This window comes from Sorangium sp. So ce406, assembly GCF_051474675.1.
Taxonomy (GTDB): Bacteria; Myxococcota_A; Polyangia; order Polyangiales; family Polyangiaceae; genus Sorangium; species Sorangium cellulosum_G.
Genome location: NZ_CP150340.1, coordinates 2,594,656 through 2,822,500, shown reverse-complemented (window position 1 = coordinate 2,822,500; position 227,845 = coordinate 2,594,656). Strand labels below are relative to the sequence as shown.

173 protein-coding genes, 2 tRNA genes and 1 pseudogene (1 of these 176 cut by a window edge) are annotated in these 227,845 nt (G+C 72.5%); 104 read left to right on the top strand and 72 right to left on the bottom strand.

The annotated features are described in order from the left end of the window. Positions 1–1,703 precede the first annotated feature (1,703 nt). The 7 genes from WME96_RS10600 to WME96_RS10570 all read left to right on the top strand — a co-directional run bounded on the left by WME96_RS10600 (position 1,704) and on the right by WME96_RS10570 (position 9,052). On the top strand, positions 1,704–2,075 hold the full coding sequence (locus WME96_RS10600; RefSeq protein ID WP_437290028.1) for a hypothetical protein: 372 nt from the start codon (positions 1,704–1,706) through the stop codon (positions 2,073–2,075). 718 nt (positions 2,076–2,793) lie between these two features. Continuing rightward, the gene (locus WME96_RS10595; RefSeq protein WP_437290027.1) at positions 2,794–3,348 is read left to right on the top strand and encodes a hypothetical protein; all 555 of its coding nucleotides are present in this window, start codon (positions 2,794–2,796) and stop codon (positions 3,346–3,348) included. After that, positions 3,345–3,800 carry a hypothetical protein gene (locus tag WME96_RS10590; protein WP_437290026.1) on the top strand — a complete coding sequence of 152 codons (456 nt, stop codon included), beginning with the start codon at positions 3,345–3,347 and terminating at the stop codon, positions 3,798–3,800. Before WME96_RS10595 ends, WME96_RS10590 begins: the two co-directional genes overlap by 4 nt. Before the next feature lie 161 nt (positions 3,801–3,961). Continuing rightward, complete coding sequence (locus WME96_RS10585; protein WP_437290025.1) at positions 3,962–4,513, top strand: hypothetical protein; 552 nt, start codon at positions 3,962–3,964, stop codon at positions 4,511–4,513. 116 nt (positions 4,514–4,629) lie between these two features. Further along, positions 4,630–5,961, top strand: a complete 1,332-nt coding sequence (locus WME96_RS10580) for a Dyp-type peroxidase (protein WP_437290024.1) — start codon at positions 4,630–4,632, stop codon at positions 5,959–5,961. A 234-nt stretch (positions 5,962–6,195) separates the two neighbouring features. Continuing rightward, positions 6,196–7,425 (top strand): tetratricopeptide repeat protein, encoded by a 1,230-nt coding sequence (locus tag WME96_RS10575; RefSeq protein WP_437290023.1) that lies wholly within the window; start codon positions 6,196–6,198, stop codon positions 7,423–7,425. Beyond that, positions 7,415–9,052 carry a DUF4331 family protein gene (locus tag WME96_RS10570; protein WP_437290022.1) on the top strand — a complete coding sequence of 546 codons (1,638 nt, stop codon included), beginning with the start codon at positions 7,415–7,417 and terminating at the stop codon, positions 9,050–9,052. Before WME96_RS10575 ends, WME96_RS10570 begins: the two co-directional genes overlap by 11 nt. A gap of 175 nt (positions 9,053–9,227) precedes the next feature. On the opposite strand, the gene WME96_RS10565 is transcribed toward WME96_RS10570, so the two are convergent. The 4 genes from WME96_RS10565 to WME96_RS10550 form a co-directional block, all read right to left on the bottom strand. Further along, positions 9,228–10,133 (bottom strand): sterol desaturase family protein, encoded by a 906-nt coding sequence (locus tag WME96_RS10565; protein WP_437290021.1) that lies wholly within the window; start codon positions 10,131–10,133, stop codon positions 9,228–9,230. Then, complete coding sequence (locus tag WME96_RS10560) at positions 10,115–11,260, bottom strand: 2Fe-2S iron-sulfur cluster-binding protein (RefSeq protein ID WP_437290020.1); 1,146 nt, start codon at positions 11,258–11,260, stop codon at positions 10,115–10,117. The genes WME96_RS10565 and WME96_RS10560 overlap by 19 nt, the downstream gene beginning before the upstream one ends. A gap of 235 nt (positions 11,261–11,495) precedes the next feature. Next, positions 11,496–12,416: a LysR family transcriptional regulator gene (locus WME96_RS10555; RefSeq protein WP_437290019.1), complete on the bottom strand. Its 921-nt coding sequence runs from the start codon at positions 12,414–12,416 to the stop codon at positions 11,496–11,498. A 236-nt stretch (positions 12,417–12,652) separates the two neighbouring features. Then, complete coding sequence (locus WME96_RS10550) at positions 12,653–15,040, bottom strand: glycoside hydrolase family 9 protein (protein ID WP_437290018.1); 2,388 nt, start codon at positions 15,038–15,040, stop codon at positions 12,653–12,655. A gap of 440 nt (positions 15,041–15,480) precedes the next feature. Between WME96_RS10550 and WME96_RS10545 the strand changes: the two genes are divergently transcribed. Next, the gene (locus tag WME96_RS10545) at positions 15,481–15,747 is read left to right on the top strand and encodes a hypothetical protein (RefSeq protein WP_433935228.1); all 267 of its coding nucleotides are present in this window, start codon (positions 15,481–15,483) and stop codon (positions 15,745–15,747) included. A 272-nt stretch (positions 15,748–16,019) separates the two neighbouring features. After that, positions 16,020–17,018 (top strand): 1-phosphofructokinase, encoded by a 999-nt coding sequence (pfkB, locus tag WME96_RS10540; RefSeq protein ID WP_437290017.1) that lies wholly within the window; start codon positions 16,020–16,022, stop codon positions 17,016–17,018. A gap of 45 nt (positions 17,019–17,063) precedes the next feature. Here pfkB and WME96_RS10535 read toward each other — a convergent pair whose 3' ends face one another. Further along, a complete protein-coding gene (locus tag WME96_RS10535) occupies positions 17,064–18,125 on the bottom strand; it encodes a hypothetical protein (RefSeq protein WP_437290016.1) in 1,062 nt (353 codons plus the stop codon). Between the two features lie 529 nt (positions 18,126–18,654). Continuing rightward, positions 18,655–19,869, bottom strand: coding sequence for a metallophosphoesterase (locus WME96_RS10530; protein ID WP_437290015.1), 1,215 nt, complete (start codon positions 19,867–19,869; stop codon positions 18,655–18,657). Between the two features lie 239 nt (positions 19,870–20,108). Between WME96_RS10530 and WME96_RS10525 the strand changes: the two genes are divergently transcribed. Then, entirely contained in the window at positions 20,109–21,011 is a 903-nt protein-coding gene (locus WME96_RS10525; RefSeq protein WP_437290014.1) for a bestrophin family protein, read from the top strand. A 57-nt stretch (positions 21,012–21,068) separates the two neighbouring features. Here WME96_RS10525 and WME96_RS10520 read toward each other — a convergent pair whose 3' ends face one another. The 3 genes from WME96_RS10520 to WME96_RS10510 form a co-directional block, all read right to left on the bottom strand. After that, positions 21,069–22,142: a cyclase family protein gene (locus tag WME96_RS10520; RefSeq protein WP_437290013.1), complete on the bottom strand. Its 1,074-nt coding sequence runs from the start codon at positions 22,140–22,142 to the stop codon at positions 21,069–21,071. A gap of 228 nt (positions 22,143–22,370) precedes the next feature. After that, the gene (locus WME96_RS10515; RefSeq protein ID WP_437290012.1) at positions 22,371–23,654 is read right to left on the bottom strand and encodes a PAS domain-containing protein; all 1,284 of its coding nucleotides are present in this window, start codon (positions 23,652–23,654) and stop codon (positions 22,371–22,373) included. A 126-nt stretch (positions 23,655–23,780) separates the two neighbouring features. Then, on the bottom strand, positions 23,781–26,309 hold the full coding sequence (locus WME96_RS10510) for a DUF3656 domain-containing U32 family peptidase (protein WP_437290011.1): 2,529 nt from the start codon (positions 26,307–26,309) through the stop codon (positions 23,781–23,783). A 327-nt stretch (positions 26,310–26,636) separates the two neighbouring features. Between WME96_RS10510 and WME96_RS10505 the strand changes: the two genes are divergently transcribed. After that, the gene (locus tag WME96_RS10505) at positions 26,637–29,426 is read left to right on the top strand and encodes an MXAN_6577-like cysteine-rich protein (protein ID WP_437290010.1); all 2,790 of its coding nucleotides are present in this window, start codon (positions 26,637–26,639) and stop codon (positions 29,424–29,426) included. A 55-nt stretch (positions 29,427–29,481) separates the two neighbouring features. On the opposite strand, the gene WME96_RS10500 is transcribed toward WME96_RS10505, so the two are convergent. The 6 genes from WME96_RS10500 to WME96_RS10475 all read right to left on the bottom strand — a co-directional run bounded on the left by WME96_RS10500 (position 29,482) and on the right by WME96_RS10475 (position 35,420). Beyond that, the gene (locus WME96_RS10500) at positions 29,482–31,161 is read right to left on the bottom strand and encodes a methyl-accepting chemotaxis protein (protein WP_437290009.1); all 1,680 of its coding nucleotides are present in this window, start codon (positions 31,159–31,161) and stop codon (positions 29,482–29,484) included. Further along, complete coding sequence (locus WME96_RS10495; protein ID WP_437290008.1) at positions 31,140–32,138, bottom strand: CheR family methyltransferase; 999 nt, start codon at positions 32,136–32,138, stop codon at positions 31,140–31,142. Before WME96_RS10495 ends, WME96_RS10500 begins: the two co-directional genes overlap by 22 nt. Further along, positions 32,135–32,689 carry a chemotaxis protein CheW gene (locus WME96_RS10490; RefSeq protein ID WP_437290007.1) on the bottom strand — a complete coding sequence of 185 codons (555 nt, stop codon included), beginning with the start codon at positions 32,687–32,689 and terminating at the stop codon, positions 32,135–32,137. Before WME96_RS10490 ends, WME96_RS10495 begins: the two co-directional genes overlap by 4 nt. 55 nt (positions 32,690–32,744) lie before the next feature. Further along, the gene (locus WME96_RS10485) at positions 32,745–34,433 is read right to left on the bottom strand and encodes a chemotaxis protein CheA (protein ID WP_437290006.1); all 1,689 of its coding nucleotides are present in this window, start codon (positions 34,431–34,433) and stop codon (positions 32,745–32,747) included. Positions 34,434–34,438: 5 nt separating this feature from the next. Further along, positions 34,439–34,870, bottom strand: a complete 432-nt coding sequence (locus tag WME96_RS10480; protein WP_437290005.1) for a chemotaxis protein CheD — start codon at positions 34,868–34,870, stop codon at positions 34,439–34,441. A 181-nt stretch (positions 34,871–35,051) separates the two neighbouring features. Then, positions 35,052–35,420 (bottom strand): response regulator, encoded by a 369-nt coding sequence (locus WME96_RS10475; protein WP_437290004.1) that lies wholly within the window; start codon positions 35,418–35,420, stop codon positions 35,052–35,054. Between the two features lie 854 nt (positions 35,421–36,274). On the opposite strand from WME96_RS10475, the gene WME96_RS10470 reads away from it, so the two are divergent. Continuing rightward, complete coding sequence (locus WME96_RS10470) at positions 36,275–39,598, top strand: DNA methyltransferase (RefSeq protein WP_437290003.1); 3,324 nt, start codon at positions 36,275–36,277, stop codon at positions 39,596–39,598. A gap of 201 nt (positions 39,599–39,799) precedes the next feature. Here WME96_RS10470 and WME96_RS10465 read toward each other — a convergent pair whose 3' ends face one another. The 5 genes from WME96_RS10465 to WME96_RS10445 all read right to left on the bottom strand — a co-directional run bounded on the left by WME96_RS10465 (position 39,800) and on the right by WME96_RS10445 (position 44,863). Further along, complete coding sequence (locus WME96_RS10465; protein WP_437290002.1) at positions 39,800–41,101, bottom strand: enolase C-terminal domain-like protein; 1,302 nt, start codon at positions 41,099–41,101, stop codon at positions 39,800–39,802. A gap of 85 nt (positions 41,102–41,186) precedes the next feature. After that, on the bottom strand, positions 41,187–41,837 hold the full coding sequence (locus WME96_RS10460) for an SCO family protein (protein ID WP_437290001.1): 651 nt from the start codon (positions 41,835–41,837) through the stop codon (positions 41,187–41,189). A gap of 251 nt (positions 41,838–42,088) precedes the next feature. After that, complete coding sequence (locus WME96_RS10455) at positions 42,089–42,529, bottom strand: DUF3574 domain-containing protein (RefSeq protein WP_437290000.1); 441 nt, start codon at positions 42,527–42,529, stop codon at positions 42,089–42,091. 76 nt (positions 42,530–42,605) lie between these two features. Further along, on the bottom strand, positions 42,606–44,195 hold the full coding sequence (locus tag WME96_RS10450) for a hypothetical protein (protein ID WP_437289999.1): 1,590 nt from the start codon (positions 44,193–44,195) through the stop codon (positions 42,606–42,608). Between the two features lie 296 nt (positions 44,196–44,491). Then, positions 44,492–44,863, bottom strand: a complete 372-nt coding sequence (locus WME96_RS10445; protein ID WP_433935185.1) for a DMT family transporter — start codon at positions 44,861–44,863, stop codon at positions 44,492–44,494. 197 nt (positions 44,864–45,060) lie between these two features. On the opposite strand from WME96_RS10445, the gene WME96_RS10440 reads away from it, so the two are divergent. The 4 genes from WME96_RS10440 to WME96_RS10425 all read left to right on the top strand — a co-directional run bounded on the left by WME96_RS10440 (position 45,061) and on the right by WME96_RS10425 (position 49,009). Beyond that, positions 45,061–46,158 carry a type III polyketide synthase gene (locus WME96_RS10440; RefSeq protein ID WP_437289998.1) on the top strand — a complete coding sequence of 366 codons (1,098 nt, stop codon included), beginning with the start codon at positions 45,061–45,063 and terminating at the stop codon, positions 46,156–46,158. Beyond that, complete coding sequence (locus WME96_RS10435) at positions 46,152–46,745, top strand: isoprenylcysteine carboxyl methyltransferase family protein (RefSeq protein ID WP_437289997.1); 594 nt, start codon at positions 46,152–46,154, stop codon at positions 46,743–46,745. Before WME96_RS10440 ends, WME96_RS10435 begins: the two co-directional genes overlap by 7 nt. Next, positions 46,742–47,845, top strand: a complete 1,104-nt coding sequence (locus WME96_RS10430; RefSeq protein WP_437289996.1) for an NAD(P)/FAD-dependent oxidoreductase — start codon at positions 46,742–46,744, stop codon at positions 47,843–47,845. Before WME96_RS10435 ends, WME96_RS10430 begins: the two co-directional genes overlap by 4 nt. Positions 47,846–48,016: 171 nt before the next feature. Next, positions 48,017–49,009, top strand: coding sequence for an OmpA/MotB family protein (locus tag WME96_RS10425; protein WP_437289995.1), 993 nt, complete (start codon positions 48,017–48,019; stop codon positions 49,007–49,009). A 45-nt stretch (positions 49,010–49,054) separates the two neighbouring features. On the opposite strand, the gene WME96_RS10420 is transcribed toward WME96_RS10425, so the two are convergent. Together WME96_RS10420 and WME96_RS10415 are read right to left on the bottom strand one after the other, a co-directional pair. Further along, positions 49,055–51,682, bottom strand: a complete 2,628-nt coding sequence (locus WME96_RS10420) for a VIT domain-containing protein (protein ID WP_437289994.1) — start codon at positions 51,680–51,682, stop codon at positions 49,055–49,057. Then, positions 51,679–52,152, bottom strand: coding sequence for a helix-turn-helix domain-containing protein (locus WME96_RS10415; protein WP_437292299.1), 474 nt, complete (start codon positions 52,150–52,152; stop codon positions 51,679–51,681). Before WME96_RS10415 ends, WME96_RS10420 begins: the two co-directional genes overlap by 4 nt. A 322-nt stretch (positions 52,153–52,474) precedes the next feature. Here WME96_RS10415 and WME96_RS10410 point away from each other — a divergent pair, with 322 nt between their 5' ends. Further along, positions 52,475–53,959 carry a lysyl oxidase family protein gene (locus WME96_RS10410; RefSeq protein WP_437289993.1) on the top strand — a complete coding sequence of 495 codons (1,485 nt, stop codon included), beginning with the start codon at positions 52,475–52,477 and terminating at the stop codon, positions 53,957–53,959. A gap of 137 nt (positions 53,960–54,096) precedes the next feature. Continuing rightward, positions 54,097–55,191: a hypothetical protein gene (locus WME96_RS10405; protein WP_437289992.1), complete on the top strand. Its 1,095-nt coding sequence runs from the start codon at positions 54,097–54,099 to the stop codon at positions 55,189–55,191. A gap of 76 nt (positions 55,192–55,267) precedes the next feature. On the opposite strand, the gene WME96_RS10400 is transcribed toward WME96_RS10405, so the two are convergent. Further along, entirely contained in the window at positions 55,268–57,046 is a 1,779-nt protein-coding gene (locus tag WME96_RS10400) for a right-handed parallel beta-helix repeat-containing protein (protein ID WP_437289991.1), read from the bottom strand. A 970-nt stretch (positions 57,047–58,016) separates the two neighbouring features. Between WME96_RS10400 and WME96_RS10395 the strand changes: the two genes are divergently transcribed. Continuing rightward, positions 58,017–58,508: a hypothetical protein gene (locus WME96_RS10395; protein ID WP_437289990.1), complete on the top strand. Its 492-nt coding sequence runs from the start codon at positions 58,017–58,019 to the stop codon at positions 58,506–58,508. 324 nt (positions 58,509–58,832) lie between these two features. Here WME96_RS10395 and WME96_RS10390 read toward each other — a convergent pair. Together WME96_RS10390 and WME96_RS10385 are read right to left on the bottom strand one after the other, a co-directional pair. Further along, positions 58,833–58,905: transfer RNA gene (locus WME96_RS10390), tRNA-Arg, on the bottom strand. A 201-nt stretch (positions 58,906–59,106) separates the two neighbouring features. Next, positions 59,107–59,514 (bottom strand): VOC family protein, encoded by a 408-nt coding sequence (locus WME96_RS10385; protein WP_437289989.1) that lies wholly within the window; start codon positions 59,512–59,514, stop codon positions 59,107–59,109. A gap of 153 nt (positions 59,515–59,667) precedes the next feature. Between WME96_RS10385 and WME96_RS10380 the strand changes: the two genes are divergently transcribed. Further along, positions 59,668–59,741: transfer RNA gene (locus WME96_RS10380), tRNA-Pro, on the top strand. 208 nt (positions 59,742–59,949) lie between these two features. Next, positions 59,950–60,540, top strand: coding sequence for a serine protease (locus WME96_RS10375; protein ID WP_437289988.1), 591 nt, complete (start codon positions 59,950–59,952; stop codon positions 60,538–60,540). Between the two features lie 130 nt (positions 60,541–60,670). On the opposite strand, the gene WME96_RS10370 is transcribed toward WME96_RS10375, so the two are convergent. Together WME96_RS10370 and WME96_RS10365 are read right to left on the bottom strand one after the other, a co-directional pair. After that, entirely contained in the window at positions 60,671–61,465 is a 795-nt protein-coding gene (locus tag WME96_RS10370) for an MXAN_2562 family outer membrane beta-barrel protein (RefSeq protein WP_437289987.1), read from the bottom strand. Beyond that, positions 61,462–62,592 (bottom strand): hypothetical protein, encoded by a 1,131-nt coding sequence (locus WME96_RS10365; RefSeq protein WP_437289986.1) that lies wholly within the window; start codon positions 62,590–62,592, stop codon positions 61,462–61,464. Before WME96_RS10365 ends, WME96_RS10370 begins: the two co-directional genes overlap by 4 nt. 306 nt (positions 62,593–62,898) lie before the next feature. Between WME96_RS10365 and WME96_RS10360 the strand changes: the two genes are divergently transcribed. The 3 genes from WME96_RS10360 (at position 62,899) to WME96_RS10350 (ending at position 68,942) form a co-directional block, all read left to right on the top strand. Next, positions 62,899–66,561, top strand: coding sequence for an MFS transporter (locus WME96_RS10360; RefSeq protein WP_437289985.1), 3,663 nt, complete (start codon positions 62,899–62,901; stop codon positions 66,559–66,561). A gap of 191 nt (positions 66,562–66,752) precedes the next feature. Further along, positions 66,753–68,264, top strand: coding sequence for a DUF6600 domain-containing protein (locus tag WME96_RS10355; protein WP_437289984.1), 1,512 nt, complete (start codon positions 66,753–66,755; stop codon positions 68,262–68,264). Positions 68,265–68,309: 45 nt separating this feature from the next. Then, on the top strand, positions 68,310–68,942 hold the full coding sequence (locus WME96_RS10350; RefSeq protein WP_437289983.1) for a hypothetical protein: 633 nt from the start codon (positions 68,310–68,312) through the stop codon (positions 68,940–68,942). 67 nt (positions 68,943–69,009) lie between these two features. Here WME96_RS10350 and WME96_RS10345 read toward each other — a convergent pair whose 3' ends face one another. From WME96_RS10345 to WME96_RS10335, 3 genes are read right to left on the bottom strand one after another with little or no spacing between them, the layout of a single operon-like run. Next, positions 69,010–70,575 (bottom strand): M16 family metallopeptidase, encoded by a 1,566-nt coding sequence (locus WME96_RS10345; RefSeq protein WP_437289982.1) that lies wholly within the window; start codon positions 70,573–70,575, stop codon positions 69,010–69,012. Beyond that, a complete protein-coding gene (locus WME96_RS10340) occupies positions 70,572–72,125 on the bottom strand; it encodes a M16 family metallopeptidase (protein WP_437289981.1) in 1,554 nt (517 codons plus the stop codon). The genes WME96_RS10345 and WME96_RS10340 overlap by 4 nt, the downstream gene beginning before the upstream one ends. A 59-nt stretch (positions 72,126–72,184) precedes the next feature. Then, a complete protein-coding gene (locus WME96_RS10335; RefSeq protein WP_437289980.1) occupies positions 72,185–73,585 on the bottom strand; it encodes an MFS transporter in 1,401 nt (466 codons plus the stop codon). Between the two features lie 415 nt (positions 73,586–74,000). Between WME96_RS10335 and WME96_RS10330 the strand changes: the two genes are divergently transcribed. The 6 genes from WME96_RS10330 (at position 74,001) to WME96_RS10305 (ending at position 83,075) form a co-directional block, all read left to right on the top strand. Further along, positions 74,001–75,314: a hypothetical protein gene (locus WME96_RS10330; protein WP_437289979.1), complete on the top strand. Its 1,314-nt coding sequence runs from the start codon at positions 74,001–74,003 to the stop codon at positions 75,312–75,314. Between the two features lie 144 nt (positions 75,315–75,458). Then, complete coding sequence (locus WME96_RS10325; protein WP_437289978.1) at positions 75,459–76,658, top strand: hypothetical protein; 1,200 nt, start codon at positions 75,459–75,461, stop codon at positions 76,656–76,658. Continuing rightward, complete coding sequence (locus WME96_RS10320) at positions 76,659–77,699, top strand: diacylglycerol/lipid kinase family protein (protein WP_437289977.1); 1,041 nt, start codon at positions 76,659–76,661, stop codon at positions 77,697–77,699. 116 nt (positions 77,700–77,815) lie between these two features. Next, positions 77,816–79,483, top strand: a complete 1,668-nt coding sequence (locus tag WME96_RS10315) for a protein kinase domain-containing protein (RefSeq protein WP_437289976.1) — start codon at positions 77,816–77,818, stop codon at positions 79,481–79,483. Positions 79,484–79,488: 5 nt separating this feature from the next. Continuing rightward, a complete protein-coding gene (locus tag WME96_RS10310) occupies positions 79,489–82,092 on the top strand; it encodes a Kelch repeat-containing protein (RefSeq protein ID WP_437289975.1) in 2,604 nt (867 codons plus the stop codon). Further along, positions 82,089–83,075 carry a hypothetical protein gene (locus tag WME96_RS10305; RefSeq protein ID WP_437289974.1) on the top strand — a complete coding sequence of 329 codons (987 nt, stop codon included), beginning with the start codon at positions 82,089–82,091 and terminating at the stop codon, positions 83,073–83,075. The genes WME96_RS10310 and WME96_RS10305 overlap by 4 nt, the downstream gene beginning before the upstream one ends. 31 nt (positions 83,076–83,106) lie before the next feature. Here WME96_RS10305 and WME96_RS10300 read toward each other — a convergent pair whose 3' ends face one another. The 8 genes from WME96_RS10300 to WME96_RS10265 all read right to left on the bottom strand — a co-directional run bounded on the left by WME96_RS10300 (position 83,107) and on the right by WME96_RS10265 (position 90,620). Next, a complete protein-coding gene (locus WME96_RS10300) occupies positions 83,107–83,583 on the bottom strand; it encodes a hypothetical protein (RefSeq protein WP_437289973.1) in 477 nt (158 codons plus the stop codon). A 382-nt stretch (positions 83,584–83,965) separates the two neighbouring features. Then, a complete protein-coding gene (locus WME96_RS10295; protein ID WP_437289972.1) occupies positions 83,966–85,132 on the bottom strand; it encodes a hypothetical protein in 1,167 nt (388 codons plus the stop codon). Between the two features lie 85 nt (positions 85,133–85,217). Beyond that, positions 85,218–85,592 (bottom strand): response regulator, encoded by a 375-nt coding sequence (locus WME96_RS10290; RefSeq protein ID WP_437289971.1) that lies wholly within the window; start codon positions 85,590–85,592, stop codon positions 85,218–85,220. Positions 85,593–85,699: 107 nt separating this feature from the next. Further along, positions 85,700–87,067 carry an ATP-binding protein gene (locus WME96_RS10285; protein WP_437289970.1) on the bottom strand — a complete coding sequence of 456 codons (1,368 nt, stop codon included), beginning with the start codon at positions 87,065–87,067 and terminating at the stop codon, positions 85,700–85,702. Then, the gene (locus WME96_RS10280) at positions 87,064–87,750 is read right to left on the bottom strand and encodes a response regulator transcription factor (RefSeq protein WP_061619168.1); all 687 of its coding nucleotides are present in this window, start codon (positions 87,748–87,750) and stop codon (positions 87,064–87,066) included. The genes WME96_RS10285 and WME96_RS10280 overlap by 4 nt, the downstream gene beginning before the upstream one ends. Before the next feature lie 58 nt (positions 87,751–87,808). Continuing rightward, complete coding sequence (locus WME96_RS10275) at positions 87,809–88,054, bottom strand: hypothetical protein (protein ID WP_437289969.1); 246 nt, start codon at positions 88,052–88,054, stop codon at positions 87,809–87,811. Positions 88,055–88,073: 19 nt separating this feature from the next. Then, positions 88,074–88,640 carry a Spy/CpxP family protein refolding chaperone gene (locus tag WME96_RS10270; protein WP_433935121.1) on the bottom strand — a complete coding sequence of 189 codons (567 nt, stop codon included), beginning with the start codon at positions 88,638–88,640 and terminating at the stop codon, positions 88,074–88,076. Between the two features lie 318 nt (positions 88,641–88,958). Continuing rightward, complete coding sequence (locus WME96_RS10265) at positions 88,959–90,620, bottom strand: hypothetical protein (RefSeq protein ID WP_437289968.1); 1,662 nt, start codon at positions 90,618–90,620, stop codon at positions 88,959–88,961. A 407-nt stretch (positions 90,621–91,027) separates the two neighbouring features. On the opposite strand from WME96_RS10265, the gene WME96_RS10260 reads away from it, so the two are divergent. From WME96_RS10260 to WME96_RS10245, 4 genes are read left to right on the top strand one after another with little or no spacing between them, the layout of a single operon-like run. After that, positions 91,028–91,621, top strand: coding sequence for a hypothetical protein (locus tag WME96_RS10260; RefSeq protein ID WP_437289967.1), 594 nt, complete (start codon positions 91,028–91,030; stop codon positions 91,619–91,621). Beyond that, positions 91,618–93,192, top strand: a complete 1,575-nt coding sequence (locus WME96_RS10255; RefSeq protein ID WP_437289966.1) for a GMC family oxidoreductase N-terminal domain-containing protein — start codon at positions 91,618–91,620, stop codon at positions 93,190–93,192. Before WME96_RS10260 ends, WME96_RS10255 begins: the two co-directional genes overlap by 4 nt. A 55-nt stretch (positions 93,193–93,247) precedes the next feature. Beyond that, complete coding sequence (gene ltaE, locus WME96_RS10250; protein ID WP_437289965.1) at positions 93,248–94,348, top strand: low-specificity L-threonine aldolase; 1,101 nt, start codon at positions 93,248–93,250, stop codon at positions 94,346–94,348. Next, positions 94,345–95,457 carry a tetratricopeptide repeat protein gene (locus WME96_RS10245; protein WP_437289964.1) on the top strand — a complete coding sequence of 371 codons (1,113 nt, stop codon included), beginning with the start codon at positions 94,345–94,347 and terminating at the stop codon, positions 95,455–95,457. Before ltaE ends, WME96_RS10245 begins: the two co-directional genes overlap by 4 nt. Positions 95,458–95,517: 60 nt before the next feature. Here WME96_RS10245 and WME96_RS10240 read toward each other — a convergent pair whose 3' ends face one another. Beyond that, on the bottom strand, positions 95,518–96,129 hold the full coding sequence (locus tag WME96_RS10240; protein WP_437289963.1) for a hypothetical protein: 612 nt from the start codon (positions 96,127–96,129) through the stop codon (positions 95,518–95,520). A gap of 7 nt (positions 96,130–96,136) precedes the next feature. Between WME96_RS10240 and WME96_RS10235 the strand changes: the two genes are divergently transcribed. From WME96_RS10235 to trxA, 8 genes are all read left to right on the top strand, one after another. Beyond that, positions 96,137–96,907: a hypothetical protein gene (locus tag WME96_RS10235; protein ID WP_437289962.1), complete on the top strand. Its 771-nt coding sequence runs from the start codon at positions 96,137–96,139 to the stop codon at positions 96,905–96,907. A gap of 215 nt (positions 96,908–97,122) precedes the next feature. Continuing rightward, positions 97,123–99,015 (top strand): FHA domain-containing protein, encoded by a 1,893-nt coding sequence (locus WME96_RS10230; RefSeq protein ID WP_437289961.1) that lies wholly within the window; start codon positions 97,123–97,125, stop codon positions 99,013–99,015. Further along, positions 99,012–100,844, top strand: a complete 1,833-nt coding sequence (locus WME96_RS10225) for a Stp1/IreP family PP2C-type Ser/Thr phosphatase (RefSeq protein ID WP_437289960.1) — start codon at positions 99,012–99,014, stop codon at positions 100,842–100,844. The genes WME96_RS10230 and WME96_RS10225 overlap by 4 nt, the downstream gene beginning before the upstream one ends. Positions 100,845–100,877: 33 nt before the next feature. Continuing rightward, positions 100,878–101,951 (top strand): S1 family peptidase, encoded by a 1,074-nt coding sequence (locus tag WME96_RS10220; protein WP_437289959.1) that lies wholly within the window; start codon positions 100,878–100,880, stop codon positions 101,949–101,951. Further along, positions 101,951–103,573, top strand: coding sequence for a trypsin-like peptidase domain-containing protein (locus tag WME96_RS10215; RefSeq protein WP_437292298.1), 1,623 nt, complete (start codon positions 101,951–101,953; stop codon positions 103,571–103,573). Before WME96_RS10220 ends, WME96_RS10215 begins: the two co-directional genes overlap by 1 nt. An 18-nt stretch (positions 103,574–103,591) precedes the next feature. Next, positions 103,592–105,121: an ABC transporter permease gene (locus tag WME96_RS10210; RefSeq protein ID WP_437289958.1), complete on the top strand. Its 1,530-nt coding sequence runs from the start codon at positions 103,592–103,594 to the stop codon at positions 105,119–105,121. Next, a complete protein-coding gene (locus WME96_RS10205) occupies positions 105,118–106,113 on the top strand; it encodes an ABC transporter permease (protein ID WP_437289957.1) in 996 nt (331 codons plus the stop codon). The genes WME96_RS10210 and WME96_RS10205 overlap by 4 nt, the downstream gene beginning before the upstream one ends. Before the next feature lie 185 nt (positions 106,114–106,298). Next, positions 106,299–106,940 (top strand): thioredoxin, encoded by a 642-nt coding sequence (gene trxA / locus WME96_RS10200; RefSeq protein ID WP_061618110.1) that lies wholly within the window; start codon positions 106,299–106,301, stop codon positions 106,938–106,940. A gap of 99 nt (positions 106,941–107,039) precedes the next feature. On the opposite strand, the gene larC is transcribed toward trxA, so the two are convergent. Next, the gene (gene larC, locus WME96_RS10195; protein ID WP_437289956.1) at positions 107,040–108,476 is read right to left on the bottom strand and encodes a nickel pincer cofactor biosynthesis protein LarC; all 1,437 of its coding nucleotides are present in this window, start codon (positions 108,474–108,476) and stop codon (positions 107,040–107,042) included. A gap of 68 nt (positions 108,477–108,544) precedes the next feature. Further along, the gene (gene larB / locus WME96_RS10190) at positions 108,545–109,297 is read right to left on the bottom strand and encodes a nickel pincer cofactor biosynthesis protein LarB (protein WP_437289955.1); all 753 of its coding nucleotides are present in this window, start codon (positions 109,295–109,297) and stop codon (positions 108,545–108,547) included. Between the two features lie 246 nt (positions 109,298–109,543). Between larB and WME96_RS10185 the strand changes: the two genes are divergently transcribed. Beyond that, complete coding sequence (locus tag WME96_RS10185) at positions 109,544–110,296, top strand: hypothetical protein (RefSeq protein WP_437289954.1); 753 nt, start codon at positions 109,544–109,546, stop codon at positions 110,294–110,296. A 74-nt stretch (positions 110,297–110,370) separates the two neighbouring features. Further along, a complete protein-coding gene (locus WME96_RS10180) occupies positions 110,371–111,753 on the top strand; it encodes a TldD/PmbA family protein (RefSeq protein WP_437289953.1) in 1,383 nt (460 codons plus the stop codon). Between the two features lie 263 nt (positions 111,754–112,016). Here the strand turns inward: WME96_RS10180 and WME96_RS10175 are convergent, their stop codons facing one another. Then, positions 112,017–112,646, bottom strand: coding sequence for a helix-turn-helix domain-containing protein (locus WME96_RS10175; RefSeq protein WP_437289952.1), 630 nt, complete (start codon positions 112,644–112,646; stop codon positions 112,017–112,019). A 200-nt stretch (positions 112,647–112,846) separates the two neighbouring features. After that, positions 112,847–114,442 carry a lamin tail domain-containing protein gene (locus WME96_RS10170; RefSeq protein ID WP_437289951.1) on the bottom strand — a complete coding sequence of 532 codons (1,596 nt, stop codon included), beginning with the start codon at positions 114,440–114,442 and terminating at the stop codon, positions 112,847–112,849. A 78-nt stretch (positions 114,443–114,520) separates the two neighbouring features. Here WME96_RS10170 and WME96_RS10165 point away from each other — a divergent pair, with 78 nt between their 5' ends. Then, positions 114,521–114,865, top strand: coding sequence for a helix-turn-helix domain-containing protein (locus WME96_RS10165; RefSeq protein ID WP_437289950.1), 345 nt, complete (start codon positions 114,521–114,523; stop codon positions 114,863–114,865). Between the two features lie 42 nt (positions 114,866–114,907). On the opposite strand, the gene scpB is transcribed toward WME96_RS10165, so the two are convergent. Both scpB and WME96_RS10155 read right to left on the bottom strand, forming a co-directional pair. Beyond that, positions 114,908–116,539, bottom strand: coding sequence for an SMC-Scp complex subunit ScpB (scpB, locus tag WME96_RS10160; protein ID WP_437289949.1), 1,632 nt, complete (start codon positions 116,537–116,539; stop codon positions 114,908–114,910). Next, entirely contained in the window at positions 116,526–118,400 is a 1,875-nt protein-coding gene (locus WME96_RS10155) for a segregation and condensation protein A (RefSeq protein WP_437289948.1), read from the bottom strand. Before WME96_RS10155 ends, scpB begins: the two co-directional genes overlap by 14 nt. A gap of 125 nt (positions 118,401–118,525) precedes the next feature. Here WME96_RS10155 and WME96_RS10150 point away from each other — a divergent pair, with 125 nt between their 5' ends. The 4 genes from WME96_RS10150 to WME96_RS10135 all read left to right on the top strand — a co-directional run bounded on the left by WME96_RS10150 (position 118,526) and on the right by WME96_RS10135 (position 123,493). After that, the gene (locus WME96_RS10150; RefSeq protein WP_437289947.1) at positions 118,526–120,901 is read left to right on the top strand and encodes a serine/threonine-protein kinase; all 2,376 of its coding nucleotides are present in this window, start codon (positions 118,526–118,528) and stop codon (positions 120,899–120,901) included. A gap of 145 nt (positions 120,902–121,046) precedes the next feature. Beyond that, a complete protein-coding gene (locus tag WME96_RS10145; RefSeq protein WP_437289946.1) occupies positions 121,047–121,742 on the top strand; it encodes a hypothetical protein in 696 nt (231 codons plus the stop codon). A 152-nt stretch (positions 121,743–121,894) separates the two neighbouring features. Next, positions 121,895–122,743 carry a MaoC/PaaZ C-terminal domain-containing protein gene (locus WME96_RS10140; RefSeq protein ID WP_437289945.1) on the top strand — a complete coding sequence of 283 codons (849 nt, stop codon included), beginning with the start codon at positions 121,895–121,897 and terminating at the stop codon, positions 122,741–122,743. 51 nt (positions 122,744–122,794) lie between these two features. Then, complete coding sequence (locus WME96_RS10135) at positions 122,795–123,493, top strand: peptidylprolyl isomerase (RefSeq protein WP_437289944.1); 699 nt, start codon at positions 122,795–122,797, stop codon at positions 123,491–123,493. Positions 123,494–123,648: 155 nt separating this feature from the next. Here the strand turns inward: WME96_RS10135 and WME96_RS10130 are convergent, their stop codons facing one another. Beyond that, positions 123,649–124,773, bottom strand: coding sequence for a DUF6599 family protein (locus tag WME96_RS10130; protein ID WP_437289943.1), 1,125 nt, complete (start codon positions 124,771–124,773; stop codon positions 123,649–123,651). 11 nt (positions 124,774–124,784) lie between these two features. On the opposite strand from WME96_RS10130, the gene WME96_RS10125 reads away from it, so the two are divergent. The 9 genes from WME96_RS10125 (at position 124,785) to gcvPA (ending at position 135,489) form a co-directional block, all read left to right on the top strand. Further along, positions 124,785–125,624 carry a pilus assembly FimT family protein gene (locus WME96_RS10125; RefSeq protein ID WP_437289942.1) on the top strand — a complete coding sequence of 280 codons (840 nt, stop codon included), beginning with the start codon at positions 124,785–124,787 and terminating at the stop codon, positions 125,622–125,624. Beyond that, positions 125,621–126,220 carry a type IV pilus modification PilV family protein gene (locus WME96_RS10120; RefSeq protein WP_437289941.1) on the top strand — a complete coding sequence of 200 codons (600 nt, stop codon included), beginning with the start codon at positions 125,621–125,623 and terminating at the stop codon, positions 126,218–126,220. Before WME96_RS10125 ends, WME96_RS10120 begins: the two co-directional genes overlap by 4 nt. Positions 126,221–126,225: 5 nt before the next feature. After that, a complete protein-coding gene (locus WME96_RS10115; protein WP_437289940.1) occupies positions 126,226–127,533 on the top strand; it encodes a PilW family protein in 1,308 nt (435 codons plus the stop codon). Beyond that, entirely contained in the window at positions 127,530–128,129 is a 600-nt protein-coding gene (locus WME96_RS10110) for a hypothetical protein (RefSeq protein ID WP_437289939.1), read from the top strand. The genes WME96_RS10115 and WME96_RS10110 overlap by 4 nt, the downstream gene beginning before the upstream one ends. A 22-nt stretch (positions 128,130–128,151) precedes the next feature. Continuing rightward, entirely contained in the window at positions 128,152–131,805 is a 3,654-nt protein-coding gene (locus WME96_RS10105) for a hypothetical protein (protein ID WP_437289938.1), read from the top strand. Continuing rightward, a complete protein-coding gene (locus WME96_RS10100; RefSeq protein WP_437289937.1) occupies positions 131,802–132,344 on the top strand; it encodes a hypothetical protein in 543 nt (180 codons plus the stop codon). The genes WME96_RS10105 and WME96_RS10100 overlap by 4 nt, the downstream gene beginning before the upstream one ends. A 103-nt stretch (positions 132,345–132,447) precedes the next feature. Next, entirely contained in the window at positions 132,448–133,569 is a 1,122-nt protein-coding gene (gene gcvT / locus WME96_RS10095) for a glycine cleavage system aminomethyltransferase GcvT (RefSeq protein WP_437289936.1), read from the top strand. 99 nt (positions 133,570–133,668) lie between these two features. Next, complete coding sequence (gene gcvH, locus WME96_RS10090; RefSeq protein WP_437289935.1) at positions 133,669–134,070, top strand: glycine cleavage system protein GcvH; 402 nt, start codon at positions 133,669–133,671, stop codon at positions 134,068–134,070. Positions 134,071–134,124: 54 nt separating this feature from the next. Continuing rightward, entirely contained in the window at positions 134,125–135,489 is a 1,365-nt protein-coding gene (gene gcvPA / locus WME96_RS10085) for an aminomethyl-transferring glycine dehydrogenase subunit GcvPA (RefSeq protein WP_437289934.1), read from the top strand. Positions 135,490–135,574: 85 nt separating this feature from the next. Here the strand turns inward: gcvPA and WME96_RS10080 are convergent, their stop codons facing one another. The 3 genes from WME96_RS10080 to WME96_RS10070 form a co-directional block, all read right to left on the bottom strand. After that, positions 135,575–136,135 (bottom strand): hypothetical protein, encoded by a 561-nt coding sequence (locus tag WME96_RS10080; protein ID WP_437289933.1) that lies wholly within the window; start codon positions 136,133–136,135, stop codon positions 135,575–135,577. An 81-nt stretch (positions 136,136–136,216) separates the two neighbouring features. After that, the gene (locus tag WME96_RS10075; protein ID WP_437289932.1) at positions 136,217–136,990 is read right to left on the bottom strand and encodes an esterase/lipase family protein; all 774 of its coding nucleotides are present in this window, start codon (positions 136,988–136,990) and stop codon (positions 136,217–136,219) included. Positions 136,991–137,154: 164 nt separating this feature from the next. Beyond that, on the bottom strand, positions 137,155–139,191 hold the full coding sequence (locus WME96_RS10070) for a hypothetical protein (RefSeq protein WP_437289931.1): 2,037 nt from the start codon (positions 139,189–139,191) through the stop codon (positions 137,155–137,157). A 61-nt stretch (positions 139,192–139,252) separates the two neighbouring features. Between WME96_RS10070 and WME96_RS10065 the strand changes: the two genes are divergently transcribed. From WME96_RS10065 to WME96_RS10055, 3 genes are all read left to right on the top strand, one after another. Continuing rightward, complete coding sequence (locus tag WME96_RS10065) at positions 139,253–139,780, top strand: tetratricopeptide repeat protein (protein ID WP_437289930.1); 528 nt, start codon at positions 139,253–139,255, stop codon at positions 139,778–139,780. Positions 139,781–139,844: 64 nt separating this feature from the next. Continuing rightward, entirely contained in the window at positions 139,845–141,242 is a 1,398-nt protein-coding gene (gene sthA / locus WME96_RS10060) for a Si-specific NAD(P)(+) transhydrogenase (RefSeq protein WP_437289929.1), read from the top strand. A 134-nt stretch (positions 141,243–141,376) separates the two neighbouring features. Next, on the top strand, positions 141,377–142,027 hold the full coding sequence (locus WME96_RS10055; RefSeq protein ID WP_437289928.1) for a Uma2 family endonuclease: 651 nt from the start codon (positions 141,377–141,379) through the stop codon (positions 142,025–142,027). Between the two features lie 51 nt (positions 142,028–142,078). Here WME96_RS10055 and WME96_RS10050 read toward each other — a convergent pair whose 3' ends face one another. Both WME96_RS10050 and WME96_RS10045 read right to left on the bottom strand, forming a co-directional pair. Then, complete coding sequence (locus WME96_RS10050) at positions 142,079–142,834, bottom strand: hypothetical protein (RefSeq protein ID WP_437289927.1); 756 nt, start codon at positions 142,832–142,834, stop codon at positions 142,079–142,081. Beyond that, positions 142,831–144,840 (bottom strand): hypothetical protein, encoded by a 2,010-nt coding sequence (locus tag WME96_RS10045; protein WP_437289926.1) that lies wholly within the window; start codon positions 144,838–144,840, stop codon positions 142,831–142,833. Before WME96_RS10045 ends, WME96_RS10050 begins: the two co-directional genes overlap by 4 nt. A 204-nt stretch (positions 144,841–145,044) precedes the next feature. Between WME96_RS10045 and WME96_RS10040 the strand changes: the two genes are divergently transcribed. The 15 genes and pseudogenes from WME96_RS10040 to WME96_RS09970 all read left to right on the top strand — a co-directional run. Then, a complete protein-coding gene (locus tag WME96_RS10040) occupies positions 145,045–145,806 on the top strand; it encodes an SDR family NAD(P)-dependent oxidoreductase (RefSeq protein ID WP_437289925.1) in 762 nt (253 codons plus the stop codon). Next, positions 145,803–146,273, top strand: coding sequence for a RidA family protein (locus WME96_RS10035; RefSeq protein WP_437289924.1), 471 nt, complete (start codon positions 145,803–145,805; stop codon positions 146,271–146,273). Before WME96_RS10040 ends, WME96_RS10035 begins: the two co-directional genes overlap by 4 nt. Further along, positions 146,270–146,848, top strand: coding sequence for a MarR family winged helix-turn-helix transcriptional regulator (locus tag WME96_RS10030; RefSeq protein WP_437289923.1), 579 nt, complete (start codon positions 146,270–146,272; stop codon positions 146,846–146,848). The genes WME96_RS10035 and WME96_RS10030 overlap by 4 nt, the downstream gene beginning before the upstream one ends. Positions 146,849–146,912: 64 nt before the next feature. Continuing rightward, a complete protein-coding gene (locus WME96_RS10025; RefSeq protein WP_437289922.1) occupies positions 146,913–147,797 on the top strand; it encodes an enoyl-CoA hydratase family protein in 885 nt (294 codons plus the stop codon). Then, positions 147,794–149,059, top strand: a complete 1,266-nt coding sequence (locus WME96_RS10020; protein WP_437289921.1) for an acyl-CoA dehydrogenase family protein — start codon at positions 147,794–147,796, stop codon at positions 149,057–149,059. Before WME96_RS10025 ends, WME96_RS10020 begins: the two co-directional genes overlap by 4 nt. 2 nt (positions 149,060–149,061) lie before the next feature. Then, a complete protein-coding gene (locus tag WME96_RS10015; RefSeq protein ID WP_437289920.1) occupies positions 149,062–150,546 on the top strand; it encodes an NADH:flavin oxidoreductase in 1,485 nt (494 codons plus the stop codon). A 2-nt stretch (positions 150,547–150,548) separates the two neighbouring features. After that, positions 150,549–152,246: an AMP-binding protein gene (locus WME96_RS10010; RefSeq protein WP_437289919.1), complete on the top strand. Its 1,698-nt coding sequence runs from the start codon at positions 150,549–150,551 to the stop codon at positions 152,244–152,246. Between the two features lie 3 nt (positions 152,247–152,249). Next, a complete protein-coding gene (locus WME96_RS10005) occupies positions 152,250–153,047 on the top strand; it encodes a creatininase family protein (RefSeq protein WP_437289918.1) in 798 nt (265 codons plus the stop codon). Positions 153,048–153,595: 548 nt separating this feature from the next. Next, the gene (locus tag WME96_RS10000) at positions 153,596–155,533 is read left to right on the top strand and encodes an SUMF1/EgtB/PvdO family nonheme iron enzyme (RefSeq protein ID WP_437289917.1); all 1,938 of its coding nucleotides are present in this window, start codon (positions 153,596–153,598) and stop codon (positions 155,531–155,533) included. Between the two features lie 578 nt (positions 155,534–156,111). Continuing rightward, complete coding sequence (locus tag WME96_RS09995; protein ID WP_437289916.1) at positions 156,112–157,953, top strand: SUMF1/EgtB/PvdO family nonheme iron enzyme; 1,842 nt, start codon at positions 156,112–156,114, stop codon at positions 157,951–157,953. 435 nt (positions 157,954–158,388) lie between these two features. Next, entirely contained in the window at positions 158,389–160,215 is a 1,827-nt protein-coding gene (locus tag WME96_RS09990; protein WP_437289915.1) for a L,D-transpeptidase, read from the top strand. Between the two features lie 79 nt (positions 160,216–160,294). Continuing rightward, positions 160,295–161,482 (top strand): acyl-CoA dehydrogenase family protein, encoded by a 1,188-nt coding sequence (locus WME96_RS09985; RefSeq protein WP_437289914.1) that lies wholly within the window; start codon positions 160,295–160,297, stop codon positions 161,480–161,482. A gap of 941 nt (positions 161,483–162,423) precedes the next feature. After that, positions 162,424–166,932 carry a HipA N-terminal domain-containing protein gene (locus WME96_RS09980; protein ID WP_437289913.1) on the top strand — a complete coding sequence of 1,503 codons (4,509 nt, stop codon included), beginning with the start codon at positions 162,424–162,426 and terminating at the stop codon, positions 166,930–166,932. Positions 166,933–166,936: 4 nt separating this feature from the next. Next, positions 166,937–167,203, top strand: a complete 267-nt coding sequence (locus WME96_RS09975; protein WP_437289912.1) for a hypothetical protein — start codon at positions 166,937–166,939, stop codon at positions 167,201–167,203. A gap of 42 nt (positions 167,204–167,245) precedes the next feature. After that, a pseudogene (locus tag WME96_RS09970) lies at positions 167,246–167,539 on the top strand (HipA domain-containing protein); the annotation flags it as partial. Between the two features lie 402 nt (positions 167,540–167,941). Here WME96_RS09970 and WME96_RS09965 read toward each other — a convergent pair. After that, positions 167,942–168,559, bottom strand: a complete 618-nt coding sequence (locus WME96_RS09965; RefSeq protein ID WP_437289911.1) for an SAM-dependent methyltransferase — start codon at positions 168,557–168,559, stop codon at positions 167,942–167,944. Positions 168,560–168,637: 78 nt separating this feature from the next. Beyond that, positions 168,638–169,339 carry a 50S ribosomal protein L3 gene (rplC, locus tag WME96_RS09960; RefSeq protein WP_061620858.1) on the bottom strand — a complete coding sequence of 234 codons (702 nt, stop codon included), beginning with the start codon at positions 169,337–169,339 and terminating at the stop codon, positions 168,638–168,640. Positions 169,340–169,725: 386 nt separating this feature from the next. On the opposite strand from rplC, the gene WME96_RS09955 reads away from it, so the two are divergent. Continuing rightward, positions 169,726–170,211 (top strand): hypothetical protein, encoded by a 486-nt coding sequence (locus WME96_RS09955; protein ID WP_437289910.1) that lies wholly within the window; start codon positions 169,726–169,728, stop codon positions 170,209–170,211. A 33-nt stretch (positions 170,212–170,244) separates the two neighbouring features. Here WME96_RS09955 and WME96_RS09950 read toward each other — a convergent pair whose 3' ends face one another. Both WME96_RS09950 and WME96_RS09945 read right to left on the bottom strand, forming a co-directional pair. Then, positions 170,245–170,658, bottom strand: coding sequence for a cupredoxin domain-containing protein (locus WME96_RS09950; RefSeq protein ID WP_437289909.1), 414 nt, complete (start codon positions 170,656–170,658; stop codon positions 170,245–170,247). A 144-nt stretch (positions 170,659–170,802) separates the two neighbouring features. Next, positions 170,803–171,540 (bottom strand): Bax inhibitor-1/YccA family protein, encoded by a 738-nt coding sequence (locus WME96_RS09945; RefSeq protein ID WP_437289908.1) that lies wholly within the window; start codon positions 171,538–171,540, stop codon positions 170,803–170,805. 304 nt (positions 171,541–171,844) lie between these two features. Here WME96_RS09945 and WME96_RS09940 point away from each other — a divergent pair, with 304 nt between their 5' ends. The 8 genes from WME96_RS09940 to WME96_RS09905 all read left to right on the top strand — a co-directional run bounded on the left by WME96_RS09940 (position 171,845) and on the right by WME96_RS09905 (position 182,451). Further along, complete coding sequence (locus WME96_RS09940; protein WP_437289907.1) at positions 171,845–172,966, top strand: DUF4419 domain-containing protein; 1,122 nt, start codon at positions 171,845–171,847, stop codon at positions 172,964–172,966. A 148-nt stretch (positions 172,967–173,114) separates the two neighbouring features. Beyond that, positions 173,115–174,368 carry a hypothetical protein gene (locus WME96_RS09935; protein ID WP_437289906.1) on the top strand — a complete coding sequence of 418 codons (1,254 nt, stop codon included), beginning with the start codon at positions 173,115–173,117 and terminating at the stop codon, positions 174,366–174,368. Between the two features lie 45 nt (positions 174,369–174,413). Further along, positions 174,414–175,532, top strand: a complete 1,119-nt coding sequence (locus WME96_RS09930; RefSeq protein WP_437289905.1) for a hypothetical protein — start codon at positions 174,414–174,416, stop codon at positions 175,530–175,532. Positions 175,533–175,557: 25 nt separating this feature from the next. Beyond that, positions 175,558–177,987 carry a DUF2169 domain-containing protein gene (locus tag WME96_RS09925; RefSeq protein ID WP_437289904.1) on the top strand — a complete coding sequence of 810 codons (2,430 nt, stop codon included), beginning with the start codon at positions 175,558–175,560 and terminating at the stop codon, positions 177,985–177,987. Next, a complete protein-coding gene (locus WME96_RS09920) occupies positions 177,984–179,720 on the top strand; it encodes a pentapeptide repeat-containing protein (protein ID WP_437289903.1) in 1,737 nt (578 codons plus the stop codon). The genes WME96_RS09925 and WME96_RS09920 overlap by 4 nt, the downstream gene beginning before the upstream one ends. A 10-nt stretch (positions 179,721–179,730) precedes the next feature. Further along, a complete protein-coding gene (locus WME96_RS09915) occupies positions 179,731–180,408 on the top strand; it encodes a DUF3540 domain-containing protein (protein WP_437289902.1) in 678 nt (225 codons plus the stop codon). A 12-nt stretch (positions 180,409–180,420) separates the two neighbouring features. After that, positions 180,421–181,521 (top strand): S41 family peptidase, encoded by a 1,101-nt coding sequence (locus WME96_RS09910; RefSeq protein WP_437289901.1) that lies wholly within the window; start codon positions 180,421–180,423, stop codon positions 181,519–181,521. Positions 181,522–181,728: 207 nt separating this feature from the next. Then, complete coding sequence (locus WME96_RS09905) at positions 181,729–182,451, top strand: hypothetical protein (RefSeq protein ID WP_437289900.1); 723 nt, start codon at positions 181,729–181,731, stop codon at positions 182,449–182,451. 64 nt (positions 182,452–182,515) lie between these two features. Here WME96_RS09905 and WME96_RS09900 read toward each other — a convergent pair whose 3' ends face one another. Both WME96_RS09900 and WME96_RS09895 read right to left on the bottom strand, forming a co-directional pair. Next, the gene (locus WME96_RS09900) at positions 182,516–183,541 is read right to left on the bottom strand and encodes a nuclear transport factor 2 family protein (protein ID WP_437289899.1); all 1,026 of its coding nucleotides are present in this window, start codon (positions 183,539–183,541) and stop codon (positions 182,516–182,518) included. 118 nt (positions 183,542–183,659) lie between these two features. Beyond that, complete coding sequence (locus WME96_RS09895) at positions 183,660–184,547, bottom strand: SDR family oxidoreductase (protein ID WP_437289898.1); 888 nt, start codon at positions 184,545–184,547, stop codon at positions 183,660–183,662. Between the two features lie 149 nt (positions 184,548–184,696). Between WME96_RS09895 and WME96_RS09890 the strand changes: the two genes are divergently transcribed. From WME96_RS09890 to WME96_RS09880, 3 genes are all read left to right on the top strand, one after another. Beyond that, positions 184,697–185,605 carry an AraC family transcriptional regulator N-terminal domain-containing protein gene (locus tag WME96_RS09890; protein ID WP_437289897.1) on the top strand — a complete coding sequence of 303 codons (909 nt, stop codon included), beginning with the start codon at positions 184,697–184,699 and terminating at the stop codon, positions 185,603–185,605. A 102-nt stretch (positions 185,606–185,707) separates the two neighbouring features. Next, positions 185,708–185,938 carry a VF530 family DNA-binding protein gene (locus WME96_RS09885; RefSeq protein WP_437289896.1) on the top strand — a complete coding sequence of 77 codons (231 nt, stop codon included), beginning with the start codon at positions 185,708–185,710 and terminating at the stop codon, positions 185,936–185,938. A 331-nt stretch (positions 185,939–186,269) separates the two neighbouring features. Then, on the top strand, positions 186,270–188,042 hold the full coding sequence (locus tag WME96_RS09880; protein WP_437289895.1) for a CotH kinase family protein: 1,773 nt from the start codon (positions 186,270–186,272) through the stop codon (positions 188,040–188,042). Between the two features lie 240 nt (positions 188,043–188,282). Here WME96_RS09880 and WME96_RS09875 read toward each other — a convergent pair whose 3' ends face one another. Together WME96_RS09875 and WME96_RS09870 are read right to left on the bottom strand one after the other, a co-directional pair. Next, positions 188,283–189,740 carry a right-handed parallel beta-helix repeat-containing protein gene (locus WME96_RS09875; RefSeq protein WP_437289894.1) on the bottom strand — a complete coding sequence of 486 codons (1,458 nt, stop codon included), beginning with the start codon at positions 189,738–189,740 and terminating at the stop codon, positions 188,283–188,285. Between the two features lie 262 nt (positions 189,741–190,002). Continuing rightward, on the bottom strand, positions 190,003–190,593 hold the full coding sequence (locus WME96_RS09870) for a MarR family winged helix-turn-helix transcriptional regulator (RefSeq protein ID WP_437289893.1): 591 nt from the start codon (positions 190,591–190,593) through the stop codon (positions 190,003–190,005). A 106-nt stretch (positions 190,594–190,699) separates the two neighbouring features. Here WME96_RS09870 and WME96_RS09865 point away from each other — a divergent pair, with 106 nt between their 5' ends. Then, positions 190,700–191,200, top strand: a complete 501-nt coding sequence (locus tag WME96_RS09865) for an SgcJ/EcaC family oxidoreductase (protein WP_437289892.1) — start codon at positions 190,700–190,702, stop codon at positions 191,198–191,200. A 7-nt stretch (positions 191,201–191,207) separates the two neighbouring features. Here WME96_RS09865 and WME96_RS09860 read toward each other — a convergent pair whose 3' ends face one another. Next, positions 191,208–192,290, bottom strand: coding sequence for a phosphotransferase (locus WME96_RS09860; protein WP_437289891.1), 1,083 nt, complete (start codon positions 192,288–192,290; stop codon positions 191,208–191,210). 49 nt (positions 192,291–192,339) lie between these two features. On the opposite strand from WME96_RS09860, the gene WME96_RS09855 reads away from it, so the two are divergent. After that, a complete protein-coding gene (locus WME96_RS09855) occupies positions 192,340–193,539 on the top strand; it encodes an acyl-CoA dehydrogenase family protein (RefSeq protein ID WP_437289890.1) in 1,200 nt (399 codons plus the stop codon). Positions 193,540–193,620: 81 nt separating this feature from the next. Here the strand turns inward: WME96_RS09855 and WME96_RS09850 are convergent, their stop codons facing one another. Beyond that, a complete protein-coding gene (locus WME96_RS09850; RefSeq protein ID WP_437289889.1) occupies positions 193,621–195,660 on the bottom strand; it encodes a hypothetical protein in 2,040 nt (679 codons plus the stop codon). 369 nt (positions 195,661–196,029) lie between these two features. On the opposite strand from WME96_RS09850, the gene WME96_RS09845 reads away from it, so the two are divergent. Then, positions 196,030–196,461 carry a hypothetical protein gene (locus WME96_RS09845; protein WP_437289888.1) on the top strand — a complete coding sequence of 144 codons (432 nt, stop codon included), beginning with the start codon at positions 196,030–196,032 and terminating at the stop codon, positions 196,459–196,461. Here the strand turns inward: WME96_RS09845 and WME96_RS09840 are convergent. Together WME96_RS09840 and WME96_RS09835 are read right to left on the bottom strand one after the other, a co-directional pair. Next, the gene (locus tag WME96_RS09840; RefSeq protein ID WP_437289887.1) at positions 196,442–198,226 is read right to left on the bottom strand and encodes an ABC transporter ATP-binding protein; all 1,785 of its coding nucleotides are present in this window, start codon (positions 198,224–198,226) and stop codon (positions 196,442–196,444) included. The two genes, WME96_RS09845 and WME96_RS09840, sit on opposite strands and share 20 nt — an antisense overlap. Positions 198,227–198,275: 49 nt before the next feature. After that, a complete protein-coding gene (locus tag WME96_RS09835; protein ID WP_437289886.1) occupies positions 198,276–200,384 on the bottom strand; it encodes a hypothetical protein in 2,109 nt (702 codons plus the stop codon). A gap of 135 nt (positions 200,385–200,519) precedes the next feature. Between WME96_RS09835 and WME96_RS09830 the strand changes: the two genes are divergently transcribed. Continuing rightward, entirely contained in the window at positions 200,520–201,410 is an 891-nt protein-coding gene (locus WME96_RS09830; protein WP_437289885.1) for a sulfite exporter TauE/SafE family protein, read from the top strand. Here WME96_RS09830 and aqpZ read toward each other — a convergent pair. From aqpZ to WME96_RS09810, 4 genes are all read right to left on the bottom strand, one after another. Next, positions 201,347–202,078 carry an aquaporin Z gene (aqpZ, locus tag WME96_RS09825; RefSeq protein ID WP_437292297.1) on the bottom strand — a complete coding sequence of 244 codons (732 nt, stop codon included), beginning with the start codon at positions 202,076–202,078 and terminating at the stop codon, positions 201,347–201,349. The genes WME96_RS09830 and aqpZ overlap by 64 nt on opposite strands. A gap of 197 nt (positions 202,079–202,275) precedes the next feature. Then, positions 202,276–202,671 carry a DUF4156 domain-containing protein gene (locus tag WME96_RS09820; RefSeq protein ID WP_437289884.1) on the bottom strand — a complete coding sequence of 132 codons (396 nt, stop codon included), beginning with the start codon at positions 202,669–202,671 and terminating at the stop codon, positions 202,276–202,278. A gap of 343 nt (positions 202,672–203,014) precedes the next feature. Beyond that, complete coding sequence (locus WME96_RS09815; protein ID WP_437289883.1) at positions 203,015–204,955, bottom strand: GNAT family N-acetyltransferase; 1,941 nt, start codon at positions 204,953–204,955, stop codon at positions 203,015–203,017. 138 nt (positions 204,956–205,093) lie between these two features. Further along, on the bottom strand, positions 205,094–205,897 hold the full coding sequence (locus WME96_RS09810) for a class I SAM-dependent methyltransferase (RefSeq protein WP_437289882.1): 804 nt from the start codon (positions 205,895–205,897) through the stop codon (positions 205,094–205,096). Between the two features lie 305 nt (positions 205,898–206,202). Between WME96_RS09810 and WME96_RS09805 the strand changes: the two genes are divergently transcribed. After that, a complete protein-coding gene (locus WME96_RS09805; RefSeq protein WP_437289881.1) occupies positions 206,203–206,748 on the top strand; it encodes a DinB family protein in 546 nt (181 codons plus the stop codon). Positions 206,749–206,794: 46 nt separating this feature from the next. On the opposite strand, the gene WME96_RS09800 is transcribed toward WME96_RS09805, so the two are convergent. After that, positions 206,795–207,646, bottom strand: a complete 852-nt coding sequence (locus WME96_RS09800; RefSeq protein WP_437289880.1) for a hypothetical protein — start codon at positions 207,644–207,646, stop codon at positions 206,795–206,797. 258 nt (positions 207,647–207,904) lie between these two features. On the opposite strand from WME96_RS09800, the gene WME96_RS09795 reads away from it, so the two are divergent. The 4 genes from WME96_RS09795 to WME96_RS09780 all read left to right on the top strand — a co-directional run bounded on the left by WME96_RS09795 (position 207,905) and on the right by WME96_RS09780 (position 213,309). Continuing rightward, complete coding sequence (locus tag WME96_RS09795; protein ID WP_437289879.1) at positions 207,905–208,996, top strand: L-type lectin-domain containing protein; 1,092 nt, start codon at positions 207,905–207,907, stop codon at positions 208,994–208,996. A 56-nt stretch (positions 208,997–209,052) separates the two neighbouring features. Then, a complete protein-coding gene (locus WME96_RS09790; protein ID WP_437289878.1) occupies positions 209,053–209,568 on the top strand; it encodes a hypothetical protein in 516 nt (171 codons plus the stop codon). A gap of 712 nt (positions 209,569–210,280) precedes the next feature. Continuing rightward, complete coding sequence (locus tag WME96_RS09785) at positions 210,281–211,669, top strand: serine hydrolase domain-containing protein (RefSeq protein WP_437289877.1); 1,389 nt, start codon at positions 210,281–210,283, stop codon at positions 211,667–211,669. Positions 211,670–211,896: 227 nt separating this feature from the next. Continuing rightward, positions 211,897–213,309, top strand: a complete 1,413-nt coding sequence (locus tag WME96_RS09780) for a serine hydrolase domain-containing protein (protein WP_437289876.1) — start codon at positions 211,897–211,899, stop codon at positions 213,307–213,309. 42 nt (positions 213,310–213,351) lie between these two features. Here WME96_RS09780 and WME96_RS09775 read toward each other — a convergent pair whose 3' ends face one another. Beyond that, a complete protein-coding gene (locus WME96_RS09775) occupies positions 213,352–213,927 on the bottom strand; it encodes a YceI family protein (protein ID WP_437289875.1) in 576 nt (191 codons plus the stop codon). Between the two features lie 151 nt (positions 213,928–214,078). Here WME96_RS09775 and WME96_RS09770 point away from each other — a divergent pair, with 151 nt between their 5' ends. Further along, on the top strand, positions 214,079–214,978 hold the full coding sequence (locus WME96_RS09770) for a LysR family transcriptional regulator (protein WP_437289874.1): 900 nt from the start codon (positions 214,079–214,081) through the stop codon (positions 214,976–214,978). Between the two features lie 46 nt (positions 214,979–215,024). On the opposite strand, the gene WME96_RS09765 is transcribed toward WME96_RS09770, so the two are convergent. Next, positions 215,025–216,197 (bottom strand): hypothetical protein, encoded by a 1,173-nt coding sequence (locus tag WME96_RS09765; protein WP_437289873.1) that lies wholly within the window; start codon positions 216,195–216,197, stop codon positions 215,025–215,027. Positions 216,198–216,715: 518 nt separating this feature from the next. Then, positions 216,716–217,711, bottom strand: coding sequence for a hypothetical protein (locus WME96_RS09760; RefSeq protein WP_437289872.1), 996 nt, complete (start codon positions 217,709–217,711; stop codon positions 216,716–216,718). A gap of 502 nt (positions 217,712–218,213) precedes the next feature. Here WME96_RS09760 and WME96_RS09755 point away from each other — a divergent pair. After that, positions 218,214–219,161 (top strand): lipocalin/fatty-acid binding family protein, encoded by a 948-nt coding sequence (locus tag WME96_RS09755; RefSeq protein WP_437289871.1) that lies wholly within the window; start codon positions 218,214–218,216, stop codon positions 219,159–219,161. Positions 219,162–219,291: 130 nt separating this feature from the next. Here WME96_RS09755 and WME96_RS09750 read toward each other — a convergent pair whose 3' ends face one another. Then, the gene (locus WME96_RS09750; protein ID WP_437289870.1) at positions 219,292–220,185 is read right to left on the bottom strand and encodes a LysR family transcriptional regulator; all 894 of its coding nucleotides are present in this window, start codon (positions 220,183–220,185) and stop codon (positions 219,292–219,294) included. Positions 220,186–220,335: 150 nt separating this feature from the next. Here WME96_RS09750 and WME96_RS09745 point away from each other — a divergent pair, with 150 nt between their 5' ends. From WME96_RS09745 to WME96_RS09725, 5 genes are all read left to right on the top strand, one after another. Continuing rightward, on the top strand, positions 220,336–220,926 hold the full coding sequence (locus WME96_RS09745) for an RNA 2'-phosphotransferase (RefSeq protein WP_437289869.1): 591 nt from the start codon (positions 220,336–220,338) through the stop codon (positions 220,924–220,926). A gap of 246 nt (positions 220,927–221,172) precedes the next feature. After that, entirely contained in the window at positions 221,173–222,042 is an 870-nt protein-coding gene (locus WME96_RS09740) for an FHA domain-containing protein (protein ID WP_437289868.1), read from the top strand. 403 nt (positions 222,043–222,445) lie between these two features. Continuing rightward, positions 222,446–225,199 carry an nSTAND1 domain-containing NTPase gene (locus WME96_RS09735; RefSeq protein ID WP_437292296.1) on the top strand — a complete coding sequence of 918 codons (2,754 nt, stop codon included), beginning with the start codon at positions 222,446–222,448 and terminating at the stop codon, positions 225,197–225,199. Between the two features lie 350 nt (positions 225,200–225,549). Continuing rightward, a complete protein-coding gene (locus tag WME96_RS09730; RefSeq protein WP_437289867.1) occupies positions 225,550–226,113 on the top strand; it encodes a hypothetical protein in 564 nt (187 codons plus the stop codon). Positions 226,114–226,592: 479 nt separating this feature from the next. Beyond that, positions 226,593–227,845: the 5' portion of a response regulator gene (locus WME96_RS09725; protein ID WP_437289866.1), read on the top strand. The gene runs 319 nt beyond the window's last position; the window shows 1,253 of its 1,572 coding nt (coding positions 1–1,253); the start codon lies at positions 226,593–226,595; its stop codon lies beyond the right edge, outside the window.

Sequence of the window (227,845 nt, the reverse complement as noted above, 5' to 3'; positions counted from 1 at the left end):
AGGTCGAGCTTGCGCTCGCCTTTGAACCCACGTCACTTCGTAGGCACACAACCCAGTTTTCAAGGACCGAGCAGGCAAGGTGGCCCGCTGGCGCGAGCTGCTTGCCTTGTTCGTACCGATCTCCGGTCGAGAGAGTCGACCCGGCGCTGTTCCCTTGCGGGACCGGCTGCCGCGCCGTCCACCTCTACCGTGGATCGCTCGTCGAACGGCCCAGAGAGGCGCGGGCTTTCACCCGCCAGCTCTCCGAGTCCGCCGATTCGCGGGGGGCCGTATGTAGGCTCCCTTCGCGAAGGTGTCAACCTCCTCTTTCGAGGAGACCGACGTGACGACCGCCGCCATCGAGGGTCATCGAACGGATCCACAGCTAGGAGAGGCCTGTCATTCGGCTGCCCGGTATCTGACCACCAGGCCGCCGACTCTCCGAAGAGACCCAATTGCTCAGGTCGCCCGGATTGTACGCGCTCTCCGACTCCGCCGATCCGCGGGGCGAGGACTCTAGTTCCTCGTCGCGAAGCTGTCAACCTTCTCTTTCGAGAGATCGACCGGGCAGTTGAGAGAGCTACGAACTTCCGCTTTGTACTTCGTGTGTACGTTGCGGTTGCTCTCGGGGGCTCTCCGGCTCCGCCGATTCGCGAGGACGCACTCTAGAATCCCGTCGCGGGACTGTCAACCTCCTCTTTCGAGAAGAGCGACACGCCTTTCTGGAATCTCGAACCTCTTGAGATCCCGGGCCGGGAAGCTTCGAGCTGAACAGTTCTTTGTTTCAGCCCGCCGGCTCGCCGGCGCCGCGATCCGCGAGGATCACCTTATACTCAGGCCGCGAAGGTGTCAACGCGCTCGCTCGAGAGCGCCGACACGCAGCGAGTAGACCGAGCGACCTGAAGAGCGAGCGGCTTGTTCTGTTCACCGTCCTCTCCATGCTCTCCGCACCGCAGCGCGGCCGCACCGCAGCGCGCCACTCCCGGCCGCCGTCGCTGGTTCTGATTAATGCTTGACACCGGCGTGTCAACCACGGTGCCGCAGGCCACCCGCGGAACAGGCTCGGCCCAGTAGGTGAGGAAGAGCCACGGAGCACAGCCGAGCGGGCTGGCGGTCCTTCCGGCGCCGCCGGGGTGGCGCAGCGCGGCGCGGGAGCAGCGAGGTGCGGCTGCTCCTTGCTGCCCGGGTGACCTGAGCCCTGTGTACGGGCGGTTGGGATGGCCTTTCTCCCGCGCCCCCGGGTCTCCCGCGCCTCCGAGTTCTTCAGGTGACGCATCGAAGCGCGCCCCCGCGCACGGCGTCGCCGCACGGCGCCGTCGAGGCCGGCGCCCGGCAGGGCCTCGGGCCTGGTCGGGGCGGCCGCGGGGCTGCGCTTACCGCGGGCGCGTGCCGGGACTGGGGCCGGTCGGTGCCGAGCAGGACCTGCGACAAAGCCGGCGTCGCCCTCGATACTTCCCGGGTCTGGGCGCCGACGCCTTCTTCGGAAGGGCTCTCGCGAAGGGCCCGGCGCAGCGCTCCGGGCAACGCGGACGAGATGCTCGCGGCGCTCCTCGCGCTCACTGACGGCGCGCCCCCGGTCGACCTCCGCGCGCTGCTCGCCGCGCCGGAGGCAGCCCCCGATGCCGCGCCCCCTCCGCAACCTCTCGCGTTCGTCGCGGACGACGACGACGCGGACCGGACCGTGGCGGTCGCCGCGGACGACGACGACGTGAAGGACTCCGAGCGTGGCAAGCTCCCGCGATGCGACGCAGCGCCGGGAGCGGCAGATCCGCACCCAGGCGAGCGGCTGCTCGATCACGGTGCTGCTCCTCGGCGGCTTCGCGCTCTGGTCGCGGCCGCGCGAGGCGGCGTGGGACGCGGGCGGCAGCCGCCACGAGGGCGGCTGCCGCCACGAGATCGACGATCCAGGGGGCGCGGCGCCCGGGGTCGAGGTCAGGCTCCACGCGTTCCGCACCTGCGCTGGCCCCCCGGGTGATGGTGAGGTGCGGCTCCGCGCGCGGGCCTGCGGGGCAGCTCTCGAACGAGGAGGGGCCGCTGTTCCTGAACATGGTCTCCCAAGATCCCGAACGCGCTCCCTGCCGGGGGTAGGTTCTTGACTGCCATGAATCGCTGTCATGCCGCTGGCGCCTCGGTGTCGCAGCACACCGGTCACGCATTGCGCACCTTCACGTGACCAACGCACATATCAGGGATGATATGTGCGCTGCGACCAGCATCCTGCCACCCGCCGCACCGGTCGAACTCGGCCTGTATCCTGCATCGTCAAGGGCGCAACATCGCGCCCACGGGCGCAACCGAAGAGGGAAGGAGCCGAAATGAACCATGTGAAACTTCTTGGATTCATCGCCGTCAGCGCAGGACTGTGCGGGATCTCTGCGCTTGCTTCTGCGGCGGATACGGTGCCGATCGACAGCCTGAACCTCGTCGAGGAAACAGCAACGCCACCATCGCCCGACAACGAGCGTTACGCCATCCGGCCGGCTGTCGGCTACTACCGGCCCGCTGCCGGCTATTACCGGCCCGCTGCCGGATACTACCGACCCGCTGCCGGATACTATCGCCCCTTCCGGCGCCAGGACTGGTATGGACCCTACCGTGATGGTCAGGGGGCTGCGCGCCGCCATCACGGAGTGCCGCGTCCGCTTTGCCGAGCGCGGAGCCGAGCATCACGGGCGATTGCGCTGAGACATCGCGCGTCGAGCGTCGCCGTCCGACCGCGGCCTGCGCTGCGGCCCGGTGGCGATGCATTGGAAACGTGGGTGGCGAAAGCGGATGGCACGCCGCGCGCAACACGGATCCATGGGGGTCAGCTCCATGGACGATACAGGAAACATAGGAAAGCGCGCGCTCTTGGTGCTTCCCGCTGCCGCGATCCACCTCGGGCTGGTGATCGTGCTGGGTGTGCTGCATGTGCGCTTGCCGTACGGAGGATGGGTGGAGCGTGCGGTGGGCTATTATGGCGCGCTCTCCGGGGCCAGCAGCGCGTATTCCTTCTTTGCTCCGAGCGTCGGGCCCCTGCCCTGGGCCACCTTCCAGGTCCGGGATCGCGCGGGAACGCTGACGACCGAGGTGCTGGAGACAGGAGCGAGCCGCGAAGCGGACCTCCGCGTCAAGAACATCATCGGTATGTACTGGGATGAGCAGGACCCGGCCATGAGGCGCTCCCTGGTCGCGTCCTGGGTAGCGAAGGTGTTCGCCAAGCACCCAGGGGCGGAGAGCGTCGTCGTCCGGCTCGAAAGCTACGAGCTGCCCTCGATGGCGGAGTATCGCGCGGGCAAGCAGCCGCGCTGGTATGTCGAATATCAGGCCAAGTTCAACATGAAGGCGCAGCTCGCCACCGGCGAGATCGACAAAGAGGCGACGCGATGAGGCAGCGGACCTACATCCTGCGCCTGCCGAACGCTAGAGAGGCATCCGCGCGCCTGTGGGGCACGATGAGGCGATTCGCGTTCGCACCCGCGTCGGCGCGGCCCCTGGCAGCGCTCCGGATAGGGCTCGCGTCAGTCCTCTTGGTGCAGGCGGCGCTGATCGCGCCGATCGCTTCCGAGCTGTACTCGCGTTCGGGCATCGTTCAGGGACAGCTCCTCGACGGCTCCGGCGCGCTCGGTTTCCCCCGGATCGGCCACCTCGTGGACGCATTATCGCGCTTCGGGGTCGATGAGAGCTCGGTGATCGCGGGAGTGGGTGTCCTCTACGTGCTGTCGCTGGCTGGCCTCCTGCTCGGCTGGGAGACGAGGCTCTCCGCGGCGTGCGCCTGGTTCGTGCATTTCACGTTCATGATGACGGCGAGGACCGCGTGCTCTTGCGCTTCTCGTCGGTGAGCTGCAGATCCTTCAGAGGACGCCCGACGTATGGGTTGTATGCCATGAGATGCTCCCCGAACCAGCCGTTCGGCCACGGCGGATAGCGAAACAGAAGATGATGCACATCCGGGGGAAGCGTTCTAGCACGAAATAGCGACCGGCCACGAAAGCGAGATGATATGAACCGGACACGGAGTTGCGCCGACATTCGACCGCTTGCAGAAGCGCTGCCAAGAGCGGACGAAGAGGTAGAGGCAGGGAGATTCGGCACGGTGCTCCCCAGGTCACGCGGGTTCACGATCATCGCCAAGGTCATACCAGGACGGGAGGATGTGGTCCGCGCATACGGCAAGACCGTCGAAAAGCTGATAAAGGAGCAACCCCAGGCGCTCGCTCCGCTCGCGCTCCATTTTCTGCGCTGGGCCATGTACAAGGAAGGTGACACCACGTGGTTTCTTTATATCGGCTTCTTCGACACGGACTTCGACAAGTATGTAGAGGACGCGGTGCTGCTCTTCAAACAGGCAGGCCTCAACACGATATTCGAGCAACTCGAAGGCTTTCCGGTAGACTGGAAGGAAAATCCTGCCTCGTTCGCCAAGTTCGCACGTGAGCACGCAGCCCAGCCATTCATGGAATACGCGGAGTACCCGGACGCCACCGGAGTGGAGGTGGTCAAGGCGCTCAAGGTCAAGTGCGCTCTCTCCACGATGCTCGACCAGATGCAATGATCTCACTCTCTGGTCGCGAGACAGGGAGCAGAGCTCCCGTTCCCGTCGCGATCGACCTGGAGACGTTCTGGAGAAACCCCGCGGTAAAATAGAAGCAATCGCGATGGAGGAGATCGATGCCCGAGTCAGTCAGCGGCCTGCTCGAACTGGAGGACATACAGAGCGGGGTCTTGCGCCCACGGCCTGCGCCGTACGTGGCGACGTACCTCTTGCTCCGCATCGACGACCCCAAGGCAGGGCGGGAGTTGATGAGGCGGCTCAGCAATGTGGTGGCCTCGGCCGCCCACCGCGAGAGTCCGGAATCCGACACCTGGGTGAGCGCCTCGCTCACCTTCCAGGGCCTCAAGGCGCTCGGCGTGCCGCAGGAGTCGCTCGACAGCTTCGCGTGGGAGTTCCAGCAGGGGATGGCGGCGCGCGCGCGCCACCTGGGAGACACCGGCGATAGCAGCCCTGAGCACTGGGAAGCACCGCTCGGAACTCCAGACGTCCACGTCGTGATCACTGCGCTGTCGCCGGACGCGCACGGCCTGGAGGCGGCGCTCGAGCGCGCTCGAGCAGCGATCGAGGCGTTGCCGGGAGTTGCGTTGATCTGGCGCCAGGATTGCTATGCGCTGCCCGGTCCAAGGGAACACTTCGGGTTCCGGGACGGCATGAGCCATCCCGCGATCGAGGGCAGCGGCATTCCGGGGACCAACCCGGCGCAGCGTCCTTACAAGGCAGGTGAATTCGTCCTGGGCTACCCGGACGAGCTGGGCGGCACCGTGATGCCCCAGCCCGAGGCGCTGGGTCGCAACGGGACGTACGTGGCTTTTCGTAAGCTGTACCAACGCGTGGCGCTGTTCCGCCGATACGTGAAGGAGAACTCTCTCAGCCCGGAGGACGAGGAGCTTCTAGCGGCAAAGATGATGGGGCGCTGGCGGAGCGGCGCACCCCTGGCGCTCAGCCCATCCAGCGACAATCCCGAGCTGGGAGGCGACCCGCGACGCAACAACGCATTCCTCTATGGAGACGACCCGACAGGCTTCAAAACCCCCCTCGAATCACACATTCGGCGAGTGAACCCACGAGACTCGAGTGTGGCGGGAATGGTCAGCCTGCACCGGATGATCCGGCGCGGAACGGTCTATGGGCCTCCGCTCGCGGAAGGGGTCCTGGAGGACGACGGCGTCGATCGGGGGCTCATGTTTGCCTTCATCGGAGCGCACCCGGGGCGGCAGTTCGAGTTCGTGCAAACGGAGTGGGTCAACAGCGGCGTCTTCATCGGGGCGGGCAACGCCAAGGACCCCATCACCGGATCGAACGAGGGAGACGGCGGCTTTACGATTCCACGGCGGCCGATCCCGCGGCGCCTCCACGGATTGCCGCGGTTCGTCGTGACAAGGGGCGGTGAGTACGCATTCATGCCGGGGCTCCGAGCCCTGCGCTGGCTCGCTGATCTCCAGACATAGGCTTGAACATCTCGTCTGCCTCCGCCCGTGAAGCCTGGCTCGCTGGCGCCGAGAACCGCGGACCGTGTTTCCAGAGGCACCATGTCGACGGCCTGAATTCATTCAGTACGGCATCGCCGATGTGCGCCGCCGTACCAATGATGCTGGCGTGCGTTTTGCGGATGTTCGCGGATGGATGAGCCCACGAGGCGGCACGGCGCGATCGCCGTCGGAACGTGCACGAGGAGGCAGACGATGCCAGCCCACGCGACCAGGCCAATCGCCCTCCTTTTCTTGGGGTTGCTCTTCTCGGGGATCGGGATCGCGCCGGGGGTACGCGCCTCGACCCTCCAGACCACGTCCGGAGACATCGCCGTCTCCAATCTGGAGAGCTCGCTCCGCGCGGCCTGGAGCGACTATCTCCGATTCACCCGCAAGAACGGCGCGCCGGATCGCATCGTCCAGATCGAGCAGTTGAAGGCGCAGTTCCTGGGCGACATGGAGTCGCCGGATCGCCTCGATCACCTGGCCGCAGAGCTCCGTCGCCGTGAGCCCGAAGCCGGCGAGACCTACCTGCTATCGGCGAGGATCGCGGCGTACTTGCATCGATTCGAGGAGGCCGAAGCCGACCTCCGCCAGGCCGGGCGCCGCGGCGTCCAGGCGGCCGTGACCGAGCCGGTGCGGCTCTCGATCCAGCAAGCGACCGGCAAGGGTTTGGCGGAGGTATTGGCTGTGCGTCGCAGAAGGGCGCAGACCATCGCCGGCATCGACGAGCTCCTTCCCCTCGCGGCCTTGCTCGTGGACCTCGGCGAGTACGAGGAGGCGGACCGTTTGTATGCACGGGCGCTCGCCCAGTACCGCGATGTCTCCCCGTTTCCGCCGGCGTGGGTCTGCTTCCAGCGCGGGGTGCTCTGGGGCGAGCGCATGCCCGCGCCGCAGCCCGAGAGAGCGCGGCGCTATTACGAAATGGCGCTGGCGTACTTGCCAGCCTACGTTCCGGCGCGCGTCCACCTCGCCGAGCTCTACGCAAGGCGCGGGGCTCTCGCCAAGGCGGAGGCCCTCCTCACAGCCGGGGCACGGCGCGGCGACCCGGAGTCCAGATGGCGCCTCGCGCAGGTCCTGAAGGAGCAGGGCCGCGCTCGGGAAGCGCAGGAACAGTTGCTCGGGGCCAGGGCCTCCTACGATCGGCTCCTCGCGCGGCACGAGCTCGCCTTCGCTGATCACGCCGCCGAATTCTACCTCGGTGACGGCAATGACGCGCTCAAGGCGCTGTCGCTGGCTCGCCGCAACCTGGCCAACCGGCCGACGCTCCGCGCCTTCGAGCTGGCCCACGAGGCCGCCGTCCGCATCGGTGATCGACGACTCGCCGCCAGTCTGCTCGCCGAGGCCCGGGCGCGCCTGGGGAACACGAAGGCCTTTCAGGTGTCTCCTCTCTCGCGCGCGAGAACCGGGCACCCGGCGGAGAAGAACCCCCATGTGCCATAGGCCCACATCGAGTGAAGCGGTCGCCCGCCGCCGGGGGAATACGGTCACGCCGCTCCTCGGTCTCCTGCTCGGGATCCTGGTTCTCGGGCCCCTTGGCGGTCTCCCGGCCGCCGCGTCGGATCACCTCGACGGGCCGCGAGCCATCGGGGATCCGGCGGCGGACCTGACCGATCTCTACGCCTTTCAGAGCCCGGAGCGCGCCGACCGCACGGTGCTCATCGCCGACGTGTTCCCGATCGCGGGCGACTCCGCGTTCTTCTCCGACGCCGTGAACTACATCATCGCGATGCGCCGCGTCCGGGTCGCCGGATCGGGGAACGAAGCCCGCTTTCAGGCCGCCAAGGAGGAGCTGCAGTTCACCTGCAAGTTCGGATCGCTCGAGGCCTCGACGAGCGGCGGCAAACCGCGCCAGAGCGGGGCGTGCACGTTGCCTGGCGGGAGGACCTTGCCGCTGGTCGTCGGCGACGAGCGAGGCGCCGCCACGCCCGATGGCGTCTTCCGTGTCTTCGCCGGGCTGAGGTCGGACCCCTTCTTTTCCGGCTGGGAGTGGCCGCCCCGCAACAGGATGCCGAAGGCCATCCCCAACGTCCTCCAGGACAACAACGTCCTGAGCATCGTCATCGAGCTCGACACGACCAAGGTGCTCGAGCCGCGCAAGGGATCGCTGTTCGGGGTGATCGCAAAGACAACGCCCCGCGCTCCACGGGGGGTGTTCGCGGGCAACGTCCCGCGGATCGACCGGATCGGACGGCCCGAGGTGACCAACCTCCACATGCTCATCGATGGCGAGACCGACCTGCGGGACCTGTGGAATCAGGAGGACTCGTTCGCGGTCGACCCGAAGCGCCTGCCGCTATACAGAGATCGTCTGCTCCTCTCGCTCGATATCTGGGACAGGCGGGACGGTAAGGTCGATTGGACAGAGGCCGGGCGCCGAGCCCTGGTGACCGTGCTCCTGGACGATTTTCTCCTGATTGATGTGACCAAGCCGACCACCGACGACAGCCATCGAGAGATCGAGCACAGCACGCTCGAGGGGAGGAAGTACGCCACGGGCGGGGGCAGGACCCTCGACGCCAATATCATGAACATCTTCATCTCGTACGAGGTCAACCGTGGCAGAGGGCCTATGCTCCACGGCGGGGCCAGGGGCGCCACGCAGCCGGGAGGCAAGACGTTCCCCTACGTGCAGCCGCCCAACGTGACGCCGATCGAGATCACCCGCGCAGTCAACCTCGCCGCCGGCAGCAAGGAAGTCTGGAAGGTGATCGGGCGCTTCGACGGGCTGATGGACTGGCACCCGTTGGTCGTGCGGTTGGAGACGGTCGGGAGCGGGGTCGGCCAGCTGCGGAAGAGCCTCATGACGGACGGATCTGAAGTCGTCGAACGGCTAGAGGGGCTCGACGACGCCCGGCGGCTCATGCGGTACACGATGGTGTGCGGCTTGCCAGCCTCGGATTACGTGGGGGTCATCCATGTCAGGGACAATGGCGCGGGCTGCACGGTGGAGTGGCGGGTGAGCTATCGGCTCAAGGGCGCGGGTACCCCGTTCATCGACGCAACGGTCAATACCATGATCTCCAAGGGCCTCGAAGGCCTGAAGACGCGCTTCGGCGTGCTTCAATAAAGCCCCTTGTCATCTCCCGAGCTGAGCGAACCAATCGGCCGGATCGACGGGGCCGTCCACAAGATGCCCACGATGGACCGAACCTGGATGTTCAACGCCCAGCCACGCAATATCCTGCGTTGAGCAGCGCCCAGGCGCACCCTCGGCATCAACAACGGTGCCTGGCAAACACGGCTCACCTCACCACGACAGCGCGGCCATCCGCGGTGTAAATCACCGCCTCTGCCGCGGCGAGCGCGGCAGCCGGCGGCGTGGGCCCGATCGACGGGCGATGAGCCGCCTCCTTCGTCGAGCGCGTCGAGCGCACGAACGGCCAGAAGAGCTGCTCAGGCCAGGGCTCGACCGGCGCGTCGTCGGGTAGCCCGAAGCCCTCCTGCCGCGCGTGCGGGATCATCAGCGTGCCATGGATCACATCGAAGCAGATGAGGGCGACGCCATAGTTCTTCATGGCATTTCCGTACCGACCGACGCCGTGGTGGACATGGTGGGTGTCGGGCAGCGAGATGACACGCTCGATCACCCACATGAAAGGACGCGTGAAGCGGTTGCGCTGGAGCGGCAGATCCCAGCGGAGATCGGAGTGCTCCATCAACACCATCAGAGTCCTGAAGGCCAATCCAGCCGCGTAGGCACCAGGCTGGCCGAGCCAGATGACGGCCGGGCCCAACCACGCGCCCGGAACCAGCGCATGCCACAGCCAGTTTTGCCGGTATGCGACGCCGATGTTCATGTTGTGCGGGACATGGTGCGGTTTGTGGATACGCCACAGCCACGGCCATTCATGGCTCTTGCGGTGGAACCAGTATACCGCGTACTCGTCGACGAACACGTAGATCGGGAAGGCGAGCCAGAAGCTCACGCCCGCGAGCGCCCCCTCGGCGCGCGGCCAGAGCGCCTTGAACGCCCAGATCAAGGCGGCGAAGGATACGCCGCGTACCAGCAGGAAGTTACCGAGACTCACGAGGCTCGCGCCGAGCTCCCGCATCGTGAGCACGCCGGGGCGCCGGTACAGGCCGAACGCGAGCTCCAGCGCGGCGAAGATCGCGATGAGCGCGAAGGCGATCAGAGCGCTTCCGAGCATGATGACTCTCCTTCCGAGCGTCGCGTCCGGGCTCGGGCGCCCGCCGAGGTGGCGAGGGCGATCGAGCCACGGTCGAGGAACTTGTCGTAATGCACGTGGTCCGGCGGAATGCTGCCGCGCAGCACGTCGAGCGCGGCGTCGATCATCCCGGGCGGACCGCACAGGTAGGCCGCGCGATCGGCGTGGGCCACGGCGACCTCACGGAGGTAGTCCGTGACGTGCCCCTTCCGCCCTGTCCAGCTCGAGCCTTCGGGCTCTCGCGAGAGCACGGGCACGAAGGCGAACCTCCCTCGCCATCGCGCCTCGATCGAGGCGATGGCGTCGAGCGCGTAGAGGTCCTGCTGGGCGCGCGCGCCGACGACCAGCGTCACGTCGCGCGCGAGCCCGTCCGAGATCCCTTGCTCGAGGATCGCGCTGATCGGCGAGAGGCCGGTGCCTCCTGCCACACACAGGAGCGGCCGCCCGGCCTCGTGGTAGCGGAAGCCGCCGTGTGGCCCCGAGAAGCAGAGGCGCGAGCCCGTGCGATCGGCGGCGAAGAGCCAATCGGTGAAGGCGCCGCCCGGGACGTGGCGGATATGGAAGAGCGCCCTTCGCGGCGAGGCCCGCGCCGGTGCCTCGGCGAACGAGTAGCAGCGCGGCTCGTCGAGCCCCGGGACGCCGGGCGATGTGAGCTGCGCATACTGCCCGGCCACGTAGCGGATCTCCGCGGCGAGGCCGACCTCGAGCGCGAGGACGCCGTGCGCGAGCGGCGTCACGCGCGTGATGCTCGCGTCAGTCTGCACCGGCGCAGGGCTCGCCGAGCGCTCGCGGCCGATGCCCGGCAGCTCGACCGCCACGTCCTCCGACTCGGCCAGGCTCTGGCAGGCGAGGACGAAACCGGCAGAGAGCTCCTCGGGCGTGACGTGACGAGAGATGTCCTTTTTGAGGCGGACATGCCCCTTGGTGAGTCGGCACTTGCAAGTACCGCACTCGCCCACGTTGCACATCCGTGGGAAGGGGATGTTCGCGCGCGCGGCGGCGCTGAGCAGCGTCTCTCCGGGCTCGATGGTCGCCGCGTGCTCGCTGCCCAGGACATGGAGCGTCCCGCCTCGACCGCGCTTTCGGCGGACGAATGAAAATCCGAACATGATGTGTTCTCTCCGTGTGGATGGCCACCCAGGCCCGCGACACCTGGCCGCGAGCTCGGGTCGCTCTTCGCTGGGCCGCCGCTTGCTCGTGCAGCCCTGAGCGCGCGGATTTCATGGGCGGCGAACCACGAAAACCCAATCAAGAAACGGTATGAGTCAGATGACCAGCGCGGATACTCCGCTGAATCCGGGGTCGCGCGCCTCCTCCTGAACCAGCCCGCCCGCCGAAGACAGGTCAGACGCGGCTGCAGAGATCGACGAGGGATCGCCGGAGCCACTGATGGGCCGGGTCGGCCTCCTGACATACGTGCCACATCATGAACAGCGGGATCGGGTGGATGGGCAGCGGACAGCTCACCACCCGGACCGGGAAGTGCTGCTCGAACAGCCGTGCCAGGGGGAGCGGCAGCGTGCAGACGAGGTTCGACTGCGAGACGATGAACGGCATCGATAGATAATGGGGGACCTGCACCTGCACGCGCCGCGAGCGCCCCACGACGGCCTGGGTATGCTCTGCCAGGTCGGTCTGGCCCTCGCGCGGCTCCAGGATGACGTGCTCTAGCGCCATGTACTCGTCGACCGTCAACGATGGCCCCACGGTCGGATGATCCTGGCGTACCAGCGGGACGAGCTCGACGTCGAGCACGCGCTCTCGCCGGAACCCCTCGCCCGAGATGACGACATGATCCAGGACGAGATCGACCTTGCCGAGCCGCATTTCATTCTGCAGCAAGGCCCCAGGCTCGCGGCAGATCTCGATCCGGACGCGAGCGCCGAGCTGCTCGAGCCGCCGCAGAAACCGAGGCAAGAGGACGGCCTCTCCGATGTCGCTGATCCCCAGCTTGAAGGTGTGGCTCGCCGTGTAGTCGAAGGCGTCAGGCTGAGCGAGCGAGGCCTGGATGAGGTCGAGCGCCTCCCGGATCGGGCCGGCGAGCGAGAGAGCGCGCGGCGTTGGAGCCATCTCCTTGCCGCAACGCACGAAGAGATCGTCGTCGAACAGGAGCCGCAGCCGGGCCAGAGCGCTGCTCACGGCTGGCTGGGTCATGCCGAGGCGCTCGGCGGCCCGCGTCACATTCCGCTCGACGAGCACGACGTCCAGCACCGTGAGCAGGTTCAGGTCCACGGCGCGCAGGCGAGGAACCGACGGTGCGCTCATGCGGAGAGGGTAGCGCAGCCCCGCCACGTGCCGCGGTCGGCCCGCGGGGGCGAGTTCCTCCGCGCGCGCCTCCTCGAGGTTGACGGCGCGGCTCAGGGTGGCCGGCGAGCCGGCCGCGGCGGCCGGCGTCGAACGGTCGGCCGGCGCGATCTCTCCAGCCTCTGGTCTGGACCGGCGGGGCCGCGCTCCGGAGCCCCCCCCGCGCTCCGGAGCGCCCGCCCCCGCGCTCGGCGACGCTACTTCTTCGCCTTCTCGTCGAGGAAGGCCGTCACCCACGCGAACGGCGCGTTCCAGTTGATCGTGATCTCGTTGACGCTCCACGCCTCGATGTGATCCACGAAGCACCGCTGGGCGACGCACCCCTTCAGGCCGGCGCTCTGGACATGGGGATCCTGGAGCGACGAGTTCGGGCCGCCGGACACGGCGCCGGGCGGCGCCTTGGGATACTTGCTGTTCGCCTGGTGCGACCAGAAGCGGTGGTGCGGGTTCTCGAGCGGCTTGTCGCCGTAGCCGGTCACGTACGACTGCCCGAGCGGGTTGCGCCCGAGGAGGTAGTCCATGCCCAGCACCACGCCGTCGAGGTACTTCGGCTGCTTGGTGAAGTCGTGGGCGAGCGCCACCACGAGCATGTTGTTCAGCACGCCCGAGTTCGAGCCCCAGTCGTACTTGCCTTCAGCCGTCCGAGCGATGAGCGTCCGGTACCCCTCCTTGTCGGCGATGGCGAGGTACTGGTCGGCCGCCTTCGCGATGCGGCCGCGGATCTCCTTCTGCCACGCCGCGTCCACGTGGCCTGGCACGATCGCCATCGAGATCTGGCCGAGCGCGTCGGTGACCCGCCAGTTCATCGACGCCGCTCCCCCTTCGACCTCCGTCGGGAAACGCGCGTTGAGCGGCGAGGCCTGCAGGAACTTCTTGTACTCCGGCTTCCCCGTCGTGACGAAGAGCTCGGCCGCGGCCCAGTAGAACTCGTCCTTGGCGTCCGTGTCGTCGTAGGGCCCGCCGCCCTTGTCGCCGCCGGGAGGCGCGTAGAGCGCCGGATTCTGCTTCGCCGCGGCCCAGGCGCGCTCGGCGGCCTTCAGGCACCTCGCCGAGAACGCCGCGTCCACCGTCTTCCAGATGCGCGCGCACTGCGCCCCCGTGGCCGCGACGTTGAGCGTCGCCGCGGTGCTCGGCTTGTGGAGGAAGCGCGCGAGCTTGTCCTCGTGCGGCGCGAGGCCGAGGCCCGTCCACGACTCGTCGTGCATCTTGTGGTGGACCATGCCGGCGAGCGGCTTGCCTTCCGGCACCTGCATGCCCATCAGGAACTCGAGCTCCCAGCGCGCCTCGTCGAGGAGGTCGGGCACGCCGTTCTTGCCTTCGGGGATGCTCAGCTTGCCGTCCGCGAAATCGGCGCTCGAGGCGCCGAGGTGCTTCGTGCGCTCGTACCAGTTGAGCAGCGTCCACACCGAGATGCCGCCGTTGACCACGTACTTGCCGTGATCGCCGGCGTCGTACCAGCCGCGGGACGCGTCGAGCGCATAGTCGCAGCCGCTGCCCTGGAGGCACTTCGTGCTCTTGTCCTGGAGGTGCCCGGCGGGGCGCGCGAGCTCGGGCTTGCCTGCATACGGCATCTTGATCTCGATGCCGCTCCGGTTGTGGTAGAAGTACGCGAGCGCGTCGTACTTGAGCTTCTGGTAGATGCCGGCCCCGATGTCGAACGGGAAGCTCTTCTCGTCACCCACCTTGAGCACGTAGCCCTGGCCCGGCGCGTTGAAGGCCGTGAAGTCGATCAGGTGGACGTGATCGCCGGACGCGCCGTCCTTGCCGAACACCCTGGTCTGGCCGCGCGAGACCGCCTTGCCGGAGGCGTCGAGCAGCTCCCACGCGAGCGGCGCGGTCGCCTCATTGCTCACGCTCGCGATCTTGGCCGCGCCCGGCAGATACCCGACCTGATTGACGGCGATCTTCGGCGCCGCCGCCGCGTCGCCCGCGGGCGCGCTGGACCGGAACTCCGGATCATCGAGGCGGATGTCGTCGATGCAGACCTCGAACGGCTCCTTGGCGGACGCCATCTCGCCGCCGATGTGGAAGGCGAGCTCCGCCGTGGGATCGTCGGCCTTCGCCATCGAGAACTTCCCGGTGTAGGTCTTCGGCGAGGTCTCGAGCACCACGGTGTCGGACCAGTATTCCTCATACGGCGGCCCGGCCATGCCGACCTTCGGGCGCGCCTTCGTGGGCGAGGACGCCCAGGCCTTGTACTGGAGGGTGTAGCTGTGCCCTTTCTGGATCACCATCTCCCGGTGGCGGAACTGGGCGTCCCAGTTGTTGGACCCCTTGTTCGTCACCGTCACGCAATAGGCGCCATTCTTCACCTCGGCGCTGCCGGCGCCCGGCGCCGTGAACGACGTGGTCCACGGCAGGCTCTTGTTGTCGTCGAAGTCGGAGGCCTTGAGCAGGTTGGTCTGCGCGGGCTCGGCGCCCGCGCCAGCGCCGGGGCTCGCGCCGGAAGGGGCGGCCTCCGCTCCGGGGCCTTGCGACGTCGCGCATCCGGCGCTCAGCGCGAGCAGGCCGAGCGCGCCGAGCCCGAGCGCGGACACGCGGCCCGTCCGGCGGAGGATCGACTGCTTGAGAAGGGGGTCGTTCATGAGTCCTCGGTTCACGGCTGGGGGCAATCGACGCATAAAAGCGGGACCTCCGTGCAGGTTGTCAAGCGCAATCCTCGCCGGCGCGCGAAATCCGGGTGCTCCGAGGCGCCGCCGGCGGCCGTGGGTCGCTCGCGTCGCCCGCGTCGCCCGCGCCGCGCGGGAGCCTCGGCGACGATAATGGGCTGCCCTCGCCGGAGCGGCCGCGCGCCGGGCGCGGACCCGCCGATGTCGCGCTGGGCGCGCGCCGGGGCGGCCCTGGCCCGTCCGCCTCACGTGCGCTCCGGCGCGCCGCGCGCCGTCATGATGTCTTCACAGAGGACCACGCGAGCGCGCCGCCGCCGGCGCTGTCGATTCGCGCTGGTGCCCGTGGCGGAGTCGCATTAGGCTCCGCTCAGCCTCGCGTCGCACCAGGATCGCGGCCGAGCAACCCAGGAGACGACATGGCCAAGCACAGCTTCTCGGTCCCCTTCAGCGGTTCCTCTCAAGATATCGTCTCGAAGGCGAAGGATGCCATCGAGAAGGCCGGCGGGAAGTTCAGCGGCAACGAGGGCAAGGGCGACTTCTCGGTGCCCACGCCGGCGGGGACCGTGAAGGGGACCTATGCCATCTCCGCGCAGAGCTTCTCGGTGGACATCACGGACAAGCCGTTCCTCGTCCCCGGAAGCGCGATCGAGTCCCAGGTCCGCAAGTTCCTCGAGAAGGCCTGAGCCCCTCCCGCGGCCGCACGCCGGCCCGCGCCTGCCTCTCCGCGCGCCTCCCTCGGCGCAGGATCCCTCAGAATTGCTCCCTCGCCGCTCGCTCAGCGGGCCTGTCACGACAGTCCCATGCGGATCGGACTTCCGCCAGTGAGTATCCCTGTCTGGAACGCATGGAGAGCGCGCTCTGTTGCTCGGCGGTCCGCGAAGAGCATCGATGTCCGCGCCGTGAAGGGCGGTGTTGTACGGGGGGATATCTCCCCCCGGAGACGGGGGGGTGCGCGTTGCTGAAGCCGGGAGAGCGGGGCGCGGAGCCGTCGCGCCGCGAGGGGCTGGTGACGGTGACGCTGAACGCGGCGCTGGACCAGACGCTGGAGTGCCCGGGCTTCGCGGCCGGCGCGGTGAACCGGGTCGCGGCCCAGACGCTCACCGCGGGGGGCAAGGGCATCAACGTCGCCGCGCTGCTCGCGGGGCGCGCGGGTCCGGTCACGGCGGCGGGGTTCCTCGGCCGCGACAACGCGGGCCCGTTCGAGGCGCTGTTCCGCGAGCGCGGCATCCACGACCGCTGCGTGCGCCTGCCCGGCGGGAGCCGGGTCAACATCAAGGTGGTCGATCGCCAGGGACCGGAGGGACCGAAGGTCACGGACATCAACCTGCCGGGCCTCGCCGTCCCGCCGGAGGCGCTCTCGCGGCTCGTGGACGAGCTCGACGCGCTGGCCCGGGAGAACCGCTGGTTCGTGCTGGCCGGCAGCGTCCCGGCCGGGGTGCCCGACGACTTCTACGCGGACATGGTGCGGCGGCTCAGGGCGCGGGGCTGCTCCGTCGCGGTCGACGCGAGCGGCGCGGCGCTGCGCCACGCGGTGGCGGCGGGGCCCGACATGATCAAACCGAACCACCACGAGCTGGGCGAGCTGCTCGGTCGGCCGCTCCCGGGAGCGCGCGCGGAGGTCCTCCGCGCTGCACGCGAGCTCCAGCGGTCCGGCATCGGGCTGGTGGTGGTCTCGCTGGGCGCCGACGGCGCCCTCCTCGTGGACGCGGAGCGGGCGCTCCTGGCGGTGCCGCCGCCGATCGAGGTCGCGAGCACGGTCGGCGCCGGAGACGCCATGGTGGCGGGCGTGCTGGCGGCGCGGCTCGGGGCGAGCGGCGATCTGGAGGCGTGCGCGCGCCTCGGCACCGCGTTCGCGGCCGGCAAGCTGGCCGAGGTCGGGCCGGTGCTGCCGGCCGACGAGCGCATCGAGGAGCTCCGCGCGGCCACGCGCATCGAGCGTGTCGACCTTGCCTGACCCAGTCCGGAGAGAGGGTATACCTGCTGGCGATCGCGCCGGCGGTCAGCGCTCGACCAGCAGCACCGGGCTGCCCGAGAGGTCGAGCGCCACCTTGCCGCCGCCCGCGTCCAGGGGCGTCTTCGCGCCGTCCCACGCGTGGACCTCGAACCCCGTCGCTGTCGCGAGCTCGACGCTCGCGCGCGCCTCCTCCGTGTCGCCCGGCGTCACGGCCCAGAGGGCGATGCGGCGCTCGCCGTCCTTCCGGAAGACGGCGCCCCGCGCGCCTCCCGGCAGGGCGAGCTCCCTCGTCGCGGCGTCGTCGTACGACGCCCCGGAGAGCACCTCGGTGAGGGTGGTGTAGGCCTCGCCGAGATCGGTCTTGGTCGCCTGATCCACGCTGGTGAGGGCGCCGAGGTCGTCGTAGAGCCCCATGTGCGCGAACACGTCGTCGCTCCCCTCCTCGCCGTTCGAGAGGATGAACCAGTCGACGCCGCCGATGCCGCGCGCGTGCGCCATGATCATCACCTTGAGGAGGTAGTTGCGCGCGTACTCCGGGCTCCCCACGTCCGGGTAGTCCGGCGTCGGCGCGAGCGGCGCGCCGCTCTCCGAGACGTTCCACCCGTGCACCTCGACGCCGGCGCCGGCGAGCGCCTCGGCAAAGGCGTCTTTCGTGGCGAGGAGCTCGTCGACGGACGCGTCCGAGCTCTTCGGGCTGAAGATGGGATAATAGTGGAAGTCGATGACATCGATGTAGGCGCCGCCCTTCTCCGGATACTCCGGCGTGACGGCGCCGCCCTCGGGATTGTCGGTGTAACGCAGGATCGCGGAGAGGAACGACGGATAGCCGATGCCCCCCGTCGCGATCCGCGCGTCCGGGTCGGCCCGGCGCGCGGCCTCCTTCGTGACGCGCAGCATCCGTACGTAGTCGAAGATCGAGCCGTTGAACCGGGGGAGATCGGCGGCCCTGGGCGGCTCGGTATCCCACGTTTGAGTGACGCTCCAGTCGGCCACCCAGTCGGGCTCGTTCCACACGTGCCACAGGTGGATCCAGGGCTTGTACGTGTCGACGGTCCGGTACACGTACGACGCCCACACGTTGCCCGGGTTCACCGTCCCGTCGGGCAAGAAGATCGGTTCGTAAAGGCTCTTTGGTATGTAATGCTCGTTCTCCCAGTCGGCCGCGCCGGGCGGCGCCACGGTCATGTCCACCGACTCGGAGCCGATGAGGAACCCGATGTGATCGGCCATCCCCAGGGACGCATACGTCTGGATGTCGCCGAGCTCGATATCGACTCCCCACGTCGCGAGGTGGGCCGCCGGGAGCTTGACGCGGAGGCTGCGGGCGCCCGCGCGCGCCGCGAGGGTCGCCTCCTTGTCGTCGCCCCACGCCGCGTTGCGGTGGCCGAGGTTCACGCCGTGGCGAAACGCGCGAGGGAGCCCCGCGCCGCCGGCGCCGCTCCCTCCCCCGCCGGCGCCGCTCCCTCCTGCGCCGGCGCCGCTCCCTCCTCCGCCGGCGCCGTCATCGCCGCGCGGCGCGTCGCCCCCCGAACCACACGCGATGAGCGCGGAAGCGCACAGCAGCACGAACCCTCGGCGCATGAACGAGACCTCCTCCCGGCGGGCGCCGGGCGGCCAGTATAACGGCGCTCGGTCCTCACGCGCCGTCCGCGGCGAGGTGGACCTTGAGGACGCTCTCCTCGGCGGGCACGCCGAGCCGGAGGGGGAAGCCGTAGTGGCCAGTCCCGCGGTGCACGTAGAGCCGGTCGGGGCCGCGGGCCCACAGGCCGTGATCGGGCATGGTCACGAAGAGCCGCATGGCGGTCCAGGTGCCGCCGAGGCTGACGATGCCGACCTGCCCGCCGTGGGTGTGGCCCGACAGCACGAGGTCTCCCTCCCCCTCGCCGAGGTGGCGGAACGCGCCCGGATCGTGGAGCAGGATGAGCCGGAGCGCGCCGCGGACGCGCGGGTGCCGGGCGCAGACCTCCGCCATGCGCTCCGCGCGATCGCGGTAGTGGAAGTCCATCCCGAGGATCTGCACCGGCCCCGCGGCGGTCTCGATGAGCGCGGCGTCGTCCACGAGCAGGCGCGCGCCCGCCCGGGCGAGCGCGGTCGCGACGTGGCCGGGCGCCTCGTGATCATGGTTGCCGTGGCAGGCGAACACCCGGCCCTCGAGGGCGCGGAGCGGCGACAGCGCCTCGGCGAGGTGCTCCGCGGTGCCCTGCGACTCCATGGTCAGGTAATCGCCGGTGAGCACGACGAGGTCGGGGTCGCGCTCGACCGCGCGCTCGCAGATGCCGCGGAGCCGCGCGACGGACATGAACGGTCCGAGGTGGGGGTCGGTGATCTGGACGATGCGGAGGGGGCGGCGCGCGTCGGGCGCCTGCTCGCGCGGCAGCGGGTGGCGGCGCAGCCCCTCGACGCGGGCGCGGTCGACGACGAGCTCGACCTCCTCGCGACGCGCGGTGAGCGACTGGAGGATGCCGATGCCCGCCAGGGCGAACGGCACCCAGAGGCCGTACGGCGTCGCCCCGAGCCCGCCCGCGATGGCCCACGGGAACGACAGAAAGGTCGCCGCGACGAAATAGGACGCGGGGATGCTCACCAGCGCGCGGTAGGCGACCGGGCGCATGCGCGGGCGCGAGAGCAGGAGGAAGTGCAGGTACACCGCGCCGTGGAGGTACGCGAACGCCGGCGCGAGCGGGCCGACGTGACGGAAGAGCGCGCACGCGATCAGGGTGTGGATGCCGAGCAGCACGCCGACGAAGCGCGCGTAGAGCCCGCCGCGGCGGCGCCTCGCCGCCGCCACGACGGCGATCCAGGCGAGGACCGAGGCCACCCAGAACAGGACGATGGGGGACGGGAACGTCAAGCTGCAGCTCCAGGCGACTCAGGCGTACAGAGCCACCGTGGTCTGCCCTGCCTGGTCGGACGCCAAGTCTCCCGCGTCCAGGGTGTCCGCGCCAGGATCCCGGGGCCGCTCGAGGCATGGTTGAGCCGGCCCAGGCAAGACGGCGCCCCGCCTGGCGGCGTTGCGACAGAGGCACCTCGCTGGTACGGAGGCGATGAGGCCTCTCTCCACCATGGCTCCCGCCGCGAGGGTCGCGCCCGATGATCCCCTACCCGAGAAGCGATTGGCTTCACATGCTGGTCTCCCCGCGCGGCTCCTTCTCGCCGGGCGTGATGCGGCGGGTGCTGGCCTTCGGAGCCATCGCGGCGGCGCAGTGGCTCGCGAACAGGTACATCCCGCGCGTGGGCCTGTCGATTGGCCTGTACGAGGTCGCGGGCGCGGTGATCGCGCTCATCCTCGCGTTCCGCACGAACACGGCCTATAACCGCTTCTGGGAAGGCCGGACGCTCTGGGGCTCGATCGTGAACGCGAGCCGCAACATCACGCGCATCGTGAAGGCGCACGCGGCGGTGGACCCGGCCGCGGTGCGCGAGTTTGCCGTCTGGGTGGTCGTGTTCGTCCATGCCTCACGGCGCTCGCTCCGCGGTCAGTCCGAGCGCCCGGAGATCGAGCGGCTCCTGTCGGCGGAGCAGGCCGAGGCGATGGCGGCGCACGCCCACCCGCCCCTCCACGCCGCGCAGCAGATCTCCGAGCGCATCGCGGCCTTCGCGCGGGCCGGGAGCCTCGAGCGCAACATGGCGGTGTGCGCCGAGGAGGAGCTGAACACGCTGGTCAACTGCCTCGGCGGCTGCGAGCGCATCCTCAAGACGCCGACGCCCCTCGGCTACGTGCTGCTCCTGCAGCGCGGCGTGGTGCTTTATCTGGCGACGCTGCCCCTCGCCCTCATCGACGCGATCGGCGCCATGACGCCCATCGTGACGATGATGGTCGCCTACCCCGTCCTGATGATCGAGGCGCTCGGCGGGGAGCTCGACGATCCGTTCGGCCACGAGCCGAACGATCTGCCGCTCACGCGCATCTGCGATACCATCGAGCGCAACCTCCTCGACTCGTCGTCGCTCGCCCTGGTGATGGCCTCGAAGGCCGAGAGCTACGTGCACTGAGCGCCGGGCGGCCGGCTCCTCGCTCCGCTCTCGCTCGGAGCCGAGGCCCTGCTCCGCTCACCGGATCGCGAGCGGGATCCCGGGCGATCCGGACGCGCCGCGGAGGGGCAGCGGGCTGTAGACGTAGAAGAACTCGTACGGGCTCCTGTGGCCGCGGGGCCGCTCCTCGAGCTCGGCGGCCAGATCCGCGGCCAGCTCCGAGAGCACCATCGCCTCGTGCATGAAGATCCCACTCTTCACCAGCAGGTGATGGTGGACCGGGAAGACCACGCCCGGCGCGACAGGAGGCTTCGGCGGGGTGACCTCGATGCCGAAGTTGTCCGACCCGACGCAGGCGATTCCCCTGGACGAGAGCCACTTTGCGACCTCGAGCCCGATCCCCGGCTGGGCCAGCCCCACGCCCGGCTGCGTGTAATACCCCTCGGTGCCGAGCTCCCAGTTCTCCTCCCAGCCCGTGAAGATCAGCACGACGTCGCCGGCGCCGATGTCGCGCGCGTCCATCTTCTGCGCGCGCAGCGTCTTCATCACCATGGACAGCGTGATCTCCTGGCCCCACGCGAGCGTCTCCCCGCCGTTCGCGTGGCGCTTCACGTCGAGGAGCACGCCGCGCGTGACGAGGGGTTTCACGTGCTCGACGCCGAGGTGCGCGAGCCCGTCTTCCGTCATGACCTCGGCGCCCGTGAACTGGTTGTAGAACAGCGCGTCGGCGGGGTCGGAGCTCCCGGGCGGGATGTAGCCGAAATGCCCCAGCGCGTCGAACTGCGTCCCCATCTGGCCGAACTCCCCGTGCATCACCTCGGAGTTCGTGACCTGCTGCGCCAGCAGCGTGACCGGCCCGGCCTCCACGGAGAGCCCCTGGTTGCCGGGGAACGTCGCCATACCCGGCTCGTAGACGTGGCCCAGGCGATAGACCTTGCCCTCCTTGATCAGGCGCTTGCCGTCGAGGACCTTGTCGGGCGTCTGCGTGTTGGACGCGCCCGCCTCGTCGTCTGGGCCCCACGGCGAGGGATCGGGCACCGGATCGTACGCCTCCAGCACCGGCACGCCGCGGGCCAGCGCCGCGCCTCCGATCAGGCTGGCGGCCATGGTCACCACGATCGCGCCCCGTAACGGCATCACTCCAGGCTTCATCGACAACCTCCCTGGGCTACATCGCACGTTGTACCGACAGCGCCGCACGCGCCCGTCACGGGCGCGGACGCATGTCATCACCATGATACACCGAAATGGGCGCCAGAGCACCGCTATCCCGCGATATTCGCGGTCTTCGTCGAATCCGCATTCCGTGGAGCGCTTGTGCGCACGCGCGCACGCGCGTACACCCGGGGTCTTACAGGGGGCGCGCGCGGCTATCAGCGGCTACCAGCGGCGCCGGCCTCCGAGCGCGTAGGCAATGCCGCTCTGCAGGGTCCCTTTGGTCACGATGCCGCTCAGATCGGCGCCCAGCGTCGTGAGCGTCTGCGCGATCTGCGGCTTGATCCCGGTGAGCACGACCCGGGTGCCGAGCAGCCCCGCGGCCCGCGCCGCGTCGACGAGCGATCGCGCCACCCGCGCGTCCACGTCCTTCACCCCGGTGATGTCGAGGATCGCGATCTTGGCTTTCTGGGCGGCGATCCCTTCGAGCAGCGTCGTCAGGATCTGCTCGGCGCGCGCGGGGTCGACGCTCCCGACGATCGGCATCGCGACGACGCCGCGCGCCAGGGGCAAGAGCGGCGTGATGAGCTCCTGGATCGTCGCCTGCTGCATCTCGATGAGCTGCCGCTGCATCTCCGCGCGCTCGGCCTCGGCCTGCTTGGTCCGGCTGATGTCCACCGAGACAGTCCCGACCGCGTAGAGCTTCCCCTCGGCGTCGCGGATGGGGAACTTGGTCGACAGGTACGTGCGCGGACCGTCGGGATAGACGAGCACGTGCTCGGACGCGCCGGGCCGCCCGGCGGCCGCCGTCTCTTCATTGGCCTTTCGTATCGAGGCGGACGCCGCCGGCGGGAGGAGGTCATAGACGACCTTTCCGAGCAACTCCTCGCGGCTCATCCTGTAATAGGACTCGATTTCGCGGTTCACGAGCAGGAGCCGGCCCTCGACGTCCACCGCGACCATCATGGACGGCGTGTATTCGAGGAATCCATGGAGCAGGCTCTCGCTCCTCTCGAGCATCTGCTCCGTATGCTTGCGCGCCGTGATGTCGTGCGCCGACCCCAGCATCCGGCGCCCCCGCCCCTCCGGTCCGCGGTCGAGCGCGACGCCTCGCTCGAGGAACCAGCGCCAGCCGCCGTCGCGGCCGCGCGCGCGGTACTCCACCGTCGCCTGCTCCCCGCTCTCCCCGGCGGCCACGCGAGCCCGGTACTCCTCGATGCGATCGAGCTCGTCTGGATGGAACATCGAGGATGGGCCGTCGCCGCGGAGCGGGCCCGCCGCCCCCCCGCCCCCTCCGGCGAGCTCGCCGAACTCCCGGTTCCAGTAGATGTACCGCCGCTCGTCGAGATCGAGGACGTAAACGAGGGAGGGCAGCGCGTCGAGCAAGCGGTCCGGGATGCCGCGGTCGGCCTCCTCCAGCTCGGCATTGCGGGAGCGCAGGCGCTGCACTTCCTTCCGCAACGCAACCACCTCCGCCTCGAGCGCCACGGTCTTCTGCGGCTCGTTCATCGCCTCCCGGGGGATCTTATCCCAGCTTCGGGCTATGGCGGATCACAATCTTCCTTATCATACAGGATTCCGCGAGCGGCCTTGCCCCGCTCCGCGCACAACCTGGGGAAATTCATTCTCCCCCGCTCAGGCCTGCAGCACCCGCAGCGACCCCCTCACCACTCCATAGCTCCCCTCGGCCCGCAGCCCGCGCGCGACCTCCGCGGGCGCCACCTCCCCGGCGAGCAGCCGCCGGTACGCCTCCACCACCCGCCGCGCCCCCTCGGCGTCCTCGCGCACGAGCTCGATCCGGAACCGCCGCACACCGCTCTTCGCCAGCCTCGGCACGAGGTGCGCCGCGCTCTGCGGCGCCGCGTGAAACACCGTGTTCCGACACCCCACGTCCGCCTCGAGCGGGTGATCCATCCCCGCACGATCCCGCAACGACAGCGCGTGCTCCTCGCACGGCCGGCCGCAGGTGCGGTGATCCTTGCCCTCCGAGAGCGTCGCCGCGATGACGCAGTGTTCCATGTGGAAGAGCGGCATCGGGTGGTGCACCACCACCTCGGCGAACGGCGCGAACGGCGAGTCGAGCAGCGCCTCGAGCTGCGCGGCGTCGAGGTCGAACGACGGCGTGAACGCGGCGAGCCCCCGCGAGAGGACCTCGCGCGCGGCCAGCTTGTTCGTGACGTTCAGCGAGAAATCGCCGATCCGGGGCACGCCCGGCGTCGCGTCGAGCAGCGCGCCGAGGCTGCGGACCAGGATCGCCGCCGGCCCGAGCGAGAGCAGGTACCTGTCGATCTTCTCCTCGCCCGGCTTGCGGATCCGCGGCGGCGCGACCGCCACCGAGGCCCCGGCCGCGATGAGCTCGCGCGCCGCGGCGCCGAGGCCGACCATCTCCAGGAAATCGAGGTACACGCCGCTCGCGCCCGCGCCGAGCGCCGCGCGCGCCTGGGCCACGTTGCGGCACAGCACGAAGAGGCCGGGCGGCGGCGGCTCGACCGCCGGGGGGACGGCCCCGGCGACGAGATCCTCGGCCGGCGCGGCAGCGCTCGGGTGCGCCCGGTGCGACGCCTCGAGGAGCGCCGCGACGAGCGCCCGGCGGGCGCGGTTCAGCGCCGACGGCGGCACGAGCGCCGGCCCGTCGAGCGACAGCCCGACGCCGCGCAGCACGAACGGCGTGTCCCCGAGCCGGTCGAGCTGCTTGCGCAGCGTGGCCTCGTCGAGCGGCGACCGATCGGCGCGGCCGAGCGGGGCGTCGACCTCGACCGCGACCGCCGCGCCGCCGTCGGCCACCGCCGAGAGCCGCGGGCGCTCGCCGAGGCGGCCCTCCAGGCGGACGTCGATCGCCACGCGGCGCGGGGCCCGATCGAGCGCCTCGCGGACCTCGCGCGCCGCCGCGGGGTCGCTCGTGCGGAAGACGCGGCGCCCGCGCAGCGACCGGGTCCCGCGCAGCACGTCGTCCGGCAGGCGCTTGTCAGGGCCGAGCCAGACCTCGACGTCGCCGCCCGCCGGCGCGCGCTCGACCTCGCGGCCGTCGATCCACAGCCCCCAGATGCGGCCGCCGATCTCGCCCTCGCCGGCGAAGCCGCCCTCCACGAGGATCCCCTCGCCGCGCGCGAGCGGCCGGGCGGCGCGCACCACCACGACCTCGTGGCCGCGCCGGCGCCCGGCGCCGCGCGCCTCGCCCACCTCGAGGCCGCGGTGGTCGCAGGTGCGGCCGTCGACGAGGCGCTGGTGGTCGACGCCGCGCAGGAAGCCGGGCCCCGAGCCGCGCGAGAACGCCTGGAGCGCCGCCTCGCGATCCGCGGGTTCCGGTCCGGCTGCCCCGCCGAGCGCCGCGTCGATCGCGGCCCGGTAGAGCCGCGCGGTGGCGCCGACGTACTCGGGGCCCTTCAGGCGCCCCTCGATCTTCACCGAGGCGACGCCGAGGGCGACGAGGTCCGGGATGACGTCGGTGGCGTCGAGGTCCTCCGGCGAGAGCAGGTACGCCGCGTCGCCGAGGTCGCGGAGCGCGCCGTCCACGACGAGCCGGTACGGCAGGCGGCAGGCCTGGGCGCACGCGCCGCGGTTGGCGCTGCGGCCGCCGATGGCCTCGCTCGTCAGGCACTGCCCCGAGTAGGCGATGCAGAGCGCCCCGTGCACGAAGACCTCGAGCTCGACGTCCGTCGCCCGGCGGATGGCCGCGATGTCGTCGAGCGAGAGCTCCCGGGCGAGGATGACGCGCGCGGCGCCGAGCGAGCGCGCGAGCTCGACGCCGGCCGCGTCGGTGCAGGTCATCTGCGTCGAGGCGTGGATCGGGAGCCCGGGCGCGATCGCCCGCGCGAGGCGCATCACCCCGAGGTCCTGGACGATGATCGCGTCGGCGCCGGCCGCGGCGCAGGCCTCGATCGCGGCGCGGACGGCCGAGAGCTCGTCGTCGAACACGAGCGTGTTCAGGGTGACGTAGCCCTTCACGCCGTGGGCGTGCAGGAAGCGCATCGTCTCCGCGAGCTCCGCCGCGTCGAAGTTCGCGGCCCGGGCGCGGGCGTTGAAGGGCGAGGGCGCCGCCGAGGCGCCCGAGGCGCCGCCCCGGAGGCCGAAGTAGACGGCATCGGCGCCGCCGCGCACGGCCGCTTCAAGGGCGGCGCGGTCGCCGGCCGGGGCGAGGACTTCAGGGCGCGCGGACCGCATCATAGGCGGGCGGTTCTAGCAAGGCGCGCAGCGGTTGTCCCCGCGCCGCGAGCAAGAAAGCGTCTCAGTCGCGCTCGCTCCGGCGCGCCCGAGCGCCTTGACCTGCCTTCCCGAGGTGGGGCACGATCCCGCAACAGCCCACCCGACCGAAACGCCCTCTGGCCCTCGCCGGCCGGCGCGGCGAGGCCTCGATGGCCGGGTCGGATGAGCGGCCGTGACGACCTTCCCCATCAACCACCAGCGCGGAACTCGGGAGCTGAACGTCGGAGAGGCGCTTGCATTTCCCGCCCGCCCATGCGTCTCCACGGCGCATGCCGCAAAGGGATGCCGATGACGAGAGACCGATTTCGCTTCAGGTACGCGCTCTCACCGGCCGTCTCCTGGCTGCCCGCCGCCGTCCTGGCGGTGACGTCCGCGTGCTCCAGCGAGGTGGCGTCGGAGCCGATCTGCGATGCCCCCTACTCGAACTGCGGCGGCGTCTGCGTGGCGCTGCGCTCCGATCGCGACCACTGCGGCGCCTGCGGCAATGAATGTTCGTCCGGCGAGCTGTGCGTCGCCGGCGCCTGCGAGGCGCGGCCGCCGCAGGGAGCCGGGGTCGGCGGCAGCGATGGCGTCCCGGGAGGCGACGGCGGCGGCCCGGAAGACGACGGCGGCGCGGGCGGCGATCCGGCGGCGTGCGACGAGACCCGCTACGTGAAGCGGTGCGACGGCGCCTGCGTCGACACGCGCACCGACCCGGATCATTGCGGCAGGTGCGGCCAGGCATGCGACCCGGGCCGCGCGTGCGCCGGCGGGCGGTGCCAGCCGATCTGCCGGGAGGGCTTCACCGAGTGCGCCGGCGCCTGCGTCGACCTCGACGCGGATGCGCAGCACTGCGGTCGCTGCGGTCACGCCTGCGATCCCGGGCAACCGTGCGAGGCCGGCTCCTGCGGGTGCAGCACGGAGCCCTCCGAGGACATCGGATCCACCGTCCCCCAGCGGGTGAGCGGCACCACGCGCGGCGCCGACGACAGCCGCTTGCCGAGCTGCGGGGCGCCGGACACCGCCGATCATACGTTCCTGTTCACCGCCCCCACGACGGGGACGTACTTCTTCGACACCCTCGAGGCGCCGTTCGACACGACGCTCGCGGCGCTCGCGGCGAGCACCTGCGCCGAGCTGGCCTGCAACGACGACGGCGAAGGCATCCAGTCGCAGATCGCCGTCGATCTCCTCGAGGGGGAGTCCATCCTCGTGGTGGTGAGCGGCGCGAGCGGCGCGGAGGGCGACTTCACCCTCCGCGTGACCCAGCCGGGGCCGGTCATGTGCACGCCGACCGCCCTCGAGCCCGTGGTACCGCAGACGCTGACGGGCACGACCGTGGGGCTCGAGGACTCGGTGTATTACAACTGTGGCGTCACCTCGCTCCCGGACGCCACCTACACGTTCGCGGCCCCCGAGGCGGGCACCTACGTCTTCAGCGCGCGCGTCCCGGAGGAGACCATCATCGACATCCTCGACGGCGGCGCGTGCGACGGCGATTCGCTCGGCTGCCAGTACGGCTACGGCCAGACGAACAAGATCGTGGAGCTCGATGCCGGGCAAACGGTGCTCGTCGCCGTGTCGGGCCCGAGCGGCCCGCTGACCCGCTTCGCGCTGGACATCTTCGAGGCCCCTCCGTGCCCGGGCCAGGATCTCGGCTCGACGGTCCCGCAGACGGTGACGGGGAGCAACGAGGGGCTCTCCAACGTGCTGTCGGCCTGCTACGCCTTCTCGACCGGCGGCGAGGCGACCTACGGCTTCACCGCGCCGCGCGACGGCGTGTACCTGTTCGACACCGAGGGGTCGACCTTCCCCGTCCTGATGGAGGTGCGCCGCGGCTCCTGCGCCGGCGAGATCGTCACTTGCTCTGACAGCGAGCTCTCCCCGGCACGGATCACGACCCCTCTCACGGCCGGCGAGACCGCGGTCATCGTGCTGGACACGTACAGCCGCACGGGTGATTACCGGCTCGAGATCAGCGAGATAGCGTGCCCGGTGATCGACCTCGGCTCGACGGCCCCACAGACGGTCACGGGCACGACCGCCGGGTTCACCGACGTGCTCGCGCCGAGCTGCGGCTACTCCGGCGGGCCCGAGGTGACCTATCGCTTCACCGCCCCGGCCGACGGCCTCTACACCTTCAACACGGAGGGCTCGGCGTTCGACACGACCGTGGACGTGCGGGACGGCTCGTGCGCCGGCCGCTCGCTCCGGTGCAACGACAACGTGGACCCGACGGGGGAGCTCACCCACTCGCAGGTGAGCCTGCTCCTCTCCGCCGATCAGACAGTGATCGTCTCCGTGGACAGCAACTTCACGAGCGGCGAGTACACGCTGAACGTCACCCAGCAGGAGGCGCCGCCGTGCCCGCTCATCGATCTCGGCAGCACCGTCCCGCAGACGGTGACGGGCAGCAACGAGGGCTATCCCGATCTGCTCACCCCCGAGTGCGGCGGGGGCGCCGGCGGTGAGGCGACCTATCGATTCACGGCCCCCGCGGAGGGATACTACGTCTTCGACACCGCAGGCTCCACCATCGAGACGGTGCTGTCCGTGCGCGAGGACGGCTGCGGAGGCCCCGAGCTCGCCTGCGCCAGCGACGGCGCGCGCTCGCGGACGATCGTCTGGCTCGAGGCGGAGCAGACCGTCGTGCTCAGCGTCGACAGCAACGGCGACGAGGGCGAGTACATGCTCAACGCGGGCCAGTTCGACGGCTCCGGCACGTGCGAGGCGCCCATCGAGCTGGCGTCCGTCGTCCCGCAGACCGCGACGGGGACGACCCGGGGGAGCCTGGAGGAGCGGGGCGCGAGCTGCGGCGGCTCCAGCGCGCCCGAGGTCCTCTATTCGTTCACCGCGCCCGAGGCGGGGACCTACACGATCGACACGCACGACTCCGAGTACGACACGGTCCTCGCCGTCTTCCACGACGACTGCTCGGGCGACGAGCTCGCGTGCAGCGACGACGCGCCCCCGGAGGGCGACTGGTTCCCGGTCACGTCGGAGCTCACGGTGTCGCTCGACGCGGGGCAGACCATCCTCATCCAGGTCGACGGCTACGACCGGAGCTCCGGCTCCTACGCGCTCAACATCCGTCGTTGACCCGCCCCGCGCCGCGCCGCCGGGCGGCGCCGCGGTTCCCCCATCCCGACAGGATCTAGAACGGGACGAAGTCCTGATCGCCCCCGGCGTGCGGCACGCGCCCGTTGCTCGACGCGCCGCCGCTCGGGGGGCCCTTCTGCGGCGGCCTCCACAGCGCCCTGCTGCCGCGGCGGTCCGGTAGACGCCCCGGCGCCGCAGGCCTGTGGCCCGGGTCGCCGTCGCCCTCCTGCGCGAGGCGGAACGACGACATCACGTTCTGGAGCTGCTCTGCCTGCGCCGAGAGCTCGGCCGCCGTGCTGGCGAGCTCCTCCGAGATCGCCGCGTTGCGCTGCGTGGCCTGCTCTATCAGCTCCACCGCCCCGCTGATCTGGGCCACGCCGTTCGACTGCTCCTTGGACGCCACGGCGACGCCCTGCACCAGCTCCGCGGTCTCCCGGATCGACGGGACGAGCTCCGCGATGAGCTGTCCCGAGCGCTCCGCGACGACGATGCTCGACGCGGCGAACGAGCCGATCTCCTTCGCCGCGTCCCGGCTTCGCTCGGCCAGCCGCCGCACCTCCGTGGCGACCACGGCGAACCCCTTGCCGTGCTCACCCGCGCGAGCCGCCTCGATCGCGGCGTTCAAGGCGAGCAGGTTCGTCTGGTACGCGATCTCCTCGATGATCACGATCCGCTGGGTGATCGCCTTCATCGCCTCGACCGTCTCCCGGACCGCCTGACCGCTCTGCTCCGCGTCCCTCGTCCTCCGGTGCGCCGTCTCCTCGACCTGCTTGCAGTTGGCCGCGTTCTTCGCGATCGTGCCGCTCAGCTGCTGCAGGCTGGTCATCGTCTCCTCCACGGACGCCGCCTGCTCGCTGGTGCCCTGCGACAGGCTCTGCGCCGTCGCCGAGAGCTGCACCGAGACCGAGGAGACCGAGACCGCGCCGCTCCGGACCTCGCCGATGAGGCCCGCCAGGCGCTCCGACATGGCCTTCACGGCGCCGAGCATCTGGCCGAACTCGTCGGAGCTCTTCACGGTGACGTCGCCCGTGAAGTCGCCCCCGGCGATGCGCTGGTGGATCGATACCGCCTGGTTGAGGGGCACCAGCATCATCCTGGTGAAGAGGACGGCGAGCACGGCGGCGACGACGAGCGCGAGCAGACCTCCTATCTGCAGCGTCACGTACATCGTCTGGACGAGCGCGTTCGTCGCCGCCTGCCGCTGGGCGAGGAGGGCGATCTCCTCGTCGTCGATCTCCTTGAGCGTCGCGCGCATCTGGTCCATGAGGCCCTTCTCGCGCCCCTTCCTGATCTCCTCGGCGGCGCGATCCACCGGCGCCTTCAGATCGTCCGCGCTGCGGCGTTGCTGGATGATCGGCTCCAGCACGGAGGAGAGCCACTCGTCCTGGAGCTTGTCGACCTTATCGAGGCGCGCCTGCTGACGCGGGTTGTCCCTGGTGAGCTCCCGGGCGCGACTCATGCTTTGCTCGAACCGATCGCGCCCGCTGCGGTACGGCTCCAGGAACGACTCGACCCCGGTGATGATGAAGCCACGCTCCCCTGTCTCGGTGTCGAGCAGCGACTCCATGATCTCGCTCGTCGCGAGCATCACCTCGTACGTGTGCTGGTCCCATGAGCGGGCCTCGTCGAGCTCCGCGAACCTCTTGTAGGCCGTGCCCGCCAGTCCGAGGACGATGACGACCATGGCGGCGAAGCCGAGGTAGAGCTTCCGGCCTACTCCGATATGCGCAAGCATGATGCATGCTCCGGGCTGGATGTGTTGCGGCTTCCTTCGAGCCCTGCCGGGGGCTGGAGCCGATAGACGGATGGCGCGACGCACCGCACGCGGTGGTCCGTCCCATGGAGGCCCTCGGCGTGTCCGAGGAACAGGTACCCTGAAGGCGCGAGGCTGGCGATGAGCCTCGCCACGATCGACGCCTTCGTCGCGGCGTCGAAGTAGATGAGGACGTTCCGGCAGAAGATGAGATCGAACAGGCCGAATCGCTTGGGCGCCGCGTCGAGCAGGTTGAAGCGCCGGAAGGTGATGAGCCTGCGCAGCTCCGGCTGGGCCTTCATGAGGCCCGCGCTCGCGCCCGTCCCCCGGAGCATGTAGGCGCGCAGGCGCTCCTCCGGGATCTCCGCGGCCCGCTCGATCGGCCACACCGCGCGTTGCGCCTGGTCGAGCGCGCGGACGGACAGGTCCGTCGCGAGGATGCAGATCCCCGGAGCGCCGGTCGACGCGGCGCCGGCCCGTGGCGGGGCAGCGTCGACCGGCGCGTCGCTGCGATCGCGGAAGTGCGGGCTGTCGAGCACCGACATCGCTATCGAGTAGGGCTCTTCCCCGGTGGAGCAGGCCGCGCTCCAGGCGCGCAGCGGGCGGCGGCCGCGCGCGAAGGGCGCCCCGTGGCCCGCGCTCTCGTGCCACGCCGGGAGGATCTCGCGCTCGAGGAGCTCGAACTGATCGCGCTCCCGGAAGAAATGGGTCTCGTTCGTGCAGATGCAGTCGAGCATGTGCACGAGCTCGCCCTCGCCGTCCGGCGCTGTCACGCGGCGGTAGTACTCGCCGAAGCTGCGGAGCCCGAGCGCGCGGAGCCGGGGCCCGAGGCGGCAGAGCAGGAGCGGCTTCTTCTGCGGGCCGAGCGCGATGCCCGAGGCGCGCTTGACGAGCCGCTGGAACAGCGCGAAATCCTCGTCGCTGAGGGTGCGCGGGCTCAGCTCGGCGAGCGACATCATGGCCTGTCCCCCTCGCCGGCCGGCGCGCCGTGGCTGCCTGGGAGCGCCGGCGGGGCCCCGGGGGTCGGGGGGCCGGGCGTCGCCGAGGCGAAGAGCTCCGCCGGCGAGAGGATGCGGTCGATGTTGAGCAGCAGCACGAGCTTCTGGCCCACCTTCGCCATCCCGAGCAGCTGATCCACGCGCACCTGCGCGCCGAAGGCTGGCGCGTGCTCGATCTCGTCCTCGGAGAGCGTGAGCACATCGCCCACGCCGTCGATGAGCAGGCCGAGGCGGGTGTTCTCGCCGTCGAGCTCGGTCTCGACGATGAGGACGCACGTCCACCGGCTCACCCTCGTCGGCGGCAGCCCGAGCTTGACCGCGAGATCGATGACCGGCACGACGCGGCCGCGGAGGTTCATGGCGCCGACGATACACGCTGGCATCATCGGCACCCGCGATGTGACGCAGTGCTCGACGATCTCCCGCGCCCGGAGGATGTTCACCGCGTACTCGTCCCCCGCGATGATGAAGGAGATGTATTGCGACACGGGGCTCGACGCGTCCGCGATCATGACGCCTCCATGAAGAGAGATGGGAAACGCGCCCCCTGCGCGCCGGGGCGCCGGCTCATACCGGGCTGCCTCCGGCGGCCGATGGCGCTGCCCTGCGCTCGTCGGGGGCGTCGACCGGGCCGAGGTCCCTGAGGACGCCGCCGAGCAACGCGTCGACGTCGAGGATCATCGCCACGCTGCCGTCGCCGAGGATGGTCGAGCCGGAGATGCCGCGGACGCGGCGAAACAGCTGGCCGAGCGGCTTGACCACCGTGCGCCCCTCGCCGTCGAGGACGTCGACCACGATGCCGGCCTCGGCGCCGTCGTGCGCGACGACGACGACGCGCTCCTCCGGCGGAGGAGATCCGCCGAGCCCGAAGAGCGCCCGGAGGCGGACGCACGGCAGCGCGCGTCCGCGCCGGATCATGAGCCCCTGGGCGCCGCCGTGCGCGAGCGCGCCGCGGGGCAGATCGCAGCAGGCGAGCACCGCGCGAAGCGGGATCACGTACCTCTCGCCGCCGATCCCGACGGAGAGCCCCTCGATGGTGGCCAGGGTGAGCGGGAGCTGGATCGACAGCGACGTGCCGTCTCCTTCGCGGCTCTCGATCCGGATCGTGCCCTGGATCGACTCCACGCTTCGCCGCACGACATCCATGCCCATGCCGCGCCCCGCCAGGTGGGACGACTCCACCGCCGTGGAGAACCCGGGCTCGAACACGAGGCTGAAGAGCTCCTGATCGGCGAGCGTCTCGGGCGCCGGGTGCCCCCCCAGCGCGCGGACGCGGGCGGCGATGCGCTCGCGGCTCATCCCGGCGCCGTCGTCGGAGATCCGGAGCGCGATGCCGCCCCGCTCGTGCGCGGCGTGCAGGGTGATCGTGCCGCAGGGGTCCTTGCCCGCGGCGAACCGCGCCTCGGGCGGCTCGATGCCGTGACAGATCGCGTTGCGCAGGAGGTGCGTCAGGGCGTCCCGGAACCGCTCGACGACGGCCGTGTCCACCTCGACGTCGCCGTCGACGACGACGAGGCGCGCCTGCCTGCCTTGCGCGTGGGCGAGATCGCGCACCGTGCGCTCGTAGTGCCGGAACCAGGGGCCGACCGGCACCATGCGCGCGGCGCGCACCGCCTCCTCCAGCTCCTTGCAGAGCCGATCTTGCTCCTCCATCTCGTCGCGCAGCGCAGCGCCGGCCTCCCCGCGCACCGCGCGGAGCGTCCGGGCGATCCTGTTCCGGCCGAGGGTGAGCTCTCCGATGAGATCCGCCATGCGATCGAGCTTCTCGACGGCGACACGGATGCTCTTGATGCTTGTCGCTGCCTCCGCTTCGTCCTCGGTCCCGCGGCGCGCGCTCGCCGCCCCCGCGTCCTCTTTCGCCTTCAGCCCTCCGCGCCGCGCTTCCGCCAGGCGCGCGACGACCTCTCTGTACGAGGTGCTGCGCTCGGCCTGCCCCCGCTCGACCTCGGCGACGAGCCCGCGGGCTGCGTCCACCGTCTCGAGCAGCAGCGAGACAACGGGCGTCGAGAGCGGGAGTTCGCCGCGGCAGAGCGCCTCGATGACGTCCTCGGCGGCGTGCCCGAGCTCGCTCAAGCCGCCGAGGCCTACCGAGCCGGCGCTCCCCTTGAGCGTATGGGTGGCGCGGAAGATGCGCTGGAGGACGTCATGAGCGTCGCGGCCGGTCTCGAGCTGCAGCAGAGCGCGCTCGATCTCGTCGACGATCTCGTGCGCCTCTGGCATGAACGTATGGAGCAGCTCGTCGCGATCGCAGTCCATGCGGCTCACAGAAGCTGGATCGAGATGGCGCCGTCGCTCGTCCGGAAGACGATCTTGCGTCCCCGGTTGCCGCCCGTGTCCTGCTGGGCGATCCGTATCCGCTCCGCGCGCAGGAACGCGAGCCCGGCATCCACGTTCTGGGCGCCGAGGTGGGTGCCGCGCTCCCGGAACGCGGAGATGAGGCAAGCGCCCCCGACGATGCGCGCTTGCAGCGCCCGGCTGGAGGCCCCGAGCTTCACGAGGCGCTCGAGGAGGCGCTGACACGCGAACTCGGCGAAGCGGACCGACGCCATCGCCGGGTTCGGACAGTCCGGGAGCACGTAATGGTTCATCCCGCCGACGCCGGTGGTAGCGTCCCAGAGGCAGATCGCCACACAGGACCCGACGATGGTGGTCACCGTGGTCGGCTCGGGCGAGGCGAAGAGCTGGCCTGGCATGACGTGTTGGATCTCCGTCGGCAGCGAGCGCCAGCTCGGCGGTCCGACCGACGCGGACGGCGCGCTCGGGTCGGACGGACTGGTCCTCTCCTCTCTGCCGACATCGTCGGGCAGCGGTATGGCTCCGTCGTCGCCGCTGGAAGGGGCCAGACGTCTGGCCTCGGATGCCCTCGCCGCCATGTCAGTCCCCAAGGCAGTTCCTGACCTTTTCCAGGAGCTCCATCGTGTCGATGGGCTTCGTGACGAAATCGGAGCAGCCGCACCGGAATCCCTGTTCCATGTGCGCGACATCGCTCCGGCTGGTGACGAGCAGGATCGGCGTGCTGCGCGTCACATCGTCCGCGCGCAGCTGCCGGCAGGCGTCGAACCCGTTCATGTGCGGCATGACGACATCGAGGAGGATGAGATCCGGCCGCTGCTCCAAGGCCACTTCGATCCCCTGGCTGCCGTCGTTCGCCGTGATGAGGTCGTAGTGCTCGCCCAGCGCCATCTGCTCGATGCGCAGGATGGTCTTGGAATCGTCGACCAGCAGAATCTTCTTCCGCGGCATCGTCCCCCCCTCGATCCGATTCAATCGTCCCCCTCTCGATCCGATTCAGCGGGCATGGCGCGGCCGTGCCATCGAGCATGGCCAGCATGACTCCCCCTCTTCCACCTACCTACAGGCCGTCTCCCCCGGTGCGGGATCACCCTATCACGAGAGCAGGTGGAAACTACAATAGAAATTTGCAACAGGCACGCATCTGGTCCCTGTCGGTCGCGATGATTCACCGTCGCGCCCGGATCCTCCGTGAGGTTCGAGGCCACGACTCGGGTGGCATGCGGGCGGGCGGACGCTGGCGTCGGTAGGCCTGCAGCCGGAGCGCGCAGCCTCGAGCGGCGGCGCCATCCCCGCAGCGACAGCGCTCGCGCGCGGAACAGGCGCGCGAGCGCCGCGACAGAGAGCTCATGGAGGTCGAAGGCAGGTGGAAGGGAGGCAGCAGGGAGGCAGGTAGCAGGAAAGCCAAGGATGTGCGCCGCAACGACGCACAGCAAGCCTGAAGGAGCGACGCGCGGTTGCGTTCGGGCGCCGAGCCCAGGGCACATCATCGCCCACCTGGTCGACGGCTTCCCGCGTCACCGGGGCGGTGGCCATGGAGGAGACACCGAACAAACTCTGCGTTCTCTGTACCTCTACGGCTCAGATCCTGTGTGTTCGAATTCTTCGCCATGATGGCGCCAGGGATGAGCTTCGGAGACGCCTGTTGGGCTCCGCCCGACGGCCGTCAAGCGCCCGGGGAGCGCGCGCGAGGAAGACGGAAATAGCTCGTTCGAGCTCGACCGACGGTCCGGCCGCTCGAGACGTTCGTCAGGCAGAACCTGCGCCGGATCGCCCGGCGCTCGCGTACACTCCCGGCGCGCGGCATGGATCAGCCCGTCCCCGGGGTCAGCAGGGCGCAGCAGGCAGACGTCGCGGGTGCGCTCGCGGAGCGGGCCTTCGGCGCGCTCGGCGTCCTGCTCCGCGGCTTCGAGGAGGCGGCCGAGCGCGACGGGCCGGACGCGCTCGAGGACGCCCTCGCCCGCGGTCCGGAGCACCTCTACGGCGGGCTCCTGGCCGCGCTCCTCCGGCTCGTGTTCCTGCTCCACGCGGAGGCTCGCGGGCTCCTGCCGGTCGAGCACCCGCACTACGCGGCGCACCTCGGCGTGCTCTCGCTGTTCCGGGAGCTCGCGGCGGAGCGCGGCGCGAGCCCGGCCGCGATGCGGCGGCGCTTCGGGGCGTGGGAGCGGCTCGTCGCGCTGTTCCGCGCCGTGTTTCACGGGATCCGCCGGCCCGAGCTGACCCTGCCGGCGCGGCGAGGGCAGCTCTTCGACCCCGAGCGCTACCCGTTCCTGGAGCGCGCGGGGACCGGCGCAACCCGGGCGAGCGCGGCGAGCGCCCCCGGCGGCGCACGCGCGCGCGGGGCGGCGGCGGAGCGCCGCGAGGCGCCGTGGGGCGGTGGCCGGTGGCAGGCGCCGTCGGTCGACGACGCCACGGTGTACGCCGTGCTCGAGCGGCTCCTCGTGCTCGACGGGCGGCCGATGTCGTACCAGGCCCTCGACGTCGAGCAGATCGGCGGCCTCTACGAGGCGCTCATGGGCTACCGGGTCGAGCGCGCCGCCGGGACGACCGTGTGCCTCCGGCCGGAGAAGGTCTGGGTGAGCGCGGCCGAGGCGCTCGCGCAGCCGAGGGCGCGGCGGGCGGCCTGGGTCGCCGAGCGGGCGGGGCTCTCGCGGCGGGAGGCGCGGGCCCTCGGCGAGGCGCTCGCCGCCGCGAGGACCGAGGGCGACCTCCTCGAGGCGCTCGGGCCGCTGCGCGCGAGGGACGCCGAGGTGCTCGAGGCGGGGCGGCTGTACCTCCAGCCGGGCGCCGAGCGGCGGCGGACGAGCTCCCATTACACCCCGAGGAGCCTGTCGGCGCCGATCGTCGCGCGCACGCTCGAGCCCCTCGTGCGGCAGATCGGGGACGAGCCGCCCTCGGAGCGCCTCCTCGGGCTCGCCATCTGCGATCCCGCGATGGGGTCCGGCGCCTTTCTCATGGAGGCGTGCCGGTACCTGGCCGACCGGGTGGTCGCCGCCTGGACCCGCGAGGCCGCGCGCGGCGACGCGGCGGCGGCGCGGCGGCTCGCCGGCGACGCGGCGGGCGGGGACGTCGTGAGCCTGGCGCGGCGGCTCGTGGCGCAGCGCTGCCTGTACGGCGCCGACAAGAACCCGTTCGCGGTGAGCCTGGCGCGGCTGTCGCTCTGGCTCGTGGCGCGCGCCACGGACGAGCCGTTCACGTTCGTCGATCACGCCCTCCGCCACGGCGACTCGCTGGTGGGGCTCGACCTCGCCCAGCTCCGCGCGTTCCACTGGGAGCCCGCCGCGCCGGCGTCGCCGTTCCGCGAGGCCGTCGACGCGGCGGTCGACGCGGCGCTCCGGCTGCGGCGGCAGCTCGCGGACGGCGCCGGCGGCGCGGAGGGTGACGCGGCGCGGAGCGGCAACGCCGCCGCGGCCCGGCTGGCGCAGGAGGCGATCGGCCGGGCGCGGCTCCTCGGCGATCTCGTGGTGGGCGCGTTCTTCGCGCACGAGAGGGACCGGGACCGCCAGCGGGAGCGCGACCGCCGGGCGAGGCTCGCGAGCGCGTGGCTCAGCGGCGGGGGGCCGCCGCCGGAGGAGCTCCTGGCGATGCAGCGCGCGCTCCGGGAGGGCGCGCCCGGGGGATCGCCGCCGCTGCCGGCGTTCCACTGGCCGCTGGAGTTCCCGGAGGTGTTCCAGGAGCCGCGCGCGGCCGACGAGGAGCCGGGCGGCGCTCCGGCGCCGCGCTCGGGGAGGCTCGACGCGTTCGTGGGGAATCCGCCGTTCCTCGGCGGCAAGCGGATCTCGACGGATCACGGCGACGTCTACGCCGCGTGGCTCGAGGCGCTGCACGGCGCCACGAGGAACACCGATCTGGCGGCCCACTTCTTCCGCCGCGCGGCCGCGCTGATCGGGCGCCGCGGGACGGTGGGGCTCATCGCCACGAACACGATCGCGCAGGGCGACACCCGGCGATCGGGGCTCCAGCCGCTCGTCGAGGGCGGGCGGGCGATCATCTACCACGCGGTCCGCAGCTCCCCGTGGCCCGGGGACGCGGCGGTCCACGTCGCCGTCGTCCACCTCGCCGTGGGCATGTGGCCGCGCGACGGCGTGCCGCCGCCCCGCCTCGACGGCCGCCCCGTGCGCCACATCAACTCGCACCTGCGCGCCATGCCGGAGCGGCCCGACCCGCGCCCGCTGCGTGCGAGTCAGGATCTGTGCTTCATCGGCTGCTTCCTGCGCGGCGGGGGCTTCGTCCTCGCCGAGGGCGAGGGGCGGGCGCTGCGCGCGGCCGATCCGGCGGCGGGCGAGGTGCTCCGGCCGTTCCTCGGCGGCGAGGAGGTCAACTCCTCCCCTTCGCACAGCCCGCACCGCTGCGTGATCGACTTCGGCGAGCGCGGGCTCGAGGAGGCCAGTCGGTGGCCCGGGCTCCTGTCGATCGTCCGGAGCCGGGTGAAGCCCGAGCGCGATCGCCTGAGGAGCACGGGGGTGGACGCGGGCCACAAGGCGCGCTGGTGGCAGTTCGCGAACCCGCGCCCGGAGCTCCGGCGCAGGCTGGCGCCGCTGCGGCGGTGCCTCGTCGCGGCGCGGGTGACGAAGCACCTCTGCTTCGCGTTCCAGCCCGTGGACCGGACGTTCTCGGACCAGCTCTGCGTCTTCGCCATCGAGGATCACGCGCGCTTCGCGGTGCTCCAGTCGCGCGCGCACGAGGCGTGGGCGCGCCTGCTCTCCTCGACGATGGGAGAGGGCCTCCGGTACGCGCCGTCGGACTGCGTGGAGACGTTCCCCTTCCCTGGCCCGGAGCACCTCGGCCCTGGGGGCCCCGTCGAGGCCGCCGGCGAGCGCCTCTACGCGGCGCGCGCCCGGTTGATGACCGAGCTGGGAGAGGGCCTGACCGCGATGTACAATCTCCTCAAGGACCCTGCCTGCGCGCGCCCCGGCGTCGTCGAGCTCCGACGTCTCCACGAGGAGATGGACCGCGCCGTCCTCGCCGCGTACGGGTTCGACGACATCGAGGTCCCCCCGTACACCGCGCCGTCCACGCCCGGCGAGCGGCAAGCGGCGGGTGCGTTCGAGGACCAGGTGATCGACCGGCTCTTCGCGCTGAACGAGGCGCGCGCCGCGGAGGAAGAGCGGGAGCGCGGAGACGGCTAGCGCCGGTCGCCTTGGGTGATCCCTGGTTCATGAGAGGAATTAACCACAGAGGCACAGAGGGCACAGAGGGGAGAGAGAGAGAGAGAAAAAAAATCTCTCTCTCCTCTGGCCTCTGTGCCCTCTGTGCCTCTGTGGTTCCAATTCTTCCCGTCATGGAGCAGGACGAGCCGGTCCGAGGACACGGCACTTCGTCAGCCTGTCTCACTTGGCCCACGCCGCGCCCGTCGGAAACTCGAACTGATCGAGCGACTCGGGCCGCATGGTGATGCTGTACCCCGGCGCGGCGGGCGGCATGTAGCGGCCAGCCTGGAGGACGACCGGATCGACGAAGTGCTCGTGAAGGTGATCGACATACTCCAGGATGCGGTCCTCGAGCGACGCGCTCACGCAGATGTAGTCGAAGAGCGAGATGTGCTGCATGATCTCGGAGAGGCCGACCCCGCCGGTGTGAGGGCAGACCGGGACGCCGAACTTGGCCGCCATGAGTAGGACGGCGAGCACCTCGTTGACGCCCCCCAGCCGGGCGCCGTCGACCTGGCAGAACCGGATCGCGCCCGCCTGGAACATCTGCTTGAACATGACGCGATTGTGGGTGTGCTCCCCCGTCGCCACGCCGATCGGCGCGATCGCCCTGGCGATCGCGGCGTGGCCGAGGATGTCGTCGGGGCTCGTCGGCTCCTCGATCCACCACGGATCGAACACGGCGAGCCGCTGCATGCTGGCGATGGCCTGGCCCACGTCCCACACCTGGTTGGCATCCATCATGAGCCGCCGCTGCGCCCCGATCTCTTCCCGGACGATCCGCGCCCGGCGGACGTCGTCATCGATGCTCGCGCCGACCTTGATCTTGAAATGCGAGAAGCCGCGCGCGAGCGCCTCGCGGCAGAGCTGGCGCAGCTTGTCGTCGGGATAGCCGATCCACCCTGCCGACGTCGTGTAGGCGGGAAACCCGCGCTGCCGCATCTCGTCCTCCCGCGCTCCGCGGGTAGCCGCGCTCCGGCGGAGGATCTCGAGCGCCTCCTCGGGGCTCAGCACATCCGTGATGTAGCGGAAGCTGACGCTGCGGACGAGCTCCTCCGGGGTCATGTCCACGAGCAGCTTCCACAGCGGTTTGCGCGCGGTCTTCGCCCACAGGTCCCAGGCCGCGTTGACGACGGCGGCCGTCGCCAGGTGGATGATCCCCTTCTCCGGGCCGACCCAGCGGAGCTGGCTATCGCCGGTGATCTCGTCCCAGAAGGCGCCCATGTCGGCCGTGATGGCGTCGACGCGCCTGCCCACGAGCATCGGGCGGAGCGCGTCGATCGCCGCCACGCACAGCTCGTTGCCACGGCCGATCGTGAACGTCAGCCCATGCCCCTCGTTCCGCTCCGGGCCGTCGGTCCTGAGCACGACGTAGGCCGCAGAGTAGTCCGGCCTCGGGTTCATGGCGTCCGAGCCGGCGAGAGAGCGCGAGGTCGGAAAGCGGATGTCGCGGGCGATGACATCGGTGATGCGCACGGACATGGGGTCCCCCTTCGTGTGGACTACGCCGGACAGCGCGCCGGAGATGTCGATGCGGCCAATGCTGGAGGGAGCGTCGCTGTCGCGGCTAACCGCCGCTGGCCCGCTGCGCCGCCGGCCCTCGCGACAGGAAGGCGCGGACCTCCTCGGCGAGGCGCGCGGGCGGCGCGATGCCGTCCACGCGCGTCCAGCGCCCCTCCGCCTCGCGGCCGATGAGCGTCACCGGGGTGTGCTGCTCCTTGATCGGCGCGCGCCCGCCCAGCGCGTCGAGCACCCGCCTCACGCGCTCGCGGCTGCCCGTCAGGAACACCCAGCCCGGCCGCCGGCCGAACTTGTCCGCATAGCGCTTCAGCCGCTCGGGCGTGTCGGTCGCCGGGTCGAGCGAGATGGAGACGAGCCGCACGTCCCGCTCCAGCGCGTCGCCGAGCTCGCCCTGGAGCCGGCCGAAGATCGCCGTCATGGGCGAGCAGATCGTCGTGCAGGCGGTGAAGATGAAGTTGACGACGAGCACGCGGCCCTTCGCGAGCTCGCGCAGGCGGACCGGCGCGCCGTCCTGGTCCACGAGCTCCTCGTCCGGCACCGCGACGTCCGGCGCCGGCGCCGAGCGCACCGCCGCAGCGGCGCCCGGCCCCGCTGCTGGCGCCGGCGTCCCGCTGGCGTCGCCGTCGCCCGGAGGCCCGCCCCCGCGGCCGCACGAGGCGACGGCGAGCGCGCCGGCGAGGAGCAAAGCGTTCGACACGGAAGACGAGAGAGAGCGCATATCGGCCTCACCGCAGATCCCTGCCCGGCCGCATCGAACGGCTGCCGTCCGAGCGTCACCCTCCAGCTGGTTGATCGGCGCGCGGCGCGCGCCGCACGCCGGCGACGCCGCATGCCGGGACTGGCCAGCAGGCCTGGAGCTTTGTCTGCTCGGTCCCGTCAGGTCAAGAATCTTTGCGCTGCGCCGGAGATGCAGAGTCGAGGCAGGCGGATGCCCCGGGCGGTCACTCGTCAGAAATCGATGCAGACGGGCTCGTCGATCCGCAGCACGGACTCCTGGTCGAAGCGCGTCTTGTACTCCTCGCGGATCGCCTCGATGCTGTCGTGGGCGGCCTGGCCGCCGTCGTGGAGGAGCATGATCAGCCGGCTGTCCTCCCGGATCAGCTCACCCGTCGACGCGAGGTACTGGCCGTCGACGTCGAACTGCGTCAGCCCGTCCTTGAACCGCGGCGTCACCGCCGTATCGACGAACTCCTGCCACTCCTCCGGGGTGACCGAGGGCTCCTCGAACCGATCCAGGCCGAAGAAGAGCTCGGTCCGGATCATCCGATCCCCGCTGTCGCAGGTGACGCCGGCGCCGGGGGCGGGCCCCGCGTCGTCCGCGGCGCTCTCGCACCCCGCGGTCGCGAGGATCACGGCGAGGAGGGGGCACGCGAGCGATCGGCTGGGCATCGAGGCTTCCTCCGAGACGAGGGCTGTCGGGCGCTGGGGCAGCGCGCCCGGCAGCCTATCACGGCCGCCCCCGCGCTCAGTACATCAGGTTGCCCTGGCCGAGCACGAACGTGATGTTCTGACCGAACTCGGCCCGGGCGGTCGTCACGCGCGAGATGGCGTTCACGATGCGGTTGCGGCGCTCGCTCGCCGAGCCTGCCGTGAGGCCCTGGGCGATCTCGGCGCGCGCGAGGTCGAGCTGCTGCGACGCGGCGGGATACAGCGTCATCGGCGCCATCACCTCGATGGCGTCGTCGAGCTCGACGCGGGCGAGCTCCAGCAGCCGCTGCTGCACGTCGGCGCGCGTGTTCGCGAAGCGGTCGACGAGCGCCCGCGCGGCGTCCAGCCGCTGCTTCGCGATGTCGACGTTGAAGGCGGCGTTCAGCGCGCGCAAGAAGCGAGAGATGGCGAGGGAGTCGAGCGGCGCGAGGTCGAGCGGCGCCCCGAAGCGCTGCTCGAGCTCCAGGGCGGCGGGAGAGAGGTTGAAGGGCGTCGAGGCGTAGAACGTCACGGCATCGTTGATGCCCGGATCGGCCCTGTCGTTGATCTGCAGGTTGTTGTGGAAGAAGGGCGGCGTGTCCGCGGCCTCGATGAGGGGCGGCGGGTTGAAGGTGCCGTTGCCGAACGAATTGGCGAAGCCGATGCCCGTGGCGTCGAAGTCGGGCGCAGCGAGGTCTCGCCCCCCGAAGCCGCCGTCCGCGAGGAACTCGCCCCCGAAGGTGCCCCCGTTGAGCGGCGACCCCTTGGTGCGCGTGCCTGTATCGAAGTTGCGGTTGTTGCCGGTGTCCTGGAAGTTCGCGCCGGCGTTGTGGTGGCACACGTTGCAGCGGCCGCGGTTCGGGTCCATGAACGCGAGACGGCCGTCCTCCGCCTCCGCGTCGGACATGCGAACGCGGTCGAGATCGAGCTCGTTCAGCCGGCCCAGGCTGAGCTGGAAGGCCAGGGTCACGTTCTCCTCTTCCGGTGTCGGCAAGCGGAAGTCGACGCCCGGCTCGCGATCGAGGCGCCTCGGGAAGTGCTGGGTGATCGCGTCCTTGAGGAAGCCGCGCAGCGTGCCGTCGCTCGAGCCGTCCCCACCCCAGCCTGTCCGCTCCGCCGGCGGGTTGGCGGTGCCGTCCCCGGGATCCGCCCGGATGCTGGTGCTCAAGGAGAGGATGTGGTTCACCCCGCGCGAGACGAACCGGTGGCTCGCATCGATGAAGCCGTCCACGTTCTCGAGGATGCCCGCGTCGTCCAGGAGGTCCGAGGTCTCGAGCTCGGCGAGCTCGGGGACCTGCCGGAAGACGAAGAGCGGGTCATCGGGGCTATTCTGATCCAGGGCCCTGATGAACTGCACGTCGAGCGTCGTGTTGTTGTCCACCGGGTGGCAGGTGCCGCAGGTGCGGCCGTTGCCCTCGAACGTCTCGTGGAAGAAGACGCCCGCGCCCGCGCAGATGTCCTGGGAGACGAGCCCGGCCACGACGCGCGGATCCTGCGCGCACTCGGCGAGCCGATCCGCCAGGGTGACGGACTGCGACACCGCGTCGAGGTGCGCCGTGGCGCCCTCCTCCGCGTCCGAGCACCCCGCGGCGAACAGGGCCACGCAGCCCCCGAGCGCCATCCATCGCCGAGTAGTCGATCGTACCATCGAGATCTCCTGTGTTGCGAGCGGCACCCCGGCTCCGAGAGCATCTTCACACTTAGTAAGTAGTATTTACAAATGCGCCCGGAGACAGGCGGCGCGAGGCGCCGTCGCCGGCGTGCCTCGACCCTCGAGGCTCGGCTGGCTCCTGCGTCGCCGCTCGACTCTCGCCGGGTGGATGCCGGCTCCCTCGGTCCTCCTTCGCGCAAAGCGCGCCGGACCGCGTCGCTTTCCTGCTGCCTTGACGGCCGTGGTCGATCCCGCCCCGTCGGAGGCTGGTCCTTCGAGCGAGCGCCCCGGCGCTAGCTCATGTTGTACGCGACCATCGCGATCCCCGCCGCGATCATGACGATGCCGCCGATCTGCAGCGTCGTCAGGGTCTCACGCAGGTAGTAGACGGAAAAGACGGAGATGATCAGGAATCCTCCCGACGACATGATCGGGTAGGCGATCGACAGGTTGATGCGCTTCAGGGCGAGCACGTAGAAGAGGATGTTCGAGGCGAAGAGCACGAGCCCGAGCATGAGGTGGTAGTTCGTCGCGAGCGCGAGCCCCTTCTGGACGAGCGAGAGCCCTTCCATCGCAGGGACGCGCCGCGACGCCAGCTTCATGAGGATGTTCGCGGTCGCGTTGAACAGGAGGGCGATGATCAGGAAGAGGTAACCTTGAGCCATTGTCTGCTGTGCGGCGGGCGCCGGCGCCCGGACCCGCCATTCCCGGGAGACCTCTGGCGCAGCGGGCGGCACGGATCAACAGCGAATCGCGCGCCTCGCGCGCCTCGCGCACGAGGCGCGGTGAAGCTGCGACGGCGCGCGGGTGCGCGAGATCGCCATGGCCGGCGGCATTCCCCGGTGCGAGACTGCCGCCCACCATGAGCTTGGACCCTATGGAGATGCCTTTTTCCCCGACGATCGCGGCGGTGGGAACGGCGCTGCCGCCGCACTACGCGACGCAGGAGGAGACCTGCGCGGGGCTGCGTCGGCTCTGGGCCGGCAAGGGCGACGCGCTCGCGCTCGTGGAGCGTGTCCGGCGATCGATCGAGGTGCGGGGGCGCCACCTCGCGCTGCCGATCGACGATTACTACGCGCCCTCGACGTTCGCCGAGCAGAACCGCCGCTGGAGCGCGTGCGCGCTCGAGCTCGGCGAGCGCGCCTGCCGCGACGCGCTCGAGCGGGCGGGCCTCGGGCCCGAGGACGTCGACCACATCGTCTTCGTCTCGGTGACCGGCATCTCGGCGCCCAGCCTGGACGCGCGGCTCGTCAACCGGCTCGGCTTCCGGCGCGACATCAAGCGCACCCCGGTCTTCGGCCTCGGGTGCGTGGCCGGCGTGGCCGGGGTCGGGCGCGTCACCGACACGCTGCACGCCTTCCCGCAGCACACCTCGCTCCTGCTCTCGGTCGAGCTCTGCTCGCTCACGCTGCAGCGCGACGACACCTCGGCGGCGAACGTGATCGCCGCGCAGCTCTTCGCCGACGGCGCCGCCGCCGTCGTCGCGCGCGGCGCGCAGGCCGCCCGCAAGAGCGGCCGGACGGGCGGCGCCGCGGTGCTCGACGCGCAGGCCGTCTTCTACCCGGAGACCGAGCACATCATGGGCTGGGACGTCGTCGACACCGGCTTCCGCGTCGTCCTCTCCGCGGGCGTGCCGGCGCTCGTGCGCGAGCACGTGCGGCGCGACGTCGACGCGTTCCTCGCGCGCCACCGCCTGTCGCGGGGCGACATCCGCCACTGGATCGTCCACACCGGCGGGCCGAAGGTGCTCGAGGCGATCACCGAGACGCTCGAGCTGCCCGAGGAGGCGCTCGCCCGCTCGTGGAGCTCGCTGCGCGAGATCGGCAACGTGTCGTCCGCGTCGGTGCTGTTCGTGCTGCGCGACTTCCTGGACGCCGCGGAGGCCCGGCCCGGGGAGTACGGCGTGATGATGGCGTTCGGCCCGGGCTTTTGCTCGGAGATCGCGCTCCTCCGATGGTGACCTCGGAGCTCCTCTACCTCGCCTTCCTGGGCGCCGTCGCGCTCGAGCGGCTGGCCGAGCTCGCCATCTCGCGCCGCAACGCGCGCCGCGCCTTCGAGAGGGGCGGCGTCGAGGTCGGGCAGCGGCACTTCCGGGTGATGGCGCTGATGCACACCGCCTTCCTCGCGGCGTGCGCGCTCGAGGTCGGCGCGCTCGACCGGCCGTTCCCCGGGCTGCTCGGCGTCGCCGCGCTCGCCGCCGCGCTGCTCGCGCAGGCGATGCGGTACTGGGTCATCGCCACGCTCGGGGAGCAGTGGAACGTGCGGATCATCGTCGTGCCGGGCGCGCGGCCGGTGTCCGGCGGGCCATACCGCTACCTGCGCCACCCGAACTACGCGGCCGTGATCGTCGAGATGGTCGCCATCCCGCTCATCCACGGCGCCTGGCTGACCGCGCTCGTCTTCAGCGCGCTCAACGCGGCCGTGCTCCGGGTGCGCATCCGCGCCGAGGAGGAGGCGCTCGGGCCCGGGTACGCGGCGCAGATGGGCGGCCTGCCGCGGCTCGTGCCGGGCCGCCGCGCCGCGCCCGAGCGGCCCTCGGCGCCGTGACCGCGCGGTGCGACATCGCCGTTGTCGGCGGCGGGCCGGCGGGCCTCGCGGTCGCGATCGGCTGCGCGCGGCGGGGCCACGACGTGATCGTCCTCGATCAGGCGGCGTGGCCGATCGACAAGGCGTGCGGCGAGGGGGTGATGCCCGAGGGCTGCCGCGCGCTCGCGGAGCTCGGCGCGCTGTCCGAGATCGATCCGGCCGAGCGGGCGCCGATCGAGGGCATCCGGTACCTCCGCGCGGACGGCCTGCGCGTCGAGGCGCCGCTGCCGGCGCCCGGGGGGCTCGGCGTACGCCGTACGGCGCTCTCCACGGCGCTCGCGGCGCGGGCGCGGGCCGCCGGCGCGCGGCTCTCCGCGGGCGAGCCGGTGCTCCGGATCGAGCGGGCGGGCGGCGGCGCGCGGCTCGTCACGCGGCGGCGCGTCGTCGAGGCGCGCTACGTGGTCGGCGCGGACGGGCTCGGCTCCCGCGTGCGCCGCACGCTCGGCTGGGACGCGCCGCCCGCGGGGCCGCGCCGGCTCGGCCTGCGCCAGCACTTCCGGTGCGCGCCGTGGTCGACGTTCGTCGAGGTGCACCTCGCGGATGGTGTCGAGGCGTACGTCACGCCCGCGGGGCCCGAGCGCGTCGGCGTCGCGTTCCTGTGGGACGGCGACACGCTCGAGGGCCGCGCGTCGGCCGAGCGCCTCGTGCGCCGCTTCCCGGCGCTGGCCGACCGTGTCGCGGGGGTGCCGGCCGACTCGACGCCGCGGGGCAGCGGCCCGCTCGAGCGGGCGTCGGCGCGGCTGCACGACGACCGCTTCGCGCTCGTCGGCGACGCGGCCGGCTACATCGACGCGATCACCGGCGAGGGGATCTCGCTCGCGCTCGTCAGCGCGGCGGCGCTGTCGACCGCCCTCGACGCGGCGCTGCGCGGCGGCAGCGCGGCCCCGCTCGCCGCGTACGCGCGCGTCTTCCGGCGGGAGTTCCTGCGCTACGCGGTCGCGACGCGCGCGGTGCTGTTCATCGCGCGGCGCCCGCGCCTCCGCGACGGCCTCCTGACCGCGCTCGCGTCCGCGCCGTGGCTCTTCCGCTGCGCGGTCGGCGCCGTCCTCGGCCCGCGCTGAGCCCGTCCGACCGGGCGACCGTCGCCGGGCGCGCGCCTTGTGGGACCAGGGCCGCTCGGATAGGCTCCCGCCCGCTCAGCGCAACCGGCGCGAGCAGGATGGATCCGGATGATCCGTCGAGAAGGAGCCTGCCAAGTGCAATTGCCTGCTGTGGGTGTCGCGGCGAGCGAGATGGAACGCGCCGAAGCCGCGCCTTCTCCCGCCTCCCCTTGCCTCCCCCACCCTTCCCTCTCCCGGGTCGCGGGCGTCGGACGCCGCCTGGCCGCGTTGCTCGCGCCCGCGCTCCTCGTCGGGTGCGGTTACACCGAGTTCGAGTGGCAGGCCCAGCTCGACAGGTCCGAGCGCCTCCAGCGCGATCTGCAGACGAGCCAGCAGCGCATTCGCCTGCTCGAGGAGGAGGTCGCGCGCGGGGGCGCCGCGGCGCCAGCGAGGGAGGATCCGCTGGGCGCCGAGGGCCTCGACCTCGGCGCGGGGGTCCCGCGCGGCGACGCGGCCGTGGCGCGCCCGGCGCCCGAGCGCGACAGCGGCGTCCTGCGGGCGTTCCTCCCGGTGGCCGCCGGCGAGGTCACGGTCGCCCCGCGCGACGGCCGCGTGGTGATCTCGATCCCCACGCGCTTCCTGTTCAAGGGCAACCGCGACGCGTTCTCCCCGGCGGGAGAGAAGACCCTGCGGGACATCGCCGCGATCATCCGCGGCCAGGAGGCGTTCAAGGGCCTCGGCTATCAGATCGTCGGTCACACGACGAGCGGCGCGCCGAGCGTCGCGTGGCGCAACGGCTGGGACGTGACGGTCGCCCAGGCGCGCGCAGTGCTGCTCTTCCTGGCGCAGCCCAAGGAGGCCGGCCTGCCCCTCGCGCGCCTGAGCCTCGCGGCCTTCGCCGACCTGCCGCCTGCCGACGCGGCCGGCGGTGCGCCCGCGCAGCCGGCGGATCCGCGCCTCGAGATCGTCGTGGAGGGGACGGCGCAGTTCGTGGAAGGCCCGACCGGCGCGGCACCCCCGGCCGGCGCGGCACCCCCGGCCGGCGCGGCACGCCCGACCGGCGCGGCACCCGCGGCCGGCGCGGCACCCGCGGCACCCGCGGCACCCCCGGCTGGCGCGGCACGCCCGGCCGGCGCGGCACCCCCGGCGGCCGGCGCGAAGGGCGCGGACGACACGTACCCCTGAGGACGACCTGCGCGCCGCCGCGGCCACCCCGCCGCGGCGCGCCCGTCAGGCGCCGCGCAGCGCCTCGACCCTTCTCCTGAGCGCCCCCGCGTCCCCGAGCTCCCCCGCGACCTCGCGCACCGCCTCGGACGCCGCCGCGGACGCGACGTCCTGGACCCGCGCCCTCAGCCGCCGCCCGCTCGCGACGAGGTAGGCCGCCGAGAGCGCCGCCGCCACCTCGCGGTTCGCGCCGCCGCCCTGGAGGAGCGACGCGGCCAGCGCGCAGAGCGCCTCGACCGCCTTGGCCACCTGGGCGCCGTAGATGGGATGGGCCGAGTCGACGCCCTGCTCATGGCACGCCGCGAGGCACAGCGCCGTGCTGGTGAGCCGGCCGAGATCGGTCGACTCGCCGCGCTCCCAGAGCCCGGACGCGAGCTGCTCCTCGAAGACGCGCCCGAGGCCGCCCGTCTGCGTCCCGGCGTCCTGGGTCGCCGCCGGCGCGGCGCTCGGCGCCGGCGCAGCGGCGGGCGCCGGTGCGGGCCAGCGCTGCGGCCCCGCGGGTCCTCCCGGCGCCGCGCCGCCCATCGGCGCGGGGGCGCGCGCCGGGCCGGCCGAGCCCTCCGCGGATCCCGGCCCCGCGCTCGGCTGGAAGAGCTGCTTGGCGCGCGACCAGAGACCGCCGCCGGCCGACGGGGCCGGCGGTCGCCTGGGCGCGGGCGCGGCCGCGACGGGCGCCGCGGGCGCCGAGGCCCTCACGACATGCGAGGCAAGCCCCGCGCGCGGAGCGACCGCCGGCCCGCCTCCCATCGGCGCTGCCATCGCGGCGAACGCCGCCATCGGCGCCGCCGGCCGGCTGGACATCCCCCACCCCGCCGGCGCGCTCACCGGCACCGGCCTCGCCTCGGGCTGCCCGTGCGCCCGCCGGTCGCCCGTGCGCCGCTCGATCACCACGAACGACGCGTGCTTCGACGCCACCCGGTGCCGCACCGCGAGGTCCACGATGCGCTTCCGCATCGCCTCCGCGCGCTTACCGGACAGCCCGCGCTCCGACTCCTCCAGCTCCCGGACCCGCGCGCCCGCCCACAGCGCCTCGAGCCCCGGCCGCGACGCCTCCGCCGCGAGCTCGACCGGCACCTCGAGGCAGAAGCTCTCCCCGCGCAGGCTCCCGCGGAGCTGGAGGCGCCCTACCCCCGGCGCGCCGTAACGGCCGTAGAGCACCCACGGCTCGCCGTCCACGAGCGCGGGCGGCTCTGCCGGCGCGAGCTCGCCCACGTCGACGCCCTCGAAGCGCGCCGTGACCCCCGCGACCCGGACGGCCGTCGCCCGCGCGAACTGCGCCGTCACCTTCTCGTCGATGCGCTCGCCCGGGTGGATGAGCTCCGCGGCCCCCTGCGTCCTCCGCGCGAGGTCGTTCACGAGCAGCTCGCTCACGTTCGTCCCGATGCCGAACGTGTAGACCCGCACCCCCTTGCCTGCCTCGGCGACGCGGTCGACGATCTCCGCCTCGTTGCCCACCTGACCGTCCGTCAGCAGGACGATCACGCGGTCCCGCTCCGCGTCGCCGAGCATGCCCGCGGCGGCGAGCAGCGGATTCAGCATCTCCGTGCCGCCGGACGCGACGAGGCGCTCGACGAACGCGTCCGCGGCCTCGAGGGTCCGCTGCGTGAACGGCGCGAGCGCCGGATCCATCGCGTGGAAATCGTTGGAGAAAGCGATCACCCCGAACCGGTCGCCCTCGGCGAGGTGCCGGAGGCACAGCCGCAGCGCGCGCTTCGCCTGGTCAATGCTCTCGCCCTGCATCGAGCCCGACACGTCGACGACGAACACGACGTCGCGCCGGGCGGCCGCCCGCTTCGCGTCGAACAGATCCGGCACCACGGTGAGCGCGAAGGTCCCCTCCTCGCCGGGGCGCCTGTCGCAGACGAGCCCTGCCTGCACGCCCGGCGCGCCCGCGGCGAGCAGCACGATGTCCCGGTCCAGCGCCGCCCTGTCGTTCCGCAGCGAGACGCGCTGTCGGTGGCCCTCCTCCCGGCGCACCTCGATGGCGTGCGACGGGCTCTCGATCGCGACGTCTCGCCCCAGATCGAAGACGATGTCCACGGTGATGCCGTAGTCCACCCGCGCGATCTCCGGGGAGATCCGGTCCGCGTCGGGCACCGCGTCCGTCGGCTCCTGGACGCCGTGCCCCGTCCTGTCCCCCTGCGGCGCGCCCGGGATGTACCGGGGCGCGACGAGGGTCGGGACCATGAGCCGCAGCGCCCCCTCGTCGGCCTTCAGCGCCTGCACGAACGCGACCTCCACGACCGTCTCCTCCCCGGGCAGGAGGTTGCCGACGCTCGCCGTGAACACGTTGCGCCGCTCCTCGTCGAGCAGCGCGGCGCCGTGCCCCGTGGAGATCGCCTCGTCGTAGTCCCGGAACGCCTCTTCCCGCTCCTTGACCTCCCCCTCGAGCCTGCGGCCGGCGCACTCCATGGCGAACCCGGCGATGCTCGCCTCGCTGGGCAGCGGGAAGGTGTAGATCGCCTCGATCGGCCGGCGCTCCTCGTTCCGGTAGCGCTGCCGCACGACCAGCCGCGCCGCGCCGCCCAGGACCTCTCCCGACAGCGAGACGCCGAGCAGCGGGACCGGGCGGCCCTCGGAGGAGCGCAGACACGACATCGGCGCCGGTAGCGACACATCGGTGGACGGGTTCATCGCGAGCCTTTCAGGGCAAGGGTTGCGTAACGAGACTCGATATCGAGGGCGATGCGCCGCGAGCGCTCCGGCGCGTCGCTCCGCACGTGGAGCTCCACCCCGTCGGCGATCTCGACCCGCTCCCAGCGCTCGCCGCGCGGCGCGCCGGCGACCGGGGCCGGCGGCGCGACGTCCGGGCCGGGACAGAGCGCCGCCGCCGCGCGGGGCGGCCCCGCCGCGGCGATGCGCTCGATCTCTTCCACGCCCGCGCCCGCGAGGCGCGCCTGGATCTCCTCGAGCGGCAGGTGCGCCTGCTGGAGCACCTTGATGGCGCGGAGCCGGGCGAGGTGCTCGCGCCCGTAGGCGGTGTCCTTCCCGCGGAACTCCGGGGCCGGCAAGAGGCCGCGCTGCACGTAATACCTCACCGTGCGCGGCGCCACGCCCGCCTCGACCGCGAGCTCGTCGAGCTTGAACGTCGTCACGAGGAGCATCCTGCATCGCGACACAACGACTGTCAAGTAGACACCAAGAAAGCACGTTCTCGTCTCGCGCCGGGCGCGCGCGGCGCGCGCGGCGGGTAGGGCGGGTAAGGCGGGTAGGTAGATCGAACGCCCACGGCACGTAAGCGGCACGTGGGAAGACGGAGCGCCAGCGGCATGTCGAGCGCCTCGGCGCGCCGTGGCCCCATGGACAGTACCGGGGACATGTGATGTCCTGAGAAGTTCGGGCGTACCGAGATCTTTCCGCGAAGGAGCCGGTGCCGTGACGGCATCAAGGGTCCTGAGGCGGAGGACGAGGAGGACTGCGGGTCGCATGAAGCTTACACAGGTTGCGCTCTTTGGGATGATGGCTCTCGTGGGATGTGTGGGGGAAGAGAGGGAGAAGGAGGAGACGGGACAGGTCGAGATGAGCCTCGTGGGCCAGGCGCCCTCGGGCACCATGTACCGGCTGCGCGATGGGGTCGTGATGGTCCAGGGGCCCCAGGACACGCTGTTCTTCAACACCGAGGACGACCCGAACCGGATCCGCATCAGCGCGGACGTGCCGGTCGGCGGCTACTACGCCTTCCTGCAGGAGGGGTGGCGGCTCGAGCGCCTGAACCTCGACGGCGTGGCGCAGCCGGTGCAGGCGCAGCTCATCTCGATGAACCCCCAGTGGTTCGACGTCTACGCGGATCAGCGCACGACGGTCGCGCTGCGCTTCCGCGCCGGGGTGGACGAGGTGAGCCTCGATCAGGGCTCGTTCGACATCGTGATCGAGGTCGAGGAGCAGCCGGCCGCGTCGGCGCTGTGCGCGTCGGACAGCGACTGCGCGGCGGGCGAGACCTGCTGCCTCGGCGGCTTCATGGGCACCTGCGCGCGGCTCGAGCCGGGCGCGACGTGCCCGCTGCCCGACCTGACGGTCTCCGCGGACGTGGCGCAGTTCAGCCTGAACATCGGCCACGAGGTCTTCCCGGCGGACAGCTGCGCGATCGTGGAGGGCTGCGTGGGCTCGGCGGGCGATCGCCGCCTGATGCGCTTCTCGACGGAGACCCCCAACGTCGGCGAGGCGGACATGATCCTCGGCGACCCGACCCTCGTCCCCGGCTTCGAGTTCTCCGCCTGCCACGCTCACTATCACTTCAACGGCTACGCGCTGTACGAGCTCCTCGACGCGACCGGCTCGGTCGTCGCGACCGGCCACAAGCAGGCGTTCTGCCTGCTCGACAGCTCGCCCGTGGGCGTCCCGGGCGCGCCGACCACGCCGCGCTACCACTGCGGCTTCCAGGGCATCCAGCGCGGCTGGAGCGACGTGTACCACGCCAGCCTCGACTGCCAGTGGGTCGACATCACCGGCGTGGCAGCGGGCGACTACCTGCTCCGCATCGCGATCAACCACGATCGCACGCTGCCGGAGAGCGATTACGACAACAACACGGTCGAGATCCCGGTCACCATCCCGGAGGACGTCCCGACGACCCCCGGGGACCCGCTCGCGGCGTGCCCGGCGTTTTCTGGAGGTCCGGACCGCGACTGCGGCTGGTCGATCGCGCCCGGGTTCGAAGGCGTGCCCTGCACGCCCGGCGCGCCGATCACGGTCGGCTGCGGCTGCGCCTGCGGGAACGATCCGGTGATCCGGGTGTGCGACGGCGTGTCGGGCTGCACCGGCGTTGAGGCGCTCGCCTCGGTCGACGACACGTGCGGCCTGTGCCCGCAGGCGCCGTTCGTCTGCCCGGACAGCGGCGTCTACACGGTGCTCGTCGGGTCGTACGACGTGTTCTCGCCGTTCACGTGCGACGTGGCCGCGGCCGCTCCGTAGTCCCCGCCCCGGTGGTTCTCCCTCCTCACGACCCGTCCGCGCGTGCTACGAGAGCGGCGCGCGGGCGGTGACGCGCTCGCGGGGTGACAGGGCGTCCTGTCATCGAGCGCGTCACCCGTCCGGCCGGAGGAGACGCGATGCGCCCCATTCGAGAGAGCGATCTGCCGCCCGTCAAGGAGCTCACCCGGGCGTTCTTCCGGGCGGTGAATCCGCACGTCGAGCCGGTCGAGTTCGAGGAGAAATGGAAGTCCGCGCTGCGCTCGCCGATGCGCTTCATGCGGAGCTTCCCGCAGGCGTGGCACGTGGATCTGCTCGACGTGCCGCGGAGCAAGGTGCCTGGCGGCCGCTGCCTGTGCTTCGGCGACGCGCACCCCGACAACTTCGGGCTCATCACGTTCACGGTGGGCCCGCGCTACGTGTTCAACGATCTCGACGACGCGGGCCCCGGCCTCGCCGCGCTGGACGCGCTCCGGTATTTCACCGTGCTCCGGCTCCTGCTCGACGACAGGAAGGCGCTCGGCGAGCTCATGGAGCTCTACGAGGACATGCTGCAGGGCAACGAGCCTCTGCGCGAGCTCCCCGAGTCTCTCTATCCCGACGTCGCGGCCCGCGACGCGCGGCAGCTCGCGAAGTGGACGGAGGGCGAGGCGTTCCGGCTCGGCGAGCCCGCGCTGAAGCTGTCGCGCCCGGAGGCCGACCTCGGGGGGAAGCTGCTCGAGGCGCTCGGGCGGCTCGGCGGGCGGGCGGACGTCGAGGTGATCGAGCTCGCGCATCGGGACCGGGACTCCGGGGGCTCCGGCGGGCTCGAGCGGTACCTGATCCTCGCGCGCGAGCGGGGCGACGAGCGGCGGCTGCGTCTCCTGGAGCTCAAGGAGACGACCCACGCGGCGACGAGCTGGAACAACTTCTTGCACGAGGACGAGGACAGGCTCGATCGGGTGAAGGGGTCGATATGGCGCGGCCTCGAGGTGCCGTTCTATGTCGAGGTGCAGGTCGGCCGGAGCGTCTACCTGCTCCGGGATCGCCTGGGGCGGGCCTCGCTGGACATCGAGGAGCTCAAGAAGAGCGATCTGCGCGCGGTGCTCGAGGCGCAGGTGAGCATCCTCGCGCGCCAGCACGCCGAGGCGTTCGCCGGGCTCGACCTGCGCGATCTCGACGACTGGCTGAGGGAGAGCCTGCAGGTGACGTCGAAGCGGTGGTTCAAGGCCTACAAGCGGGCAAGGAAGGGATGATCCTGCGCCGGCGGAGATCCTCCAAGATCCCCCGGAACATCGCGATGGCTGACCAGCGCCAGGCCCTGGGCGCGGCTCATTCATGAGGGCACGCCAGCAGCTCCGGCGCGCTCGTGGCGCGCCTGCCCACGCCCCAGATGACGTTGTCCTCCGGGTGAAAGAGGACCTGCGCGCCTGTCGGGCCCGACAGCCAGCATTGCTGCTGGATGGAGCTCGACTGCCTCCCGCGCGAGGCGTCACAGCGCGCGACCTCGCCCCCGTAGATCGTGACGTCGCTCGCGTCGATCTTGATACCGGGGTAGGAGCCCGACGTCGCGCTCAGGCTGTTGTCGAAGACGAGCGGTCGCTCCAGGATCACACTTCCGACCCGGACCGCGCTCGCCGGCAGCGACGTCCGCGAGCTCAGGTACATGCCGTAGAGGCCGTTGCCCCAGGACCAGAGGTCCCGGAGCTGCACGCCGGTGCCTGCCTGGATGTGCACGCCATAGTTCCCGTTGTAGGCAGACCTGATCCTCTCGAGCCGGATCCCCGTCGGGCGATCGTCCTCGACGGCGCTCATCATGGCGACGCCGGTGCCTCCGTTGTGGTGAAAGTAGCTGTCCTGGACAAGGACGTTCGCGGGCACGGCGCTCGGGACGCCGGGTCCGACGCTGACCTGGGTCGCGATCCACAGCCCGTACCCATTGTGGCTCGCCGTGGAGCCGTCCCCTGGATGCAAGAGGCTATGGTGGACCTCGCAGTTCCGCACGGTCACATTGGCGGTGATGATCTTGATCGCGGCGGCCGCGATCGGTCCGTCGATGTTCTTGACCTCGCAGTTCTCGACGAGGATCGGGGGCGTGTCGTGGTATCCGGCGATCGAGGGCAGATAAATGCCGCCCTTCGGTACGCCGTCCACGATCACGTTCCGGATCACGCCCCCGGATCCGAGGGCGAAGGTGATCCCATCCAGGTTGGACGGCTTGCAAGAAGGCAGTTGAGGCGCGAGGGGCGCGTACCGCATGATGACGTTCTCCACCTCGCAGTCCGAGCAGTTGTTGAGCTGGATGCCGCTGTTGGCCCGCCTTCGTGGCCCCTCCGTGAGCTCGATCTGGAGATTGCGGATCCAGAGCCCCCAGACCTCGTCGACGGCGTCACCGCTCCTGGCGGCCTTGTTGACCTGGATCGCCCCGGGGAGCTGCTCCGGGTTGCAGGGGATCGCCACGAGGGTCGCGGTCTCTGGATCGCCCGGGCGGCTATCCGGAGACAGCTCCGGCCCCTCCAGGGTCAGCGCGTCGTGCTGGGGTCTCAGCGGTGTGCGCAGCACGTACCGCCCGGCCGAGAAGCGCACGGTGCGCCTGTAGGTCGGTAGCGACGCTGCGCACTCGATGGCCCTCGCGAGGCCTGGGCTGTCGTCGACGTTGGCGCTGTGGTCCACGGAAGCGTCGGCGGAGAGCGGCCATTCCGCCGGCCGTGCCAGGTAGGGTACGACGTCGACGACGCCATCGATGCCGACGGACCCCGGCAGGCAGCAGCCCTCTCGCTCGCAGGAGTTCAGGTCCTCGTGCAGCACGACGGTCCCTGCGCACACGCCGCTGGCGGGGCAGAAAGGTCCTGTGCACCGCGGCGACTCTGTAGCGTAGCTGGGGCAGCTCTTGCCGGTATCTTCGTCTCCCGTGAACGGCGGTTCGTTGTAGGGCGCGTCGAGGCTGCAGACATCCGGGTACACGGCGCTCTCCCCTCGGGGAGGGTGATAGCCCCACGCGGACCACGAATCGCCGAATCCGGCAGGGGGCAAGGCCGCCCATGCCGGGGCGGCGGCGAGCGCGAGCGAGGCGCCGATCCAGTCTCTTACGAGCCGCTGCGTCGACAGCATACGTTGCTCCTTCTTTGCGAGGGCCGTGCGTTCTTTCTGTCAAACGGGATGAGCAAGCACGGAAGTCGAGCGAAGCATGGCTGGATCGACACGGGAGGATCTCACCGGGGCACCCGCGCCGCGCGGCCGGGGCTCCACGGCCAGCGTCCGGCAGGAAGGCGCTTGGCTTGCGGGCGCGACGCGCCGATCCACCCACCGGGCGTTCCGTCGTCGCCAGAGAGGGGCTCCATCGGAGAGATGAGCGAGGCAGCGGCGCCGGGAGACGGTGGACTGCTCACGCAGCATGGAGACGACAGCGCGACTAAAAATGTGACGTAGCCAACAATATCACGCCAGAGAGCCTGGTCGAGGCGGAGCGGTGACGCCGGCTCCAGCGCGGTCCATTGCACCGGACGTGACGGCGGTCGCCGCCGTGGACGTGCCCGATCGCGGCGCTCGCTCGGCTCGACGATGCGGGTCGTGGTGGGGCGCCGGCCCGCCGTCCGCGTGCGCACAGGACGGCCTGGCGATCACGCACCCCCACAGTCCGCACGTCGTTGCGCTGCTGTTCGCGCTTTGGCCGCCGGGACGATCGGGTCACGCGCTCGCTCACCGGTGTGAGGAGCTCGGCATCAAGCATGGGGTCGACCCCGCGATGCTGGAGGTCGGTGCATTCGAATGGATGCTCGCCCGGCGCGCTGAACACCGCTGTCGTGCGCAATGCCTTCGGGGAGCGCTATCTCGAGCGCGACGCGGCGAGCTGTCTGCTCGCGGAACATCGGCGTTCCCGCGCGGCGCGACCTGCAGTCCCATCGGCGCGGGAGGACGTGATTGCCGCTCGGCGGCTGGGCAGCGCTCGCGGGCGGTGAGGCGCGCCGGCGGCAGGCGATCGACCGCGGCGGCGCGGACGAGCTTCGCGCTCGTCCGCGCACTTTCCTACCTGCTCGCCGATCTTGCGGCGGCCACCCCCCGGGGAGGACAATCGCGTGCAATGGTGACCTCCTCCGTGCCGGTGAAGGTCGAGCTGCTGGAGCGGACGGACGCGTACGTGGTGGCGACCTGGCGTCGGCTCATGCTGCTCGTCTGGCGCGGGCAGGCCACCGTCGCCGGCGTCGAGCGCTCCCGGGCGTTCTTCCAGGTCTGGGCGGCGCGCGAGCCGGGAGGGGCGGCGTTCCTGATCGTGCTCCCTCCCTACGGCACCAGACCGCCCGACGAGAAGACCCGGGCGGCGATGCAGCGGGCGGCGAGCGCCCCCGGGGGATACCTCAAGGGCATGGCCACGCTCATCGAGTCCGAGGGGTTCATCGCTGCCTCGGTCCGCGCCGTCATGATGCGGCTGCAGGCCCGCGGGACGCAGGCGCCCGCGCCGAACATCTTCCGGACGCCGGCCGAGGTCGCGACCTGGGCCGCGGCGTTGCTGCAGGACCGGGAGGTCACCCCGGAGAAGCTGGCGGAGGCGATCCGCGTCGCGCGCGAGGGCTGAGCGCGCGCCCTCCGCCCGATCGGCCCTGGCCCGCTTCCGCAGACACGCCCGGAAGCACCAGGGTGCAAGCGTCGCATCGATTGGCGACTACATCGATTACCTCTACAATCCGAAACCACGGCATTCACGGCTCGCTTGCATGAGCCCGACCGAGTTCGAATTGAAGACCCACGTGACCGCGCCCGCGGCACAGGGAGACTGCCCGCGCAAGCGGGGGAGGCCCCCCGCCGGGTCCCGTTTCGCTGTCGCCACGCCGGGTCGGTGTCGCGTCCCGTCCGGTAGCCGATGGGGGCTAACCTTGCGGAATGACCTGAGATTTACCAGCACCCCCGGCAAGAATTGAACTTGCGACCTTCGGTTTAGGAAACCGCTGCTCTATCCACTGAGCTACGGGGGCAGGGGCGTACAGCCGCTACGGGCGCCGGACCCTGGCACACCTCGCTTCTCGCATCAAGCCAGATCCCCCGCCCTCTCTCGCCGAGCCCACGCTTCCGCCGGCCCGCCCTCCCGCCAGCCGCCGGCAGCCTCGTCGCGCCCCGATCACCGCCACGGCTCCCCCAGAGCCCCGCCCCGATCGCCCGGCCCCGCGCCGGGCCCCTCAGCCCTCCCCCGCCTGCAGGTGCGGGTAGTGGCTCAGCGCCACCAGGTTGCCCTCGGGATCGCGCGCATACATCGAGTAGGCGCTCTCCCGCTCGATGGCCACGCCCCGCGCGGCCAGCCGCCGGCGCCACGCCTCCCGCTCGGACGGGGTGATCCCGAGGGCGACGCAGTGCCAGCCTGGCGCCTCGTCCGCGCGGGTCGGCCCGTCGACCGCTGCCCGCTCCACGGCCAGAAACGCGCCGCCCCCGAGCTCGAGCCACACCGACCTCGGCGCTCCGGACTCATCCGTCCAGCGCCGCACCACCGGCAACCCGAGGACGCCCGCGTAGAAGGCCTCGGCCCGCCCCAGATCGCGCACGACCACGGCCAGGTGATGGACCGACAGCGACGGCAGCGTCTCGCTCATACGGCGCGCTCATCTCAGCGCCTTTCTCGCGGGGACGCACCTGAAAAGCCCGCTCCTACGCGCCTCGCCGCCTCCGGGCGCTCGACCGCCGGCTCGACCCGTCTTGCCCCGGCAGGGCACCTCGTCTATGGTCCCGCTCGCGGACGCCACCCCCGGGGAGTCGCACAGTCCGGTAGTGCACGAGCTTTGGGTGCTCGTTGTCGCGGGTTCAAATCCCGCCTCCCCGACCCTTTTCCGACGAACCCCGTCACCCCTCGAGCCCGACGAGCCTCCCGGCCGCCCTTCGCTGGCCCTGGTCGCTCGCTCACCGGCCGCGCCGCCCCTCCCACGGGCGCTGCGCGCTCGGCTCACCGGCCCTGCCGCGCGCGCCTCATCGCCCCCGCTTCGCCTGCGTCTTACTTGGCCCCCCCGGGTCCGCCGCGCATAGTCCCCCCGATGTCGACGCACGGAAAGCTCATGCTCGGCGCATGCCTCTCCCTGGCCGTCCTCGCTGGGTGCGGCGGGCAGCAGGCGTCCGGCCCGGCGGCGGCCCCTGCGCCGCCTGCGAAGAGCGCGGCCCCGGCCAGGCAGGCGGCGCCCGCCGGGCAGCTCGCCCGCGCCGACGTGGAGCGGGTGCTGATGCAGGGGCCGCCGTGGATCCTGCGGCGCGTGCCGGTCGAGGAGGTCGTCCGGGCAGGCGCCTTCATCGGCTGGAAGATCCTCGCGCTGCCCCCGGACTGGAGCGCCATCGAGCTCAAGCCCGGCGACGTCGTCACCCAGGTGAACGGCACGCCGCTCGAGCGCCCCGACGACCTGTTCGCGGCCTACCGCGCCCTGGCCAGCGCGAACGAGCTCAAGATCGCTTACGAGCGCGAGGGCACCGCGCGCGAGCTCGTCATGCCGATCTTCGGGCCGCCTTCCCAGGAGACCGTCAAGGCCTTCGACAGCGACAGCCCCCCGCGCCGCCCGGCCACGGCACGGCCGCGGGGAACCACCGTCATCGAAGAGGACGACGGCGGCACCTCGCTGGAGAGCGACGAGATGTGAAGCCCAGCCGGGCGCGGCGCGTCCAGCGCCCAGCACCCGGTCTTCACCTTCATCGCCAGCACCGCCCCGGCGCTCCCATCGCTCGCCGCGCCGACGCCGCTCCTCCACCGCGCCGGCGCCGCTCGCCATCTCACATATCGAGCGCCAACCCCGCAATCCACGTCGACGTCCCGACGTGCATCTGCGGGCGCGAGCCGAACCCGTCCAGGTTCGCGTACATCCACTCGCCGAACAGGTACGTATGGTTGATGCCCGTGGAGTCGTCGAGCTGGGAAGACGCGCGGCGATCCAGCCAGTTGAGCGCGAGCATCCCGCCGGCCGCGAGGTGCGTGCCCCAGGTGATGCCCTGCGCGCGGACGCCGTCCGGCCTCGCCAGCCGAGGGCCCGACACGGAGTACCAGAGCCCCATGCCGACACCCGCCTTCGCGTAAGGTACGATCGGAATGCCCGTCCGGCGCATCAGCTCATCGATACGGACGACGGCCGACAGGTGCAGGGGCATGATGGTGAGCGAGGTCTCCTCCGCCTCGGCCCTCACGTCGCTGCCCGCCTCGAAGGCGTTCGCCGACGCCGACGTGATTCCAAGGCCGAGCCCCGGTCCGATCACGCCGACGAACGGGATCCGGAGCGGCAGCCAGTCGAACTCCATCCCGAAATAGAACCGCTGGTCGTCCCCGAACGTCTCCTCGAAGGAGCCCCCGCTGGCGGGATCCTCGTCGACCTCGGGAGAGTACGGGCCGAAGCGGAGCTCGAACGCGAAGCTCTGAGGCGAGGCATAACGCTCTTCCTGCTGGATGCTCGAGCGATCGGACCGCCGCCAGTCGCTCGTCGAGCGGCTGGACTGCGCGCCCGCCACGGAGGCGATGAGGAGCGCCGCGCTGCCGGCGAGGCACGCCGCGGCCGGATGACGGAGATGACGGTTCATGCGCTCTCCTGCGTGACAGACCGCGCGCGGCGCCGGCGGCTCCTGCGCCACAACCCCAGCGCCGCGCCGGCCGTGACGGCGCCGAGCGGCCACGAGACCCATCGGCCCGCCCCGACCGGCCCCTCGACGCTGCAGAAGCCCCCGCCAGCTTGCCCGCCGGCATCTCGGTACTTCTCGAAGAAACCGTCGACCTCGACCGGCGTCCCACAGGCGAGCGCCGAGAGCGGCCCGGCGTTCCCGACGGCGTCATAGGCCGCCACGCCGACGACATAGGAGTTGCCATTCGTGAGGCCCTCTGCCGAGCCACGGTTGGCCTTCCCCACCTTGCCACACTGGTCCCCGACGTCCGGGATCTCCCCCGGGACGAGACGCGAGGACTGGCACCCCGAGCTGCCCGCTCCTCCCGCCGTGCCCTGGCCACCGCTCCCGCCGCCGTCGCCCGCGCCGGCCGAGGACTGCCCGCCCTCATCACAGTAGAAGTAGTAGCCGAGCACGTCCTCGTCCTCGTTCTGCGTGAAGTCGACGAGGAGCCGCCCATCGCCGGCGCGCGCCTCGATCCCGGTCGGCGGCTTCGGGCCCTGAAGATCCATCTTGGTCTGCTCCCACTTCGCGACGTCCGTCGCGTCCGCGTCCAGGGATTGGAGCCGCATGAAGTAGATGGTCACCGGGACGGCGCCGGTGCTGGTCCTCGTGCTGTCGCAGCCGTCCGCGCCGAGCGCCGCCGCGATCTCCTTCACGGGCAGCACGATGGGCATCGTGTCATCGAGGTTGGACACACTCAGCACCTCCCGACAGCGCGTGCCGGTGTCGCGGTTCGAATACAGGGTGCAGTCCAGCGACTCGCTGACCCAGACGGCGAGCGTGTCGTTGGTCGAGAAGCCCTGCAGCGTCAGCGTGAACGCCAGATCGTTGTCCTCGATGCAGTCCTGGCGGCTGATCCACAGCGGGAACTCCGCGTCCTGCCGCTCGAACTTGGTGCGCTCCACGTCCTTGCTGATGGTCACCGTCGCCGCGGCCTGGCGCGCGCCTCCGGCGAGCGCCGCCGCCGCGATGACCGCCGCGCACAGCCGCGGGAGGAGCCGCCGCCCTCGCGGCCGGAGCCGCACGAGAAACCTTGTCGTGTCCATGTGCGCGTCCTTTCAGCACAGCTCGTACCACGCCGCAAATGCCCCGCACAGCCCTTCAAACAGCACGGAAACCCGCGCGTGTCCCCGTCGGAGGCCGCGTCGCAGGTCGCGCCGGAGGTCCGTAGAGGTCACCTCGGAGCGGCGCGGTGTGACGAGCTGGCCATCGTCGGTGTCCGTTCCTGACAAGTTGTCAGCGGCGCCGCGCAGCGCTAGGCGAGCAGCCCGGCGCACGGAGCCGCAGGCGTCGGACGCGCCGCGGGGACTTCAACACGCGCCAGGGGAGAGGGCTCGGCTAGCTTGAGGCAGGTGGATCCAACCGACGCCGCTCCCCTGGAGCCGAGCGCGAAGGAGCGCGCCTCCGCGACGGAGGCGGTGCGCCCCGGGCAGCTCGATCCGCGCAAGGACAGCGCGCCTGCGCCCGGGTCCGCGCCTGCGCCCGGGTCCGCGCCGTCGGTGCGCCCGACCTCGAGCCGGCCCAGCCGGGTGCATCCGAGCAGCGCCGCCCCCGAGGCCGACACCGCCGTCCTCGGCGTCCCCCTCACCCGCGTCGAGCTGCACCGGACCGCGCTGCTCTTCTGCCTCCTCTTCCTCGCCGCCCTCATCTTCGTCGTCGGCCGCTCGGCGCGCGACGCGCTCTTCCTCACCAGGTTCCCCGTCACCTGGATCGCGCCGATGTGGATCGTGTACGGCGCCGCCTCCGCCGTCGCCGCGCTCGCCTACGACCGCATCGCCCGCCGCATGCCGCGCGCGCGGCTGTGCGTCGCCTTCGCCCTCTTCAGCGCGGTCACCTTCGCGCTGCTGCGCGTCCTCATCGGCCAGGAGATCCGCGCCGCCTACCTCGTCTTCTACATCTGGTCCGAGATCATCGCGAACTTCACCGGCGTCCTCGTCTGGGCCCTCGCCCAGGACCTGCACGACCCCCGCAGCGCCAAGCGCCTCTTCGGCCTGATCGGCAGCGGGCGCGTCCTCGGCACCGTCGCCTGCGGCTTCGCGACCGGCGGCGTCGTCACGTGGATCGGCACCGAGAACCTGCTCTTCGTGCTCATCGCCGCGCTGCTCGCCATGGCCTCGCTCACGACGCGGCTCGCGCGCCGGCACCCGCTGGAGCGGCCCCCGTCCGGCGCCGAAGAGCTCATCGAGGCCCGCCTCCCCCGCATGGAAGTGTGGCGCTCGCGCTACGCCCTCACGGTCGCGCTCCTGACCTTCCTCCTCTTCGGCGTCCTCACGGTCGGCGACTACCAGTTCAAGGCGATCGCCCTCACCGCCTACCCCGACCGCGACGATCTCGCCCGCTTCATGGGCTTCCTCTACGGCGCGGTCGGCGTGCTCGGCCTCGTCCTGCAGCTCGGCGTGACGCCCCGGATCCTGCGGCGCCACGGCGTGCTCGGCGGGCTGCTCGCCATGCCGGTCGCGTTCACCGCAAGCACGGCCGCGCTGCTCGCGAGCCCGACCCTCGCCGTCGCCTCCGTCCTCAAGCTGAGCGACAACGCGCTCCAGTTCACCCTCCACGACGCGACGATGCAGATCCTCTTCTACCCGTTCCCTCCGGCGCTCCGGGAGCGGGTGAGGACGCTCGTCTCCGCGATCGCCAAGCCCCTCGGCTACGGCCTTGGCGCGCTGATCCTGCTCGCCCTCCCGCCCGCCGCGGCGGCGGGCCCCGCGCTCGTCGACGAGGCCGCGCGGCTCGGCCTCTACTCCCTCCCGCTCTGCGCCGTCACCATCGCCCTCGTCCCGCTCGTGCGGCGCGGCTACTTCGACGCCATGCGCCGGACCTTGATGCGCCGGCAGATCGATCCCGACAGCGTCGTCTACGGCCCCCAGACGCGCGCGATCCTCCAGGAGGCGCTCTACAGCCGCGCCATGACGCAGGTGCTCTTCGCGGTCGACCAGCTCCGGCAGCTCGAGCCCGCGCTCGTGCGCGACGCCGTCCCCGCGCTCGCGCGCCACGGCTCGGCCAGGGTGCGCGCGCTGGCGGTGCGCCTCGCGGCCGAGCTCGGGCACGACGAGGGCCCCGAGATCGCGCGCGCGGCGGTCCACGACCGCAACACCGCCGTCCGCGTCGCCGCCGTCGACACCCTCGCCGCCCTGCTGCGGGAGGACGCGCACGACGAGCTGCTCGCGCTCGCGCGGGAGGGCGCCGCGCCCCGGGCCGCGTCGACGAAGGCCCCCGGCGACAGCGACGCCCCGGGCGACAGCGACGCCCCGAGCGACAAGGAGGCCGCCGCCGACGAGGAGCTCCGGGTCGCCGCGATCGCCGCGCTCCTGCGCCACTGCGGCCTCGACGGCATGCTCGAGGGCGCGCCGCGGCTCCGCGCGCTGCTCGAGAGCCCGTCCCCCCGCGATCGCGTCGCGGCCGCCCGCGTCCTCGGCCTCGCCGGCCGCGCGTCGCTCCAGCGCGCGCTCGCGCGCCTCCTCGGCGATCCCGACCCCACCGTCCGCCGCGCGGCCGTGCGCGCCTCCTCGAGCGTCGCCGATCCGCGCCTGCTCCCGCTGCTCGCGGACGCGCTCGCCGAGCGCCCCCTCGCGCCGGCCGCGGCCCGGGCCATCGAGGTGCTCGGCGACGCCGCCATCCCCGAGCTCGCGGCGCGCCTCGACGACGACAACACGCCGCGCGCCGCGCGCCTCGCGATCCCGCGGGTGCTCGCGCGGCTCTCCAGCCAGGGCGCGCTCGACGCGCTGCTCGCCCACATCGCCCACCCGGACGAGGCCCTCCGCCAGAAGGTGCTCGCGTCCGCCTCGCGCCTGCGCCTCGCGCTGCGCGCGCCGCCGGCGCCCCTCCGGGTCATCCGCGCCTGCATCGACGACGAGACCGTCGATCACGTCCGCACGCGCGAGGCCTACATCGCCGTGCGCCCCCGCGTCGCGAGCCCGCTGCTCGATCAGCACCTGCTCCGCCGGCTGCGGAAGGGGCTGATCCGGGTGCTCCGCCTGTGCGAGCTCGCCTACCCGCGCGAGGTCGTCGCCCTCGTGCGCACCCACGTCTTCGGCCCGGATCCTGCGCTGCGGGCCAACGCCTTTGAGGTGCTCGAGTCGCTCCTCGACCGCCCGCTCCGCGAGCGCCTCGTCGCCCTCGTCGACCGCCTGCTCGCGCTGTCCGTCGCCTTCCCGACGAGGCCCATGCCGCCGGAGGCCGGCGTCGTGGCGTGGCTCCGCCGCGAGATCGCCCGCGGCGAGCCCTACAGCGCCGCGCTCGCGCTCACCGCGGTCGCGCAGCACACGATCCTCGGCGCCGCCGAGGACGCGCTCGCCGCGAGCCACGATCCCGATCCGCTCGTCCGCGAGGCGGCCGCGATCGCGATCTCCGTGACCCGCCCGCCGGGCGCCCGCGAGCGCCTGACCGCCTTGCGCGCCGATGTCGATCCCGCGGTGGCGCGCTACGCACGATACTGGGCGGTCACCGGCGGCACCGGCATCGACCCCGAGGACGAGATGTACACCACGATCGAGAAGGTCCTGTTCCTCCAGCGTGTCCCGCTCTTCTCGCGCGTGGCCGGCGACGATCTCGTGGCGCTGGCGCGCGGCTCGCTCGTCGTCTCGCTGCTCCGCGGCGACGTCATCTTCCGCCAGGGGGAGCCCGGCGGCGCGCTCTACTCGATCATCTCGGGCGAGGTGCGGCTCACGCTCGACGGCCGCGAGATCGCCCGCCTCGGCCCGCACGACGTCTTCGGCGAGATGTCGCTGTTCGACAGCGAGCCGCGGGCCTCGACCGCCGTGGTCGCCGAGGACGCGGAGCTGCTCCGGGTCTCCGCCGAGGACTTCCACGAGGCGGTGCGGGAGACGGCCGAGATCGCCGACGCGGTGATCCGGGTGCTGAACCGTCGCCTGCGCGAGGCCGATCGCAAGCTGGCCGACGCGCACGCGCGGCTGTCGCTCCTGCCGAAGGCGCCGCCCACGGTGCGCCCGCGAGAGCTGCCCGCGGCGGGAGACGCGGCGCCGAAGCCGGCGCTCGACGACAGCGATCTCGACTGACGTCGCGCGCCGCGCCGCGTGGCGACGGAGCGGAGCACCGGAACGTCGTTTGCATTCCAAAGGAGGCTGGTTGCGCGCGCAGGCTGCACCGCGCGCCGCGAGGCAACGTCTGACGGACGTGCGAGAGCCGTCCCAGGGCGCCCGAGGCCGGCCCGACCTCTCCCTGGCATCCCCCTCGAGAAGGACCCATCATGCTCCCGATGCCGCTTCCGCAGTCCTCTTCTCCGCTGTCCCCCGCGCCCGCCGCGGCGCAGAGCCCGTTCAGGGCCCGGCTCCGCCGGCTCGGAGGCGCGCTGCCGCTGATCGCCGCGCTGATCGCCGCGCCGTCGACCGCCGCGGCCCAGGGGCTGCCGCAGGGCTACACGAGCGACGCCCCTGCCAGCGCCGGTGAGACCGCGCCTTCACAGCCCGCCGAGACCCAGCCGGTCCAGGCGGAGGTCGGCGTGAGCGCCGAGATCGAGGTGGACGCGTACGAGGACACCGACCCGAGCGCCCTGGTCGAGTTCGACGAGCCGCTCGCCCCCTACGGCACCTGGATCGACGACCCGAGCTACGGCAGGGTCTGGGTGCCTTCCGCGGTCGTCGTCGGCCCCGATTTCGCGCCGTACCAGACCGCGGGGCACTGGTCGCTCACCGAGGACGGCGAGTGGATGTGGGTCAGCGACTACGCGTGGGGCCACATCCCGTTCCACTACGGCCGCTGGGTCTGGATCTCCGCGCACGGCTGGTCGTGGATCCCGGGACGGGTGTACGCCCCGGCGTGGGTCGTGTGGCGCGTCGGCGACCACGGCTACGTCGGCTGGGCCCCGATGCCGCCGACCTACTACTGGACCGGCGGCGTCGCCGTCTCGCTGTGGACCGTTCCCCCGGCGGCGTACGTCTTCTGCCCGACGACGCACGTGTTCCACCGCCACGTCCACACGCACATCGTCCGCGATCGCGGCATCGTCCGGCGCATCGCCGCGCACTCGCACACGTACAGGCCGGCGCGGCCGACCGCGGGCAGGCCGGGCCACAGCGAGGCCCGCCCGGGCGGCGCGGGTCGCTCGGGCTCGGCCCACGGGATCCGCCCCGGCAGCTACCGCCCCGCGTCGCCCTCGCTCGCCGAGGCCGGCGTTCCCTCCGCGTCCGCGCCGAGGCACCGCGCCCGGCCCGACCCGCGCGCCCTCGCCTACGCGGGCAAGAGCCCGGCATCGAGCGCGCGCCTCGCGCCCCCGTCGGCGCGCCGCCTGACGGCGCCCCCTGCCCCCGCGGCCGGCGACCGGCGCGCGAGGCCCTCGCTGCGCACCCCGAGGTCGCCCGACGGCGAGGCCCCGGTCGCCAGGCCCGCCCTTCCGGACCGAGGTCTGTCCGGCGCCGGCGCCCTGCCCCGCGCCGGCGCGCGCGAGCCGCGCCGCGCCTCGCCGGCGATCCCCGCGCCGCCTTCGCCTTCCCCGGCGCCGCGGATGGCCCCGACGCCGCGCGTCGTCACGACGCCGCACGCCGCGCCCACGCCGCGCGCCGCCCCGCAGCGGTCGCCGTCGGCCTCGCCGCCGGAGTCCCGGTCGCAGCCGCGGGCCACGCCGGCGCCGCAGCTCGGCGCGCCGCCCTCGAGGCCGCGCGTGGCCCCGAGCGCGCCGTCGGTCCCGTCGCGCCCCAGGATCCACCTCCCGTCGGGCCCGGGGAGGGCGGCGCCGGCGGCGGGCCGGCCACGATCGCGGTAGCGCTTGGCCCATGTCTTGCGACGTCCACGAGCAGGAGCAGATCCGATGACGTTCTCCGCTGACTTTGTGAAGCTTCGTTCACTGGGACCGTGGTCGTCCCTCCTCGTCGCGGCGTCCCTCGCGCTGAGCGGCTGCATCGTCGTCGACGAGGACGGCCGCGACCACCACCACGACCACCACGACGACTGGGACGACGGGGACGACGGGGACAGCACCCCCCCACCGCCTCCCACGAACGATCCGATGCGCGTCTCCATCGACACGGACGCCCTCCTGAGCAGCGAGCCGGGCGAAGGGGTCGGCATCTTCGTCGAGTACGCGGCCGGCGGGACGTGGACGCTCTGGACGACCTGCGACACCAACCAGTCCCAGGTCGCCTGCAGCTTCGATCTCTACGCCTCGGTGGACACGTCGTCCGAGCTCTTCGACATCGAGGGGATCGATGTCGAGAAGACGGACGCCACGCGCCTCGTGGACGAGGGCGTCGCGTACTTCCACGCCGAGACCGGCTCGGACATCGACGCGATGGCGTTCACCACGACCGAGGGCGCCGTCGTCCGGCTGGAGGCCTACCTCGACGGGGCCCCGGAGCCTCGCTACGTGTACTGGTTCGGCGACGGCATCCTGCACGAGGGCGCCCCCACCAACCCGCTCGACTTCGAGCCGACGGCACCCTGAAGGAGCGGCGCCGGCGGCCGCTCCTCCCGCTGCCCGCGCAGCAGGAGGAGCGCGCGGCGCGCGCCGCTCAGGGCGCCTTCTTCGCCTGGATCGGCTGCCCCTCGACGTCCCACGCCTCCGGCTCGCCGAGGCCGATCGCCTTGAGCTGCGGCAGGACCTCCTGCTGCGGACCCACCACCACGATGGTCGCGCTCTTCGGGTCCACCGCCCGCGCGAGCTCCGCGAGCCCCGCGAGCGTGGCCTGCTGTCGCGACTGGCTCGCCGCGGCGTCGAACGTCTCGGGCAGCCCGAGCCGCGCCAGCGTCGCGTAACGGAGGGCGGTGCGGTTCGCGGTCTCGTAGGCCGAGACGAGGTCGGCCCGGTCCTGCGCCTGCACCTTGGCGAGCTCGTCCCGGGTCAGCCCGGAGTCTGCCATCCTGGCGAGCTCGCCGAGCATCTCCTTCAGCGCGGGCCCGGTCGCCTCGGCGACAACGGACGCGCGGGCCACGAAGGCGCCCTGCTGCCGCGCCTCGGTGAACGCCGAGGCCGCGCCGTAGGACCAGCCGTGGTCCTCGCGCAGGTTCTGGTTCAGGCGCGACGTGAACGAGCCGCCGAGCGCGGTGTTGACGAGCTGGAGCAACGGCCTGCGCGGATCGCCCGCGACGACCCCCTCCCGCACGACGGCGATCACCGACTGCGGCGCGCCCGGGCGGTCGACGAGCACCAGCCGCGGAGGCTTCCAGGACGGCGCGGCGGCAGGCGCGCCCTGCCCCGGCGGCGCGCCGGGCGAGGCGCCCTTCGCCGCAGCCGCGGTCGCCGGCGCGCCCTTGGCGGACCACGCGCCGAGGTCGCGCGAGATCGCCTGCATCACCTCGTCCCGGGTGATGTCGCCGACCACGGCGATCACCGCGCGATCCGGGCGCCACGCCGCCTTGTAGAACGCCTTCACGGCCGGGAGCCCGATCGTCTTCGCGTCCGCGAGCAGGCCCTCGACGGGGTGGCCGTACGGCGTCCCCGGCCCGTAGAGCGCCGCCGTCGAGACCAGCGAGGCGACGCGCGTCGGGTCGTCGCCGCGCTTCCTGAGGTCGTTCTGCCAGAGCGCGCTGACGCGCTGCCACTCCTTCGCCTCGAACCGCGGGCGCGCGACGACGTCGGCCAGGATCGAGAACGCCTTGGTGAAGTTCTTCTTCAGCACGGCGAGGGTCGCGACGCTGCCGTCGGCGCGCGCCCCGACCGAGAGCGTCGCGCCGAGGTCGTTGATCGCGCTCGACAGCTCGACCGCGCTCCGCTGCCCGGCGCCCTCGTCGAGCATGCTCGCCGTGATGTGGGCGAGCCCCGCCGCGCCCTTGGGATCGTCCGCCGAGCCCGACGCGACGGTGATGGACACGGACACGATCGGGAGCGTGTGGCGCTCGAGCAGCCACACCTTCGTGCCGTTCGGCCCGTCGATCACCACCGGCGCCGGCGGCGCGAACGGCTTCGGCTTCGGCAGCTCCGGCCGCGGCCCGAGCGAGTCCGCCTGCGGGGCGGCCGCCGCCGGCGCCGTCGGGCGCGGCGCCTCGGCCCGGGCCGTGGGCTGCGCCGGCGCCTTCGGCCCGCAGCCGGCGGCCGCGGCGAGCAGCGCGATGATCGCACCTGCGTGCCTCGCTCTCATTTCGTCACCGCCTTCTTCGTCTCGTCGCTGCCCTTCGGCACGACGCGGAGGATCACCCGCGCGTTCGGGTCGAGCGTGCTCTTCGCCTGGGCCTGGATCGACTCTGCCGTCGCGTCGCGGTAGCGCTTCAGGTCCTGCTCCACGAACCCGGGCTGGCCCGTCCACGTCTCGTACCGGTTGAGCAGCGAGGCCCGCCCGGCGACCGACTCGAGCGCCGTCACGAAGGCGGTCTCGTACTGGTTCTTGGCCCGGTCGAGCTCCTCGCGGCTCACCTTGGCGTCGCGCACCCTCGCAAGCTCGGCGTCGATGGCGGCCTCGAGCTTCTCGAGCGGCACGCCCGGCCGCGCGATCGCCTCGACCGTGAACGTCGAGCCGAGGTCGCCGGAGCTCTGGGTCGCGCTCACCTCCTGGGCGAGCTCCTTGTCGTAGACGAGCGCCTTGTACAGGCGGCTCGCCTTGCCCTGCTCGAGCGTCGTGGCGAGGAGGTCGAGCTCGGCGTCGCCGGGCGCGAAGCGCGCGGGGCTGTGCCAGGCCATCACGACCTTGGGGAGGTTCACGTTGTCCTCGATCGTCTCGCGCACGACGCCGTTCAGCTTCACCGGCGCGGGCGCCGTCGGCGCGGGGACGGGTTGCCCCGGGATGCCGCCGAAGTACCGCTCGATGACGCCGCGCGCCTCCTGCGGATCGAAGTCGCCGGCGACCACGAGGGAGACGTTGTTCGGCACGTACCACCGCCGGAAGAACGCCTTCACGTCGTCGACGGTCGCGGCCTGGAGGTCCTCGTGCGAGCCGATCACCGGGTGGTGGTAGGGGTGTCCTTTCGGGTACAGGAGCGAGGGCAGGACGAGGTCGACCTTGCCGTAGGGCTCGTTCTCGCTCGTCTGGCGGCGCTCGTTCCGCACGACGTCGCGCTGCGTGTTGAGCTTCGCGAGGTCCATGCTGTCCGCGAGCGACGAGAACCGGTCGGCCTCGAGCCAGAGCAGGAGCCCGAGCGCGTGGGCCGGCGCCGACTCGTGGTACGCGGTCCGGTCCTCGCTCGTCCACGCGTTGTTCGAGCCGCCCTCCGCCTCCATCCACGCGTCGAACTGCTTCGTGGGGACGCGGCGCGTGCCCATGAACATGAGGTGCTCGAACAGGTGCGCGAACCCGGTGCGCCCCGGCTCCTCGAACCGCGAGCCGACCTTGACCATGAGGTTCAGGGCGACGATCGGCAGGGAGCGGTCCTCGTGGAGGATCACGGTGAGGCCGTTCTCGAGGGCGTACTTGGTGAAGGGGACGTCGAGGTGCGGCGGCGGCGCGGCGGCGGGCTGAGCCGCGGCAGGCGGGGCCTTCGGCGCGGCGGCGGCGGGCGCGGCCTTGGGGGCCGCGGCGGCAGGCGCGGCGGGCGCGGCCTGCGGAGCCGCCGCCGGCGCGGCCTTTGGTTGAGCGACGGGCGGCTGGGCGGCGGCGGGCGTGGCGGCCGGCCCGGAGAGAGAGAGCGCCGCCGCTACGGCCGCCACGATCGGCCGGGCGGCGCGCGGGAGCGGCGCGTGACGCGCGTGGGTTTGCATGGAGGCGAGGGTTGCGCCGGCGGCCGACAGGACGCAAGCGGGCTCGACCAGCAAGGGCCCTAGTCCCGCGGCACCCGGCGCGACAGGACGACGCCCGGCAGCGACGCCGCGAAGGCGATCGCGAAGAACGCGGTGAACCCCACGCGGGCGGCCAGGTACCCGCTGACGCTGCCGGCGAACGTCGCGGAGACCGACATGAGCGCCGACCCGATCGCGAAATGCGACGACTTGTACCCGTCCACGCAGCGCCGCATCAGGAACACCACGAGCACCGCCGTGCCGACCCCGGCGACGAACTGCTCGAGCGTGACGAGCGCGACGATCCACGGGAGCGTCGGCCGCGACCACGCCAGCGCCACGTAGAGCAGGATGGCCAGGCTCTGCACGAGCGCGATCGGGAAGATGGTCCGCGAGAGCCCCCACCGCTTGATGAGCACGCCGCCGAGCGTCGAGCCGGCGATCGAGGCGACCGTCCCGACCCCGCCCACGTTGCCCCGCGCCGCCGTGTCGAGGCCGAGGCTCTTGAGCAGCGGCGACGACATCGCGAACATGAGCGCGTCGCCGGCCCGATAGCAGAGGATGAACGCCAGGCTCGACGCGATCCGCGGCTGGCGCAGGAACACCCGGAACGGCTCGACGTAACGCAGCAGACCGGCCGCGCCGGGCGCGGTGGCCCCCGTCGCCGCAGCGGCACCCGGCGCGCGGTCGACCGGCGGCGCGGCGCCCGCGCCGGACGGGGCCGCCGCGGCAGCCGGCCGCGGCAGCCCCACGGCGTGCGCGCCCGCGAGCAGCGCGAGCCCGACCGCGGCCACCGCGAAGGACGCTCCGAAGCTCGCCCAGCCCGCGAACGCGACCAGCAGCGCGCCCGCGAGCAGCGCGAGCCGGTAGGCCCCGACCCGCAGCCCGGAGAAGGCAGCCTGCGCGTCCTTGTCGAGCGCCTGCAGATAGAAGCCGTCGACCGCGATGTCGTGCGTCGCCGCCGCGACGGCGACCAGACCGAACAGCGCCGCGACAAGCCCGAGCGCGCCGCTGTCCGCCGCCGCGGCCAGCCCGAGGAGGATCACAGCGAGCGCGATCTCGCACCCCACGAGCCAGCGCCGCGAGCTGCCGTGGAGGTCGACGAGCGGGCTCCAGAGGAACTTGAGGTTCCACGGCAGCCCGTACAGCGACACGAGGCCGATGATCTCCAGGCTCGCCCCCGCGGCCGTGAAGAACTCCCCCGCCACCTTGTGCGCGATCGCGTAGGGCAGCCCCTCGGCGAAGTAGGTCGACGAGATCCACAGGCCTCGGCTCGCTCCTCGCGCTGCCCGAGCAGGCGCCGCCGCCGCGCCGGGCGCCGCCGCCGCGCCGAGCGTCGCCTCCGGAGCGCCGCGGCTCGCCGCCTCCGCCTGCGCGGGCAGCGCGGCACGCGCCGGGACAGCGGGTTCGACGGGCTTGTGGGATGTGACGACAGCCTCCACGCCTTCTCCGCGCTTCTGCACGCCTTTACGCGCTCTTACGTGCCTTTACGTGCGTCCACGCACCCTTACACGAAGCGCCCGGGGGCGGAGCAAGTTCCAGGACGCGCGCGCGTCGTGCGTCGTGCGTCTCGTCAAAGAGCGCGCGCAGACCGCCGCGCCGGGCAGCGTGGACGTGGGCGCGAGGACGCTGCGCGCTCCATCGCGAGCGACCCTGTGGTATCGGTCCGGCATCTGGTTTAACGGTGGACTGCATGCGACGGGCTCGCGCTCTCTCGGTGTCCCCCTGCCGTAACGGCCGCGACGCCGATCGCGGCGCTCCGTGGCGGATCGGCCGTGCGGCCGCGCTCGCGCGCGCCGCCCTCGCGCCGACCTGGCAGGCGGCCTGCCCATCTCCGGTCTTTCCGAGGGAGCGAGCGTGAACGAGTACACCCGGCGCGAGGAGGTCCGCGCCACCTTCATCGCCTCGGCCATCCTCGTCCTGTGCATCGCCGCGGCGGTCCTCCAGCTCGTGACCGTGGAGGGCAGGCTCGTCCCCGACCCGAGCGCCCGGCGCCAGGCGGAGGAGTCCGAGGCCCGCATCGCCCCCGCGCGCGCCTGCGCCCTCGCGGGCGAGAAGCTCATCGCCGAGATCGAGGTGTTCAAGAAGCTCGCGACAGCGGCGCGCATGTCCGACCCCGAGAAGCCCGGGGGCGCGCTCAAGAACCTCGATCCACGCGCGCCCGCGGGCGGGGAGCCCGCCGCGCCGACGACGACCACGAGGACGCGCCCGCAGCGCACCCCGCCGCCGAAGCCCAACGAGCCCGACAAGCAGCTCGCGTGGGCCTCGGCCCAGCCGGTCTACAAGCAGGCCAAGATCCTGGCGGGCTGCCGCGAGGCCACCGACGCGATCCTGGGGGCGCGGGTGAGCGCGATCCCCGCCTGGGACGCCATCGCCAAGGCGGCCGCGATCACGCCGCCCGGCGCCGCGGAGACCGAGCAGTTCGAGGCGGCGAAGCAGCTCCTCTCGCTGCTCGGCGACATCCCCGCCGACAAGGTCGCGCAGGCCACGAAGGACGCCGAGGCCGCGTACAAGACGACCGCCGAGCGCGACCGGGAGCGCGCGCTCACCGCGATGGTCCGCGAGCCGCTGCCGCAAGGGGTCTTCTCGCGGCGCGTCGCCGTGAGCGTCGGCGTCGGGCTGACCGTCTGCGCGCTGCTCATCAGCTACCTGGGCGTGCGGGCCGCCTCGATGCGCCGCCTCGCCACCCTGCTGCCGCTGCGCGACGCGGTGCGCAGCGGGCGCCCGGGCATGCAGGCCGCGGAGATCCTGAAGACCGCGGCCGCGCACAACAGCGGCGAGCCCGGCATCGTGATCGGCGCGGCCATCGGCGGGCTCTCCGCCGCCCTCCTCGCCCCCAAGGACGCCGATCTCTTCGTCGCCGGCGTCATGGCCGGCCTCCTCATCGGCCTCGGCGCGCAGTGGGCCTTCCGCCTCGCGCTCGGGGCGAGCCGCTGGCGCGCCCGCGCCACCGAGCTCGCCGACGTCGAGAAGCCCGCCATCCCGATCGTGCTCGTCCTGAGCGGGGTCAAGCCCGGCCTCGAGCCGGAGTTCATCCAGTTCCTGCGCTCGCTGCCCCCCGCCGACGCGGCCGCGGCGGTCGAGAAGCTCGCCTCGCAGGCCGAGGAGCGCATCCTCGCCGCCGCCGACGCGGGCGCCGCCCTCCACCAGGGCAAGCCGCCGCCGCGGTGACGCCGGCCACCGCGGGGGAGCGCCGCCGGCCCCCTGCGCGCCGCCCGGCTCGCGCGGAGCGCCGCGGAGGACAGGGCGGAGGCGGCGCCCGTGCACCGAGCGCTCGATCCACACGCCGTTCCATGGAATGGAGGCCAACCCGACATGAGACATCCTCTGCAGGCCCGCCGGCCCCTCGGGCGCTGGGCGCTCCTCCCGCTGCTCGCCGCCACCTGGTGGCTCGCCGCGCCCCCTGCAGCGGCGCAGGACCCGGCCGCCCCGCAGGCCAGCCCGCCGCCGGAGCCTCCGCCCGCGGCGCAGGCCGCGCCGCCGGCCAGCCCTCCGCAGGCCGAGAGCCCCCCGCAGGCCGACCCGCCCCAGGCCGAGCAGGTTGACGGCGCGCCGGCGACGGACGCCGCCGGCGCGGAGGCATCGCCCTCCACGGCGGGCGGCGCGGCCGCCGGTGATCGCGCCGAGCGGAGCCCGGCGCGGCGCGAGCGGCCCGGGGCGACGAGCAGCCGCTCCGCCCCTTCGAAGAAGCGCCGCGGCGACATCAACCCGTGCATGACGCCCGACCCGGGCTGGGGCGTCTACGACCGGTGGTCCCGCGCGCCCTCGATCGGGCAGATGATCATGCCGCACCGCGGCGGGGTCACCAAGCGCGGCGGCTTCGACCTCATCATCCACTTCCACGGCCACGAGGCGCTCCGGAAGGAGTTCGTCAAGACGGCCGAGGGCGCCGTCCTCGTCGGCATCGATCTCGGGATCGGCTCCGGCGCCTACACGAGCGCGTTCTCGGCGCCGTACGTGTTCGAGAACTTGCTCGACAGCATCGAGCGCGCCGTGGCCAAGAAGACCGGCAAGAAGAAGGCGTACGTCCGGAAGCTCGGCCTCTCGTCGTGGAGCGCGGGCTACGGCGCCGTCGAGCAGATCCTGCGGCAGCCGGCCGGCAAGCGCGTCGACGCGCTGGTGCTGCTCGACTCGCTGCACGCGGGGTACGCCGACGAGCAGCAGCGCAAGCTCAAGGTCGCGCAGATCGAGCCGTTCATCGCGTTCGCGCGGCGCGCCGCGGCGGGCGAGGCGTTCATGTTCATGAGCCACTCCTCCATCCTTCCGCCCGGCTACGCGTCCACCGCGGAGACGGCGGACTTCATCGTGAAGCAGCTCCGGGGCAAGCCGAGGGGCTCCTCCCGGCGCGACGTGCTCGGCCTCGACATGATCCAGCGCTTCGACCGCGGCGACTTCCACGTCCGCGGGTACACGGGCGACGACAAGCCCGACCACTGCGCCCACCTCGGCCTGATGGCGGACGTCATGCGGGTCCACATCAACCCGCGGTGGAAGACGCCGAAAGGACGGCGCTAGATGGGCGGCATCGGCGTCATCATCAACCCCCGCTCGCGCCAGAACCTGAGCGATCCCCGCGCCGCGTTTCGGCTCGCGCGCACGCTCGGGGACCACGGCGTCGTCCGCACCGCGCGCACCCGGGAGGACCTCGCCCGCATCGCCGAGGACTTCCGGAAGCTCGACATCGACGTGCTCGGCATCTCCGGCGGCGACGGCACGAACCACGTCACGATCACCGGCTTCCTCGACGTCTACGAGGACGAGCCGCTGCCGCCGATCGCCTTCCTGCGCGGCGGCACGATGAACACCGTGGCCAACGCCGTCGGCGTCCCGCGCGGGCGCCCCGACGGCCTGCTCGCCGGGCTGATCGCCCGGTACACCGACCGCGGCCGCCACCCGCTGCGCTGCATCGAGCGCCACGTGATGCAGATCGGAGCCCACTACGGCTTCATCTTCGGCACCGGCTGCGTCCACGGGTTCATCGCCGAGTACAACCGCAGCGAGGAGCGGAGCGCGATCTGGGCCGCGAAGGTCCTGGCCCGCGCGAGCGCCGCCGTGCTCCTCAACACCGACACGCAGGTCGCCGCGCGCTGGCAAGGCCGCGTGCACTTCGAGGACGGCTCGGCGTTCCCCGACCGCGACTACCTCGCCGTCGCCGCCGGCACCGTGGACCAGATCGGCCTCGGGTTCCGTCCGTTCCACCGCTACGACGAGCTCCCGGAGAGCTTCCACATGCTGGGCATCCACACCACCGCGCTCGGCTTCGTCAGGAAGCTTCGCGACGTCTGGCGGGCGCGGCCGATGGGCGAGGAGCACACCTTCGAGAAGATCGCGCGGCGCGCGGTGCTCGAGGCGAGGTCAGGCGTGGTCCACTACGTGTGCGATGGCGACGTCCATGAGCACAGGGGTCCGCTCACGGTGCGCATCGGGCCCCGCGTGAAGATCCTCGTGGAGCACAAGGCCGGCCACCGACCCGTCGGAGGTCGTCGCACGTTGCGCGACGTGTGTGCCTCGGGCGACGACGCGCCCGCTCGCGGAGGCCGCGCGCCGTCGGGGTGACCGCGCGCGCCGTTGCGCTGGCCACGTACGTTGAGACCGCGCGCGGATCCGCCTCGCGATCGGCCGCGCGAGACCATGGCTGTAGGGAGCGAGCACGGATAGAATACGCTCGCTCCATGCCGCCGCGCTCAACCTCCGCGCCCGCCCCATCGACGGGCTCGACCCTGCGGGCTGAGGACGGGAGCCGCTCCTCCCCTTCTTCGGCGGCGTTCCCGCGCGCGAGCGCCCCCGACTCGAGCGACCTGGAGCCGCTCGATCTGTCGCTGCAGTCGCCGCCGCTCCCGTCGTTCGAGCCGGCGCCCTCGCGGTCGACGCGGCGCATCTACCGCGAGGGCGACGTGATCGGCGGCAAGTACCGGCTGCGCTACGTCCTCGGTGAAGGCGGCATGGGCATGGTGTGGCTGGCCCACAACGACGTCCTGCACATCGACGTGGCGATCAAATTCATCCGCCGCGAGGTCACCTCGACCGAGGCGTCGCTGCGCCTCGCGCAGGAGGCGCGCGCGGCCGCGCGCATCGATCACCCGTCGATCGTCCGGGTGCTCGACTTCGGGGAGTCCGATCACCGCGACCCGTACATCGTGATGGAGGTCCTCCGGGGAGAGCAGCTCGTCGAGGCGATCGAGCGCCGGAAGCGCTTCTCGCCCACGGCCGCGCTCCGCATCCTCCTGCCGATCGCGAGCGCCCTCGCCGCCGCGCACGATCGCAGGATCGTCCACCGCGATCTCAAGCCCGAGAACATCTTCCTCGTGAAGAACGACCGCGGCGACATCACCCCCAAGATCGTCGACTTCGGCATCGCGAAGGTGTGGAGCGAGACCGCGGGCGGCGACGTGACCATGGCGGGCACGGTGCTCGGCAGCCCCGACTACATGTCTCCCGAGCAGGCGCGCGGCATCACCGACGTCGACGGGCAGACCGACGTCTGGGCCTTCTCCGTCGTGCTCTACGAGACGATCACGGGCCAGAAGCCGTTCCAGGGCGGCAACTACCACGACCTCGTGGCGGCGATCCTCGTCAAGGACGCGACGCCGATCACCGAGCTCGGCGCCGGCGACGCGGCGCTGTGGAGCATCATCGCGCGCGGGCTCGCGAAGGAGCGCTCCGGTCGCTGGCGGACCATGCGCGACATGGGCGTGGCGCTCGCGCGGTGGGCGACCGAGCAAGGCGTCGAGGAGGACGTGACCGGCACCTCGATCGCCGTGCACTGGCTGAGCGACGGCGGGCAGCGGCCGCTCTCCGAGCGGCCGGCCACGCGGGCGCCGAGGGGCAGCGTGGGCCAGGAGACGCTCTCGAGCGGGGACGTCGCCCACCTGGACGCGGCGCACCTGGACGTCGCGCGCCAGAACGTCGCGCGCCCGACCGGCGGGCGGTGGCTCGTCGCGCTGCTCGCCGTGGCGGCGATCGCGGTGCTCGGCGCGCTCGGCCTCGCGTTCTTCTCCCAGCGCGCCGCGCCCTCGCGCGACAGCGGCGCGGACGCCCCGCCGGCGGCGCAGCCCACGGCGCCGCGAGACGCGCCGCCCCCCGCGTCGGCCGCGGCGTCGCCGCCCGTCGTCACCCCGGGCGTGGCGCCGCAGCGCGCTGCCGCGCGGCAGCCCGACGGTCCGCAGCGCGCCGCCAGCGAGCCGCGCCGCGAGCCGGCGGGCAGCGGCGCCGCGGACGCCGGCGACAAGGAGGCCGCGACGCCTCCGCGGCCCACCGGCTCGCGGCGCGCGGCGACCCCGCGGACGAGCCCGAAGACGTCTGGCGCCGCCCTGCCGGTCCCGGCCCGGCCCAACTTCTGACGTCGATGCCCGCCCAGGAGAGCTCCGCGCGCGGGAGGCGACATGGCGAGGCAACGCTCGGCGCGCGCTGGCCGCTGCTGCTCGCGCTCGCCGTGCTCACCGGCGCCTGCTCGCTGCTCGCGGACAGCGCCCTGTCCGACAAGCCGTCCGAGGCCGCCGGCCCCGGCGACGGCTGCGCGCCGGACTGCCCGGACGGCGCCTGCTGCGGCGGCGCGTGCGTCGACCTGAGCGCGAACGCGGCGCACTGCGGCGCCTGCGGCAACGCCTGCGGCGCCGGCGAGTCGTGCTGCGGCGGATCGTGCACCAACGTGCTGAACGACCCGTCGCACTGCGGCGCCTGCGGCGCGCCGTGCCTGAACACGCTCTGCGTTGGCGGCCACTGCTCGTCCGAGTGCGTCTTCGGCTTCGACAACTGCGACGGGAACATCGTGACGAACGGCTGCGAGGTCGATCTCACCAGCGATCCCGAACGCTGCGGCGGCTGCTCCCTCCGGTGCCCCTCGGGCGCCATCTGCGACGCGGGCCAGTGCGCCTGCGCGCCGCCGCTGCTCGACTGCGACGACCGCGACGACACGGGGTGCGAGATCGACGGCTCCTCGAACCCGGAGCACTGCGGCGCGTGCGGCGTCACCTGCGGGCCCAACATGGAGTGCCAGGCGGGCGCCTGCGGGTGCAAGCCGGGGTACGGCGACTGCAACGGCTCGCCCGACGACGGCTGCGAGGCCCCGCTCGGCACGAGCGCGCACTGCAGGGGCTGCGACGACGCCTGCGCGGCCGGCATGACCTGCGATCTACCCGGCGGCTGCGCCTGCGCGGACGGGCTCCTCGACTGCGACGGCGCGCCCGGCTGCGAGTCCAGCAGCACCGACCCGGCGACCTGCGGCGCCTGCGGCGCGCCGTGCGATCCGGCGACGCCGTACTGCGACGGGACGACGTGCGCCGTCGCGTGCGCCGCGCATCTCACGACGTGCGGCTTCTCGTGCGTCGACACGCAGCGCAGCGCGACCCACTGCGGCGCGTGCGGCGTCGCGGCGGGGCCGCACCAGCACTGCGAGACCGGCGCGCTGGCCTGCGACGCGGGCTTCGCCGACTGCGATCCGGCCGCCCCGGGCTGCGAGACCGAGATCGCCCGCGATCCGCTGCACTGCGGCGCCTGCGGCGTCGCCTGCAAGCCGGGCGCCGCGTGCGTCGAGGGCGCGTGCGCGTGCGAGGGGTTCACGCCGAACGACTGCGGCGACGCCTGCCGCGCCTGCTGCTCGGACGCGGACTGCTCGGACGGCGACGGCTGCACGACGGACGTGTGCGTCGAGGGCGGCGCGGCGTGCCGGAGCACGGGCTGCGCCGCCGGCGAGCAGTGCTGCAGCCTGGTCGCGTGCCGCCAGTGCTGCACCAGCGCCGACTGCAGCGACGGCGAGATCTGCTCCGGCGGCGCGTGCATCCCGCCCTGCGCCACTGGCCTCGTGGCCTGCGACGGGGCGTGCGTCGACCTGGGGTCGACCGACCACTGCGGCGCGTGCGGGAACGCGTGCCTGAGCGGGCGCACCTGCAAGAACGGCGCGTGCACGCCCCAGTGGGTGCCCATGGCGAAGACCGGCGCGCCCGCGCCGCGGCAGCTGGCCGCGGCGACCTGGGTCGGGAGCGCGCTCTTCGTGTGGGGCGGCCGCACGGCGACGGGCGACGTGGACGACGGGGCGATCTACGATCCGGCGCACGACAGGTGGTCGTCGCTCGGCCGCGACGGCGCCCCCACGCCGCGCGTGCTCGCCTCCGCGGCGTGGACCGGCTCCCGGGTGCTCGTGTGGGGTGGCGGCTCGTTCGGGAGCATGTCGGGCCTGTCCACCGGCGGCGCCTACGACCCGGCGGCGGGCGCCTGGCGCGCGATGAGCACCGCGAACGCCCCCGCCCCACGGCGTGCGCCGATCGCCGTGTGGACCGGGACGCGCCTGCTGATCTGGGGAGGGCACGCGGGCGGCATCCCCGTGGCCGGCGGCGCGCTCTATGACCCGGTCGCCGACGCGTGGACGCCTGCAGCGAGCACCGGCGCGGCCCCTGCCCGCGACGGCGTCGCGTGGGCCTGGTCTGGCACGGAGCTCTACCTGTTCGGCGGGCAGGCCGGCGCCGGTCCGACGAGCGAGGGGTACGCCTACAACCCCACGACCGACGCGTGGCGGACGCTGCCAGGCGCGGGCGCGCCGAGCGCGCGGCGCGACGCGTTCGCTGTGTGGATGGGCAACCAGCTCCTCGTCTGGGGTGGCCAGGGCGAGCGCGGCGCCGCCCTCGACGACGGCGCGAGCTACGATCCGGCGACCGGCGCGTGGAGCCGGATCACGGACGCGGGGCAGCCCTCCGAGCGCGGCCGCGTCGAGCGGCTCACCGGCTGGACCGGCTGGACCGGGACGCGCGCGCTCATCGCGGGCGGGTGGAACGGCTCGATGGCCAGGAGAGACGGGAAGCTGTACGACCCGCTGAGCGGGTGGGCCGCAAACATGCCGTCCGCCGAGCGGACGCACAGCTACGGCGTGGGGGTCTGGACGGGGACGGAGCTCATCCTCTGGTCCGGGCTGAGCGGGCCCGGGCTCACGCCCGACGGGGAGCGGTTCAGGCCGTGACGCCGCGCCGACATCGCCGCGCGCTCGCGGGCGCCCTCGCCCTCCTCGTCGCGGCGGCGGGGGTCCTCTCCGCGCCGGCGCCGGCCGCCGCGCAGAGCGCGGCCGACGTCGCGATCGCGCGCGAGATCTTCATCGAGGGATCCGAGCTCGCGAGGCAGGGCCGCTGGGAGCAGGCGCGGGAGCGGTACGAGCGCTCCCTCGCCATCAAGCGCGCGCCGATCACGCTCTACAGCCTCGGGGTGGCGCAGCAGCAGACGGGGCAGCTCGTCGAGGCGCTGGAGAGCTTCCGCGCCTTCCTGCTCGAGCCGTCCGCGCCGGCGACGAAGGAGTACGAGCCGCTCGCGCGGCAGGCGGCGCTGGACCTCGAGCGCCAGGTCGCGGCGCTGGACCTCAGGCTGTCCCCGGCCGACGTCGCGGGCCTCGAGGTCAAGATCGACGGCGGCGTCGTGCCCGCGGCGGCGCTCGATCGACCGCGGCCGCTCAACCCGGGGAGCCACACGGTCGCCGTGAGCGCGCCGGGCTACCGCGAGGCGCGGCGCAGCCTCTTCGCGGCGCCGGGGAGCCGCGTGGTCGTCGTGCTGAGCCTGGAGCGCGAGGCCGCGCCGGCGTCCGCGGGGCCGCGGGCGTCGAAGGCGAGCGCGCCGCTGGGCGGCGGCGCCTCGAGCGCCGCGCCCGACGCCGCGACGAGCCGCGTCGTGCCGATCGCGCTGCTCGCCGGCGGGCTGACCACCGTCGCTGCCGGCGTGGCGATCGGGCTGCTCGGGGTCGCGAGCGCGTCGGACGCGCCGACGCGGGACGGCGACGCGGCCGACGCCGCGCGCGCCCAGGCGCTCGCGGGCGATCTCGTCGCGGGCGCGGGCATCCTCGCGGCCGGCGCCGGCGTGCTCGTGCTGCTCCTCGATCGCCACCCCGCCGGCGCGCCGGCCGGGAAGGCCCCGCCGCGCGCCGCGCTCGGCCCGCGCGGCATCACCGTGCGCTTCTGAGCTTCCGAGCTGCAGCGCGCGGGGAAGATCGCTACGCCTTCGGCATCTCGCTGCGGTTGAGGCTCACCACGACGAACGCGCCGTAGTTGAGGATCGTGAGCGAGTCCTCGTCGAGGATCAGCACGCGGACGCACTGGGGCGGGGACGGGTCGAGCAGGTCGGCGTAGGGATCGCACGGCGCCTCCTCCGCCGGCGGCAGCACGGCGTGCAGGAACGCGTACAGCCGCGCCCGATGGCCGAGGACGATGCTCGCGCCCGGCGGATCCGCGCGGGTCGACGCGGCGCTGCGGAAGAACAGCCGGCGCGCCGCCGGGGACACGACGAGGATCGCCGCGTCGGTCACGTCGAGCGCGCTGCATGTGCACAGCTCCTCCACGCGATCGCTCACGGCCGTCTCCACCGTCTGGAACAGCCGGAGCCGCCGCCGCTGCCCCTCGGTGAGGCCTGGCTCCTCGAGGTAGGCCTCGAGGCTGCACCCGTGCGTGTTTCGCGCGCACCCGTAGGTCATTCCGCCTGCACCGTGGCTCCGCCTGCCGGCCCGCTCTGTCAGCCGGGTCGGACGGCCGTCACGCCTCCCCGCACGGGCGCTCATGCACGGGATTAGCCAACGCGCGCTGCGCGGCCGCGCCGCTCCGGGGCGCGCCGCGGCTGTCCGGATCTTCCAGCCTGGCGACCAGCGACCAGGACGCACGCCCTCGTCGCGGGCAGCGGTGCAGGCGCAGGGGAACGAGGTCGAGGAGCGAGCGCCCGCGCCGGGTGCACAGCGGCGAGCGTGGCGCGCTCACACCGCCCGATGCGCCGGGCCGCCGGGCTGAGCTCGGGGCGGCGCCGGGGGCCGCCCCCGGACGGCCGGCGCTGCGGCGCTGCCGCCGCCGTCGCGGCGGCCGGCGCTACGGAGCCGCCGGCGCGGCGAACTTCGCCGTCAGCTCCACCTGGGCCACGCTGCGCTGGGCGCCCGGCTGGCCGCTGCCGCCGGGCGGCACGAGCAGCGCCTGGAGCCGCTGCGAGGCGTCGGCGGTCCCCGGCGCGAAGCTCGACGGCGACCAGGTGAGCGTGCCCTTGCCCGAGGACTCGAGCCGGTCGATGGTCAGCGTGACCTCGCCGTTCGGGCCCGGCAGCTTAAGATCGGCGCCCTCCGCGTACTGACGCGTGTCGACGCTGATCGAGACGACGTCGCCCTCCACCTTCTCGATCTTGAAGACCCGGTACCGCAGCACGGGGAGCTGCGCGCCCGACGCCACGGCGCGGTCGGTGACCATCCAGTAGGCCCCCGCGCCGACCGGCTTGTCCGGCAGCGGCGGCGTGACGAGCGCGATCGCCTCCCCGAGCGCGGCGAGGAGCGGCTGGAGCCCGGGATCGGCGTCCTTGGCCAGCTCGGGCTTCTGGTTGCTGACCGCGTTCGCCGGCGAGAGGTCGTAGTGCAGCGCGCTCCCCTTCAGCTTCGCGAGCGCGTCCGCGAGCTCCTTCGGCGGGCCGCCGATCGACATCGACGCGAGCGTCGCCGACGTGACCTTCGCGATCACCTTCGTCGGCGCCGCGCTCGCCGCGGGCGCGGCCGCGCCGGCGCCCTCCTTGGGTTTGTCCGCCGGCTTCTCTGCCTTGAGGCTCACGCCGAGGTCGAGGTTCGGCATCCCCTGCGGCCCGCCCATGCGCAGCCCGAGCGTGATGTTGAGCTTCTGCTCGGATTTCGGGTCGATCTTCGGGGCGAGCCTGGCCCTCGGCTCGCTGCCCTCGTCGACGACCTCGATCTTGTAGGGCATGTCCTTCGGGAGCGCGGCGGCCGCGGCCTGCGGCGAGAAGACGCCGTTCTCCGGCGGGCCGTCCGTCGGGCCGCCGCCCGGCGCGGGCCGCCCCTCGGCGGGCGCGCCCGACGCCGCCGCCGCGAGCTCCGCGCCGAGCTTGCCGCCGAGCACCGGCTGCGGCGGGCCGGCGTCGACCGCGTTCGAGTCGGCGGCGACCTGCGCCTTGCTCTTGTCCCCGTCGCACCCCGCGACGAGCCCCGCCAGGGCGACCGCCGCGAACGTCGAAGCCGTGATCCCGCGCCACCGAGTGTGCATGACGGCGGGGTGTAGCCAAATCCCGCCCCATGTTCCAGCGCGCTCTTGCGCCGGCCGGTCGGCCGCCGGTCGCTGCGCCCCTGCCTCAGCCCCGCCGCGCGGCCTTGAGCCCGCCGATGTGCTCCAGGAGCTCGAGGGGCCGGAACGGCTTCGCGTAGTAGGCGGTCGCGCCGAGCTTCTCGGCGCGGGCGCGCGACTCGGCGTCGTCGAGGGCGCTGATCACGATGATCGGCAGGCTGGAGGTGCCGGGGTCCGCGCGGAGGCGGGCGCAGACCTCGAAGCCGTCCATGCTCCCGGGGAGCATCAGGTCTAGCAGCAGCACGTCGAACGGCTCGGTCAAGGCGCGCTCCACCGCCTCGGGGCCGGTGCCGACGCCGATGACCTCATGGCCGCTCGCGCCGACCAGCGCCTCGATCATGCGCCGGATCGCGTCCTGATCTTCGCAGAGGAGGATTCGCATGGTCGCGAGCCCAGGGAGGGTCGCACCCGCGCCGCCGCGCGGTCAAGCGGGAACGCCCCCGCAGCGGGCTTCGCGCGGGGACGCCCCGCCGCGATGCCCGCAGCGGGCTACGCGCGGCGAGGAGCGCTCCTCGATCGCGCGTCGCCGGCGGGCGGACGCAGGGCGAGCTCGATGCCCACGCGCGCCCCGCCGCCCTCGCGGCGCTCGGCGAACGCGCGGCCCCCGTGCGCCTCGGCGATGCGCTTGCACAGCGTCAGGCCCAGGCCGAGCGACCCGCGCTCGGCGCCGCCGTCGCTGCCTTGCGACCGCTCGCGCCGGAAGAACGGCTCGAAGATGCGCGTCTCCTCGCCCTCCGCGAACCCGGGCCCGCGGTCCTCGACCTCGAACACGACGCTGCGCGGACCGCCGGGACGGACCCGCACCCGATCCGCCCCGCCCCCGTGCGCGCGCGCGTTCTCGAGCAGGTTGGCGAGGGCGCGCGCGAGCAGCGTCGCGTCCGCCTCGAACGCCGGCGTCCCCTCGACGACCTCGAGCAGCGTGGGATCCAGCCCGGCGCGCTCCACCGCGCGGACCGCTGTCTCGGCCGGGTCGAGGCGGGTCAGGGTGAGGGCCGCGAAATCGAGGCGCGAGCTGGCCAGGAGATCGCCGACGAGCGCGTCGATCTCCATGACCTCGCGGTCGAGATCGTCGAGCACGGGCGCGCTCGTCCCGCCGCCTCCGCGGGCCATCTCGGTGAGCAGGCGGATCCGCGCGAGCGGCGTGCGGAGCTCGTGCGACACGGCGGCGAGGAGCTCGCGCTGGTCGGCGAGCTGGCGCTCGATGCGCGCGGCCATGTCGTTGACCGCCTCGGCGACCACGCTGACCTCGCCCTGTCCGTGGCGGTCGAGCCGGACGCGGCTCGACAGCTTGCCGGTGCCGATCTCGTGGGCGACGTGGGCCAGATCGACCAGGGGGCGGGCGAGGCGGCGCGAGATGAGGCCGGAGGCCGCCCACAGGACGACGGCCACCGCGAGCAGCGGCAGCGCCAGGCGGAGCGACGCGCCGGAGCGGCCGCGCCCGGGGCAGAGGAGCACGGTGCCGAGCGGACCGCTCTCGCCGCGGACCTGCGCGATCAGCGCCTGCACCCGGCAGGGCTGGCCGTACCGCGCGAGCCTCCGCCCCGTCGCGTCGAGCAGCTCCAGATCGGTGTCGAAATCCTCGGCGATCACGCGGGCGAGGGCGTCGCGGGCCACGGGGTCGCCCCAGACGCGCTGGAACTGGTGGCCCACGAACGACTGGGCGCGGGCGTGCTCGCGCCGCCAGCCGGAGTTGCCGACGCGATCGATGGCGCCGGTCGTCGCGATCGCGGCGACCGCGGTGATCAGGATGGTCGCGCCGAACCACATGAAGATCCGGCGGTGCAGCCGCGCGTTGACGAAGCGGCCGATCGAGACCTTCCTCCGGTTCTCGGAGAGCCAGGACCGGCAGCGCTTCATGCGCGGTCCTTGGCGAGCACGTAGCCGACCCCGCGCACGGTCTTGATGAGCTTCGGCGACCTGGGATCGTCGGCGAGCTTCTGCCGCAGGTGCGAGATGTGCACGTCGACCGTCCGCCCGCCGACGTTGACGTCGCCGCGGCCGGCCTCTTCGAGGAGCGCCTCGCGGGCGACGACGCGGCCGGCGCGCCGCGCGAGGGCGACGAGGATGTCGAACTCGATGCCGGTGAGATCCGCGGGCTTGCCCGCGACGGTGACCACGCGGCCGGGCACGTCGATCGCGATGTCGCCGGCCACGATCCGCTCGCCGGCGGCGTCGGGCGTGGCGCGGCGGAGCACGGCCCGGAGGCGCGCGAGCAGCTCGCGCGGGCTGAACGGCTTCGCGATGTAGTCGTCGGCGCCGATCTCGAGGCCGACCACGCGATCGGCCTCGTCGCCCCGGGCGGTGAGCATGAGGATCGGCATCGAGCTCTTCTGCCGGATGCGGCGCACGACCTCGATGCCGTCCATGCCGGGCATCATCACGTCGAGCAGGACGGCGTCGAAGGTGCCTGCGGCGAGGGCCGCGAGGCCGCGCGCGCCGTCGCTCGCGACGGTCACCGTGAAGCCGTTCTGCTCGAGGTAGCTCGCGAGCAAGCCGTGGAGCCTGGTGTCGTCGTCGATGAGCAGGAGCCGCAGCGCCATGGAGGGGACCCGGGTGCAGGGGCGGCAGCGCGCGGCCGCCGCTCCCCGTGTTTATAGCTCAGCGGCCCGCGCCGGTGTCGGCCTCTGACGATCCCGCTCGCGCGGGCGAGTCGCCCGGCGGCGGGCGGCGATCGGCGCGCTCGAAGCGCTCTGCCTGGCGCGCGGCGTCCACGCACAGGGACGCGACGTGCCGCTGGAAGGCGTCGCGGCGGGCCTCGGTCCGGCAGCGGAGCGAGGAGAAGCCGGAGGCGAAGCCGAAGACGGTGCCGAGGACGAGCAGCGTGATGGTGATCTGGCGTCGCATGATGGTCTCGATGCCTCCTTCACGCCCACTCGCCGTGGGTCCTGTAGGGATCGGCGTGATGGCCGCGCCACCCGGCCCTGCCCGACCACAGATCGCGGAACGCGGGCGGCCCGATCTCGATGAGATCGGCGAGCTGCTCGCGCTGCCGGTCGTCGAGCACGGCGTGGATCTTCCCGAGCGCGCCGACCGAGGCCCTGCGCAGGGACTCGATCGCGGCGTCGTGCCGCGCGAAGAGCTCGCCGAGGCGGGTCTCGTCGAAGCTCGGGCTGCGCACCGCGGCGGCGACGTCCACGCGCGTGCCGCGGATCTCGCCCCGCTGCGCGTCGGCGGCGGCACGGAGCTCGTCGATGGCCGAGACGATCACCTTCTCCTGCGACGGGGTCGTGCCGAGCCGGTCGAAGAGGAACGACAGGAAGAAGCGCCGGCGAAGGCCGAAGCCGCCGAAGCCGCGCCGGCGGTGGACGTGCGGCCCGGCGCCCCAGGGGCCGGCGCCCCAGGGAGCGCCGCCGCAATCGTACCGGCCTCCGCGCCGCAACACCGCGATCAGGCCGATCAGACAGGCCGTTCCAACCAGGAATCCCAACATGATGAATACCCTCCGTGAGCGTCTCCGCTGTCGATCCGTGCACGGGGCAAGTGCGCGCGGCCTCGGTTCCTCGGAACGCGAGCGCGACCCCGGCGGCAGCGCCGGCGCCGCAGACGCGCGGCCCCGGACTGCCAGGGCTCGGGCCGCAGACGCGCGGCCCAGAGCCACGACGAAGCTGCGCAGGGCGTGTGAAGGATGTGCGGGAGCGCGCGTGAAGAAGTGTGAAGCCAGCGGATGCGGCGCGGCGACGGCGCGACACGCCGCGAGCGAGGCGACGCGGCAGCGAGCGACGCGCGGCGCCCGCGACGGAGCGGCGCGCTACGTCCTGTCGGACGGCTTTCCGCCCTCGGACAGCTCCAGCGCGTCGAGGCCGTCCAGCTCGGCGTCGAGCTTCTTCTCGGCGCCCGCGACCGCCCACGGGTTCGTGCGCTCGCTCTCCGCTCCCGTGTCCTCGTCTCCGTCGCCGTCCTCCGCTTCGAGGTCGTCGAGCGACTCGACCCCGGCCGCGGCCGGCGCGGACGGCGCTGACGCGGGCGGCGTCGACGCGCGCGGCGCCGGCGGCGCGGGCGGCGTCGACCCGCGCGGCGCCGGCGGCGCGGGCGGCGTCGACGCGCGCAGCACCGGCGGCGGGGGCGGCGTCGACCCGCGCGCTGCCGACAACGCGCCCGGGTCGCTCGGGAGCCTACCGCGCGCGGGCTCGCCCCCCGGCGAGGCGCCCGCCGCGGCAGCGCCTGGCGCGGACGACGGCCTCGTGACGATCGCGCTCGGCGGCGTGATGTTCCCGGCGGCCCTCGGCGTCGCGGCAGAGCCGCTCGGCGGGCTGCTCACCGAGGCAGCGAGCCCCCCGGGCGGCGAGCTCGCGGCGCCGGACGAAGCCCCGGCCGGAGCGGCGGGCTTGCCCGCCGAGCCGAGGTCGGGCGCCCCGCCCGCCGACACCGAGATGGGAGCCGACACGGGCGTGCTGCCGGACGAGGCGGGGCCCGACGCCGGCGCGCCGGCCGCCGTCGCTGTCGACGCGGCCGCGCCGCCGGGCGACGCGGGAGCCGACGCCGCCGGCTTCGACGCTGTCGCGCTCCCGGGCGACGCGGGGCCCGACACCGGCGCGCCGGCCGCCGTCGCTGTCGACGCGGTCGCGCCGTTGCGACCGGAGGACAGCTCCGGGGGCGCCGCCTTGGGCGCGTCCGCCTTGGGCGCGGCGCGCGACACGTCGAAGCGCATCGCCTTCTGCGCAAGCTGCACCACGGGGAGGATCTCGCGCGGCGGGATGTTCGCGGCGATGACGTCCGGCCCGGCGATCGCGAGCTCGCCGTCGGCGTGGAACGGCACGCCCGGGCGCTCGCGCTCCTGCTTGAGCCGCGCGTTGTCGATCGCGACGCGGACCTCGATCGGGATCCGGGTCTGCCAGAGCCGGCCGTCGATCGCCGTGCGCACGTCCCACGGCGTCAGGATCGGCGTCCTCCCGATGCCCTCGAACGGGCTCCGGTCCGCGAGCAGCGCCTTGAGCAGCCAGGCGACGATCTCCTGGTGCTGCGGCGTGTCCTCGTCCCACGGCATCGACTCCCGGAAGAACTGCCAGTACCCGCCGGCCGGGCCGTAGACGGCGAGATCGCGCGGGTCGAAGGCGGCCTCGAATGCGCGCGGGGTGATGTCGCCCTCGTCGATGACGGAGTCGATGAGCGCGCCCTGGAAGTCCGGCGTCTTGCGGCGCGCGGCCCGCGGCGAGAGGCCGGTGAGGGACGTCGTGATCTGCTGGCGGATGTCGCTCCGCTCGCGGAACCAGTCCATCCGCTCGACCGCGCCGAAGCGCTCGCGCAGCTTGACCGGCGTCCACCAGGGCAGGTCGAGCTCCCGCAGCCGCGCCACCAGCTCGGCGACGAGCTGCAGCGCGGGCTCGCTCGCGAGGTGCACGCGCGCCTCTCGCCTCAGCGTCTCGTCGTCTTTGCTGTCAGGATCCCGGTGCTGCAGCGATCGCTCCGCCATCGTTCCTCCGTGTCCCCCTGGCCGCTCTGCTGCATACCAGAACCGGATCCGCGACGGACAGCCCGCGCGCGCCGCCGCGCAGCGCGCTCCCGCGCCGCGCCGCGCGGACTCTCCGACGCACTACAGCGAACCGTCAGCGTGTCGTTGTGCAACCACGCGCGAACGTCTCACCGTCGCTTCCGCGGAGCGCGCCCGTCACCGCTGCTTTCGCGGAGCGCGCCCGGCGAACGAGGGCGACGGCGCGCCGGGACGCCGAGCGGCGCGCCGGGAGCGCAGCGGCGCGCCGGGAGCCGATCCGCAAGGCGCCCCCTCCGCGTGGCGGAGGCCAGCGCCCGGGGTCACCCGGCCGCCACGCGCGCTCCCTTGGCGCTCGGCGCCGGGTCGATTCGGGCTAGGCTCTCGCGGCCATGCAGGACGCGGGTGAGAGCGCGCGCGGGCCCGCCGCGCGAGGGTTCGATCGGCTGGAGCGCCCCGGGCGAGGGCTCGCACCGTGGACGCGACGCGTCGCGTGGTCCGCGGCCGAGGCGATCCTCTGCGACGCGGACGAGCGCGGAGAGCTCGTCCCGCCCGGCGCCGGCGTCTGCGAGCGCGCGGTCGCGGCGCTGGACCTCTCGCTCGGGCAGGGCAGCCCCGAGACGCGGCGCGGCTTCGCGCTGCTGGCCGTCTGCCTCGAGCTCCTGCCGCTCTTCGTGATCGGCGCCGTCAGCCGGATGAGCCGCCTCCCGCTCGGCCGGCGGCTGGCCTACCTCGAGGCGCTGGAGTCGAGCCGCTTCGGGCTGCTCGCGATGCTGCTCCTCGCCTTCAAGGTGCCGCTGTGCATCCCGGCGTTCGAGGAGGGAGCGGAGCTCGCGCTCACCGGCCTCGACCGCGAGAGCACCGCGGCGCGGCGCCGGCTGCCCGCGCTGCGCGCCGCAGACGCGCCGCTCGCGACGCCGCGCGACGGCGCGCGCGCGCAGCCCGCCGACGCGACGAGCGAGCCGGGCGCGGAGGGGGCGGCGTGAGCGGCGCGATCGCGTCGGGCGAGCCGATCGTCAGCGGGCGCGACCTGCCGGCGGGGTTCGATGAGGCGTGCGACGTCGTCGTGGTCGGCTCCGGCGCCGGCGGCGCGGTCGTCGCGGCGCTGCTCGCCGAGGCTGGGCGCCGCGTGATCGTGCTGGAGGAGGGCCCCTACCACCGCCCCGACGAGTACCAGCGCTGGACGCCCAGCGAATCGCTGCGGCGGCTGTTCCGCGACGGCGGCATGCTCACGGCGTTCGGCGTGGGGCAGACGCCGATCATCTCCCTCACCTTGGGGCGCGCCGTCGGCGGATCGTCGGTCGTGACCGGCGGGGTCTGCTTCCGCATCCCGGGGAGCGTCCACGCGCGGTGGGTGCGAGAGCTCGGCCTCGGCGAGCTGTCGGAGCGCGCGCTCGAGGCGGCGTACGAGAGCGTCGAGGAGCGGCTCCACGTGCGCGAGGTCCCCGAGGCGCTGCGCTCGGCGTCCACGGCGCGCTTCGTCGAGGGGGCGGCGCGGCTCGGCATCCCGATGCGCCCGCTCCGCCGCAACACCGGCGACGCGTGCGAGGGGAACGGCCGGTGCAACTTCACCTGCCCCGCCGGGGCCAAGCGCTCGGTCGACGTCGCCTACCTGCCGTCGGCCACCGCGCGCGGCGCCCGCGTCGTCGCCGACGCGCTGGTCGAGCGGATCACCGTGGCGCGCGGGCGCGCCGCCGGCGTCGAGGGGCGGCTGCTCGGCGGCGAGCCTGGCGCGCCGCCGCGGCGGTTCCGGGTGCGCGCGAAGGTCGTGGTCGCCGCGTGCGGCACGCTGCACACGCCGCTGCTCCTCGGCACGGCGGGCCCGTTCCGGTCGAGCGGCGCGCTCGGCCACGACGTGACGCTGCACCCGGCGGTGCGCGTCGTCGCGCGCTTCGACGACGCCCTGAACGGCTGGGACGGCGCGCTCCAGAGCGTGTACTCCGACCACTTCGACGCCGAGGGGATCAAGCTCGTCGGCGTGTACTCGGCGGTCAACGTGCTCGCGGCGGGCCTCCCCGGCGTCGGGCCCGCGCTGCGGCGGCGCGTCCGCGCGCTCCCGCGCTGCGCCGTCTTCGGCGCCATGATCCACGACGAGGGCGGCGGCCGCGTCCGCCGCGGCCTCGGCCGGGAGCCGATCGTCACGTACGCGATGGCGCCGCGGGACCTCGCGCGTCTCCGCCGCGCCATCACGATCCTCAGCGAGATGGCGATCGCCGCCGGCGCGCGCGAGGTCTACACCGCGCTGCTCGGCGCGCCGCCGATCACGTCCATGGACGCCGCGCGCGCCGCCGAGCGCGCGCCCGTGGACGCGCGCCGCATCGAGTGCATGGCGTTCCACCCGCTCGGGAGCGCGCGCGTGGCGAACGACCCGCGCCGCGGGATCGTCGACCAGAGCGGCGAGTGCTTCGAGCTGCCGGGGCTGTTCGTGGCGGACGGCTCCATCCTCCCGACGAGCATCGGCGTGAACTCGCAGGTGCCGATCATGGCGATGGCGACGCGCATCGCGTGGCGGATGGCCGAGCGCTTCCCGGCGCTCGCGGCGGCGAGCCCCGCGTAGGGGCGAGGGGCGCGGTGCTAACGTGTCGGCCGGGGCCGACAGCCGAGGTTTCAGCATGCAAGCGATGATCGATCTCCGCTCCGACACCGTGACCCGACCGACCGCGGCCATGCGCGCGGCCATGGCGGCGGCCGAGGTCGGCGACGACGTGTACCGCGAGGACCCGACCGTGCGCCGGCTCGAGGAGCGCGCCGCGGAGCTCACGGGCAAGGAGGCCGCGCTGTTCGTGCCGAGCGGGACGATGGGCAACCAGATCGCGCTCCTCTGCCACACGCAGCGCGGCGACGAGGTGATCGCGGGCGAGGGCGCGCACTGCGCGTTCTACGAGAGCGGCGCCGCGCCCGCGTGGAGCGGCGTGCAGTTCGTCTTCGCCGGGCGCGGCGGCCTGTTCACGGCGGCGGACGTGGAGGACGCGATCAAGCCGCCGCAGTACTACCTGCCGCGCACGCGCGTCGTCGCGATCGAGAACACGCACAACCGCGCGGGCGGCCGTATCTTCCCGCAGGACGACGTGCTCGCGATCGCCGACGTCGCGCGCGCGCACGGGCTCGCGCTCCACCTCGACGGCGCGCGCATCTGGAACGCGGCGGTCGCCTCCGGCCGGACCGTCGCCGAGCTCGCGGCGCCGTTCGACACGGTGAGCGTCTGCTTCTCGAAGGGGCTCGGCGCCCCGGTCGGCTCCGCGCTGTGCGGCGGCGCCGACGCGGTGCGCGCCGCGCTCCGCTTCCGGAAGATGCTCGGCGGCGGGATGCGGCAGGCCGGCGTGCTCGCGGCCGCCGCGCTGCACGCGCTCGCGCACCACCGGGGCCGCATCGCCGACGACCACGAGGCCGCGCGCGCCATCGCGCGGGCCCTGCGCGCGGTCGCGCACGCGGCGCCGCGCGGGCAGGCAGACGCGCCGACCGCGGCGATCGAGGAGCCCGAGACGAACATCCTCTACATCGAGACGCCCGGCGCCCCGGCCGAGCGGCTCGTCGACGCCGCGCGGCGGCGCGGCGTGCTCGTGAGCGCGTCCGGCAGGACCACCGTCCGCGCCGTGACCCACCTCGACGTCGCGCCCGAGCAGGTCGCGCCCGCGGCGAGCGCCCTCGCCGAGGCGCTCGCCGAGGTCCTCTCGCAGCCGAGCGGTCGCGCCGGCGCCGGCGCGCGCGCATGAGCCGCGCCGCCAACACCTCCGCGGCGGCGCTCGCCCTCGCGATCGCCGCGCTGCTCGGCCCCGCGTGCGCGCCGGCGCGCGGCGACGCCTACCTCGCCGCGATGGCCGCGGGCGAGCGCGCCTACCACGCGGGGCGCTACCGCGAGGCGGCCCGCTCGTTCGACGGCGCCGCGGCGCGCGCCGCTCGCGTGAAGGACCGCGACGAGGCGCGGCTCCTGGAGGCGCGCTCCTTCGAGCGGGCGGAGGCCTGGAGCGAGGCGCGCGCGTCGTACGAGCGGCTGCTCGCCGACTCGCCGGACGGGCCGCGCTCCGAGCGCGCGGAGTTCGAGCTCGCCGATCTCGAGATCGAGCACGGGGACACGGACGCGGGCCACGCGAAGCTGCTCGCGGCGACGCGGCGCCACCCGTCGCACGGGCTCGCGCGCAACGCCCTGAAGCGGCTCATCCGCCGCGAGGAGGAGCGCGCCGGCGCGGCCGGCGCGCTCGCGTGGCTACGGCAGCACGGCCCCGCGTTCCGCGGCACGGCGCTCGATCAGGACGTCGCCTACCACACCGCGCTCCTGCTCGATCGGAGCGGCGATCGCGAGGGCGCGCTGCGCGCGCTCGTCGCCACCGCGCGCGCGCACCCGTACCCCGCGGGCAGCCTGACGGACGACGCGCTCTTCCGCGCGGCGGAGCTCGCGGCCGCGCTCGGGCGCCCCCGGGAGGCGATCGGCTACCTGCGGGAGATGCTCGCGGCGCGCGAGTCCGCCGTCACCGGCAGCTACGACCGTGGGAAGTTCGACGACGCGCAGCTCGAGATCGCGCGCCTCTACCGCGACGCGCTCGGCGATCGCGCGGCCGCGCGCCGCGAGCTGCGCAAGCTCTACACGGACCACCCCGCATCCATCCTTCGCGACGACGCGCTCTGGGCCGAGGCGAAGCTGTGGCGCGAGGACGGCCGGACCGAGGAGGCGTGCGCCACCGCGGCCCTGATCACCCGGGAGCTCCCCGACTCGCGCTACGCGCGCTGCGCGCGCGCCATCTGCCCGTCGCTCCCCGAGCCGGAAGCGAAGCGCCCGTGCGCCGATTACATCCTCCGCGAGCTCGACGGCGGGAAGGATCCCTGACGCGGGAGCGTCGCGCATGCGTCGCCGTGGCGGCGCGTCGCCACGGCGGGCCGCCCGCGCTCAGTCGTCCTCGTCGTCCGCGGGCTCGAGCTCGGCGTCGTCGTCGTCGCCCTCCTCGTCGTCGTCGTCTCCGAGGTCATCGTCCTCGGCCTCGTCGAGCTCGTCGTCGTCCTCGCGCGGCTCGTACTTGAGGTCGATGCCGATATCGCCGAGCTGCGTCTCGAGGAGCTCGAAGAGCTCGTCCACGTCGTCGCCCCCCCACTCGTCGAGCACGTCGGTCAAGAACTCAAAAAAATCACCGCTGTCCAGGCGACGCTCGATCTCTTCGACCTGCTCTTCCGAGAACGCCTCGAGGACGTCCTCGCGCAGCGCTTCGGTGTCGCCTTCCTCAACGGCATCCGCCGCAGAGAGGCGGATCTGCTTTACGGCACGCTTGTCGAGGTGAATCTCCATGAAGGTGGCTTCGTTTAGGCGACCCTCGCATCTGCCGTCAAGCGGCGTATGGGGTCGAGCTTCAAGAGATCGCTCGCCGCCCTTCGACGCCCCCCTCCTCACCCCGTCTTTTCCAAGGGCCTCCCCGACGGCGCCGAGGAGCCCCGGACGGCCGCGCCCGGCCCCGCCGCCCGCGCCGCGAAGGAGCGTTGCCCGCGGCGGATCTCTCGCGTATCTCAAGCAACTCGTGCGTTTACGACCTCCGCCCGGCGCGCTCGCGGTCGCGACCATCGCGGCCGGCGCCCTGCTGTCCTCGATGGCGGCGGCCGCGCCGCCCGACGGCGATGGCGAGGTCGAGGGCGCCCTCCCCTCCGCCGCGCCGGGCGCCGCGCTGCCAGCGCAGGACGCGGAGGCCGTCTCCGCGCAGCCGCTGCCGCCGGTCAAGCCGCGCGTCGCGCTCGCCGCCCGGCCGCCGCCGCTGCACGTCGAGTACGCGCAGTATGGCGTTGCGCTCGCGGCGGAGATCAGCCTCGACGCAGGCGCCGCCTGCCCGCGGTCGGGCCCCCTGTACTCGTGCATCCTGGGCAGCGGCGGCGGGCTCGCGATCCGCAGCGGCTACCGCTCGCCGGGCCCCTGGTACTTCGGCGGGGCGTACCAGTTCACCAAGATGGACTCGAGCAACCTCTACCGGCTTGGAATCTTCCAGCAGCTCCGGGCCGAGATGAGGTACCTGCCGGACATCGGCTACCGAGCGGCCCCGTACTTTTCCGCCGGGATCGGCGGCGTCATCTACGGCAACGAGTGGGGCGCCGAGACGGGGGGCGCGCTCATCTTCGGCGGCGTCGGCGTCGAGCTGGAGGTGTCGCGCCGCGCGGTGCTCGGCGTGAGCTGCGTGTACCGGCCGGTGCTGCTCGCGGGCTGGAAGGACACGGCCAACTACGACCGGGCCACCGCGATCGCGCAGTTCGTCGGGTTCGAGCTCCTGCTCGAGGTGCGGACCGAGCTCGGTCGGCGCTGAGCGGCTCCCCCGCCTGCTCGAGAGAACGCACCGGCTACTTGACTCGACCGTCGCTCCGCGGTCCCCTCGGCAGCGTGATCTGCGATGTGTGCGGTCGCGACAACGCTGGCGATCTGACGTTCTGTCAGGATTGCGGCCGGAGGCTCAAGGCTCGCGAGGCGCGCGTCGCCCCGCCGACGCCTCCGAGCGGCTTGCCGCAGGTGTCGCTCCCGGCCATGTCGGCGCCCGCGCAGACCGAGGAGCCGCCGGCGAACGACGCCCGCGTGGCCGGCAGGGCGCCGGGCGCGCGCCACGCCCCGGGGCGGCTTCGCCCGGAGGCGCCGGTGTTCTCGTTCAGCCCGATCAGCTCGGCCAGGACGGAGCCCGCGATGCAGGCGGTGCACGGCCGCGCGGAGGTGACCGCCCGTCCTGCGCGCGACGGCTCGGCCACGGGCGCGCTGGGCAGCGCCATTCAGATGGCGCCGGCCCTGCAAGATCCGCGTGCCGTCGCGGAGCGGGTCGGCGCGCCCGTGCCACCCGCCACGCCGACGATCACCGACGCGCTGGTGGGGGTGCGCTGCGCGAGCTGCGACGCGGACAACCCGCCGGGCTACCGCTTCTGCGTGACGTGCGGCGCGCCGCTCCACAAGAAAGACGGCGCCGCCCCGGCGGGCCCCCCGCCGTCGACCGACCCGGCGCCCCGGAAGGCCAGGGGCAGCGAGCCGGGAGCCGCGCTCTCCCCCGGCGCGCCGTACGTGGCGCACCCGCCCATCGAGCAGCTCGGGACGACCGCGCGAGGGCTCCAGGACACCGCGCCCCGCGCCGCGCCCCCTCCCGACGCCGCGCCGCGGCCCGCGCCGATCGAGCAGCCCGGGGCGACCGCGCGCGAGCTCCAGGACACCGCGCCCCGGCCGGCGCCCTCGCCGGACGCCGCGCCGCTGCCCGCGCCGCGCGACGATCGCGCCGGCGCCGGGGATGCGCAGCGGCAAGGCGCCGGCGGCGCGCCGGCGGGCACGCCGGCCCCTGCTCCGCTGCCGCCCGTCGCCTTGCCGCCCCCGCGGCTGCCCCCTTTCACGACCGGCGGGGGCCCCCCCGACAAGATCGTCGGCTCGCCGGTGGTCGACATCGCGTCGTCGCGCCAGGCGCCCGCCCCGCCCGTCGAGTGCGCGCGCTGCCATGGCCAGTGCCTGGCGGGCACGCGATTCTGCAAGTACTGCGGGGCGCCGCTCGACGCCGAGCGGCCGACCTCCGAGCGCCCCGGGAGGGCCCTCGCCGATCGCCCGTCCGCCCCGTCGAGCGTCCCGGAAGCGGGGCGCGAGCCGCCGCGGCCGCCGCCGGGCGACGGCCCGTGGCCGGGCTCGACCGAGACGGGCAGCACGCCGCCGCCCTCGCAGATACCGCTCGCGCCGCTGCGGGCATCCTACTCCGTCCGGCCGCCCGCGTGGGTCCCCGCCGACACCCGGCCGACCCGGGCGCCCGAGGGCAAGCTCATCGTGATCGTCGAAGACGGGACCGAGGGGAAGAGCTTCCCGCTCGCGGGCCCGCAGATCGACATCGGCCGCAGCGAGGGGGACATCCTCCTCGAGGACGACCAGTACGTCTCGCCGCGGCACGCGCGGATCGTTCCGCAGGCCGGTTCCTGGGTTCTCCGGGACCTGGGCAGCGTCAACCGCATTTACCTGCGCATCAGGAAGACGCACCCCCTCCGAGATGGCGACTTGCTTCTCCTGGGGCTCGAGGTGTTACAGTTTCAGACCGTGAACGACGGGGAGCGAGGCCTCGGCCATGCGATCCAGCATGGAACGTTGCTGTTTGGCTCGCCCGCCATCCACCGGCGGGCGCGACTCTGCCAGCGGACGGTGGAGGGCGTGACGCGGGACGTGTACCACCTCTACCGGGATGAAACGGTGATCGGACGGGAGACGGGAGACATCGTGTTCACGGCCGATCCGTTCCTCTCGCGACGCCACGCAGCCATCCGGAGGAACCCGGCCACCGGCGAGTTCACGCTCACCGACCTGGAGTCGTCGAACGGGACCTACGTCGCGATCCGCGAGGAAGTCAGCCTCGTGGACCGCGATTTCGTGCGCATCGGGCAGCACCTGTTCCGCGTGGATCTCGCCCGATGAGCGACCACACCGTCCGCGAAACGCGCGAAACGCGCGAAACGCCGACCGAGGCGCTGGAAGTCGAGGGGCTCCCCGGCGCGGCGTCGGTAGGGGCCGACTCGAGCGGCAACGCGGGCAAGGCCCTTGGTGACTCCCCGCTCGGCGCCGCGTCGCTCGAGTCCGGCAAGGCGGGGTCCGTGGAAGCAGGCAAGCCCGTGAACTGGAAGCCGCCCCCGCCGCCCAAGATGCGTCCGGCCACGAGCGCCGCGCGCGAGCAGAAGGCTGGCATCGCTGTGAAATCCGTGAAGGCGCCCAGCGCCCAGAGGCCCGACAAGGTCGGGAGGAAGCTCCCTCCGCCGCCGCAGGTGCGGCTCACCGCGGGCGGGGTGCGCGGCGAGGACGCGGATGGGCTCGCGACGAGGTCGGACGACCTCGCGGACGCCGTGACGCCCGACGCGCCGGCCGCGTTCGCGCCCGCGCGCGGCGCCGGCGCGGCGACCGCGGCCTCGCACGACGACGGCGCGCTCGACGAGACGCCCGCCGCGACGGCCGCCCGCAGCGACGGCTCCCCCGCGGCCGCGGGCGACGAGCCAGCGGAGGGCGCGCAGCGCCCCGAGGACATGGACAGCGAGGCTGTAGCGCCGGACGAGCCGCGCCGCCCCGAGGTCGTGCTGCGGCTGTTCGGCCGCACCGACGTGGGCCAGGTCCGCGAGCATAACGAGGACAACTTCATCGTCGCGGACCTCACGAAGGCGAGCCGCGGCCTGATGGAGATGGACCGCTACCAGGTCGTCGGCGAGCGGGGCGCGCTGCTCGGCGTGTGCGACGGCATGGGCGGCGCCGCGGCAGGCGAGGTCGCGAGCCAGCTCGCCGTCGACATCATCTACCAGCGGATGAGCGCCGGGGGCCCCCCGCAGGACCACGACGAGCTCGCGGCGCGGCTGGTGCAGGCGATCGAGGCCGCCGGGCTCAGGATCTTCAGCGAGGCGAAGCTCGATCGGACCCGGCGCGGGATGGGGACCACGTCGACCATCGCCGCGCTCATGGACGACCACCTGTTCCTCGGCCAGGTCGGCGACAGCCGCGCGTACATCCTGCGCGGCGATCGGCTCGTGCAGGTGACGCGCGACCAGTCGCTCGTGAACCAGCTCATCGAGGCCGGCCAGCTCACCGAGGAGGAGGCCGAGACGTTCGAGCACAACAACATCATCCTCCAGGCGCTCGGCACGGCGGACTCGGTGCAGGTCGATCTCACCTACGTGGAGCTCAAGCGGGGCGACACGCTGATGCTCTGCTCCGACGGGCTCTCCGGCATGGTGCGGAACGAGGAGATCCGCGAGGTGCTGCGGACCGTCGACGATCCGATCGAGGCCTGCAAGGTGCTGACGGATCGGGCGAACCAGGCCGGCGGCCACGACAACATCACCGTGGTGGTCGCGAAGTTCGACGGCGACGGGCTCGCCGCGGCGGAGCTCGAGGACATCGAGGAGCTCCGCTACCAGAAGTACCAGCTGCCCGAGCACCTCCTGGCCCAGAACGCCGCCGCGTCCGAGCCGGCGCGCAAGGTGAAGGAGCTCGACGAGAAGAAGATCTCGCAGCGCCCCCCCTCGCCGAAGTCGTGGATGAGCAGCGCGGACAGCGACATGGACGAGGACGGCGGCGAGTACGACCGCGCCATGTCGGCCCTGACGCCGGACGACGGCCTGGACGAGCGGAGCGCCCGCGCGCCCGTCCAGGGCGACGAGCCGATCATGATCCCGACCGACGGCGCGCCGCAGTGGCTCGTGATCTTGATGATCGTGAGCGCCGTCGCGTGCGTCACCATCGCCGGCTATTACCTGCTTCGCTAGGGCGCGCCCGGCGCACGCGCGCCTTCCATCGCCATGCCGCGCAGCAACGACAAACGGGGTCCGCAGATCCCGGCCGTCGAGCAGGAAGGGGCGCCGCCGCGCCGCCCGGACGCGGACGGCCGCGTCGACGTCGAGACCGCGCAGCGCATCGTCAGGGACGCGGTGGTGCAGGCGATGCAGCGCGAGGAGAAGGCGGTCGCGCTCGTGCGCGCCAAGGCGGACGAGGCGCGGCGCCGGGTGGCGCGCCACAACCTGCTCCTCGGGCTCGGCGTCGCCGCGGCGCTCGTGGCCGTGGCGGTGGCGGGCGTGGTCGCGTACCGGTCGCGCCGGGCGGCGGACGCGCTGGCGGCCGAGGTCGGCCTCGGGCGCGCGCCCGCGGCACGGCCGTCAGGCGCGATCCCCGAGCAGGTGCTCTCGGGCCGCGCCATCTTCGAGCAGAACAGGAACGCGCTGTACGTGATGGGCTACATGGTGGACAACCGCATCGGCGGTTGCTGCTCGGCGTTCGCCGTCGCGCCCGACCTGCTCGCCACGAACGCCCACTGCGTCCGCGACTGCCGCGCGCGCGGCGGCACCTCGATCGCCACGCAGAACGACTCCATGGGGAAGACGCGCTTCCGCATCGTCGCGATGTCGGCCCACCCGGCGTACAGGTCCGGCGAGGGCGGCGCCGGCTCGCCGGACGTCGCCCTGCTGCGCATCGACGGCAGGGCGCCGCGCACGGTGACGCTCGCGAACGAGGCCGAGCTGCGCGCCATCGGTCCGGGCGACGACGCGTACGTCATCGGCTTCCCCGGCCGCTTGATGGATCCGCTGAGCCCCTCGGCGACGTTCCTGGAGGGCCGCATCGGGCGGGTGACCGGCCTCGACGGCGAGGCGACGACGCCGGATCGCGCGGCGCTCATCCAGCACGACGCGGTGACGCGCGGGGGCAACAGCGGGAGCCCCATCTTCAACCAGTACGGGCACGTGATCGGCATCCACGCCGCGCACATCGACGACGAGGACGACGTCACGATCGACGGGCGCAAGACGAAGGTGACGCAGAGCTCACCGTTCCGGATCGGGATGCGCATCGATCTGCTCCAGGGGGTCCCCGCGCCGTGATGCTGCGCGTCGTGCACACGTTCGGGACCAACGCCGGATCCGTGGCGCTCCATGACAGGCGCGTCGTGCGCTTCGGTCGCGCTCCGGACAACGACGTCGTGTTCGACCCGAACCACGATCGCGACGCGAGCAGCCACCACGCGGAGGCGCGCCTCGAGGCGGCGGGCTGGGTGCTCTACGATCTCGACAGCCGCAACGGGACCTACGCGGGCGGGCAGCGGATCAAGCGGCACCCGATCGTCTCGGGCGACGAGATCACGTTCGGCGCGAAGGGGCCGCGGGTGCGGCTCGAGCTGGTCGAGCGCCGCGCGCCGGGGCCTCCGCAGACGCACGCGGCGCCGGCGCCCCCTGCGCCCGCCGCTGCCCATCCCGCGGCGTACCCCGCGCCCGCCGCTGCCCATCCCGCGGCGTACCCGGCGCCCACCGGCTACCCCGCGCACGCCGCGTACCCGGCGCCCGCAGCGTATCCGGCGCCCACCGGCTACCCCGCGCACGCCGCGCCCGCCGCGGGCTACCCGGCACACGGCGCCGCGCCCGCCGCTCACGCAGCGGGTTACCCCGCGCCCGCCGTCGCGCCCCCCGGGCACGTGCCGGCGGCGCCGCCGGCCGGCGCGCGGCGGGTCGGCGAGCGGACGATCGCCATGCTGATCTCCTCGGCCGTCTCGGCGGCCACGGGGCGCGCGAAGCCGCGCGGCACCGTCGAGATCAACGCCATGCTCCACAAGGAGGTGCACGCCGCGACCGCCGGCCAGCGTCGCACGACGTATATCCTCGCCCTGCTCCTCGTGGTCGCGCTCGCGAGCCTCGCCGCGCTCATCGTCTACAACCGCTCCTCCCACGACGAGATCGCCCAGCTCCGCGCCGAGCTCGCGCGCCTCCCGCCGGAGGACCCGCGGCGCAAGGAGATCGAGCGGCGCCTCGGGACGCTCCACCCGTCCAACGCCAACTTCGGGCGCAACCTCCACGACCGGTCCCGGAAGGGCATCTTCATGCTCGCGTCCGGGCGCGAGGGGTTCTGCACGGCGTTCGCGGTGCGGCCCTCGGTGCTCGCGACGAACGCGCACTGCATCTCCGCGGCGAAGCGCCGCGGCGGCTCGATCGTGGCGCTCGAGAACGAGGGCCGGGGCCAGGTAAGCTTCGCCGTGACCAGCATGCGGACGCACCCGCAGTACCGCGACAGCGCCGACCAGCTCACCCCGGACATCGGCGTCGTGTCGATCTCCGGGCGCGCCGCCGCCGTGCTGGAGCTCGCGACCCGGGAGGAGCTCGCCGCCGCCGGCGCCGGCGACGACGTATACCTGATCGGCTTCCCGGAGCGCCTCACCGACGCCGCGAACCCCGTCGCCACCTTCCTCGCCGCCAACATCGGCCGGATCACCGGCGCGAACGGGCGGCCCGCGGCCTTCGCCGAGGCCTGGCTGATCCAGCACGACGCCCGCAGCACGAGCGGCATGAACGGGAGCCCCATCTTCAACGGCCAAGGCAAGGTCATCGGCATCAACGCGGGCGGGTACCTCGAGGGCAACGACGAGACGATCTCTGGCCAGAAGACGGAGGTGGTGAAGGCCTCCCCCTACAAGTTCGGGATGCGCATCGACCTGCTCGACGCCATCCTGCGCTGACCCCGGGCGAGTCTAGAGATGCTCCGCCACGCGCTCCGCCGGCTCCTCTGGACGCTGCCCACCCTCGTCGGCGTCTCGCTGCTGACCTTCTTCGTCCTCTCGTTCGTCCCCGATCCCACGGACGATCCGCTCCTCGCGACCTCGCTCTCCAGCGCGGAGCTCGCGCGGCTCCGCCGCGAGCGCTTCCTCGACCTCCCGCGCTTCATCAACCTGGCGCCGCGCGACGTGCGCCTGCGCGCCCTCGAGGCCGCGCAGGTCATCGCGGCCGGCGGCGAGGGCGCGGGCGCCGCGGCCGACGAGCTGCGGCGCCTCGGCGGCGCCGCGCTGCCGCACATCCTGCCGCTCGACGCGCTCGCGCCCGAGCCGCGCACCCGCGTCGCGCTCGCGCTCGCGCCCGTCGCCGCGCGGATGGGCCTGCCGCGGGCCGAGGAGGCCGCCGACCCGGCGCACGCGGTCGCCTTCTGGACGCGCTTCTGGGACGACCGCGGCATCGAGTTCAGGAGCGCGTCGGTCCGGAGCGCGGTGCGGCGCCTCGTCCGCTACGGCTCCTCGTCGCGCGCCGCCGAGCTGCACGAGCTCGACACGTTCGCCCTGCAGTCGGTGATCGCCGCGCTCCAGCCGCCGCGCGACGCGGCGACGCTGGAGCAGGCGCGCGCCCTCGTCGACGTCGCGGCCCACATCGCCGAGATCGACGACCGCATCGCCCCGGGCGAGGACCTCGCGGAGGCGCGCGCGTGCGTCACGCGGTGGAAGTCCTTCTGGAACGTTTACCGCAGCGATTTCGAGGTGTTCACGGGCCCGACGCGGCTCGCCGCCACGGTGCTCGAGACCCGCTACGGCAAGTGGGCGCTCGGCGCGGTCACCCACCGCCTCGGCGTCGCGGCGACCGGCGAGCCGGTGCTCGACGAGCTCGCGCGGCGCGCGCCGGTCACCCTGACGCTCGTGTTCGGCGCGATCGCGCTCGCCTACGCGGTGGCCGTCCCGCTCGGCGCGCTGAGCGCCGCCTCGCGCGGCCGGCGGAGCGACAGCGCGATCGCGGCCGCCGTGCTCACGCTCGCCGTCCTGCCGACCGCCGTCGTCGCCGTGGCCGCCGCGCTCCTCTCGGGCGGCGCGCGGTCGCTGCTCCTGCCGACGTGCCTCATCGCGCTGTCGCTCATCGCGGCGCCGACGCGGCAGCAGCGCGCCGCGCTCGTCGCGGTCCTCACGCAGGACTTCATCCGGGCGGCGCGGGCGCGCGGCGCCGGCGCGGCGCGCGCCATCGCCGTCCACGGGCTGCGCAACGCCGTGCTCCCGGTCGTGACGCTCGCCGTCCTGGAGCCGCCGATGGCGCTCGGCGGCGCGTTCGTCGTCGAGCGCGTCTTCGAGCTGCACGGGCTCGGCGAGCTCACCCTGCTCGCCGTGCAGGCGCGCGACGTGAGCTGGCTCATGGCGATCTCGATCGGCGCCGCGGGCATCGCCGCGCTCGGCGTGATCGCGACCGATCTCGCCTACGTGCTGGTCGACCCGCGGCTCGGCCCGGCGGTGCTCTCCCGGAGGGGCGAGGCGTGACGCACGCAGCGGCGTTCCTCCGCCGGATGGTCGGCAGCAAGCGCGTCGCCGCCGGCACCGTCCTGCTCGGCGTGCTCGCGCTGCTCGCGATCTTCGCCGAGCTGCTCGCCGCGCCCGCGCCGATCGCCCGCTTCGGGCCGGACGGCGCCGAGATCCTCCCGGCGATCACCGAGGCCGGGACGCTCGAGTCGCTCACCGAGACCGAGCTCAGGGCGCGCTTCGACGGGGGCTTCGTGATCTGGCCGCCCATCCGCTACGGCCCGGAGCAGCGCACCGACGCCGGTCCGAACGCGTCGCCCTCGGCCGACCACCCGCTCGGCACCGATTTCGAGAGCCGCGATCTCGCCGCGCGGCTGATCTACGGCGCGCGCACCGCGCTCGGCCTGTCGCTGAGCGCGGTGCTCGTGGGCATGTTCCTCGGCGTCGTGCTCGGCGGGCTCGCCGGCACGCTGCGCGGCTTCTGGAATGACGGCCTCGTCCGCCTCGTCGAGACGGTCGACACCTTCCCGGCGATCCTCGTCGTGGCCATCGTGCGCGCGATCGAGCGCGAGCCGTCCGCGCTGTCGCTGGTGCTCGCGGTCGCCTTCGTCCGCTGGGCGGAGATCGCGCGCCTCGTGCGCGCCGAGGTGCTGCGCGCGTCGAGCGAGGAGTACGTGATGGCCGCGCGCGCGCTCGGCAGCACCCGGCTGCGCGTCTTCTACCGCCACATCCTCCCGAACGCGCTCGGCCCGACGATCGTGAGCTCGGTCCTCGGCGTGGCGTCCGTGGTGCTGCTCGAGGCGGCGATCTCGTTCCTCGGGATGGGCGCGCCCACCCGCGTGGCCTCGTGGGGCGAGACGCTGGGCCAGGCGGCGCGGCACCCGAGCGAGATCCGGCTGCTCGTGTTCCCCGGTCTCCTCCTCCTGGCGACGGTCGGCGGCTCGTACCTCATCGCCGACGCGCTGCGCGACGCCGTCGACGCGCGCACCGTGCGCGCGCGGACGCCGCGCTGAGGGCGCGCGGGCGAGGCGCCCGCCGCCCGGCCGCGGGCGGCGGCCTTCGTCGCCCCCGGCGGCCCGAGGCTGTCCCGGAAGCGCCCCGGAAATCCGCCGAAACAGCCCTCGTCTCCGCGATCTGGGCGGCGGGGGCCTCGCGCCACTCGATCTCGATGGGAAGGCCCGCTATGAATTCGGCCGCCATGGCTGTTCCCGAGATCAGCGAGCAGGAGTTCGAGCGCGAGGTGCTCCGCAGCGAGTTGCCTGTGCTCATCGATTTCACCGCCGCCTGGTGCGGGCCGTGCAAAACGGTCGCGCCCGAGGTCGAGGCCATCGCGCGCGAGCTCGAGGGCAAGGCCAAGGTGGTCAAGGTCGACATCGATCGGTCGAAGCGCATCGCCACCACGCTGCGCATCCAGGCCGTCCCGACGTTCATGGTCTTCCACCGGGGCCGCCCGGTGGCCGCGGAGCAGGGCGTCCTCAACCGCAAGCAGTTCCGCGAGATGCTCGAGCCGTTCCTCCCGCGCGCCGAGGGCGCCATCCGGGCGGTCGAGCTGGCGCAGCTCGTCAACGAGGGCCAGGTGGTCGCCGTCGACACGCGCGAGGCCAACGCGTACGGCCGCGCTCACATCCCCGGCGCGGTGCACCTCCCGCTCGAGGAGATCGAGGGACGGCTCGCCGAGCTCCACATGCTCCCGGGCGCCCCGGTCCTCTACTGTCGCTCCGGCGACAGGTCGAAGGAGATGGCCTCGAAGCTCGCGGAGGAGGGCGTCCCCGTCGCGTTCCTCGAGGGCGGCTTCCTCGCATGGGAGGCCGAGGCGCTGCCGATCGAGCGCCCGGACTGAGCCTCCGGCGCGACGCGCCGCGCGTGAAACGCGGCGCGCGGCGCCGTCATGCGGGCGGCGCACGCCGCGCTCTGACACGAGCGGCGCGCGCGCCTGGCGTCACCCCTTGGCGGCCGCGAGCGCCGCCGAGACGACCTCGCGCACGGGCACGCCGTGCGTCCTCGCCGCCGCGGCGCAGTCGTCGAACTCGGGCTTGATCTGCGGCGGCCCGAACGGCCCCTCGCTGATCTTCACCCGGATGGCGCCGTAGGCGGTCTTCACCGTCGTGATCCGCCGCGGGCGCTCGGTGCGCGCGACAGGGATCTTCCGGAGCCCGATGCTCGTCGTCTCGCGGAGCAGCGCCGTCGCGACAGCGTCGGCCTGGGGGGCCGCCGCGAGCGCCGCGATCGTCAGCGCGGGGCGGCCCTTCTTCATCGTGATCGGCACCGCCCACGCGTCGAGCGCGCCTGCCGCGAGCAGCGCCTCGATCGCGTGCGCTGCCACCTCGCCCGTGAGGTCGTCGACGTTCGCCTCCACGATCACGTGAGACGCGCTGCCGAGGCTCTCCTCCCCGCCCGAGCGCGTCCCGAGCACGACCCGCAGCAGGTTGGGGCGGTCGGGCAGCTCCCGTGTGCCGGCGCCGAAGCCGATCCGATCGGGCGCGAACGTCGGCCAGCGCTCGAACCGGCTCGCCAGCGTGGCGATGATCGCCGCGCCCGTGGGCGTGACCAGCTCGGCGTCGATCTCGACGCCGTAGGTCGGGACGCCGCGCAGGCACGCGACCGCGGCGGGCGGCGGCAGCGGGAGGCTCCCGTGCCGCGCCTTCACGAACCCGCGCCCCATGGGCAGCGGCGAGCCGACGACCTCCGCCCCGATGTGCACGATGGCCGCGGCGGTGCCCACGATGTCGACGATCGCGTCGACGGCGCCGACCTCGTGGAAGTGCACGTCTTCCAGGCGGATCCGGTGCACGGCGGCCTCCGCCTCGCCGAGGCGCCGGAAGATCCGGCGCGCCAGCGCGGCGACGGGCGGGTCGAGCGGCGCCGCGGCGAGCATGGCGTCGATCGATCCGTAGGTGCGCTCCGGCTGGGGCGCCTCGACGTGGACGTCGAACGACGTCGCCACGATGCCGCTCCGGTGCGCGTGCCCGCGGTGGAGGTGGAAGCCGTCGAGGGGCAGCGCGGCGACGGCGCGCTCGATGACGAGGAGGGGTACCCCGAGATCGAGCAGCGCGGCGATCGTCATGTCGCCCGCGATGCCGCTGAACGCATCGAAGAACAGGACCATGCCGGCGCCCGCGCCCTCCTCGAGGAGCGGCGCGCGCGGGTGGTCGTGCCCCTGTGGGTGGTCGTGCCCCTGCGGGTGGTCGTGCCCATGCGGGTGGTCGTGCCCATGCGGGTGGTCGTGCCCGTGGGAATGACCGTGCGCGTGGTCGTGCCCGTGGTCATGCCCATGCGCGTGGTTGTGCGCGTGCGTGTGGTCACGCCCATGGTCGTGCCCGTGCGCATGCTCGTGGTTGTGCCCGTGCGCATGCTCGTGGTCGTGATCGTGTCCCATGTCTCGCCTGCTCCGTTCAACGGGCGTCGACCCGTCGCGGCGCTCCCGCGGTCGCGCTCGTCCTGCGCTCACGCCTTCGGCAGCATGCGATGGACCACCATCGCCGCGCCGAAGCCGCTGTCGATGTTGACCACGGCGACGCCGGAGGCGCACGACGTGAGCATCGAGAAGAGCGCGGTGAAGCCGCCCAGCGCCGCGCCGTAGCCGACAGCGGTCGGGACCGCCACGACCGGCGCCGCCACGAGCCCGCCGACCACGCTCGGCAGCGCGCCCTCCATGCCGGCGACAACGATCACGGCCGACGCCTGGCGCAGCTCCTCGACGCGGTGGAGGAAGCGATGCAGCCCCGCGACCCCCACGTCGTACATCCGCTTCGATTCGAGCCCCACGGCCCGCAGCGTCTCGATCGCCTCCTCGGCGACCGGGAGGTCGCTCGTGCCCGCCGTCACGACGGCGACCGGCCCCGCGGCGCGCTTCGGCGTCGGCGCGACCTCGACGCTCCCGGTCCGCGCGAGGGGAACATAGCGAAACGCGGGCAAGAGCGACGCGACCGCCGCGCCCTTCGCGGCGTCGACCCGCGTCACGAGCACGTTCTGCCCGGCCCCCGAGATCTCCTGGGCGATCAGGGCGATCTGCTCGGGCGTCTTCCCTTCGCCGAAGATCACCTCGGGCACGCCCTGCCGGAGCGCGCGGTGGTGATCGACGGTCGCGACGCCCAGGTCCCGGAAAGGCAGCCCCCGGAGCGCCTCGAGCGCCTCCTCGATGGCGGTCTCTCCGTTACGGACGCGCTCCAGCAGCTCTCGGACGAGGCGCGGCTCCATGTGCGCAGCCGCTTAGCGCGGCAGCGCCCCCACCGCAAACCTTCCGCCTCGCCCGCCGCCACCGCTGTGGCCGCCAAGGCGGGGCCTCGGTGCGCTTCCGGCGCCCCCTGCGCGCGCCTCCTCGACGCGCGTCCCCGGCGCGCCCTCGCCGATGCTCCTCCCTCGCCGGCAGATCGCGCGCGCGCCGCGCAAACCGGTCCAGGCTCTTTGCGCAGGAGGGGGCGGCGGGGCTACTTTCCGCGCCGCGTGCCCGCCTTCGTCGCTCCCCTCGTCGGCTTTGCCCTCGGCGCGCTGCTCGCCTGGTTCAGCGCCGCAGCCCCTCACCGCCCTGGCGCGCTGCGCGCGGCGGAGCCCCGGCTCTCGCCGGGCCCGCGCGATCGGCCGCTCGCCCTCGTCTCGCTGTTCGCCGTCCTCGTCTTCGCGCCGGTCTGCGCCTACTTCCTCGTGTTCGCGCCCGACTGGAGCTTCGCGTACCTCGTCGACACCCGCCGGATCCCGTCCGCGGTCGACCTCCTGCTGCTCCTGCTCGACGCCGCGTCCGTGCCCGCCGGGTTCGCCGCCGCGCACCGCTTCGCCTCGAGCGCCGGCGGCAGGCCCACCGCGCAGGGCGCCGTGCGCGCGCTGGCCGTGTTCGGCGGCGCGCCGATCGCGATCGCGCTCGTCACGGTCCTCGCCCTCTCGCGGCGCCTCGCGCTCGACGGCACCTACCGGCAGGTCGAGGGCGACTTCGGCGTCCACCCGGTCGCCGGCGGTCCGCTCGGCTACGCGCTCCTCTGGATGTACACCATGCTCGCCGCCGGCTTCGCGGTCACCGTGAGCGCCCTCCTCCGGCGCGATCCGCCGGGCGGCGCGGACAAGGCCGAGCCCCCCCGCGCCCCGCGCCCTCGCGCCGTCCCGAGCGAGCCGGCGCGCGGGGTCGATCCGCCCCGGCCCGCCTCGACGCGCCCCGAGCGCCGGCTCGGCCTCGGCAAGGGCGGGCGGTCCAACCGACCGGGCTGAGACGCGCCCGGTCGGGGGCCGCGGCTCTCCCGCCGCGTTGACGGAGCCACCGCGCTCCACCACCCTGTCGCCCCATGTCCGAACGAGCCCGCGTGGATCAGCAGATCGAAGAACTGATGGAGCTGGCCGACCAGGTCGTGACGCGCGCCCGGAAGGGAGGCGCCGACGTCGCGGAGGCGATCGCTCGCTCCGGGTCCGAGCTCTCCACGAAGGTGCGGCTCGGCGAGCCCGAGCTCGTCGAGGAGGCCGTCCACAAGAGCCTCGGCATGCGGATCATCAAGAAGCAGCGCGTCGCGCTGACCTCGACGTCCGACCTCACGCCGCGCGGCATCGACCGGTTCGTGGCGGACGCGCTCGAGCTCGCCGACATCTCCCAGGAGGACGAGTTCGCCGGCCCCGCCGATCCGGAGCTCATCTCCAGCGGCCCCTTCCCGGCGCTCGAGCTCTACGATCCGTCCGGCGGCTCGGTCACGGCCGCGCAGGCCATCGACATCGCGCGCCGCGGCGAGCAGGCCGCGCGCGACGCCGATCCCCGCATCACGAACAGCGACGGCGCGACGTTCTCTCGGACCGCGAGCGCCTTCGCCCTGGTCCTGTCCGGCGGCTTCCGCGGCGGCTACGCGGGCTCGTACGCGTCGCTCGTGGTCTCCCCGGTCGCCGACGACAGCGGCGACAAGAAGCGCCGCGGCTTCCACTTCAGCGCGCGGCGCCACCTCGCCGATCTCGACGCCCCGGACGCCGTCGGCCGCGAGGCAGCCCGCCGGACGCTGCGCAAGCTCGGCGCCCGCAAGGTGCCGACCTGCGAGGCGCCGGTCGTCTTCGACCCGGACGCTGCCCGGTCGATGCTGGGGCTGCTCGGCTCCTGTCTCATGGGCAGCTCGATCTGGCGCAAGTCGAGCTACCTCGTCGGCCGCGAGGGGACGCGCGTCGCCAGCGATCTCATCACGGTGGTCGACGACCCGCTGATCCCGCGGGCGCCCGGCTCGCGCCCGTTCGACGGCGAGGGCCTCCTGGCCCGGCGCAACGTCGTGGTCGAGCAGGGCATCCTGAAGACCTACCTCTGCGACAGCTACAGCGGCCGGAAGCTCAAGCGCGCGTCGACCGGCAGCGCGGCGCGCGGCGGGGGCGGCGGCGTGGGCCCGTCGACGTCGAACTTCATCCTGCAACCCACGGCCACGCCGGCGGAGGAGATCGTCCGCTCCACGCCGCGCGGGCTGTACGTCACGGAGATGATGGGCTTCGGCTTCAACGCCGTGACCGGCGACTTCTCCCGGGGCGCGTCCGGCTTCTGGATCGAGAACGGCCAGCTCACTCACCCCGTGAGCGAGGTCACGATCTCTCTGAACCTCGACGAGCTCCTTCAGCGGATCGACGCCGTCGGCGACGACCTGGATCTCCGGACGGCAACGGCGGCGCCGACCTTCCGCGTCTCCGCCATGACCATCGCTGGAAGCTGAGCTGCTTCCGTCCGAGGAGCTGCGGTCCTCGGGCTCATGCGTTTTCCAGATATCCGAAGGATGGGCTGGCTGCGGGGGAACGAGCTCAGCAGCGTGGCTGCGAGCGACCTGTCAACCGGCCCCAGGTTGCGCTGCGGGAGGGGGGGACTCCGTCCGCAGCGGGTCGCTCGGCAGTGCTGCGGCTCGTGGCGGATCGCCCCGCAGCCGCCCGCGGCCGTCCTCGCCGGGCCTGTCTGCCGGGCGTGGACGGCCGGGGCCCTCGCTCAGCGCGAGGACCCGCCAGCGGCCAGGCTGCGCGGCGGCTCTTCGGAGCCCGCGCCGGCTGCCGCCTGGAGGGGCGCCCCTGCCTGCGCGGCCGCTTCAGGCATCAGGAACGCCTTGAGCTGCTGCGCGTCGTTGCGCCCGATCCGGCCCACGAAGGTGGGCAGGCTGATGGGCTCGTCCGACAGCGCGACGAACGTCCCCTGCGAGTTCGCTCGGTGGAGCGCCTCGAAGAGGGAGGTGACGTCCACGTCGCTGGACACCGCCCGCACGTCGACGATGTACACGTCCGCGGGGTCCGCCCCCGCGTAGATCAGCGCGTCGTACGGGTGGCTGGCGTGCCGGATGGGCACGCCTTCCCCGAGGGAACGCGCCGCGTGGGTCATCGTGTCCTTGGTGCCGATGACCATCATCGACTTGGAGGTCGCCTTCGCGAGCTCCCGGGGCACCGAATAGCCCCATGCGCGGAGGAACTCGGCCACATCCGCCGCCTTGAAGCGCAAGTGTCTCCCCGGCGTACGGAAATGGGCAATCCTCCCCCGATCTACCCAGTTATGGATTGTCTTCAAGTCGACCTCGCACAAGGCTGCGAGGTCCGATGCCGTCAACAGCTTTTCACGAACACCAGCCATCGCCGAACTCCACGCGAAAGGCACCTGCCGCACAGCTCGCGTTCACAGCGCGGCAGCGTCTCCTCAGGTGGCGGCCCCCCCCACCCGTCTGTCTACTCGATTGAAACCTAGCTCTCACGGACGGGTCCGTCACCCGCTTTGCTCGAATTTTCTCGGCCCCTTGGAGAGAACGCCCCGCGCGGAGGCGGACTCCCCAGTCTTCAGGGGATCTCCTGGTTCATTATGTTCACGCGACCGGGTGTCGGCCACCCGGTCACGAACGAGCCGGCCGAACCATCGGGGGCGCGCGGCCTCACACGAGCCAGGCTCATCCCCGCTTTCGGCTCCGGCAAAGCGGGCGACCTGGACATCACTGCACCTCCTCCATCCTTCAATTTGAGCGGTTCTCCCGAGTTCGACAGCCCATGGTTGCCAAGTTTTGGAACGCGGAGCAGCAGCGTATCGGGAGGAGCCGGAGGATCGAGCTCATCTTCAGCGACATAGTCCTCGTTGACGACCAGCGCGTACGTGCCGGGGCCAAGGGAGATGGAGGGCAATTCTGTCTCTCCGCCCACATCGGCGAGCACATACCCTGTGAGGTCGGCTGGGACATCTCCGTCGTTGTAGAGCTCGACCCACTCCTGAGACGGCTCAGCTCCTACAGGATTCGCCAGCACCTCATTGATAACCACGTGGGGCATGGGCGCACGCGTCATGGCTGAGAACGTCCGTCTCTCCACGTGCCCGGCGTTGTCGATGGTGGCCACGGCGAGCTGGATGGCCGTGAGAGGCGGCAAGGGGGCGAGGACGAACAGCTCGCCCGGCGGCGCCGCGCGGACCTCATCGAGCCCCTCGCCCGCGACCGCCCAGAGCAGCGGCGCGTCCGCCGAGCGGACGCGAATCCGATCGTCGGCGACGTGAGCGCAGCCGGGTCCCATCGGGACCTCGTCCAGCGCGCAGGCGATCGATGCGGCAGGGAAGGGCTCCGATTCCATCGAAAACGGACGCGGGTCGAGGCTCACGGCTCCTGGCTCATCGGCGAAAGCGATGGGTGGGCCAACGAGGCGCAGCTCGTCCGTCTGGCTGGTCGCCGCGGGCGCCGGCTCGCCTTCGAAGCGCACGCAGCGCGCGCCGATGTCGTCGACGGCGCCGCGGCGCAGCTCGCCCGCCGGTCCTCCGGGGGCCAGCGCCGCGGCGGCGGCCATCTCGGGGAGGGGCGCATCGCCGCACCACACGCCGAAGGTGAGGCTCGCGCCGCCGTCGGGCGGCGGCCACAGCCGTGGGAGCACGGGGGGCGAGCCTTCGGTGGCGACCTGGATGTGGTGCGAGAAGGCGGGGCTGCCGCTGGCCACGGCGTACGTCTCTCCGGGCGCGAGCGGGGCGAGCGGCGCCACGGTGAGCCAGAGATCTCCCGTAGGCGCCTCGTTCAGCCAGGCGATCGACGGGACCACGCGCTCCGCGAGGGCGTTCGACAGATCGTCTTGCTCTATCTGCCGCAGGTGCGCGGCGCCGATCTTCCCCCGGAGGATCAGCGCCCGACCGGGATCGACGCTCCCGGCGGCGGCGGCCGGGAGGCGCACCAGCAGCCGCAGCACCGGGGGCGCGGCATCCAGCGGCGCAGCGGGATCGATCTGGAGCTCGGGGATCATGTCCGCGTCGCCGGCGGTCGCGGTGACCTCGTCGTCATCGAGGCGAGGGGGAGCCGCGAGCTCCGGCGCGCAGGACAGGGGGAAGGCCACGAGCGGCGCGAGCGCGAGCGGCAGGACGTGGACAGCGCGCGGCGCGCGCGAGGGGCGAGTCAGGGGACGATGGGTCATGACGCGGAGTTCGGCGGGAGCTCGCCGCCGGTTGCCTCGACGTCGCTTTTTTTTCGGAGGCCGCTACCCTCGCCTCGCATGGCCCCCGAGGACATCAAGAAGCTCCGGCAGGAGCTTGGCTGCACGGCCCGCGAGCTCGCCGGAGCGCTGGGCATCGAGCAGGAGACGGTGCTCGCCTGGGAGCACGGCGATCTCTTTCCGACGAAGCGGTTCGTCGGGATGATGGAGGAGCTGCGGCGCAAGGGTCCGGAGGCGATCCCCCGCAAGAAGAAGAAGCAGGCGAACGCCTCGCCGCTCCAGGTGCTCGCCGACCCCGAGCTCTGGCGGCTCTTTCGCAAGCTCCTCTCCCACCCGGAGCTGAGGAGCGCGGCGCTGAAGCTGGCGGATGCCTATCCGGATCCGACGGACGTGCCGCCGTCATGAACGGCGGGCCGACGCGCTTGAAGGTCAGAGGGCGGTGACGACTCAGTCGTCCTCGTCTTCCTCATCCTCGTCGTCTTCCTCGTCCTCATCCTCGTCGTCTTCGTCTTCGTCGTCGTCCTCATCCTCGTCGCCTTCCTCGTCCTCCTCGTCGTCCTCGTCGCCTTCCTCGTCCTCCTCGTCGTCCTCGTCGCCGTCTTCCTCGTCCCCTTCGTCCTCGTCCTCGTCCTCGTCGCCGTCTTCCTCGTCGTCCTCTTCCTCGTCCTCGTCGTCCTCTTCGTCCTCGTCCTCTTCTTCGTCTTCGTCCTCCGCGCTGCGCACTTCGTCCTCCTCGAGCTCGTTCGAGGGTCCGAAGGCGTCCTGCGCGCCAGGTTCGGCATGCACCCCAGGGACCGGACTCTCCACACCCATCTCGTGTTCCATTGCTTCCATGGCAACCTCTCCCTCCCGCGGCGCTGTAGGCGACACGCCGACGTCTTCCGCTGGCTTCTCTCCTGCGCTGGCGACGCTCGTCCGGATCGTACCTTCCGCGCCGGCGAAGCTCTCCTGTTCCGATGTCACCACCGCCGCGTCCGGCGGCTCTTCGCCGAGCTCACGCTCGTAGGCGCGACGAGATTCCTCGGTCAGCTCGGTGAACTCGCGCAAGGTCGGCAGCTCGCCGAGCGCCTTCAGGCCGAAGAACTCGAGGAACTGCGCCGTCGTTCCGTAGAGCATCGGTCGCCCGGGCTCGTCCTTCTTGCCCAGGATCCTCACGAGATCGCGCTCCAGGAGCGACTTGAGCGCGGCGCCGGAGTCGACGCCGCGGATCTCGTCGATCTCGGGCCGCGTGATCGGCTGCCGGTACGCCACGATCGCGAGCGTCTCGGTCTGGGCGCGGGACATCTTGACCGGCTTCTGCTCGGTCACCTCGCGGACGAACGGCGCAAACGCGGGGCTCGTTCGAAAGACGTACCCGCCGGCGACCTCGTCCAGCCGGAACCCCCGCCCGTCGTACTCCGCGACGAGCTCGGCCAGCAGCTCCCGCACGACGCGGTGCTCTGCGTTCGCCGAGCGCGCGAGCTCGCGGGCCGGCACCGGTCGCTCCGCCACGAAGATGAGCGCCTCCAGGACCCCCTTCAGGTGCTTGCGCGCGACCGCGGACAGCCCCGGCACCTGCGCGGCCGCCGTCGCGCTGCGGGCGGGAGCTGCGGCGCGCCGCGCCGGATCACCGAGCAGGGCCCACGCGACGGCGCGGAAGCGAGCGACCGGATCCTGCCGTGCCCCCCTCGACGCGCGCGGCTCCTTCTTCGCCGCCCGCGGCCGCTTCGCCCCGCCCAGCCACGCGTGCGCAGCCGCCCTCAGCCGCGCCGGCGTGCTGCGTCCGCTCGCCCTGGCCGGCGCGCCCTGCCCCAGCGTCCTCGGCGCGCGCGGCTCCTTCTTCGCCGCCTGCGACCGCTTCGCCCCGCCCAGCCACGCGTGCGCAGCCGCCCTCAGCCGCGCCGATGCGCGCTGCGCGCTCGCCCTGGCCGGCGCGCCCTGCCCCGGCGTCCTCGGCGCGCGCGGCTCCTTCTTCGCCGCCCGCGGCCGCTTCGCCCCGCCAAGCCACGCGTGCGCCGCCGCCCTCAGCCGCGCCGATGCGCTCTGTCCTGCCGTCTTCGAAACGCGCCGCCGCTTCGCCGCGGCATCAGCCACCGTCACGGCCACTCCCTGCGTCTACTTCATCCACCGCGGCCGGCGGCGCCGCGACGCCCTCTGGCGCCGACAGGCCGCTCGTCTCCGCGATCGCATCGCGGCTCGGCTCCTCCAGAGGGGCCGGCGCGGCGCCGGCATCCGCTTCCCTCGCTGGCTCGTCGCCTGCGACGTCATGCGCGTTGCCCGTCTCCTCCACCGCCCCGGCGAGCTCCGGGGGCGCGGGCTCGCCGCTCGGATCCACGGATGGCTCGGCCAGCTCAGGCGTCGCCGGCTCGCCGCTCTCGGCTTCCGCTTCCGCGGTCTCGGTCACCTCAGGCTCCGCCGGCGCGCCGCCTTCTGCTTCGGCTTCCGCAGCTTCGGCTGCCGCGGCAGCCCCAATCCCCGCCGGCTCGCCGCTCTCCTCTTCGGCCTCCGCAGCTTCCGCGCTCTCGGCAACCTCAGGCTCCGCCGGCTCGCCGCTCTCCTCTTCGGCCTCCGCAGCTTCCGCGTTCTCGGCAACCTCAGGCTCCGCCGGCTCGCCGCTCTCCTCTTCGGCCTCCGCAGCTTCCGCGTTCTCGGCAACCTCAGGCTCCGCCGGCTCGCCGCTCTCCTCTTCGGCCTCCGCAGCTTCCGCGCTCTCGGCAGCCTCAGGCTCCGCCAGCTCGCCGCTCCCCTCTCCGGCCTCCGCAGCTTCCGCGGTCTCGGCCACCTCGGGCTCCGCCGGCGCGCCGCTCTCCTCTCCGGCCTCCGCAGCTTCCGCGCTCTCGGCAACCTCAGGCTCCGCCGGCTCGCCGCTCTCCTCTTCGGCCTCCGCAGCCTCCGCCACCTCAGGCTCGGCCGGCGCGCCGGCAGGCGGCGCTCCCGCCTCGTCGCTCCCGGTCGTCTCGCTCCGCTCCGCCGTCGGCGCACCGTCGTCTGGGTCGAAGTCCACCGGGGGCTCGCCCTCCGCCACCGAGAGCAGGATGTGGATCGGCGCCAGCGAGTCCGTCTGGTGGACCCGGATGAGCCTCAGCTTGCACATCTCGAGCACGGCGAGGAACGTGATCACGACCTCGAAGCGCGGGATGACACCCCCCTTCGAGACGCTGTCGAGCAGCAGATCCTCGAAGCGCATCGCCCGCCGCGCCGAGAGCTTCTCGGTGAGCTCGACGATGCGATCCGTGATGCTGATGCGATCGAAGACGACCTCGTGATCGATCTGGACGTTCGTCCGCTTCAGCACCCGCTCGAAGGCGTCCAGCAGGCCGAAGATCGACGTCGACGCGAACGGCGCCGGGCCCTTCGGCACCTCGCTCTCGCTCATGCCGCGCGTGAACACGTCGCGCCCCAGCGTGCCGCGCTCGGCCAGATCGGCCGCGGCGACCTTGTATTTCTGGTACTCGAGGAGCCGCCGGACGAGCTCGGCGCGCGGATCCTCTTCCTCGCCAGGCATCCCGTCGTCGTCCTGCCCCGCAGGCACGCTCGGCAGCAGCATCTTCGACTTGATGTGCGCCAGCGTCGCCGCCATCACGAGGTACTCGCTCGCGAGGTCGATCGACAGCGAGCGCATGATCTTCAGGTACTCGAGGTACTTCTCCGTGACGAAGCTCACGGGGATGTCGAGGATGTCGAGCTCGTGCTGCTGGATGAGGTGGAGCAGCAGGTCGAGCGGCCCCTCGAACGTGGGGAGCGAGACGACGTACTCGCCCTCGCGCGGCCCCGCGTCCGCCGCGTCGCCGGCCGCCGCGGACGCCTCGCGGGCGGACGCGGCCACCTCGCGGGGCGGCGTGGGCGCCTCGCGCGCCCGGGAGGCCGCCGCCCCGCGGGCGGCGGGCGCAGGAGCGGCGCCCGCGTTGCCGCGCCCTTTGCCGCCGCGCGCCCTTGCCGCGCCCGCCTTGGAACCGCTCACGCGGCGACCGTAATCGCAAGGCGCCGGTCGGTCCATTCCGGAGCGTGCCCCGGCGCCGCGACGCGCCGAAACGCCGCTCCGTCCGACAATTTATCGCGGGAGCGGTGCTAGCATCAGCGCTGTCGATGAAGCCGTCCCCCGCGAAAGGCTGCCCCTCGTGCGGTGAGCGCTACGACGCGGGCGTCCTCTATTGCCCCCGCGACGGCACCCCGCTCGCGAGCTCGCGCAAGAGCCCCGCCTTCGGCGCCGCCGAGCGCGACCCCTACGTCGGCCTCACCCTCGGCGGGCAGATCGAGGTCCGCCACCTCATCGGCATCGGGTCGATGGGCCGCGTCTACCGCGCCTTCCAGGCAGGGATCGAGCGCGACGTGGCCGTCAAGATCCTCCACCGCGAGCTGAGCACCAACGCCGAGCTCGTGAGCCGCTTCCACCGCGAGGCCAAGATCGCGAGCCGCCTCGTCCACCCGAACGTCGTCCAGGTGCTCATGACAGGGAGCGTCCCCGCCACGGCCGACCCCCGGATCGGCGGCGAGCTCTACCTCGTCATGGAGCACCTCGACGGCATCTCGCTCCTCTCCGCCCTCGCCGCGGCGGGCGCGGGCGGCGAGAGCGAGGCGCTCCCGCTCCCGAGGGCGCTCCACATCACCCTCCAGGTGTGCGACGCGGTCGGCGAGGCGCACGCGCAGGGCATCGTCCACCGGGATCTCAAGCCCGAGAACATCATGCTCGTCCGCCGCGGCGAGGATCCGGACTACGTGAAGGTCCTCGACTTCGGCATCGCCCGCCTCGACTGGGCCGACAAGGCGATGACCACCCAGGCCGGGCTCATCTTCGGCACCGCCAAGTACATCTCGCCCGAGGGCGCCGAGGGGCAGCGCGTCGGGCCGCCGGCGGACGTCTACTCGATCGCGACGATGCTCTACCAGTGCCTCGCGGGGCGCGCGCCGTTCGAGGGCGACTCGCCCGTCGCGCTGCTCGTCCAGCACACGCACGCCCCGCCGACAGACCTGCGCAGCATCGCGCGCTCGAGCTACGTGCCCGCGCCGATCGCGCAGGTCGTGATGCAGAACCTCGCGAAGAAGCCGTCGGAGCGCGCCCCCGACGCGCGCGCCCTCGGCCGCGACCTCGCCCTCGCCGTGCGCGCGAGCGGCCTCGATCCCGACGAGATCGCCGCCCAGCCCGGGCTCCTGCGCGCCAGCGCGGTCATGAAGCTCGCCTCGAAATCGCGCACAAAATCGCTCGACCTCTCCCCGGCGCTCGCCGCCCAGATCGGCGGCATCCCCGCGCCCACGCTCGAGAGCGCGCACATCAGCGATCTCGGATCGATCCCCCCGCACGCCGCGGTCGACCGCTACGGTGACCTGGCGGCGCATGGCCCCGACGACGAGCGCTCGTCCTCCAGCGGCGTGGAGCGGTCGTCCTCGCCGAGATCGAGCGGCGTGGAGCGCTCCTCCTTCGGCAGCGAGGAGCGCTCGTCGAGGCCCAGCGGCGCGGAGCGCGCCGCCTTCGGCAGCGGAGAGCACTCGGCCTTCCGCAGCGGAGAGCACGCCTCCTTCGGCAGCGCAGAGCGCGCGTCGAGACCCAGCGGCGCAGCGCCCGGCGGCGCCGCGGCGCCCTCCTGGTCCACCCCCTTGCCCGAACATCCCGCGCGGACGGCGATCGGCCTCGGCATCGAGCCCTCGCGCGACTCCGCGCCGGTGCCGTCGACCATGCAGGGCGTCGAGTCCGCCGCGCGGCCGCTCCCGCGCCGCGCCGTGATCGCCCGCGCCGCCGCCCTGCTCACGTGCGCCGGCGCGCTGGGGCTCGTCGTGTTCCTCGGCGGGCGGCACCTCGGCGCGTTCGGCGGACCGGCCGCGAGCGACTCGCTGGACGCGCACATCGAGCGCGCGCGCGACTGCATGGGCAGGCACGCGTGGGACGCCCCCCCCGGCGAGAACGTGAAGGACATCCTCTCGCAGGCGCTCGCGCGCTGGCCGAGGGACCCACGGCTCGCCCAGCTCCGGCGCGAGTCGTCCGAGCGCATCGTCACCGACGCCCTCGGGCGCAAGTATGCCGGCGACAGGGCCGGCGCGATCCGGCTGGCGAAGCTCGCGGTCGAGCTGCACCCGGAGCTCACCACCGCCCAGCACCTCGTCCTCGAGCTCTCGAGCGGCCCGCCCGGCGCCGCCCCGGAGCCGCCCCCGCAGGTCTCCCCGGAAAGCTCGGCGTCCCCGGCCGCAGACCCCGACCGCAGGCCGCCGCGCCGGCCCGCGCCGCCCGAGGCCCGCGGCGCCCCCGCCGGCCAGCCGCCCGCGCCCGCACCCAGGGGCGCGCCTGCCCCGCCGACGCCGGCCCCCAGGAACGCGCCGGCGCCGCCCAGGGACGCGGGCTCGCCCACGAGCGGCGCCGCCTCGCCGCCGGCCAGCGCCGCCCCCCCCGCGCCCGCCCTGCCCCCCTCGCCGCCGCCGTTGCCCACGGAGTCCCTGTCGCCGCTCCCCTCCTCGACGGGTCCGTGGCTATAATCCATCGAAGGTGAATCCAGGCCGTTCGTACCCCACGTCGCGAGCGCCCACCAACGACCGCGCTGGGGAGGGCGACCGTGCGTCACCGCCGCGCCGCGAGAGACCCCGATCCACGCGCGGCGCCGCGTGCGGCGCGGCGGTCGCGGTGCTCCTCGTCGCGGCCCCCGGTCGCGCCGACGAGAGCAGGGCTGCCCGACGGGCCGCCGCCGCGCGCGAGCAGGACCGCCCCTACACCATGGTCGAGATGAGCGGCGGCGTGATGACGCTCCCCGGCGCCGACGTCTGCCCCGTGTCGCTGTCGCCGGACACCTGCGAGCAGGGCGAGACGAGCGTCTCCTTCGGCATCCACAACCTCTACCGCTGGGGCGACATCGGCTTCGGCGCGGGCATCTTCTGGGCAGCGACGCTGAGCACGGAGGCCGCGCGCGGCGCGCCCGAGCTCGAGCGCGATCACGCGCGCCGCTACTTCATGCTCGACGGGGTGTTTCGCTACTACGGCATCCGCACGGAGAAGTGGGAGTGGTGGGGGGGCGCGACGCTCGGCGGCGTCGTCGTCAACGACTCCTGGTCGGTCGAGGCCGACCGCGACCCGTACTCGGACACCGCCTACGTCGGGCCCAGGGCCGCGACGATCGGCACCGAGGGCGTCGCCGTGGGCCTCGCGATCGGCGGCGAGTGGACCTTCGCCGACAACTGGAGCTTCGGGAGCCACATCCGCTACTCGAGCTGGTTCCTCCCGGAGCAGCGCAAGGTCTCGCCGACAGGCGATCGCGCCTCCCTCTCCGAGCGCGTCGACATGTTCAACATCGGCGTCCTGATCGCCTACCGCGTCGCGCTCTGACGCCGCCACGGACGCGCGCGACGCGACCAGCGCGGATGGCGCGGACAGCGAGCGGCCGCCGCCCGCGCGCGCGGCGCCGGAGCGCGGCAGTTGACGCGACATCGCCAGGTCTGTACGCCTCCTCGGCTGTTCCACCCAGCGAGGAGCCCCCGATGCCGCTGAATCTCTCGAAGGTCGGCCACACGACCCAGCCCAGCGCCTTCACCTTCACCTGGAAGACCCTGGCCACCTACGCGCTCGGCATCGGCGCCCGGCGCGACGAGCTCGAGTACCTCTACGAGGGCACGCCGGGCGGCATGAAGGTCTACCCGACGTTCGGCGTCATCCCGACCCAGGGCACGGTGTTCGAGGCGCTCGAGGTGGCTGGCGCCGAGCTGCCGCTCATCGTGCACGGCGGGCAGACGCTGCGGGTGCACCGCCCGCTCCCGACGAGCGGGACGCTGTTCACGACCGCCACCCTGTCGGGCATCTACGACCTCAAGAAGTTCGCGCAGGTGATCGTCGAGACGAAGACGACGCTCGAGGGTGAGCCGCTCTTCGACACGGTGTGGTCGATCATCGTGCGCGGCGTCGGCGGCTTCGGCGGGCCGCGCCCGCCGCACGCCGAGTCGGAGGCCCCCGTGCCGAAGAACCGCGAGCCCGACTGGGAGGTCGAGCAGGCGACCTCGCCCGAGCAGGCGCTGCTCTACCGGCTCTCGGGCGACGAGAACCCGCTCCATGCCGACCCCGAGGTCGCGGCGAAGGCGAGCTTCGCCCAGGGGCCCATCCTGCACGGCCTCTGCACGTTCGGCTTCGCGGCGCGCGCGATCATCCAGAAGGCGGCCGGCGGCGACGCGAGCAAGCTGCGGGCCTACGGCGCGCAGTTCCGCAAGCCGGTGTGGCCCGGCGACACGCTCGTCACGCGCGGCTACGCGCTGGACGGCGGCAAGGTCGCGGTGGTCACGTCGGTCAAGGAGCGGCCCGACCCGGTGCTCACGAGCGCCTGGGCGGAGATCGGCTGACGGCCGGCGCGGCTGCGTGCTAAGGCCCGAGGCCCGGATCAGGGAAGCGATATGAGCAAGAAGACCGAGAAGGACAGGGCCAGGGACGACGAGGACCTCGAGGACGAGGACGGGTCGACCGACGAGGACAACGACGACGACGGGGAGGAGGAGGCGAAGGCCACCGCGGTCCACGGCCGCGACGACGACGACGACGACGGCGCCGAGCCGGAAGATCCGTACTGGTGGACGCCGCACGCGGTGCTCAGCGCGCTCGTGCTGATCGGGCTCCTCGGCTTCTTCGGCATGTTCAACAAGACGCCGCTCTCTCGCCTCGCGGCCCCTGTCGCTCCGGCGCCGGACGAGCACGAGCACGCCGCCGCGTCGCCCGCGCCCCCGCCGACGCCGACGCCCCGCCCGGCGCAGTCAGCGCAGGCGCCGCGGGAGATGTTCGGCGCGAAGCACCTGCTCGTCATGTACAAGGGGAGCCGCCGCGCGCCCCCGACCATCGAGCGCACGAAGGAAGAAGCCCAGGCCCGCGCGACCGAGGCCATGAAGAAGGCCAAGGCCGACCCGAGCAAGTTCGCGGACATCGTGAAGGAGTACTCGGACGAGCCGGGCGCGGACAAGCGGGGCGGCGACCTCGGCAAGTTCCCGAAGGGCGCGATGGTCCCGGAGTTCCAGGCGGGCCTCGAGACGATCAAGGTCGGCGAGGTGAGCGACCTCGTCGAGACGCCGTTCGGCTTCCACGTCATCCTCCGCACGCAGTGATCGCAGGGCGCCTCGCGGCGCGCGCTCGGTGACCGGTGACCGCGCGGCGCCTCGCAGCGCCGCCGCGCGCCCGCTCGTCCCCCGCGGCGCGCAGGCGCCGGCGCGGCGATGTTCCGCCGCGCCGGCCACTCTCCCCTGACCAGCGATCGCGGCGCTCAGGGCGCCGGCGAGGTGACGAGCTTCTTCAGCCGCGCCGACTTCTCTTCCTTGGTCAGCGTCACCTTGGCGTGCTCGTCGGCGGTCATGCCGCTGCGGAGCACGCGGGCCTCGTCGCCGACGCCGTAGACGGTCTTGTCGGTGCGGGCGAAGATCCACTCGGTGGCGGGGCTATCGCCCTCCTTGTGCATCAGGCGCACCGCGCCGTCGCCGATGCCCTTCTCCCGCGACGCGCCCGGCTGCTTCGCCAGGGTCGACAGCACGTCCTTGGCCTGGTCGACGTCGCCGCGCACGACCGAGAGCACCCGGTAGCGCTTGTCGACCTCCTTGTAGTAGCCGAACGCGCCTGGCCCCGCCCCGTCGACGCCGAGCACGTCCTTCGTCTCGTAGCGGATCCCGAGCGGGATCATGTTGTCCTTGGGCAACGTCGCCGCGGCCGGGGGCAGCGTCGCCTCGCCGGGCAGCTTCGCGCCCATCTCCTTCACGAGCCCGGGCAGGACCTTCTCGCTCGACGACTTGAGCGCCGCCTCGGCCAGCGCCTCGTCGTTGTACGTGATCTCGGCGAGGTACTGCCCGCGCCAGAGGTACGCGTTGCCGACCCCCATCGCGGCCGCGCCGCCGCCCTCGATGAGGCGCGGCGTCGCCTCGTCGGCGGGGTCGCCGTCGCCCACGGTGCGCTTCGTGAACATCCCGTAAGCGCCCTCGGTGGATCCGAACTTCGAGAGGTGGACGTCGACGGTCGCGGAGCCGCCGGCGCCGCTCACGTAGCGCGCCTCGACCACCCGCCGCACGCCGAATCCCTTGTAGATCTCGCACTCGCCGTCGAACATGTCGCAGATGCTGTCGAGCGGCAGGGGCGCCGATTCTCCGAACGTCTTCTCGGCGCCGTTCGGGTCGAGGCAGAAGCCACCGATCGTGCGCGGGAAGAACGGCGCGCTCGCCGCGTCGCTGATCGTCCCTCCTCCGCCGGCGCACGCCGCCGGCTTGGCGGCCGGCGCAGGCGGGGGCGGCGCGCCCATGCGCTCCTCCTCCTTCTTGCCGCAGCCCACGGCCAGCGCGGCCGTGAGCGCCCCGGCGAGCAGCACGCCGCGCGTGCTCCACGCGGGAGACGCGCTGTGGGCCAACAGGACTCTCGATGAACACCTTTCCGGCGGGAATCGCATGGCCCGTCCGCCTTGCACCTTTTTTCATAGCGCCGCAATCGTTAGCGCCCGCCGCGCGGTTCTTTGAGAGATTCCCCATGAAATTCCACAACTTGGCGCGAATCGGACAGGGCACGCGGCTTGCCTTTGCCCGGCATTCGGTGCGTTCTTCCTCCTGGTCGCGACCTGCGCTTGGTGATCCCGGCGGCCCGCGGGCCTGCTCCCCGACGTGGCGCGCGTCGCGCGCGCGGCGCCGGCGCGCGCGCGGCTTCACCCTCCCGGAGCTGCTCGCGGTGGTCGTCCTCATCGGGATCCTCGCGGCCGCGGCGTCGCCGAGCTTCGTCAACGGCATGCGCGATCGCCGCGTCAACCGCACCGCCATGGAGATCAGCGGCATCTACCGCCTCGCGCGCCACCAGGCGATGGGCCGCGGGACGGCGGTCCTCGTGCGGTGGACGGCCTCGACCGGCGAGCTCGAGGTGCGGCAGGCCCGCGTGGAGCCCATCGGCCCGGACGCGATGCTCTCGAAGAACTGCAAGGACGTGGGCAACTGGCTCGATCCGGCCGAGACCGAGCCGGTCACGCGGTTCGACGTCACGGGCATCGAGCTCGCCGCGGTGGAGCTCCGCGACCCCACCGACCCCGATGGCGTCGTGCGCGACACCGCCGACGTCTGCTTCACCGCGCGCGGGCGGACCTTCGTCCGCTACGACTTCGGCGCCGAGCTCGTGCCGCTCCTCGGCGCGATCCGCGTCAACGTGACCAACACCGGGACCGGGCTCCTGCGCTCGGTCTTCGTCCCGCCGAACGGCGTCGCGAGGCTCGGCCTGTGAGCGCGGCGCGAACAGGGCGGCCGGCGAGCCGCGGCTACACGCTCATCGAGGTCATGGCGGCGCTCGGCGTGCTCGCGATCGGCGCCACGGGGGTGCTCGCGCTGCAGAAGGCGACGCTCATCAGCAACACGAACGCGCGCAACATCGCGATCGCCAACAACATCGCCATGACGTGGGCGGAGCGGCTGCGGGTGGACGCGCTCCAGTGGAACGATCCCAACCGGGTCCCGGACCGTGACAGCGACACCGACTGGCTCAGCCTCATGACCGCCGCCCCGTTCCCGGAGAAGCTGACGCCGACGCTGATCCCCGCGCTCGGGGCGCCGAGCGCCGACGTGTTCGGGACCGACATCTACACGGGCGACCCGTCGCAGCCCGCGTTCTGCACGCACGTCCGCTTCGGCCAGTTCACCGACGCCACGTCGGGCGCGCGGCGCTGGCCGACCCTCATCCGGGCAGAGATCCGCGTCATCTGGGAGCGGAACGGCAACCCGATCGACTGCGCGGTGGCCCCGGTCGTCGTCGACGCGGAGCCGGAGCGCTTCGGCGCGGTCTACGTCACGACGGCCGTCCGCCGGAACACGACCGAGGAGTGACAGCGATGCGAGATCGACGCACCTCCGCCGCGCGGGCGCGCCCTTCAGGACAGCGAGGCTTCACGCTCGTGGAGCTGCTCGTCGCCATGGCCGCCGGCCTCGTCGTGTCGCTGGCGGCCTTCCTGCTCTCGAAGAACGCGACCCGCTTCTTCCAGAACGAGGCGCGGGCCTCCGCCTCGCACCTCGGCGCGACGATCGGTCTGAACCGGCTCGCCGCGGACCTGCAGCGCGCCGCCTACCTGTCGACCGGCAACATCCAGGTCACGGCAGACGCCCAGCGCTGCGGCGCTCCGCCGGTCGCGCCGACCGGCCTCAGGCTCCTCTCGGGCGTCGCGATCCAGCGCCAGGGGTCGGTGTTCCTCCACCCTTCGGAGCTCGGCCAGAGCATCGTCAACGGCATGTGGCCGGACGCGATCGTCATCGGCGGCAGCTTGAACAGCACCGAGGTGTTCGAGGCGCGCGTCGTCAACGACGGCGGCACCTGGTACGTCCTGCTCCTCGACAGCGCCGCCTCGCGGCGCACGAGCGAGCGCGCGCAAGGCGGCGCAGAGAACCTGAGCGGGCTCTTCCAGGCGGGGCGCATCCTGCGGATCAGCCGCCCGAATCAGCCGCACCTGTATGCCGTCATCGACCACATGGATCCGGGGAACCTCGTTTACCTCAAGTCCCCTCCCGGGGTGACGACGCGGGAGGTCGAGCCCGATTGCGGCCTGCCCCTCAGCGGCGCGCACGCGTGGGTGAGCGTCATCTCCCGCGTCCGCTACGACATCCGGAGCCTCGTCGGAAAGTCGACGTCCTATCGCTCGCTCGTGGCGCCCATCAGCCCGGCGCTCACCGGCGACAACGGGCGCACCGAGCTCGTGCGGGTCGAACTCGACGACGAGGATCAGGAGAAGCCAGAGACGCTCGAGCTCATCGCGGAGTACGCCGTCGACCTCAAGTTCGGGATCTCCGCCGTGCAGGCGGACAAGGCCCAGCAGAGGACGAACCCGCAGATCACGCGCTATCCGATCACCGCGACCGACAACGCGAACGTGTACACCATCGCCGCCGCGAACAACCAGCCTGGCGCCAGGCCGGAGGACGTGCGGTCGGTCCAGATCCGGCTCTCGACCCGCACCCGGGCGCCCGACCGCGACGTCGGCTTCCCCGTCGGCACCGACGGCCGCAGGCTCAGGTTCCTGATCCCCGGCATCGTCGCCGGGGTCAACACACCGGCAGACACGGTGCCGGCGGGCGCCTCTCCGGTGTTCGCCCGGATGCGCACGCTCTACGCCGATGTCGCGCTCCCGAACCAGGCAGAACCGAGATGAAGAACGCCAGCATCACCCGCTCCCTCCGGCGCTCCCGCGAGCGGGGCGCCGCCGTGTTCATCGTCGTGCTGGTCATCACGATGCTCACCGCCATCGGCCTGTTCGCGGCCCACGCCGCCACGCTGTCGACCATCGCCAGCGGCCATGCGCGCCGGATGACGCAGACGCACTACCTCACGGAGTACGCGATGCAGCTCGCGCTCGCCGAGATCGAGGAGAAAGGCGGCCTGAACGGCGGGTTCGTCAGGGGGGAGAACTGCCTCGGCGCCCCCATCGAATGCTGGACGATCAACTCGAGAGAGCTCCAGCAGCGCGCGGCGGAAGATCTGCTGGAGTCCGACGCGCCCGGCGCGCCAGGGAGCCTCGGCCGCAAGGACCTCCGGTGGAGCTTCAAGGTGGAGATGACCGACAGGATATCGCCGGCGCTCGGGAAGCACGAAGGCTCCTCGGTGGAAGGTGAGTATTGCACGGTCGCCATGAACGGGCGGCTCGTCGCCTGGCCCGACCCGGGCAACCCGGTCGGTGAAGACGAAGTCCTCGCCACGGCAGGCAGCCAGGAAGCGCTGTCCCTCGTGGCCCATGTCCTCTGCAAGTGAACGCGACGAACCGGAGCGCACGATGCGAAACCTGACGAAGGTGCTTGTCACGATGGGCTCCGCGGCGACGGTCGGCCTCCTCGCCCCGCGCGCGCGCGGGCAGGCCGTGGATGTCGAGCCGCCGCTCCCCAACGTCCTCCTGCTCGTCGACACGTCGGGATCGATGGAGAAGACGGTGGCGGGCGGCGAGCCGGACTGCAATCCGCTCAACGCCCCTTCCAGCGAGGCCCTGAAGAGCCGCTGGGCGAAGCTCGTCGAGTCGCTCACCGGGCCGATCACGGACTTCTCGTGCTACGCGCAGCCCCGCACGAGCTCCGAGTTCGTCGACGAGTTCAGCCTCGGCTCCGAGCCGCCGTACGACAGGAACTACTATATCCCGTTCCATCGCCTGCTCTCCCGCGGCTGCACGAAGGGCCCGGGGGCGGACTACAACTCGCTGCGAGAGCACCCCTTCGACGACGCGACCCAGCCCTGCGCGCCAGGGATGGGCTGGGAACAAGCCACGTCCGGCCTGCTCGACGTGTACAGCGACCGGATCCGGTTCTCGCTCATGACGTTCGACACGCTCCCCGACGCGCGCACAGGGCTCAGCGCCGGCACGCCCGATCCCGTGGGCGGCATGGCGGGGATGTGGAGCTACTTCCTCGAGTTCCAGAGCGGCGCTGGGTACCCAGCGCGGGGCAACCCGCCCGACTGCGCCGTCGAGGACATGGAGGTCGGCGCCAAGAACCCGGCCGCGCCGCTCTGGGAGGGGCCGCTCGTCCCGTTCCCGTCCTACACGGCGGACATCACCGAGGTCCGCGCGACGAACCAGCGCATCCAGGACGCGCTGATCGCGACGCGCCCCTACGGCGCGACGCCGCTCGCCGGGATGCTGACCGACGCGCGCGACTACATCCTCAACGAGGCCTCGACCTGGCAAACCCGGCCGCTCGGCCCGCGCGACGATCCGTACATCAGCGGCGGCTGCCGCAAGACCTCGATCGTGCTCATCTCCGACGGCGAGCCCAACCTCGACCTGCGCCCGACCTGCGCGCAGGGGCCAGGCCCCGGCCCGGAAGGGACCGGCTGCCCCTACGAGGAGCCGCACGTCGTCGCGCACTCGCTCAACACCCACGTGAACCCGAACCGGCGCGTGCGGACCTATACCGTCGGGTTCGGCCTCACCACCCAGGCGCGGCAGGAGCTCAACGATCCGAGCTTCAACTGCGCGACGATCTCGAGCAGCGACTTCCTGCCCGGCGGGCGCTGCGACAGCGCGTCGAACGCGCTCAAGGCGTGCTGCACGCTGTCGCGCATCGCGATCGAGGGCGGGACCGACCGCGGCTACTTCCCGGACGACGCCAACGAGCTCTCCGCGGTGATGTCGCAGATCTTCGCGCGCATCGCCTCGAACTCCACGAGCCGAACCATCCCCGTCTTCGCCAACGCGGTCACGACCGCGGACACCGGCAGCGACGCCGCGGGCGTCGCCTACCAGTTCGGCTCGTCGTTCAGCCCGCCGCCGGACGGCTCGATGTGGAGCGGCAACCTCGAGCGCAAGCGCTTCGTCTGCGAGGCGGTGAACGGCGTGATGACGACGCAGCTCGAGGACGTCGACCCCAGCAAGGGCGACGACTTCGCGGCCAACGTCAACTCGAACGACTTCTCGCGGCCCCGGAGGTTCTTCACCGTGATCGGCGAGGCCGACGCCGCGCAGAACATCGGGTCGCAGCGGAGCATCCGCCCCGCGACCGTGGCCGCGGACGGCCTCGGAGGCTACACGGGCACGGTGACCGGCGGCGGCGCGCCGGCGCCGGCGTCCCTGTTCGCGAACGAGCTCTCCCAGGCGCCGCGCGCGCTCAACCTCGATCCCGACGCGGGCACCGTCCCCCCGCAGTGCTCGGGCGGGCTGCGGGTGAACACCGCCGCGCAGTGCGCCGAGCGCCTCGTCGCGTGGGAGATCGGCGAGCCGATGCCCCCGGACGTCCCGTCCCGCGACGGCAACGAGCTCGGCAGCATCTACCACTCGACTCCGGTGATCGTGGGGCCGCCGCGCGACACCATCCCCGACGAGTCGTACAGGCTCTTCGCGGAGCACCCGGATCGGGCGAACCGGCCGCTCGTGCTCTACACCGCCACGACCGACGGGCAGCTCCACGCCTTCCAGGTGACGGCGGCGACCGCGGCCGACCCGCTCAAGGTGGATCGCGTCCAGAACAACGAGCTCTGGTCGTTCCTGCCGCCCCATGTGCTCCCGCGGCTCCTCCAGACGTTCAACCAGCAATCGATCCTGCTCGACGGCGCGCCCGTCGTGAAGAACGTCGTCTTCGAGCGCACCGGCGCGCAGGCGGCCGCCGGCTCGTCGACCTGGAACACCGTGCTGGTCGCCGGCGGCGGCGGCGGCGGCGGCTTCTACTACGCGCTCGACATCACGAACCCGCGGGAGCCGCGGTTCCTCTGGCAGCTCTCCACGGACGACAGCGGCAACGACCTGTTCGGCGACACGACGCCGACGCCGGCGATCGCGACCGTGACGCTCGAGGCCGGCAGCGGGTTCCGGGAGGTCGCGGTCGCCATCCTGCCCGGCGGCTCGGCCCCGCTCGACCCGAACCAGAGCGCGTGCCCCCGCAAGAGCACGACGCACCCGTACTTCCAGCCGACGGGCAGCCTGTCGGTCCGCGACTCGGTCCGGTGCTGGGGCACCGCGAGCACCAACGGCCAGGTCGGCCCGGCGCGCTCGCTCACGATCGTCCGGCTCGACACCGGCGAGGTGCTCCGCACGTTCCGGGGCCACGCCGACGAGGGGCCGGCCGGGCTCACCTCTCGGACCGAAGTGGTCGACTTCGACTCGCCGATCACCGGCGTGCCCGTGCCGTTCCCGGCAGGCGTCGGCGAGGTCGCGGAGCGCATCTACGTCGGCGACGCCGACGGCACGCTCTGGCACGTCCGCCTGGCGAGCCCCAACCCGGACAACTGGACGGTGAGCCTCGCCTGGGACGCGTACTCGTTCGCGAGCGACACCGCGGCGAGCAGCCAGCCGATCCAGACGACGCCGGTCGTGAGCACCGATCCGCTCGGCAACACGGTCGTCCTGTTCTCCACCGGCGATCAGGAGGCGTTCACCGCGGGCACCGTCGAGACGCGGGCGTGGTCGATCACCGAGCGGCCGGCCAACAACGGCCTCCGCTTCACCGAGAACTGGGTCGTCCCCTTCACGGACGGCAAGCGCGTGACCGGGCCGATCTCCCTCTTCAACGGCTGCGCGTACTTCGCGACGTTCACGCCCGCCGCGCCCGGGACCTACGCTTGCGCGGACGGGTTCGGCTCGATCTGGGGCGTCGACTACCTGCGCGGCCAGGCGGGGAACCCGGCCGCGTACCCGGACGCTTGCCTCGTGATCGATCCGCTGGCGCCCCCGCAGCACTTCGAGGATCAGGCGCCGGGCACGGTCGTCTTCGGCGTGGCCGTCACCCAGAAGCCGACGTGCATCGAGACGGAGACCTACTCCGATCCGTACTTCGGCACGCAGACCGTCGTCAGCCAGTCGAGCCCGCCCGAGTACCAGCTCGTGTTCCACACCGGCGCCGCGGGCCAGGAGGACGCCCAGGGGGCCGAGACGCGCACGAGCACGAGGTCGCTGCAGGCGCCGCGCAGGATCGTTAAGATCGACTCGTGGGCGACGATCATCGAATGAAGCGCGCCGGCCTGCCGCGCCGCGCCGCGGCGCTCGCCGCGTGCGCCGCGTGCGCTTGCGCCGCGCTCGCCTGCCGCAGCGACGCGGGCGCGCCGGCGCCGGCGCCGCCGTCGAGCGAGGCCCCGGCGCCGAGGCCGCCGGTCGACCAGGCGCTGCCGGGCGAGCTCGCCGAGGGCGTCGAGCAGGCGTTCGGGTTGCCCATCCCGCGGCGCATGAAGGTGCGCGCGCGCTTCCCCGACGCGGTCTTCGCGGTCGGGGAAATCCCGGCCGAGCGGGTGGCGAACTACGTGCGCACCCGCGTGCTCGCGGGCAACGTCGAGACCGGGCCGGCGAAGACGATCTTCTCGCGCGCGACCGTGAAGAGCGCGCCTCAGCGGACGATCCGGATCGAGGTGGTCTCGCGCGCGCACGTCTCGGAGCTCGTCGTTCGCGACGAGACGCGGCCGCCCCCGGAGCGGGGCCTGTCCGTCGAGGAGCGCTGGCGCCGCAACGGGCTCACGCCGGACGGCAAGGTGCTCGATCCCACCCGCCTCGAGTGAGCGCGACGGCGACGCGCCGCGCGGGCGGCGGGCTCGACGTCCGGCGCCGCGAGACGAGCCCGCGCCAGTCGACATCCTCGACCTTTCGAAGTAGATCGCGCCCGTGTCGACCAAGCCGCTCCCCACCGCTCCGCTCCGAAGGACCCCGCTCTACGACGAGCACATCAAGCTCGGCGGCCGCATGGTCCCGTTCGCCGGCTGGGAAATGCCGGTCCAGTACAAAGGCGTGACCGAGGAGCACCGGGCCGTGCGCACCGCCGCCGGGCTCTTCGACGTCTCGCACATGGGCGAGATGATCCTGAGCGGCGAGCACGCCGGGCAGGTGGTCGATTACCTCGTCACGAACGACGTCAAGAAGCTGGAGGACGGTCACGCGCTCTACACGTGCGCGTGCAACGAGGCTGGCACGATCCTCGATGATCTCATCGTTTACCGGATCGAAGCGCGGCAGTGGCTCATCGTCTGCAACGCGTCGAACCGCGACAAGATCGCCGCCCACCTCCGGAGCGCGGCGCAGAACCACTGCAGCTTCGAGGACGCCTCGGACCGCACCGCGATGATGGCGCTCCAGGGGCCGCGGGCGCTCGACATCGCCGCGCTCGCGGGCGGCGACGGCGCCGCGCTGCGCGAGCTGCCGTCGTTCCACTTCCGCGACGCGACGATCGCGGGCGTCCGCTGCACCGTCGCCCGCACCGGCTACACCGGCGAGGACGGCATCGAGATCTTCTGCTCCCCCTCCGACGCGCAGCGGCTCTGGCGCGCGCTGGTCGAGCTCGGCGGCCCGCTCGGCCTCGAGGCGACGGGCCTCGGCGCGCGCGACACGCTCCGCCTGGAGGCGCGCCTGTCGCTCTACGGCAACGACATCGACGAGACGACGAACCCGATCGAGGCGGGGCTCGGCTGGGTGGTGAAGCTCGACAAGGGCGACTTCATCGGGCGCGCCGCGCTCCAGCGCGTCAAGGAGGAGGGGCCCTCGCGCAAGCTGATCGGCTTCGAGATGGTGGGGCGCGGCATCGCGCGCCACGGCTACCCGCTGCTCGACGCCAGCGGCGCGAAGGTCGGCGTCTGCACGAGCGGCAGCCCCGGGCCGACGGTCGGCAAGAGCATCGGGCTCGGCTACCTGCCGGCGCCGATGGCCACCGTCGGGACCACGTTTCAGGTCGACTGCCGCGGGCGCTCGGTCGAGGCGGTCGTGGTCAAGACCCCATTCTACAAGCGGGCCTGACCCGCGCGCGCGGCGGCGATGGCGCCGTCGCGCGAGGGTCGGCCGAGCGGCGGCGCGAAGCGACCAGACACCCAGGTTGGCAAAGGGAGAAGAAGTCACATGGCGAGCGATGATGTCCGAACGGACCGGCGGTACACGAAGGACCATGAGTGGGCCAGGCAGGAGAACGACCAGGTCGTCATCGGGATCACCGCCTTCGCGGTCGATCAGCTCGGCGACATCACGCTGGTCAACCTCGACGTGAAGCCCGGCGACACGATCACCGCGGGCAAGGCCTTCGGCACGATCGAGAGCGTCAAGACGCTGAGCGACCTGTTCGCGCCGGTGAGCGGCAAGGTCGCGCGCGTGAACTCAGAGCTCGAGAACCGCCCGGAGCTCGTGAACGAGGACTGCTACGGCAAGGCCTGGATGATCGAGGTCACGCTCTCGGACCAGGGCGAGCTCGGCGCGCTCCTGGAGCCCGCCGCGTACGCTGAGCTCCTGAAGACCGCGGCGCACTGAGCGCCGCGCGCCTTCGTCACACTTCCCGCATCACCCTTCCCGCTGCACAAGACCATGCGTTACCTGCCCCATACGCCCGAGGAAATCAGCGAGATGCTGCAGGCCGTCGGCCTGTCGTCGCTCGAGGAGCTCTACAGCGCGATCCCGAAGGAGGCGCGCCTCACGCGCCCGCTCTCGATGGATCCGCCCCTGGATGAGGCCTCGCTCATGAGGCACCTCGAGGAGCTCGCGCAGAAGAACCGCGCCGGGCGGATGCTCTCGTTCCTGGGAGCCGGCGCCTACGAGCACCATTTCCCGCCGGCGGCCGATCAGCTCCTGCTCCGCAGCGAGTTCTACACCGCCTACACGCCGTACCAGCCGGAGGTCTCCCAGGGCACGCTCCAGGTGATCTTCGAGTTCCAGACGATCGTGAGCGAGATCCTGGGGCTGCCGGTCGCGAACGCGTCGATGTACGACGGCGCGAGCGCCCTGGCGGAGGCGGTGCTGATGGCGCGCCGCCTGACGGGGCGCGAGCGCACGGTGCTGTCCGCGGGCGTGCACCCGGACTACGTCGGCACGGTCGAGACGTACGTGCACGGCATCGGCACCGGCAAGGCGTCGCTGGTCCGCGTCGACGTCGGCCGCGACGGCACGGCGGACGTGGACGCGCTGACGCGGGCGATCGACGAGACGACGGCCTGCGTGGTGGTCGGCTACCCCAATTTCTTCGGGGTGGTCGGCGACATCCGGCGCGTGGCCGAGGCGTGCCACCAGAAGGGCGCGCTGCTGATCACGGTCACGCTCGATCCGTACGCGCTCGCGCTGCTCGAGTCGCCGGGCGCGCTCGGCGCGGACATCGCGGTGGCGGAGGGCCAGCCGCTCGGGCTGCCGCCGCAGTACGGCGGGCCCAACGTCGGGCTGTTCGCGTGCCGGAACGACCGCAAGTACCTGCAGCAGGTGCCGGGGAGGCTGGTGGGCGAGACGGTCGACAAGCACGGGACGCGCGGGTACGTGCTGACGCTCGCGACGCGCGAGCAGCACATCCGGCGCGAGCGCGCGACGAGCAACATCTGCACGAACAGCGGGCTGTGCGCGACGGCGGTCACGATGCGGATGTGCATGCTGGGCAAGCGCGGGTTCGTGGAGGCGGCGAGGCAGTGCCTCGCGAAGACCGAGCACCTCAAGCGGGAGATCGCGCGGCTCGACGGGTACGCGCTGCCGATGGCGGCGCCGACGTTCCACGAGTTCGTCGTCAAGGTCCGCGGGGGGGACGCGGGGAAGCTCACGCGGGCGCTGGCCGAGCAGGGGATCATCGCGGGGCTCGATCTCGGGCGGATCGATCCGCGGCGGAAGGACGAGATCCTCGTCGCGGTGACGGAGCGGCATAGCCGCGCGGACCTCGACCGGCTCGTGGGAGCGCTGGCGGGGTTCACGCCCTGAGCTGACGCGGGGGGCGGCGGTTGTGCCGAGCTGCCCGGCCCCCTACCGCCTCCTTCGTGGGAGTACTCGCGCGGCCGAAGACGGCTCAGCGCGAGGCGACGTCGCGGCCTTGCGCGGGGAACGGGTTCGGCCAGAGCGGCAGGAGCGACTGGCGGTAGACGGTGAGGCGCAGCACGTCGATGCCCGCGATGGCGCCGAACGACATGGCGTTGTCGGTGCCGTAGCTGCCCTGGAGCGACAGGCTGATGCCGAGCGGGCCACCCAGCGTGAGCGCGCCGGCAACGCCGGTGGAGCCTGGGCCCCAGAAGCGGTGGTAACCGCCGGCGTCGAGGGCCAGACCTAGCGGGCCGGACTGAAAGCCGCGGGTCGCGATACGGGCGAGCAACGCGAGATCGATCCCGCTGTCGAGGAGCGGCGTCGCGCGCATCAGGCCGCCGACGATGATGGGCGCGTCGGGGGTGGTGCCGACGCCGACGTCGAGCGACAGCGCGCCGTCGTAGACGAGATCGCTGTCCCCCTGCTTCCAGCCGACAGCGCCGGCGCCGAAGAAGGCCCACGCGGAGGTGTCCGCGCGAGAAGGCGATGACCAGGCAAGCGGGGCGAGCAAACCCGCGAGGGCGACGAGAATGGCGATCGGCGAGCGCACGCGGAGCGAGCTACCACGAAGCGCCGAGCGGGGATAGTCGGCGCGCGGTCGGCGCGCGGCCAGCGCGCGGTCAGCGCACGGTCAACGTACGATGCCCCGCCGCTCCACGATCCGACGTGCCACGAGGGCCGCCACCTCGGGGTCGAAGAGGAGCGTGTTGTGCCCGCGCGCCTCCATCACGCGGACCTCGCCGCCAGGCAGCGCATGCGCGATGGGCGAGCGGACCAGCGTGTCAGCGCCCGCGATGATCGACAGGTGCGGGACGCTCGACCGCGCCGTCCCGAGGAGGACGCGCCGGAGGACCGGGCTCGACGCGTCGAGATCGCGCGCGCCGCCGAAGCCGAGCAGCGCAGCGCGGGGGATGCCGCCGAAGGGGCTCGCCATCGAGATCGTCTGCACGACCCGCGGGTCGCCGACCTCCTGGGCGAAGAAGCGGCACACGATGCCGCCCATGCTGTGGCCGACGAGGTGCAAGCGCACGCCGTCCGGGAGCGTCGAGACCAGGGTGGCGAGGCGCGCGGACAGCGCCTCGACGCCGGGCCCGGGCGCGTACGACATCGTCGCGGTGTGGACCGACCACGCCGGAGGCTCGGCCCGCGACGAGCCCGGCCGGCCAGGAGACCGGGACGCGCGCGACACGGAAGCGTGACGCTCGATCGCCGTCCGCAACGGCCGGAGGACGCCGGCCGACGCGAACAGCCCGTGCAAGATGATGACGACATCGTCGCCGTCGCGCGCGCCGGCAGGGACCACCGGCGCGAGGGTGTCGTAGGGCAAGAGGACCGCCTGCCTCGCAAACGAGGCCACCTCCCTGCCGGTCGACGCGAAGGCCGCCGCACGCAACCACTTCACCACGCGGTGGCTCTTACCATGGTTCCGCCGCGCGACGTCCTCGCGCCCTCCCGACGCGCTGTGTCGCGGGCGGCGCGGCGGTCAAGGCGCGGAGGCCGCGACGTGGACGGAGGCCCGGCGGCCCCGGGCGCCGCATCGCGCGGCGCGGCGCGGCGCAGCCCGGGCGATCACGGCCTCAGCAGCCAGACATGGAAGCTGCGGAACGTGCCCTGAAGCGAGCGGATCCGGACGAGCTCTCCCGGCGCGACCTCGCGCAAGGGCACCCGGATCTCGGACCAGCGGTCCGCCGGGCGCTCGGGCACCTCGACGCGCACCTCGCCCTCGGCCGCGCGCCCCACCGCGACGCCGAGCGCGATCGGGCCGCCCCCGTCGGTGCGCAGCGCGAGCACGGCAGGGCCGCGGGCGACCGGCCCGATCGCGAACGACTGCTCGCGCCCCTCCGGGATCAGCCTGCCCGCGTCGAACCGCGGCGCGCCGCCCGCGTCGGCCTCGCCGTCCCGCAGCACGGCGCCGATGACCCAGCCGCCGCGCGGCGTCGAGAAGGCGTAGCGGTGCGCCCGCTCGTCGACCAGGTCCGCGATGTCCACCTCGTCGATCGCCCCCACGCGGCGCTCCCCCGGCGGGGCGAGCGCCGACCAGTCCGCCTCGTAGATCACCTTCTCGTCCGCGGCGCACATCACGTTGTCGTCGATCTTCACCGCGTCGACGCGCCTGCCGAAGACGTCCGCGAGCCCGCCCCACCAGGAAGGGTACAGGGCGAAGACGTCAGGCCGATCGGCGGCGTCGAGCCGCTCGATGAGCTCGACCACGGCAGGCACCCCGTGCACCGAGGCCCGCGCGAACGGCATCCCCCGGTAGCCGCCGAGCCCGAGCCCGTCGATGGCCGGGATCCCCGAGAGGTACGGGATCGCGCCCGCGTCGCCGAGGAGCACCCGACGCGGCCGCGGCGCGCGCGCGCCGAGCCGCCGCGCGACCTCGACGTGCTGCCCGGCGATGTTCGCCGAGGCGCGGGCGAAATGGTCGATCTGCCGCGCGAACATCGCGGACGGCGCGGCGAGGGCCGCGAGCGCGAGCGCCGCGGCGGCCCCCGCCGCGAGCCGGCCCCGCCGCGCGAGCGCCTCGGTCCCGAGGGCCGCGGCGACGAGCAGCATCGCGAGCGCCGGGGCCGCGTAGCGGAGGTTCTGGTAGCGCGCCGTCGCGTTGAGCGCGACGAGCAGCAGCGAGCCATAGGCGCCGATCAGGAGCGGCACGGCGAGGCGCCGCGAGCGCCGGTCGAGCGCCGCGACGAGGCCGAGCAGCGGCAGGAGGAGCGCGAAGGACGGGCCGCCGAGCGCGCCCTCCAGCGCCTGCACCCGCAGCGCGGCGAGGTTCTTGATCACCTCCACCGCCTTCTCGAGCGGCGCGGGGTACGGGTTCGAGAGGATGAGCTTGCGCACGGCCCCCGCGGCGCCCCACTCCCCCGTGAACACGCGGTTCGCGGCGGCGTTCGCGCCGAGCAGCAGCGCGGTGGGCAGGGACGCGCGCGCGAGCGCCGCGGCCGCGCAGAGCGAGCCCGCCCCGTGGGCCACCGCGACGGCGAGCGGCGCCGCGAGCGCGACGGCCTCGGGGCGCGTCGCGACGAGCAGCGCGGCGAGGAGCCCCGCGCGGCGCTGCTCGGCCGGGCGCCGCGCCGGTGGGGCGAGCTCCGCGCGCCGCGCCGCGACGAGCGCGCGGCCCAGCACGGCGCCGAGCAGCGCGACCTCCATGCCGGAGAACCAGCTCCAGTCGAGCAGCGGCACCGCCACGACGAAGAGCGGCGCGATCCAGGCGACCCAGCGCGACGAGGCGGCGCCAGGGCCGCGCGGCTCGAGGAGCCGCCGGAGCGAGCGGCAGAGGTCGAGGAGCGCGGCGCACGCGAGCAGGGCGGCGAAGAGGCCGAGCCAGGGGCCCCGGAAGCCGAGCAGGTACCCGGGCGCGAGGACGAGCGGGTACGTCAGGCTGGTGCCGCCGGACGAGTAGCCGTTGCCCGGTATCCACGAGAACGGGTGGCCCAGGGCCGCGGCGCGGGCGAACCCGAAGTGGATGTAGACGTCGTCGAGCGGCGCCGGCCAGACGCCGCCCGTCCTGGCCAGCGCGGGGCCGTAGAACGCCGCGGCGGCGCCGAGGACGGGGAGCGCGGCGCTCGCGTGCCACAAGAGCAGCCTGGTCCGCGGCGGGCGCCTCACGGCCCGGCGGTACCACGAAGGGGACCGGGACGGCGCGCGGATTCTGGTTAGACTGCGGGCCATGGTGCTCAGAGCTGTGGTGGACGAATCGGTGGACGCCGCCCACTGGGAGGCCGTCGAGGAGGCGGCCGAGCTCCTGCAGGAGGAGCAGTTCCAGGCGGCGCTCGTCGCGCTGCGCGACGTGATCAAGACCTCGCCGTCGAACCCGTACGCGTACAACCTGCTGGGTCACGCGCTCTACGAGCTCGACCAGCTCGAGCCGGCGCGCGACGCCTACCGCGCCTCCGTGCGGATCGCGCCGAGCTTCCTCGGGGCGCGGGTGGCGCTGTCGCACACGCTCCGGCGGCTCGGCGACACCGACGGGGCGATCGCGCAGGCGAAGGAGGCGCTCCGCCGCTTCCCGAAGGACGGCGAGGCGATGCACGCGATGGGGCTCGCCTACGCGGCCCGCGGCAACCGCGCGCTCGCCCGCAAGCACCTCCAGGGCTTCCTCGACGCGGGCCCGGAGGTCGAGGCGGCGATGGAGGTACGCCAGATCCTCGAGATGCTCGGCGTCGGCGACGACGACGAGCCGCTCCAGTTCGAGTAGCCTCCTGCCGGCGCGGGCGAAGCGCGCGGCGTTCGCTGGACGTTGGCCGGAGGAGAGACACGCGATGGCGACCACCCCTCACTTCGATCTCATCATCATCGGAACGGGGCCGGGCGGCGAGGGCGCCGCCATGACGGCCGCGAAGAACGGCAAATCGGTCGCGGCGATCGAGCGCTACACGCGGGTCGGCGGGGGCTGCACCCACTGGGGCACGATCCCGAGCAAGGCGCTCCGCCGCGCGATTTACCACATGAACATGATCAACCAGAGCCCCATCTACAAGCGGATGGATGTGGTCCCGGAGTACCCGTTCGCCGAGCTCCTCGCGACCGCGAACCACGTCATCGACGAGCAGGTCGATCTGCGCGAGGGCTTCTACGATCACAACAACGTCCGGCTCATCCCGGGGCAGGCCAGGTTCGTCGACGCGCACACGATCGAGGTGGAGACCGACGGGACCCAGCACCGGCGCTTCACGGCCGACACCTTCGTCATCGCGACCGGCTCTCGTCCGTACCGGCCCGACGACGTGGACTTCAACCACCCGCGCATCTTCGACAGCGACACGCTGCTGCGGATGGATCACTCCCCCCGGAGCATCACGATCTACGGCGCGGGCGTCATCGGCAGCGAGTACGCCTCGATGCTCCGCAACATGCAGGTCGCGGTGAACCTCGTGAACACGCGCGCCAAGCTGCTGGAGTTCCTCGACGACGAGATCACTGACGCGCTCGGGTATCACTTCTGCAACACCGGGATCCGCGTCCTGAACGGCGAGGAGTACGAGAAGGTCGAGGCCACGAAGGAGGGCGTCGTGGTCTCGCTGAAGAGCGGGAAGAAGCTCCGCAGCGAGGTCTTCCTCTGGGCGAACGGCAGGAGCGGCAACACGGCCGACCTCGGCCTGGAGAACGTCGGCATCACGGCCAACAAGCGCGGCCAGCTCGAGGTGAACGAGAGCTTCCAGACGAGCCAGCCGCACATCTACGCGGTCGGCGACGTCGTCGGCTTCCCGGCGCTCGCCAGCGCGAGCTACGACCAGGGCCGGTTCGCGGCGAGCCACATCTGCGGCCAGGCCGACTACAAGCTGGTCCGGGACATCCCGACGGGCATCTACACGACGCCGGAGATCTCGTCGCTGGGCAAGAGCGAGCGGGAGCTCACGGCGGAGAAGGTGCCTTATGAAGTGGGCAAGTCGACGTTCAAGACGCTCGCCCGCGCGCAGATCACGGGCCAGCAGGTCGGGATGCTGAAGCTGATCTTCCACCGCGAGACGCTCGCGCTGCTCGGCATCCACTGCTTCGGCGAGAACGCGGCGGAGATCATCCACATCGGGCAGGCGATCATGTCGCAGCCGGCGCCGAACAACACGATTCGCTATTTCGTCAACACGACCTTCAATTACCCCACCATGGCCGAGGCGTACCGCGTCGCGGCGCTCGACGGGCTGGGGCGCGTGTTCTGAGCGGGGTGCCACCCGAGATCGCGGCTCAGGCTCCGGCCAGGACAGTGTCGACCGGCTCTGTCAAGGCTGCCCGCCTGGTCCATGGTTGCAGCCGCGCGCTGCGGCGGTGATACTTCCCGGAGGAGCACGCTGTCATGGCCGCCGCTGCACCTTTCCCCCTCCTCGCCCCCCCTGCCGAACGCGCGGGCACGGACACAGCAGAGGGCTCGGAAGACCAGCTCTTCGTCGTCCATGACGTCTCGTGGGAGGAGTACGAGACCATCCTCGCAGCCCTCGGCGACCGCGCCGGCGTGCGGGTGACTTACTGCGAGGGAGTGCTGGAGCTGATGAGCCCGGGGGGACCCCACGAGGGCCGAAAGAAGATCCTGGCCCGCCTCGTCGAGGCCTACGCCGAGGAGGCGGAGCTGCCGCTCAGCGGGTACGGCAGCATGACCGTCCGCAGACGGCTCGCGAAGCGGGGCGTGGAGCCGGATGAGTGCTACGTGCTCGGGACGGTCGAGGATGGGGGGATCCCCGAGCTCGCGATCGAGATCATCGAGAAGAGCGGGACGATCGACAAGCTCTCCGTCTATGCGGGGCTCGGCGTGCCCGAGGTCTGGTTCTTGAAGAAGGGGAAGCTCTCCATCCATCTCCTTGGCCCGGACGGCTACGCCGAGGCGGGGCGCAGCCGGCTCCTGCCGGGGCTCGAGCTCGCAGAGCTGACGCAGTTCGTGCAGCGCGAGGGCGACCAGACCTCGGTGGTTCGCGCATGGCGCGCGACGCTCCGGAAGCGGAGCGCCAGGTGAGCTCCGCCCGCTGACCGCTGCCCGCGCACACGCGCGGGCTCCTCGCCCCACCTACCCCCGCGCCCGCGCCGCGCAGGCCGCGGCGATCGCCGCTGCCCCCGCCTCCCGCGCCGCGATCTCGCACGCGCGCCACGCCGCGAGGCGCTCCGGCCCCGCCGCCCCCCGCGGCGCGGCGGCGACCCGCGCCTCGACCGAGCGCGCGAAGGCGTCGATCGCCGCCTCGTCCCCGCGCTCCGACAGCAGCGCGCCCAGCGTGAGCGCCGCGTGCGCCGTCTGCCGCTCCGCGCCCGGGTACATCACCTCGGCGAGCGCCTCGGCGAGCGCCGGGAGATCGCGCCGCGCCGCCGCCTCGCGCGCCCGCACCTCGGGCGACGCGGGCTCGGCCCCCGCGACGCCGAGGCGCCGCTCCAGGTAGCCGACCACCGTGCGCGCGACGCGCTGGAACGAGGCGAGCCCGTCGGTCGGCACCTCCAGCACGCCGCCCCCGGCGCGCGCGCCCGCGACGTCGAGATCGAGCACGATCACGAGGTCCTCCCGCTCGCCGACGACCACGAGGTCGTGCGCCCAGTCGAGCGAGCGCTCCTCCACGAGCCAGGCCGTCGCCCGCGCGACGTCGCCGCGCGGCAGGATCAGCGTGCCGTCCGGGAGCGCGAGGCCGTCCGCCGCCGCGTAGAGCGCCGCGACGTCCGGCGGCTCGGTGAGCCCCGGAGGCCACGCGCCCGCGCCCGTCGACGCGGGCCGCGCCTCCACGCCGTCGCGCGCGAGCAGCGCCGCCACGCGCGACGCGAGATCGCCCCCCGCGCTCATGGCGCCGGCACCCGCCCGCAGGGCGCGGCCGCGAGGCTCTCGAGGAAGCCGTGGGCCTGGGCGGCCGCCGCGGGCACGTCGAAGACCACGAAGTGACCGTCGCTCCCCTCGGCGACCGGCCACTGCGCGAGCACGCCGGAGGCGCGGCCGCCGGCGAGGTTGCCAGCAAGCCCCCCGGGCGGCACATCGACCGGCCGAGGGCCGCCGAAGCCGTACTCCCGGATCGGGCGCTGCGCGGGCGATTGCAGCGGCAAGCCCATCGCCAGCGCGTGCATCTCGATGCCGCGCGGCGGCGCGTAGGAGTCGCCGCTGCCGTCCGGGTTGATGCCCTCCGTCATGTAGATGCTCTTCGGCGCAAAGCCGTCGCGGGGCGCGACGAACAGGCGCGCAGCGTAGTGGATCGGATCGACCACGTCGACGATCGACTGCGCGAGCGAGATCGCCGGGTGGAACTCGGTCACCTCGGCCTCCTCCCCGTCCATCAGCCCGAGGAAGACCGACTTGACGAGCGCCGCGATGCTCGGCGGCGGGTTCGTCTTCTCGAGCAGCGTGACCGACATGACGGCCGACGCCCCGGAGAGCACGCCGCCCCTCGCCGAGTCGTCCGCCGCGAGGTAGAGCGGGCCGTTCAGCCCGCCCTGGGAGTGCCCGAAGAACAGGATCTTCGACGGATCGAACCGGATCTCCTCCCCGGTGCTGGAAACGCCGGCGGGCACCGTCATGCGCGACTCGGTGAAGAGGCGCGCCCGCTGCACCTCGTCGAGCGCCGACTGGCGCGCGTTCGTCCGCGCCGCGGCCACGTTCTGCACGTTGTAGAACAGGACCCCGGTCTGCGCCGCGTCCTCGGGCGCCTCCGGGCGCGCGCCGTGGAAGATCTGATCGACGCCCATGACCGCGAGGCACCGCTGCGCGAGCTGCAGGCCGGTGTGGCTGCGGACGTAGGATCGGTAATCGCCGCCCGTGCCGTGGGCGTAGAGCACGACGGGGTAGCCCGCCTCCGGCATGGGGCAGCGGCTCGCGGACGGGACCGTGATCGAGAAGCGCAGGTCGAAGTAGCCGGAGATCACCGGCTCGCCGTTCTTGGTCCCGAAGCCGCCGCCGTCCGCGTGGCTCGCGTACGGCGCCCGGCCCACCTGGTAGCTCGGCGAGGGCCCGTAGACGCCGGCGTACTCGTCCCAGGTCCGCTGGTGGTTCACGAGCCGCCAGAGCGCCGGCCGCGCCTCGGGGGGCGGGACGTTCGCGCGCAGGTGATCGCGCAGCGCGAAGAGCTCCGCGGTCGGGTCGGACGTGGTGAACACCGCGAGGTGGACGATGCGCCCCCGGTCCACGCCCGCGGCCTCGATCTCGTCCACCGCCGGAGCGAGCGCCTCCCGGGCGGCCTCCACCTCGGCGCCGGCCGGGTCGATCCCGAGCGCCTGGCGCAGCGCCGGCCCCGCCTCGACGGGGCCGCCGCCCTCGGCGCGCAGCGCGTCCGTGACCACGAGCGCGTACCGGGTCCGCGGCCGCAGCGGGAAGCCCATCACGGGCATGAAGGCGAGGGTATTGGCGGGCCAGTACACGCCCGGCTCGCGCCGGAAGTGGACCGAGATCGGGCGCCGCTCTCCGCGCGCCGGCGAGCCCGGATCGACGTCGATGAGCTGCACCGCCCCGAGCGGGCCCATGGCGAGCGCCGGCGTCGACGGGAGCGAGTCGACGTCGATCGGCCCGGCGAAGCGCAGGAACCCCGCCGCCGAGGGGGAGAAGCCGTCGAGGACAGCGTCCATCTCGCGGACGTACTCGTCGAGGATCCTGAGCCGCCGCGGGTTGGGGTAGCCGTCGAGCCGCACCGCGCCGCCCTCGCGGCGCAGATCGCTCGGCCAGGGCGCGTCGAAGAACCGCTCCCCGCGGAGCTCGCCCTGCGCAGGCGAGACCCAGATCGACGCGACGCTCGGCCCCGCGTCGCCGCAGCCGAGCCCCGCGACGAGCGACGATGCCGCGGCCATCCCCGCGACGAAGGAGGAACGCATCGCGAGATAGTGGCGCACGCGCGCGCCGAGATCGACAGGGAGAGAGCGCGCGCCGGAGCGGCCGGACAGGCGCGACGCAGCGCTCCGCGCAGGACGGCCGAGCGCGCCCGCTGCGCCGTCCGCTCGCTCAACGGACGCCGCCGCGGGCGCCGCCGAGGGTGACTTCGGCGTGTGCTTCATATATATATGATTTAGGTAATCCACATGTCGCTGGAAGGCAGGACCGCGCTCGTCACGGGCGGAGGCCGCGGCGTCGGCCGTGCGATCGCCGAGCGGCTCGCGCGTGACGGCGCGCGCGTCGCCGTCGCCGGCCGCACGCAGGCCGAGATCGACGAGGCCGCGGCGGCCGTCGGCGGCGTCGCCGTCCGGCTCGACGTGGGCGACCGCGAGGGCGCGCTGGCGGCGCTCGCCGCGCTCGAGGGCCAGATCGGGCACATCGACGTGCTCGTCAACAACGCGGGCGCGGCCGAGAGCGCGCCGTTCGACAGGACCACGGACGCGATGTGGGACCGCATGCTCGCGGTCAACGCGACCGGCCCCTTCGTGCTGTGCCGCGCCCTCGTCCCGAAGATGATCGCGCGCGGGTTCGGGCGCGTGGTCAACGTCGCGTCCACCGCGGGGCTCATCGGGTTCGCCTACTCGGTCGCGTACTGCGCGTCGAAGCACGCCATGATCGGGATGACACGGACGATCGCGCTGGAGGTCGCCCGGACGCCGGTGACCATCAACTGCGTCTGCCCCGGGTGGGTGAACACGCGCATGGCCGACGAGGCGATCGCGCGCATCGCCGAGAAGACGGGGCGGGGCGAGGACGCGGCGCGGCGCTCGCTCGAGGCGATGTCCCCCCAGGGCCGCATGGTCGAGCCCGAGGAGGTCGCGCTCGTCGTGTCGATGCTCTGCAGCGACGAGGCGCGCAGCATCCACGGCCAGGCCATCTCGGTCGACGGCGGGGCGGTGATGCGGTGAGGGGCGGCCTCGAGATCGTCCAGCCCGCCGGGTGGCCGGCGCCGCGCGGCTACGCGAACGGCGTCGTGACGCGCGGCAGGACGCTGCACGTCGCGGGGCAGATCGGGTGGGACGCCGCGTCGGGGCAGATCCGGAGCGACGATCTGGCCGAGCAGTTCGCGCAGGCGCTCGACAACGTGCTCGCGGTCGTCGCGGCCGCGGGCGGCGGGCCGGGCGACGTCGCGCGGATGACGGTCTACGTGACCGATCTCGAGGCGTACCGGGGCGCGCGCCGCGCGATCGGCGCCGCGTGGCGCGCGCGGTTCGGCAGGCACTTCCCGGCGATGGCCCTCGTCGGCGTCGCGGGGCTCCTCGAGCCGCGCGCGCTCGTCGAGATCGAGGCCGTCGCGGCGCTCGACGGGGCCGGCGAGGTCGCGGCGTCGCCCGGGGACGCGGCGACGCCCGGCGTGGACGAGGGCGCCCCGTGAGGCGCGGGGCGCCGGCGCGGCGGCCGCTCGCCGTGGCCCCCTCCCCCGAGAGCGCGCGCGGCGATCAGGCGGCCGTCCGCGCCTGGGTGCGCATCCTCGCGGTCCACAAGCGCGCGCTCGCCGCGATCCGCGAGGACCTGGAGCACGAGATGACCCTCCCGCGCTTCGACCTCCTCGCGAACCTCGTGCGCAGCGACGGGCAGACGCTCGCGTCGCTCTCCCGCAGCATGCTCGTCACGGCGGGCAACCTCACCGGGCTCGTCGACCGCGCCGCGCGCGACGGCATGGTCGAGCGGCGGGCCGACCCGAGCGACCGCCGCGCGTGGCGGGTCCACCTGACCGCGAAGGGCCAGCGCGCGTTCCGCGACGCCGAGCGGCGCCACGCCGCGCGCGTCGCCAGGGTGTTCTCCGGGCTGAGCCCGGCCGAGATCTCCACCCTGACGCGGCTGCTCGACAAGCTGCGCACCACGCTGCGCGAGCCGGACATGCCGGCCCCGTCCCGCCCCGGCAGCGCCCGCGCCCACGCGGAGCGCGGCGCGCGCAGCCCGCCGCGGCGCACGCGGACCAAGCCCTGACCGCGCGCGCCGCGCGCCCGAGGCGCGTCGATCGAACCAGCACCGCACCGAACCGAGAGGCCCCATGACCCTCACACCCCGCTCGTTCCAGCTCGAGATAAGCCGCGGCGTCGCGGAGATCACGCTGAGCCGCCCCGACAGGCTGAACTCGCTCACCTTCGAGGTCTACGGCGAGCTCACCGCCACCTTCCGCTCGCTCGAGCGCTCCGCCGCGCGCGCGGTCGTGCTCACCGGAGAGGGGCGCGGCTTCTGCTCGGGCGGCGACGTCGAGGGGATCATCGCCGAGCTGTTCGCGCGCGACGCGCGGGGGCTGCTCGAGTTCACCCGCGTCACCGGCGCGCTGATCCAGAGCATCTGCGAGCTGCGGCGCCCGGTCGTCGCCGCCGTCAACGGCGTCGCCGTCGGCGCCGGCGCGGTGATCGCCGCCGCCTGCGACCTGCGCGTCGCCGCGGCGAGCGCCCGCTTCGGGTTCATCTTCCCGAAGGTCGGCCTGTCCGGCGCGGACATGGGGGCCTCCTACCTCCTGCCGCGCATCGTCGGCCACGGGCGCGCCGCCGAGCTGCTCTTCTTCGGCGATCTCGTCGGCGCCGACGAGGCGCTCCGCATCGGCCTCGTGAACCGCGTCGTGCCCGACCCCGAGGCGCTGGAGACCGCGCGGGGGTGGGCCGAGCGCCTCGCGCGCGGGCCGGCGTTCGCGCACGCCATCACCAAGCAGATGCTGGAGAGCGAGCGCACGATGCCGCTCGCCGCCGCGATCGAGGCCGAGGCGCAGGCGCAGGCGCTCTGCATGGCGCACCCCGACTTCCGCGAGGCCTACGAGGCGAACAAGGCGAAGCGCCCGCCGCGCTTCGAGGGCGCCGACCTGGGCGACGCCGCGGCGCCGCCCGCCGCCGCGGCCGACGCGCCCCCCACCCCGCGGTCCACCGGCCCGTCGACGCCCCGCTCATGACGACGCTCGCGCTCTCCTCGGCCGAGCTCCCGGTCTTCTTCGAGGAGCGCCACGCGGCCCTCGCCGCGCGGCTGACGCCCGAGGCGCTCGCGCCGCTCGCCGAAGCGCGGGACGCCGCCGCCGTCGCGCGCTGCCTGGGAGAGCCGCTCGGGCTCTACGCACACCTCGTCCCCGAGGCGCTCGGCGGCGCGCCCGCAGGCACCGACCGCGCCGCGGACCCGACCGCGATCGACGTGCGCGCGCTGGTGCTCGTCCGCGAGGCGCTCGGCCAGGTATCCCCGCTCGCCGACGCGATCTTCGCGGTGCAGGGGCTCGGCGCGTACCCCGTCGCGCTGGCCGGCAGCGACGCGCAGCGCCGCGCGATCCTGCCCGAGGTGCTGTCGGGGCGGCGCGTCGGGGCCTTCGCGCTGACCGAGCCCGAGGCGGGCAGCGACGTCGCCTCGCTGAGGACGGAGGCCCGCCGCGACGGCGACGGGTGGGTCCTCGACGGCGAGAAGGTGCTGATCTCGAACGTGCCGCTCGCGCACCACCTCGTGGTCTTCACGCGCGCGGCCGCCGCCCCGGCCGGCGGCGGAGCAGGCGGGGCGCCGGGCGCGGGGCGCGCCGCGATCACCGCGTTCCTCGTCGACAGCGGCGCGCCCGGCGTCTCCTCGGAGCCGCTGCCGATGTCGGTCCCGCACCCGATCGGCCGCGTCCGCTTCCAGGGCTGCCGCGTGCCGGACAGCGCGCGCCTCGGCGAGGTGGGCGGCGGCTTCAAGCTCGCGATGCGGACGCTCGACGCCTTCCGGATCTCGGTCGGCGCGGCGGCGAACGGCATGGCCGCGCGCGCGCTCCGCGAGGCGATCGCGCACGTCACGCGGCGCAGGCAGTTCGGCGCGCCCCTGTCCGAGCAGCAGATGGTGCGCGCGTACCTCGCCGAGATGGCGACCGAGCTCGACGCGGCGCGCCTCCTCGTCGCCCGCGCGGCCCACAAGCGCGACACGGCGGCCGGCGCGGCGGCGCGCGTCTCGACCGAGGCGGCCATGGCGAAGATGTTCGCCACCGAGGCGGCGCAGCGGATCATCGACCGCGCCGTCCAGCTCCACGGGGGCATGGGCGTCATCGAGGGGACCGAGGTGGAGCGGCTCTACCGCGAGATCCGGCCGCTGCGCATCTACGAGGGGACGACGGAGATCCAGAAGCTCATCATCGCGAAGGGGATCCTCGAGCGCGCGGCCGCGGAGCCCCCGGCGGACGAGCGCGCGCGGGGTGAGGCCCGGTAGCGATGTGGAAGCCCCCGGAGCGGATCCGCCACGCGCCGCCCCGCGACGCGCCCCCGACCGCGGCCGAGGCGGCGCGCGCGCGCCTCTTCTCGCCGCTCCGCCTCGCCTCCGGCCTCGAGCTCGCCGAGCGCTCGTGGGTGCCGGCGATGGTCCCGTGGCGCGCGACGGAGGACGGGCTCGTCACGCAGGACGTGCTCGACTGGTACGGCCGCTTCGCCGACGGCCAGCCCGGCGCCCTCGTGGTCGAGGCGACCGGCATCCGCGACGTGCCGAGCGGGCCGCTGCTCCGCGCCGGCCACGACCGGTTCATCCCGGGGCTCAGCGACCTCGTCCGGACGGTCCGCGCCCGGAGCGACGGCCGGACGCGCGTCTTCCTCCAGCTCATCGACTTCCTGCGCATCCGCAGGCGCCCGCCGAGGGACCGGTTCCTCCGGGAGTTCCTGGCGATCACCGGCGCGCACCGGCGCGCGCTCGCCGAGGCGCTCGGGGAGCCGGGGCTCCTCGGCGCGCCCGAGGTCGACGTGCGCGAGCGGCTCGTCGCGCTGGACGACGAGCGGCTGTCGGCCGTGCTCGCGCCGCGCGAGCTCGAGGCGCTGCGCTTCGGCGAGCGCGAGCGCGTCACCGACGTCGTGCTCCCCCACGTCCGCGACCTGCCGCGCGCGCTGCCCGGCCTGTTCGCCGCCGCCGCGGCGCGGGCGCGCGAGGCGGGCTTCGACGGCGTCGAGCTCCACTACGCGCACGCCTACACCATGGCGTCGTTCCTCTCCGCGCTGAACACCCGGGCGGACGGCTACGGCGGCGACCGCGAGCGCCGCGCGCGCCTGCCGCTCGAGGTCTACGCGGCCGTGCGCGCCGCGGTGTCGCCCCGCTTCACGGTCGGCTGCCGCTTCCTCTGCGACGACGTCATCGCGGGGGGCAGCCGGGTCGACGACGCGGCGTTCTTCGCGCTCGCCTTCGCGCGCGCCGGCATGGATTTCCTCTCGCTCTCGACGGGCGGCAAGTTCGAGGACGCGAAGCAGCCCAAGGTCGGCGAGGCGGCCTACCCCTACACGGGCCCGAGCGGGTACGAGTGCATGCCGACCGCGCTCTCGGACGCGGCGGGGCCGTTCGGACGGCAGATCCCGAAGCAGGCGCAGATCCGGCGCGCGGTGCGCGAGGCCGGCCTCGAGACGCCGGTCGTGGTGGCGGGCGGGATCTGCACGTTCGCGCAGGCCGAGGCGATCCTCGCGCGCGGCGACGCCGACCTGATCGGCGCCGCGCGGCAGACGCTGGCCGATCCCGACTGGTTCCTGAAGCTGCGCCTCGGCCGCGGCGGCGAGGTCCGCCGGTGCATCTACTCGAACTACTGCGAGGCGCTCGATCAGCGCCACCGGCCCGTGACGTGCCAGCTCTGGGACCGCCAGGGCCTCGACGCGCCGGGCGTCGCGACGACCGATGGAGGGAGGCGGCGGCTCACGGCGCCGCCGTGGAGGCGAGAGCAAGCGTGACCATGAACCCACCCACATTCCCCGAGGACTTCAACCTCGCCGACTACTACCTGTTCGACCGGCTGCGCGAGGGCCTCGGCGACAAGGTCGCCCTGCTCTTCGGCGATCAGCGGCACACCTACGCCGACGTCGCCGACAAGGTCCGCACGCTGCGCGCGCACCTCGCGCTCGAGGACGTCGCGGCCGAGCAGCGGGTGCTCATCGTCCTGCACGACTCGCCCGCGTTCGTGTGGGCGTTCTTCGCGGCGCTGAGCCACGGCGCCGTCGTGGCGATGGGCAACCCCGAGGCGCCCGCGGCCGACCTCGCGTACCTCGTCGAGTACACGCGCGCCGCGGCGGTCGTCACCATCCCGCGCGTGGCCGAGTCGATCACGGACGCGCTCGCCGCCGCGGATCTCCGCACCCTCGTGCTCGTCCCGGAGGTCCCGACCGGCGGCGACCTCGAGGCCGAGCTCCCCGTCCCGCCGGCCCTCGACCCGGTGCGGGGCATCTCGCTCCGCGACGCGCTCGCGCAGGGCCGCGTCGCGCTCGCGCCGAAGAGCGCGCTGCAGGGCCCCCGCCCCACGCGGCGCGACGACGTCGCCATCTGGCTGTTCACGTCCGGCTCGACCGGCAGGAGCAAGGCGGCGATCCACACGCACCGCGACTTCGCCTTCAACACCGAGCGTTACGCCAAGGCGACCGTGGGCTACCGCAGCGACGACGTCACCGTCTCGGTGCCGCGCCTCTTCTTCGGCTACGCCACCGGCACCAACCTGATGTTCCCCTTCTCCGTCGGCGCGACCGCCGGCCTCTTCGTCGAGCGGCCGACGCCGGAGTCGCTCGCGCAGTACATCGAGCGCTACCGCCCCACGGTGGTCACGAACGTCCCGACCATGATGGGCAAGCTGCTCGACCACGACGACGCCCTCGCGGCGCGGGGCGAGCCGCGCCTCGACCTCTCCAGCGTCCGCTTCCACCTCTCCGCCGGCGAGGCGCTCCCGTCGGCGCTCCTCGAGCGCTTCCGCGCGCGGTTCCACGCCGACGTCTACGACGGCATCGGCTCCGCCGAGATGTTCCACATCTACTGCACGAACCGCCCCGGCGACGTGCGCCCCGGGTCGCTCGGCCGCGCCGTGGAGGGGTACACGCTCAAGATCCTCCCCTCGGACGCGGCCGGCGCGGGCGCGCCCGAGCTCGCCCCCGGCGAGACCGGCGTGCTGTGGGTGAAGGGCGACTCGGTCGCGATCGGCTACTTCCAGGATCGCGAGAAGAGCTGGGGCACCTTCCACGGCCACTGGTGCCGCACCGGGGACCTCTTCCGCATGGACGCCGAGGGGTACCTCTGGTTCAGCGGGCGCGCCGACGAGCTGCTCAAGGTGGGCGGCGTCTGGGTCGCGCCGGTCGAGGTCGAGGAGTGCCTGGCCGGGCACCCGGCGGTCGGCCTCGCCGCGGTGATCGGCGCCGAGGAGGCGGGCCTCGTGAAGCCGAAGGCGTTCATCGTCGTGCGCGACGACGCGCGCGGCCGCGTCGCCACCGAGGAGGGGCGGGCCGCGCTCGCCGCGGAGCTCAAGGCCTTCGTGAAGGACCGGCTGAGCAAGCACAAGTACCCGCGGTGGATCGTCTTCGTCGACGACGTACCCAGGAACGACCGCGGGAAGGTCGACCGCAAGGACCTCCGGCAGCGCGAGGCCTCCGGCGACAACCCGGCGGGCCTGTAGCGCATGCAGGCCGCGCCGCGCCTCGCCGAGCTGACGACGGCAGAGCTCGCCGCCCTCCTTTCGGCCGGCGCGCCCTGCGTCGCGCTCGTGCCGGTCGGGTCCGTCGAACCGCACGGCCCGCACCTGCCGCTCGGCACGGACACGCTCATCGGCGAGGCCGCGGCCGAGCAGGCAGGCCGCCGGCTCTGGGAGCGGGGCGTGGCCGCGCTCCTCGCGCCGCCCGTCGGCTACGGCGTGACCGATTTCGCGGCGGGCTTCGCCGGCGCGATCTCGATCCCGGCGCCCGCGCTCACCGCCTTCCTGCGCGCCGTCGCCGAGGCGTACCTGTCGGCCGGCCTGTCGCACGTCTGCTTCATCAACAACCACCTCGAGCCGGAGCACGACCGCGCGGTGCGCGCCGCCATCGTCGACCTGCCCCCGGGCCGCGCCTCCGTGGCCTGCCCGCTCGCGCGGCGCTGGGCGCGGACGCTCTCCGCCGAGTTCCGGAGCGGCGCTTGCCACGCGGGACGTTACGAGACCTCCCTCGTCCTCGCCGCGGCCTCCGCGCTCGTCCGGAAGGACATCGCTCTCGGCCTGCCGGACCTCGGCGTGAGCCTGTCGGAGGGCATCCGGGCGGGGGCGAAGAGCTTCCGCGCCCTCGGCATGGCCGATGCCTACACCGGCGCTCCACGCGAGGCCACCGAGGACGAGGGCCGCGCGCTGCTCGATCTCCTCGCGACGATGATCATCACGGAGGTCGAAGAGGGCCTCTCCCGAACCGTCGTTCCGGACTTCCCTTCTGGACAGGGCACCGGCAGGTAATCCAGCCGACCGAGCAGACCAGAAAAGCGGCGCAGACGATGACGCCTGCGCAGGCAGAGCGGGCCGAGCCAGGCTGAGAAGCTGAGTGGGCGTGGTGGTCGGGCAGGCAGTCAGGTAGGCGGAATCAAGCGATTCTGCTCCGTCACCCCCGCTCACGCGCAGCCAGTCGGCAAATATCCGCCAGCGCGCCGCGCCGCGAGAGCGAGACATCGCAAACAGCGCGGGACGAGCGCGCAGGGGCTAGACAACCGCCGGCGAAGCGCGCGATACTGGTCAGTTTGCGCTGACTCACAACTCAGCACCACGAGACTTTTCACAACTATTTTCGGTTCGCGATTGACGTATTCCGTTTGAAGACGTAAAACGGTATCGTTTTCCTCGCGTGCCGATCGAAGCCAAGACGATCCGACCGCTGACCTGTTGAGAGGTGAGGCGGCGCGCAGGTGGATGATGGGTTTGGCAGGAGCGCGCTTTGGCGCTCCTGCACAGGGGCATCACATGTGGCCTCGCGGGCGGCGCTCGCCTGGCGACGCGGATCGGAGAGTATCATGAGGAATCGCACTGTCGTTGGCGGGTCTCAGCATCTTCTCCTGGCCTCCCTCGTCGCCGCTTCCGGCGCGGCGCTCGTCGGGTGCGTCGGCGCGTACGAGGCGGGGGACGAGCAGATCGGTGATGCGCAGCAGGCGGTGACGACCTGTGTTCATATCCAGCGCGGCGTGGGGACGAGCGTCGTCAAAGACGCCTTGATCTACGAATACACCGACACTTCGCACAACGGCACCGACGCGTATGCGGGCGTGAAGGATGTCAGCGGGACCCTGTACAAGCAGCGTTCCTTGCTGCAGTTCGACCTCTCCTCGATCCCCGCCAACGCCACCATCGTGTCGGCGGACGTCACCGTCTTCATCGGCTCCGGCGGTCCCGAGGCGGTCAACGTACACCGGGTACAACCGCCCGCCGGGGCCAGCCCCACGTGGACGTGGAAGGAGGCCGATGCCTCGGGTCAGTGGAGTGCTCTCTCGACGGCGTTCAACCCCACGGTCGAGGCCTCCTTCACGCCTGGCACCACCAGCGTTTATAACGTCTTTCGCACGTTCAGCGTCACGGGGCTCGTGCAGAATTGGGTGAACGGTGTCCATCCGAACCACGGGATGATGTTCGTGCAGTCCTCGGGCCGCACCCACATCAGGACGAGCGAGATGCCGGAAGAGGCGAAGGAGAAGCGACCGGACCTCTACGTCTGCTACGACAGCGCGACGGGCTCCGGCTCGGCCACCTCGACGAGCGGCAGCACGTCGGCGTCGAGCACCAGCTCCACGTCGGCGTCGAGCACCAGCTCCACGTCGGCGTCGAGCACCTCCAGCTCCACCACGACAGCCTCGAGCTCGAGCGCCACCACGACAGCCTCGAGCTCGAGCGCCACCACGACGAGCACCTCGACGTCGGGCTCCGGCGGCGCCGGCGGCGCCGGCGGCGCGGGCGGCGCCGGCGGCGCAGGCGGCGCGGGCGGCGCCGGCGGCGCAGGCGGCGCGGGCGGAGGCGGTGGCGGCGGCGTGCCTGGCCTGCCGATCAGCTGCAGCACCAACACGCCGGGCGCAGGCGCCAACTGCGGCGTCGATGGCAACGACAACTGCTGCTCGACCCTTCCGGTGCCCGGCGGCACGTTCAACCGGCTCAACAATACGAGCCTGCCGGCGACCGTCAGCGACTTCTACCTCGACAAGTACATGGTCACGGTCGGGCGCTTCCGGCAGTACATCGAGCGGACCGGCGGCCCGACGCAGGCCAACCCGCCGCCCGCCGGCGCGGGCGCCCACCCGAAGATCCCGAACAGCGGCTGGGACCCGACGTGGAACTCGAAGCTCACGGCCGACACGAGCGCGCTCCGGACGGCGCTCATCTGCGACCCGTACGGCTGGCCGTCGTGGAGCAACACCCCCGGCGCCAAGGAGAAGAAGCCGATCGTCTGCGCGACGTGGTACGAGCTGTTCGCGTTCTGCGCGTGGGACGGCGGCCGGATGCCGACGCAGGCGGAGATCAACTACGTGTCTGCGGGCGGCAACGAGCAGCGCATCTATCCGTGGGGTGGCTCCAGCGTCGAGGACATCGAGCTCGACGACGCCTCGTGGTGCTGCCAGGGCGACGGCAGTGTCGCGGGCTCCTGCAAGACGTCGTATCCGTCGCTCTACCCCTGCTCGCAGACGGATCTCACGGACGTCGGCAAGTTCCCCAACGGCGCCGGGCGGTGGGGCCACATGGACCTGGCCGGCAACGCGTACAAGGCCACCCGCGACGGCTCCGACATCTACCAGCTGATGGTGCCCTGCAACGACTGCTCGCGGCTCGACAACAACTCCAACACGCGCTTCATGCACGGCGGCAGCTTCCTGGCTGCCGGGTTCAAGCAGACGACGGACTATCAGGTCGCCTACCGGAACGACGATCGCCGCTACTACGTCACCGCCATGTGCGCGCGCGATCTGTGAGCTGAAGCGGGGAAAGCGCGCCGGGCCGAGCTCTTCAGCTCGCGTCCGGCGACGCCGGCCCCGGCATCGCCGGGCCGCATCACGGTCCGACGCGCACACGATCATGTAGGCGAAAGCACCCATCCCTGCTCAGGCGCCATCCATCCCTCCATCCCTGATTGGATTGAGTGACAAAATGCACCACCGATCCGCGCGCGCCGCGTGACCGGTACGTGACCGGTAGACGCGGATGCGGAGACGTGGACGACATCGCCAGACATGCCGCCACGGCGCTCAATTTGCGCCGGCACCACAAACAACATCAACAGGTTTTTGACGGCAAATACCGATCCTCAATTGACGCACTCCGATCCAAGCCGTAGAACGGTATCGTTTGGCTCACGCGCGGTCGCGCGGCTCTGACCACGGAACGATCCGACGGCTGACCTGATGAGGATGATGTTTCACGGAGTGCAGGTAGGTGTGGCTCTCTGGATGCGCGCATCGTGGCGCTCCTGCGCGACGGCATCACGAGCGGCCTCGTGGGCAGAGCTCGCCGACGACGCGGTTCGGAGGGCATCATGAGGCATCGGCCGTTCGTGAGAAGGTCTCGGCATCTGCTTCTCGCCTCGCTCGCCGCCTCCGGCGCGGCGCTCGCCGGGTGCGTCGACGCACAGGAAGGGGGCGGCGAGCTCATCCATGAGGCGGAGCAGGCGGCGACGGTCTGCGTGACGCTCAAGCGCACCGGGGATACGGGCGTGGTCAGGGATGCGCTCATCCATACCAGCTATGCCGACGCCACGCTCACCGGAGGCGACATGTACGCCGGCGAGAGCAGCGGGGCGCACATGCACGCGCTGATAGCGTTCGATCTCTCGTCGATCCCCGGAGACGCCATCATCGTCTCGGCGGACCTCTCCCTTCACATCGGCGCCGCGGTGCCCGAAGTGATGCGCGCGCACCGGGTCACGGCGGCGTGGGACGAGAGCAAGGTGACATGGAACTCGCACTCAGCGGCCTGGGATCCCGAGGTCCTGGGGACCCTCAAGGCGAATGCGGGGTACATCTACGGTGAGCACACGCTCAGCCTCACGGCGCTCGTGCAGCGCTGGGTGAGCGGCGCCGCGCCGAACAACGGGGTGCTCTTCGAGCAGACCGCGAATCGCACGCACATCAGGACGAGCGAGAGCTCGCAGGAGAAGCGTCCGTCTCTCCGCGTTTGCTATGACAGCGCCACGGTGACCGGCTCGACCAGCACGACGAGCAACTCCACCACCGCTTCCAGCACCAGCTCCACCACGGCCTCCAGCACCAGCTCCACCACGGCCTCCAGCACCAGCTCCACCACGGCCTCCAGCACCAGCTCCACCACGGCCTCCAGCACCAGCTCCACGACCGTGACGACGTCGAGCTCAGGCGGAGAGGGGGGCGCAGGTGGCGAGGGCGGCGAGGGCGGCGAGGGCGGCGGAAGTGGAGGCGGGGTGTCTGGCCTGCCGATCAGCTGCGACAGCAACACGCCGGGCGCCGGCGCCAACTGCGGCGTCGACGGGAACGACGACTGCTGCGCGACGCTCCGGGTGCCCGGCGGCACGTTCAACCGGCTCAACAACCCGAGCCTTCCGGCGACGATCAGCGACTTCCACCTCGACAAGTACACGATCACGGTCGGGCGCTTCCGTCAGTACATCGAGCAGACCGGCGGCCCGACGCAGGCCAACCCGCCGGCGGCCGGATCGGGCGCTCACCCGAAGATCCCCAACAGCGGCTGGGACCCGTCGTGGAACTCGCAGCTCGCCGCCGACACGAGCGCGCTCCGGACGGCGCTCATCTGCGATCCGTACGGCTGGCCGACCTGGAGCGATACCCCGGGAGCCAAGGAGAAGAAGCCCATCGTCTGCGCGACGTGGTTCGAGCTGTTCGGGTTCTGCGCGTGGGACGGCGGCCGGCTGCCCACCCAGGCGGAGATGAACTACGCCTCCGCCGGCGGCGACGAGCAGCGCATCTATCCGTGGGGCGGCTCCAGCGTCTCCGACATCACGCTCCAGGACGGGTCCTGGTGCTGCCAGGGCGACGGAACCCCGGCGGGCGACGGAACCCCCGCGAACAGCTGCATCACGAACTACCCCACGGACTCCAGGCAGTATCCCTGCGCGCACACGGACATCACGGACGTCGGCAGCTTCCCCCACGGCGCCGGGCGCTGGGGTCACCTGGATCTCGCCGGCAACGCGTACAAGTCCACCCGCGACGGCGCCGATATCTATCAGCTTCTGACGCCCTGCAACGACTGCTCGCGGCTCGACAACCGCTCCAGCATGCGCTTCATGCACGGCGGCAGCTTCCTGGCCGCCGCGTTCAAGCAGACGACGGACTATCAGGTTGCCTACGCGAACACCACGCGGCGCTACTACGTCACCGCCATGTGCGCGCGCGACCTCTGAGCTGCAGCAGGGCCCGCGGTCGCTTCCACCGGTCGCGCGCTCCCCGACTCCGCACGGCGGCGCGGCGGCGCGCGGGCGCGAGCGGGCGGCGGTCGCCGGCTGAAGGCGGAGAACACCGGCGCTGAGAGCAGGACGACGAACAGGAGGCCTCCTCGAACTTGGCCCTCGCCCGCGCCTCCTGTTACGCGCGTCCGTATGCGGGTGCGAGGCTTTCTCCTGCTGCCGACGATTGCGCTCTCCGCGCTCAACGTGAGCTGCCCGCGCCCTGCCTCCGAGCCGACCGCGACGTCCCCGGCCCCTGCCCCTGCCTCGGCCGTCACCGCGCCGGCAAGCGTGGCGGTGCCCCCCCTCGCGGCCCCGGCTCCCTCGCTGGCAGGCCCGGCGGCCGCCGCGGATCCTACAGGGCCTGCGGCGCCCCCCGGCGCGGGTGCCGCGATGGATCCGACGGCGAGCGCCACGACGGATCCAGCCGCGGATCTCGCGGCGCCAGGCGTCGACCCGCTCGCCTTGCCGGTGCTGCCGCCGCAGCTCGTCGACGACGGCTCCGACGAGCTCCCCCGGCTCGATCCGCCCCCGACCGCCCCGCTGACGCCGAAAGAGGAGGTGCACGAGCTCGCGAGCATCGCCAGGGAGACCTGGGTCTTCGCCGAGCCGCGCTGGACCAGCCGGCGCATCGGCTACCTGCGCGCCGGCGCCGTGGTCGCGCGCCGGCCGGAGCCGTCCGGCAGGGAGTCGTGCGCCGGGGGCTGGTACCGCATCGAGCCGAGCGGCTACGTCTGCATCGGCGCCAGCGCCACGCTCAACATCCACGACCTCGCGGTGGAAGCCTCGTCGCGCCGCCCCATCCGCCGGTTCTTCGCCCAGGCCGCCTCGCCCGCGCCGTCGACCCCCCGCGGCGAGGCCGCGGCCCCGCGCGCCGCGCTCGCCTCGCTGGATCTCCGCGGCGAGGCCGCGCCCGCAGCCCCGCACGCGCGCCTCGGAGCGGTCCCCGCTGCGACGGACGCAGCCCCCGCGGCCCTCCACGCCGCGACAGACGCAGCGCCCGGGGCCCTCCACGCCATGCCGGAAGCCGAGCCCGCGGTCCTCCACGCCGCGCCGGAAGCAGCGCCCGCGGCCCTCCCCGCCGCGGCAGACACAGCCCCCGCGCCCCTCCACGCCACGCCGGAAGCCGAGCTCGCCGCCTGGCTCAACGGCCTGCCCTACACGTACGTGATGTCGCGCGCCCCCACCCCGCCGCTCTACGCGCGCCTGCCGAGCGAGGACGAGCAGCGCAGCGCCGAGCCCGACCTCGGCGCGCACCTGCTCCGCGCCGCCACCGCCGCGCGCGCGCCCGACTTCGTCGCGCCGCCGCCCCCCGACGCGACGCCCTCGGTCCTGCTCTATGGCCGGCCGGCGCCCGGGCTCGCCGGCGATCGCCGCGCGCCCGACGCGCTCGTCCTTGGCCGCGCCCGCACGCGCTCCGGCTTCGCGCTGCTCTCGACCTTCGATCACGACGGGCGCCGCTTCGGCCTGACCACCGACCTCACCGTCCTGCCGCTCGACCGCACCCGCGTCATCCGGCCGAGCGCGTTCTCGGGGCTCCGGCTGGCCGAGGACGTCGCGCTCCCCGTGGCCTTCGCGAAGCGCCGCCACGCCTCGCGCCTCGTCCCGGGCGAGCGCGGCGGCCTCACCCGCGCCCCGCTCCGCTTCCGCGAGGCGATCCCGCTGTCCGGTGCCTCCCGGCGCGTCGGCGGCGTCGACCACCTCGAGGCGCGCGACGGCTCGCTCGTCCGCGCCGACGACGTCGTGCGCGTCGATCCGCTCCCCCGGGCGCCCGCGTGGGCGGGGCGCGGGCGGAAGTGGATCGACGTCTCGATCAACCAGCAGAGCCTCGTCGCCTACGAGGGCTCGCGCCCTGTCTACGTGACGCTGGTCTCGACGGGCGCGGACGGCCTCGGCGACCCCAAGACGACGCGCTCGACCATCCAGGGGCTGTTCCGCATCCACACGAAGCACGTCACGGTCACGATGGACGGCGATGAGGAGGACGAGGATCCGTTCGACTTCCGCGATGTGCCGTTCGTCCAGTACTTCACCGAAGGGTTCGCGTTCCACGCCGCGTACTGGCACGACGACTTCGGCACCCCGCGCAGCCACGGCTGCGTGAACCTCGCGCCGCTCGACGCCGCCTGGCTGTTCGAGTGGACGACCCCCGAGGTGCCGGCCGCCTGGCACGGCGCGCTCTCGCTACGGAAGGGCACGCTCGTCTCGATCCGACCGTGAGCTGGCCGCCCGTGAGCCGGCCGCGCCCGCCGGCGCTGCCCCTTCCGCGCCGCGCGAAGGCACGCTAGAGGCTCTGCCCATGGCCGCTGCCCAGGAGCCCGTCTCGCTCGATCAGCTCATGGCGATCGACCCGCTGCTCTCCGACGAGGAGCGCATGATCCGCGACTCCGTCCGTCGCTTCGTGCGCGAGCGCTACCTGCCGCGCGCGGCGGACCTGTTCGCTCGCGAGGAGTTCGCGACCGACCTGATCCCCGAGATCGCCGCGCTCGGCCTGCTCGGGGGCTCGCTGACCGGCTACGGCTGCGCCGGCATGAACTCGGTCGCTTACGGCCTTGCGCTGCAGGAGCTCGAGTACGGCGACAGCGGCCTGCGCAGCTTCGTCAGCGTGCAGGGCTCGCTGGCCATGTTCCCGATCTGGAAGTACGGCTCCGAGGCGCAGAAGCAGCGCTGGCTGCCGAGGATGGCCGCGGCCGAGCTGATCGGCTGCTTCGGGCTGACGGAGCCCGACAGCGGCTCGGATCCGAGCTCGATGAAGACGCGCGCCCGCAAGGACGGGAGCTCGTACGTGCTCACGGGCACGAAGATGTGGATCACGAGCGCGCCGATCGCGGACCTCTGCGTGGTGTGGGCCAAGGTGGATGACGGAGGGCCCGAGTCGATCCGCGGCTTCGTGGTGGAGCGGGGGATGAAGGGGCTGGAGACGCCGCTCATCCACGGCAAGATGAGCCTGCGCGCGAGCCCGACCGGCGAGATCGTCCTGAACGAGGTGCGCGTCCCCGAGGAGAACATGCTGCCCGGGGTGGTCGGCCTGAAGGGCCCGCTCGGCTGCCTGACCCAGGCGCGCTTCGGCATCGCGTGGGGCGCGCTCGGCGCCGCGCGCGCCTGCTACGAGACCGCGGTCTCCTACGCGCGCGAGCGGACGCAGTTCGGCCAGCCGATCGCGTCGCGGCAGCTCATCCAGGCCGAGCTCGTCGAGATGGCGACCGAGATCGCGAAGGGGCAGATCATGGCGCTGCACTTCGCGCGGCTGAAGGACGCCGGCGGCATCAGCCCGGTGCAGGTCTCGCTGTGCAAGCGGAACAACGTCGGCTGGGCGCTCAAGATCGCGAGGACCGCCCGCAGCGTGCTCGGCGCGAACGGGATCTTGCTCGATTACCCGGTCGTCCGGCACATGCTCAACCTGGAGAGCGTGTACACGTACGAGGGCACCGACGAGGTGCATTGCTTGATCCTCGGGAACGCGATCACGGGGCACAACGCTTTCTGAGGGGGTTTGCGGGGCATTCGGGGCCCCGTTGCCGGGCGGGCGCGTGGACATCGCGCGTGGGGCCGGGCCTTCCGGTCGCGCGAAGGCCGGCGCGGCCCCGGTGTCCTGCTGCGCGGCTCCGGCGCCCTCCTACGCAGCCCCGGCCCCCTCCTGCGCGGCTCCGGCCCCCTCCTACGCAGCCCCGGCCCCCTCCTGCGCGTCTCCGGCGCCCTCCTGCGCAGCCCTGACGCCCTCCTGCGCAGCCTCCGCGCTGCTCCTGAGCAGCCCCGGCCCCCTCCTACGCCGCCTCCGCGCTGCTCCTGCGCAGCCCCGGCCCCCTCCTACGCCGCCTCCGCGCTGCTCCTGCGCAGCCCCGGCCCCCCCCTGCGCCGCCTCCGCGCTGCTCCTACGCGGTCCCGGCCCCCTCCTGCGCCGCCTCCGCGCTACTCCTGCGCAGCCCCGGCCCCCTCCTGCGCCGCCTCCGCGCTGCTCCTACGCGGTCCCGGCCCCCTCCTGCGCCGCCTCCGCGCTGCTCCTACGCGGTCCCGGCCCCCTCCTGCGCCGCCTCCGCGCTGCTCCTGCGCGGTCCCGGCCCCCTCCTACGCCGCCAAGTGCGCCCTGCTGCGCTGGCCCGCGGCGATCACGCGCCGCTTCGGAGTGCTCCAGCGGCGGCGCCCCGGCGCCCTCTTCCGTCCCCTCTCCCCCTTGCTGCACGGGCATGATGCTGCTCTGGGCAGGTCAGGGAGCGCCGCTCGTACCCGAGCGTCTTGCGCGTGCGCTCGTCGAGACGCCGGTGCGACACCGCCGGCCGGCTGCAGCACGCAGAACCGGCCCGGCGCTCGCCTCGGGCGCCGGAGGTCCAAGCCGAGCAATCCGCCGCTCGCCCCGGAGCGCCGGTGATCCGGGCCGAGCAGTAGACGAGAGGTCCTGTGGTAACGTCGTGCGCTGGAGGTAACCCGAGCGTGGTCAAGCAGAAGCCCATCACCCTGCTTCACCTGTCCGACATGCAGTTCGGACCGCATCATCGGTTCGAAGGGCCGAGTTCCCCAGGCAGCCTCCTCCACCGTCTCCGGGATGACCTCGATCGTCTGCGCGAGGAGGAGGGAATCCGCCCGGACCTCGTCCTGCTCACCGGCGACCTCACCGAGTACGGCATGAGGTCGCAGTTCGAGCAGCTCCTCTACTTCGCGCACGGCCTCACCGAGGTCACGGAGCTGGCGCCGCGCCGGGTGGTGGTCGTCCCCGGAAACCACGACGTCAACTGGAAGCTCTGCTCGGCGTACTTCGCGGAGCGGGAGGGCAACGAGGAGCGGCCCGTCCTGCCCTACTGGCCCAAGCTGCGGCCCTACGCCGAGTTCTTCGCCCGCTTCTACGAAGGGCAGACCGGGATCGAGTTCACCGAGGCAGAGCCGTGGAGCCTGTTCGAGTACCCCGACCTCAAGGTCGTGGTCGCCGGCCTGAACTCCGCGATCGCCGAGAGCCACCGGCCCGAGGACCACTACGGCTTCGTGGGCGAACAGCAGCTCCGGTTCTTCGCGGGCAAGCTGCGGCCTTACAAGGAGCAGGGGTTCCTCCGAATCGCGGCGATCCATCACGATCCGCTTCATCCGGGGGAGAACGATGCGGCCAGGCAGGACGCGAAGGATCTCAAGGGGATGCTCCTGCCTTACCTGAACCTCGTCGTGCACGGGCACCTTCACGAGGAGCAACTCGGGTGGCTCGACAACAGCGTGCCGGTCCTCGGCATCGGTAGCGCGGGCGTGAAGGTACCGGAGCGGCCGCCGGAGGTGCCGAACCAGTACCAGATTGTGCAGGTGTATCCTGAGCGGCTGGCCTATGGCACGCGGGCCTACGTCCCTGACCAGAAGCGGTGGATCGGGTGCCTGCGATCCGACCCGGAAGGGCGCGCGTGGCGCGTGGAAAAGAGGGTCGGGTTCGAGCGAGTCGAGGGGAAGTTCTCGGGCAGCGCTGAAATTGCTGCGGCGCCGCTCGCTGACCTCGCGCAGATGGTCGACGCGTACCGTCGCCATTGGGCGAACGCGTACCGGCGGGAGGCGCTGTTCGACCTGGCGACCATGGGCGAGGACGCGGACATCCCGGCGGGCCTCGATCTGCTGCATGTTTTTCTGCCGCAGACGGCGCGCCGCGAGCCGCCGCGCCTGGACCTGCCACGCGATCTCGGCGGCGAGGTGGAGGCAGAAGGCCTCGCCGGTGTCCCGCGACGGGATCGCGCAGACGATGCGGTATCTCACATCGCCCTCACCGGCGCGCCGCGGCCGATCGATCAGATCGTGACCTCGCCGGGGGAGCCCTGGATCCTGATCCTGGGCGCGCCAGGGGCAGGCAAGAGCGCGCTCACCCGATGGCTCGTCCTCAAGCTCTCTGCTCCCGGCGAGTCGCTCGGCGCTCTGCCCGCCGACCTCGTGCCCGTGCGTATCGAGCTCCGCCGCTTCGATCTTCATTACCGCTCGTGCCGACAGGCGGGCCGCTCGTGCGACTTCCTCGATTACCTCGACGAAGTTCACCGCGAGCTCAACCTCTCGCTCCGTGGAGAGCCGTTGCGCCGCCTCGCCGAGGCGGGACGGCTCCTCTGGCTGTTCGACGGGCTTGACGAGGTGGCGGACCCGCACGCCCGGCGGGACTACGCCGCCATGATCGTGGGCGTGCGCGACCGCTACGCGGGGCGCGGCGTCGTGACGAGCCGGATCGTCGGCGCTCGCCCGGCACAGCCGCTCTTCCAGCAAGCCGGGCTCGCGACCTACACGCTGCAGGAGTTCGACGAGCGGCAAATCGATGCGTTCCTGGAGCGCTGGCACCGGCTCGCCTTCCCCGGCGCGCCGGAGGCCGCGGCGCGGCGGCTGGAGCGCCTTCGCCAGACGCTGAAGGAGAGCAGGCCTGTGCGCGAGCTGTGCAGTAATCCTCTGTTGCTGACGCTCATCGCGCTCCTCAACCGCGGCGCGGAGCTGCCCCGGCAGCGGCACCGGCTCTACGAGCGCGCCGTGGACCTCATGGCGGAGCAGTGGGAAGCCAACAAGCACCTGGCCGCGGCCGGCGCGGTCCAGTTCGATCTGCCCAGCAAGAAACGGTTCCTGCGGAAGCTCGCCTTCCTGATGATGACCGAGCTCACGGGCGGCAGCGGCAACGCCGTACGGCAGCAGGACCTGATCGCCTTCGCCGCGTCCTTCTGCGCCGAGGAGTACGGGCTCAGAGCCGAGGAGGCGCAGGCGACGGCCGAGCAGCTCATCCAGTACGTGCGGGAGAGGAACTACATCCTCGCTTTGATCGGCGGGCAGACATTCGGGTTCGTGCACAAGACGTTCCTGGAGTACCTAGCCGCCGCGGAGATCCATGCGCGGTTCCGGACCCATGACTGGGGGCTCGACGAGATCAAGGCGGTCTTCAAGAAGAGCTGGCAGGACCAGGCATGGGAAGAGACGCTGACCCTCATTTGCGGGATGATCGAGGAGGAGCGCCCGCAGCAGGTGATCGAGCTGCTACAGTCTGTGCTCGAGAAGGTGGATCCGTTCGACGACTATAGAGTGATCCGATTTATCTCGTTCGCGTTTCGATGCATAGCCGAGATCCGGCTCCTTGATCAGGAGCCTGTTCGTTCCTTCGCGCGCAAGCTCACGGATTGCATTCTCGAATACAAATTTGAACACTGGTTCGGTAGGGACAAGCTCCCTTCGGCGCTCCGGCTACGCGGACCGGAATGGCCGGACGCCGCGCGCATCGTCACCGTTGCCGTCGAAGCCAAATCGCGAGACAGCGATCGCGGCAAAATTGCTGTATTAAACGCATGTGCGTTTGCGGTCAGCACCAAGCAAGAACGCGTCACCCGACTGAAAGAGCTCACCTTCAGTCAGCCTGACGATTCTCGATTCATCGATGAAATCATGGAAGCAGCGCGCCTTGGCGAGTGGGCAGCAGCCGAGGCGTTGTCGCTACATCGCGACGTAGAGAAGTTCCCGGAGCCGGTAAGGAGCACCGCGTGGATTGCTCTCCTCGACAGCGGCATGGCCTCGGCATCGACGTCCGTCACCGACGTCATGCGTCACCACCAGGATCCGCGCATGCGCTACTTTGCAGCGTTCGCGCTACTACGCATCCCAGAGTGGCAAAATGAGGCCGTGAGCACACTTGTCAACATGCTCCGTTCCGGGCATCAGCAACACTTTGACAACGAGGATCTCCCACGCTTGCTGTCGGCTGCAGAGGAACCGATTCTTCGCGAGCAGGTACACTCTTTACTCCACGTGGAGAGCGCCCACTTGAGGGAGCGGGTCGCCCGGGAGATGGCCTTACTTTGGCATGATGAGGAGGCCCTCTCGATCTGGATGGAAGCGCTCTTCAACGAGGGAGACGAATGGGTATTCGACGACGTTGACATTGCCACGCTGGAGCGGCTGGCCCGCGAGCACGCTGGGGCGCAGCGAGCCCTGTCGCGCGCGCTGAACGACATCACCACGGTCAAGAGGCTCGACGCGAGGGTGGTCATCGCGCAGTGGATGGCCGCCCGCAATGACCCTGGTGGCTTGGACGCGCTGCGCGAGATTGCGTGCTCGCTCTCGTTCTCCGCCTCTTTGCGCCATTACGCAGCGGAAGCTCTGCTCGACGTCCCGCAGGGACGCCGGTTTGGTGTCGACGCGCTGGTCCTGCTCGTCCACGAGCCGACAGGCTTCCATTCATGGGATGCGCTCGATGAGCTGCTCAAGCGCGCGAGCAGTCTGCCGGAGGCACGCGCTGGGCTCTGGCGTCTCATCAAGGACGGGGTCCGCGAGGATCTCCGGCTGACCGCGTGCAAAAGGCTGGCCTCTCTCGGGGGCGGAGATCGGACCGAAGCCCTCCGTCAACTCCGCGAGCTCGCTGCCGCTGCACACGACGAGGCTGTCCGTGTCCGCGCCGCCGTGTATCTTCGTGATAAGGGCCTCCCGGAGCCGGAGTGGCGCCCTGTCCTCACCCATCTGTCCCGCTCCGCCAGGCGCGGCTCCGCTCGCCTCCTCGCCGCGAAGGCGCTCCGCGATGAGGCGCGCATCGCTCGCCTCGCCGCGCGCTCGAAGAGCGTGAAGGTCCGCAAGGCCGCCGCCGCCGCCCTGGCGGACCTACACCTCTACCGCGCCCTCCTCGAGGTCGGCCGCCCCCGCCGCGGCATCGTCTCCGTGAACGGCACACGCGCCGGCATCATCGAGGAGACCCCCGGCGGCAGCCGCTTCACGTACGATCGCGCCTACCTCGCCCGCCCCGACGCCGTCCCCCTCTCCCCGACCCTCCCGCTCCGCCCCGAGCCCTACGAGAGTCGCGGCCTTCACCCCTTCTTCGAGAACCTCCTCCCCGAGGGCTGGCTCCTCGACCAGACCTGCCGCAAGCTCGGCCTCGACCGCACGGACGCCTTCGGCCTGATGCTCGCCACGTGCGCCGACTGCGCCGGCGCGGTGGAGATCGTGCCGGAGAAGCTCTCCGTGGCCGCGTGATCCCATGCGCGCCTGCCTGATCTGCCTGGGCGAGAGCCCTCCCGACGACTCCGGAGGCCGCTACCACCGCGCGTGCCTGCGCGAGCTCTTCGGCGTCGAGGAGGCCCCTCGCATCGATCTGGATCTCCTCCACCTGCCTGCCCGGATCGAGGCCGAGATCTGCAAAATGTCGATCTCAGGCATGCAGCGCAAGGCGCTGATGCGGCTGTCGAAGGACAGGATCTGCCTCCAGGTCGCCGAGAAGAGCAGCCGTTACATCCTCAAGCCGTAGCTCGAGAGGTACTCACACGTGCCCGAGAACGAGCACGCCAGCATGCGGATCGCCGCCCTCACCGGCATGCAGGTGCCACGGCTCGGCCTCTTCTATCTCGCGGACGGGAGCCTCGCTTACGTCATCCAGCGCTACGATCGCACCGGCCGCAAGCAGCAGTCAAAGCTCCATCAAGAGGACTTCTGCCAGCTCGCTGGCCGGCCCGCGCACGAGCGCGGCCAGGGCACCGCGGCCAAGTGCGCGGTGCTCGTGGCGCGGTACTGCGGCGAGCCCGAGGTCGAGCTGCGCCGGCTCTACCAGCACCTGCTCGTCGCCTACTGGATGGGCAATGGTGACCTGCACCTGAAGAACCTCTCGCTCCTGCGCGGTGAGGACGGCATCTACCGTCTGGCCCCCCGCCTACGACCTGATCTGTACGTAGGTCTACGGCGACAAGACGCTCGCGCTGCCTCTCGGCATCCGCAACCGAGATCTGCGCCGCCACCACTGGCTCGACTTCGCCGAGCAGCACGCACGTCTCCCACGCACCGAAGCGGCGGCGGTGCTCGACGCGATGCTCGGCTGCACGAGCGCAGCGCTGACCGTGCTGCGACGCTCGCCCATTCCAGAAGAGCTGCGGCAGAGCTACGCGCGCCTGCTCAAGAAACGGAGCCGCGCGCTCGAGTAACGCGACCGTTCCTCTCCTCGCTCCGACCAGCGCGGCAGCCCCCGCCCCGCGCTCGCACCGCGCCCCCGCCCCTACCCCGCCTTCGCCGGCGCCTTCCGCCGCAGCCCCACCAGGAACAGCTCCACGCTGTTGGCGCGCGTCCCCTCGGGCCGGATGCTCCGGACCTCCTCGCACAGGTTCCGCAGCGCGTCGCGGGCCTTCACGAAGTCCTCGCTCATGAAGATCTTGCCGACGAACGCGCCGCCCGGCGCGAGCAGCGCCTCGGCCACGGCCACGGCGCGCATGAACAGCTCGTAGCTCCGCGCCTGGTCGGCGATCTTGCTGCCGCTCGTCGCGGGCGCCATGTCCGACAGCACCACGTCGTACGGGGCGAACTGCGCGAGCGCCTCGTTCGTCAGCGAGAGCGCGTCCCCCTGCACCACCGTCGCCTGCGGGCCGAACGCCGCCGTGATGGGCGAGAGATCGACAGCGAGCAGCTTGCCCGACGCGCCGATCCGCTGCGCGGCGTACATCGACCACGAGCCGGGCGCGGCGCCCAGATCGAGCACGCGCTGGCCAGGGCGGAGCAGCCGCACCCGGCGATCGATCTCCTCGAGCTTGAAGACGCTGCGCGCCGGATAGCCCTGCGCCTTCGCCGCCTTCGTGAAGGCGTCCGGGCGCTTGTAGGGGTTCCTGGGCTTCTGCGGCACGGATTACCGGAGGGCATCGCCGGCAGGGCGCGCGCGCTCGTTCGTCTTGCGACGCGCGCGCTCCGCCGGACGGGCGGGTCAGCCGCCCTTCTTCTTGGTCGGCTGCTGCGCCGGCGTGGGGAGCCCCTTGCCGCCGCGCTTCTTCACGGCGCCGCGGATCGTGACGACCTGGTTCTTCGGGCCGGGGACCGGGCCCTCGATGAGGATCAGGTTGTCCTCGGGGAGGAGCTTCGCGATCTTGAGGTTGAGCGCGCTCACCGTCTCGTCGCCGTAGTGGCCGGGCATCTTCAGGCCGGGCAGCGTGCGACCGGGGGTCATGTTCGTACCGATCGAGCCGCCGTGGCGGAAGTACTCGTGCGTGCCGTGCGAGCTGACCGCGCCGGCGAAGCTCCACCGGCGGATGACGCCGCTGAAGCCGCGGCCGCGCGAGCGGCCCTGCGCGTCCACGCGCTGGCCGACCTCGAAGATCTCGTCGACCTTGAGCGTCTGCCCGAGCTCGTACTTCGCCGCGTGCTCGGGGCTGCAGCGCAGCTCGCGCACGACGCGCTTCGGCGTCTGCCCCGACTTCTTGAACGCGCCCGCGAGCGGCTTGGTGGTGTGCCGCTCGGCGCGCTCGCCGAGGCCGAGGATGAGGGCGCTGTAGCCGTCCTTCTCGAGGGTGCGCTTGCCGATGACGACGCAGCCCGCCTGCACGACCGTGCAACGCAGGACCTCGCCCGTCTCGCTGAAGATCTGCGTCATGCCGATCTTCTTGCCGATGATGCCGGGATGCTGATTCATGATGCGACTGCCTTCTCGCTCCGTCTGGGGGTGGCTCGGACTGACCCCGCGCGGCGCGCCGCGCGGGCGATCCCCTCGGCGCGCCTCGATGAGAGCCGGTTCGGAGCGAAGAACCGGGGCGGTTTTCCGCCGGGCGGGTTGGGGGGCGCAGAGCTTACTCACGGAGCCCCCAAAGGGAAGCGAAACTTACCGCTTACCGCGTGATCCAGCTCACACTGCCGCGACGTTCCTGCGCCTCCCCTGGCAGCCTCGGGGCGACGCCGAGACCGCGCCGCGCCGCGGCAGAGGCCGCCCGGACATTGTCCGTCTGGGAGGACATTTCCTGACTCTCCGTGCCGTCGCCGGACCCGGGACAAGGTCTCACATTGAGACGTCGGAGGTCATGGATGACAGACATCATCGCTCACGGTGAGCCGCGCGACGTCGAGCGCCTCATGGAACGTTACTGGTTTCTGCTGCGGGGCGCGGCGGCCGGCGGCGGCGAGGACAGCGCGAGCGCGGCCGCGACGCAGGTGGTCCGTGACGGCGAGTTCGTCGTGGTGAGCATCGAGGCGACGGCGCTCGGGTGGCCCGAGGGGACGCTGCTCTTCCGGTTCAGGTCCGAGGCGGCGCCCTGCGTCGAGTGCGTCGACCGCGCGGCCGCGATCGCGCGCCACCGCACGAGCGGCATGCTCACCGCGAGCGACGTGCGCGAGATGCTCCGCTTCGCCGTGGCCCGCTGCGCGGCATCAGGCATCGACGTGCCCCACGCCGGCGCGCCGTCCACGCGGCCGCCCGGCGAGCCGGCCGGCGCGGCGGTGCCCGCCTCGGGGACGCGCCGCGGGGCGCGGGACGCGAAGCGCTACGACGCCGAGCTCTGGCTCATCCTGTGACAGCGGCGCGCCCCGGCCGAGGGCGCGACGGCGTCACGAGCCGACCACGTTGATGGTCGCCTTGATCATCGCCATCCAGCACTGAAGCACCATCTTCCCCTCCTTCTCCGGGGTGACGGCCACCTCGACCGGCGTGTTCAGCGGCAGGTCCTTCTCGATCTTCAGATCGGGAATCGCGATCGCCTTCAGACACTCGCTCTTCGTCGTCCGCGTGAAGCGGAGCACGACCGGCTCTCCCTTCTTCAGCTCGATCGTCGACGGGGAGAAGCCGCTGTCGTTGACGGCGATGTCCACCCGCTTGACGTTCGCCGGCGCGGCGAGCTCGACGGGCTCCGCCGCTGCCGCCGGCGTCACCTCGGCGGGCTTGCTGCAAGAGACGGTGAAAAAGACGCTGACGAGCGGCGACAGGGAGAGGGCAAGCGCTGCGACGCGGAGCGGGCGACTCATGGTCGGCCCGTTCTTACCCACCGGAAAAGGGGCGTCAAGCCGCCCACCAGCGTCCGCCCCGGGCGCGAGAGGAGCCCGGTGGCGGTCAGGCGCACGAGCGCGCGCGCTTTTACGCGGTCGCGCGATCGCGCAACCGCGCGCGATTCAGAAGTGGCGGCCCGAGAGGATCTGCAGGATCGACGAGAAGAGGTTGATGAAGTTGAGGTAGAGGTCGAGCGCGCCGCCCACCGGGTCCTCCTCGCCCGAGTGGAGGAGGCGCGACGTGTTGTACAGGACGTACCCCCCGAACACGAGCACGGAGACGCTGGCGATCGCCAGTCCGAGGAGCGTGCTCCCGAGAAGGACGTTGAGCAGCATGGCGCCGAGGACGACCATGGCGCCCATCACCAGCCCGCTGGCAAGGAACGACAGGTCCTCCTTCGTGAGCAGGACGCCCAGCGTGAGGCTGCCGAACGTGAGGACCGTCAGGATGAACGTGTCCCGCACCGGCGCCGACGACAGGGTGCCGCCGAGGCCCGCGGCGACCTGGGCCATGTAGAGCGCCGGCGCCGTGGTGACGCCGAGGATGGCCGCCATCCCGAAGAGCGCGAGGACGTTGACGCCGGGGATGCGGCGCACCGCGCGGGCGCCGAACATCACGCCGAACACGATCCCGATCGAGAGGATCGGGTGAGCCGCGAAGAGCTCGACCAGCGGGGGCATCGCGCCTCCCTCCTCCACGTCCGGCGCCCCGATGTAGAGCGCGCACATCGCGCCGATGGAGGAAAGGACCAGGCTCGCCGTGAAGAGCCCATACACCTTCTTGAGATAGTCGATCCGCAGGGCCGCTTTCGGGTTGGCCGGCGCGCTCGCCACGTACGAACTCGGCTGGCGTGAACTCATCTGCTGCGATCCTCCTCAGGGGCGACCCGCTGCGGCCGCGAGCTGGCATCCGTAGTCGTGCATCATCCACCAGCGGCGCGCAACATCGCCGCGGCGCGGCGCGCGGGCGTCCTCCGTTCTCGAAAAGTCACGCTACCACGGGACCATGCCCGGCAGGGGTCGTCGGCGTCGTCGGCGCGCGTTCCACCCGGCGCCACCGGCATCGGCGGCCCGGCGCCGCTGGTTGTCGCGCGCGGCACGCTCGTGTACGAAGGACGGCGCCCTGTCACGAGGGCGCCGCGGCGGGCCAGGAGGGCCAGGGGTCATGAGCGTTAGGACGATCGTCGTTGCTGATGTCGAGCCCGCGACGGCGCCGCTGCCGGAATTCCAGAGCGAGGCCGCGATACAGAGCCTGCTGGTCGCGCCGATCGAGGCCACCTACCGCCACCGCCTGCCGCTCGTGGGGCGCACCGACCTGCACCCGCTCGTCCAGGCCGCCTATACCGCCTTCACCCAGCGCTATCCGCTCGTCCTCTCGCCCGACGTGATCTGGTTCTGCCTGGCGCGCGGCTTCACGCTGCACCTCGCCGCGAGCGAGGAGCAGCGGCGCCGCTTCGTCTCCGAGGATCACGAGTTCGAGCTCGTCGTCGAGCGGCCCGACTTCACCCTCGGCGACGTGAACCCGTGGCCCGCATTGTTTCCGGATTTTTCCAGGCAGGTTTCGGCGCGTATCGGCAGGCTGCGGGAGCTCGTGACAGCCAATTTCTCCACCACCGGGCCGGTCGAGCGGGTCGCGTCGGAGCTCACCGTCACAACACCGCTCGCGCCGCACCACGACTGGGAGCCGCCGTTTCCGGGCGACATGGTGTACCCGCTGCGCGGCATCCCGCGCATCTACCTGCTCGGCACGTCCGACGACTGGCGCTGGGTGCGCCAGCGCGCGGCGACCCTCGGCTCCTTCGGGCAGGATCGCTGGACGCGCGCGCTCCTGCCCGTGCTCGACCAGATCGCCGCGTCGGCGGAGGGGCGCGCCGACCCGAAGTTCTGGCGCGCCTTTTTCAGGTACGAGAACCCGGCCGACGAGCTCACCGGGTGGATCCACGTGCTGTTTCCCTACCTGCGCGCCTGGCCCAACGACTACTTCGCCCCGAACCCCTATATCGAGACGTGGCACGAGCGCTACCTGGCCGCGGAGGCCCGGAGCGACGCGCTCGGAGGGCTCGGAAACCCGCAGGGGCCCGGCCTCGCCGAGATCCCGCCCGGGCTGACGAGCGCCCAGCTCCGCTTCCTCGACAGGAGCCGCCGCGAGCACCCGCTGGAGTTCATCAGCGGCCTGATCGGCGTCACGCAGGACCCGCACTCGCTCGCGCTCCTGCCGGAGTTCGTGTGGGCCGTCGCGCACCGAGCGGCCGAATCGGCCACCCAGATCCCCGCCGAGGCCTCGTGAGGCGCGCGCTCGCGCGATCGCGCACGCCCGCGAGGCGAGCAAGACGCGCGGTTTTGTGCTTGGACGGCCAGCTCTCGGTGACCTAGGATAGGGCGACAGCGACGGGGCGACGCCTTGCGTCGTTGTCCTCGCTCGATACGGAGGCACTGTGTCCGGAGGCAAGTTCGCGCTCCTCGAAGTACCGGATCTCAATGGTGGGGAACCGTCCTACCTGCGCCTCGGGGCCGCTGCGCCCCTCGGCGAGAACCCGGGAGACGACCTCGCGGAGCGGATTCAGACCTTCACCGACGACGACCGCAAGCGGGACGGCTCGCCGAATTTCGTGCCCGTGGGCGAGCGGAAGGCCGAGACCGCGAAGCTGCACACGAAGGGCGGCTGGCGCGATCACACCGACGGAAACCGCATCTCGACCACCAAGGGCGACAAGGTCGAGGTGATCGGGGGGAACTACCGCCTGCTCATCCTCGGCCGCGGGGAGCACCAGGCGGGCTGGGACGTGTCCGGAGGGCACGTCACCGAGGTCAGCGAGACCTTCGGCGGCGGCACCACCATCGAGTGGGTGCAGAACTACGGCGGGACGTGGAAGGTGGTCGAGACGACCATCAAGGGCGAGGTGCACACCCTCTACCACGGCGACGTCTACGACTATTACTACGGGAAGATCAAGGAGAGCCAGACTGGCACGGACACGTTCCCCACGCTGAATGTCACCGACGACTTCATCGATGACAAGAACCCGCCCTCGCCCCAGGCGATCCCGACGGAGAACCCCACGATCGTCGACAGGACCTGGGCCAAGAGCATCTCGTCCTATACCGGCTCGGAGAAGCTGCCGGTGCCGTCGATCACGGACGAGACCTGGGCGGACGTGATGGTGACGAAGACGAACGCCACCTCGATGACCGACGAGACGACGGTCAAGGGGGAGTCGAAGTCCACCATGAAGGCCGGGTCGATCACGTCCTCCACCAAGGTCGACGGGACGATGGAGGACACCACCGAGGCCGACATCATCAAGAGCTATACGAAGGCGACCAAGATCATCTCCGAGACCCGGGCCGACACCAAGGACGAGATGTACGGGGACGCGGACTCGTACACGAAGGGCGACAGCAAGACCGTGGTCGAAGGGATCGAGACGACGATCAACCTCGGCATGGTCAACGAGGTCGTGCTCGGGGCGATGATCGAGACGACGCTCGGCGGGGAGGTGACCTGCACGGTCGGCGGCACGGTGGACGTGACCGTCGGAGCCAAGGTGGATCTCAGCATGACCGCGAGCATCGACGTCTCCGTCGGCCCCACGCTCGAGATCAGCCCGGCGGGCGTCGAGCTCCACGTGAGCAAGACGGAGATCGCGCTCGCGAGCAAGATCATCTCGGCGTTCAACCTCTTCGTGTGAGGGCGCGAGCACCACGCTCCACGCGCCACCGGATACGGAGCTCCCATGGCCGGCGATGGCAAATACGGTATCCTCCATGTGCCTGATTTCGGCGAAGGCATGTCGTCCTTCCTGCGCGTCGGCGCGGCCGATGGCGACGACTACACCTGGCGCGACCACACCGACGGCAACCGGGTCACGACCACGCGGGGCGACAAGATCGAGGTCATCGGCGGCACCTACAAGATGACCGTCCTCGGACGCCGCGAGTTCGAGAGCGGCTGGAAGGCCGAGGACGGGCAGATCAACGAGAAGAGCATCACCTTCCAGGGGTCGGGCGAGTTCGACTTCATCCAGGGCCCCCGCGGCGAGAAGCGCCTGCGCGAGAAGACCGTGAAGGGCGAGGTGCACACCACCTACCACGGCGATGCCTTCGAGTTCCATCACGGCAGCAAGCTGGAGAGCCGCACCGGACACGACAGCCCGCCGCGCAACCTGGACGAGATCACGGACCCCTGGGGGCTCCCTCCGTCGGGCGTCCTCGGCGAGAACCCCACGATCGTCGACAGGACCTGGGCCAAGAGCATCTCGTCCTATACCGGATCGGCGAAGCTGCCGGTGCCCTCGATCTCCAACGAGACGTGGGCGGACACGATGGTGTCGACGACCCACGCCACGTCGATGACCGACGAGACGACGGTCAAGGGGGAGTCGAAGTCCACCATGAAGGCCGGGTCGATCACGACCTCGACCAGGGTCGACGGGAAGATCGAGGACACCACCGAGGCCGACATCATCAAGAACAAGACGAAGGCGACCAAGATCATCTCCGAGACGCACGCCGACACCGAGAGCGATATGTACGGGGACGCGGACTCGTACACGAAGGGCGACAGCAAGACCGTGGTCGAAGGAATCGAGACGACGATCAACCTCGGCATGGTCAACGAGGTCGTCCTGGGGGCGATGATCGAGGCGACGCTCGGCGGGGAGGTGACCTGCACGGTCGGCGGTACGGTCAGCGCCACGGTCGGCCTGGAGGCGTCCGTCACCGTCGCCGCGACGCTCGAGGCCAGCATCGGCCCCACGCTCTCGATGGGGCCGGAGAAGATGAAGATCACGCTGGACCGCAGCAAGGTCGTGCCCGTCCGCACGAACATCGCGGCAGTCCACCTCATGGTGTGACGCGCACGCGCGGCGAACCCCACGGATGGCGAACAAGAACCTCACCCCGTTCCTCTTCGGCAGCAAGGTCACCTCGCGGAGGCCGCCCCAGCCGGAGATGACCCTGATCGTCCGGGCGAAATTCGTCCTCGAGCCCGGAGCGCCGCTCTCGCTGCCCGAGGGCCACCCGGTGCTCGCGCAGGAGACGCTGCGCGGCGACGTGTTCCACGACGACGATCACGACCAGACCGGCGAGTGCCTGTACCCGAGCGATCTCGTGGACTTCAAGCCGCACGCCGACGTGATGCTCATGGGCACGTGCCACACGCCGGGCAAGGCGCGCATGACCGAGTGCCCGGTGCGGTTCGGCGTCGGGTCCTGGTCGAAGATCCTGCGCGTGGTCGGCGACCGCGTGTGGATGGATGGCCTGCTCGGGCCCGCCATGAGCGATGCGGTGCCGTTCGACCGGATGCCCCTCGGCGACCGGCGCAGCTTCGGCGGGCCCGGGCACCCGCTGAACCCGGTGGGCAGGGGGCACGGGACGCGCGAGCTCCCCAACGTCGAGGGCGCGGACGATCTGCTGCTGTCGCGCTCGGATCGGCCGGCGCCCGCCGGGTTCGGTCCCCTGTCGCCGAACCGGCCCGATCGGCGCGCGAAGGTCGGGAAGAACTACGGCAAGGCGTACCGCGAGAAGCGAGCGCCGTACTACGCCGACGACTTCGACTGGACGTTCTTCAACGCGGCCCGGCCCGACCAGTGGCTCCCGTACCTGCGCGGCGACGAGGATCTCCTGTTCCAGAACCTCCACCCCGACGCGGAGGTCTTCCGGTCGAAGCTGCCGGGCCTCCGGATCCGCGTGTTCGCGAACGACGCCGAGCGCGGGTTCCGGGAGGTGCCGATGCACCTCGACACGCTGCTCGCCGACCTCGACAAGGGGGCCCTGTTCCTCACGTGGCGCGGCCTCACGGAGGTGACCGACGACGACCTCTCGCGCGTCACGACGCTCGTCGCCTCCGAGCCGCTCGACGGGCCGGCGCTGCCCGAGGCGCACTACCGCGAGATCGTCGCGCGGTTCGAGGCCGATCCGCTCGAGATCGAGGAGCAGCTCACGCCGGAGCTCAAGGAGGAATGGCGGGCGCTGCAGGCATTGCAAAAGAAGGGCGACGACGCGGCGCCGCCGGCCGGCGCGGAGGGGCTCGACCCGCTGTCGGCGCTGCTCAAGGCGCGGCTCGGCGACGTCGCGAAGCCGCAGCAGGAGAGGATCCGCCGGGCGATGGCGGCGCTCGCGGGCGTCGCGGTGCCGGGGGGGAAGGTCCTCGGCGGCGTGATCGCCGAGGCGCTGCGCCACCTGCCGAAGGCCTCGCAGGCCCTGGCGCCGATGAGCGCCGAGGCGTCGCCCATGGTGACGGACGCGGCGCTCCGGACGGCCTTCCGCCGCGTCGCGCGGGCCGTGGAGGAGGCGAAGTCGCTCGCTGTCGCGCGCGGGGCGCAGGTCCCGGGGCTCGCGGCGTGGGACAAGCTCGCCGGGGATCCGAAGCTCGCGTCGCTGGGCCTCTCCACGGCCCCGCCGCGGCCGCCCGGGCAGATCGGGCCGGGGAGCGACCTGAGCGACCAGGATCTCAGCGAGCAGGACCTGAGCGGCCGCGACCTGACCGGCGCGAACCTCACCGGCGCCATCCTCACGGGCGCCAACCTCCGGGGCGCCAGGCTCACGCGCGCCATCCTGAAGCAGGCCGTGCTGTTCGACGCCGACGTGCGGGAGGCGGACTTCACGGACGCGGACCTGAGCCTCGCCACCCTGCAAAGCGCGTGGGCAGAGCGCGCCGTCTTCCGCAACGCCACGCTGGAGAGCACCTCGTTCGACGGCGCGCGGCTCATGGAGGCCGATCTCTCGGGCACGCAGGGGTCGCAGCTCGTCTTCTCGAGGGCGGACATGACGGGGGCCATCGCGCGCGGGGCGGCGTGGACGGTGGCCTTCCTGGAGGGCACGGTGCTCGAGCGCGCGGACATGTCGCAGGCCTCGCTCACGCGGTGCTTCGTGTCGAAGGTGAGGGCGACCTCCGCCACGTTCGAGGGCGCCACCCTCAACGGCACGAGCTTCGCCGGCTCCGACCTGACCCAGGCGGTGTTCGCGCGCGCGCGGGGCGAAGGGAGCGTGTGGCTGGGCGCGACCCTCAACGGCGCGGATCTCAGCCTCGCCGTGCTGACGGGCGCCCACTTCACGGAGGCCACGGCCGAGGGCGCGAGCTTCTTCGGGGCCAACATGCGGGGCGCCCGGTTCGATCGGGCCGACCTCACGCGCGCCGACTTCACGCGAGCGAACCTCTTCGACGCGGACCTGCTCAGGGCGCGGGTCCCGGAGGCGAAGTTCGTCGACGCGAACCTCTACGATGCAAAATTCTACGAAACCTCGGGATCCGGCTGCGATTTCCGGGGGGCGAACCTGAAGAAGTCGACCCTGGAGCGGGATCGATGACCCCGGACGAGCTGAAGGCGCTGGTCGAGGCGGGCGAGCCGCTCGACGGCAGGACGATCGGCGAGATGGACCTGCGGGGCGCCGGCCTCCGCAAGGCCCGGCTGCGCGGCGCGAAGCTCGGCCGGCTGCTGCTGGACGGCGCGGACCTGTCGGGCGCCGATCTCCGCGGCGCGGAGCTCGCCTGGTGCGCGCTCGGCGGCGCGGACCTTTCGGGCGCCGACCTGGAGGGGGCCGTCGTCGTCGAGAGCGATCTCTCGGGCGCGAACCTGTCCGGCGCGAACCTCGCTGGCGTCAACCTGGTGCGGGGCCGGCTCGCCGGCGCGAACCTGACCGGCGCGCAGATCAAGGGGGCGAACCTCGCCGAGTCGCGGCTGGCCGGCGCGGAGCTCTCCGGGGCGGTCATCGCCGGCGCGCGGCTCGACCTCGCCGACCTGTCGGGCGCGGCGCTCGACGGCGCGACGGTGTCGCAGAGCTCGTTCACGCGGGCGAACCTCGAGGGCGCGTCGCTCTCGGGGGCGCGCATCGAGGGCTCGTCGTTCGCCGAGGCGGACCTCCGGCGGGTCGATCTCTCGGGCGCCGAGCTCGACACGGTGGTGCTCCTGAAGGCCGATCTCCGGGACGCCGTGCTCCCGAAGAAGCTGAAGAAGACGGTGTTCGACGGAGCGCGGCTCGGCCGGCTCGACCTCTCCGGGGCGGACCTCGAGGGCGCGGCGCTGGAGGAGATGGACTTCGCGGGGGTGAGCTTCGAGAACGCGAACCTCACGCTGTCGTCGCTCCAGGGCGCGAACCTCCGGGGCGCGAGCTTCCGGGGGGCGACGCTCGACCAGACGACGCTCGCGAACTGCGATCTCACCGGCGCGGACTTCCGGGGCGCGACGCTGAAGTCGTGCATGCTGTACGGGGCGCGGCTGCCGGGCGCGGATCTGTCGGGCAAGGACCTCGAGATGATGGTCTTCACCGAGGCCGATCTCTCCGGCGCGAACCTGTCCGGGTCGAGGATCGTGCGCAGCGTGCTGGAGCGGGCGAACCTGGCGGGCGCCGACCTGACGCGCGCGCTCGTCTCGCAGGCGACGCTCAGGTCCGCGCGCGTCGAGGGCATCCGCTTCGACAAGGCGATCTTCGATTGCGTGGACTTCTCCGGCGTGGACCTGACCTGCACGTCGCTCGCCGGACTGACCATCTCGCGGTGCTTCTTCGCGCTCGGGGACCTCTCGGGGATGGACCTGTCGGGGTGCAACCTGTCGAACTGCGACTTCACCGAGTGCAACCTGGAGCGGACGCGATTCGACGGCGCCATCCTGACGAACTCGAACTTCAGGCGCGCGAACCTGCGGCAGGCCTCGCTGTCGGGCGCGATGGCGAAGACCGCCTTCTTCGGCGAGGCCGTGCTCGCCGGCGCCGGCCTGACGAAGGCGATGCTCCGCAACGCGCTCTTCATGAAGGCCGATCTCACCGGAACGAACCTCGCGGGGGCCGACATCCGGGAGACGGTGATGCACGAGATCCGCGCGGCCGGGGCGCTGTTCGTGGGCGTGAAGGCGAATTACGCCGATCTCTCGCACGCGGACATCTCGGGCGCCGACTTCAGCGGCGCGGACCTCACCTGGGCGAACCTGCACCACGTCCGCGACGAGAAGACACGATACCTCGACGCCAACCTCGCCACGGCGAGGCGCACGGACGTCGATCGGCTGGAGGCCGAGGCCTGGATGCCGCCCGAGCGGCGCTCGTAGAGGAGGAGCCATGTCGATGGGAGCCATGAAGGAGAGCGATCGCGGGGCCGCCGTGCGGGTGGACGCGCCGGGCGACGAGGATCTCGACAGGCGAGCGCGCGGCGCGGACGTGCCCAGGATCGGCCTGGCGAGGGCCGAGGCGCCGGGCGGCGCGGGCCAGGCCGGCGACGTCGCCGCGCTGCCGGGGGAGTACCTGGGCCCGGCCCGCGTCACCGCGCTGGAAGCGGGCGCTGTCGCCGTGGAGCTGCCGGGCGGCCAGCCGGTCGCCGTCGCGATGGCGCTCGCGCTGCCGTACGAGCCTGCGCTCGGGGACACGCTGCTCGTGATCGGCCGCGGGGAGAGCTACTATGGAATCGGCGTGCTGCACGGGCGCGGGCGGACGGTCCTGTCGCTCCAGGGGGACGTGGCGGTGCACGCCAGGGAGGGCGCGCTCTCGCTGTCCGGAGACCGGGGGGTCGAGATCCGGGGGCCGGAGCTCGAGGTGCAGGCGGGCAAGATCCGGATGGTGGCCGACGCCGTGGTCCAGAAGTTCACGTCGGTATACCAGCGGGTGAGCGCGCTTTTGAGCGTGCAGGCGAGCGAGTCGCACACGGTCGTGGAGAAGACCGCGTTCACGAAGGCGAAGAACGCCACGATCCTGACCGAGGAGACGGTCACGGTGAACGGCAAGCAGATCCTCTTGGGCTAGGAGGCCAGCGCGATGCTCCCTGCGAACAACAAGGGTGCCGGCCTGAGCGCCGGTTTTCCGGACGTGTGCCTGTCTCCTGTGTTCGGGCTGTTCCCCTTCCCGAACATGCACCCGAACGGGATGAATTTCCCTTTCTCGTTCAACGTGTGGTTCTCGATGATGGCCGCGCTGTTCGTGGCGTCGTTCTCGTTCATGACGACGGGCGATCAGGCGGGCACGCTGCACCCGACGTTCATGGGGCAAGGGCGGTACATCTTCGGCAACGTGCGGGTCTTCATCAACTTCTTCGCCGCGGTATCGCTCCTCTGCCCGAGGGTCGGCAACAACTTCAACTGCTTCATCGGCATCCAGGTGCTGCCGAGTGTGACGAACGTCTTCATCATGTACAACGCGGGGAGCGCGGCCGCCGCCCGGCCCGCCGGCGCCCCGGCGCTGGCCGACGTCGACGCGCTGCTCGCGTCGCTCCACCCCTGCGGGGGCACGTCGCCCGTCGAGAGCGCCTTGCTCGCGCCGGGGGTCGGGTACATGCGCATCCAGAGGTTCTCGCTGGACGTGCCGGCCCGGGTCCACACGGCGGTGAAGGCGCTCGAGGCGGAAGGGATGGAGACGCTCGTCCTGGATCTGCGCGGCAACCCCGGCGGGGAGCTCACCGCGTGCCTCGAGCTCGCGGGCGACTTCCTGGAGCCGGGGAGCGTGCTCGCGCGGGCGATCGACGCGGACGGCGACGAGACCGTGTATCGGTCGAGCCACCGGGATCCGTGCCGCGCGCCGCTGTGGGTGCTTGTGGATCGCGGGACGGCCTCGGCGGCGGAGCTGTTCGCCGGCTGCCTGCAGTGGCACGGGCGGGCGCTCGTCGTCGGGGAGCGCACCTACGGCAAGGGGACGGCGCTGAAGGTCACGGCGGATCCCGACGACGGACGCGCGGTGCTCGCAGGGGCGGCCATGGTGCTCCTGCCGGGCGGAGAGTCGATCCAGGCGACGGGGGTGCGGCCGGACGTCGCGCTGGGGGGGAACGAGGAGATCGAGGCCGACGGGGAGCAGCCGTCGCTGGCGGCGTTCTTCGCCAGGAGAAGCGCGGAGCGCCACCGCGCCTCGGCAGGGGCGCGCGGATGAACGGATGAACGGTTGAGGGCCGTCGCCGGAGACGGGCTACGCGACAGAGGCCTTCCGTCGACACCCTGGTTCCCCCGCGCGCTCGTCGCCCGCGAGCGCGCGGCGCGCTGGCGGGCGGGCGAGATCGCGGCGGGATCACGCATTCACCGACAGCGTGGGTGATTGTCTCACGCAGCGCGGAAGGCTCAACTGCGCTACGACTGCGGGATGTTCGGTCCCGGGCATCCTCAGTACCGTCCCCCGCCGCCGCATCATACTCCTCAGCAGCCGCCGCCTTACTACTACCCTCCGCCGCCGCCCCCTCCGCAGCGCCCGAAGCCGGGCGTGTCGCCGCTCGTGATCGTGCTCGCCGTCGTGGGCGGCATGTTCGCGCTCGGCGTGGGCGCCCTCGTCGTGCTCGGCGGCGTCGCGTACCTGATGGCGAGCGCGACGCCGGAGCACGCCGTCGTCGAGGCCGAGGAGAGCGAGCCTTCCGGCGTGAAGACGGCGAACGGCGCCTCGCCCGCGCCCCCGCCGCTGCAGACGAACACCCCGCTTCGCCCCGACCTGGAGGCCGACGAGGAGGCGGGCGCTGACCCGTCGAGCGGCGACCGCGCTGCGGGCGATGCCCTGTCGCCCGACAGCGACGACGGGACCGGCCAGGCGCCCGCCGCCTCGCCGGGTGGACGGCGGACCTCGCCGGGCGACGGCGCCGCGGCCGAAGGTTCCACCAGCGGAAGCGCGACCGGCGGGACATCCTGGTGGTGCACGGCGAGCGCTTCCGTGCGCGTCTGCGGCTTCGCGGGCGCCTGCAACTACCAGATGGTGTTCGGCAACGGCGGAGGGAAAGACCGCTTCATGGCATCACAGCAAGCGAAGCGCTCGTGCGAGGCGAGCGCGCGCGCGAAGGGCGCCACGGCGTTCTGCGTCGTGCAGTGCAGCGCTCGCTGACGAGGACGACCCGCTGGCTCGGCGGGCAGCAGGGCTCGATCCCGTGGCCGTGCGCGCACAGGGCTCAAGGCGGCGAGAGAGGGCCGAAGAACCCTGCGATCGACGTCAGAGCGCCCGCATCGTCGACGAAACCCACATCCATCCCGTCGAGCGGGGGCATATCAGCGCCCTCGATGCGCCAGAGAAAGTGCACGAGGCCGTGAGCCTCGATCGCCCCGCTGGTCGGTACGAGGGTCGCCCCCGGTAGAGCCGACTGGAACGCTGCGATGGTCCCGTCGAGGCCGGGCCGCCCCGTGACGTCGGCGGTCGGATCGACGTAGCGCGCGCCGTCCGCCCAGCACTGCTCGAGCAACGCCGCGCGCTCCTCCTCGTCCCCTTCCATCCACGCTTGCTGGTACGCGCGGATCACCGGTGAGGTCGACGCCGGATCGGAGGGCGGCGGAGCGGCGAGCGCGAGCCAGGAGGCCAGTCCATCGTCCCCGACGGCGCCGAAGAGCACGCTCATCTCGTCGTTTCGCCGCACCTGCACGCGGAACACGTCGTGGTGTGAGTCGACCGTGGATCCGAGGCTCCAGGGCCCGCCGTCGAGCAGCGCTCGGGGCGCGTCGGCCGCGTCGCTCCGCCCCCGCGCGTCGACGTAGAACGCGTTCGGTCCGAGGTGCGCCGCCAGCGTCGCCTCGTCGCCGTCGGACAGCGCCCGCGTCAGCGAGTCGACCAGCGGCGCCGCAAAGGGGTTCGGCCCCGAGGCGGGCGCGCCACCCCCCTGTCCCGCCGACCCGCCCGAGCCGCCCGAGCCGCCCGAGCCGTCTTGGGCTCCGCCGCCCGAGCCGTCTTGGGCTCCGCCGCCCCCCGCCGTGCCGACGCTGGTGCCGCTCGCCGCGCCTGCGCCGCTCGCGTCGCCGTCGTCGCCGCAGGCGGGCAGCAAACCCAGAAGGGCGAGCGCGCCGAGCGCGGCAGCGCGCGAGCATCCTGTCGAGAACCAGGGACTCCTCTGCTTGTTCTTCACGACGTGCATCTCCATGCCCCTCGCCGCGGGCGCTCCGTGCGCGCCGCCGTGGAGGGCGACGCTCAACCCGTGCCATCGGCGCACGGCGCGCGCCCTCGCCATCGGCCGGGCGGGGCGATCGCCGCGACGAACGGTAGGTACGGCGGCGTGAGCGGCAGCGCGATCGCAACGGAGCCCGCCGGCCGCGCTCGTCAGAGCTCAGCTATGCACGCGCGAAGTACGTGCCGTGCTCGAGGTCGGCGAGCAGGCCCGCCTGCTCGGGCCTCCAGCCGAACCGCGCCTGCGTGAGCGCGCTCGACGCGGGGGTGTCGAGCGCGAAGAACCCGCCGAGCCAGCCGAGCTGCTCCTTCGCGACCGACGCGACCGGCAGGCCGAGCTTGCGGCCGATCGCGCCGGCGATGTCGCGGGTCGGGATCCCCTCGTCGCCGACCGCGTGGAGCCGCGCGCCGGCCGGCGCCTTCTCGAGCGCGAGGACGAACAGCCGCGCGGCGTCGAGCCGATGCACCGCGGGCCACCGGTTCTCGCCGTCACCGACGTACCCGGAGCGCCCGGTCCTGCGTGCGATGTCGATCAGCATCGGGACGAACCCGTGGTCGCCATCGCCGTGGACCGAGGGCGGCAGCCGCAGCGAGGACACGCGCACGCCGCGGCTCGCGAACGAGAAGGCGAGCTGCTCGGATGCGGCCCGCGGGCCAGCGGTCGACGCGTCGGGCATCTCGTCCTCGGTGAGGACGCGGCCCGGCGTGAAACGCGCGGTACCGGTGGTGATGACGAGCGGGCGCTCGGAGCCCGCGAGCGCGCTGCCGAGCGCCTCGATCGCGCCGCGGTCCTTCTCGCAGTTGCCGGCGTAGTCATTGAAGTCGTCGTGGGAGAACGCGCAATGGATCACCCCGTCGCAGGCGGCGGCGCCGCGGCGCAGGCTGTCGAGATCCGTGAGCGAGCCGCGTTGCACGTCCACGCCGGCGGCGGCGAGCTTTTCGGCGGACGCGTCCGAGCGCGCGAGACCGAGCACGCGGTGGCCGGCGCGGACGAGCTCGGGGACGATGGCAGAGCCGATGAAGCCGCTGGCTCCAGTGAGGAAGACACGCATGGGACACCTCTCCTTGGTTCGCGACCCACTCCCTGGTTCGCGAACCGCTCCTTGGTTCGCGATCCACCATGGCACCGCCGCGGCGGACGCGAAATACACGGCCGTCTCCAGTTCTTGCCTGATCGTCTACGCGGGGCTACGCTGCCATCGTGATCCCCGGGCGCGACCAGCTGAAGGACCTCATCGCGCGGTGGTGCCCCAGCGACGGCGTGAACGCCTCGCCGGTGACCGGAATTTCTTGCATCAAAGTCTCGCGCCCGCAGCAACGCGCGAAGCAGCACTGGCGCGCTTCGTTCTGCATCGTCGTACAGGGCACGAAGGAGATCGTGCTCGAGGGGCAGGTCTATCGCGAGCGCGAACCGCACTACATCGTCAGCCCGATCGACCTGCCGGTGACGAGCCGGGTCGCGGGCGTGTCGCCGGCGCAGCCGCTCTTGTGCCTGAAGATGGACTTCGATGCGGTCGCGCTGCGCGAGGTCGCGGCGCAGCTCGACCGCGCGCGGCCGGATCCGCTCGAGCACCCGGGCCGCGCCATCTTCATCGGCAAGGCGAGCGACCGTATGCTCGACGCCGCGATCCGGCTGGGCGCGCTGTTCGTGACGCCCGACGACGCGACCGTGCTCGCGCCGCTCGTGAGGAAGGAGCTGATCTTTCACCTGCTGAAGGGCCCCGACGGCCCGGCGATACGCCAGCTCGTGCGCGCGGGCAGCCAGGCGCACCGCATCGCCGAGGCGGTCTATCACCTGCAGGCGTCGCTCGCCGAGGACGTCGATATCGCCGCGCTCGCGCGGGCCGCAGGGATGAGCCGGGCGGCGTTCTTCAAGCGGTTCAAGGAGGCCACCGCGATGAGCCCGCTGCAGTACCAGAAGCGCCTGCGTCTGCTCGAGGCGCGCCGCCTGATGGTCGAAGAGGGCGCGGGCGCCGAGGCCTCGGCGTTCCGCGTCGGCTACACGAGCGCCTCGCAATTCAGCCGCGAGTATTCGCGCATGTTCGGCGACCCGCCGCTGCGCGACACCCGCGCGCTGAAGCAGACGGCCGCGGTCGTTCAGGACATGTAGCCGGCGTGCGCGCGCGGCGGACGCGGGTGCGGCGGCCGCAGCGCGACGTGCTACACCGCGGGCTCACGCCGGCCCTCCGGGACGATCCCCCCGAGCATCGATATGACCCAGCACCAGCCCAACAATCCTCTTCACGGCGTCACGCTCCAGATGATCCTCGAGCACCTGGTCGCGCAGCACGGCTGGGAGCAGCTCGGGCGCATGATCGACATTCGCTGCTTCAAGTACGATCCCAGCATCAAATCGAGCCTGCAGTTCCTGCGACGGACCCCGTGGGCCCGGCAGCAGGTGGAGGCGCTCTACCTGCGGGACAGATCCAAGCCCGGCCCGTGACCCCGGCGTCGCCCCCCGGAGGACTACCGGATGCGCTGATGGCGCCCGACTCGGCGATGGCTGTGTCGAGCCGACCACCGTGAGGCGCGCCTCGATCCACGATGGCACAGATGACGCGGATCCAGGAGCCTGTGCCAGGCTCTGATCCCCGTGTCATGACGGGCGCCGACCGCGAGCCCACGCTCTCGGGGGCGAGAGGCGTGAGCGCCTCGCGACCTCACCGGACCTGCACGGCGGATCGGGCTCCAGGGCATCGTCACCGAGGCAGTTTACTTTTTTGACGTGGACGGTACGACTTTTGCACTAGGCGTGTCGCGGAAAGGTCACGCGCATGTCCAATCAGCTACCGTCTCCTCGTTCTGTTCGACCCTGGGCGTCCCGCACGCGAGCGATCTCCCTGCTCGCTCTCCTCGCCGTCCCGTCTGCCGCCTTCCTGGCGGGCTGCGCCGACGCGCCGGACAACTACTATAATTATTATTACACGATCGGGGACGGCGGTGCCGGGGGGGACGGCGGCGCCGGGACGGGCGGCGAGGCCGCGGGGACCGGAGGTGCCGGCGGGGACGGAGGTGCCGGCGGCGCGCCCGGGGCGGGTTACCCGGGAGCGCCCGTTGCGGACACCGAGGTGGCCGAGCTCGCGCTCGACGTCTTCGGCACCGTCGGGAACCGCTACTGGTTCGCTGTCTCGGATGAGCAGCTCGAGACCATGAACGAGGGGAACGGCGGCGTCGGGATCCCCATACGAGAGTTTGGAGACATCTACTCACCGACCGGGGAAGACGCGACCTATGTGGATCATCTGTGGGTGACGACGGCCGGCCCCGAGGGCAAGACGGCCGACTACGGCAAGGTCCAGGTGGGGATCGTCGGACAGTCGACGCACCGGCCCTGGACGAAGCGCACCATCCCCAACCTCAACATCGACGCGGACGAGTTCGTCGAGAAGCAGCGGCTCGGCGGCTTCGAGCACGTGCGCTTCAACAACGGCCAGGTCGGCAGCATCTTCCGCGAGCGCCTCACGCTCGAGCTCTATGATCGCCTCGGTTATCCGGCCCCCCTGTCCAGCTACGCCTGGGTATCGAGCAATGTGTGGGGCGCGGACGTGTCCATTCCCTACATCGTGGTCGAGCGCTACAAGAAGGCGTTCTGCAAGCGCAGCGAGAGCAGGCTCGGCGGCGGCTGCGCCAACATGTGGGAGTTCGTCGGAGATTTCGCCGGCAACATGCCAGGAGGCGGGATCCCGCGCCCGATCGACGTGATTCCGATCGGCGGCAGCGTCTTCGACGAACCGGGGAATTGCCAGCTCAAGGAGTGCGACAACACCCGGGCGAAGGAGCTCGAGGAGGCGGTCGTCGAGACGCCGCACGGCGAGGGCTTCAAGGCGGCGCTCGCGGACTGGATCGACTGGCCGGCCTTCCACCGGTTTCAGTGCCTGTCGTGGGTGCTCGGCACCGGAGACGACGCGCTCCACAACAGCAACAACGTCGTGCTGGTCGAGCGGGCCGACGGCCTGTTCCAGTACCTGCCGTACTCGGTCGACATCAGCCTCGGGCAGAGCTGGTACCCGCAGGTCCCGCTGCCCGGCTCGAACTCGCTGGCGCGCGGGTGCCAGAGCGACCCGGCCTGCTGGGCCGACACGATCGCGGCGTGCGAGGACGTGATCGAGGACTTCACCGCGGTGGACCCGAACACGGTGCTGAAGGAGCTCTACGAGCAGCTGTCGGATGAGGGCATGCTCCGTCCGGGCGATGAGGAGCGATACAAGCAGCTGGACGCCTGGATCACCGAGCACCTCGAGGTCCTGCCGGTGGAGCTGGAGATGAACCGTGAGCAGCCGCAGCTCTGCATGCCCCCCACGGTCGATTGCGGTGGCTGGTGCGGCTATCCCCAGGACTGCGGCTGGGGCGGAGTTGGCGCGGGCGGAGCTGGTGTGGGCGGCGGAGACCCGGGCGGCGTGGGCGGAGCTGGTGTGGGCGGCGGAGACCCGGGCGGAGCCGGCGCGGGCGGCGGAGACGCGGGCGGCGGCGCCGCCGGTGCGGGCGGTGGAGCCCCGGGCGGCGGAGGCGCGGGCGGCGCCGGTGTCGGCGGTGCCCCGGAGGACTGACAGCTAGAGCGCCAATCGCTCGAAGCACCCGGGAATGAAGAGATTTGAACCACAGAGGCACAGAGGACACAGAGGAACAACAAAGAGAAACTCTGTGCCCTCTGTGCCCTCTGTGGTTCGTTTCTCGGGGTTTCGACCTGTTCTGTGTCCCAGCTGCGGGCGTGCGGCGACGCCGTGATGCCGGCGAGGTCGATCCCTCGGCGCCGCGCGGCCGCGGCCCCGGGCGCGGAGATCTCCCGGTCAGCGCTCGTCGGCGCCGATGTCGATGCGCGCGCCGCGCGTCCGCGGGTCGCCGTCGATGTCGGTCGCTCCGCTCTTGTCGCCCAGATCGACGCCTGCCTCGACGGCGGGTGAGCCGCTCGCCAGGTGGAGGTCGGACGGGGGCCCGACCAGCCGCGGGTCGACGAACCTCGCGCGCTGGTCGGTGAAGGCGCCTGCCGAGCGCGAGCTCGCGCCGAAGTAGATGTTGTTGTCGAGGCGCACGTTCCTGTTGTTGCTGCCGCTGCTCACGTAATCGTTGCCTGCCGTGGCGTACAGGATGTTGTTCTGGATGACGACGCCGTCCGAGTTGTTCTGGAGGATGATCTCGCCGCCGGTGGCCTGGTAAAGCGTGTTGTTGAGCACCGAGATGTTGGCGGCGTTGCCCACGTTGGTGGCGTAACCGCCGATCATGATGTTGCCCTGGTAGCTCCGCGACACGAAGTTGTTCCGCACGGTGATGTTGCTGGTGGTCCTGCCCCGGTTCTCGCTGGCGACCTCGATCCCGATGTCGCTGCTGTCGACCTTGTTCCGCTCGATGACGATGTCCCTGCCCCCGTCGACGTAGATGCCGTCGGCCGACCGCTCGCCGTCGTACGCGGGGTTCTGCGCCGAGGTGATGTTGTAGACGATGTTGTCCACGCAGACGCCGTTCCGCGCCTGATCCGAGCCCGCCGGGCCGTGGCCCTCGAAGCCGATGAAGTCGATGCCGATGTTGTCGTTGTCGTGGATCGTGTTGCGCGAGACCACGAAGTTCGTGACGTTGCCGTTGAGGACCAGCGACTCGCTCGAGCCGAGCTTGCAGTCCCGGATCTCGTTGCCGTCGATGAGGATGTCCGTCATCGGCGTCGAGGACGTGCCGTAGAGGGCGATGCCGTGGGCGTCCTCGGCGCTCTCGATGTGGTGCACGACGTTGTCGCGGATCTCGAGGAAGCTCGAGCTCCCGCTCACGCCGATGCCGATCGGCGTGTCAGCGCCCTTGAAGTTCTGCACCGTCATGCCGGCGACCCGGATGTAGTTCTTGCTGGAGATGTCGATCCCGACGCCGTCCTTGCCGGCCCCGTCGAGGATCGCGCCTTCCTCGCCCTGCAGGGTGAGGCAACCGGCCGCGGCCGTGCCGCCCCTCCTGAAGGAGACCTTCTCGTTGTAGGTGCCCGCCTTCACGAGCACGGTGTCGCCCGCGGCCGCCGCGTCGAGGCCGGCCTGGATCGTCCGGTGATCGCCGCCCGAGGGAGCGACGGTGATGATCTTGCCGCTCGAGCGCTCACCGCACGGCCCGACCACCGCGGCGAGCTCGGACCGCAGCGCGTCCGCGCCGGACTCGTCGGGACCGGGTTGCGCGGCGCACGCGGGAGAGAGCCCGGCGGCGAGCAGCAGGATGCCGGTGGGAGCGAGGCGATGCGTCGTGTGCGGCGCCTTGTGTCGATGCGATCGGTTCATGAGTCGTTGTCCTCGATGGTGGCTTGTCACGTTGAAGTCGCGTCCCCGGCGGGCGCCGGGTGCTTCCACGCGAGGACATTGCAAGCTCGCGGCCACGCAGGCCGTCGCGAGGAGACGCCGAGTCGTGGCCGCAAAGGCACCTCGCCGGCCCGGGTTGATCACGAGGTCTTGCGCAAGGATCGTACAGCTGCGCAGCGTACGGACGGCAGCTCGCCGTCCGGCGCGAGGCGGCGTCCCCCACGCGCCCGCCCCCGCGGGCGCTTCAGGGGGTCCGGCGCGGGCGCGCCTTCGCGGCCTTCACGGGAGGCGCGGCGCCCGCGCCGGCGCGCGGCGCGGCGCTCGCCGGGGCGGCTCCGGGCCCGGGCGGGGCCTGCATGCGGGCGATCTCCTCGGCCATCAGCGCGGTCGCCTGCTCGAAGAAGTCGCAGATGAGCCGCAGCTCGGCGAGCGAGTAGCGCGCGCAGAGCACCGCCCAGCGCTCGCGGAACGGCGCGAAGAGCGCGCCGATCTCGGCGTAGCGCTCGGTGACCGGCTCGATCACGAGCTGCCGCCGATCGCTCGGGTGCTTCACGCGGCGCACGAACCCCGCCGCCTCCAGCCGGTCGAGCACCCCCGTCACCCCCCCCGAGGTCAGCCCCGTGAGCTGCACCAGGTCGCCCGGCGTGACCGGCCCCGCCTCCGCCGCCCGCCGGAGGACGTCGAGGTACTTGTGGTCGGTGCCCTTCAGCCCCAGCCGCTCGGCGATCGCCTGGTGAAAGAGCACCGACTGGGTGCTCAGCTCGCGGCCCAGCCGGTCGCCCAGGCTGTCCACCAGCTCGCTCACCTCCTTCGCGCTCGCCCGTCTCCCGGCCATCACCTCTCGCCTCGACCCGCACGCACTCTACCCGAGCCGCCGCCGGCTTGACAAGCCGCAGTAATTATCTTACTCACTAACAGAGTTACTTGCCAGGAGGGTTACCATGGATCGTTCGACCGACGAGGCGGCCATTCGGCGCATGTTCGAGGCCCTGTGCGAGGCGTGGGCGCGCGAGGGCGCGAGCGCCGTCGACGCGTTCTACACGCCCGACTCCGACTACGTGACGTTCGACGGCTCGTGGCTGCGCGGCCGCGAGGAGAACCGCAGGCTCCACGAGGAGCTCTTCGCCGGCGTGCTCGCTGGCACCCGCCTGGTCGGCGAGATCGAGCGCGTGCGCTTCCTCGGCCCCGACACGGCCGTGGTCGTCAGCACCGGCGCGGTGCTTTGGCCCTGGCAGGAGACGGCGCCCGCGAGCCGGCGGTCGCGGCAGACGGTCGTGGTGGTGCGGGGCGACGACGCGCGCTGGCGGGTGGCGTCGTTCCAGAACACCCGGGTGCAGCCCCTTCCCCCGTCCGGCAGCCTGTCCATGCGGCTCTTCGCGGCCGTGATGCGCCTTCGCCTCACGTGGTGGCGAAGGCGCCACCCCGAGGCCCTCGCGGCCTGACGAGGCGCTAGCGCGGAGAGATCCCCGCGATCCCGCAGGCGAGCTCGGAGAGCACCGTCACGGCCGCGCCGTAGCCGCCCGCGTCGTCCGAGCTCGCGTTGCCCTGCAGGCTGCGCCTGTAGACGCCCTGGGCGATCGCGGCGAGGCGGAAGATGCCGAAGGCCATGAAGTACGGCCACGCCTCGATGCCGTCGCGGCCGCTGAGCTCGCAATAAGAGGCGACCATCTCGTCCTCGGTCGGGATCCCGAGCGACGCGACGTCGACCCCGGCGAGGCCGCCGCGGCCGGGGAGGTTGATGCGGTAGCCCATGCAGGCGTACGCGAGATCGCTCAACGGGTGTCCGAGCGTCGAGAGCTCCCAGTCGAGCGTGGCGACCGCCTCGGGCCGAGGGCCGGTCGAGAAGACGAGGTTGTCGATCCGGTAGTCGCCGTGGACGAGCGTCGTCTCGTCCCGCGCCGGGACGTTCGCGGACAGCCAGCGCATGAGCGCCTCCATCGCCGGCACCTCGCCCGTGCGCGAGGCCTCGTACTGCTTCGACCAGCGCTCGACCTGCCGCGCGACGAAGCCGCCGGCCTTGCCATAGTCCACGAGCCCCACCGCGGCGTGATCGACGCGATGGAGCGCCGCGAGGACACGGACGTACTCTGCATAGGCCGCGCGGCGAGCCTCGGGCGTCCCGAGCTCGGGCAGGGTCGGATCCCAGAAGATCCGCCCGGCGGCGTACCGCATGACGAAGAACGGCGTGCCGATCACCGCGCCGTCCTCGCAGAGGGCGAGCGCGTCCGGAACGGGCACCTCGGTGGCGCGGAGGGCGCGCAGGATCCGGTATTCGCGCTCGACGGCGTGCGCGGACGGAAGGAGCTGGCCGGGCGGCTTCTTTCGCAGGACGAGCTCGAGATCTCCGCCCGCCCCGCCCTCGACGCCCAGCCAGTACGTCGGGTTCGACTGACCGCCCTTGAACTGGGCGACCGTCACCGTGGCTCCAGCGCAGCCCTCGACGTGCTCGGCGAGCCAGCGACCGAGAGCCGCCTCGTCGATCCGGTGCGCCTCGCGGGGCGCGCGTGCGTTCGTCGGCGGGGTGAGGGCCATCGCGCGTCCGACGCTATCACGCGCCCCTCCGGCCTCCTATACTGCCGCCGTGACGATCTCCTTCGATCTGCCTCCCGATCTGGCCGATCTCCGCGGCCGCGTGCGCGCGTTCGTCGACGCGCACGTGATCCCGAGCGAGGCGTCGATCCTCGAGGAGGATCGCGGGCGACGGAAGGACACGCTGACGGCGCTCCGCGAGCGCGCGCGGGCCGAGGGGCTCTTCGTCCCGCACCTGCCCGTGGAGCACGGCGGGCTCGGGCTCGGGATCATGGGCATGTGCGCGCTCTTCCGCGAGATGGGCCGCTCCCCGCTCGGCGCGGCCTGCTTCAACTGCGACGCGCCGGATCAGGGCAACATGGACCTGCTGCTCAAGGCGGGCTCGCCCGCGATCCGCGCGAGGTACCTCGCGCCGCTCGCCCGGGCCGAGATCACGAGCGGCTTCTCGATGACCGAGCCCGCCCCCGGCGCCGGCGCCGATCCGTCGAACCTGCGCACGAAGGCGGCGCGCGTCGACGACGGGTGGGTGATCGACGGCCACAAGTGGTACACGACCGGCGGCGGCGACGCGGCGTTCCTCATCGTGATGGCGCGGACGTCCGACGATCCGCGCACCGGCGCGACGATGTTCGTCGTCGATCGCCACGCCGAGGGCGTCGAGCACGTGCGCGATGTGCCCGTGATGAGCCCGCCGATGCTCGCGCACCGCGAGGCCGAGCTCCGCTTCCACGCCGTGCGGGTCGGCGACGACGCGGTGCTCGGCGGCGTCGGCGAGGGCTTCCTCCTCGCGCAGCGGCGCCTCGTGCCGGCGCGCCTCACGCACTGCATGCGCTGGCTCGGCTGGGCCGACCGCGCGCTCGCGATGTGCCGCGACTACGTCCTCACGCGGGAGAGCTTCGGCAAGTCGCTCGCGCACCACCAGATGATCCAGAAGAAGATCGCCGACGCCGCGTCCGGCATCCACGCCGGCAACCTGATGACGCTGCACTGCGCGTCGATGCTCGAGCAAGGCAAGGAGAAGGAGGCGCGCCCCTACTCCTCGATGGCGAAGAACCACGTCGCGCGGCTCCTCTGCCAGGTGCTCGACGACGCGATCCAGATGCACGGCGCGCTCGGGTACAGCGAGGATATGCCGTTCTCGCTCTGGTACCGCTTCGCCCGGGCCGCGCGCATCGCCGACGGCCCGGACGAGGTCCACGACGTCGTCGTCGCGCGCGACTTCCTGCGCGGCGCGCTGACGACGCTGATCTGAGGGGGCGCGCGCCGGCGCCGCGAGCGCGCGGCCCCGGCGGCGCGGCGCTCGGAGCGCCCGCTCATCACCCGCGCGCGCCGCTCACGGGCGCACCGCGAGGTACACCGTGCTCCAGAGCTGCACCGCGTTCGACTCGTCGTGGTGCGACCTCGCGGCGCCGAACGGCACCAGCTTGTAGCGCCCGCCCTCGACGGCCCAGCTCCAGAGCTCCTGCGTGCTCGCCTCGCGCGACGCCTCGATCACCTCCCAGAGCGCGCGCCGCGCCTGCTCCAGCGCCGCGCGCGCGCGGGTTGTCGACGACAGATCGCCGCGCGCGAGCTGCCGGTCGATGCCGGCGGCGAGCATCGCCTGCTGCCACGACCAGGTGACCGTGCCGTGGTAATGGCCGGCCGTGAACAGCCCCTGGATCGCCGGGTCCGGCGCGAACGCGGGGTTCGCCACCAGGATGCCCACCGGCGTCTGCAGGCCGGCCGGGAACGGGCGGATCAGGCGGCCGGCGATCTCCTCGAGGGCGCCCGGCGGCGGATCCGTGAAGAGCAGGACGAAGCCGTCGTCGGAGTGCATGACCGGGATGGGCCTGCCCTCCCGGTCGAGCGCGAGCGCCGGAAACGAGAGCGTCCCCGCGAGCGACGCGAGCGCCGGCGCCGGGTCGACGCCCAGCGACGCCGCATAGGCGGAGACGCGCCGCCGCGCCTCGCCCTCCGGCAGCTCCACCCGGAAGAACACGCCGGCGTCCTTCCACGCGCGCGCGAGCCGCTCTGCCCGACGGGCGCCCTCGTCGTCCGCGCCGAGCAGCGGGCTCGCGAGCAGCCGCGCCGACGCGCGCAGGGCGGCGGGCACGAGCGCGACGTTCACGTCGTACGGGATCCGGCCGAACGCGAGCCCCTCCTCGCTGTCGCGCCACTCGCCCACCGACTCGCCCGGCTTGAGCGCGATCAGCGCCCTCGGATCCCCCGTCTCGGCGAACGGGGCGGCGAGGCGGAGCACGAGCGACACGTTCCGCGCGAGCGCCTCGGCGTACGTCTCGCCGCGCGGCGTGCGGCGCGCGAGGAAGGCCTCGGCGCGCTCGCGGCCGGGCGCGCCGAGGAGGTACTCGGCGGCGACCGGCGCGAGGAGGAAATCGTCGTCGATCATCTTGTAATCGAGGATGGGCTCGCGCAGCGCCCCGCCGCTGCCCTGGGCCGCGTGCCCGCCGCCGCCCGCGGCCAGGCGAAGGAGCGCCGCGTACTCGCCGATCGCCTCCTCGTGCGCGACCTCCCCCGCCGGGCTCAGGCGATCGAGGACCGAGCCGAGCCCCGCCTCGACGACGTCGGGCTCCAGGACGGGCAGGAGCATCCGGACCGCGAGCAGCGTGTCCCGGCCGAAGTACGTGAGGAAGCGCCACGACCCGGCGAGCAGCTTCTCGCGGTACGTGAGAAAGGCGAGCGCCTGCCGGTGGCGCGGCTCGTCGGCGGCGCGCTCGTTCACGATCGCGTCGAGGGGCACCGGCGTGAGCGGCGCCTCGTCCGAGAGCGCCGTCACCCGGACGCGCAGGCCCCGCGGCCCCGCCGCGAGCTCGATCTGGCCGTCGGCCCCGAGCGTGACCGTCGTGCCGTCCTCGGCCTCGACGAGCAGCTCGAGGTGGTGCTCGCCGTCCACCGTGGTGCGCCGCGCGGCGATCGACCCGCCGCCCGGGGCGGCGCCGGCCTCGACGTCGCTGCGCAGCCAGGCCGGAAGCTCGGCGTCGCGGCCCACGTCGCGGAGCGTGCGGACGCTCCCGAGGACCAGCCGGCGCGCGCGCAGCGCCGGCGCCGCGCTCACGAGGAGCGCCGAGACGCCGCGCATCCCGTCGGGCCGCTCCACGCCCGAGAGGCCCCCCTCGACCGCGAGACCGACAGGCGCCGGCGGCGCGTCGAACCACACCGCGATCCCCATGTTCCCCGCGGGAAAAGCGACGATCAGCCGCGGCAACGCCCCCGAGGTCACCAGGAGATGAGCGGCGATATGGCCACGACGGAAGAAGTGGTTACGAATGTCGCCTTCGTGCAGCTCGAAGGCCAGGAGCTCATGAGCCTGCGGCGCGGGCGGCGCCTTGTCGCGCGGCGCGCTGGAGGCGCAGGAGGCGGCCAGGATCGTTGACAAGGTGGTTCCCATGATGAATCGCGTGGGCTTCTTGGGCCTCGCGGGCACCGCGAGACCGTAGCGAGCCGGGACGCGCCTGCCAAGGACTAAGGATCTTCCTGCGGCAGCTAGCTCACCTCCCTTACGCGAAGGCCGTTTATCGCGCGCTTTCACTGGAAGTTGGCAGATTCAGCAGCACGCCCGGGCGGGCACCGACCAAAGGGCCCTCGCGCGTGGGGACTCCAGAGAGCTGGAGAAAGGGCCGCGCACACAAAGAAAGAGTTCACGCTTTTGTTGCCCTGTGATAACCGATCCGAGACGTCGGTTGTTGATAGTGAGTTCGCAGCGGGCGAGTTGCCTGCCAACAACGATGGAAGAAGGGGGTTCGAGATGGACGAGAGCATCTCCGGCCAGGGCATGGCCGGCAGCAACGGTTCCGCTCGCGAGCTGATCAGCAACCCGCGAGAGGGCCTGATCTACACCTGGGTAGACGGGAGCCTCGGGGTCGTCGAGGAGGTGGTGCGCGCGAGCTTCGGATTCCTCGAGGACGTGCGCACCGAGACGCAGGAGCGGCTCGGCGCCACGCTCGACCTGATCGAGGGCATCGACCGCAGCGTGTTCCGGATCGCCCGCAAGGCGCTGACCCGCATGGACGGCATCGGCGCGCGCGCCCTCACGACCAGCGAGCACGGCTGGATTGCGCTGCTCGGCACGCTCCGCCGCACGTCGCAGGGCGCGGCGGGGCTCGCCTCGGAGACGGCGGTCTCCATCGTGGGGGAGCGCAGGTCGACGCAGCGGCTCATCATCCAGCAATCGTCGTGAGGTCCGCGCTCACGAACTGCCGCTCGACCAGCCGGCGATAGAGACCGTCCTGGGCGATGAGCGCCGCGTGCGCCCCGCTCTGCACGATCGTACCCCCATCCATCACGAGCACGCGGTCGGCGCCCATCACCGTCGAGAGCCGGTGGGCGATGATCAACGTCGTTCTCCCCTTCATCAGCGCGTCGAGCGCCCCCTTCACGAGGTGCTCGCTCTCGGCGTCGAGCGCGCTCGTCGCCTCGTCGAGCACGAGGATCCTCGGGTCCTTGAGCATCGCGCGGGCGATCGCCACGCGCTGCTTCTGCCCGCCGGAGAGCTGCACCCCGCGCTCGCCGACGAGCGTCTGATACCCCGCCGGGAACCTCAGGATGAAATCGTGCGCGTTGGCCGCGCGCGCGGCGGCCTCGACCTCCTCGTCCGTCGCGTTCTCCCGTCCATAACGGATGTTATCGGCCACGCTCGTGGCGAAGAGGAGAGGCTCTTGCGCGACGATGCCAATCTGCCGGCGGAGCCATGTCGGCGCCAGCTCGCGGAGGTCGCGCCCGTCGAGGAGAATGCGCCCGTCGTCGGGGTCGTAGAGCCGCAGGAGCAGCGAGGCGATCGTCGATTTGCCCGCCCCGGACGGGCCGACCAGGGCAATGACCTCTCCGGGGCGCACGGAGAGGTCGATGCCCTTGAGCACGGGCACGTCCCGGCGGGTCGGGTAGCTGAACCGCACGCGCTGGAGATCGAGGCTCCCCTGGACGGCGTGGGGCTGGACGCCGCCGGCGTCGGCCATGGCGGGCTCGCGGTCGAGGAGGTCGAAGATGCGCTCGGCGGCGCCGGTGGCCTTCATGAAGTCGGCCCACAGGTCGCTGAGGCCGCCGAGCGCGAAGGCGACGACGATCGTGTAGACGAGGAACGAGGTGAGCCCGCCGAGGGTCATGCGGCCGGCGACGACGAGGTGGCCGCCGTACCAGAGCACGAGGGCGGCGGCGCTGTAGCCCGCGAAGGTCACGATGCCCATGAAGCTCGCCGACGCGCGGATGCGCCTCCGGGCGAGCTCGAACGACTCGGAGACGCGGCCGGCGTAGCGCTCGACCTCGCGCTTCTCGCCGGCGAAGGCGCGGACGGTGCGGACGCCGGAGAGCGCCTCCTCGGCGACCTCGCTGGCGCGGGCGAGCGCGTCCTGCACGCTGCGGGAGAGCCGGCGGACCCTACGGCCGTAGGCGACCGAGCCGATCGCCACGACGGGCACCACGGCGAGCATGAGCAGGGTGAGCCGCGGCGACGTGTAGAAGAGGAACGCGACGCCGCCGATCACGGACGCGGCGTAGCGCAGGGCCATCGAGACGTTGACGCTGACGGCGCTCTGCAGGACGGTCGTGTCCGACGCGAGGCGGTTCGTCAGCTCGCCGGTCCTGTGGTCGTCGAAGAACGCGACCTCCTGCCGGAGCAGGTGCTCGAAGAGCTGCGCCCGCAGCCGGGCCACGACGCGCTCGCCGGCGGTCGAGAAGAGGACGTACCGGAGCGCGACGGCCACGGCCTGGACCACGATGAGCAGCGCCAGCCAGAGCGCCGCGCCGTCGATCGCGTCGACGCTGCTGCCCGGGCCGAGGGCGTCGTCGATGATCTTCCGGATCGCCTGGGGGAACAGGAGGCTGATGCCGCTGCCGATGGCCAGGAACAGGGTGCCGAGCGCGAGCTTGCCGAGCTCCGGGCGGGCGAGGCTGAGGAGGCGTCGGAGGTGCGCTCGGCCGGGGCGCCGGCCGTCGGGTGGGCTCTGCATGGCGGGCGCGAGCGTAGCAGGCGCCGCGGAGGCGGGGCGGTCGCCAGGATCAGCGCCCCTCCGCCCCGCGCCCCGGCCTCCCCCGGCGGTAGAGCGCGAGCGCGAGGGCGACCGCCGCGGCGCCGAGCGCGGCCACGGCGAGGAGCAGCCCCGTCGGGCGCCACCGGCCCGGCGGCCCGGGCTCGGCGGGCCCAGGGCCGTCCGCCGGGCGCCCGTCGCGCCCGTCGGACGCGCCCTGCGCGCTCGCGAGCGGGACGAGCGCGCGCCGCGCCACCGCCGCCTCGGCGAGCACGCGGCGCACGCCGGCGGGGTCGAGCGACGCGCCCGCGGGGATCAGGGCGCGCAGCGCGGCACGGCCCCGGAAGAACGGGGCGCCCTCGCTGCTCCACGCGGCGGGCGACGTGTCGCGCGCCTCGTCGAGCGCGGCCGGGATCACCTCCTTCACGATCGCGTCCGCGGCGTCGGGCGACGCCGACCTCGCCAGCGCGATGTAGCCGGCGTCCTGGATGCCGCGGCGCAGGCTCTTCAGGCGCATCGAGGGGAGCACGCCGGCGAAGCCGACGGAGCGGGAGGCGAACTTCCCGCGCTGCGTCCCGGGGTAGAGCAGCATGCCGTCGCCGAGGCAGGCGTCGCCGTCCTGGTTGTGGAAGTTCTCGGCGACCGTGAACGGGTCGACAGGCCCTTTGCCGCCGCGGTTGCCGTCGTGCCAGAACGCCGTCTCCCAGAGGAACCAGCGGCCCACCTCGTGCGAGGCCGCGATCCAGCCGTCGGCCATGAGCCCCGTGAGCGGCGCGTCGATCATGAAGGTGCCGGCCCGCGGCAGCGCGCCGTTGTACACCCAGAGCCGCTTGCCGGCCTCGCGCGCGGCCCGCGCCCACACGGAGTCGAAGCGGTTGGCCGGCGTGAGCACGAGGTCGACGTCCTGCTTCACGGGGTCGACCTCGCCGCACGAGTGCCCCACGAGGATGCGCGACGACAGGCGCGAGCCGCGGACCAGCCGGCGCCACCCGGGCCCGCGGGGGCTCTCGCACTGCTCGTCGACCGCGTACAGCATCACGTCGTCCACCGCCGGCGGGAGGAGCTCGGCGACGGCCTCGACGCGGCGGAGGGTCTCCTCCCTGGGATCGCCGAAGCCGCCGTACGCGCCGAGCGCCACCGCGGCGGGCGGGACGCCCTGGCCCGGCCCGCGGTAGCCGCGCGCCTCCGTGTAGAGCGAGCCGTCGATGGCCGCGCGCAGCCGCTCCACCTCGGCGGGGCTCCGGACCGACGCGAAGCCGTCGACGTGGTGCTCGTGGAGGAGCTGCCAGAGCTGCTGCTCGACGCCGGGGCCGTCGCCGACCCGCTGGGCGACCTTGTCGGCCTCGTAGAACGCGATGAAGTCGACGGCGCTGTACGGAAGCGTCGCCGCCGCGACGTCGAGCCGCAGATCGAGCGACGCGAGCGCGCCGTGCGAGGCCGAGCCGACAACCACCTTGCCCTCGAGCGCGCCGGGGGCGGCGCCCTCGGGGACGTGGAGGTCGATCCAGACGGCCCGGGCCTCGCGAGCGCCCACCTCGATCGGATAGGGCGCCCACGGCGGCGCGAGCTCGACCGGGATGAGCGCGTCGGGGAGGAAGCCGAGGTGCCCGTCGTCGGGCGGCCGCGCCGCCGGGCTCCACCCGAGCGACTCCATGGGCCTGCGATCGTTGCGCGAGCGCAGCTTGATCTCGACGTGGTGCTCGACGAAGCGGTCGATCCGGATCGCCTGCGCGGGCGGCTCTCCTGGCGCCTGCGGCTGCTGCGCCGGCGCCGCGGGCTCCTTCGCGGGCGCCGCCGGCTTCGCGGGCGTGCCCGCGCCGGCCGCGGGGCCGAGGCCCGCGACCTCGACCGTGACGCCGCGCACGGGCTCCGCGCCGGCCTCGACGATCACCTGGAACGCGACGACCTCCCCGCGCAGCGCGCCGAGCCGGATCGGCTCGCCTGGCCGGAAGAGCGCGTTCCCCTCGCCGCGCGAGAGCGGCAGGCCGACGTCCTCCCTGCGCACGCGGGTGCCGTCGTCGGCCACCCAGACGTGCGCGCGATCCGGCTGGCCCTCGCCGGCGGCCGCCCCCGGGGGGACCGCGACGAACGACAGCGCCGAGAGCAGCGCGGCGGGGAGGAGCGGGAGAGATCGCGGCATGGCGCTCGGCTTTCCAGGGAGAAGCGACCGCCGAGATCGGCGGCACGGCCATCGTAGGAGCGCGGCGCATCTCCGCTCAAGCGCGGCGTGGCCCGCGGTTGACAGCGCGGCCGCGCTCGGGCCATGTCGCGCGCCGTGGATCTGACGAGCGCAGCGCTCCTCGCCGGCGGCGCCGCCGTGGCCGGCGTCATCAACGCGGTGGCCGGGGGCGGGACGCTGGTGTCCTTCCCCGCGGCGATCGCGGCCGGGCTGGCCCCGCTCCCGGCGAACGCGACCAACGCCGTGGCGCTCACGCCCGCGTCGCTCGCGTCGGCGTGGGCATACCGCCGCGAGCTCTCCCGGGACCACCGCGTGCTCCGCGTGCTGCTCTTGCCGTCGCTGCTCGGCGGCATGGTCGGCTCGGCGCTCCTGCTCGTGACGCCGCAGCGCGTGTTCGACGCCGCGGTGCCCGGGCTCGTGCTCCTGGCGACGCTGCTCCTGTTCTGGCAGAACCTGCGCCCGGCGAGGCCCTCCGCGCAGGCCGACGCGGGCGCAGCGGAAGAGTTCGCCCTGCCCTCGCGGCCGTGGCTCGTGTTCCTGCTCCAGTTCCTCGTGAGCGTCTACGGCGGCTATTTCGGCGCGGGCATCGGCATCATGATGCTGGCGCTCCTGTCCTCGTTCGCGGGCAACGTGGACATCCACCGGATGAACGCGATCAAGACGGTGCTCGCCAGCCTGATCAACGGCGTCGCCGCGATCGCCTTCGTGTTCGCCGGCGCCGTCGACGGGGTCGCCACGGCGATCATGATGGCGGCGGCGGTGGTCGGCTCGTTCGTCGGCGCCGTGGTCGCCCGGCGCATCGCGCCGAAGAAGGTGCGCTGGTTCGTGGTCGTGCTCGGGCTCGTGCTCACGGCCAAGCTCGCGTGGGACCGGCTCGGCCCGCAGGCCGAGCCCTCACGCGCGGCCTGCCCCGCGCCCCGCCCTCACACCGTGGAGCGCGGCACGGCGACGGCGCGGGTCGGCCTCGCGCCCACGAGGAGCGGGTAGAGCACCCCCGCGAGCGCGCCGCCGAGGAGCGGGGCGAGCCAGAACAGCCAGAGCTGCGACAGCGCCCACCCGCCGACGAACAGGGCGGGGCCGGTCGAGCGCGCCGGGTTCACCGAGACGTTCGTGACCGGGATCCCGATGAGGTGAACGAGCGTGAGCGCGAGCCCGATGGCGATCGGCGCGAACCCGATCGGGGCGCGGAGATCGGTCGCGCCGAGGACGACCATCACGAAGCCGAACGTCAGGACGATCTCGGCCACGAGGCTCGCGAAGAGCGAGTAGCCGCCGGGCGAGTGCGCGCCGTAGCCGTTCGAGGCGAAGCCGTCGGTCACCGTGAAGCCGGCGGCGCCGCTGGCGATGGTGTAGATGATCCCCGCGGCGACGATGGCGCCGCCGACCTGGGCGAGGAGGTACGGCAGGACGTCTCTCGCGGGGAAGCGCCCGCCGGCGAGCAGGCCGATCGTGACGGCGGGGTTGAAGTGGGCGCCCGAGATGTGGCCCACCGCGTACGCCATCGTCAGCATGGCGAGCCCGAACGCGAGCGCCACGCCCAGGAAGCCGATCCCCAGCCCGGGGTACGCGGCCGCCAGCACGGCGCTGCCGCAGCCGCCGAGCACGAGCCAGAACGTCCCGAGAAACTCCGCGGCCGTACGCCTGGACAACGACATCTCCATGTTCACTCCCCCTGTGCCGGCTCCCTCCGCGCGGCGCGAAGCGCGGCAGCGGCCGCGCCCAGCGGCGGAGTCCCCGCCCGGCGGGCTGCCGCCGGACGACGCTCCACCTGCGCTTCGTCGACGTTGGATGAGCCGCGGCGCGCCGCGTTGCGGGACATCGCCGCGCGCCGCTCGACGGGGGTCGGGTCGCCTCAGAGCAGGCCGACGAGCTGGGGAGGGCAGCTGTACGTGTTGCCCATGTGGGTGACGTCGGTCTGCTCGCCGGAGATGCTGTCTCGATCGCCGGAGATGGTGTTTCCGGCGTTCGTGTTCTCCAGCACCACGTAGTTGCCGCCCAGGTCGTGGGCCTTGTTCTTCATGTCGTTCACCGCCCCCTCCTGCAGGTTGGCGTTGCTGGTGAACTTGCCGGAGATCGAGCCGCCCTGCTCACCGATCACGGTCCCGAGGAACCGGCACCCCTGGGGGGCAGGCTGCTTGGTGACGATGACCTTCTCCGCACCGGGGTTGAGCTCCACGGCGGCGCAGGCGGGCAGCATCGACGAGGACAGGAGGAGCAGGGCAAACGCGCGGTAGATCGAGGTTTTCATGTCAAGTACCTTCTGCCTGTTGCTACGGACGCGCGGCAGCGCTTCTTCCTCGCCGCGCCGGGGGGGTGGCAGGATCTCGACATCGCGGTCTGCGGACGGCGCGGTGTGCCGGCGGGGTGTTCCAGGCGGGTGCGTCGCCGGTTACGCGGGCCGTGTGCCTTCGTGAGAAGAGAGAAGACGAACCACAGAGGCACAGAGGGCACAGAGGAGAGAGGGAGAGAGGGAGAGACGGGACGAAGAGAGAGCCTCACCTCCCTCTCTCTTTTCTCCCCTCTGTGCCCTCTGTGCCTCTGTGGTTCGTCCCTCTTCCTCTCGTGGCGTCAGGATACGGCCGAGATCGGCCTCACCAAGGGTCGAGCCTCCGCAGCCGGTACGCCCGCCCGTCCCACAGCGCGAACGGCTGCTCACCGCTCACCAGCACGTCGAACCCGTGGCGCGCCGCGAGCCGCGCGACGTCGGCCGCGTCGCGCGCGGCGTCGCCGCGGTACGAGTAGTTCAGGACGACGAGCTCCCCGCCCGGGCGCAGCAGCCGGCGCGTCTCCGCGAGGTGACGATCCACGACCGCCTCGCCCGCCGCCACGAGGTACGGGAACGAGTCGACCGCGTACACGAGGTCGAAGCGGGCAGGCGGCGCGTCGCGGAGATCGGCGCCCGACGAGACCGCGAGCACGACGTTCGCGAGCCCCGCGCACCGGCGCCGCGCGGCCTCGATCATGCGCGGCGCGACGTCGAGCCCCCAGGCCTCGCGCACCCGCGGCGCGAGCGCCGCCTCGAAGCGGCCGATCCCGCAGCCGATCTGCAGGATCGCGCGGTCCTCCCCGAGCAAGCCCCACCGCTCGAGGAGCTCGACCACCTCCCGCGTCGCCCGCTCGAGGATCTCCGGATCGCCGAGCGAGTACGCCGCGACGCTCGCCTCCTCCGAGCGCGCGCAGAGGTCGTCGAACAGCCGCGCGGCGCGCGCCGGCGCGTCCGCCCCGGCGCCGGCGCCCGCCTCCCGGTGCGCGCCGAGGATCTCCACCACGGTCGCGCACGCGGCGCGCCGCCCCTCCAGGCAGCGGCGCAGCGCCTCGAGGCGCGCCGCCGGCTCGCCCGTCCCCGCGCTCCCCTCACCCACCTGCCCCGCCGCCGGCCGCGCGGCCTCGATCGCGCGCTCCGCCGCCGCGAGGTCCCCCGCGGCGCCGAGCAGCCGCACGAGGCCGACCTCCGGCGACACCTCTCCGGACATCACGGCCCTCACCGCGCCATCGAGCTCGCCCTGCCCGACCTCCTGCCCGGCGTCGCGCGCCCCCTGGTGCCGCAGCCGCCGGCGGTACGTCCAGCGGTCGACGGCGCCCCACTCGTACTTGTACGGCTCGCGGCCGCGGAGGAAGTCCACGGTCCGCGCGCCCTCGCGCGCCGCGCCCTCGATCGCGCTGGCGAACAGCGCGAGCCCGGGGCTCAGGACGGCGAAATCCGGATGAAATCCGCTGAGATACCACGCGAGCCGGTCTCGCTCGGCGAACCCGTAGAACGACGCGATGATCCGCCCGTCGAGCCGCAGCCCGTACAGCCGCAGCGCGCCCCGCGCGCACATGCCCCTGGCGACCGCGCGGTGAAACGGCCGGAGCGACTCGTCGAGCACCCCGCCCTCGCCGCGCGACGTCCAGCGCGCCCGGTGGGTCGCGAACAGCGCGTCGAGCAGCTCGTCCACGCCCGCCGCGTCGGCCATGTCGACGCGCACGGCCCCGGCCTTCGCGAGCCGCTTCCGCGCCCGGGCGACGCGCGCGCGGATGCCCGGGAAGAGCACCTCGTCCGGCCCGGCGCCCTCCGGGATGGTCACCATCGGACAGGCCTCGTGCTTCTCGACCTCATCCGACCAGCCGGGGGGCGCCTCGACCCCGAGCAAGGGTGACGAGGCGCGCAGATCCCCGAGCTCCACGACATCCCACGCATCGGCCCGCTCGCGCAGGCAGGCGAACACCGCCTCTGCGACCGTGCGCTCGTACCCCGGCGCGGCCAGCACATCGAGGTAATCGGTGATCCCTGCGCCGAGCAGCGCGACGAGGCGCTCCCCGCGGTAGTGGTGGATCGCGAGCGGCGCCAGGCCGACGAGCTCCTGCCCCGACCAGAAGGCCAGGGTGAGCACCTCCTCGGGCCCGAGCTCGCGGCACCACGGGATCAGCCACTCCGGCCGCTGGAACGTCGACGCCGCCGGACAGCGCTGCCACAGCGAGTTCCATGGCTCCCGCAGCGCCTCGAGGTCCCCGCGGCGGTACAGCACCTGGATGTCGACCTGTTCGCTCACCTGCCCTCCGAGCGGCCGGCGGCGAACCTAGCACGGCCGCCCTCAGGCGTGCCCGAGCGCCGGGCGCGGCCGGGCATCGCCGAGGGCGCGCCGCGCCGGGTGCCCCTCGGAGCGAGCCGCGTCGATCCGCACGGCCGGTCAGCCGTCCGCGCGCGCCGCGGCGAAGATCAGGTGACGTTGCAGCCGGATCCCCTCCGGCGCGCGGCGGCGCTCGAGCTCTGCCTCGAGCGCTGCCCTGACCCGCTCGGCGTCGGCAGGGGCGAAGTTGGACAGGAAGTTGCCGAACGAGCTGGCCAGGTTGAACGCCATCACGTCGTCCGTGTCCGTGAAGTGATCCGTGAAGGTGCGGATCTGGAGCTTCGGCTGCGGAAATCCGGCCTGCACGAGGAGGCTCGTCAGCTCGTCGGAGGTCACCTTGTGGGGCGTGCTGCCGGACGCCTCCGCGGTGCGGTTCAGGCCGAGAGAGGACAGCACGTCCTCGAGCACCCGCTCGACCTCGTGCGGGCGCTCCTTGGCGGCCGAGCTGATGCCGAGTCGCCCTCCCCGTTTGAGCACGCGGCGCGCCTCGCGGAGCGGGCCGAGCTTCTCCGGCAGCCAGTGGAGCACGCTGTTCAGGAAGACGACATCGAAGCTCCCGTCGGCGAACTGCGAGAGATCCTCGGCCCGGCCCACGGTGGCGCGGAAGCTCGACCCGCGCTTGCTGTTCGCCAGCGCGACGCGGAGCGGCAGCGGATCGACGCCGACCACCTCGCCCGAGGGGCCGACCAGCTCGGCCACGTGGGCGCCGAGCCGCCCGGTCCCGCACCCGACGTCGAGGACGCGCTCACCCTGGGATACCTGGAGATCTTCGATCAGCAGCTTTCCATGGTTGAACTGCCGATCGCTGACGCGATCGTACGTCTCCGCCAGAGCGGCTGAATCGAGCGCAAGGCTGACCATCATGGCTCCTTCCATGAGAGGAGGTGGAGCTCGGCCAGGACGTCTCCGCACGGGAGATCTCCCCTCGAGCACCACACGTCTGCTATCGAGGACAATAGTCCGCCATAGCGGCAGGAGCAAGCGCGATCTCGGCCGCTGCGCTCGATCGCGGCGGTACGTCTGCGTCGCTCGGAGCGCGCGGCGGCGCGCGAGCGCAGGCCGGCGCCGTGGTGCGCCGCGGCCGCGCGCGGCCGTGAAGGCCCGCCGCGATCGACCCGCACGCACGCGCGTGGTAGGGTGCGCGCCGCCCTTCAAACGAGGATCGACTCATGAGCTGGATCGAGCAATACCGCGCAATGGCTCGCTACAATCGGTGGATGAACGACAAGATCTTCGATGTCGTCGGCAAGCTCGACGACGCCGAGCGCAGGCGCGATCGCGGGGCCTTTTTCAGGTCGATCCACGGCACGCTGAATCACATCCTGCTCGCCGACCGGACGTGGATGGGGCGCTTCACCGGCGACGCGGCGCGCTTCACCTCGCGGGACGCGAGCGGCAAGGCCGTCGAGATCACCTCGCTCGCGCAGGAGCTCTACGCGGACTTCGCCGATCTCGCCCGCGAGCGCGCCGCGACCGACGCAGACATCCTCGCGTGGATACACCAGCTCGACGAGCGCGCGCTCTCGAGCGACCTGACCTTCAAGATGCGGAACGGGGCGGCCGTCACGTATCCGCTCTGGGGGCTCGTGGGCCATTTCTTCAACCACCAGACCCACCACCGCGGCCAGGTGACCACGCTGCTCACGCAGACGGGGATCGACCCCGGCGTGACGGACCTGTTCGCGATGCTGCGGGACGAGGCCAGCGCGTCGTGACGCGCGCGGGCGCGCGGCGCGGCGCGATGCACGCTCGCGCGCCCGGTCAATCCGCCGCGAAGCAGTAGACGCGGCCGTTGCCGCCCGCCGGGGCCGTGTCGGCGCAGCTGCCATTGGCGTGCACCGAGTTCCACGGCCGGTACATCTCGGCCGTGCTTTGCATGGGGCCCATCCCGTCGGAATGGCCGACCCAGGCGGTCAGGCTCGCGGATTCGGAGGTCCAGTCCTCGCAGGTCTGGCCGACCCTGAGGGAGCCGTCCCGGTTGGTGCCAGTGAGGATATCGTGCTGGTTCGGTGTGGGGGAGTCCGGCCACTGGCCCGGCACCATCTCGCCCTTCTCGTCGAGGAACGCTGTGTGATCGCCGAACCTGGTGTGCAGCTCCTCGAGGTTCGCCGCCACCAGCTCGAGCTTCGCGTTGTACCAGGGGCCCGCGCCGATCCGGTCTCTGGCGTGCACCGGCTGGCCGTCCGGGCCCATCTCGACGCTGAGGTAGGCGCGCCATGTCCGCGCGCCGGCGCCGACAGCGGCGGCCAGCTCCTGGCACCTGCGATCCGCTCCCTCGAGCCCGCCGAGGTTCGCTGTCGTGCTCCCCGTGCTCGACACGAAGAAGCTGAGCGACGGCGTCGCGCTGCTATCGCCGCCGCCGCCTCCGGTGCCGCCGCCCGCGCCGCCCGCGCCGCCGCTGCCGTCGCTGCCTCCCGTGCCGCCGCCGCTGCTGCTGCTGCTGCCGCCCCCGCTGCTGCTGCTGCTGGCGCTGCTTGTGCTGACGGCGCTGCTGCTGGTCGTGCCGCTGCTGCCGCCGGTGTCGTCATCGCCGCAGCCGGCGACGGCGAGCGACAGGCCGAGGCCGACGAAGATGCCGAGATTGCGAGGATTCGCTGAACGTGATCGTTCCATGAATGACTCCTGCGTGGTTCCGTTACGGGCGCGCAGGATAGCCTGGTTGAGCCGCCTCGACAGCGAGGGTTTGTTCTCGTGGGCGCCTTCCGCCGAGACGCCGGTGATCGCGTCCGGCGGGCTCGACCCTCGACCGGCGCTGGACGCCTGGAGACGCGCTTCTCTGGATCGGGTACACTGAGGCCCAGAAAGGACTGGCGCGCGAGGGTGTTCCGCTTCATCGGCGCGATCGCGGGTCGCGCGCAGCATCGAGAGCTCATGCAAGCATCACAGCCGATCTCCTCTGCTTCGCGCACGGCGGCAGACACAGGCCGGCGGCCGCGCGTGAAGGCGCTCCTCCTTCTCCCGGCGCTCGCCGCCGGCGCCTCGATGTGCGGAGGCCGGAGCGACATCCTCGAGGAGGCCGGCGCCGAGGAGGTGGCCGTCAACTGCGTGCCTGCGCCGGAGGTCTGCGACGGCCGCGACAACGACTGCGACCGTGTCGCCGACGAAGGGTGCGCGTGCGTGGAGGGGCAGGAACGGAGCTGCTACTCGGGCCCCCCGGGCACCGAGGACGTCGGCGCGTGCCACGCCGGCGTGCAGGTCTGCTCCCGGGAGGCCTGGGGTCCGTGCACCGGCGACAGGACGCCGGCGCCCGAGGCGTGCGACCTCGTCGACAACGACTGCAATGGGCAGATCGACGAGGGTACATGCCCGGCGGGGACCGCGTGCGCGGCGAGCCTCGCCGCGGACATGACCTCGCCGCCGGAGGGATGGTCCCTCAACGGGACTGCCTTCTGGGATCCGGACGCGCTGACCGCCGTGCTCACCGAGGCCAGGGGTCTGCAGGCCGGCACCATCGTCTACCGGAATCCCCTCGCCGCCGACGCCTTCATCGCCACGTTCGAGTTCCGCCTCGGCCGCGGCGACGGCGTGGGCTTCATGCTCCAGACGTCGGGAGAGACAGCCGTCGGCGAGCCCGGCGGCGGCCTCGGCCTGGCCGGGCTCGACGGCTACGGCGTCGAGTTCGACACCTACAACAACTTCGATTGCGCAGATCCGAGCGACAACCACGTGGGCGTGGACGATCTCGCGCGGCCGTGCGATCAGGGCGTCCTCAGCTCGCTGGGCCAGGCGGAGAGCAGCGTCGCGCTCGGCGACGGCGCGTTCCATACGGCGCAGATCGAGTTCGACGCGGGCGAGGTGCGCGTGAGCGTCGACGGCGAGCTCCAGATCCAGCGGTCCGCCATCAGCGGCTTCCCCGTCGGATCGAGGTTCTTCTATGGATTCGGCGCCGCCACGGGGGCGGCGGTCGCGCGCCAGGAGATCCGGAATGTGAGGATCACCTTCCCCGCCCCCCGCTGCCTCTGAGCGCTCGTCGATCTCCTTCCCCCGACGCCCCCTCCCGATCGCTCGAAGAGGAAACGATGTCCACGCAGCACCCCCTGGCGGCGTTCTCGATCTACCTGTCCGGCCGACACCAGGTCCTGCTGTCGATCGCGGACGAGATCCACGAGAAGCTCGACGCGTGCGCCTCCAGCGAAGGCGGCTTCTCCCACGAGGCAAGGACGCGCGCCTCGGATCTGATGTGGCTGTGGACGCTGGGAGCCTACGAGGTGGTCAGGACCATGTGCCAGGCCCAGAGGTGCTTCTCGGAGCGCTTCTACAGGGCGATATCGAGCCTGAAGGTCGATCTGGAGAGGGTCAGGGTGCCAAACACCAAGCTGGAACGGATCAAGTACAACCGGCGGGAGAGGACCATCCCGGTGGCCTCGGATCGCGGCCCTGACGTGTGGGACGACGCCAGCAAGGACCTCCTGGTCGGAGATCCGGCGGACGCCGTCTCGGGCCGCATGCTGCTCAGGAGCTACGAGAGCGTCATGGCTTCCCTGACCCCGGACGACGTGACGATGAGCCACGAGGAATCGTTCGAGAGGAAGTAGATATCCCCCGGAAGAGCTCGCCATCGCGGACCGGCGAGGCAGCAGCGAGCACGCGACGCGCGGCGCCGCACGGCAGGCGGCGCCCTGGAGTGGAGCCGAGCCACCGCTTCCGTCTACACGGCAATATTCCACCGAGCTGCATCGAGACAGCCCCTCGCACCACGACGCCCTGCGGCCGACCGAGGAGCTCGAGGGGGCGCCCGCAAAATAATTCGAAGGATCGCTCCGGTGGTCGCATCAAGTCCGTGCGCGGCTCGGATCCGGGCGGCGAGCGGTCACTTGTGTGCTCCGGGTGGAGGCGCGCCTCCCTCGTGTCCGATGGCGACACGCGGGAGATCGCCTTTGCCCTGCCATTCCATCACGCGCTGGTGGCGCCTGATCGTGAACAGGCGGCGGAGCGCGCTGTCGATGACGCCCTGCCCGCGCGCGTCGTCGCGTGCTCAGCGGGGCGGCGAGGGTGTCGCCTGCAAAGCAGCGCTCGCCCAGCGCCGTTACGATGCGTAACAACGGGCGCGAGCAGCAGTGTTGGCATGACCCACAGCGGCGCTCCGAAGAGAATTTCGTCTCGGGGGCATGAACGATCCTCACGAGTCCGGGAACAGAGGTCCGAAATCGAGCAGCGTTCTCCGGTTCACGTGACGGCGCCTGGCGGCGCGATTCGCCGGCGCGCGGGCGTGTTCGGAGGACCCCTGCACACCACCAGGAGCTGATCATGAGAACTCTGCACCATGGCTTCGCCTCCCCGAGGACACGGCTCGCCGGCGCGGCAGCGACGAGCTTGCGAAGCGCCCTGTCGACGGTCCTTGTCTCGGCGCTGCTCGGATCATCGGCCCTGCTCGCGGGCTGCCCCGACGACGCCGAGGCGCCGGCGAACACGGCCACCAGCAGCGGCGTGGGCGGCGGCGATGACGCGAACGGCGGCGGCGGCGGCGATGACGCGAGCGGCGGCGGCGGCGATGACGCAAGCGGCGGCGGCGCAGGCGATCCGCCGGCGGGGTGCACCGGCTCCACGGAGAGCGCCAACACCGATCCCGACGACCCCGTGCAGCAGGGCGCGGACCACCTGGTGGGCGACCTCAAGTTCCCCGCGGTCCTCGCCGCCGTCCAGGATGTCGACGGGGAGACGCGCCATTACGTTGCCGGCGTCGCCGACCTGGAGACGCAGGCGAAGGTGCCTGTCGACGGGCAGGTGCGCATCGGGAGCAACACCAAGCCGTTCACCGCCGTGGTGGTCCTCCAGCTCGTCGGCGAGGGCAAGGTCGACCTCGACGCGCCCATCGAGACGTACCTGCCGAACCTGGTCCGCGGCGACGGAATCGACGGCAACGACATCACGGTGCGTCAGCTCCTCCAGCACACGAGCGGGCTGCCCGACTTCGTGGGCGTGCTCCTGGGCGACGGGCTCGCCAAGGTCCAGCACACCTATTTCGACCCCCGCACGTTGCTCGATCTGGCGCTGACGCAGGCGGAGGACTTCCCCCCCGGCGACCAGTGGGCGTACAGCAACACCAATTACATCGTCGCCGGCCTGATCGTCGAGAAGGTCACCGGCCGCCCGCTGGCCGAGGAGATCACCGAACGCGTCATCCAGCGCATCGGGCTGCGCCGCACCTACGTCCCCCGCGTCGGCGATCAGAGCATCCGGGAGTGCCATCCCAGGGGCTATCACGCGGACGGCTTCGGAGATCCGCTGTACGACGTCACCGAGCTCGACCCGTCCATCGCCGGCGCCTCCGGCGACATGATCTCCACCCCGGGCGACCTCAACCGCTTCTTCTCCGCCCTGCTCGGCGGCGAGCTCCTCGAGCCGGCGCAGCTCGAGGAGATGCGCACCACCGTCGACGCTTCGAGCATGTGGCCCGGCTACGAGTACGGGCTCGGCCTGAGCAGCACCCCGCTGAGCTGCGGAGGCGTCGTCTGGGGCCACGGCGGCGACATCTTCGGCTACGAGACCGCCGGCGGCGTCACCGAGGACGGCCGCGCCGTCACCGTCGCCGTCACGGCGCTGCCCTCCGCCGTGCCCGGCGTCCAGACCAGGGAGCAGGCCTATGAGGCCTACGCCGGCGTCCTCGCCCTCGTCGATACCGCCCTGTGCCCGTGAAGCCCCGGGCGCGTCCTCGCGGGCGGCGATCGCGACAGCGGTGCTCGCGTGGTTCGCAACAGCGGTTCGAAGAGAAGATCATCTGAAGGGTTGAACGATCCTCACGAGTCCGGGAACAGAGTCACGAACCAGCGGCGCTCTCCAGACCGCGCGACGATGCCTGGCGCCGCGAGCCGCCGGCGCGAAGCGGTGAGCCGAGGGCGCGCGCACACCATCAGGAGCCGATCATGACCTCTCTGCACCACCGTTTCACCTCTCCGAGAACACGAATCGCCCGCGCAGCCGCCACGGGCTTGCGCAACGTCGTCTCGACGGTCCTCTTCTCGGCGCTGCTCGGATCCTCGGCCCTGCTCACAGGCTGCCCCGCCGACGACGACGCGCAGGCGAGCACCGACGCCGGCAGCGGCGGCGGCATCGAGAGCGGCGACGGAGGCGGCGGCGCCGATGAAGGCAGCAGCGGCAAGGACGAGAGCGGCGGCGCCGGCGAGGGCGGCAGCGGCGGCGAGGACGAGAGCGGCGGCGGCGGCGGCACGCCGCCGGGAGAGTGCACGGGTTCCACGGAGGAGGCCAACACCGATCCGGACGACCCCATCCAGCAGGCCGCCGACCGCCTGGTGCGCGACGACAGGTTCCCCGCCGTCCTTGCCGCCGTCCAGGAGGTCGACGGGCAGACGCGCCACTACACCGCCGGTTTCGGCGACATCGAGGCCAAGGCGGAGGTGCCGGTCGACGGGCTCGTGCGCATCGGGAGCAACAGCAAGGCGTACACCGCGGTTGTCGTCCTGCAGCTCGTCGGCGAGGGCAAGGTCGATCTCGACGCGCCGATCGAGGCGTACCTGCCGAACCTGGTCCGCGGCGAGGGCATCGACGGCAACAACATCACGGTGCGGCAGCTCCTGCAGCACACGAGCGGGCTTGTCGATTACGACGGCTTGATCCTGCAGGAGGGCTTCCTCCCGGTCCGGCACAGGCACTTCAGCCCCCGCGAGCTGCTCGACCTCGCGCTGGCCGAGGGGGCGGAGTTCCCCCCCGGGGATCGGTGGGACTACAGCAACACCAACTACACCCTCGCCGGCATGCTCATCGAGAAGGTCACCGGACGCCCCCTGAACGAGGAGATCACGCGCCGGATCATCGACCGCCTCGAGCTGCGCAGCACCTATCTCCCCGACGTCGGCGAGGAGGGCATCCGGGGGTGCCATCCCAGGGGCTATCACGCGGACGGGCCGGATCAGCCGCTGTACGACGCCACCGAGCTCGACCCGTCCTGGGGATGGGCCGCCGGTGAGATCATCGCGACCCCGAGCGATCTCAATCGGTTCTTCACGGCGCTGTTCGGCGGCGAGCTCCTCGAGCCGGCGCAGCTCGAGGAGATGCGCACCACCGTCGAGGCCCCCGGCATGTGGCCCGGCGCCCGGTACGGGCTCGGCCTGTTCACCACCCCGCTGAGCTGCGGCGGCCTCGTCTGGGGGCACGGCGGCGACATCTTCGGCTACCACACCCGCGGCGGCGTCTCCGACGACGGCCGCGCCGTCACCGTCGCCATCACGGTCCTGCCCGGCGCCGTCCACGGCGAGGAGACCGCCGAGAAGGCCTACATGGACGTCCTCGACTTCGTCGACACCGCGCTCTGCGAGTGAGCCCCGGGGGGGGGCGCCGGCGCGCCGACCGTCGCCGCGCGCTCACCCCTGCTTGATGAGCTGGATATCGAGCGTGATCGCGATCTCGTCGCCCACGAGGACGCCGCCCGTCTCGAGGACGGCGTTGAAGCTCATCCCGAAATCGCTGCGGCGGATCTTCGTCGTGGCGGTCGCGCCGAGCCGGCGGTTGCCATAAGGGTCCGTGTGCTCGCCCGACAGCTCGCTGACCGCGAGCGTCACCTCGCGCGAGACGCCGCGGATCGTCAGGTCACCGACGATGTCGAGCCCGTCGCCGCGGCGGCGGACGCTCGTGGCGACGAAGGTGATCGTCGGGTGCCGCGCGACGTCGAGGAAGTCGGCGCTCCGGAGGTGCGCGTCGCGGCTCTCCTCGCGCGTGTGGATCGACGCCGCGTCGATCGTGGCGGAGAGCGTCGACGCCTCGGGGCGCCGCGGATCGTAGGTGACCTCGCCGGCGACGCCCCCGAGCTCGCCGCGCACGTTCGAGATCATCATGTGACGTACGGAGAACGAGACGCTCGAGTGCGTCGCGTCGATCGTCCACCGGGCGGCCTGGGAGGGGATCGCGCTCGGGGTGGTGGTGCTGGTCGTGGTGTTCATGGCGGATCGTCCTTTCTCGACGAAGGTTGGAGACCGCCGCGCCTCGGGCTTCCCGGGCGCGCCGGCCGTGTGTCACACGGAGACCATGCATCGTTGCCAACGGACGCACTAGACAGCCGTCCGCGAACGGGATGTTCTCCTGGGACGAACAATGGACCTCAACCGGATCGCCGTCTTCGTGCGCGTCGTCGACGAGCGGGGCTTCACCGCGGCGGCGCGGGTCCTGGGGCTGCCGAAGTCCTCGGTCAGCCGATCGGTCGCGCTCCTCGAGGAGGCGCTCGGGGCGCGCCTGCTGCACCGCTCGACGCGCAGCGTGCGGCTCACGGAGGCGGGCGCGGCGTTCTACGAGCGGGCGTCGCGCGGCGTCGCGAGCCTCGAGGAGGCCGCCGCGATGGTGGCCGATCTGGAGGCCGTTGTGCGCGGCACCGTCCGAATCACGGCCCCCGTCGACGTCGGGATCGCGATGCTCGAGCCGGCGGTCGCGCGGTTCGTGCGGCGCCACCCCGCCGTCCGCGTCGACGTCGCGCTCACGGGGCGCGTCGTGGATCTCGTGGAGGAGGGCTTCGATCTGGCGCTGCGGGCCGGGCCGATCCGCGACGGCTCCCTGATCGCGCGGAGGATCGGGCAGGTGGAGGACGCGCTGTACGCCGCGCCCCGCTACCTCGAGCGCGCCGGGGTCCCCGCGCGCCTCGGAGACCTCGCGGCGCACCGGTGCGTCCTCTTTCGCGAGAGGCCCGAGCGCGCCGCGTGGACGCTGCGAGGGCCCGCGGGGGACGAGACGGTGGAGGTCCAGGGCCCGCTCGCGGTCGACGAGCTGAGCTTCGCGCGGCGCGCGGTGCTGGCGGGCGTCGGCGTCGGCCTCCTCCCGAGCGTCATGTGCGCGCGCGAGGTCGCGCGCGGTCGCCTCGTGCGCGTGTTGCCGTCGCACGTGGCCTCGGGGGCGCCGCTGCACCTCGTGTATCCCTCCGCGCGCTACCTGCCCCACCGCGTCGCGGCGTTTCGGGACTTCGTCGTCGCGGCGCTCACGCGGCGGCTCCAGCGATCGCCGTGACCGCGGGCGCGCCGCCGCATGGCGCCAGGGCGCGGAGGCCAGGCCGTCAGCGCGCGGCGCGCCGCCGGGTGTCCTGCCGCGCCTGGCTCGCCGCCCTGGCCTCGACGAGCGGATTGCGCGCCTCCGCGGCGCGCAGCCGCTCGAAGCGCTCGATCCGCGCGCGGTCGCCGCTCTGCCGCAGCGTCCTCGCCAGCACCACGCTCTTGGCGAGCCGGATGAACCTCAGGCGGTGCGCCGAGGTCACGTCCTCGACGTCCCGCCTGCCCGCCCCGGGCCCGAACTCGAGGCCGTACGCCGCGCGCAGCCGGTGCTCGCCGCGCAGGCCCAGCGCGTCCGAGAGCCCCTCGAGGGCGGCCCGCTCGGCCGGGGTCGCCCAGGAGAGAATCCTGGCGTAAGGCGTCGCCATGGTCTCGTGATCCGGCTTGTTCACGAACCGCCGCAGGAACACATCGGACGTCGCGACCGGCACGTCGCTCGTCGCCTGGTGGAGGAGGGCGTACGCGTACGCCTCGTTCATGCCCACGAACCGGTTCTGATCATAATCGGCGCCGTCCACGCGCTTGCCGAGGCGATCGACGCCCGAGAGGGCGGCGAAGAAGAAGCTGCTGAAGTCGGTGTAGTCGGCCTCGTTGATCTCGGGCGTGCAGCCCGACGCGGGGCGGTCCCTTGTCGCCGCGAAGAACCCCACGACGTCGCGCTCGACCAGCTCGCCGTCGGGCCTGCCGCCCTCGAAGAGGAGGTTCGCGAACGATCCGGAGAAGCACTGGGCCATCACGAGGACGACGGGCGTCTCGTCGGGCAGGTCGTCCATGCGCGCGGCGAGATCGCGCACGGACAGCCCTCCGCCGCCCCAGAGGTCGAACACGTTGTTGTCGAGGTCGCGCCGCGGGTCCGGGCTCCCGTGGCCGGCGAAGTACAGCAGCAGCGGGTCGCCCGGGCGCGCGGCGGCGAATCTCCGCCAGACCGCATCGAGGCCGGCGCGGGTGGTCGCCCCGTCGATGCGCGGCAGCTTCGGCGCGCGGTAGCGCATGCGGAATCCGTCGAGGAACTGCACGCTCCGCGTGCCCCGGCGCCCGTCGGCGAAGAGGACCCGCCGCTCCACCGCGGCCGGGAGCAGCGACTGGAAGTACCGGATGTGCCCTTCGATGGCGACCTGGTTCATCGGCGGCCGCGGGCCGCCCCCGACGACGAGCGCGCGCCAGGACGCGGGCTCGGGCAAGGCCGCGGGAGGCGGGGTGGGCGCTGGCTGAGACGAGCGCGCGGAAGAGACAGCGGGCGCTGGTTGAGGCGAGCGCGCGGAAGAGACAGCGGGCGCTGGCTGAGGCGAGCGTGCGGGGGAGACCGCGGGCGCTGCGCGAGACGGGCGCGCTGGGGAGACCGCGGGCGCTGCGCGAGACGAGCGCGCTGGGGAGACCGCGGGCGCTGACGCGAGCGCCTCCGAGGCGGCGGGCGCGGGCGCTGGCTGAGGCGAGCGCGCGGCCGCCGCTGTGCTGGTCGCCGTGGCGGCGGCGAGCACAGCAACTCGGAGGAGCAGAGGGTACGCCACGGTCTCGTCTCGGCCTCGGCAGCGGGATCGCTGCGCTCGATTCTAGGTAGCACCCGCCCGGCGATCGCGCAGCGAATGGCCGCCCCGGCGCGCTGCGCCGCCGCCATCCGCTGCGTCCGGCGGCGCCGCGCCGCGAGAGGGACCCGCGCTGCCGCTCGGGTCATCGGCCCTCTCCAGCGCTCGCGCCGCGCCTACTTGGGGAGCTTCATCACGAGGCCGCTCCGATCCGTCCAGTAGATGCTGGCGCCGTCGACGGCCAGATCGTTCGGCGCGACGCCCGAGATCACCACCGCCGACTCACCGCCGCCGACAGGCACTCTCCTGATCTCGCCTGCGCTCACGTTGACCCAGTACACATGCGTCTCGTCGACCGCGATGTAGTACGGCGACGGCTGGTCCGTCGCGAGCGCCACGGGGATGCCCCCCTCTTTTGGCACCTTGTTCACCGAGCCCACGCTCGGGCCCTCGCCGGGGGTGGTCCAGTACACGTGGGTCGCGTCGAGCGCGACCTCGTGGGACTCGAAGTATCCGGTGGCGAGCGCCACGGACGCGCCCCCCGCGATAGGCGCCTTCCGGATGGAGCTCGCGTCCGCGTTGGTCCAGTAGACGTGCGTCTCGTCGACCCGGACGCGGCGGGAGCCGCTCCCCCGGGCGAGCTCTTCCGCTGCCCCGCCGTGGATCGGGAGCTTCATCACCGCATAGTTGTCGCCCACGTAGATGCTTGTCGCGTCCAGCGCGAGGCCCACCGGATCTTCCAGCCCTGCGGTGGAGAGCAGCGCCGGCGTCCCCCCGTCCAGGGGCGCGCTGTAGACCCCGGTGGGCACGTCGTGCTCGACGCCGGTAGAGGGGGAGCAGGTCCAGTAAACGCCCGTCGCGCTCACCGCGAGCCCGGGCGTCGGGCAGCTCTCGGCGACAACGGCCGGCGCCCCGCCCGCGATGGGCGCTCTCATGATCTCGCCCGTGTCCTCGTGTGTCCAGTAGACGTGGGTCGCGTCCACCGCGAGGGCGAGCGGATTGCCGGCCGCCTCGGCCAGCACGACCGGCTGGCACGCGGCGTCGCTGCGCGCGCCATGGCAGTCCGTCGCCCCGTCGGCGCAGACGCCGCTCGCGGTTTCGCTGCCCGTGGCGCCGCCGCTCGCCGTCGCGCCTGGGGCGCCGCGCTCCAGCACGCACCCGAGCGCGAGCACCGAAGCGCTCGAGGCGAGCGCCGCGCGCGCGACGGCGACCGCAGCGGTTCCCCGCCCGCGGCGCAGCGAACGAGCGTGCCCCCGTGAGGGGGTGGCCTGTAGTCTGTCTGGTTGCATGGTCATTGCGCTCTGCGCATCGCGCAGCCTCCCGCAAGCGAGGGGGCAACGAGAGGGCCAGCGATCGCCCTCGACGACGATCCGGCTCAGGCCGGCAGCATTTCGCCGCAGACGAGGCAGATTGCCTCAACGCACCTGTCGTCGACCACAGCAGAGCTCCCTTCTCGTCGCCTCGGTCATGACCCCACGGTCGGGGCTCACGCGCAGATCGCGCGCGCCCGCGGTGCCCGGCGACGGAACCAGCTCACGCGACGCTGTAGTCGCTGTCCGTGAAACACCCCTCAAGGCTGAGCTCGACCATCTCCTGCCCGCAGCGTCGCAGGGTTCTCTGGCACGCGGGTTGCCGCTCCCGGCGCAATCGACGTACGAGCACAGGAGAGTGACCATGTCGGCCAGTTCATCGAAGACGACCATCGATCATGACGAGATCCGCCAGTGGGCCGAGTCGCGCGGAGGCCGCCCGGCGACGGTGAAGAGCACCGAGAAGAACGGGGAGCCCGGGATCCTGCGCATTGATTTCCCGGGGTACAGCGGGGAAGGCAGCCTCGAGGAGATCTCGTGGGACGACTTCTTCGCCAAGTTCGAGGAGTCGAACCTCGCCTTCGTGTACCAGGAGAAGACGGCGGACGGGCAGCCGAGCAACTTCTCCAAGCTGGTGAGCCGCCCCGACGACATGGTCCAGAAGGCCAGGCCGAGGTCGGACGCGGCGAAGGGCAGCAAGGCCCATGCGAGCAGCGCCAAGGGCGCGAAGGCGAAGGGCGGTGAGGGCGAGCTGGACGTCGAGATCGAGGTCCAGATGGATCTCGACAAGGAGCCCGGCGGCGCCGAGCAGCCGACCCGCGGGAAGCAGGCGCGCGGCGAGCGGGCCGACGAGGGCGAGCAGGACATCGAGGTCGAGGCCCAGATCGATCTCGACGACGAGGAGTCCGGCGAACCTGGCGGAGCCGCGCGGAAGAAGTCCAGCGGCAAGCAGGCCAGCGCGAAGGGCGCCGGCGACGACCACTCGTCCCACATGACGATCGATCACGACGAGATCCGCGAATGGGTGGAGGCGCGCGGCGGCCACCCGGCGACGGTGAAGCGCACCGAGAAGGGCGGAGAGCCCGGCGTGCTCCGGATCGACTTCCCGGGGTTCAGCGGGGAGGATTCCCTCGAGGAGATCTCGTGGGACGACTTCTTCGCCAAGTTCGAGGAGTCGAACCTCGCCTTCGTGTACCAGCAGGCCAAGGCGAGCGGCGAGCCGAGCTACTTCTCCAAGCTGGTGAGCCGCCCCGACGACATGGGCGGCAGCAAGGCGAAGCAGGGCAAGTCGAGGTCCAAGAAGGCGGCCTGAGCGCCGGAAGCCCCCGTGCAGGGGCTCGGCGGCGGTGGTCGGATGCGACCACGAAGCGAGCGGGAGGCGGGGAGCGGAGATCGAGGATCTTCCCCTTCTCGCCTTCGCTCCTTGTGAGCTCTCCTTTGAACTATCGAGGCCGCTGCCGGCTCCGCTGCCAGGCCGCGCCGTGCGCGAGCAGCGTGTCGCGGAGCTCCGCCGATGCCCCCTGGAGCTCGCCCCCGCGGCGGCGGACGACATAAAAGACCTTGCGCGGCAGCTCGGGCATCGGGCGCGCGACGAGGCCGCGCGGGAGGCGGCAGCAGGCGTTCACCACCGCGACGCCGACGCCGAGCCGGACGAAGTGGAGCATCAGCTCCCAGCCGTTCGCCTCGACGGCCGGCTCCCAGCGGACGCCCGCCGAGAGCAGCGCCTGGGCGAGCAATGCCCGGTGGGGCCGCGAGGGGCCGGGGACCACGAGCCGCGCGCCCTCGAGGTCGCGCAGCTTGATCCGGCGCTTGCGGGCGAGCGGGTGTGCATCGGGGACGACAAGGACCTGCTCGACCTCGGTGAGGCGGTCGGCGGCGAGCCCGTCCGGGGTGCCCTCGAGCGGCGCGACGCCGAGGTGCGCCTCGCCCGTCGCCACGGCGTCGAGCGTGGCCTCGCGGTCGCGCGTGAGCAGCCGGAGCGGGGCGGCGGCGCGCGCGGTGAAGGCGCGGATCCCCTCGCCGAGCAGGTAGAGGTACGAGCCCTCCCCGGCGCAGAGCACCACCGGCTCGCGGCTCTCGCCGTTGCGGAGCACGCCGAGGAACGACCGCGTCCGCTCGCCCACCTCGCGCCCGAAGGCGGCCACGCGCTTGCCGTCGGCCGTGAGCTCGAGCCGCTGCCCGCGCCGCTGGTAGAGCGTGACGCCGAGCGCCTCGCCGAGCTTGCCGATCTGGCCGTGGAGCGCCGGCTGCGAGATGTGGAGCGCCCGCGCCGCGCGCGTGAAGTTGAGGTGCTCGGTGAAGACCACGAAGGCCGCGAGCCAGTCGAGGTTGAGCATGGCGGGAGGCAGGCTATCGCGAAACGCGATAGCCTATCCAGAAATACCGCTTCCGGATGATAGCGCGGTGTCTATGCTCTCCGTGCGATGGCTCCGGGTTTCCGGGGTCCCAGAGAGAAGGAATGGAGCTTGACAATGGGCCGCGATCGCATGACCGAAACGAGCAAGAAGCTCTCCTGGCTGCTCCGCCACGGGGCGCCCTCGATGGGCATCGCCATGGACGACGCCGGCTGGGTGGCCGTGGACGACGTGCTCAGCGCGCTCGGGCTGCCGCGCTCGCGGCTCGACGAGGCGGTGGAGAACAACACGAAGAACCGGCTCGAGATCCGGGGCGACAGGATGCGCGCGTCTCAGGGACACTCGCGCGAGGGGATGCCGGTGACGCTCGCCGGCCTCGAGGCGTCGTGGGAGGAGGTCCTCGGCGACGCGCCGATCTGGCACGGCACGAGCGTGGACGCGGTCCGGGCCATCGCGCGCGAGGGGATCCGGCCGGCGGCGCGCACGCACGTGCACTGCACCGACGCGCTCGACAGCGCGGTCGGCAAGCGGGCGAAGGTCGACGTGATGCTCGAGATCAGCCCGGCGCGGCTGAGGGCGCGGGGGATCCGCGTGTTCCGCAGCCAGAACGGGGTGATCCTCGCGCGGGAGGTGCCTGTCGGGTGCATCGTGGGGCTCGTGCCGATCGTCGCGCGGGCGAAGGGAGAAGCGGCGGCGCTGCGGGCGCTGCTCTTCGGGGCGTAGCGGCGGAGGTGGGGAGGAGGCGGCGAGCACAGGCAGCCTCGCGGCAGGCAGGATCCGGGCGACCAACCTACGTCCAGAGCGGAACAAGCCAGAGATCGCATGCCGGGAGCACGGTGGTCATCGTGCTGCCTGCCGGAGGCACCGTGGTGACCCCTCCTCCTGAGACCGGACGGTATCTCGGAGTGACTCACGTGGGCGAGCAGCCACGTTGTGTTCGGCCGCGCCAAACCATGCTACATTTCGGCCATGTACCGCATTGGCATCTTGTATGCGCCCGCTGACGAGCCATACATGCTACAGCTCCACAAGCATCTTACGCCGCTGATCCGGGATGGCGTCGACGTGTGGCATGCGGGACAGATCGCCCCCGGCAGCGACCGCAGCGCAGAGCTCAAAGCGGCGATACACCGTGCCGATATACTGCTCGTGCTTGTCAGCGCAGACTACATTTCGACGGACGAATGCTACAGCAACGAGATCTATGGCGCGCTGGCGAGCCACACAAAGATCCTCGTCGCCGTCGTCCGTGCCTGCGACTGGCGGCACGCCCCCTTCGGGCACCTCCCTCACGCCCTGCACAAGGAATCTGACAACCCCATCTCCGCCTGGGCCAACCCAGACGACGCATGGGCCAGGCTGGCGGCCATCATCCGCAATACACTCGAAGAGGACACCACGGACCTCACCCCGACGTTCATCGACAAGTACGACAACAGGTCCGAGCGATGTCGACCTCACGAGCGTGCAGCTCTCGAGATAGCGAACCACCACAGACCGAGGACCATCCAGCTAAGAGAGTTCAACACCATCGGCCGCTCGAGCAGGAGCAACATCACGCTGATTCACCCGAGCGTGTCCAGGCTTCATTGCATCATCTTCTTGCACGAGGGCGGCTTCTTTGTACACGATCTGCGCTCACGACACGGGACGACCATCAACGGGCACCGAGTAAAGCTCGCAGATGGCCTGCGGCATCGCGATGAGCTGCGGATCGGGAACGTGGAGGCGCGCTTCCTGATCTTCAACGACGAGTCGACATTGTCCGCCGCACTCGAGCCGACCAACGAGTCCTCCATCGAGGTCGTCTGGGACGACGCGGCGCAACCAGCGGGTTGAATCCCCCGACGCGCTGACGGCGGGTCAGACACCAGGAGCTCTGACACAGAGGCATCGGCCCCGCCGCCGGCGCTCGCTCACGTCGGCCAGGCGCCCGCGGCCTCGGGAGAGCCCTGAAAGTAGGGTCCTGAGCGCCATCCTGAGACTCCGGACTACGTCGCATACCTGCTCGCGGTCGATGTTCTGGCCGGGAAGGTTCGTCAATCCGTGGTCGTCTTGCACAGAAGGAGGGGAGATGTCCGCCACATCAATGACCGGGGAGCCGCTCCGTCGATTTCCTGCGCAGCCGATCACGTTCGAGGGACGCCCAGCACTGAGCAGCGACTGGCGCAACGAGGCAGCCTACGCGAACACGGCGCCTGCCGCCGCGGCGCCCTCGGGCACCACGCTGCCCCGCGGGGTGATGGTCAAGGCCGGCGGCGTGGCCACGGGCGCTCGCGCGGAGACGGATCGCTCGACGACCGCGACGGCCGCCCCGCCGTCCCTCGTCCCGTCGCAGGCCAGGCCGGCGCCGTCGGCCGGCACCCGCATCGGCCACTACGAGCTCCTGCGCGAGCTCGGCCAGGGCGGAATGGGCGTGGTGTTCCTCGCCCGCGACACTCGGCTCGCCCGCCTCGTCGCGATCAAGCTCCTCACCCGGCTGAGCAGCCTCGGGGTCCAGCGCTTCCTGGTCGAGGCGCAGACCACCGCGCGCTGCAAGCACGAACACATCGTGACGATTTACGAGGTCAACGAGCACGACGGATATCCGTACATGGTGCTCGAGTACATCGAGGGTCAGAGCCTCCGCGGCTGGATGGAGCAGCGCAGGCCCGTGGGCGCCGGCGCGGAGGTGTCGACGGCGCCGCTCCCGCCCAGCCTGGCGGTCGACATGATCGTCCCCGTCGTACGCGCGCTCGCGAGAGCGCACGCGTCCGGCATCGTCCACCGCGATCTCAAGCCCGAGAACATCATGCTGGAGGCGTCCGGCGCGATCAAAGTGGTCGATTTCGGCATCGCCAAGCTGCGCGACGACGAGGCGAGGCTCGCGGCGGAGGGCTCTGGCGCGGGTGACACGCGCATCACCCGCGACGGAGGGATGATCGGCACGCTGCCGTACATGTCCCCCGAGCAGTGGCGAGGGCGGGAGATCGACCCGTCCAGCGACATCTGGGCGGTGGGCATCATGCTGCACGAGCTCGTGCTCGGCGCGCACCCGCTCGCGCCGTGCAGCAGGATGGACCTCGTCGGCGTGCCGGCCCTCGACGAGCCCATGCCCGAGGTCGGCGCGCGCCACCCCGAGCTCGGCGCGCTCGGCGCGATCATCGATCGCTGCCTGCGGAAGAGCAAAGCCGAGCGCTACGCCTCCGCCGAGGAGCTCCTGGCCGAGCTCCTGCCCCTCCTGCCCGGACGCCGGGAGATCCACCTCGGCGCCGACGAGTGCCCGTTCGCCGGCCTCTCCTCCTTCCAGGAGACCGACGCCGACCGCTTCTTCGGCCGCGCGCAGGATCTCGCGGGCGTCGTCGCGCGCCTCCGCAACCAGCCGCTGCTCGCGATCGCGGGCTCGTCGGGCGTGGGGAAGTCATCGCTCGTGCGGGCCGGGGTGATCCCGGCGCTCAAGCGCTCCGGCGAGGGCTGGGAGGCGCTCGTCGTGCGGCCCGGGCGCGAGCCGATGGCGGCGCTCGCGGACCTGCTGAGCCACCCCACCGTGACCCCGAGCATGGACCTCCAGGCGCTCGTCCCGCACGGCGGCCCGGCGACGCGAGCGGACTGGATCGCGCGGCTTTGCGTCGAGCCCGGCCTGCTCGGCGCCGCGCTCCGCGGGTGGTCGGGCCGGGCGCAGCGGCGCCTGCTCGTGGTCATCGATCAGTTCGAGGAGCTGTTCACGCTCGGCGCCCCGGCCGGCGAGCGCGCGGCGTTCCTCGCGTGCCTCGAGGGCATCGCCGACGACGCGTCGTCGCCGCTGCGGGTCGTGGTGTCGGTGCGCTCGGATTTCATCGAGCGGCTGGCCGGGCACGAGCGCTTCATGGCGGCGATGATCCGCGGCCTCGTGTTCCTCCAGCCGATGGCGCGCGAGGGGCTCCGGGAGGCGCTGGTGAGGCCGATCGAGGCGGCCCGGCACGAGATCGAGGATCCGGCGATGGTCGAAGGCATGCTCGACGCGCTGGAGACGACGCACGGCGCGCTGCCGCTGCTCCAGTTCACGGCGTCGAGGCTGTGGGAGATGCGCGATCGCAAGCGCCGGCTGCTCACCCGGGCGAGCTACGAGGCGCTCGGCGGCGTGGCCGGCGCGCTGGCCAGCCACGCCGACACGCTCCTGGCCGGGATGAGCGGGCGCCAGGCGAAGCTGGCGCGGGCGGTCCTGGAGCGCCTGGTGACGCCGGAGCGGACGTGCGCCGTGGCCAGCCTGGGCGAGCTCCGCGAGCTGCCCGGGGATCCGGGCGAGATCGAGCGCGTGGTGGGCCTCCTCGCCGACGGGCGGCTCCTGGCCATCGAGCCGGGGAGCGACCGCGCGGGCAGCACGGTGGAGATCATGCACGAGTCGCTGATCGAGCGGTGGCCAACGCTCAAGCGCTGGCTCGACGAGAGCCAGGAGGACGCGGTGTTCCTGGACCGGCTGCGCGCGGCGGCGAGGCTGTGGGACGCGAGCGAGCGCACCGCGGACATGCTCTGGCGCGGCAAGGTGGCCGAGGAGGCGCGCGGCTTTCGCAAGCGCTACCGGGGGGAGCTGCCGGAGCGGGAGCGGCTCTTCCTGGAGGAGGTGCTCCGGCTGGCCGACCACAAGCAGCGCCGGCGGCGCCGGTTCTTCACCGGGGTCATCGCGGCGCTGGCGCTGGTGGTGGTCTCGGGCACGGGGTACGCGCAGGTGACCGGGGAGTACTGGGAGATCGCGCAGCAGCTCTCCGATCTGCTTCCGGCGCAGGCCACGCTGAAGAGCGCGCTCGCGAGGGCAGAGGCGGCGCAGCGCGCGGCGGAGAGCGCGTGGCAGCACAGCGAGGAGCAGCGCAGAGAGGCCGAGCGGAGGCATGAAGAAGCGGTGAAGGCCCTGCAGCGCGCCGAGGCCGACGCCGAGCGCGCCCGCGTGCGGGCGGACAGGGCGAGGAAGGCGGTGGAGGAGGCGCAGAAGAACAAGCCCAGACCGGCAGAACCGACCGGTGAGATCCTGCCATCTCGGTAAAGTGACCCCGGAGGAATGGCCGCGCGCGAGCGCCTGCGGTCCGGCGAACGCCCTGTCGACCTCACCACCAATCAGCAAGCGTGCCATTCTTGAACGAACAGAAGAGGCGTATCCGGGATACATGTTCGTTTGGCATTGATCCGTCACACGGTTCAACAGGTACCAGGCATCCTGAGAACAGCGACAGGCGTGCAGGCATCGAGTTGACGCACGCGCGCGGCGCCACCGAGCGGCGCACCGCGATCGAGCGGCCTCCCCGCCCCCCAGCCCTCGCCACTCCCGCCCGGCCAGCGCCACGTCCGCCCCCCGCGCCGCCTCGCCCGCGCGCTCCCTGTGGTACCCTCCCCCGCATGGGTACCGCGAACGCCCCCTCTCTCCGACGGCGCTCTGCCCTTCGCTGCGCCCCTTGCGCGGCCCTCCTGCTGGCTGCCTGCGGCCCTGCGCCCGGTTTCGGCGAGCCCCGCGCCCCGGAGCCGCCGGCCGCCGCCGAGACCGTCTACATCGTCCTCCACGATCCGCCCCCGGCGGCCCCCGTGGCGAACGACGGCTGGGCGCCTGACGAGCCCCGCGGCGACAGCCCGTTCGAGCGGACGCGGACCTGGATCGGCGATTACGACTGTCCGCAGGGCACGACCCAGATGACGCTCCGGATTCTCCGGGTCAAGGACGGCAGGATCAAAGCCATCTTCGACTTCCATCATGCCGAGTCCGGCGTCTCCGGCAAATACCTCATGCTCGGCCGCTACGACGCCGAGACGCGGACCGCCTCGTTCTCGCCCGGCGCCTGGATCGAGCGCCCTCCCAACTACGTCACGGTGAGCATGAAGGGCGACCTCGCGCTCGACGGCTCGCTCTTCGCCGGCCGCATCGAGCACCCCGAGTGCGGCGCGTTCCGGCTCCGGCCGGCGGGGTAACGCCCTTCATCGGAGACCCCGGCTGACGCCCCGCGGTGCCGCCGCACCCCGCGCTCGACAGGGCGCCGCGCGCGGGGCGCAGCGCCCTGCCCGATCCGTCACGGCACGGCGTGCTCGCCGGATCGAGGTTTCCTCGTTGCTCGCCATCGCCCCGCGCGCACCTCACATCTGCACCAGATCACCCACATGTGGTCTCACGAGTGATCGGGTGCCCGGTCGTGTTGAGCTGTCTACCGGCCCCGTTGCGACGTTCCGGTCGTACGGCGTCGCGGCGCGCGCGGGGTTCATGGTATGCTGCCCAACATGGAGGAGGCTCGCCGTCGGACCGTCACCGCGCCGCTGACCAGCGGCGCACGGTGATCGGCGATGCGCAGAGGCTCCCTGAGACGCCATGACGACCTCGGCTGTGGTGGAGGTGCGTGCGCGCGCGTCCTGGAGGATGGATGATGGATGCCAGTGAAGCCGGAACGATACTGATCGTGGATGACAACCCGAGGAACCTCGGGCTCCTGTCCGACACCCTGACGGGCTCGGGCTTCGAGGTCGCGGTGGCGGTGGACGGCGTGCGTGCGATCCGGCTCGCGAAGGAAGGGACTCCCGATCTCATCCTGCTCGACGTAAAGATGGAAGGGATCGATGGATTCGAGACCTGCCGCCGGCTGAAGAGCGATCCTGCCACGAGCGCGATCCCGGTCATCTTCATGACGGCGAGCACCGACCTGTCCTCGGACCGCGTGAAGGGCCTGAACCTGGGCGCCGTCGACTACCTCGCCAAGCCGTTCCTGGACGAGGAGCTGCTCGCGCGCGTCCGGGTGCACACGAAGCTGAGGAAGCTCACGAAGAGCCTCGCGGCGCAGGTGGAGGAGCGCCTCGCCGCGGAGTCGGCGCTGCAGCAGCTCACGCACGACCTGGAGCGCCGCGTCGCGGAGCGCACGGCCCAGCTCGAGCGCGCGCTCGCGGGGCTCACGCAGGCGCAGGCCCAGATGGCGACGGTCATCCGCGCGGCCCAGGCGGTCTCGAGCGAGGTCGTCCTCGACGGCGTGCTCGACCGGCTGCTGCGGATCACGCTCGAGCACGCCAGCGCGCAGCGGTGCGTCCTCGTCCTCTCGCGCGAGTCCGGGCTGGTGATCGAGGCGTCGATCACGCGGGATCCGGACGCCGTCCGGCTGGGGCTCGCGACGCCGGTCCGCCCGGACGCCGATCTCGCGGTGTCGATCGTGGAGGAGGTCGCGAGGACGCGGGAGTCCGTCTTCCTCGGGGACACGAGCCGCGAGGCGCGCCTCGCGGGCGCGCGGTACCTCGAGGGGAAGGCGCCGCGGTCGATCCTCGGCCTCGCCATGATGTGCCAGGGCGAGCTCATCGGGGTGCTGTACATCGAGGGCGACGCGACGCCGGAGCCGCTGCTCCCGGCGCAGCTCGAGACGCTCGGGCTCCTCGCCTCCCAGGCGGCGATCGCCGTGAAGAACGCCCTGCTCTACGCGCGGCAGGCGGAGATGGCGTCCGCGCTGCGCAGGTCGAACGAGCGCCTGGAGACCGAGGTCGCCCGCCAGACCGAGGAGCTCCGCCGGACGAACGAGCGCCTGGAGATGGAGCTCGCGGAGCGGGCGCGGGCCGAGGAGGCGCGCGCGGCGCTCCAGGCGGAGATCATCCAGGCGCAGGACGCCAGGCTGGCGGAGCTCTCCACGCCGCTCATCCCGATCACCGATCACATCATGGTGATGCCGCTCATCGG

Coding starts and splice junctions, on each gene's coding strand:
- WME96_RS10595 (WP_437290027.1), top strand. CDS start 2,794: ATGGACGATACAGGAAACATAGGAAAGCGCGCGCTCTTGGTGCTTCCC.
- WME96_RS10590 (WP_437290026.1), top strand. CDS start 3,345: ATGAGGCAGCGGACCTACATCCTGCGCCTGCCGAACGCTAGAGAGGCA.
- WME96_RS10585 (WP_437290025.1), top strand. CDS start 3,962: ATGAACCGGACACGGAGTTGCGCCGACATTCGACCGCTTGCAGAAGCG.
- WME96_RS10580 (WP_437290024.1), top strand. CDS start 4,630: ATGCCCGAGTCAGTCAGCGGCCTGCTCGAACTGGAGGACATACAGAGC.
- WME96_RS10575 (WP_437290023.1), top strand. CDS start 6,196: ATGCCAGCCCACGCGACCAGGCCAATCGCCCTCCTTTTCTTGGGGTTG.
- WME96_RS10570 (WP_437290022.1), top strand. CDS start 7,415: ATGTGCCATAGGCCCACATCGAGTGAAGCGGTCGCCCGCCGCCGGGGG.
- WME96_RS10565 (WP_437290021.1), bottom strand. CDS start 10,133: ATGCTCGGAAGCGCTCTGATCGCCTTCGCGCTCATCGCGATCTTCGCC.
- WME96_RS10560 (WP_437290020.1), bottom strand. CDS start 11,260: ATGTTCGGATTTTCATTCGTCCGCCGAAAGCGCGGTCGAGGCGGGACG.
- WME96_RS10555 (WP_437290019.1), bottom strand. CDS start 12,416: ATGAGCGCACCGTCGGTTCCTCGCCTGCGCGCCGTGGACCTGAACCTG.
- WME96_RS10550 (WP_437290018.1), bottom strand. CDS start 15,040: ATGAACGACCCCCTTCTCAAGCAGTCGATCCTCCGCCGGACGGGCCGC.
- WME96_RS10545 (WP_433935228.1), top strand. CDS start 15,481: ATGGCCAAGCACAGCTTCTCGGTCCCCTTCAGCGGTTCCTCTCAAGAT.
- WME96_RS10525 (WP_437290014.1), top strand. CDS start 20,109: ATGATCCCCTACCCGAGAAGCGATTGGCTTCACATGCTGGTCTCCCCG.
- WME96_RS10520 (WP_437290013.1), bottom strand. CDS start 22,142: ATGAAGCCTGGAGTGATGCCGTTACGGGGCGCGATCGTGGTGACCATG.
- WME96_RS10515 (WP_437290012.1), bottom strand. CDS start 23,654: ATGAACGAGCCGCAGAAGACCGTGGCGCTCGAGGCGGAGGTGGTTGCG.
- WME96_RS10510 (WP_437290011.1), bottom strand. CDS start 26,309: ATGATGCGGTCCGCGCGCCCTGAAGTCCTCGCCCCGGCCGGCGACCGC.
- WME96_RS10505 (WP_437290010.1), top strand. CDS start 26,637: ATGACGAGAGACCGATTTCGCTTCAGGTACGCGCTCTCACCGGCCGTC.
- WME96_RS10500 (WP_437290009.1), bottom strand. CDS start 31,161: ATGCTTGCGCATATCGGAGTAGGCCGGAAGCTCTACCTCGGCTTCGCC.
- WME96_RS10495 (WP_437290008.1), bottom strand. CDS start 32,138: ATGATGTCGCTCGCCGAGCTGAGCCCGCGCACCCTCAGCGACGAGGAT.
- WME96_RS10490 (WP_437290007.1), bottom strand. CDS start 32,689: ATGATCGCGGACGCGTCGAGCCCCGTGTCGCAATACATCTCCTTCATC.
- WME96_RS10485 (WP_437290006.1), bottom strand. CDS start 34,433: ATGGACTGCGATCGCGACGAGCTGCTCCATACGTTCATGCCAGAGGCG.
- WME96_RS10480 (WP_437290005.1), bottom strand. CDS start 34,870: ATGCCAGGCCAGCTCTTCGCCTCGCCCGAGCCGACCACGGTGACCACC.
- WME96_RS10475 (WP_437290004.1), bottom strand. CDS start 35,420: ATGCCGCGGAAGAAGATTCTGCTGGTCGACGATTCCAAGACCATCCTG.
- WME96_RS10470 (WP_437290003.1), top strand. CDS start 36,275: ATGGATCAGCCCGTCCCCGGGGTCAGCAGGGCGCAGCAGGCAGACGTC.
- WME96_RS10465 (WP_437290002.1), bottom strand. CDS start 41,101: ATGTCCGTGCGCATCACCGATGTCATCGCCCGCGACATCCGCTTTCCG.
- WME96_RS10455 (WP_437290000.1), bottom strand. CDS start 42,529: ATGCCCAGCCGATCGCTCGCGTGCCCCCTCCTCGCCGTGATCCTCGCG.
- WME96_RS10450 (WP_437289999.1), bottom strand. CDS start 44,195: ATGGTACGATCGACTACTCGGCGATGGATGGCGCTCGGGGGCTGCGTG.
- WME96_RS10445 (WP_433935185.1), bottom strand. CDS start 44,863: ATGGCTCAAGGTTACCTCTTCCTGATCATCGCCCTCCTGTTCAACGCG.
- WME96_RS10440 (WP_437289998.1), top strand. CDS start 45,061: ATGAGCTTGGACCCTATGGAGATGCCTTTTTCCCCGACGATCGCGGCG.
- WME96_RS10435 (WP_437289997.1), top strand. CDS start 46,152: ATGGTGACCTCGGAGCTCCTCTACCTCGCCTTCCTGGGCGCCGTCGCG.
- WME96_RS10425 (WP_437289995.1), top strand. CDS start 48,017: ATGGAACGCGCCGAAGCCGCGCCTTCTCCCGCCTCCCCTTGCCTCCCC.
- WME96_RS10420 (WP_437289994.1), bottom strand. CDS start 51,682: ATGAACCCGTCCACCGATGTGTCGCTACCGGCGCCGATGTCGTGTCTG.
- WME96_RS10415 (WP_437292299.1), bottom strand. CDS start 52,152: ATGCTCCTCGTGACGACGTTCAAGCTCGACGAGCTCGCGGTCGAGGCG.
- WME96_RS10410 (WP_437289993.1), top strand. CDS start 52,475: ATGAAGCTTACACAGGTTGCGCTCTTTGGGATGATGGCTCTCGTGGGA.
- WME96_RS10405 (WP_437289992.1), top strand. CDS start 54,097: ATGCGCCCCATTCGAGAGAGCGATCTGCCGCCCGTCAAGGAGCTCACC.
- WME96_RS10400 (WP_437289991.1), bottom strand. CDS start 57,046: ATGCTGTCGACGCAGCGGCTCGTAAGAGACTGGATCGGCGCCTCGCTC.
- WME96_RS10395 (WP_437289990.1), top strand. CDS start 58,017: ATGGTGACCTCCTCCGTGCCGGTGAAGGTCGAGCTGCTGGAGCGGACG.
- WME96_RS10385 (WP_437289989.1), bottom strand. CDS start 59,514: ATGAGCGAGACGCTGCCGTCGCTGTCGGTCCATCACCTGGCCGTGGTC.
- WME96_RS10375 (WP_437289988.1), top strand. CDS start 59,950: ATGTCGACGCACGGAAAGCTCATGCTCGGCGCATGCCTCTCCCTGGCC.
- WME96_RS10370 (WP_437289987.1), bottom strand. CDS start 61,465: ATGAACCGTCATCTCCGTCATCCGGCCGCGGCGTGCCTCGCCGGCAGC.
- WME96_RS10365 (WP_437289986.1), bottom strand. CDS start 62,592: ATGGACACGACAAGGTTTCTCGTGCGGCTCCGGCCGCGAGGGCGGCGG.
- WME96_RS10355 (WP_437289984.1), top strand. CDS start 66,753: ATGCTCCCGATGCCGCTTCCGCAGTCCTCTTCTCCGCTGTCCCCCGCG.
- WME96_RS10350 (WP_437289983.1), top strand. CDS start 68,310: ATGACGTTCTCCGCTGACTTTGTGAAGCTTCGTTCACTGGGACCGTGG.
- WME96_RS10345 (WP_437289982.1), bottom strand. CDS start 70,575: ATGAGAGCGAGGCACGCAGGTGCGATCATCGCGCTGCTCGCCGCGGCC.
- WME96_RS10340 (WP_437289981.1), bottom strand. CDS start 72,125: ATGCAAACCCACGCGCGTCACGCGCCGCTCCCGCGCGCCGCCCGGCCG.
- WME96_RS10325 (WP_437289978.1), top strand. CDS start 75,459: ATGAGACATCCTCTGCAGGCCCGCCGGCCCCTCGGGCGCTGGGCGCTC.
- WME96_RS10320 (WP_437289977.1), top strand. CDS start 76,659: ATGGGCGGCATCGGCGTCATCATCAACCCCCGCTCGCGCCAGAACCTG.
- WME96_RS10315 (WP_437289976.1), top strand. CDS start 77,816: ATGCCGCCGCGCTCAACCTCCGCGCCCGCCCCATCGACGGGCTCGACC.
- WME96_RS10310 (WP_437289975.1), top strand. CDS start 79,489: ATGCCCGCCCAGGAGAGCTCCGCGCGCGGGAGGCGACATGGCGAGGCA.
- WME96_RS10300 (WP_437289973.1), bottom strand. CDS start 83,583: ATGACCTACGGGTGCGCGCGAAACACGCACGGGTGCAGCCTCGAGGCC.
- WME96_RS10295 (WP_437289972.1), bottom strand. CDS start 85,132: ATGCACACTCGGTGGCGCGGGATCACGGCTTCGACGTTCGCGGCGGTC.
- WME96_RS10290 (WP_437289971.1), bottom strand. CDS start 85,592: ATGCGAATCCTCCTCTGCGAAGATCAGGACGCGATCCGGCGCATGATC.
- WME96_RS10285 (WP_437289970.1), bottom strand. CDS start 87,067: ATGAAGCGCTGCCGGTCCTGGCTCTCCGAGAACCGGAGGAAGGTCTCG.
- WME96_RS10280 (WP_061619168.1), bottom strand. CDS start 87,750: ATGGCGCTGCGGCTCCTGCTCATCGACGACGACACCAGGCTCCACGGC.
- WME96_RS10275 (WP_437289969.1), bottom strand. CDS start 88,054: ATGCGACGCCAGATCACCATCACGCTGCTCGTCCTCGGCACCGTCTTC.
- WME96_RS10270 (WP_433935121.1), bottom strand. CDS start 88,640: ATGTTGGGATTCCTGGTTGGAACGGCCTGTCTGATCGGCCTGATCGCG.
- WME96_RS10265 (WP_437289968.1), bottom strand. CDS start 90,620: ATGGCGGAGCGATCGCTGCAGCACCGGGATCCTGACAGCAAAGACGAC.
- WME96_RS10260 (WP_437289967.1), top strand. CDS start 91,028: ATGCAGGACGCGGGTGAGAGCGCGCGCGGGCCCGCCGCGCGAGGGTTC.
- ltaE (WP_437289965.1), top strand. CDS start 93,248: ATGCAAGCGATGATCGATCTCCGCTCCGACACCGTGACCCGACCGACC.
- WME96_RS10245 (WP_437289964.1), top strand. CDS start 94,345: ATGAGCCGCGCCGCCAACACCTCCGCGGCGGCGCTCGCCCTCGCGATC.
- WME96_RS10230 (WP_437289961.1), top strand. CDS start 97,123: ATGTCGGCGCCCGCGCAGACCGAGGAGCCGCCGGCGAACGACGCCCGC.
- WME96_RS10225 (WP_437289960.1), top strand. CDS start 99,012: ATGAGCGACCACACCGTCCGCGAAACGCGCGAAACGCGCGAAACGCCG.
- WME96_RS10220 (WP_437289959.1), top strand. CDS start 100,878: ATGCCGCGCAGCAACGACAAACGGGGTCCGCAGATCCCGGCCGTCGAG.
- WME96_RS10215 (WP_437292298.1), top strand. CDS start 101,951: ATGCTGCGCGTCGTGCACACGTTCGGGACCAACGCCGGATCCGTGGCG.
- WME96_RS10210 (WP_437289958.1), top strand. CDS start 103,592: ATGCTCCGCCACGCGCTCCGCCGGCTCCTCTGGACGCTGCCCACCCTC.
- trxA (WP_061618110.1), top strand. CDS start 106,299: ATGGCTGTTCCCGAGATCAGCGAGCAGGAGTTCGAGCGCGAGGTGCTC.
- larC (WP_437289956.1), bottom strand. CDS start 108,476: ATGGGACACGATCACGACCACGAGCATGCGCACGGGCACAACCACGAG.
- larB (WP_437289955.1), bottom strand. CDS start 109,297: ATGGAGCCGCGCCTCGTCCGAGAGCTGCTGGAGCGCGTCCGTAACGGA.
- WME96_RS10180 (WP_437289953.1), top strand. CDS start 110,371: ATGTCCGAACGAGCCCGCGTGGATCAGCAGATCGAAGAACTGATGGAG.
- WME96_RS10175 (WP_437289952.1), bottom strand. CDS start 112,646: ATGGCTGGTGTTCGTGAAAAGCTGTTGACGGCATCGGACCTCGCAGCC.
- WME96_RS10170 (WP_437289951.1), bottom strand. CDS start 114,442: ATGACCCATCGTCCCCTGACTCGCCCCTCGCGCGCGCCGCGCGCTGTC.
- WME96_RS10165 (WP_437289950.1), top strand. CDS start 114,521: ATGGCCCCCGAGGACATCAAGAAGCTCCGGCAGGAGCTTGGCTGCACG.
- WME96_RS10150 (WP_437289947.1), top strand. CDS start 118,526: ATGAAGCCGTCCCCCGCGAAAGGCTGCCCCTCGTGCGGTGAGCGCTAC.
- WME96_RS10140 (WP_437289945.1), top strand. CDS start 121,895: ATGCCGCTGAATCTCTCGAAGGTCGGCCACACGACCCAGCCCAGCGCC.
- WME96_RS10135 (WP_437289944.1), top strand. CDS start 122,795: ATGAGCAAGAAGACCGAGAAGGACAGGGCCAGGGACGACGAGGACCTC.
- WME96_RS10125 (WP_437289942.1), top strand. CDS start 124,785: ATGAACACCTTTCCGGCGGGAATCGCATGGCCCGTCCGCCTTGCACCT.
- WME96_RS10115 (WP_437289940.1), top strand. CDS start 126,226: ATGCGAGATCGACGCACCTCCGCCGCGCGGGCGCGCCCTTCAGGACAG.
- WME96_RS10110 (WP_437289939.1), top strand. CDS start 127,530: ATGAAGAACGCCAGCATCACCCGCTCCCTCCGGCGCTCCCGCGAGCGG.
- WME96_RS10105 (WP_437289938.1), top strand. CDS start 128,152: ATGCGAAACCTGACGAAGGTGCTTGTCACGATGGGCTCCGCGGCGACG.
- WME96_RS10100 (WP_437289937.1), top strand. CDS start 131,802: ATGAAGCGCGCCGGCCTGCCGCGCCGCGCCGCGGCGCTCGCCGCGTGC.
- gcvH (WP_437289935.1), top strand. CDS start 133,669: ATGGCGAGCGATGATGTCCGAACGGACCGGCGGTACACGAAGGACCAT.
- gcvPA (WP_437289934.1), top strand. CDS start 134,125: ATGCGTTACCTGCCCCATACGCCCGAGGAAATCAGCGAGATGCTGCAG.
- WME96_RS10065 (WP_437289930.1), top strand. CDS start 139,253: ATGGTGCTCAGAGCTGTGGTGGACGAATCGGTGGACGCCGCCCACTGG.
- sthA (WP_437289929.1), top strand. CDS start 139,845: ATGGCGACCACCCCTCACTTCGATCTCATCATCATCGGAACGGGGCCG.
- WME96_RS10055 (WP_437289928.1), top strand. CDS start 141,377: ATGGCCGCCGCTGCACCTTTCCCCCTCCTCGCCCCCCCTGCCGAACGC.
- WME96_RS10050 (WP_437289927.1), bottom strand. CDS start 142,834: ATGAGCGCGGGGGGCGATCTCGCGTCGCGCGTGGCGGCGCTGCTCGCG.
- WME96_RS10045 (WP_437289926.1), bottom strand. CDS start 144,840: ATGCGTTCCTCCTTCGTCGCGGGGATGGCCGCGGCATCGTCGCTCGTC.
- WME96_RS10040 (WP_437289925.1), top strand. CDS start 145,045: ATGTCGCTGGAAGGCAGGACCGCGCTCGTCACGGGCGGAGGCCGCGGC.
- WME96_RS10025 (WP_437289922.1), top strand. CDS start 146,913: ATGACCCTCACACCCCGCTCGTTCCAGCTCGAGATAAGCCGCGGCGTC.
- WME96_RS10020 (WP_437289921.1), top strand. CDS start 147,794: ATGACGACGCTCGCGCTCTCCTCGGCCGAGCTCCCGGTCTTCTTCGAG.
- WME96_RS10015 (WP_437289920.1), top strand. CDS start 149,062: ATGTGGAAGCCCCCGGAGCGGATCCGCCACGCGCCGCCCCGCGACGCG.
- WME96_RS10010 (WP_437289919.1), top strand. CDS start 150,549: ATGAACCCACCCACATTCCCCGAGGACTTCAACCTCGCCGACTACTAC.
- WME96_RS10005 (WP_437289918.1), top strand. CDS start 152,250: ATGCAGGCCGCGCCGCGCCTCGCCGAGCTGACGACGGCAGAGCTCGCC.
- WME96_RS10000 (WP_437289917.1), top strand. CDS start 153,596: ATGAGGAATCGCACTGTCGTTGGCGGGTCTCAGCATCTTCTCCTGGCC.
- WME96_RS09990 (WP_437289915.1), top strand. CDS start 158,389: ATGGATCCGACGGCGAGCGCCACGACGGATCCAGCCGCGGATCTCGCG.
- WME96_RS09985 (WP_437289914.1), top strand. CDS start 160,295: ATGGCCGCTGCCCAGGAGCCCGTCTCGCTCGATCAGCTCATGGCGATC.
- WME96_RS09975 (WP_437289912.1), top strand. CDS start 166,937: ATGCGCGCCTGCCTGATCTGCCTGGGCGAGAGCCCTCCCGACGACTCC.
- rplC (WP_061620858.1), bottom strand. CDS start 169,339: ATGAATCAGCATCCCGGCATCATCGGCAAGAAGATCGGCATGACGCAG.
- WME96_RS09955 (WP_437289910.1), top strand. CDS start 169,726: ATGACAGACATCATCGCTCACGGTGAGCCGCGCGACGTCGAGCGCCTC.
- WME96_RS09950 (WP_437289909.1), bottom strand. CDS start 170,658: ATGAGTCGCCCGCTCCGCGTCGCAGCGCTTGCCCTCTCCCTGTCGCCG.
- WME96_RS09945 (WP_437289908.1), bottom strand. CDS start 171,540: ATGAGTTCACGCCAGCCGAGTTCGTACGTGGCGAGCGCGCCGGCCAAC.
- WME96_RS09940 (WP_437289907.1), top strand. CDS start 171,845: ATGAGCGTTAGGACGATCGTCGTTGCTGATGTCGAGCCCGCGACGGCG.
- WME96_RS09930 (WP_437289905.1), top strand. CDS start 174,414: ATGGCCGGCGATGGCAAATACGGTATCCTCCATGTGCCTGATTTCGGC.
- WME96_RS09925 (WP_437289904.1), top strand. CDS start 175,558: ATGGCGAACAAGAACCTCACCCCGTTCCTCTTCGGCAGCAAGGTCACC.
- WME96_RS09920 (WP_437289903.1), top strand. CDS start 177,984: ATGACCCCGGACGAGCTGAAGGCGCTGGTCGAGGCGGGCGAGCCGCTC.
- WME96_RS09915 (WP_437289902.1), top strand. CDS start 179,731: ATGTCGATGGGAGCCATGAAGGAGAGCGATCGCGGGGCCGCCGTGCGG.
- WME96_RS09910 (WP_437289901.1), top strand. CDS start 180,421: ATGCTCCCTGCGAACAACAAGGGTGCCGGCCTGAGCGCCGGTTTTCCG.
- WME96_RS09905 (WP_437289900.1), top strand. CDS start 181,729: ATGTTCGGTCCCGGGCATCCTCAGTACCGTCCCCCGCCGCCGCATCAT.
- WME96_RS09895 (WP_437289898.1), bottom strand. CDS start 184,547: ATGCGTGTCTTCCTCACTGGAGCCAGCGGCTTCATCGGCTCTGCCATC.
- WME96_RS09885 (WP_437289896.1), top strand. CDS start 185,708: ATGACCCAGCACCAGCCCAACAATCCTCTTCACGGCGTCACGCTCCAG.
- WME96_RS09880 (WP_437289895.1), top strand. CDS start 186,270: ATGTCCAATCAGCTACCGTCTCCTCGTTCTGTTCGACCCTGGGCGTCC.
- WME96_RS09875 (WP_437289894.1), bottom strand. CDS start 189,740: ATGAACCGATCGCATCGACACAAGGCGCCGCACACGACGCATCGCCTC.
- WME96_RS09870 (WP_437289893.1), bottom strand. CDS start 190,593: ATGGCCGGGAGACGGGCGAGCGCGAAGGAGGTGAGCGAGCTGGTGGAC.
- WME96_RS09865 (WP_437289892.1), top strand. CDS start 190,700: ATGGATCGTTCGACCGACGAGGCGGCCATTCGGCGCATGTTCGAGGCC.
- WME96_RS09860 (WP_437289891.1), bottom strand. CDS start 192,290: ATGGCCCTCACCCCGCCGACGAACGCACGCGCGCCCCGCGAGGCGCAC.
- WME96_RS09845 (WP_437289888.1), top strand. CDS start 196,030: ATGGACGAGAGCATCTCCGGCCAGGGCATGGCCGGCAGCAACGGTTCC.
- WME96_RS09840 (WP_437289887.1), bottom strand. CDS start 198,226: ATGCAGAGCCCACCCGACGGCCGGCGCCCCGGCCGAGCGCACCTCCGA.
- WME96_RS09835 (WP_437289886.1), bottom strand. CDS start 200,384: ATGCCGCGATCTCTCCCGCTCCTCCCCGCCGCGCTGCTCTCGGCGCTG.
- aqpZ (WP_437292297.1), bottom strand. CDS start 202,078: ATGTCGTTGTCCAGGCGTACGGCCGCGGAGTTTCTCGGGACGTTCTGG.
- WME96_RS09820 (WP_437289884.1), bottom strand. CDS start 202,671: ATGAAAACCTCGATCTACCGCGCGTTTGCCCTGCTCCTCCTGTCCTCG.
- WME96_RS09810 (WP_437289882.1), bottom strand. CDS start 205,897: ATGATGGTCAGCCTTGCGCTCGATTCAGCCGCTCTGGCGGAGACGTAC.
- WME96_RS09805 (WP_437289881.1), top strand. CDS start 206,203: ATGAGCTGGATCGAGCAATACCGCGCAATGGCTCGCTACAATCGGTGG.
- WME96_RS09800 (WP_437289880.1), bottom strand. CDS start 207,646: ATGGAACGATCACGTTCAGCGAATCCTCGCAATCTCGGCATCTTCGTC.
- WME96_RS09795 (WP_437289879.1), top strand. CDS start 207,905: ATGCAAGCATCACAGCCGATCTCCTCTGCTTCGCGCACGGCGGCAGAC.
- WME96_RS09790 (WP_437289878.1), top strand. CDS start 209,053: ATGTCCACGCAGCACCCCCTGGCGGCGTTCTCGATCTACCTGTCCGGC.
- WME96_RS09785 (WP_437289877.1), top strand. CDS start 210,281: ATGAGAACTCTGCACCATGGCTTCGCCTCCCCGAGGACACGGCTCGCC.
- WME96_RS09780 (WP_437289876.1), top strand. CDS start 211,897: ATGACCTCTCTGCACCACCGTTTCACCTCTCCGAGAACACGAATCGCC.
- WME96_RS09775 (WP_437289875.1), bottom strand. CDS start 213,927: ATGAACACCACGACCAGCACCACCACCCCGAGCGCGATCCCCTCCCAG.
- WME96_RS09770 (WP_437289874.1), top strand. CDS start 214,079: ATGGACCTCAACCGGATCGCCGTCTTCGTGCGCGTCGTCGACGAGCGG.
- WME96_RS09755 (WP_437289871.1), top strand. CDS start 218,214: ATGTCGGCCAGTTCATCGAAGACGACCATCGATCATGACGAGATCCGC.
- WME96_RS09750 (WP_437289870.1), bottom strand. CDS start 220,185: ATGCTCAACCTCGACTGGCTCGCGGCCTTCGTGGTCTTCACCGAGCAC.
- WME96_RS09745 (WP_437289869.1), top strand. CDS start 220,336: ATGACCGAAACGAGCAAGAAGCTCTCCTGGCTGCTCCGCCACGGGGCG.
- WME96_RS09740 (WP_437289868.1), top strand. CDS start 221,173: ATGTACCGCATTGGCATCTTGTATGCGCCCGCTGACGAGCCATACATG.
- WME96_RS09735 (WP_437292296.1), top strand. CDS start 222,446: ATGGTCAAGGCCGGCGGCGTGGCCACGGGCGCTCGCGCGGAGACGGAT.
- WME96_RS09730 (WP_437289867.1), top strand. CDS start 225,550: ATGGGTACCGCGAACGCCCCCTCTCTCCGACGGCGCTCTGCCCTTCGC.